The following is a 226,229-nucleotide window of genomic DNA, read 5'->3' as shown; positions in this document are numbered from 1 at the left end:
AGCGGCAACCGGCGCATGCCGCAGTTCGGGACGTTCCGTACCGTGGCTGCTGTGCTGCAGCGACCGGTACGCCTGCCGGGCTACGTGGTACCGCTGGCCAACGCGCAGGACGGGCGGCTGACCGAATTCCTGTTCGTGCCGTATTACGGCGCCTGCATCCACGTGCCACCGCCGCCGCCGAACCAGATCGTGCACGTGGTGCTGCCGCAGCCGATCGAGATGCCGGACATGTACTCGCCATTCTTCCTGGCCGGCACCCTGCGTGCCGAACGGCTGGATGATGATCTGGCCGGTTCTGCTTACACCATGCGCGATGCCCAGCTGAGGCCCTATGAACCGTAGCGCTGTGTTGCTGCTTGGATGCGTCTGGTTGGCAGGCTGCACGTCACCGGGCGCCGATGCCGTGGCGGTCACGCCGCAGGACAAACCCGCGCCCTCCGCCACGGCCGAAAGCCCCATCGACCGTTGGGATGCGTTGCGGCCCGACGAGGTCACCTATCAGCGCCCGCCGCCGCAGATCGGCCTGTCGCGCGGTGGCATGGATGGCGTGGGCGGGCTGATCGACGACACCGGCTCCGGCACGCCGCCGGGGCAGGAGATCGACCATTCCAGCCCGGATCGCGCCAGGCAGTTCGGCTCTTCGCGCGTGGTCGACGCTGTCGATGGTCGCGCGGTGGATCTCGATGGCTACGTGGTACCGCTCGGCACCAACGATGCCGGAATGGTCGATGAACTGCTGTTCGTGCCGTTCTACGGGGCCTGCATCCACGTGCCGCCACCGCCGCCGAACCAGATCATCCACGTGACCCTGGCCACGCCGATCGCGCTGGGTGATCTGTGGGATCCGTACCGGCTCGCTGGCCGCCTGCAGGTGAAGCGTTTCGACGCGGACATCGCCAGCGCGTCCTACGATGCTGCGGCGGCCACGCTGACGGCGATCCGCAACTGATGCGCCGGTGCTGGATCCTGGCTGCCGCAGCGCTGCTGGGCGCAATCGTGCTCCTGGCGTGGTGGCAGCGGCAGCGCGCAACCACCGCGCCGCCGGCGGTCGCGTTTCCGGCACCGGCCGCCGACGCCAGCCAGCGCATCGAACAGCGCCTGCGCGACGATCACGCGTTCCGCAACGACGTGCTGTTCCTGCTCGCTGCAACCGTGCGCGACCGCTGCCAGCCCGCGCAGGCGGGGCTGCTGGCGCGCATGGCCAATCGTGCATCGCTGCCGGTGCTGGCGTCGGTGAGTGCGGTGACCCAGCAGGAGCCATCGCTGGACCGGCCGATCTACCAGTACATCCAGCACCGCGCCGACGCGACCCAGTGCGGCCAGCCGCTGCAGATGCCGCTGGCCGGTGGGCGCAGCATGGCGGTGGACATCGAACAGTACGCGCGCACGTTCCCGGACAGCTACTTCGACCCGCGGCGCAGCAGCGTGCCGCGGGATTTCGGTGGACGGTCGCTGCAGCAGCGCGCCGGCAACGCCTGCAACAGCGTGGTGTATTCGGTGCTGCCGCTGGGTGGCACCGACTGGCGATGCAGCAGCCTGCGCGCGAATGCCCGTGCGCGCGTGCGCGGCCTGTGCGAGGACGAACTGCGGCGCCAGCATGGGGGCATCGGCGGCGAACTGGACGCCGCCGTGGGGCAGGGCATGCAGGCGGCCGTGGTATCGGCCATCGCCGCGCTGCCGGAAGACTGCCGGTAAACGTTCATCAGTAGAGCCAGGCCACCCCTGGCCCGTTTCATTAGAGCCAGGCCATGCCTGGCTGGCGGCGCAGTCGAGCAAGCCCGCCTCTACAAAAGCTGAATCGGTGGGTTTTGAAGATCATAACTGTACAGGATATCCGGTATAGTTATGGCCGTACTCCACCCCCACCAGGTTCTCCCATGGCTTTGTCCCCGCCCTTGGCCGGTGCCCCCGCCCTGTCGCGTGCCCGCCGCTGGGCACTGCTGTTCACCGTCGCCGCCGGCCTGCTGCTGGTCACCCTCGACAACTCCGTGCTCTACACCGCACTGCCCACCCTGACCGAGGAACTCTCGGCCAGTGCCGGCCAGGCGCTTTGGATCATCAATGCCTATCCGCTGGTGATGGCCGGCCTGCTGCTGGGCGCGGGCACGCTGGGCGACCGCATCGGTCACCGCCGCATGTTCCTGATCGGCCTGGTGGTGTTCGGCGTCGCCTCGCTGGCAGCAGCGTTCGCCGACACCGCAGCGCAGCTGATTGCCGCACGCGCGTTGCTGGCGGTCGGCGCGGCCGCGATGATGCCGGCCACGTTGGCGCTGATCGGCCTGAGCTTCCACGAAGCGCGCGAACGCAACATCGCCATCGCCATCTGGGGCTCGGTGGCCATCGTCGGTGCGGCGCTCGGCCCGATCATTGGCGGCTGGCTGCTGCAGCACTTCTGGTGGGGCTCGGTGTTCCTGGTCAACGTGCCGGTGGTGGTGATGGCGTTGGTGGCCACGCTGCTGCTGGCACCGAAAGGCCAGCGCGACACCTCGCGGCCGTGGGACCTGGTTTCGTCGCTGCTGGCATTGGCAGCACTGTCCGGCCTGGTGCTGGCGATCAAGTCGCTGATCGCTACGCCGCCGTCGTATGCGCTGGGTGCAGGCGCGCTGCTGCTGGCCGTCGTCAGCGGCGCAGCGTTCGCACGCCGCCAGCAGCAGTTGCCGAACCCGCTGCTGGACTTCGCGATCTTCCGCAATCCGGCGTTCCTGGCCGGCACGCTGTCGGCGGTGTTCACCCTGTTCGCGATGGCCGGCCTGCAGCTGGTCACCACCCAGCGCTTCCAACTGGTGGCGGGCTTCACGCCGCTGCAGGCGGGCCTGCTGGTGTCGGTGGCAGCGCTGGGCAGCCTGCCCAGTGCGCTGCTGGGCGGCAGCATCCTGCATCGGGTCGGCCTGCGCCCATTGATCTGCGGTGGCCTGGCTGCGGGCGCGCTGGGCGTCGGCGTGGTGGCGTTCGGCTTCCCGCACGGCCTCGGTTGGGTGATCGCCGGCATGGCGATCACCGGCTTCGGCATGGGCGCGGCCATCTCGGTGGCGTCCACGGCCATCCTCAACAATGTGCCGGCGCACCGGGCGGGCATGGCCTCGTCGGTGGAAGAGGTGTCCTACGAGTTCGGTGGCCTGCTGGCGGTGGCGATGCTGGGCAGCCTGAGCGCGGCGATGTACGGCGTGTTCCTGCCGGTCTCGGCTGACATGCCGGCGCTGGCGCGTGAAGGCTTCACCCAGGCGTTGCACGCGGCGCGCGAAGGCGGGCAGGGCGAGTGGTTCGCGCTGGCCACAGCCGCGTATGACCGTGGCTACCAGATCGTGCTGCTGGTGATCACCGCGGCGCTGGCGCTGGGTGCGACGATCATCGCGGGCCTGCTGCGTGGCCGGGCCGGCAGCCGCGAGGGCGCCGCCGATCGCGTAAAATGACGCCATGAGAACCAGCAAGCGGGAGCGCATCCTCGACGCCGCCGTCAACGTGATCAATCGTGACGGCGTGCGAGCGGTGACCTTCGAGTCGGTGGCGACCGAGGCCAAATTGACCCGCGGCGGTCTGCTGTACCACTTTCCGTCGCGCGAGGCGCTGCTCCGCGGCATCGACGAACACCTGGTGCAGGCCTGGGAAGCATCGATGGAAGCGTTGCTGGGCAAGCGTGCAGATGAGGCAACGGCGCTGGAGCGCTACCAGACCTTCGTGCGCGTGTCGGCGCAGAGCGCCACCCGTGCCGAACTGATGTTCATGCTGGAATCGGGCGACCCCGATGCCGGGGAGCGCCCGTGGGGGCCGGTAGTGCGACGCTGGGCGCCGTCCGCACCCGAAGCCAGCAGCGACGACGCGACAGCGCTCGACAATTTCGTGGCGCGGCTGGCTGCCGATGGCCTGTGGATCTACGAGGCGATGTACGAAGGCCAGCTGGATGAAGGCGTACGCGCGCAAGTCGCCGAGCGCATCGCCGGGCTGCTGGCGAAGCCTGACGGAACACCCAGTTGAGCGGCCAGCCGGCGCGCAGACATCGCCCGTGGTAGAGCCGGCCGCGGGTCGGCTGCCCTCCGGCCAGGCCACGGAAATGCCGCTTCGATCGCCCGTGGTAGAGCCGACCGCGGGTCGGCTGCCCTTCGGTCAGGCCAGGAAAATGCCGCTTCGATCACCCGTGGTAGAGCCGACCGCTGGTCGGCTGCCCTTCGGCCAGACAACGAAAATTCCGCGCGTCGCGCGATAGTCGACCAGCGGTCGACTCTACCCCTCATCCATTTACCCGGCCTGCGACGGGCTCGCGGCCAACCACGCCCGCGGCGAAGCCCCCAACCGCTTGCGGAACGCCTTCGACAGCACCGAAGGTGGCGCAGCGCTGAGCGGTGTGCGCCGGGCGGCATGCGCCCGGTCGCACTCAGGTGTCCCGGAGCCCGTCCGCCCGCAGCCGATCGGGATGGGTGTACACATTGAATCCGCTCTCCCGCGCGAACCCGATCAGGCACAGCCCGGCGCTGCGGGCCAGGTCGATCGCCAGCGCGGTGGGTGCCGATACCGCAGCCAGCACGCTGGCGCCGGCGCGCACCGCCTTGCTGACCATTTCGTAGCTGGCCCGGCTGGAGATCACCAGCAGGCCGCCGTCGATGGCGTGTTCGTTGTGGTGCAGGGCGCCGATCAGCTTGTCCAGTGCATTGTGGCGGCCGACGTCCTCGCGTACCCAGCCGATCCGCCCGCTGGCATCGGCCCAGGCCGCGGCGTGGATCGAGCCGCTTGCCGCATTCATCGGCTGGTGCTGCGCCAGGGTGGCCAACGCCCGCTGCAGGGCGGCGGCGGCATAGCTGCGGCGCTCGCGGATCTGCGGCAGGGGGCGCAGCACCTCCTCCAGCTGGCGCGTGCCACACAGGCCACAGCCGCCTCGGCCGGGCAGCAGGCGCCCCTTGTCCGAGTCGAGGCTTGCGCCGGGTGCATCCTCGGCCACGGTCATCTGCAGCTCGATGCCTTCCAGCTGGGGACGGATATCGATCGACAGCAGCTGCGAGGGCGTATGGATCAGGCCTTCACTGAGCGAAAAACCGAGCGCGAAGTCCTCCAGGTCGCACGGTGTGGCCATCATCACGGCAAAGGCGGCATCGTTGTAGCGCAGCGCCACCGGCACTTCCTCGGCCACCACGTCGACCTGCTGCTGTTGCGTGCCGCCGCGCCAGCGCTGCAAGGGGCGTTGGGCGGTGCCGGCGGGCGGGATGTGCGGTGGGATCGAATCAGGCATGCAGCGCGTCCGGACGAGGGAGAAACGCGAGGCGGGCCACCGCCTGCGGTTCCGAGGATAGCGCAGTGGCTGCGCGCAGACGTGGCTGTAACCGTTGCCATGCCAGGGTGTGCCGAAACCGCCGGCACCCTCTGGCGAAGCGTGACCGGGCGTGCTTGACTGTGCAGCTGGTCGTGCCACTGGATGCACCGCCGGACCGCGTTGTGCCGTTCGTTGCTGCGTTCCTCCCGTCAGGTCCCCGATCATGTCCGAGCAGAAGCCGCCGCGTTACAAGCCCTACGACCAGCCGGCCGGAGGCTGGGGTGCCGCCGGTGCCACGGCCAAGGTGCTGCTGCAGCAGAGCGTGATCGGCAAGGGCTCGAAGGCGCTGCTGGCGATGAACCAGCCCGGCGGCTTCAAGTGCCCGAGCTGCGCGTTCCCCGATGCCGACGAGCGCAAGAAGCTGGAGTTCTGCGAGAACGGCGCCAAGGCGCTGGCCTGGGAAGCGACCCAGTTCCGCGCCGGCCGCGAACTGTTCGCCCGGTACACCGTCACCGAGCTGATGGCACAGACCGACTACTGGCTGGAGATGCAGGGCCGGCTGACCGAGCCGATGCGCTACGACGCAGCCACCGACCACTACGTGCCGTGCAGCTGGGACGATGCGTTCGCACTGATCGGCCGCCACCTGCAGGCGCTGGACAGCCCGCACCAGGCCGAGTTCTACACCTCCGGGCGCACGCCCAACGAAGCGGCGTTCCTGTATTCGATCTTCGTGCGCGAGTTCGGCACCAATAATTTCCCGGACTGCTCGAACATGTGCCACGAGCCGACCAGCCGTGGCCTGCCGCCGGCCATCGGGGTGGGCAAGGGCACCATCGTGCTGCAGGACTTCGAACACGCCGAGGCGATCTTCGTGATCGGCCAGAATACCGGCACCAATTCACCGCGGATGATGAGCAACCTGGTCGAAGCGCGCAAACGCGGCATCCCGATCGTAGCGGTCAACTCGATGCCCGAGCGTGCGCTGATCCGCTTCGCCGAACCGCAGGACGTTGTGCAGATGGCCACGTTCGGTTCGACCGCGATCACCAGCGAGTTCGTGCACATCCGCATCGGCGGCGACCTGGCCCTGATCAAGGGCATGATGAAGGTGATGTTCGAGCGTGAGGCGCAGGGCGAGCGCGTGCTCGACCACGCGTTCCTGGCCGAACACACGGTGGGCCTGGAGGCGCTGCGCGAAGACGTGCTGGCGCAGGACTGGGACCAGATCGTGCAGGTGTCCGGTATATCGCAGGCGCAGATCCACCGTTGCGCGGAGATCTACATCCGCTCCAACGCCACCGTGATCTGCTACGGCATGGGCCTGACCCAGCACCAGTACGGCTCGCGCCTGCTGCAGCAGGTGGCCAACCTGCTGATGCTGCGCGGCAACTTCGGCAAGCCCGGCGCCGGCATCGGGCCGATCCGTGGCCATTCCAATGTGCAGGGCGACCGCACCGTCGGCATCGACGAGAAGCCGAAGCCGGCCTATCTGGACCGCGTGCAGCAGGTGTTCGGCTTCGACCCGCCGCGCGAGCATGGCCACCATGTGGTCGAATCCATCGAGGCGATGCTGGACGGCAGCGCCAAAGTGTTCATCGGCCTGGGAGGCAACTTCATTCATGCCGTGCCCGATACGCCGCGTGCGTATGAGGCGATGCGCGGCCTGGAGCTCACCGTGGGCATTGCCACCAAGCTCAACCGCGGGCACCTGGTCCATGGCCGCGACGCGCTGATCCTGCCGGTGGTGGCGCGTTCGGAGCGCATCGTTACGCCGGCCGGCGAGCAGTTCGTCACCATCGAAGACGCGATGTCGAATGTCACCGCGTCGCGCGGGGTACTGGAGCCGGTCAGTGCCGATGTCTTGCCCGAGGTCGAGATCGTCTGCCGCATGGCACTGGCCACGCTGCCCGGCAGCAGGGTTGACTGGGCCGGCTGCATGCACGACTACGCGCCCATTCGCGAGCTGATTGCCGCGGTGTATCCGGAGATCTACACCGGCTTCAACCAGCGCATCCAGCAGCCGCAGGGCTTCCATCTGGACATCCCGCCGCGCCGCCGGGTGTGGCCCACGCCCAATGGCAAGGCCAACATCCTGGTGATGCCCGGGCTGGACGTGGACGATCCGGTGCACGACCCGGAGATGCTGCGGTTGGCCACGGTGCGCTCGCACGACCAGTACAACACCACCATCTACAGCTACAACGATCGCTATCGCGGTGTGTACAACGATCGCATGGTGTTGTTCATGAACATCGAGGACCGGCTGGCGCGCGGGCTGGAGAAGGAAGCGCGGGTCAGCCTGGAGACGATCAGCAGCGATGGCGTGCAGCGGCGCATCGAGGGCCTGACCGTGCTGGACTATCCGATGCCGCGCGGCGCGCTGGCCGGCTACTACCCCGAACTGAATCCATTGCTGCCGCTGGACTACTACGACCGGATCAGCGGCACGCCAGCGGCCAAGTCAATCCCGGTGCGGATGCGGCCGATGGCGGCGGCGATCGGTTGATGCGCGCATCGGCTATCATCGGCGTGTGAATCTGCCTGGCCTGCTGCTGCGATGGATGCTGCTTGTGGCCCTGGCGCTGAATGCGCCGGGGCTGGCCCTCGCTGTGTCTTCGTCCAACGGTCCCGCCAACCAGGATCACTGCGCCGCACCGCACTCGGCCGCGATGGCAGCCGTCGGCTGCTGCGATGATGCGGCCCCGCTGGCCTGCCAGAGCAGCGAGTGCGAATGCCCAGCGGCGTGTTTAGGCATGCTGGCAGCGTTGAACGGAACGCCCGCCTCGCCCTGGCGCGAGGCGCCTGTTCCGGCCAGTAGCCCGCAACGCGCGTCGCCATTGATGCCGGATCCGTTGCGTCCCCCCATCGCGTGAATTCCTGCAGGCCTCACGCGCCTGCCATGACTGTTCGACTTTTTCTCGACTCTGCCTGCGCCTTCGATGCGTGGGCGGCGGGCCGCGTTGCCCGCCTCTGCAAAGGAATCACTCAATGAACCGTACGCTCTCCCTCAGCCTGCTGCTGGGCACTGTGTTGGCCACGACCGCCTGCGCGCGTGCCGCCGAAGAATCCTCCGCGGCAGCGGTCGCCAGCGAGGCACCGACTCCGAGTCCGGCCAGCCTGGCCAAGGTCGATCCGGCCTTGCCGCTGGCCATCGTGCACAAGACCGCCAGCTGCGGTTGCTGCGGCATCTGGGTCGACCACCTGAAGTCGGCCGGCTTCCAGGTGGATGTCCGAGACACTGACGACATGAACCCGGTCAAGGTCCGCCTGGGCGTGCCGGTGGGCAAGGCCTCCTGTCATACCGCCGAGATCGGCGGTTACGTGGTGGAGGGCCACATCCCGGCCGAGGACATCAAGCGCCTGTTGGCCGAACGACCGGCGGCGCGCGGACTGGTGCTGCCCGGCATGCCGGCCGGTTCGCCGGGTATGGAAATGCCCGATGGCTACGTCCAGCCGTACACGGTCGAACTGGTGCGCACCGATGGCACAACCGAGCCGTTTGCCCAGCACGGGCAGGGCGGCTGATGGACGGTGGGTGCCGGTCGTCCTGACCGGCACCTTTCGACGCGTCTGGTGTGGAGCCGTGCGTAGGCTCGGCTCTACGGGATCTACAGCATCAGCGGGCCCCGGCCGCTTCCTTGGCCAACTGCGCGTCGAACGTCTTCTCGGCCGCATCCGCGTAGGCCTTGCAGGTCAGGACGTTGGCTCCGGCCTCGGCACCGGCGGCATAGTTCCAGCGGCTGGCGCCCGGATGCGGGGTCAGCAGCAGGTCGCAGGGCAGGCCGCGCACCGTCGTGAAGCTGCGCCGGTAGTCCTCGACCAGGCGGGGATAGCGTGCGTTGTGCTGCAGCTGGTAGCCCGGTGCACTCAGGCTGTCGGCGTAGGCGATGCGCACGGGCTTGCCATCGCGGGTATCGGTCCAGGTCCAGGCGGTGCTGCCGGGGGTGTGCCCTGGCATGAAGTGCGCGGTGAATGCCATGCCGCCTACCGTCACCCTCTCACCATCCATGATGATGCGGTCGGCACTGGCCGGCGGGTAGGTGATGTCATCACCGAAGTGCAGGTCGTTGCTGCCGCCGCGCGCCAGCAGCACGGCCGTTTCGGCGTTCGCGACCACCTGGGCACCGGTGCGGCGCTTGAGTTCCGCCACCGGCCCGGCGTGGTCGGCATGCGCATGGCTGAGCAGGATCAGCCGTAGATCCTGTGGTGCCACCCCGCGTGCCTTCATGTTGTCCAGCAGGTGACCGGCCATCTGCGGCATGCCGCCATCCAATAGCACTGCGCCCTCGGTGGTCTGCACCAGCAGTGCCGTCAGGTCCTCGGTGCCGATCTGCCAGGTGTGGTCGGCAATCTCCAGCGGTGCCATCGGCTGCAGCCACGAAGCGTCGACGGTGTAGGCCCGGAGCTGCGGCAGCGGTGCGTCGGCGGCAGCGACATCAAAGACGAGCGTGGCGGCCAGGGCGAGGGGAGTCAGGCAGAGGCGCATGGCGGAAAGTGTCTGGGGAGAGGCCGTTGAAGCTAGCATGCGCGTCGCGCCGGCCGTTTCGCGAATAATTCATGGCTGCGATAAGGTCCGCCGCGGCCTGCGCAGCATTGTTCGCCCGCCCTGGATTGTGAATCCATCTCCACGGGCTGGAGCGCAGAATCGGCCGCAGCTAGCCTGCCCACAGGCTCGAGGAGGTGGACCATGCATGTGCTTATGGTGATGCTGGGCGGCGTACTGTTGCTGGGCGTATTCGCGCTGTTTGGCCGGCTGTGGAGCGTCGGCACATCGCAGCTGCCGACCGCGCTGCTGGCGTTCATCGCCACGTGGCTGCTGGTCACGGTGGCCAACCTGTGGGTGGGCGTCAGCAAGGCAGGCTATGCCCTGCGAGAAGAGCTGCCGATCCTGTTGCTGGTCTTCACCGTGCCGGCGTTGCTGGCCGCCCTCCTGTACTGGCGCCTGGCGCGCTGAAGGAACGCCATGAGTCCCCGACTGCGACTGCCTGCGCTGCGCCACCGCGACGGCCACCATGCCCGCGTCACCTATGAAGAACTGTTCTTCGATCTGGTCTACGTGTTCGCGGTCACCCAGCTCAGCCACCATCTGCTGCACCACCTGGACCTGGCCGGCGTGCTGCAGACCCTGGTGCTGTGGTTCGCGGTGTGGCTGGGGTGGCAGTATGCGTGCTGGGTCAGCAACTGGTTCGATCCGGAGGCGCCGCGCATCCGTGGCCTGCTGTTTGCCACCATGCTGCTGGCGTTGCTGATGTCCTCCTCCATTCCCGAGGCGTTCGCCGATCGCGCCTGGGTGTTCGCCGGGGCATACGCCACGATGCAGGTGGGACGCACCAGTTTCGTACTGCTGGAGGTAGGCCGCGGCCACCCATTGGCAGCCAACTTCCGTCGCATGCTGGCCTGGGTCAGCGTGTCGGCGTGCTTCTGGCTGGCTGGCGCGGCCGCCGAGGGCAATCTGCGGCTGGCACTGTGGACGCTGGCGGTGGCCTGCGAATACATCTCGCCGATGTTCGGCTTCGCGTTCCCGGGCTTGGGGCGATCGCACACCCGTGAATGGACCATCGAGGGCGGCCACCTGGCTGAACGCTGCCAGCTGTTCGTCATCGTCGCCCTGGGCGAGACGTTGCTGGCCACCGGCGGGGTGCTCAGCGAGGTCGAACACTGGAGTCTGGAGGTGGTGTCGGCGGTGCTGGCGACCTTCGCCGGAACACTGGCGATGTGGTGGCTGTACTTCGGCATCTCCAGTCGCGATGCCACCGCCGCGATCACCCGGTCCGACGACCCCGGCCGGATGGGGGCCAACTTCCACTACGTACACGCGCTGCTGATCGCCGGCATCATCGCCACCGCGGTGGGCAACGACTTGGTCATGGACCACCCTGGGGCAGGCACGACCTGGAAGTACGCCGCCATGATGGTGGCCGGTCCGCTGCTCTACCTGCTGGGCAGTGCCCTGTACAAGCGCGTGGTCTACGGCCGCGCGCCGCGCTCGCACCTGCTGGGTGCGCTGGTGCTGCTGGCGCTGGGACTGGCACTGCCCTGGACGCACCTGCTCGCCGCCGGCTGGCTGACCAGCCTGGTGCTGCTGGGCGTGGGCCTGCTGGACACGCGCCTGGCCGGGCGCGCCCGGCAACGGCCGGGCTAGAAGCCGCCGCCGGTCCTGAAATCCCCGCCACCGCTGATGCCACCGCCACTGCTGAAGCCATCGCCACTGTCGGAACGGGCGCTGGAGCGGGAACTCGAACTGGAGCTGGAGCTGGAGCTGGAATCGAAACTGCCGGAGCTGCTCGATGCCCAGTTGAACAGGCCGCCCGAGGAAGCGCTGCTGCTGCTGCCGCTGCGGGTCGTGCTGAAGAAGGACGCCGAAACTGCGGTAGCGGTGGCCCTGCGGTAGGTCGGGGCCTGGTAGGCCTGGCGTTCGGCGTCTGCTGCCGCCTGGTAGCTCCTGCGCGTCGCCTGCAGGTTGTCCAGGCGCTTCTTCAGTACGGCCATTTCGCGGGTGTGCTCTGCCACCAGGCCATCGATCTCGTCCAAGCGCTGGCGAGTGCCTTGGATGCGCTCAAGCACCGCATCGTCTTCGCCGGACGCCGTGGCTGCGACGCGCCGGTACAGTTCGTTCATGCCGGTGGCCGACAGTGTGCGTGCCAGCGCGGTGAGCAGGGCACTGCCCTCCGCGTCGGTCAAGCTGCGGAAGCCATCGATCTGTGCCTGCTTGGCGTCCACGGCCTGCCGATGCAACTGCTCGTTCAGCAGTGCCTGTGCAACGGCGCCCTGTGCGGTCTGCAGCTGCTGCCTCAGCGGCTCGCCCCCGGCCTGGGCAAGCGCGGCGTCACGGGCCTGCTGCACTGGCTGGCGGGCAGTTTCGCTCGCGTCGCGGGCCTGTCCGGCATGCGCCTGCAGGTACGGCGGGAGTTCGACCAGCGTGGCGTACTCGCGGCGGGCGCGCTCGAAGCCGCACAGCTCGGCCAGCCAGCCATCGACCGTGCGCACCAGTGGCCAGCTGCGGTAGGCCGTGCTGCCGAAGCCGCGCTGGTGCAGGTACATGAAGACCGGGTCGGCCTGATAGGCGCCGGCCTTGGCATCATGCTCCGCCTGTGCAGAGGCGGCCATGCGCTCGACGGTCTCGGCCCGCGCCTGTGCCAGCTGCAGTTCGTCCTGCAGGGCCCGGTAGGCGGGGTCCGCTTCCAGCGCAGCATCCACCTGGTCCTGCAGTGCCTGCAACTGCCCGCCGGCGGCGTCGCGTGCGGCCACGGCCGCCTGCGAGCGCTGCTGCAACGACTGTTCGATGTCCAGCAGCGCCTGTAGTTCGTCGGCCAGCACCGCTGCTTTGCGGTCACGGCGCTGCAGGTCGGCGCTGGACTGCTGCAGCAGGTCCCTGGCCATCGCCGGCGGCGAATCAATGGCCGCCTGGGCGTGCAGCCGGGCCAGGGCATTGAAGTCCTCGCGGACCTGGCCGTGCAGCGCCTCCTGTTCCTTGATCAGTTCCCGGCACGCATCGCCACGCTCGGCCAGCGATGCCTGGACCTGGCGGATATCGGCCGCGACTTCGGCGATCGCGTCGTTCAAATCTCTCATGTCGGTTCCTTGTCCATCACCATTCGGTGATGTAGCCGCCGGTCGTGGGCATGCGGAAACGCGGCGACAGGCTGCCGCGCGGCTTGCTGCCGATCAGGTCGTCCTCGATGATGCCGTTGTCCTGCTTGTCGGCGGCGACCCGGTTATAGGTGGCCTGAGGAACGCGCACGGCGAACACCGAGACCCGTTCCTCCTTGCCGGTTTCCTCGTTGCGGATCGGCAGTTCGGCAGCGTTGCCGGCTTCGTCCAGCGCTTCGGCCACCAGATAGTAGTTGCGGCCACCGTTGGCCTTTTCGTTGTAGCGCCAGACACCGGTACGTTCGTCGTCACGATTGACGATGCGGTAGACCAGGGTCTGTGACAGCAGCCCCACCAGCTGGCTGACCTCGTCCAGGGCCGGACCGGCCTCGGCCAGCGTCTCGACCCGGATCAGGCGCGCGGCCTGGTCCAGCGCTCGCTCGAAGCGCTTGCGGTCTTCGCCGGCGACGCCGGTGGCCAGGCCGTCGGCCTTGAGCCGGGCCAGCCGATCGTTGAGCGCGGCCAGCGTGTCGGCGCTGCTGATGAGGTCCTTCAGGGTCGACACCGCCTGGCCGGCCGCGGCCATGTCGCCTGCGCGCAGCGCGACATCACCGCCGGTGTAGGCGCGTGCGCGCACCTGCTCTGCATCCGGCGTGAGGCGTGCTGCCTTTGCGGCGGTGTTGGTGGTGTCCAGCAGCTCGCTGGCCTCCACGGCCTGGACGAGGATGTTCACCCGCTCGGTCAGCGCGGGCAGGGTGTCCCGGGCGTTGGCGAGCCGTTGCGCCGCAGCCAGCCGCTGCTGCTCCACCTGCGCGGCCGCGTGCTCGCCGGTGGCGCTGCCACCGTTGCTGAGCCGGGTGAGCTTGTCCTTGCGCACAAGGGTCGGCAACGCTGCCATCGCGGCCGGGAGATCGGCGAAGTGGCGCTGTGCTTCGGCCAGCGCGGCCTGCGCGCTTTCGGTCAGCGGCTGCAGGCGGTCGCCGCTGGCGCTGGCACGTGGCAGCAGGCCTTGCAGGGCCTGTTCCTGCGCGGCCAGCAGGGCGCGCGCTGCAACAGCCTCCTGTTGCTGTGCGGCGACCTTGTCGTTCAGCGCCTGCACGTTGTTCTGCACGTTGATGTCATGCACGAACGCGCCGAAGCTGCGTGCCATCACCAGCAGCGCCACCAGCACCAGCAGCGCCAGGGCCACGGCCAGTGCCCACTTCAGCAGGCGCGCGCGGTCGATCCAGCGCCGCGCCAGCCACGCCTTCCAGCCACGCGGCGCAGTGTAGAGATAGCGCTGCTCACGCTGGGCTTGGATGCCGGCCTCGAGGATCTCGTCGGAGACCTCAATCCCCTGCGAGCGGTACAGCTCAAGCAGGCGCCGCTTCAAGGCCGCCTTGTCATGGCCGCTGTCGGCCAGCGCCTTCATTTCGGCATTGCGGTAACGCAGCTGGTCGACCACATCCATGGTCAGCAGTGCATCCTGCAGCTCCGCAGGGGCCATCGTCGCACTCACTTCAGCGCGGCTCCGGGCTTGGCGGCGCCTGCAGCAGGGCAGCGAAACGCTGCTTGCCCTGCTCGACATACTCGGCGATCTCGGCCGAATCGCGGGTGGCCTGGTTGCGCAGCTGCTCGATCTCCTGCAGCGAGGTTTCCTGGAAGCGCACCACTGCATCGACCAGCTTGCGCACCGAATCGACGCCGATGGTGGCGCCATAGCCGGCCTTCAGGCCCTCGTGCAGGACGTCGTCGCCGATGTTGGCCACCGCTTCCAGGCCCTTGGAGGTGCCCTCGGTCATCGCGTTGAGCGCCTGGGTGGACTCGTGCAGGCCCATCTGCGTAGTGAAGGCCAGGTTCAAGGCGGTGAAGCTGGTTTCATTGGTGGAGAAGAACACCACCGAGCGCTCGTTGACGCGGCGCTTGACCTCGTGCGACTGGTGCACGCGCAGCATTATCGCCTCGGACGTGGCGTAGTTCACCTGCAGGTTCTCGGCCAGGTCCTTGGCCAGCTGGTAGCGCGACTCTTCGGCCTGCTGGGTGCGCAGGGCCTCATCGCGGGCCATGACCAGGCGGCCGGTGTCGGCAGGATCGGCGCCCGGGTCGGCCGACTCCACGCGCTGCTGCGCCTGCTTCAACGCTTCGCGCGCATCGGCCAGCGCCTGCTCCTGCAGCTTCAACAGTTCATGCGCCTGGATTTCCGCATCCTTGATCGACAGGCGGAAGTCGCCGTACATCTCCAGCACGCGCGATTCGCGCTGCAGCTGTTCGGCCGAATCGCGGCTGACCTCCAGGAAGGTGCGGCGGATCTTCTCGAACCGGCTCGGGATGTCGCCGCGGGTCACCTTCATCCACAGGTTCTGCAGGCGCTCGCCCATGTCGATCCTGCCGTCGCGCACCTGTTCGACCATGGCGCTGGCATCATCGCGGATGCTGTCGAAGGCGCGGATGATCTCGGTGTAGCGGTCGGACACCTTGGCCGAGCTGATTTCGTCACGCATCACGGCGTTGAAATGACCGGACTGCTGCAGCACGCGGGCAATGGCCACCACCCGGCCCTGGTCGAGGCTCGACAACTGCGAGACCAGCGCGATGGCCGGTGCGTTGTTGTCCTGGGGAGCGGCCAAGCCGAGGCTCCGCAGCGTGGCCATGGCGCGGTCGAGGTACTTGATCGGTGCCGAAGCAGCCGGCGTGGCAAGGAGAGTGTTCTCTGGCATTTCGACGGCTCCGTTCAGGGCAAACGATGGGAAAACTGCCGCGCGGAACGGGCAGGGTGCTGCGAATCGAAGGGGAAGTTGAGCGCAAGCCGCGCGCTGCACGGCCGGCCGGGCCGCTCGCGGGCAGCGGGCCCGCTCTGGGCGAGGAGGGTGTCCTGTTCAAGCACGGTGCAATCCCTGCAGATCGCCCCATGGCGATTCCTGGCCCATTGTAGCGGCGGTGATGGGCAGGTGAAGCCCCACCGATGGCAGGGTGGAGTAGCGTTGGCACACCCGCCGAGCAGGCAAGCGAGGGCTTCGTGCAGAACCTACCGCAATGGTTGCTCTGGGCTGGACTGTCCGCCGTGTTCGCAGCGCTGACCGCGCTGTTTGCCAAGGTTGGCGTCAAGGGCGTCGACTCGGACCTGGCGATGGCCATCCGCACCCTGGTGGTGGCGGCGGTGATCCTGCCGCTGGTGGTGCTCACCGGCAAATGGTCCAACCCGCTGCTGCTGCCCGGGCGCACCCAGCTGTTCCTGGTGCTGTCGGCGCTGGCCACCGGCGCCTCGTGGCTGTTCTACTTCCGCGCGCTGCAGAGCGGCGAGCTGGCCAAGGTAGCGGTGGTGGACAAGTTCAGCGTGGTGCTGGTGATCGTGCTGGCCTACCTGTTGCTGGGCGAGCGGCCCAGCCTGCGGGAGTGGAGCGGCATCGGGCTGGTGGTGGCCGGGGTGATCGTGCTGGCGACGAAGAAGTAGCGGAATCCGACTGATCAGACAGGAGCGCGGGATGCAGGGTGAAGCACACGGTACGTTTGAAGTGGATCTGCGACCGGTCGGTGGCAACGACGGCCCGATTGCGGTGATGTCGATCGACAAGACTTTCGCCGGCGACCTGCAGGGCAGCAGTGTCGGCCAGATGCTGGCGTTCCGCACGCCGGTGCAGGGCTCGGCCGGCTACGTGGCGATGGAACGGGTGACGGCCACGCTGGCCGGGCGCCAGGGCGGCTTCACCCTGCAGCACACCGGGCTGATGACCCGCGGCACGCCGGAGCTGAGGGTGGTGGTCGTGCCCGATTCCGGCAGTGATGGCCTGCTGGGCCTCGACGGCACGCTGGAGATCACCATCAGCGAGGGCCGCCACGCGTACCGGCTGCTGTATTCGCTGCCCGATCCGCAGTAGGTGGGGCGACGCTCAGCCGGAACCGGCCTGCAGGCGGTCGTACATGCGCACCAGGTCGACCAGGGTGCGTGCGCCCATCTTGCGCATCACCTGCGCACGGCGGACCTTCACCGTGATCTCGCTGACCCCGAGGTCACCGGCGATCTGCTTGTTGAGCCGGCCGCGCACCACGCCATCGACCACCTCGCGCTCGCCAGCGTTCAGTGAATCCCAGCGCTGCTGCAGCGCGCCCAGCACGTCGCCTTCGCGGCGGCGCTGGCGGTCGATCTCGATGCCCTTGTGGATGGCATCGAGCAGTTCCTGGTCACGGAAGGGCTTGGTCAGGAACTCGATGGCGCCGTCCTTGATCGCGTTGACACCCATCGCGATGTCGCCGTGGCCGGTGATGAACACCACGGGCAACTGCAGGCCATGGCTGGCCATCGTGCGATGGAATTCGAGGCCGCTCTGCGCGGGCATCCGCACATCCAGCACCAGGCACGCCGGCGCGTCTTCCAGGTCGTGTTCAAGGAAGGCCTGGGTGGACGCGAACGCCCGCACCTGCAGGCCCATCGAGGCCAGCAGGTCTTCCAGCGCCGCGCGTACAGAGGGATCGTCGTCGACCACATAGACGATGGGTGCTGGATCGATGGCCGGGGCCGTGGGCTTACGCATGGTGGACATCCGTGGCGACCGGCAGGTCAAAGACGAAGCAGGCACCGCCGCCTGCCGGGCGTTCGGCACGGATCTGGCCGTCGTTGGCCTCGATCATCGAGCGGCTCAGGCTGAGGCCCAGCCCCAACCCGTGTGACTTGGTGGTCCAGAACGCGTCGAACACGCGCTCGGGATGCTCGGCGGGCAGGCCGACGCCACGATCGCGCACGCTGAGGCTGACCCGTTGGCCATCACGCCGGGTCAGCAGGGACAGGCGGCGATCAGCGGCAGGCACCGCTTCCATCGCGTCCACCGCATTGAGGATGAGGTTGCCGACCACCTGCTGCACCTGCACGCGGTCGGCATGCACCGGGGGCAGGTCGGGGTCCAGCAGCAGGGCTACGGCCACGCCATGCCGGTCCAGTTCGCTGCGCGACAGCGCCAGCATTTCCTCCACGGCCTGGTTCAGGTCGAAGGCGCGTCGTTCCGGTGCCGCGCCCTGGGTCAGGCCGCGGATGCGGGCGATCACGTCACCGGCGCGATGCGCGTCGGCGAGGATGCGGGCCACGGTCTGCCGCGCCTTGTCCACGTTCGGTGGGTCCTGCGCGAGCCAGCGCTGGCAGGCCTCGGCGCTGCTGGCGATGGCCGCCAGCGGCTGGTTCACTTCATGCGCGATGGAGGTGGTCAGTTCGCCCACGGTAGACGCGCGCGCCACCCGCAACAGGCGGCCCTGCGCCTCCTGCACGGCGGCCTTGGCCGCTTCCATGTTCAGCGCGAGGTAGGTGGTGATGCCGATCACCAGCATGCCGATCACCGAGTTGACCAGGCCGATGCGGTAGGTGCCGAAGCGGGTCAGGAAGAAGCTCAGCCCGGTCAGCGCGATGCAGGCGATGGCCAGCGTGATCAGGCCGCGGGCGGCCAGCACGCGCGACGCCGCGAGGATGACCGCCGCGTAGAAGCAGGCGGCGGCAACCGCGTAATCGGTGACGGTGTCGATCAGGAAGATCGCGGCCATCACGACGATCAGGGCCAGCAGCACCAGCGGGCGGCGGGGCGACAGCGATGGCATCGGGACGGCTCCCTGGCGTGGGGTGAAAGGATAGCAAAGCCGCCATCGGTAGATGCCGACCGGTAGTGCCGGCCGCTGGCCGGCAACTGCACGGTGTTGCCGAAGCTCATGAGGTTGCCGGCCAGCGGCCGGCACTACCGCAGCGGTGGGCGCGCCGAGGTGATGCATGGTGCGTCCGGGATCGTGAGGTTGCCGGCCAGCGGCCGGCACTACCGCAGCGGTGGGCGTGCTGAGGCGATGCACGGTGCGTCCGGGATCTTGAGGTTGCCGGCCAGCGGCCGGCACTACCGCAGCGGTGGGCGCGCCGAGGCGATGCACGGTGCGTCCGGGATCGTGAGGTTGCCGGCCAGCGGCCGGCACTACCGCAGCGGTGGGCGCGCCGAGGCGATGCACGGTGCGTCCGGGATCGTGAGGTTGCCGGCCAGCGGCCGGCACTACCGCAGCGGTGGGCGTGCCGAGGCGATGCACGGTGCGTCCGGGATCGTGAGGTTGCCGGCCAGCGGCCGGCACTACTCTTCCAGGCTGGCGTTCCAGAACCCCTGCAGCACGCCGGGCGTGGTTGCCAGCGTGGCAAGAACCGCATCCAGCTCTCCGGCATCGACCGCGGTCGCGTACAACACGGCTTCGATTTCCACGTCACGTTCGCCGAATGGGCGCTGGTCCACCGCGCGCACCGGGTACTGCGCCTGCTCCAGCAGCAGCAACAGCCGGTCCAGCACCTCGGCCTGCTGCTCGCGCTGGCAGACCACGTTGATCGCATACGTGGCCTCGCTGAACGCTTCCGGCAGCGGCTGCCGCTGGATGCGGTTCACCACCGGCCGCAGCAGGGTGTTGGCAGCCAGCACGAACACTGCGGCCAGCACCGCTTCGGGCAGCAGCTTGATGCCGGCACACGCGCCCACTGCCGCCGATCCCCACAGCGTGGCCGCGGTGTTCAGGCCGGACACCTGCGCGCCCTCCTTCATGATTGCGCCGGCACCTAGGAAGCCAACGCCGGAGATCACATAGGCGACCACATGCAGTGGCGACGGCGGGCCGCCGTACAGGTCATGGAAGCGCACCGCCAGGTCGACGAACACCGCTGCACCCACTGCCACCAGTGTATTGGTACGCAGGCCGGCGGTGCGCTGGCGCAGCTGCCGCTCCAGGCCGATGGCCGTGCCCAGCACGAACGCCACCGACAGGCTGATCAGCGAGCTGAGGGTTGCGCCGGCGTTGAACGCCGGCAGGTTCGGGTTGATGTCGAGCATCCATTTCTCCTGGACGAGGCCGGCGGGCGCCTACTGCCAGCCGTAACGACGGATGTAGAACTTCTTCAGCGCAGTGGTCAGCACCGCATAGCCGACCAGGATCGCGACCAGGAACGGCCAATAGCCGGCGGGCAGCGCCTGCAGCTTGAAGTAGCCGGCCAGCGGGCTCATCGGCAGGAACACGCCGATGGCCATGATCAGGCCGGTCATCAGCAGCAGGGGCGGCGCGGCAATGCTCTGCAGGAACGGCACCTTGGGCGTGCGGATCATGTGCACGATCAGGGTCTGGGTCAGCAGGCCGACCACGAACCAGCCGGACTGGAACAGGCCCTGGTCGGCCGGCGTGCGTGCGTCGAACACGTACCACATCAGTGCGAAGCAGGTCAGGTCGAAGAGCGAGCTGATCGGCCCGAAGAACACCATGAAGCGGCCGATGTCCGCCGGGTTCCACTTCAGCGGCCTGCGCACCAGTTCCTCGTCAACGTTGTCGAACGGGATGGCGATCTGCGAGATGTCGTACAGCAGGTTCTGCACCAGCAGCTGCAGCGGCAGCATGGGCAGGAACGGCAGGAAGGCCGAGGCCACCAGCACCGAGAACACGTTGCCGAAGTTGGAGCTGGCGGTCATGCGGATGTACTTCAGCATGTTGTTGAACGTGCGCCGGCCCTGGATGACGCCTTCCTCCAGCACCATCAGGTTCTTCTCCAGCAGGATGATGTCGGCCGCCTCCTTGGCGATGTCCACCGCGCTGTCCACGCTGATGCCGATATCGGCTGCGCGCAGCGCCGGCGCATCGTTGATGCCGTCGCCGAGGAAGCCGACCACCTTGCCCTGCGCGCGCAGCTCGCGCACCAGCCGCTCCTTGTGCAGCGGCGTCAGCCGGGCAAACACGCGATGGTGGTGCAGCGCCCGCGACAGCGCGCCGTCGTCCATGCGCTCGATCTGCGGGCCGGTCAGGATGGTGTCCGCGTCCAGTCCCACCTGAGCGCAGACACGGGCGGTCACCAGCTCGTTGTCGCCGGTGAATACCTTCACTTCCACGCCATGCGCGGCCAGCGCCTGCAGCGCCTGTGCGGCCGATTCCTTCGGCGGGTCCAGGAACGCCACGTAGCCGACCAGGGTCAGTCCACACTCGTCAGCCTGCGTGTACACCGTCTGGTGGGCTGCGGTCTCCTTCATCGCCACCGCCACCACGCGCAGGCCCTGTTCGTTCAGCTCCTCGGTGGTCTGCCGCACCCGCGCCAGGCGACGCTCGTCCAGTGGCATGTCCTGGCCGTTCTCGCGCACGGTGCTGCATACCGCCAGCATCTCTTCCACCGCGCCCTTGCAGATCAGCTCATGGTGGTCCTCGCGTTCGGATACCACCACCGACATGCGGCGGCGCTCGAAGTCGAACGGGATCTCGTCCACCTTGTGGTAGTCCTGCGACAGCCGCAGCGAGCTCTGCAGCTCCACGTGCTCCAGCACCGCGCGGTCCAGCAGGTTGATCAGGCCGGTCTGAAAGTGGCTGTTGAGGTAGGCGAACTTGAGCACGTCTTCCGAATCGTGGCCGAACACATCGGTGTGGCGCTCCAGCGCGATCCTGTCCTGGGTCAGGGTGCCGGTCTTGTCGGTGCACAGCACTTCCATCGCGCCGAAGTTCTGGATCGCATCCAGGCGCTTGACGATCACCTTGCGCCGCGACAGCAGCACCGCGCCCTTGGCCAGGGTGGAGGTGACGATCATCGGCAGCATTTCCGGTGTCAGGCCCACCGCCACTGACAGCGCGAACAGGAACGCCTCGGTCCAGTCGCCCTTGGTCCAGCCGTTGATCAGCAGCACGAACGGCACCATCACCAGCGCGAAGCGGATCAGCAGCCAGCTGACACTGTTGACGCCGGCCTGGAACGCGGTCGGCGCACGGTCGGTGGCGGTGCTGCGCTGGGCCAGCGTGCCGAAGTAGGTGCGGTTGCCGGTGGCCAGCACCACGGCGGTGGCGGTGCCTGACACCACGTTGGTGCCCATGAACAGCAGGTTGTGCTGTTCCAGCAGGCCAGCCAGGCCATCGCCGGGGTGCGCGAACTTTTCCACCGGCAGCGATTCGCCGGTCATCGCGGCCTGCGCGACGAACAGGTCCTTGGCGGTCAGCACGCGGCAATCGGCCGGAATCATGTCGCCGGCCGACAGCACGATGTGGTCGCCGGGCACCAGCTCGCGGATCGGCAGGTCCAGCAGGCGTGCCGGGCGACGGCTGTGCAGGTGCGCGCCGAAATACTGGTCGGCCACATCCGCAGCCTCGGTGCCGGGATTGCGGCGCAGCACGCGCGCAGTGTTGCCGACCAGGGCCTTCAGCCGCTCGGCGGCCCGGTTCGAACGACCCTCCTGGACGAAGCGGATCAGCGTGGACAGCAGCACCATCGCGCCGATCACCACGGTGGCCTTGATGTCCTCGGTCAGCCAGGACACCGCCGCCAGCACGGTCAGCAGCAGGTTGAACGGATTGCGGTAGCACTGCCACAGGTGGCGCCACCACGGCAGCGGCTTTTCGTGATCCACCTCGTTGGGGCCGAGCGCGGCCAGCCGCTCCTCGGCTTCATGCGGGCTGAGGCCGTCGGCGTGCGATTCCAGCGTGGCCAGCAGTTCGGCTTCCTCCTGCTGGGCAAGGGTGACCAGGCCGGTGGTGAGCGCGAACGGCGCCGCCTCGGCGCTGCCCGGGCCGAACCCGGCCTCGGGCATCGCGCGGCGGCGGAACAGGTTGCCTGCGCGGCGGCTGCGCAGGAAGGCGTTGAACCAGGCATTGAGCAGGCTCATGGGACGCTCCTTGAATGTCAGAGCCGGCCGCAGCCGGAACACGAACGGAATGGGTGAGGCAGATCAGGCGTGGCGCATCGCCAGCACCGCCGGCGACCACGGCTGCATATGCAGGCGCTGGCTGCCGCCGATGCATAGCGGCTTCATTGCATCGCGCAGGGGATAGGGCAGGTGGCGCAGCACATTGATGCGCTCGCTGATCGGCAGCAACGACAGCGCGTCGGCCACCACGCGGGGTGAACCCAGCGACAGCGACCGGGCGAACATGACCGGGCCGTGCTGCAGCAGTTGGCTGCGCAGGCCGGCGACATCGCGCTCACCGATCAGGCGGCGCAGGGTGATGTAGAGGATCTTGTAGGACATGGGGGCGATCTCCAGGCAGGCGGCGCCTGGCGGTCCCCCGTCACTCAGGCAGGCAGGGACCGGCGGGCAGGCGCCAGGAACGGGCAACAAGCGGTCATCCGGGGCGCGGTGCGCCCGGCAGGGTCGGGGTCCATCTGCGTCTCCATGAGGGGAGGGTGCCAGCCAGGGTTGCCCTGGCCAGTGGCGCTATTGTCCGCCCCTGAATGGGGCAGGCCTAGAGGCCCGTGGGTTAGCCCGGCTATACCTTGGTATAGCCGGGCACACGCGGTGCCGATCAAGAATCCAGTGGTGGGTCAATGTGCGCCGCTGGTCTGCTTGCACACGTCGTACTCGCCACGGGTCAACGTCTTGTCACGGTCGGTATCGCAGGCGTGCAAGCGTTCGGCCCAGTCCGGAGCCACTGCATCGACTTCCGCCAGGGTGACAATGCCGTCCTTGTCCTTGTCCAGCGACTCATACGTCGGTATCAGCTTCACTTCGGTGACGTCCTCGGCGGCGGTGGCCTTGCTTGCCTCCTGGGTCTTGGAACAGGCGCCCAACAGCAGGCCGATGGTGATGACGAGGACAGCAGGAACGTAGCGAATACCGGTCATGACAGGCTCCAGAAGTAGGGACGCGGGCCACGGGTGTGGATGGCCACGGCCGGATATTCGGCCCGGATCTGTAAGCGAGCTGCGAAGAACCGAGCGGGTCGCCAGATGGCGGTGGGCCACCGTTCACCCGCCCGCCCCATGCGTGTACCGGCCACACCTGACGAAATTGTCAGGCAGGCGACAGCAAGGCGCCGGAGGCCAGCCGGGAGGATGGCATCAGGCCCGCGCAGCCCCCGCGCCGGCACCGGTATGGATCCCTGTCATGCGAATTCCCTTCCTGTCCGCACGAATGCGTCGCCGCCACCTTGTCCTGGGCGTGTTGCTGCTGGTGGTGTTGTCGCTGGTGATGCTGTTCCAGGGTGTGCCGCGCAGCGACGCGCAACCGGCCAATGCGCCGCCGCCGGTACCGGTGGTGACCGGCCGTGTCGAGCAGCGCGACGTGGCGCATTGGCGCAGCGGCGTAGGCACGGTGCAGTCGTTGCAGAGCGCCGTGCTGCGGCCGCAGGTCGATGGCGTTCTGACCGAGGTGCTGTTCGAGGAGGGCCAGAAGGTGCGCAAGGGCCAGTTGCTGGCCCGTATCGATGATCGTGCGATCCGTGCCGACCTGGGTGGCGCACAGGCTGCGGTGGTTCGCGACCGTGCCACGCTGGATGCCGCGCGCTCGGACCTGGCGCGGCTGCAGCACCTGTCTACCGACCAGCTGGTTTCGCGGCAGATGCTGGAGCAGCAGGCGGCCACGGTACAGCAGCTGCAGGCCACCCGGCGTGGCAATCAGTCGGCGGTGGATGCCGCACAGGTGCAGCTGTCGTACACCCGTATCCTGGCGCCGATGGATGGCCGCATCGGCCTGCGCCAGGTGGACCCCGGCAACCTGGTGCGTGCCACCGATACGCAGGGACTGGTGACGGTCCAGCAGACAGATCCGATCTCGGTGGTGTTCGCGCTGCCGCAGGACGCGTTGCCGCAGCTGCGGCAGGCACTGGCTGCCGGCGAGGTGGCGGTGCAGGCGCTGGACCGCGATGGTGGCCAGCGCCTTGCCGAAGGCACCCTGCAGGTGATCGACAATCAGATCGACGAGACCTCCGGCACGGTGCGGTTGCGTGCCCGCTTCGCCAATGCCGACGACCGGCTGTGGCCCGGGCAGCTGGTCAGCGTGCGGGTACGCATCGGCCAGACCACGGACGCACTGGTGGTGGACGCTGCCGCAATCCAGCGCGGTGTCGAGGGCAGCTTCGTCTACCGCGTAGTGGGAGATGGGAGCGTCGAGGTGCTACCGGTCACCGTCGGTGAAGCCGAGAACGGGCAGGTGGCCATACAGGGCGAGCTGCGGGTGGGTGATGTGATCGTGCGCGATGGCCAGTCGCGCCTGCGCCCGGGTGTGGTCGTCACTGAAGCCGGCGCACCGGTTGCCAGGGCCGGGGCCGCACCATGAGCACCCGCGTTTCGCTGTCCAGCTGGTTCGTCCGGCATCCGGTGGCCACCACGCTGCTGACGCTGGCGGTGATACTGCTCGGCGTGGCCGCGTTGCCACGGCTGCCGGTGGCACCTCTGCCTGAAGCGGAATTCCCGACCATCCGCGTCAATGCCAGCCTGCCCGGCGCCAGCGCCGAGACCATGGCGTCGGCGGTGGCTACGCCACTGGAAACGCAGCTGACCGGCGTGCCCGGCATCATCGAGATGACCTCCACCAGCGCGCTCGGCAGCACCTCGATCACGCTGCAGTTCGATCTGGAAAAGAACATCGATACCGCCGCACAGGAAGTACAGGCGGCAATCAATGCGGCGGCCGGGCGCCTGCCCAGCGACCTGCCGAACCTGCCGACCTGGCGCAAGGTCAACCCGGCCGACAGCCCGATCCTGGTGCTCAGCGTGGTCTCGGCACAGATGTCGATGACCGAGCTGAGCGACCTAGCCGAGAGCCGCCTGGCGCGTTCGATCAGCCAGATCAGTGGCGTGTCCGAGGTCAATATCGTCGGCCAGCAGCGCCCGGCCATCCGCATCCAGGCCCAGCCGGAGCGGCTGGCAGCGATGGGCATGACCCTGTCCGACCTGCGCGGCGTGGCCCAGAACGCCAGCCTCAACCAGGCCAAGGGCGCGCTGATGGGCGAACAGCGCACGTCCACCTTCGAGGCCAACGACCAGCTGTTCGATGCCCAGGACTACCGCCAGCTGGTGGTCGCCTACCGGCAGGGTTCGCCGGTCACGCTGGGCGATGTCGCGCAAGTGGTCGACGGTGCCGAGAACGCCTACGTGCAGGCGTGGCCGAACGGGCAGCCGGGCGTGGGCCTGATCATCAGCCGGCAGCCGGGCGCGAATATCGTTCGCACCACCGATGCGGTGCTGGCCGCCTTGCCGGAGCTGCGCGCCAACCTGCCGGCCAGCGTCGATGTGGAAGTGCTCAACGACCGCACGCGCACCATCCGCGCGTCGCTGCACGAGGTGGAGGTCACCCTGGTGCTGACCATCGTCCTGGTGGTGCTGGTGATGGGGCTGTTCCTGCGCCAGCTCTCGGCCACGCTCATCGTCGGTGCGGTGCTGGTCGTAGCGCTGGTCGCCACGTTCGCCGCAATGCATGTGGCCGGCTTCAGCCTCAACAACCTCACCCTGGTCGCACTGGTGGTAGCGGTCGGCTTCGTGGTGGACGACGCCATCGTGGTGGTGGAGAACATCCACCGCCATCGCGAGGCCGGTTTGGGGCCCGTGGAAGCGGCACTGAAGGGTGCCGAGGAGATCGGCTTCACCGTGGTGTCGATCAGCCTGTCGCTGATCGCGGCGTTCATCCCGCTGCTGTTCATGGGCGGCGTGGTCGGGCGCCTGTTCGCGGAGTTCGCGATGACCATCACGGTCGCGATCCTGATCTCCATCGTGGCCTCGCTGACGCTGGCGCCGATGATGGCTGCGCACCTGATGAAGCGCATGCCGGCCCATCGCGACGGCCAGGACACGCTGGCCGGGCGCCTGTTGGCCGGCTACGACCGCAGCCTGCAGTGGGCGTTGGGCCACCAGCGGCTTGTCCTGCTCGGCTTCGGCGCGACGGTGGCGGTAGCGGTGGCCTCGTACGTGGTGATCCCGAAGGGCTTCTTCCCGCTGCAGGACACCGCCTTCGTGTTCGCCACCACCGAAGCGGCACAGGACATCGGCTTCGAGGAGATGGCGGCCAAGCACCAGCAGCTGGCGAAGATCGCCGCCGAGGATCCTGCGTTGCAGGCCTACAACCATGCGGTGGGTGCCACCGGTGGCAGCCAGACCCTCTCCAATGGCCGCTTCTGGTTCATCCTGAAGGACCGCGGCGACCGCGACGTGGACGTGCATGGCTTCATCGACCGGCTGCGCGCGAAGATGGCCAGCGTGCCGGGCATCACCGTGTACATGCGGGCGGCGCAGGACATCAACCTGGGCGCGGGGCCGGCGCGTACGCAGTACCAGTACGCACTGCGCGGCCAGGACAGCAGGGAGCTGTCACGCTGGGCCGAGCAGCTGACCGAACGCCTGCGCGGGCTGCCGCAGCTGCGCGACGTGTCCAACGATCAGCAGGTCGGCGCCAGCGTTACCCGGTTGCAGATCGATCGCACCGCTGCGGCGCGCTTCGGCTTGACCGCCAACGATATCGACCAGGTGCTCTACGATGCGTTCGGCCAGCGCCAGATCAACGAGTTCCAGACCGAGACCAACCAGTACCGGGTGATTCTGGAGATCGCGCCCGGCCTGCTTGGCCAGGTCGATGCGCTGTCCTACTTCCACCTGCGTTCGCCGCTGACCGGGCAGATGGTGCCGCTGTCGGCGGTGGCCCAGGTGCAGCCGCCGGGCAACGGGCCGCTGTCGATCAGCCACAACGGCATGCTGCCGGCGGTGAACCTGTCGTTCAACCTGGCGCCGGGCGTCTCGCTGGGTGAGGCGGTTACCCTGGTCGAGCAGGCACAGGCGCAGATCGGCATGCCCGACAGCATCAACGGGCGCTTCCAGGGCACCGCACAGGCGTTCCAGGAATCGCTGGCCAGCCAGCCGTTGCTCATTCTGGCCGCGCTGCTGGCCGTCTACATCATCCTCGGCGTGCTGTACGAGAGCTTCGTGCACCCCCTCACCATCCTGTCCACGCTGCCGTCGGCCGGTATCGGTGCCGTGCTGATGCTGTGGCTGTGGGGGCTGGATTTCTCGATCATGGCGCTGATCGGCATCGTGCTGCTGATCGGCATCGTCAAGAAGAACGGCATCCTGATGGTCGACTTCGCGCTGGATGCCCAGCGCAACCGCGGGTTGACCCCGCTGCAGGCCATCCACGAGGCCTGCCTGACCCGCTTCCGCCCGATCATGATGACGACGTTGGCGGCGCTGCTGGGTGCCATTCCGCTGATGATCGGCTTCGGCACCGGCTCGGAGCTGCGCCAGCCGCTGGGTGTGGCGGTGGTGGGTGGCCTGCTGATCAGCCAGTTGCTGACCCTGTACAGTACCCCGGTGATCTACCTGGCCCTGGACCGGCTGTTCCTGCAGCGCCGACGCGAACGCAGGGCGGCCGCCGGTGCCGCGCTGACGGAGCCCGGATGAAACTGCTGATCGTCGAGGATGAGAGCAAGACCGCCCACTACCTGCGCACCGGCCTGGGCGAGCAGGGCTGGGCGGTCGACCTGGCCGCCGACGGCGTGACCGGCCTGCACCTTGCCCGCGAGTTCGACTACGACGTGATCGTGCTGGACGTGATGCTGCCCGGCATGGACGGCTTCAACGTGCTGCGCGAACTGCGCCGCAGCAAGCAGACCCCGGTGATCATGCTGACCGCGCGCGACCGCGTGGATGACCGCGTGCACGGGCTGGGGCAGGGTGCCGACGACTACCTGGTCAAGCCGTTCTCGTTCATCGAACTGCTGGCGCGCCTGCAGGCGCTGGTCCGGCGCGGCCGCCAGCAGGAGCCGACCGAACTTCAGGTGGGCGACCTGCAGGTCAACCTGCTGGCGCGCCGCGCCTATCGTGACGGTGCGCGACTGGACCTGACCGGCAAGGAATTCGCGCTGCTGGCCCTGCTTGCGCAGCGGCGCGGGCAGATCCTGTCCAAGACGGTGATCGCCGCGCAGGTCTGGGACATCAATTTCGACAGCAACACCAACGTGGTGGAAGTGGCGATCAAGCGCCTGCGCAGCAAGCTTGACGGCCCGTACCCCAGCAAGCTGCTGCATACGGTGCGCGGCATGGGCTACGTGCTGGAAGTGCGCGATGACGAGGGTGATGGTCGATGAGGTGGTCGATCGCCCAGCGCCTGTCGGCGATGTTCGCGCTGGCCGCGCTGCTGGTATTCGCCCTGCTGGGCATCGGCGTGTATGGCGTGCTGGAACGGCAGGTGGTGCGTTACCAGCACGCCGAGCTGCAGACCAAGCTGCACGCGGTCAGCGGCAGTGTGGCGATGTGCGATACCCGCGAACGCTGGAGCAAGGTGCGCGACAAGGTCGGCAACCTGATTTCCGGCGACCGCGACACGCTGGTCTGGGCCTGGAGTGACGACCCGACCTTCCGCATCGGTGGTGAGCGCCCACAGGTGCAGCCACCCAATGGCCACGACAGCGGCATGGGCACGTTGCAGCGCGAGGGCCAGCATCCGCTGCGTACGCTGTATGAGCGCGTGCCCGGCAAGGGCGTGCGGCCGGCGGTGGACCTGTGGATCGGTATCGACTCCGAACCGTACACGCATGCCTTGCAGCGCTTCGCCGTGGCGCTGTGGGTTGCCGGCGGGCTGGGCGTGCTGCTGGTGGCCGGCCTCGGCTACTGGATCGCGCGCCTGGGACTGGCCCCGTTGCGCGCGCTTTCGGACGAGGCGCGCTCGCTCAGCCCGCAGCGGTTGTCACAGCGGCTCGGCACACAGGCGCTGCCGGCAGAGCTGGGGCACCTGACGCATGCCTTCAACGGTGCACTGGATCGCCTCGAGGCCGCCTACACGCGGCTGGATGCGTTCAACGCAGACGTGGCGCATGAGCTGCGCACGCCGCTGGCCAACCTGATGGGGCAGACCCAGGTGGCCCTGTCACGGCCGCGCGACAACGCGCAGCTGCAGGACGTGATGCAGTCCAACCTGGAAGAGCTGGAGCGGCTGCGCGCCATCGTCAACGACATGCTGTTCCTGTCGCGGGCCGGGCAGGGCGACATCGCGATGGAGACCCGGCCGGTGGCGCTGGCCGACGAAGTGGCCGCCGCCGGGGACTTCCTTGAATTCCTGTTCGAGGAAGCCGGGCTGACCCTCCGCATCGAAGGTGATGCGACCGCCAGCATCGATCCATCGCTGTTCCGGCGTGCCCTGACCAACCTGCTGCACAACGCCGTGCAGCATGCGCGGCCCGGTACCGCGGTGCGGGTACAGCTGCAGGCCGAAGGCAAGGGCGCGCGCATTGCGGTGTTGAACGAAGGCGATGGCATCGCCGCCGAGCACCTGCCGCTGTTGTTCGAGCGTTTCTACCGGGTTGACCAGGCCCGCGAGTACCGGGGCGAACGCCACCACGGCCTGGGCCTGTCGATCGTCAAGGCCATCGCCGTGCTGCATGGTGGCGATGTGTTCGTGGCCAGCCGCAACGGGCTGACCACGGTGGGGTTCACGGTGGCGTGTTGACGCTGCGGGTCAGGTGCCGTTGCCGAACCGGTCGGCAAACGCATCCGTGGCCCGCACCAGCGCATCGACCGTGGCCGGCTCGTTGGCGCTGTGGCCGGAGGTCACCATCTCCAGCCGCGCTTCCGGCCAGGCCTTGGCCAGGTCCCACGCGCTGCGCGGCGGGCAGATGATGTCGTAGCGCCCCTGCACGATCACGCCGGGCAGGTGGCGGATGCGATCGATATCGCGCAGCAGCTGGTCGGGTTCCAGGAAGATGCCGTTGCGGAAGTAGTGCGCTTCAATACGGGCCTTGGCCAGCGTATCCAGCGGATCATCGGTGGATTGCGTATCCACGTCGTGCTGCAGGGTGGCGGCGTTGTCTTCCCAGCCCAGCCAGGCCTGCGCGGCTTCGATGCGGGTCGTCTCGTCCGCGCTGTCCAGCCGCGACCAGTAGGCTGCGATCATGTCACCACGCTCGGCTTCTGGGATGTAGGCCTCATAGCGGTCCCAGCGCTCCGGGAAGATCCAGCGCGCACCCCCATCGGCCTCGGCGAACCAGCGGTTCTCCATTTCGCGGCCGAGGAACACGCCACGCACGATCAAGCCGGTGGCGCGCCCGGGATGTGCCTGCGCATAGGCCAGCGACAGCGTCGAACCCCAGGAGCCGCCGTAGACCAGCCAGCGCTCGATGCCCAGGTGCTCACGCACCTTCTCGATGTCACCGACCAGGTCCTGCGTGGTGTTGTCGCGCAGCTCGCCGAACGGCGTGGAACGGCCGCTGCCGCGCTGGTCGATCAACACGATGCGGTAGCGCGCCGGATCGAAGAAGCGGCGATGGGTCGGCGAGATGCCAGCACCCGGCCCGCCGTGCAGGTACACCACCGGAATGCCCTCCGGCGTGCCGCACTCTTCGATATGCAGCGTGTGCAGATCGCTCACCGGCAGGGTGAATTCGCGGTAGGGCTCGATGGCCGGGTACAGGGTGCGCATGGCGGGTGTCTCACAAGCAGGGGCGGCCAGCATAGCGCCGCCACCTGCTGGCTGCAGCGACGGACTCCTGCGCGGCGCTGGAAATGGGCTGGCCGATGCGCATAAGCTTCCGCGATGCAAGCGACCACGACCGGGACGACCACGTTCAACCTCACCCTCGGCAGTGGCGCACGCGAGCTGCTGAAGTGGATCGCGCTGCTGACCATGACCGGCGACCACGTGGCCAAGGTGGTCTTCGGTGGCTACGTGCCGGTGGTCAGCGAACTGGGGCGTATTGCCTTCCCGCTGTTCGCGCTGGTGATGGCCTGCAACCTGGCCCAGCCCGGGGCCGACCTGCGCAAGTCGATACGCCGGCTCGCGCTATGGGGGCTGATCGCGCAGCCATTGCACGCACTCGCGTTCGGTTCCTGGCTGCCGCTCAACATCCTGCTGACCTTTGCCCTGGCTGCGGTGGCCGTGCATGCGCTTGCGAACAATCGGCCGGTGCTGCTGTTGCTGGCTGCCGGTGTGCTGCCGATGGTCGTGGACTACCAGTGGGCCGGCGTGGGCGCCGTGCTGCTGGCCTGGATCGCGTTCCGGCATCGGGCGTGGTGGCCGCTGCTGGTTGGGCTTGCGGCGGTGTGCTGGGCCAACCACAACGGCTGGGCATTGCTGGCCGTTCCGGTGGTGCTGCTGGCCGCGCGGGTGCCGTGGCAACTGCCGCGCTGGCGCTGGGTGTTCTACGGGTACTACGTGGGACATCTGGCGGTGCTGGCGTTGTTTGCACATCTGCTTGCGTAATGTCGGAACTGGCATGTCGCCAGCCTCGAAAGCCGGATGCGGTCAAGGAATGCGCGTCGCAGGTATGGGTGAAGCATGCCGCCATCGGCATGGCGCAAGTTGTTGAATCTTCGGCTCGATTGTCGATATGCGACAATGGCGTCGCTGCGTAAACGTCGCTGTCTTGGCACGTGGGTTGTTGGCGCGTGCCACGCCGTTGTGCACATGATGGGTTGCCACCGAAAACGGGTGGCCGGGGCCTGGAAACCTCGTTGAGTAAGTGCTGTTTACGCTTGCCAGCCGGCGTCGCCTTGTGCGGCGTCGGCTGGCATTCCGTTCGCGTTCCATGGCGGGCGGTGCGTGGAGGTGGGCGCAAGCCCACCGCCCGGGTATAGCACTGACTCACGGGATTTCCAGCCACGTACCGTCCGCCGCCTTGATTGTTAAGGGCGGTGGTCCCGTATGCCTTGCACGGAGACCTGCCATGAACGCATCGGAGTTCCCCCATCAGCGCGCCCCGGCCAATGCCGACGAGGGGCACGACAACGCGTCTGATCCCAACAGCCTGATGGCCCTGCTGCATCGCATCGGGTTGGGCGCGGCCGCCGACGGACAGCCCTGGCCCGAGCGTCATCAGCTGCCAGGCCGCTGCCTGGCCTTGGCCGATGCCGACGGTGCACTGGCCGGGCTGCGCATCGTGCAGGAAATCCTGCTGGCGGCCGAACGCGCCCGTCAGAACGGTGGCCCGGAACAGTACGTCGGCGATCGCGTGATGGAAGGTCTGAAGCTGGCCGCGCTGGCGTTGACCAACCACGCCATCTACCGCCTGCATCCGGAATGAAACGTTGAACCACGCCGTGCGTGGATGGTGTCGGCGGACCCTCCAGGCACCCGCCAGGCATGGCTTGGCGCTACTGGACGGATCCCGCATGGCCGGGAATACAATGCGGCCATGCCTGCCACGCCCACTCTCGATGATCTGCGCCGCTACGCGGTGGCGCGCACGCTGTTCAAGCCGACCACGCTGCTGACCGCGATCCGGCGGCTGGGCTTCGTGCAGGCTGACCCGATTCGGGCGCCGGCACGCGCGCAGGACCTGACCCTGCGCCACCGGGTGAAGGACTACCGCGCGGGAGATCTTGAGCGGCGCTACACGCGTCTGCCGGTGGAAGAGGATTGCCTGGTGAACTATGGCTTCCTGCCGCGCGAACACCTGGGCTTGATGCATCCGCGCGTGGCCAAGCGGGTATGGGACGCCGATACCGAACGTCGCGCAGCAGATGTACTGGCCTTCGTGCGCGAGCGCGGCAGCGTGCATCCGCGCGAGGTCGACCAGGCGTTCGCGCATGGGCGGGTGACCAACTATTGGGGTGGCACCAGCAACGCCAGCACGCACCTGCTGGATGGCATGCACTACCGCGGCCTGTTGCGGGTGCAGCGGCGCGACAGTGGAACGCGCATCTATGCGGTGGCTGAACACCCGCAGGCCGACGCCAGCGAACAGGCGCAGATCGAACGTGCTGCCGCCCTGATCGATCTGGTGGTGCGCAAGTACGCACCGCTGCCGTCGGCCAGCCTGACCTATCTGGTGCGCCTGCTGGGCTATGGCGCTCCGCACCTGGCCGAGCAGACCCGCAAGGCACTGGCACTGGCCAAACAGCAGTTGGCCAGCTGCACGGTGGAGGGCACCACCTGGTACTGGCCGGCGGACGAAAATCCGCGCTCGCGCCGCCATGCGCCGGATGAACAGGTGCGCCTGCTGGCGCCGTTCGACCCGGTGGTGTGGGATCGCCGCCGTTTCGAGCTGCTGTGGGATTGGGTCTACAAGTTCGAGGCGTACACGCCTGCGCCGAAACGCCAGTACGGCTACTACGCACTGCCGGTGTTGTGGCACGATCAGGTGGTGGGCTGGGCCAACCTGAGCATGCGCGAAGGCGAGCTGGTGTCGAGCGTGGGTTATGCCGGCAAGTCGCTGGCCCGCGACAAGGTCTTTCGTGGCGCGCTGGACGACGAGCTGCAGCGCATGGCGGAGTTCCTGTAGCACCCAGCGAAGCATGGGTACCTATCGCGCCGGGTAGTCGCCAACCTTGGTTGGCCCCGCGATGTGTCGTTGTCCATCAAGCGGGTCGTCCACCGGTCAAGCGGCATCCTTGTGATCCGCAGAGACGTGACCGGGGGTAACGCCATCGGTGGCGGCAAGGCGGCCGATGGTCAGTACGAACAGGTGTTTCATGGAATGCCTGGGTGGGTCGGGGGTAGAGTCGACTGTTAGTCGACTGCCCTTTGCGAACTCGGGCTTGCTAGGGCAGCGATGGCCCTCAACGACGCACGTGCACTGGCCAGCAGATCTCGAACGCGCTGCCACCACGTTCGGTGGCCCGGCATCGTGCCGTACCGTGATGGGCCACGGCAATCGCGCGCACCACCGCCAGGCCCAGCCCGGAGCCACCGCTTTGGCGCGAACGGGACACATCGGTGCGCTGGAAGGCTTCGAAGATGCTGTCGCGAAGATCGTCCGGCACACCGGGGCCACCATCCTCAACCGTCACGATGCAATGGCCCTCCGCCAGCGACACGCGGACCTGCAACGGACAGGGAATGGCGTGGCGCCGCGCATTCTCCAGCAGCGCCAGCACCGCCTGGCGGATGCGCGCCGGATCGCAGTCGGCCAGTGAGGGTCGTGCGTCCAATGTCACCGAGAAACCACTTGCGGTCAGCGCCTCGGACATCGCGTCCACCACTGCCGCCACCTGCACGCGGACATCGCTGCGCTGCAGGCGCAGATCCAGATGACCGCTCTCGGCCAGGCTGACCACGCGCAGGTCCTCGATGATGCGGGTCAGGCCTTCCAGCTGGGTGAGCATGCTGTTGAACTGCTCGGGCCCCGGCTCGAACACGCCTTCGGCGATGCCCTGCAGGCGGCCACGCAGGATGGTCATCGGCGTGCGCAGTTCGTGTGCGATCGCCGCGTTCCAGAACACGCGGTTCTCGGACATCCGGCTGAGCCGCTCGGCCATGGAGTTGAAGTCGTTGACCAGCGTGGCGGCCTCGGCCATCGAGGTGTCGCCGCCGCGTGCGCGCGCTTCCAGGTCACCGCTGGCCACGCGACGCAGGCTGGCGGCCACCGAATTCAACGGGGTGATGATGCGCCGGGTCAGGCGCGAGGCGATCAGCGTGGCCAGCGCGACCACCACGGTGGCGGTCAGGCCGATCCACAGCCACTCCAGGCCGGAAGGCATGAGCGTCTTCGGCTCGTCGTACCAGCGCGGATAGAACACCTCCAGCAGGTAGTAGAACAGGTAGAAACCGCTGATCGACAGTACGGTCGAACACAGCGAGGCCACGGTGATCGACAGGCTGATCTGGCGGCCGATGCTCTTGCCTTTCGCACTCATCATTCAGTCCAGGAAGCGGTAGCCGACGCCACGGATGGTGGCGGGAACGCCGATCACGCCGACATCCTCCAGCTTGCGCCGCAGCTTGCTGACATGGCTGTCGACGGTGCGCTCCTGTGCATCACCCTCGGGCAGGCAGCTGTGCAGCAGATCCACGCGCGTGTGCACCTGGCGCGGCGCACGCGCCAGGTGCGCCAGCAGGCGGAACTCGGTGAGGGTGAAATTCAACACGTGGACCTGCTCGCCGGCGCACACCATCACCTCGTGGCTGCGCAGGTCGATCTCGAACGGCCCCTGCCGGATCAGCCCATCGGCCGCGTGCCCGGTGCACTGGGCACTGCGGCGCAGCACGGCGTGGATGCGCGCCACGATCTCGGCCGGGTTGAATGGCTTGGCCACATAGTCGTCGGCGCCGACGCGCAGGCCGGTCAGCTTGTCCACGTCCTGGTCGAGCGCGGTGAGCATGATCACCGGCGTATTGCCGCGCCGGCGCAGCTCGCTCAGCACCTGCCAGCCGTCCATCCTGGGCATCTGCACGTCCAGCAGCACCAGGTCCGGACGCAGCTGGCGATGGCTGGCCAGGGCCGCTTCGCCGTCAGCGGCGCGGGCACTGCGCAGCCCGGAGCGTGCGAGGTAGGCGCCGAGGATGTCGGCGATTTCACCCTCGTCTTCGGCAATCAGGACCAGGGGCGCCGGTCGGCTGCGGAGTTCATGTTTCATCGGCGGGTACGCGTCTACGGGCGTTGCGGGGACATGCGGCATCAACGGCAGCGTCATCGTCGGCGCTCCATGGCCTGCGCTTCCGCGTCGGCTGCCCAGGCCAGCGTGGCCAGCACCAGCGTGCGATGCAGGGACGGCTCCACCGGCCCCGCGCCGCGCAGCTGCTGCACGATCAGCGTGGAGAGCGCAGCCGGCAGGTGGGTCCAGCGGCAGTCCATCGGGGTGGCATCCACCCGTGCCTGCAGGCGTGCCGCCATGGCGGTGATGGCGCGCAGCCGCAGGGCCAGCAGGGCCAGCAGCAGCAGCGCTGTGGCCGCCAGCAGCAGGTACAGCGCGGCGTGGGCGCCGAAGGCCGTGGCCGACGTCAGCGCCAACCCGATCAGCAGCAGCGAGACGGCTGTCCCCGCGCGGGTGGCGTGGCCGGGGCCGTCGCTGCGGAACCACGCCAGTGCGGCGGCGCCGAAGCCGGCCAGCAGCGGCGGCATCGGCTCCTGGCTGGCCAGCAGCCACGCCATGGTTGATGCCATCACCAGCGCCAGCGACCAGGGCGAGGGCGCACACCAGGCCAGGTAAGCGCGGCGAACATCCATCGGGGGCAGCTCGGGATAGGGACGGGTCACGGCAGGCAGGCAGTCGGCGAGGCCGCCGAGGCTAGCGCCCGTTGATGGAGACTTGATCGAGATTGTGTCGAGATTGCGTGGAGCCGCGCCGCGGATTCAGCCGCCGACGCGGTGCATGAACAGTTGCCGCGTCTCCATCCAATCTCCACGGTGGCTCCAAGAAACATCCACCTGGGGCTCCCAGACTGCGGACCTGGCAGCCGCACCCGGCGGCTGCACGCACCCCGGATGTTTTCATGAACAACCGCAGGACCTGGATCATTGCCGCAACGCTGGCCGTTCTTGCCGGCGCGGGCAGCTGGTGGGCGTTTGCCGATGGCGATGATGCCGCCTTGATCACCGCACCGGCCACGGTTGCCGATCTGGAGCGGACCGTGCAGGCGGTCGGCCGGGTCAATCCAAAGGAGCTGGTGGCCGTGGGCGCGCAGGTCTCGGGGCAGGTCAAGCGCCTGCACGTGGTGCTGGGCCAGCACGTACAGGCCGGCGACCTGATTGCCGAGGTGGATTCACAACCGCAGCGGATTGCCCTGCGCAGCGCCGAGGCGGCCGCCAATGCGCTGCGTGCGCAGCACGCGGCCAGCCAGGCGCGCTACACCCAGGCGCTTCGCACGTATGATCGGCAGTCGCAGCTGGTGGCATCGCGCCTGGTCTCGCAGGAGAGCTTTGAAGCGGCGCGCGTGGCGCGCGACGCGGCACGTTCGGATGTCGCTGCATTGCAGGCGCAGATCGACCAGGCGGTGACCCAGGTCGAAACCGCCCGCATCAACCTGGGCTACACCCGTATCGTCTCGCCGTCCGCGGGCTACATCGTGGCCATCGTCACCAAGGCGGGGCAGACGCTGAACTCGATGCAGACCACGCCGACCCTCGTGATGCTGGCACAGATGGACATCGTGACCGTACGCGCCGAGATCGCCGAGGCCGACGTGGAGCTGATCGCACCCGGCCAGCGGCTGTGGTTCTCGACGCTGGGTCCGAGCGGGCGCCGCTACGAATCCCATCTGCAACAGCTTGAGCCTGCGCCGTCGTCGATTGCCGACGCAGCCAGCGGCAACAGCGGCGGATCGGCGCAGACGCCCAAAGCGGTGTACTACGCGGGACTGTTCGACGTGGCCAATCCGGGCCTGATGCTGAAGCCCTCGATGACGGTGAAGGTGACGATCCAGCTGGCACGCGTGGCCAATGCGCTGCAGGTGCCGCGGAGCGCATTGACCGAGGCCGGTGACGGGGCCGGTACCCGCGCGACCGTGCGGGTGGTTGATGCGAAGGGCCGTGCCCGCGAGCGCGCAGTGACCACCGGCCTGCGCACCGCCACCGCCGTGCAGATCCTGTCCGGCCTGGAAGCCGGCGAGAACGTGGTGGTTGGCCAGGCATCCAGCGGCGGCGACGCCGAGCCGGCCAGCCTGCTGGGGATGTGAGCATGGCCGACGCACTGCTGGAACTGCATGGTGTATCGCGCGCCTATCGCTCGGCCGCCGGTGAAGTGGTGGTGCTGAAGGAGGTCTCGCTGCGCATCGACGCCGGTGAGTTCATCGCCATCATCGGCCCCTCGGGCTCAGGCAAGTCCACCCTGATGAACATCCTGGGCTGCCTGGACCGGCCGACTGAAGGCAGCTACCGCGTGGATGGGGTAGCGACCGAGCAGATGTCGCCCGACCAGCTGGCACGCCTGCGCCGCGAGCACTTCGGCTTCATCTTCCAGCGCTACAACCTGATGGAGAACCTCAGTGCCACCGAGAACGTAGCGTTGCCCGCCGTCTATGCCGGCGTGGACGCCGACGCGCGCACCACGCGGGCTCGCCTGCTGCTGGAAACACTCGGCCTGGGCGAGCGGAACACGAACCGGCCCAGCCAATTGTCCGGTGGCCAGCAGCAGCGCGTTTCCATCGCACGCTCGCTGATGAACGGCGGCGCGATCGTGCTGGCTGACGAACCCACCGGCGCGTTGGACCATGCCAGCGGCCAGCAGGTGATGGCCGAACTGAAGCGCCTGCACGGCCAGGGCCATACCGTGATCCTGGTGACGCATGACGCGGCGATTGCCGCCCATGCGTCGCGTGTGATCGAGATCGCCGATGGACGCGTGGTGGCAGATCGACAGGCGCGAGGCCAGCCGGTGCGACCGCATGCAGACGCTTCGGAGCGCGCACCCGCCGTGGCCGCCGACCGGCGCGCCCGCGTCGATGCCATGCGGGAGGCGACGCGCATGGCAGTACGTTCGATGTGGGCCCACCGGCTGCGCACCTTGTTGACCATGCTGGGCATCATCATCGGCGTGGCTGCCGTGGTGACGGTGGTGGCACTGGGCAAAGGCGCGCAGGCACAGGTCGAGTCACAGATCAACGAACTGGGTGCCAGCACGCTGGAGATCTTCCCGGGCACTGATTTTGGCGACCCGCGATCGGCGGAGATTGAAACACTGGTGGTGGCCGACGCCGATCACCTGGCCGCATTGGGCTACGTAGACAGCGTAAGCCCCAACCTGAGCGGTTCGGTGGCCGCGTTGCAGGGCAGCCGGCGTGCCAACACGCAGGTGCTTGGCGTGGGCGCTGACCTACCGCGCGTGCGCGGGCTGCGGCTGAAGGCCGGCCGGTTCTTCACGGATGACGAGGTGCACGCGCATCGTGCTGTCGGCGTGCTCGACCAGAAGGCGGCCAAGGCGTTGTCCAGTGGCAGCCCGGTGGGCAGCACGGTGCTGCTGGGCGGGATGCCGGTGGAAGTGATCGGCGTGGTGGGGACCAGTGCGTTCGCCGGTGGCGCAACGCCGACGGTCTACGTGCCGTACACCTCGGCGGCTTCGCGGCTGCTGGGCAGCCCGCGCCTGGAGAGCATCACCGTGCGGGTGCGCGATGACGTGCCAACCCGTGCAGCGGAGGCATCGTTGGGTGCCGAACTGCAGGGGCTGCACGGGCGTCGTGATTTCTTCATCTACAACGCGGACCAGATCCGCAAGGCGGTGATGAAGTCGAGCCAGACCCTGGCCGCGTTGGTCTCGGCCATCGCGGCGGTGGCGCTGGTGGTCGGCGGGGTGGGCGTGATGAACATCATGCTGGTGTCGGTGAAGGAGCGCGTGCGCGAGATTGGCGTGCGGCTGGCGGTAGGGGCGCGGCAGGGCGACATCCTGCGCCAGTTCCTGATCGAAGCGGTGTTGATCTGCCTGTTCGGCGGGGCGCTGGGCGTGCTGTTGGCCTTTGGTGTCGGCGCGTTGTCGAGCCTGCTGGCGCTGGGCGTGCCGTTCCTGTTCACGCCGGGGCCGGTGCTGGCCGCGTTGGTGTGTTCGTCTGCGATCGGGTTGGGCTTCGGCTACTTCCCGGCACGCAGTGCGGCACAGCTGGACCCTATCCAGGCATTGGCGGCGGAGTAGGGTCGCCCGCGGGGGCACCTGTAGAGCCGAGCCCGCGCTCGGCTGCACTCCGTTCGGCCGCGATGCCCCCTGCGCTGCGCGCAGCAAGCCGGGCATGGGCGCGGCGCTGCCGCTGCTCAGCGCACCTTGCCCTTTATCGGCAGGCTGCCCGGCAGCTGCGAATAGCCGCTGTCACCCCAGTGGCGGGTAATGCGCTGGAAGAACAACGAGTTCGGCACGCGCAGCAGGCAGCCGCGCGCGCCGTCGCCACGATCACTCAGCGTGGTGTAGATCAGGTTGATGTCCACCACCTGGCCACACAGGCCCGGCTTGTCCACGCTCTCCAGTACCTCGATGGTGTCGTTGATGCGGAACGGGCGCGTGGCGACGATCAGGAACGAACAGAACAGGTTGGACAGCACGCTCCATGCGGCGAAGAATGCCACCGCACCGACTGCCATGAAGCCGGTCAGCGCGGTCCACAGCACCGAGCGCGACACGCCCAGGCGCTCCAGTATCAGCAGCGTGGCCGCCAGGTACAGCAGCAGCGCACCGCCGCGGCGCAGGCCTACGTGCAGTTCAGGCGCCAGCCGGCCGCGCTGCCGGGCCTGCACAAGCAACCACGCCAGGGCACGCACCATCAACCAGGCCACCCCGAGAATGACCAGCACCTCGGCCACCGGCACCACCACCAGCAGCCAATCCGCGATCCAGGCAGGCAGTCCGGCCATGAGCGGTCACAGCGTTGCCGCGCCGCCGGAGATGGTCAGCAATGCACCGGAGGTGTAACTGGCGCTGTCCGAAGCCAGCATCACGTAGGCCGAGGCCAGTTCGGCGGGTTGCCCGGGGCGGCCGAACGGCGTTTGCGAGCCGAACTGCTCGACCTCTTCGGCGGCCATGCCTGCCGGAATGAACGGCGTCCAGATCGGGCCGGGCAGCACGGCATTGACGCGGATCTGATGCTCGGCCAGCAGGCCCGCCAGCCCCAGCGTCAGGTTGGCGACGGCGCCCTTGGTCGCAGAGTACGGAAGGATGTTCGGGGTCGGTCGCTTGGAATTGACCGATGCGGTGTTGATGATCGCGCCGCCACCGCGCAGGTGCGGCACGCACAACCGCGTCAGATTGAACACGGCATGGACATTGGTATCGAACGTCCGCTTCCAGTCATCCAGGGTGATGTCGTCGAAATGCTCGTAGTAGCGCTGGTAGGCCGCGTTGTTGACCAGGATGTCGAGACCGTCCAGCTCGCTGGCCACACGATCCACCAGCGAGCGCGCCTGCGCCGGGTCGCTGATGTCACAGGGCACGAGCACGGCCTTGCGCCCGGCCTGATCGATCTGCTGCTGTACATGGCGGGCGTCGTCCTGCTCGCCATCGAGGAACGCGATGGCGACATCGGCGCCCTCGCGCGCGAAAGCAATGGCCACCGCTGCGCCGATGCCGCTGTCACCGCCGGTGATCAGTGCCTTCTTGCCCTGCAGCTGGCCATGGCCGCGATAGCTGTCCTCGCCGTGGTCCGGCCGCGGCTGCATCTGCGCGGTCTTGCCGGGGAAGGATTGCTGTTGGGCGGGGAAGGGCGGGCGTGGGTAGTCGGGCAGGGCCATCGTCACTCTCCGATCGTTGATTGACCCCAGTTTCGCGCCGAACGGGTAAATGACCGGAGGGTACAGTGTCGTGACCGTGTGGACGCGGTCGCGTGCGGCTTCACAACGGATGGGCGATCGTGGTCATGATGCTGTTGGCCGGCTGCCGCGAATCCAGCCGCGTGTGCTGCACGATGATCGGCTGGTCGGATTCGACGAGGGTGGCGAAGCCCATGCCGCGCGGCACCGGCGCCGGGTCCTCCAGGTCATTGAAGCGCAGATGGCAGGTGCGTCGCGCGGGTACGGTGATCCGGTAGGGGCCGACAGGATCGCGGTCCTCGAAGTAGAGGGTCAGCGTGACATGCGCGTCCTCATTGCCGGCATTGAGTACGCAGCAGGTTTCGTGGCTCTGCATCTCCGGTGACGGGCCGTTGCTCCAGGCGGGAATGTAGCCCTCGGCGATAGCCCAGCGTCGATGCCCGATGCAGGAAGCGTTCGTTTCCATGACGCCGTTTTAGCTGGGGGCGTGTTGCCATCGTGTCCAGTGCCCGCAGGGAATCCGTGATGACCATCGGCTACCACGCATCGCATGAGCAGTTCCCGCCCGCCACGCTGTTGGGCCTGGCGCTGCGCGCCGAACAGGCGGGATTCGAGGCCCTGATGTGCTCGGACCACTTCCACCCCTGGACGGCCGCGCAAGGGCAGTCCGGCCATAGCTGGGTATGGGCGGGCGCACTGGCAGTGCAGAGCGCGTTGACCCTGGGCATGGTGACGTGCCCGATGCTGCGCCAGCACCCGGCATTGGTGGCGCAGGCCGCGGCCACCCTGGAGCAGCTGGCGCCGGGGCGGATCTGGCTGGCACTCGGCACCGGCGAGGCGCTGAACGAACGCATCACCGGACAGGCGTGGCCAGCCAAGCGGGAGCGGCAGAAGGCACTGCGCGATGCGGCCGAGGTGATGCGGCGGTTGTGGGGCGGCGAGCAGGTCGACCACACGGGGGGCTTCCAGGTCCGAAAGGCGCGGCTGTACAGCCGGCCAGCACTGCCGCTGCCGCTGCTGGGGGCGGCCGTCACTGAGGAAACCGCACGCTGGATGGGCGGCTGGGCCGATGGCCTGATCACCATCAGCCAGCCACTGGCGCAGTTGAGGCGTGTCGTGGCGGCGTTCGAGGACGGCGGTGGCAGGGGCAAGCCGATGTACCTGCAGGCCAAGCTCTCCTACGCCCGCGCCGAACAAGCGGCGCTGGACGGCGCGATGGAGCAGTGGAGCGCCAACGTGCTCCCACCGGAACTGGCCGAAGGGCTGGACCAGCCCGAACAGTTCGAAGCACACGCCCGATCGATCAGCGCCGAGGAGCTACGCGGGCGCGTGCATGTATCGGCAGACCTGGCCCGGCACAAGGCCTGGCTGCAGGAACTGCAGTCATTGGGGTTCGATCGCATCTACCTGCACAACGTGAACCGTGAGCAGGAACGCTTCATCGATGACTTTGCCGAACACGTGCTGCCCGCGCTGCGCACTCAGGCCCCGTCTGCGGCCAGCCAGGTGTAGCCGTGCCCCTGCAGGATGCAGCGATGATCGCGCAGCCTGGCGCCATGGGCCACCAGCGTGCGCAGCGGGCCGCGCAGGGGCAGATCCACCTCCACCGGTTCGTCGCCGAAGTTGATCAGTGCCAACGCCTGCCGGGGCGCGTCGCCGTAGCAGAGCATCAGCAACGCAGGTGACGGTGGGTCGAGCGCATGTGGCCCCTGCTGCAGCACGGGATGGGCATTGCGCTGCAGCAGCAGCTCGCGCACGCGCAGCAGCAGCGAGCCGGGCGTTCTACGTTGCACCTCGACATTCACCGTCCGGTAGCCGTAGGGGCCGTCTGCCGGTGGCGCGCGCCACGCATGCCGCGGTCGATCGGTGAACCCCGCCCCTGGGCGGCCATGCCAGTGCATGGGCATGCGCACGGCATTGCGTTCGGGCAGCTCCAGGCAGTCACCCAGGCCGATCTCCTCGCCATAGCGGATCACCGGCACCTGGCCCAGCGACAGCAGCGCCGCCCAGGCCATGGCCTGCCATGCGACATCGCCCTCCAGCATCGGTGCAAGCCGGCGGCGGATGCCGCGGCCATAGATGCGCATCCCAGGTTCGGGTGCGAAGCGCTGCATCACCGCTTCGCGTTCGTCCGGCTCCAGCTGCTCCAGGTCCAGCTCATCATTGTTGCGCAGCCAGGCGATGCGGGTGTCCGGCGGCGCCTGTGGGCCGTATTCGGCCATGACCCGCGCCACTTCGCTCGCGTCACCGCGCGCCAGTGCCAGGAAGAAGTGATTGTTGAGGTGGAAGTCGAGCAGGTGCGAGAGGCGCCGCCCCTCGCACAGGAAGTCACCGTAGTGGGATGCGCTGACGTCCGCTTCGCCGATCAGCGGCAGGCCCGGCTGCTGCGCGTCTGCCGTGGCACGCATCGCCTCCAGCAGCCACAGTCCGTCGTCGTGCGGGTCCGCGTGGCGGGCGCGCTCGACCATATACGGGACGGCGTCCACGCGAAAGCCGGCTACGCCGCGCTGCAGCCAGAATTCCATCACCCGCAGCAGTTCGTCGCGAACCGGTGCGTGGGCCAGCTCCAGGTCCGGCTCGTGCCGGTAGAACATGTGCCGGTTGAACGCGCCGGCCTCGGCATCCCACGTCCAGGCCGAGGCCTCGATGGGCGGGAACATCGGCTGCAGGCCGTCGTCCGGTACGTGGTCGCTCCAGAGATACCAGGCGCGCCAGGCCGGGTCGCCCTGCTGCGCGGCGACGAACCAGGGGTGCGCGCTGGCAGTGTGCTGCATCACCAGTTCCACGATGATGCCGATGCCACGTGCATCGGCGGCATCGACCAGGCGCTGGAACGCGGACTCATCGCCGAGGCGTGGATCGATGCGATAGTGGTCGGTGACATCGTAGCCACCGTCACGGCCGGCGTTGCAGTAGAACGGCAGCAGCCACACATGGCTGATGCCGAGCCATTGCAGATGGTCCAGCTTTTCGGTGATGCCATCCAGCGTGCCCCAGCCGCGGCCATTGCTGTCGCGGAACAGGTGGGGGTCGATCTGGTAGATGGCGCGCAGCGGACGCACCGCCATGAGGCTTCTCCAGCACCGTTCACGGGCGAACAGCCTGCTGCCGGGCGTGGCAGCGGCTCGTGAAACGAACGGAACCCTGCCGTGACGCGGCATCCACGGACCGTGCATGCGCCGGCGCGCACAGTGAAGGCTCATCCGCAGCGCAGAGAGGCCTCGTGCATGGCCCGCCGCAAGACGCTCCGCATTGCCACGTTCAACGTCAACGGGATCGGCACGCGCCTGCCGCAGTTGCTGGATTGGTTGCACAGGGAATCGCCGGACGTGGTTGCCCTGCAGGAACTGAAGGCGACCGACGCCGCGTTTCCCGCTGCAGCATTGGAAGAGGCCGGCTACGGTGCGCTGTGGCAGGGCGAGGCGCGCTGGAACGGCGTGGCGCTGCTGGCACGGGGGACCACCCCGGTTGAGAGCCGCCGGCGCTTGCCGGGCGAACCCAAGGATACGCAGAGCCGCTACCTGGAAGCGGCCGTGCACGGCGTCATCGTGGGCGCCCTCTACCTGCCCAACGGCAACCCGCAGCCCGGGCCGAAGTTCGACTACAAGCTGCGCTGGATGGAGCGCCTCATCCGGCATGCGCGCAGCCTGGTCGATCTGCCGCACCCGGCACTGCTGCTGGGTGATTTCAATGTGATTCCCACCGATGCCGACGTCTACGACCCCAAGGCCTGGCGCCGCGATGCCCTGTTCCAGCCCGAGGTTCGCGAGGCCTTCGAGCGGCTGCTCGCGCAGGGCTGGACCGATGCGCTGAGGCAGGTGCACGGCGACGCCACGATCTACACATTCTGGGACTACTTCCGCCAGCATGCCGAGCGCGACCGTGGGCTGCGCATCGATCATCTGCTGTTGAATCCCGTGCTGAGGGAGCGACTGAAGGATGCCGGCGTCGACCGCTGGGTACGCCTGCAGGAAAAGGCCAGCGATCATGCGCCGGCCTGGGTGACAGTGCGCGCCTGATCAGCGCGCGGCGGGGTCTTCGCGCCGCTCGCGGCGCACCCGCTCGCGGGTACGGTACAGGCGGCTGTCGGCCTTCTGGATGGTGTCGGCCACTGGCTCGCCGGGCGTATTGATCGCCGCGCCCATCGAGAACGCGGTGGGTGACAGCGCTGCATGGTCCCGGTACCAGTGTTCAAGCTCGCTCAGACGGCCGTGCGCGGGTGCGACCAGCACCACCATGAACTCGTCGCCGCCCAGCCGCACCACGGTTTCATCCTTGCCGAGGGCGGAGCGCAGGAAGGCCGCGAACTCGACCAGCACGGCATCGCCGCGGCGATGGCCCTGGGTGTCGTTGATGCGCTTGAAATGATCCAGATCGAACATCACGCAGGCCCAGCGCTCGTCGACCAGTTCATCCAGGCGGTGCAGGAAGCGGCGGTTGTAGCATTGGGTGAGTGGATCCTTGAAGGACATCTCGCGCAGCTGTTGTTCCTGCATCCGCAGGGCGGTGACGTCCTGCGCGTGTCCAAGCACATAGGGCGGATCGGCCTCGGTATCGAGCACGTTGTGGTACGCCCAGTAATGGCGGGTTCCATCGGCGGCGATCAGTTCGATCACGCCGGCGTCGGTGTGGTTGGCCTGTATCCGCTTGAGGTAGGCCTTGAAGCCCTCGCGCTTTTCCGGCGGCATCAGGTCACACAGGCTGCGCCCGATCATCTGGCTCTCTTCGAACCCCAGCGACTGCACGGCGGCCGGATTGACCGAGGTCAGCACGCCTTCCAGCGTGTGGGTGCAGATCAGGCCCAGGCTGTAGTGGAACAGCCGGCGGTAGCGTGTCTCGCTGGCCTCCAGCGCGTCCAGTGCGGCGCGCTCTTCGGTGATGTCCTGGATGGCCCCGACCAGCCGCGGGCGTCCATCGACCTGCTGACGTCCCCCGACCACCCGGGTCCAGATCGCGCGCCCGTCGGCAGTGGTCATCGGCAGCTGCACTTCCCAGGAGGTCCCTTCATCGATGCAGCGCTGCACCGCAGTGCGGATGATGGCGCGGCTGTCTTCGCGATAGAACGACAGGGCGGTATCAAGCGTGGGCTGGTAGTTGGCCCGCACGCCGTGGATCTGCTTGGTCTCGCGGGTCCAGCGCACCTCGTTGCTGACCAGGTCCATTTCCCAGCCGCCCACCCGCGCGGCGCGGTTGGTGCGCTCCAGGAAATCCTCGCTGCGCTTGAGCTCGCGATGCAGCGCCTTGGCCTGGCCGACCTGGGCCATCAGCGTGCTGCGCTGCTCGAGCACCTGCGTGGTGACCCGCGCCAGGTGCACCATCAGCTCGCGCTGCGACGGCGACAGCACGCCGGGCATGGCATCGAGCAGGCACAGCGTGCCGATGCGCGCGCCCTGCCCCGAGCCCAGCGGGATACCGGCGTAGTGGCGGATGCGAGGGCCACCGGTCACCAGGGGATTGGTGGAGAAGCGGGGGTCCTGGCGCGCGTCGGGAATCTCGAACAGCCCGTCCTGGCGGATCGCATGGGTGCAGAACGAGATCTCCCGGGCCGTCTCGCTGACGCCTTCCAACCCGATGTTGGCCTTGAACCATTGTCGGTCCTCGGCCACGACCGTGATCAGGCCCATGGTCATGCCGGTGGCGGCGCGCGCGGCGGCGACAATGGCATCGAACACCGGTTCCGGCGGCGTGTCGAGCAGGTTGAGGCGGTCGATTTCGAGCAGTCGTTCGGCTTCGTCCATGGCGCTTTTCAGGGCTGGGTGGCGAGGGCGGTTGCGGCGGCTGTCTGGGGCTACGCTAGTGCGCACGGCGTTATGTATCGCCATGGCTGGGTGATGCCGATGTGAGGCGGCAGCGCCGGCTCAGCGCTCGCTGAGCGAGGCCTGCAGTGCCGTGGCCAGCGCGGCGTCTCCGGACACCAGGTCCTGCCAGCGCAATGCGATGCCTTTGCGCCGGCCTTTTTCGACGAGCTTCAGTCCTTCCGGATCCACAGTGAGCGTGTAGGGCTGGCCGTCGATCTGCAGTTCGCGCCGCAATGGTTTGTCGAGAGGGGTCATCGGCGTCTCTTCACAGACGATGCAGGGGAGCGCGGTCGAATCGATACGTGACGGTGATCACGGATGTGCCAGCGCCAAGGGAAATCGACTGCGCGTGTGATGCCGATGCGAGGCCCCACCACCGGATCCGCCGGAGGCGGCACGCCATCGCTGGCAATGACAATGCCGTGGCTGCCGGTCACCAGGTCGGCGCCGTCGAAACCGCGGTCCAGCCCGAAGGCCTGCGACAGCTTGCCCGGCCCGCTGGCCAGATCGTGATCCCGGCGCGCGGCGGGGCGCAGCTCGTGCATGCGCTCAAGCCCCGCCAGCGGCTCGACGGCCCGCAGCAAAACCGCCACGCCTTCACCGACCTCTCCACAGACCACGTTGCTGCCCCAATGCATGCCGTAAGTGAAATACACATAGAGGTGGCCGGCCTCGCCGAACATGCTGGCCGTGCGCGGCGTCTGTCCGCGATAGGAGTGCGCCGCCGGATCATCACGGCCGGCGTAGGCTTCCACCTCGACGATGCGGCCGGTGCGACCGTCGTCGCGGACCAGCAGCTTGTTGAGCAGCTCAGGGGCGACCTCGGTCGGCGGGCGCTGGTAGAAGCTGCGCGGAAGGATCTGCAGGGAGGCGGGCAACCAGTCCGGCACGGCAGCGGCAGGTTCAGGTGAAGGACCGAGGCACTGTGGCACCGCGCAGGTGAAACGCGCGCAGACAGCGTGTCATCGTGGTGCGGAAGCGGGCGCCAGGGCGGCGCGCCGGGCGGCATAGACCTCGGGCGTCTGCGGCTTGATGAACAGTGCCACCAGTTCCGGATACTCGCGCTTCACCGCCGTTTCGATCCGGGTGATGCAGGCTTCGATCTGTGGGGTCTGCCGGTCATCCTCGAACTCGGCGCTGAGCATGGCCACCACCTGTTCCGGGCCCATCTGCATGGTGGTCACGCCATTGGCGCGACGCAGGTCCGGATCGGTTTCGGCCACGGCCATGATCCGCTCGGCCACCGCCGGATGGGCGGGCTCTCCCACCAGCAGGCCCTTGGTCTCGCGGGCGAGAAGGAAGGCAGTCGCAGCCAGCACGCCGGCGATGCACAACGAGGCAACACCATCGAGCACCGGCATTTCGAGCAGCTGGGCGGCCAGCAGCCCGGCCAGCGCAAAGCCGAGGCCGAGCAGGGCGGCGCTGTCTTCCAGCAACACGGTGAAGGTGGAGGGATCCTTGCTGCGGCGGAACGCTTCGAAATAGCCGAGTTTGCCCTTGGTCCGGCGGAACTCGCGCAGCGCCACCCACCAGGACGCACCCTCGAACAGGATGGAAATGCCCAGCACGCTGTAGCTCAGGGCATGGTTGCGTGCCGGCTCGGGATGGCGGATGTGCTGGATGCCTTCGTAGGCCGAGACGCCTGCGCCGGCCGCGAACACCAGCAGGGCAACGATGAAGCTCCAGAAGTACAGCTCGCGGCCGTAGCCGAATGGGTGCACCGGGTCCGGCGCCTTGCCGGCGCGGCGCAGGCCGTACAGCAGCAGAAGTTCATTCAGGGTGTCGACCAGCGAATGCACGCCCTCGCTGAGCATGGCCGAGCTGCCGGAGATGCCGGCGGCGATGAACTTGGCGATCGCAATGGCGAGGTTGCCCGCGAGCGCGGCGTAGATGACAAGGCGGGAACCAGTGGGAGCGGACATTTCGGCGAGCGGGCGGGGCGGACGCCTGATCTTCGCGGTCGGCGCGTGCCCGCTGCGTGCACGCTACGCTCAGCGCCCCTTGGGGTTGAGATACAACCGCGCACCGTCGGATTCACGGAACCCCGACCAGCGCCCGCCGCCCGACACGCGGAAGCGCCCGAATACCGTGTTGCTGGTATCGGTGAGCAGCAGCTGGTTGCCTGACAGCACCCAGCGGTTGGCCGAGAAGAAGCCGTCCGGGCAGCCGGCGGGTACGTAGGCGCTGTAGCCACCGAACCACTCGATGCTCTTCAGTTCGATGGTGCACGTGCTGCCGTTCTCCTGGCCCAGCGTCCAGCTGCCGAACAGATCGCCTTCGCGCACGCCGCGGCCGCCGCGCTGGCGGTCGTGGTCCCAGTCATCGTTGTTGTCGTGGAAGCCGAAGTCCACGTCCAGCCCCTTGCTTTCACTGCGCGACTCGGACTGCGAGCTGCCGCTGGTGGTGGTCTGCGTGGTCATCGCGCCACTGCTCTGGGTCTGGGTACTGCTGGATTGCGTGGTCTGCTCGGTACGGGAGGTCTGTTCACCGAAGCCGAACGACGCGTCCTGCGCAAGGGCGGGCAGGGCCAGGAAGCACAGGACGGACAGGCAGGCACGGGCAGGAACGGCGGCCATCGCAGGATCCTCGGCAGGGTGGATCGCGCGAGTATCGAACCGGTGGGGTGGGAGACGGCGTGAGGACGCGCCCAAGGTGCTGTCTACTGAAAGGTAGTGCCGGCCGCTGGCCGGCTCCCGCTTGGCGCCCAGAAACCGAAGGAATGCCGGCCAGCGGCCGGCACGCCCCGCAGCCAGGCTTGGCCTGGCTCTATCCTTCGGGTTTCACCCGAGCGACCCGTTTCCGGTACTCGTACACATTGTCGCCGCGGATGCGCTTCTCCTCGCTGCCGGTGACCCGGCCCACCTGCTGGTCCGAGCCGGTGACCGGCTTGGCCTCGATGGCGGTCTCGTGCTCGAAGGAATGCGATTTGTCGGTGTTTCGGTAATAGCGGTACAGCGCCCAGTACAGCGCGGTTGCGCCCGCCGGACCTGCCGCCAACAGCCAGAGGCCACTGTCGTCGCTCATGTGGTTGCCACCAGGAAGGCAATTGCGAGGGCTTCAATGATGGTGCCGGTGGCCAGTGCCGCCAGCAGCATCTTCCATTGCTGCACGGGCACGCTGCCCATGGTTTCGCCGGTACGGCCGTTCACCGCGATGTAGTGCAGCATGCCGCCGTTCTTTCCAGGCTGGTGGTAGGAGTACAGCCACACCGGCAGGTACATCGAGACCCAGCGGGTGCCGTGCACGTCCAGCTGTTCCTGTTCCCAGCGCACGCCACGGTTGTAGCGCCTCACCGACCCTTCCACCTGCGCACGGGCGATCGATAGCAGCTGGTCTTCCAGCCGCGGCCGCAGCTTTTCCACATCCAGGTTGCGTTTTTCAGAGCTGAAGCCGGCCAGGTAGGAGGCGTTCCACTTCACCGCGTTCTTGGTGTCGAACGGCAGGATGGTGTTGATGATGTTGTTGGTGTTGGCGCGGGTATCAAGATTCCCGCGCTCGGCCGAGGATTCCAGTGGCAGGTCATCGACGGTGAAATCCACCTGGCGCTCGACCTGGTAGACATCGGCATCGTACAGGGTGCGCTTGTTCTTCTCGCTGCCCACCGTGTACTCGCGCGTCTTGATCTCGCCCTTGCCAGCCACGGCCGCGCTGACATTGCTGTCGACGATCATGTAGGGCAGGAACACGCCCACCACGTTTTCCGGGGTGAACTGGTCCTTGAACGCCTTCAGCGCGAACATGCGGCGCTTGTCGACGAACTGGCGGATGCGCGCGACCGCATCATCCTTCCTGATATGGAAGGGCAGCACCGCATCGGGCACCGCGCCATTACTGATCTGTTCGTTGACGCCGAACACGTGGCGGCACCAGTGGCAACGCGCCGTCATCGTGCTCTCGGTATTGACCGTGACCTCGGCGCCGCAGCCGGTGCATTTGAACGTCATCAGTGCCGAGGTGTCGGCATCGATGTCACGCGCACCGGAGGCGATGACCGTGCCGCGCAGCTGGTCGATGGCCTCGCCCAGGCCGAATTCTTCCTCGACCCGCGCGCCATGCCATTGGTGACGGCAGTACAGGCAGACGAGGATGTCAGTGCCGGGCTTGGGACGGATGTCGCTGGCGCCGCACTTCGGGCAGCGGTTGAGGCCGTCCTTCAGTTCGCTGGCCGAGGTGTCGATGGCCACCGGGTCAGGCGCTTCCACTTCATCGCGGATGGCCTGCGGCAGTTTCGAGGTGTCCAGCGGGAAGCTGCCGGGCAGGGGAGGAACGTCCTGCGGCGAACCGGGCCCATCCAACGACGCCGCCGGCAGGGGCGGCGGCGTCGCGGGCGCGGATCCGGGCAGCGGCGGTGGGCCGTTTCGGGGATCGGACATGTGGGTCGTGCGTCCTGCCGTTACAGGCCCAGTGCCTTGGCTTTCAGGGCGTCATAGTCGCCTTGGGTGATCAGCCCCAGGTCCAGCATTTCCTTGGCCTTCTTCAGCTTGGCCACCGGGTCGTCCGCGGCCGGGGCGACCGGCTGCTGCATGCCGCCGACACCGAACATCCCCGAGGCCATGCCGACGCCGACCAGGCCTGCGGCACCACCGTTCTCGCCGGCCGACTGGATGCCCTGGGCGACGCTGGCCTGCAGGTTGGAATTGCCGCGCGAACCGGACAGGGCATCGGCACGCTGCGCGGTCTTCAGCAGTTCGCGGGTGTTGGCGTCGTACTCGATCGAAACGATGGCGGTCTTGACGATGGCCAGGCCACGATCGCTCTGCCACTGGTAGGCCTGCTCGACCGCAGCCGACAGGCTCTGCGCGAAGCCGATCGAATCCTGCTGCAACCGGGTAATGCGGTTGCCCTTGCCCGGATCGTTGGTATACAGGCTGAAGGCCGGGGCCAGCGAACCGACCACTTCATTGAACAGCTGGCTGGCGGCGGCGTTGTCCAGATCGGTGAAGTCGAACACCTGGCCGGGCTGCAGGTAGCTGGCCGGCACGAAGTTCTTCACGAACAGGATCGGGTCGACGATCTTCAGCGTGTACGAGCCGCGCGTGACCGCGCCGACCTGCGTGTTGAGGAAGCCGTCGTCCCAGTAGATTTCCGACTGGGTACCGAAGCGGTTGTCCGGCAGCTCCTTCAGCGAAACGAAATAGGCAGCCTGCTGCGAGCCCGGCTGGCCGCCGAACTTGAAGCGTTCCCAGCTCTGCTTGATGAAGGTACTGACCAGGCCGTCGCCGGCGAAGATCGACTGCGAGTTCAGGTCGTCCGAACGCCACTCGTAGCCACCCGGTTCGGCGACGAACGCGGTGATGGCGCCGTCCTGGAACAGCAGCAGGCCGTAGCCCTCTGGCACGATGATCTTCGAGCCGTTGCTGATGATGTTGGACGAGCCGCTGGTGTTGGAGCCGCGGCCGGCGTTGGTGCCGCGCGGCACCGCCGCGAACAGGGCCGCCGTGGAAGGCAGGCCCGTCGGCACGGTGTAGAAGTCCTTCCACTGGTCGGCCAGCACGCCGCCGACCGCACCCTTCACCGCCTGTACCAGACCCATGTCCAACTCCCTGTGATTCAAGGGCAGGCACCATGCCTGCCGAACTGGACTGAATATAGCAGCGGCCAGCGACCGCTGTGGTGCCGGAAGATGAATCCGGATCAGGCGCCGCCGGTGGCCGGCGGGGTGCCCCGGATCGCCTGCAGTACCGCCGCCATGTCCTGGCCTCCCAGGCCCATCTGCTGTGCCCGGGCGAACAGCGCATCGCTGGCGTCGATCAGGGGGGCCTGCATGCCTGCCTCGCGCGCCGCGGCAGCCACCAGCCCGCTGTTCTTCAGCACGTCGGTGATCGAGGCCTGTACGGCGAAGTCTTCCCTGAGCATCTTGTCCAGCTTGATCCGCGATACGTCGCTGGCCATCGGCCCGGCGTTGAGCACTTCGGCAAAGCGCTCCAGGGCAATGCCGTGGACCTCGGCAAAGCGCACGGCCTCGCCCAGCGCGGTGACCAGCGTGATCAGATACAGGTTCACCGCCAGTTTCATGCGCAACGCCGCGGGTACCTGGCCGCACGCCACGCACTGCCGGCCCAGCGGCGCAAGCAGCTGCGATGCTTCTGCAACGTCAGCCGCATCGCCGGCCAGCATGATGACCAGCTGCGCGGACTCGGCCTGAAGCCGTGAACCGGAGACCGGCGCCTCCACGTAGCGCCCGCCGGCCGCGCGGATCTGTTCGCCCAGTGCCTGGGAATACTCCGCCGAACTGGTCCCCATGTTGATCACCAGGCGGCCTTCGACGCGGGCAGCGAACGCAGGGCCGTTTCGTGACAGGACCGCGTCGATGGCCGGGTCGTTGGCAAGCATCAGGACGATCGTTGCGCATGCATCGAACACGTCCCCGGCGGCCGCTGGGACGCGGATGCCGGCGGCGCGGGCGGTGGCATGGTTGCGGTCGGAGCGGGACCAGCCCCAGAGCATGTGGCCGGCGCGCGCCAGGTGCGCTGCCATGGGCATGCCCATGACGCCAAGGCCGATGAATCCGATGGGCATGATGGGCGTCCACTGGCGGCAGGGACGCCATCATGCCACGGCGCCTCGCCGCTACAGCATGTACGGAATCTTGAATGCCAAGGTGAAGTCGGGGGCATCCGGGGTCAGCCCGATGCCCAGCAGTGTGACCAGCGTGGTGTGCGCGTTGAGCGCATAGGTCACGCCCAGGTTCAGTGACGCCGCATTGGCGTCGCTGCCGATCACCTTCATCCACTTTCCACCCTGGAAGCGGGTGGAGGCACGGGCGCTGATGCGGTCACTGAAGGACAGGCTGAGGCTGGTGCGCTCGTTGAATGCAAAGGCGACGCCCGCACCGAAGTAGACCGAGCCGCCCAGTTTCACGTCACCCGGGTTGAGCGTATCGGGATTGCTGTCGATGTCACTGAAGCCACGCGGGAACGAATGCACATAGCCGAGGTTGGCGAACAGGATGGCCGGGTCGGCGGTCTTGACCATCGACAGGCCCACATTGGCCTGCCACACGCCATTGCCGGTGGGCTGTTCCTTGGGCACGGCGAAGCGGATGTAGTCATCGTCGTCTCGCTCGATCACCTTCCAGTCCAGGCCGTAGGGTGCGCGCCCGGTGGGCGCGGTCACTCCGGCGGTGAGTACGGTCTCCGGGCGCCAGCCGCGTTCGCCGAACAGCCGGTAGTTCGCGCTCAGGCCGATGTCGCCGAGGCCGTTGCCGTTGGTCTGCTCCTGCGCGATGGCGGCTGCGGCACCCCCGGCGCCACCCTTCTGGTAGACCGTTCGCCTCGCCAGGTACGGCACATCCAGGTTGAGCGTCAGGTTCGGGCTGACGCCCCAGCGGGCGGCCAGGTTGTAGGTGAGCGAATCGGATTCAACGTTTTCGATGGCGATGTTGCCGAGGAAGATCGCGTCCAGCGCCAGGAAGCCATTGAGGGTGAGCTGCTTGCGGTCATAGCGTGCGTAGGTGAGGCTGTTCTCGACGGTGAAGCGGCGCGAGAACAGCGCCGACTGCTGTTGCTTCACATCATCCACGCTGCGCCGCGATTCCTGCCTTGCCTGCTGTGCCTCGGCGGCGCTGCTGGCATAGCCCTCGGCGCCCGGCGAAGCCTGCGCGGTCGGGCCTTGCTCGCCGGCCGCAGGCGGGGCCATCGGTCCGACCTTCCCGTTCAATCGCGCCTGCATCGCCTGCACCTGCATGTCCAGTTCGCGCAGCCGCCGCACTTCCTGTGCGTAGCTGGATTTCAGCTGCTCCAGCTGGTTGGCCAGGGCCTGCACGTCAGCGCCATCATCCGCCGGTGGTGTGGCGAAGGCGGTGCCCGCCAGCGCCGCCAGCGCCAACGGGGTGATCCTCATCAAGGTGTGCATGTTCGTGTCCTGCGTTGTGGAACGCTCCCCCAACGCCGTGCCGCTGTTACCGGCCCGGCCCCATGCCGCGGTTCAGCGCGATTGCCTGGGCCACGTTCTGGCTCAACGGCAGGTTGCCGCCCACGGTGTCCCTTACCAGCTCCAGCCGCAGCTGGTTGCTGGCGATCTGGCCGTCTGCGGCCAGGGCGATGCCCTGGCCGACGCTGCCATTGCGTATCCATTGCTGGACCAGGCCTTGGCCATCCACCTGCAGCTGCAGGCGAGCCTGGTTGCCGTCCAGCACCGCGGCGGCCGACATGCCGGCCGCCTGCGCACTGATCGAATGCAGGCCGTCACCCGGCGGGGCCGGCACCGCGCCATTGCGTACCACCAGCGTGGTCGCATTGCGGGCGACGTTGCCATCCCCGGCCACCTGCACGCTCTGCACCAGGCCGCTGGCATTGGCCAGGCCGCTGCTGTCGATGTGACGACCCTGCGTTTCCGGCAGTGGCGCGTCCGCAGCCGTCACGTGCACGCTGGGCTGGAAGCTCAGCGTCGGGCTGCCGCCGCCGCGGAAGTCCATGCCCAGGGTCAACGCACCCTGCAGCACGCTTCCGTTGCCGGCCTGCCACTGCGAGATCATCGTCACCCCGAACCACGCCACGGCATTGCCGCCCACGGTGTAGCGGCCACGCATCAGGCTCAGTTCGGGATCCGGAATCTCCTTCAGGCCGTGCCCGGGCGCAGCCTCTGCCGGCTGCAGATGCAGGGCGGGGCATGCCAGCAGCAGGACCATCAACAGGCGGTGGCGGAACATGGCGAAGCCTCCTTCAGAACAGGTCGGCGTGGCTGAAGCCGAAGTCGACCAGTTCGGCATCGGTGATGGGCCCCTGTCGCGCATAGAGCGCGCGGGCACTGGGCCGTTCGCTGGGTTGCAGCAGGACCGTGTTGCGATCGAAATCACTGCCGATCACCACGAAAACCGCACGTGATGGCCAGGCGGCCAGGAATTCGGGCAACGCCAGGCTGCGGTTGCCCAGGATCGGATCGGCCACTTCGACCACGCCCTCGCGCACCTGCTTGAGCACCACGAAGTGGCGGAAGCCGCGCACGTCCATCAGCACAAGGCCGGGAACGCGAAGTGTGCGCAGGCGCGCTTCATCGATGCGGTAGCCACGCCCACGCATGCCCAGCGATTCCACATAGCGCTTGATGTCGAGCAGGGAAAAGCCGCGCTCGGCCACCAGCGCCGGATCGGATACCCCCATCATTCCCTCGATCACCGTCGCTTCGTCGGTCTGCAGGTGGTAGGCATGGCGCAGGATCGTCGCCAGTGCAGCGGCCCCGCAGCTGTAATCGGTATGCTGCCGCACCACGTTGCGGTAGCGCCGTTCCTGCATGCTTTCGACCTTCTGCTGCAGCAGCGCGCCGTTGGGCAGCACGCCGGCGAAGCCGACGTCACCCGCCCGTGCAGGCGCACCGCCCAGCAACAGCACGCAGGCCAGCAGGCACAGCGAGAGACGGTGGCCGATCATCGCGTTCTCCGGCAGCAGGGGGGAGCCCCTGTCCCAAGGGGGAGGAGGAACAGGGGCTCCCGGGGACCCGGTCGTTGGCGGACGGCCGGGGTGGTGCGCTTACTCGCCGCTGCCGCCACCGCCGCCGGTGCCGGGCTGGGCGACTGCCAGGGCCAGGCTGTTGCCCTGCAGATTGCCGGTGCCCGCCGCCACGTTCACGCCGATGTTGCCGGAGGCACCCGAGAAGGCACTGCCGGACAAGGCCGACGTGTTGGTGGCATCCACGTTCACCCAGCGCGTGGTGCTGACCGTGCCGCTCAGGCTGGCGTACAGATCGGCCACGCCCAGTTCGACGAACTGGCTGGTGCCGCTTTCACGCGTATCGAAGCCCAGGCCGCCCACCCCCGGCCGGTTGGGGTTCATCGTGGCGTTCTGGATCTCGTTGTCCAGGTCGATGTGGCCGGTACTGTTGCCACCGGGATGCGGCAGGGCGCCGTTCCATGTATCCAGGTAGTAGTTGGCCATCTGGTAGGCGTTGCCGGTGCCGCGATAGGTGCCGGCGCCATAGCCCCAGGTCAGGCCGCTGACGCCGCCATGCAGGCCGACCTGCACGGTATCGGTATAGGACTGCACGAAGCCGGCGTTGCTGACCGTGTTGCCGGTGGACACCTGGTTGGAACTGATGCTCGACTGCGCCATTGCCGTGGTCGCGACCGAGGCCGCGAGCGCGTTCTTCTGCTCGTTGTTGTTGCCCGAAGCGATGTTGACGCCGATGTTGCCGGACGCGCCGCCGAAGGCATTGCCACTGAGGCCGGCGGCGTTGGTGACGCCGGAGTTCATGGTGGCGTTGCCGAACCCCGCCTGGTTGACGAACACCTCGGCGTCGGCCATGCCGAAGCTGAAGGATGCATCGGCAGCAGACAGCGAGGCCGCGTTGTCCTGGGCATTGTTGTCGCCGGAGACCACGTTGAAGCCCAGGTTGCCGGAGGCACCGGCACCGACGCTGTCACCGATCGATGCACGGTTGGTCACCAGGCTGTTGCTGGTGGCGTTGTTGCTGATCGACTGGCGGTTGTCGATCACCGCAATGGCTGCAGAATCGAGGTCGATGTCGCCGGTGATGTTCGGGTCGCCGGAGAAACTGATGTCGGTACCCAGCCGCAGGTCCTTCTCCAGGTTCACGTCGACGCCGTGGTTGTTCTTCTCCTTGCGCTCGTCGGCCTGGATGTTGCTGTGCTTCTGCACATTGACGTTGACGGTGCGGTTGCGCACGTCGTTGTCGGTGTGGTTGTGGGTGTCGTTGCGGGTTTCGCTGACGGTGTGGGTGTGGTTGATGTTCGCGTTGGCGTTCTGGTTGTCCCAGCCATTGGCCGCAGCGGCGGTCGAGGCAGTGGCAATCGCCATGGCGAGCATGGTCCGTTTGACGGTCGCTTTCATGGTGCCCTCTCTCTCATCGGGTGGTGCATTGGTTGGGTGGTCGTCACGGACGGTCCTGCACGACCAGGCCCAGTACATTGGCCGTGTCGTTGGCGTTGCCCGCGATCTGGTTGAGTTGCAGGACACCGTCGAATCCCCGCAGCGCGGTGCTGGTGACACCGGCGCTGCGGGTGCCGGTCGCGGTGCCGTGACCGGCACCCTCCCGCTCCCCTGCGAACGCGTAACCTTCGGCAGCCAGGGCCGTATCGTCGGTTTCGCGTATGCCCTGTCGCGCCAGCGTCGCACTGACGACGTTGAGCGTCGTGTTGGCGGTGCCACTGGCCTGGTTGATGGATGCGATGCCGCTGGCACCGGCCAGTGCCGTGCCGTCGATGCTGGCAGCGGCGTGCATCGGTGCGCCCAGCACGCGGTTGCCGCCGCGTCGTTGCAGGTGGCTGATCGAGACGTCGGTACGTTCGCCGGTAGCGACGCCACGCAGGTTGGCCTGCAGGTTGAGGTCGCCGGCCGCCTGGTTCACCGCGATCGCGCCGCCTGCACCGGCCAGGGCGTGGCCGTCGATGCGGGTCACGTCGAGGTAGGCGAGCATGCCGCTGTACTCGTCGGCCTGCGCCATCAACGGCGTGGCGGACAGGATCAGCAGCAGCCAGCGCACCCGCTTCACTTGCCACCTGCCGGGGCCGGGCCCTGCAACGGGAACTGGGCGAGGGCGCCGCGCACAGTATCGGCGACACCGCGGGTGCTGCTGCCGACCGCGCCGAGCGGGCCACCCAGGGCGCCCCCGAGACTGCCGCCGACAGTGCCGTCGCCACTGCGGCCGAGCGTGCCGCGCAGGGCCTGCTGGGTGATCCGTCCGACGGTGGTGCCACCGGGTGCGGCGACGGACGGTGCCTGGCCTGCACCGATGCCGGCATACTCCTGTTCGCTCAGTTCATCCATCCCGCTCGCCGCACCAGCGGTGCCCAGGGCCATGGCGATTTCGCGCTGCGGCTTGGGATCGGCGATCAGCGCCATGCCCGGCGGTGCCATGCGATAGGCTGGCCGCGCCGCTACGTCCCGCAACAGCACGATCTCGCCGGCCTGCGCCTTCACGCCCTGGCGGGCACCGGACGCGGAGGCGCCGGCGCCGATCGACAGCAGGGCCAGTGCCAGTGCTGTGGCGGGGCCGCGAAACAGGGTGGTGCCGTTCATGCCGACCTCCCGCGATGGGTGCGGCGGAACAACGCATCAACCGTGCCAACCTCGAAGTGTCCGGCTGCCAATGCCCTGGCCGTGCTGCGCTGCACGCTGCTGCTGCCGCCGTGTTACAGGCACGTCGCGGGATTGTTGGGATTTCGGAGCCCCAGCCACCGCAGGGCTTGGGCGGCGGACGACTGTCGCAGGGGTGTTACAGGTCGCGCCGCAGTGTGAAACGGCGCCGCTTCAGCCGGGAATTTCTTGACGCACTGCTCATTGCGCCGCCGTTTAGGGAGGCGCTAGGATCCGCCCAACAAGGGCCGCCGCGGTGGCCGTAGAGGTCCCGGCGGGGGGCGGCACGCCGGTGATTGCCTGACAGTCCGCCGACGGTGTCCGGATGCTGGGGGAAGCATGGCAGCGGTCCCGGAGGCTTCTACGTCACGTTGCGTGCTCTGGTTCGGCGAGCCGCTGGCGGACGAGCGCAGTGCGCTGGCGGCCGCAGGCTGGTACGTGCGCCGCATCCATCCCGACCCGGCGATGGCGATCGGGCTGCGCGGGCGTGATCGGCTGCTCGCCGTGCTGGATCTTCGCCATCTGGATGCGCCCGCACTGCAGTTGCTGGCGCCATGGATCGAACAGCACGCGCATCTGCCGTGGCTTGCGGTGCTGCCGCCCGGTGCGGGGCCTACGCCTGCGGCGTGGCTGCCCTTGCTGCAGCGTTGCATCTCGCGGTTCACCCTGCCGTTCGGCCTGCAGGACCTGGTGGCTGCCATGCGCCAGCAGTTCGACGCCGATGATCCATCCGCCGACGAAGTGTGCAACGGGCAAGGGCCGCGCACACTGATCGGCGAGAGTCCTGCGCTGCACGCGGTGCGCACCGTGCTGCACAAGTTCGCGCCGGTGGAACTGCCGGTGCTGGTCACCGGCGAAACCGGCACCGGCAAGGAACTGGCGGCACACGCGCTGCATGCGCTGTCGGGGCGTGCCGGCAGGCCGTTCATCGCGGTCAACTGCGGTGCCATTCCGGCCAGCCTGGTGCAATCGGAGCTGTTCGGCCACGAGCGCGGCTCGTTCACCGGTGCCGACAAGCGCCAGATCGGCGTCTTCGAAGCCGCATCCGGCGGCACCGTGTTCCTTGACGAGGTGGGCGACCTGCCAGCCGAAGCGCAGACCAGCCTGCTGCGCGTGCTGCAGGAAGGCACCTTCGAGCGCGTCGGCAGCAGCCAGCCGCTGCGCGCGGACGTGCGCGTGCTTGCTGCCACCCACGTCGAACTGGAACACGCGGTGGCGCAAGGGCGGTTCCGCAGCGACCTCTACTACCGTCTGAACGTGCTGCGCCTGCTGATGCCGCCGCTGCGCGAGCGCGGCGCCGATGTGCAGCTGCTGGCTGAACATTTCCTGCGCTGCTTCCGGCTGCGCCACAGCGTGCGTGCACGTGGCTTTGCACCCGCTGCGCTGCAGGCGATGCGGCGTTTCGAATGGCCCGGCAACGTGCGCGAACTGCTGAACCGGGTGCAGCGGGCGGCGATCATGGCCGAAGGCGAGCTGATCAGCGAGCGTGACCTCGAACTGGGTGGGCCGGTGAATGCGCCGGGGGCGATGTTGCACGATGCCCGCGGCCAGGCCGAACGCGATGTGCTGCTGCAGACCCTGCGCCAGACCGGCTACAACGTCTCCGAATGCGCGCGGCAGATGCAGATCTCGCGGGTGACCGTGTATCGCCTGTGCCGCAAGCATCGGCTGGAGCTGCCGGCGCAGCGCTGATCAGCCGGCCGGCACGTGCTTGAACAGGCGCAGTGGCCTGCCTGGAAGACGCTCGATCACCCCCTTGGCCTCCAGGTCCAGCTGCACGGCCTTCAGCCACCAGCCCGCCGTGGCCCCTTGCGGAAACAGCGAAGCGGGCAGGTGCGGCAGCAGCGCCTGCTTCGCCTGCGCCACCGTCATCCCGGGAGGTTGCCTGGGCAAGGCGCGCAGCAGGGCCGCGCGCATGGCTGTGTACTTGGCCCGATCCACGCGCTGGATGTGCCCGGGCGTGGTGATGCTCTCGATCTCGATCCGCTCGGGCTCAGGCATGGCTGTCTCCCGCGATGTCGATGCGTGGGCTGCGGAAGCCCATGGCGATCCACGCCTTCAACAGCCGGGCATAGAACCGCAGCGAGTGGGTCTTCAGGTTGGGCACATCGTCGGGAAGGACAGACGCGTCGGGAAGATCGTTGACCATCGTCCGCATCTCCACGGCGGGGCGTAGCGCGTCCGGCCACAACAGGCCATACAGGCTCAGCCAATGGCCACCGCTGAACTCCAGGAAGAGGGGCGTATTGCAGCAGCCCGCCACGACGCGGCGGCTGCCGGCCGTGCTGGACAACCGCCACGCGTGCAGCCGGGAATGCCCGGCGTCGATGCGGACGCGATCCTTGCGCTGCATTACGAAATGCGTCTGGCCCTGAGGCCCCAGCACCTGCGGTGCGCCGGGCACCGCCTGCATCCGGGCGCCGGCCCTGCGGCAGCTGTCGCAGCAGCATTCGACGGTGGCGATGGGACGGCCGGTGGTGGTCAGGCGGACCTGGCCGCACGTGCACGCAAGGGACTGTTGGGAGGGCATCTGCATCTTCTCCTGGGGTACTCAACCTCTCGACGAACGGGCGCGTGGAAAATCGACACCACCTGCCTTCAGGGTCGCGACATCCGGTAGCGGATGCGGTACAGGTCCAACCCTGCACCGTCCGCGCGCCGCGCCGAATAGGTCAAGGTGTCGGGTTGCGAGCCATCCAGCATCGCGCCGTAGCTGTCGCCGGAGGCTTCGTTCAAGGGCGAGGGCAATGCATGGCCTGCGTCATAACGGCTTCCACGCGCGTAGGCAATGAACTGGCGCACCGGTGCACTGCCGAAGTCCTGGGCACGGGCAAACACCACCGTTCGCCCGTCGCCCAGGAAGGTGGCATCGAACTCTTGGGCAGGGGTATTGATGCCGCCAGCCAGCGGCCGTGCCGGCTGCGCGACGCCGCCGATCATCGCCGCGCTGTAGAGGTCATGGCCGCCGGCACCGCCCGCACGATCGCTGGAGAACAACAGCGTACGACCGTCTGGCGAGAGCATCGGCGCGAACTCATCGGCCGCGCTGTTCACTGCGGGGCCAAGATTGACTGGCTCCCCGAATCGACCGTCGCTGCCCATGCTGACCCGATACAGATCGTCGCCGCCCTGGCCGCCTGCTCGATCCGAACAGAAATACACCACGCGGCCATCGGCGGAAAAGGCGGGATCGAAGTCACGGCCCGGCGTGTTGAACGAGACCGGCGTCGCCGGCTGCCAGCGCTGCGCATCGTGGTGGGAGACCCAGATGTCATACCCGCCCGGACCGCCGGGCCGGTTGCGGCTGAACCACAGTGCGGTTTTTCCGTCCGGGCTCAAGGTCAGTCGAATCTCGTCGTACTGCGTGGATGCAACAGCCGGGGCAAAGCGTTCGGCGGGGCCGACGATCTGCAGCGGCCTTGATTGAGACGCGGCAGGCGACGCAGCAACCAGCAGCATCACGGCCAGCAGCGCCTTCATGCGCGTCGCTCGAAGTCGCTGACCCAGTTGGTTTCCCAACTGCGTCCACCATCAGCCGAGGCCGCCTGTTCCCAGCGCGCCGAACGCGGGGTGATGCGTGACCAGAGCACCCGCGTCTGGATCGCGCGACCGTCGTGCAGGTCTTCGCCGAAGAAGCGCCCGACACCGGCCTCGAAGCCACCACGCAGTGGCGCGCCGATCCGGGTCGGCTCCCGGCCATCCAGCCACCAGCTCAGCCAGTGCTGCCCGGTTGCGTCCCAGGCGCGGATGCCCATGCCGCGCAGGGGCGCCCCAGGCACGTCCATCAGGTTGTCACCCACGTTGCCGAATCCCCCCAGCACCGGCCAGTTGTGCAGGGTGCCGTCGAACGTCTCCCAGGCGTCGCTGCCTGCCAGCCGAGCACGCAGGCGGCGATGGCGCACGTTCCAATGGCCCGCCAGGAAATCGAAATCGGTCGGCGCATCCGGCAGCGCCGGAAGTGCCGACGGCACCGCAGCGGTGCGGTGGAACCAGTTGCGCCAGTTCACTTCCCAGTGCGCGCCCCCATCAGCGGAGAAGGCCTGTTCCCACCACGGCACTTCGCCATGGATGTCATGCCAGCGGAACCAGACGTCGATGGGGCGCCCCTTGAAGTGGTCGCGTCCGCGGAAGCTGCCGCCATCGCCGTCGAAGGCGCCCCGCACGGGCGCTTCGATATGGGCAGGGTTGCGGCCATCGATCCACCAGATCGACCACGTGGACGACACTGGATCAAACGCACGCACGCCCAGGCCCCTATAGGGACCGGAGGGCAGCGCCATGACGTTGTCATCGATGGTGCCGAGCCCGCCCAGGGTGAGCCAGACCGCGCTGGCGCCGGTGAATGCCTCCCAGCGGGTATCGCCCACCAGGCGCTCCTTGAGGCGTTGGTGCCGGACCTGCCAGTTGCCCTGCAACCATTTCCAGTCAGCGGTGGGGCTGGCCAGGGCCCACCCGGAGGGCAGCGCGCTGGACGCTGTCGCTGCGGCCACGGTGGCCAGGAACTGCCGTCGATCCATCTGCGTGATCCGTTGCCGAAGGTGCTTCCATCGTTGCGGGTGCGAGGGGGATTGACCACGCGGATATCGGGGCTCAGGCTAAGCCACACTTATGGTGACCCAACGCCAGCTGCCATCGCTTGTCGCCATCCGCGCCTTCGAGGCGGCGGCGCGGCTGGGCAGTTTCGCCCGCGCGGCCGAAGAGCTCGATACCAGCGCAGCATCGGTGAGCTATCACGTGCGCCGGCTGGAGGCGCAGACCGGCACCTGCCTGTTCCTGCGCCATGCACAGCATGTGGAATTGACCGCCGCCGGTGCGAGCGTCGCAGTGGAGGCCACCCGGGCCTTCGACGCGCTGCGCGCCAGTTTCATGCGTGCCGCTGACATGGATGCAGCACGACTGCGCCTGTCCGTTCTGCCGACGCTGGGCACCAGCTGGTTGACGCCGCGCCTGGGCAGTTTCCGCGCGCGCCATCGGAGCATTGTGCTGGAACTGGACCTGTCGGCAGAACCGCAGGACCTAGCCGCCGGGCGTTTCGATGCCGCCATCCGCAACGGGCAGGGTGCGTGGCCCGGGCTGCAGGCCACGCCCCTGTTCCCCAGCATTTTCACCCCGCTGTGCGCACCGGCGCTGCTGCCGGCGGCGGCCGGGCTCGGTCGCCGGGCGCTGGACGTTCCGCTGCTCGGCCGGCGCGACTGGTGGGCCCTGTGGTTCTCCGCACAGGGTGCAGTTCCGCCGCCGGCGGAGGAGAGCTTCGTCAGTCCCTTTGCGGTGGAGCATCTGGATATCGGCGCCGCCATTGCAGGTCAGGGCATCGCCATCGGCTCGCCGATCCTGTTCCAGGCCGAGCTCGACAGCGGCCGGCTGGTGCAGGCACATCCGGGTGTGGCCGGCGACGGGCGCAGCTTCTGGTTCGTGGCGCCCACTGCACGGAGCGGCAGCGCCAAGGTCACTGCATTCCGTGACTGGCTGGTCGAGCAGGCCGGCGAAGCGCGGCATGCAGCACGCCATCAACTGGCCCGCGCCAGCCTGCCATGAACCAGAGCCCCGAACTGCTGCGGCGCCTGCTGCGCGCCAAGGACCGGATCGACCACGCCAGTCACGAGGACTGGCCAGTGGCCCGCCTGGCCGAGGTCAGCGCCGTATCTGCCGCGCATTTCGCGCGCTCGTTCAAGCAGGCCTTCGGCCTGCCACCGCATCGTTACCTGCTCAGCCGCCGCATCGAACGGGCAGTGGCGATGTTGCGTGACACCGATCTTCCGGTCACCGAGATCGCCGCGCAGACCGGCTGGAGCAGCCTGGGTACCTTTGGCCGCATCTTCCGCGACATCACCGGTGACAGCCCGGGCAATGTGCGGGAGCGCGAGCGCACAGGCCAGGCGAGGTCCGCCAGCGTGCCGGAATGCCATGCACGCGCCGCGCAGCGCCCGGACCTGAAGACCGCAGTTTTGGAGAAGCGCCGTCGCCAAGCGGTTGCTAACGTGGGCCCCACCTGAGGGAGGTCCCATGACAAACACGGTGAACACGGTCGGCCTGTATGTACGCGACCAGGATGAGGCGCTCGCGTTCTACGTCGGCACGCTCGGCTTCGAAGTGCATACCGACGTGCGCAATGGCAGCTACCGTTGGCTGACGGTACGCAGCCCCGGCCAGGATGGATTCCAGCTGGGGCTGTTCGTGCCCGGTCCACCTGCCCACGACGCGGCCACTGCACAGGCGCTGCAGCAGCTGGTCGCCAAGGGGGCGATGCCGCCGCTGGTACTCGCAGTGGAGGACTGCCGCGCGCGCTACGCGGAATGGCAGGCAAAGGGCGTCGAGTTCACCCAGGAACCGGTTGAACGCTACGGCGCCATCGATGCGGGGTTCCGCGACCCGTCCGGCAACGGCTGGAAGATGATCGAAGCCCGCTCCGAAGCGAGGCGCCGTCCATGAGCCGGGGTCGCTGGGCGCGGCCCGTGCATCGCTGGACCTCGATCGTCTTCACCCTGGCGGTGATCGCCAACTTCGCCGTGCGTGGGCTGGGGCACGGCGAGCCTGCAGCGTGGATCACCTATTCGCCGCTGCCGCCGCTGTTCCTGCAGCTGTTCACTGGCCTGTACCTGTTCGCGCTGCATTACGCCGGGAAACGCCGCAGCGCCGCACTGGGCGCTGCGGGCTGAGGCCGCCTCAGGCGGCGACGTCGGCGGCGTAGGCCGCAAGCAATGCCGGCAGCTGCTCCATGCGCTGGAAGATCACTTTCGCGCCCGCAGCGCGCAGGGCCTCGGGCGTACTGTGGTGCGGGCCGCCTTCGCTGAAGCCGAACACGGTGGCGCCAGCGGCAACGCCGGCAGTGGCGCCGGTAACGGTGTCCTCGATGACCGCACAGCGCGCCGGGTCCACACCCAGCGCGGCGGCCGCGGCCAGGTACACGTCCGGGTGCGGCTTGGTCCGCGGCATGTCCTGGCCGCTGAACACGTTGTTGCCGAAGGCATCCAGCATGCCGACCTTGCCCAGCTGCAGTTTGACCTTGAACAGGTCGGCGCCGGAGGCGCAGGCAATGCGGCCACCGGTAGCCGCAGCAATCGCACGCACGGCCTCGGGCGCCCCCTGGATCGGCTCCAGATCCCGTTCCAGCGCCCGGTTGCGCTGCTGGCGGAACTCCTCCAGCCATTCCTCGGTGAACGGCTTGCCGGTGCGCTCTGCGATCAGCCCGGCCAGATGGGCCACGGACTGGCCGAGGAAGACTTCACCCGCCTGCGCCGGGGTCAGCGCCCAGCCGCGAGCGGTCAGCATTTCCGAAAGCACCCGGGCCACCAGTGGCTCGGAATCGACCAGTACGCCGTCACAGTCGAACAGCACGGCATCGAAGGGGAAACGGGACATCTACTACTCCGGAACAGCCAAAAGGGCGAAGTGCCCGTCATTTTCCCACAGCAGGGCGGGCAGGGCACGCTGGCCACAGGAACGCTAGACTGCCGGGGACACCCTGCCCAGCGCCTGCACGGGAATACGACTTGAACCGATTGCGATCATTCTTCGGTGCTTACCCCATCCAGTTCGCGATCGCCGCCAAGCTCTACGTGCTCTGCCTGGACCTGCCCGTAGCCCTCCGCCTGATCGCATTCGGGTATCGCCTGGGGCCGCCGGAGGCCTCGCGTGAAATCGGCAACGCGGTGGCTGAGCTCGGTTTTCGCCTGAGTCTGTTTGCCGGGGCGGCGGTACTGGTGTCGATGCTGCTGTTCGGGCGCCGCGGCGCGCTGCGGATCCGCCACCCGGTGATCGCTTCGATCGCCCTTTTCGGGTTGCTCGTCGTGCTGGATCGCGCCCTGCGCATTCCGATGGCGCAGTTGCCGTTTCCAGTCTGCAGCGTCGCAGCCATCAGTCTGGTTCCGCTTGCGCACGCACTGGTCCTCACGCTGCTGGCCATGGTGCCGGCGCTGCTGATGCAGCGGCGCATCCGTGCCGAGGGCGTGCACCATCACCTCATCAGTGCCAGCATCGCCGGCGCGGTGACGCTGGTGGCCGGTAGCTGCCTGCTTCCCATCCTGGCGTTGCACTTGCCTGCGGCAATCTCGCCTGGCGAGTTCATCATGCCGGTTTTCGATGGGCCCGCGCAGTTGCAGATTGCCAGCCTGATCCTGCTGGTGTGCTGCGCACTGGCCACGTTTGCCGGCCTTTGGGCCAGCGAGCTGTCACCGCGACCCGCATCGATGCTGCGCACGATGGTGGTGTCGCTGGTCCTGCTTGCTACCTCCCTGCTGATCAGCCTGGCCGGCGTGGCGTATCTGCTGCGAATGCTGTCCGCTGGGATACCGACGATCGGGCGCGGGCTTGCCTTGGTCGTGCTCCTCGGCGCCGTACTGCAGTTCCTGTTCGCCAGAGTGCTGGCGTCACGATGGCTGCGCGTACAGGCATCGTGACGTTCCTCTACCCGCCGATCAGCCCAGGTCACACCCGGCCGGCTGCGGCCAGGTGGTGGCCGGCAGCATGTTCTTCAGCGAGGCCGGTGCGTTGATCGCCACGTAGCTGGCGCCCAGCAGCTCCTCCAGATCGGCGATCGTCACCAGGTAGTTGTCCAGGCTGCCGAGGTTGGCCTCGTTGGGGATGATCCAGCTGATCGCCTTGGCGGTGCCGGTGTTCGGGTCGCGGGTGATGATCGTTTTCCAGAAGAACTCCGGCGTCGGGATGCCGTGGCTGGCCAGGAAATAGTCGTTGGCAGCATCGCCGTACACCACGCCACCGTAGACGTCCACCGGCGCGATGTCGCGGTAGCACTCGGCCACGTTCTCGGCCTTCACCCAGATGCCCTGGTTGAAGCTGGACACCTGCGGCACGATGTTGGTCATGTAGTTGGCGCGGCGGATGTAGGTCGCGTCGTAGTCCATGTGGTTGGACGTGACCAGGTGGCCACGGTCATAGCCGGACTTGATGCTGGCATAGGACGCGGTGCTGGTCTGGCCCAGGCAGCCGGCCGGCAGGTCCGGGTCCTTGTAGAAGCTGGACGGCCGTGCGGCGGAGCCGGTATCGGCCGTGAGCGTGTACTCGTAGCGGGTGGCGCTGTGGATGCTGCAGTCATAGGTGAGCACGAAGCCGCCCTTGTTGAGGGTGACCACCTGGGCCTGGGCAGCGCCGGCGACGGCGCTGAGGACGAACGCGAGGAAGAAGCTTGCAAGGCGCATTGCGGTTCTCCGGCAGAAGATTCAGGACGCAGCCACCCGTCACGCCCTGGCCGTGGCAAGGTCATGCGGAGATGCTGCGGAGACGGGTGCTGCGGATTGCGGTGGGACCTGACCGCGCTGTTGGGCCATCAGCCCTGCGGTGTCGTAAGCGTCACAAGCTGTCGTCTTTCGGTCAACGACGAAAAGACGAAGCTGTGACCGCCCGCAAGCACTGGAGAGGTGTCAGATCACGCGGCCGGTGGCTGACATGCGCGCGTGCTAGGCGTCGTAGCACAGCGTGTACGCGACTCGATACCATGCGAGGCACTGGGGAAAGCCGTGGCATCGAGCGTGGGGAACAATGAGCAATGAGATCTTTGCGGGGGCCGCTGTTGCCGCCCTCATCGGAATGGCAATCGTGGCTGCGCTGCGTCGACAGAAGCGTCCGCCACATCGCAGCTTCAAGTGTGGGCGATGCGGCAGCGCGGCACTGCACGACGCACGTACCATCGGCGCCTGGCGGGACGGGAAGCAGCGGTTCTACTGCAGCACCTGTCATGCAGGCTGGTTGCGATCACGCCCGCAGGTCGCCACATCGCGCCGTAGGGAATCCGGGTGCTTGGGCGCCGTCGGCATGGTTGTGTTGATGCCGCTGGCGGGCCTTCTGGTATGGGTGATCCAGCGCGCCTGAATCTGATTTCGTATCGTCCCCTTTGGGATGCCGGGTCCCAAGGCGCCATGCTGCGTCGCAAGGTGCCAGCCACCATGCGCACTGGTACGGTCCGATCCGTTGCACCACCACCGACGGGGAGAGACGACGATGCGCAAGGTATTGCTGCTGTTGATCCTGCTGACCGGGCTGGCGCCCACGGCCCATGCGGCCACGGTCAAGACCACCCATCGCACCCTCCCGGGCTGGGATGGCACGCCCCTCGGGGCCTTCGTCATCGAACCCCAGGACGGCGGCGTTGGGCGCTATCCGCTGCTGGTGATGCCCAGCAGCTGGGCTGTCCCCAGCGTGGAGTACGTGGGGGTGGCGCAGTCGCTGGCGCAGCGCGGCTATGTGGTCATCAGCTACAGCTCGCGCGGCTTCTGGGAGTCGGGCGGCAGCATCGACATCGCCGGGCCCGCCACGGTGGAGGATGTCAGCGCCCTGATCGACTGGGCGCTGGCCAACACCCGGGCCGATCCGGCAAGGATCGGCGTCTCGGGCATCTCCTACGGCGCCGGTACCAGCCTGCTGGCCGCAGCGCGCGACCCGCGCATCAAGGCGGTTGCGGCGCTGAGCGGCTGGGCTGACCTGCAGGCGTCGCTGTACAGCAACGACACCCCCAGCGCGCAGGGCATCGCCCTGTTGGTGGCCGCAGGGCTGGCCACTGGCCGCCCCGGGGCGGAACTGGCCACCATCAACCGCAATGTGCTGGTCGGCAACTATCAGGGGGCGGTGGAGTCATTGCTGCCGGTGGCGGCGCAGCGCAGTCCCGCAGCCAGCCTGGATGAGATCAACGCCCACCGGCCTGCGGTGTTCCTGGCCAACGCCTTCAACGACAGCCTGTTCCCGCCGGGCCAGCTGGTGGACTTCTTCAACGGCCTGAAAGGACCCAAGCAGCTGCAGCTGCGCCATGGCGACCACGCGCTGAACGAGGCCCTTGGCGCGTTCGGCATTCCCAACGAGGTGTATGCGGCCGTGGGCGACTGGTTCGATCACTACCTGAAGGGTGAAGCCAATGGCATCGAGCGCCAGGCGCCGGTGCAGCTGAAGTCGGAGAAGGGCAGCTGGAGCCACTATCCGGACTGGCAGGCGACGCAGACGGGCGCCGTCAGCTACGGGCTGACCGCGCCGAGCGGGCTGCTGCAGCCCACCGGCGGATTGGCGGCGAACGGGGGCGGCACCGGCTGGAGCTACCGCATCGGCAGCGGCCTGCTGACGGCCGCCAACTCCGGCGTGGTGATGGCATCGGGCGCGCTGCAGATGATCAACCTGCCGCCAGGCGCCTATGTGCCCTTCGTCGGCCGCAACGCCGCCGGTGTCTGGCAGGGGCCGGTGTACTGGAGTGCACGCCGTCTGGATGGCGCGCCGGAAGTACGGATGACGGTCACGCCAAGCCGCGCCGACACCACGCTGTATGCCTATCTCTATGCCGAGGACGTGCTGGGCAATGGCCAGCTGATCAGCCACAAGCCGTACACCCTGCGGGGTGCCACGCCGGGCCAGCCCAGGACCATCGACCTGCGATTGGAAGCCAGCAGCTGGAACATTCCGGCCGGCAGCCGCCTGACCCTGGTGGTGGATACCGTGGACCTGCGCTATGCGGGCATCAGCCAGCTGGGCGGTACGCTGACTTTCAGCTCCCCGGCCAACGCGCCGTCGGTGCTGAAGGTACCCTTGCATTGAAGCAGGGCGCGCCCGCTGGGGCGGGCGCGTTCCTTTGGGCTGGAAGACTGCGCCACTGGTGTTGCTTCCGGGCAAGGAGTGATGTTCCGGATTGCCGCCATGAAGGCGACATGAGGGACACGGCAGCGCTGGAGGCGTGGCTCTCCGGACAGTGATCAGGTCCTGCTGGACTGCGGGCGCCGCTGTGCGGGTGCATTAAACCTTTCTGCCGGCAGCGGCATCCAACCCGCCATGAGCACGGCATCCGCTGCGGCTCCACTGGAGGAAGGACCCCTTCGATGCGCCTGCTGCCACGTACTGCGTTCCAATGCACGATGCTGATCCTGCTGGTGGCTCCCGCGGCGGGTGCTGCGGTTACCGACATTCCCTTCGAGCAGGGCAAGGATCACCGGATCTATGTGGAGGGCACGATCAACGGCTCGCGACCGCTGCGCTTTCTCGTCGATACCGGCGCCTCGGCCGTGGCCGTGGCCCGGCGCATCCAGCAGGACGCGAGACTGGTCATTGACGACCGGAGCGAGAACACCGGCTCCGACGGGGTCACGTTCCTCGACTACAGCACGCACAACGTGGTCCAGGTCGGTCCGGTGCGGAGGCCGATGGGGGCCGTAGTGGTCGACTACCAGGGGCGGCCCTTCGATGCGGTCCTGGGCTGGACGTTCTTCCAGGGCAAGGTGCTGGAGATCGACTACGACCGCAGCCTGCTGCGCGTGCACGACGGGCTTCCCGATCTCACCGGGTATACCCAGGCCCACGTGCGCTGGATCGACAATACCCCGGCCGTCCAGGTCACGCTCGGCAATGGCAGCGATGTCTTTGCTCCTTGGCTCGCGCTGGACACTGGCAGCAATGGCAGCATCGACCTGACCTACGCATTCGGCGCCCGCCATCATCTGCAGCAGGCATTTCCGGAGCGGTTGGGCACATCACAGTTCAGCGGCAGCGCCGGGCGGAAGATCCGTGCGGTGGATGTCAGGGTACCCGTGGTCGCCATTTCGGCCCTGCCGCTGAACGGGGCGAAGGCGTCGATCACGATCGACAACGACGGTTCCAGTGGCGATGGGACGCTCGGCAGCGAAACCCTGCAGCAGTTCAACATCATGCTGGACACCCGTTCCGGTGCCATCTATCTGCGGCCGAATCGGCGCTCGGCCACCCATCGGCCGGAATGAGCGAGCGCGTTGTGCGTTCAGCGCCGGACATCTGCGCCTGCATTGTCCAGCAGCGCCAGCACCTGCGCCTCAGCGACCGGATTGAAGTCGCCGGGGATGGAGTGCTTCAAGGCGCCTGACGCCAGTCCGAACGCCACCGTGCTTTCCGCGTCGAATCCGGACAGCAATCCGTGCAGGATGCCGGCAGCGAACGCGTCGCCGCCGCCGATCCGGTCGACGATGCCAGGCAGGGGGCGCGGTGGTGCCTGCGCCCGCGTCCCGTCGCGTCCCAACAGAAGCGCGCCCAGGCGGTGATGGTCGGCACTCGCCACGTCGCGCTGGGTGCAGGCCAGCCACTGCAGGTGCGGGAAGGCGGCAAACGCGGCGGCCGCAGCCGCTACGGTTCGGGCGACCGCATCGTCCTGCGCAAAGTGCAGCCCCAACACCCGTTCAATATCCCGGTGATCGGCAAAGACGATGTCCGCCCCGGCGAAGAGCTCGCGCAGGATCGCCGCGGCGTCGCCGTCCCAGCGTCGCCACAGCGAGGGACGGTAATTGCCGTCGAACGATACCCGGACACCGGCCGCGCGAGCCGCATGCACGGCACCCAGCACCGACTCGGCCACGTTGGCGCCCAGCGCCGGGCTCACGCCCGAGACATGCAACAGGTGCGCGCCAGACAGCAGAGCAGGCCACGGATGATCCTTGGCACTGCTGTTTGCGAATGCGGACCCGGCCCGGTCGTACACCACTTCACTGGCCCGCTGTACCGCGCCGGTTGCCAGGAAGTACAGGCCCATGCGTTGATCCTCCACTTCACGCACGCCGGCCACGCCCACGCCATGCCGCCGCAGCTCGGCCACGGCATGCCGGCCCAGCGCGTTGGCGGGTACCGTGCTGACCATCTGCACCTCGTGGCCAAGGTGGGCCAGCGAGACCGCGACGTTGGCCTCGGCGCCCCCCACATGCACCTGCAGCTGCGGCGCCTGCAGCAGCAGTTCACGACCGGGCGCGCCCAGGCGCAGCAGCAACTCACCGAAACAAACGACGCGGCTCATCGGTTCTCTCTCACTCGGGGGTGGTGCAGCCCAGCATGCGCAGATCGATGGCATCGGCCATGCGCCGGTAGCCTTCGTCGTTGGGATGCAGATGGTCGCGGGTGATGTCGCTGGGCAACGATTCCGCGGCCTTCGGGTCACGCAGGGCGGCATCGAAATCGACGATGCCATCGAAGCCGCTGTTGCCGGCGCGTGCCCACTGGTTGATCGTGATGCGGGTCGCCGCCGACACGGGCTCGTAGCGCTCGGAACCGCCGAACGGGGTCAGTGTGCCCAGCCAGGCGCGGATGCCGTGCGCATGCAGTCGCGTCGCAACCTGCTGATAGCCCTGCATCATGTCCGCCGCGTTGCGTCCGGGTACTGGCTGGGCGCCGCCACCGTGGCGGATGTCATTGATGCCTTCCAGCAGGATCACCTGATCGGCGTCGGCCACTGCAATCACATCGCGATCCAGGCGGGACAGCGCGCTGTGGCTGCGGCCAGGGTCGAGCAGCTTGTTGCCGCTGATGCCCTGATTGAGCACGACAAAGCGATCAGGACATGCCTGCTGCAGGCGCTGCGCCAACCGTTCCGGCCACTGGTTGAAGGTACCGCGTCGCGCAGTGGCGCCTTCCGTGATCGAGTCGCCGAGCGCCACGATCACCTGCGGGCGTTCGGCGCGTTGCACCATGACGGCCGAGAACACGTTCTGCTGGTAGCTCAGCCGTACGCTGTCGGCGACGGTCGCCTGCCTGCCGTCCACGACCCGCAGTTCGGTGCGGCGCACCGAGGGACGCGTAGGCTGCGGGAAATAGGCACTCACGCTGATCTCCTGCAGCGCCGTCACCGGCATCCGCACCGGGTCGCTCAGCAGCGCGGCACCCACCGGCACTTCAATGGCTGCGCGGCCATCAACCGTTACCGGCAGCGGTGCGGCCTTGCCGTTCTTCACTCCCACGCGAAGGTCCTCGACCCGCAAGGGCGCCGTGCCGAGCTCGTTGCTGATGCGCAGCCGCAGCGCATCGCCACGGCTGCCAATGCGCATGTCCTGGCGCACGGTCTGTGCGGCGAACTGTACCGGCGCATCGGACGTTCCGTCCTTGCGGTCGGGCGCGGGCGCTGCCGTCCAGGCAGTGACCCACACGGGTGCGGCCCACACAGCGGGCGCCGTCATGGCGGAGCAGAGCGTCAATGAAAACAGAAGTGTCCAGCGCTGCATGGGCAGGAGTCCGGTCAGGTGTCAGGAGAAGTAGGTGCCGCCGTTGACGTCCAGGTTCGCACCGGTGATGAACGCCGCCGCATCCGAAGCCAGGAACACCGCCGCGTCAGCCGCTTCTTCCGGCATGCCCTGGCGGCGCAGCGGGGTGGCGCCGGCGACGGCGCTGCGCACCTCCGGCTTGGTGAATTCGTCGTGGAAGCGGGTGGCGATCATGCCGCAGCACAGGGCATTGACCCGGATGCCCTTCGGTCCCAGTTCCTTGGCCATGGCGCGGGTAAAGGTCATCACTGCGGCCTTGGCCGTCGCGTAGATCGACGCGCCTGGGCCGCCGCCATCGCGGCCGGCCTGGGAGGCGAAGTTGACGATCGCTGCGCCTTCGCCCATGTGCGGCACCACTGCGTGCGTGGTCAGGTAGGTGGAGGTGAGGTTCAGGTCCATCACGGCGTGGAAGAACGCTGGATCGATCTCGGCCAGCGGACGACGCTGCACCATGCCGCCGGCCACGTTCACCAGCAGGTCGATGCGCGTGCCGAAGGCGGCCTGTGCCGCTGCGACCAGGCCGGCCACGGCTGTGGCATCGGTGACATCGGCGCGGTGCACCATGGCGTGGCCACCTGCCGCGCGGATCTGTGCCAGTGTTTCCTGGGCACTGGCTTCATCATTGGCGTAGTTGATGCAGACGCGTGCACCGGCAGCGGCCAGTTTGAGCGAGACGGCGCGGCCGATATCGCGGCCACCACCGGTGACAATGGCCACCTTGTCCTGGAACGACATGCGGAAAACTCCTTGGTTTGCGGGGGAATGAAAGGGAGACGCGGGCTCAGCCGACGCGGCGGTCGAGCTTGTGGATCGGCCCGGTCCACCACCACAGCGCGGCCAGCGACAGTGGCACCAGTGCGGCGACGAGGATGAAGATCGGGGCGTAGGAATGACGGGTCAGCACCGGCACCAGCCAGGTGGTGATGAGGGTGCCGGCCACTGCGGCCAGGCCGCCCAGGCCAGCGAGGGTGCCCACCGACCGGCCGTCGAACAGGTCCCCCGGCAGGGTCTGGATGTTGCCGATGGCCACCTGGAATCCAAACAGCACTGCGGCGATCGCCAGCACCGCAAGCAGCGGCTGGTTGGCCAGCACCGCGCCCAGCAGGGCGGGGGCCATGATCACGCAGCCCAGGGTGATCGCCAGCTTGCGCGCGCGGTCCACGCTGTACCCGGCGCGGATCAGGCGCCCGGACAGCCAGCCACCCCCGAGGCTGCCCAACATCGCGCCGACGAATGGCACCCAGGCGAACAGGCCGATCTGCTTGATGTCGAAACCGAAGGTTTCAGCGAGATAGATCGGCAGCCAGGACACGAACAGCCACCAGATGGGGTCCAGCAGGAAGCGACAGGCCAGCATGCCCCAGCTCTGCCGATGGACCAGCAGCGCGCGCACGCTGGCCTTGGGCGTTGCCTGCGCCTGCCGCCCGGCCTGGTCTTCCAGGATCAGCCGGCGCTCGGCATCGCTCACCCACGGATGCTTGTCCGGCCCGGCGCGGTAGACCAACAGCCACGGCAACAGCCACAGGAAGCCGATCGCGCCGACCAGCACGAAGGTGCCACGCCAGCCCAGCCACAGGTACAGGCCGGCGATGGCCGGTGCGGAGACGATCGCGCCGATCGACGCGCCGGCATTGAACACGCCCTGTGCCAAGGCACGCTCGCGCGCCGGGAACCATTCGGCGTTGGCCTTCACCGCGCCCGGCCACGCACCCGCTTCGCTGATGCCGAGCATCGCCCGCACCAGGCTGAAGGACAGCATCGAATGGGTGATCGCGTGCAGGGCGATGGAGATCGACCATACGCTGATCGACAGGGCGAAGCCCAGGCGTGTGCCGATCATGTCGAACAGGCGACCGAACAGGAACTGCCCGGTGGCGTAGAACAGCATGAACACCGTTACCAGCAGGGCATAGTCGTCCTTGGTCGCGCCCACTTCCCTGGCGATTTCCGGCCACATCACGGCCAAGGCGTTGCGGTCGATGTAGTTGATGACCGTAGCCACGGCGATCAGGCCCACGATCAGCCAGCGTACTACTGAACGTACCGGCACCTTGCGCAGGTTGGCTACCGCCGCAGGGCCGTTCATTCGCCGTCCCCCTTGCTGCGGTCCATGCGTGCGTGGCTGCCGCTCCATCGATAGGTGTGGCCGTCGATGGTCACGCTGTGCTCGCCCCGGGCGCTGCTGTCGTCGGCCACGCCGAGGGCGATGCGTGCACCGCTGGCCAGGCGCAGTTCGATCACTTCGGCGTCGCTGCCGCGGCCGCGCACGATCGCCTTGATGCGGCTGTCCGCGCCGTGCACGTACTCGGCGGTGCCGTTGTACTCGCCATGGGGTTCCAGCACGCTGAAGAAGGTGACGTCCTTCTGGCCATCCACGCGCTGCAGCAGGGCCGGCTCACGGCGCAGGTTGAACTCCGGATCGTTCGCGCCGCTCTCCACCAGCAGCGCCTGTGCCGGCGCGCTGCTGCCGAAGCGGTAGGTGTAGAAGCGCCCGTCCAGCAGCCACGCCAGCGAACGCGGTTCGCTGCCGGGCGCGCTGCGTGCGTCCAGCCACAGGTGCTGGTAGCCGTTGTCCTTGCCCAGCACCGGGCGCTGGGCGGGGAAGTGCGCGGCCTCGAAGCCGGTGGTGACGATGTGGCCGTTGAAGTGTAGCGGCAGGTCGTAGCGTGCGGCCTTTTCGCCGTGGACCTGCAGCAGGTCCAGCACCACCGGCAGGCCCAGGTCGGGGTGGCGCAGCAGCGCCTGGGTGCGGGTGAACGCCACGCCGGGGTAGGCGTCACGCATGCTCGCCGAGGCGACCTGGGTATCGGCGTCGGCCTGGAAGAAGCGCACCTGCGGGGCATGCGCCTCGCCGCGCTTCCAGTCGCCCTGGAAGTGGCTCTGCTCGTCCACCACCAGGGTGTTGTGGGCCACTGTCTGCTTGGCCCAGCTGCGGTTCTCGGCAAGGTAGATGCCGCCACGCTTGGCTTCCACGTTGAGGAAGCGGGCGGCGCCGTAGTCGGTCACCACCGGATTGCCGTTGTCGTAGAACAGCCAGTTGAGCTTGTCGAAGTGGCCATGCCCCATCCCCTGCAGGGTGTCCTTCTGCACCAGCGCCTGGCCGCGTTCGCCGTTCATGCGCAGGATCGCCAAGCCGCCACGGTCGCCGCCGGGACCATCGCGCAGCAGCATCGGGTGGTAATCGAAGGGCCTGGCCCTGTTCGCGGCCAGTGCCTGCGCCACCTGCAGGCCCTCGGGCGACAACAGCAGGCGCTTCTGCCGCTGGGCTACCGACAGCAGTCGGTCGTCCCCGGTGCGTGCATAGGCGATGCCGATGCCGGCCACCAGCTCTTCGGTGTCGATGCCCTTGTCCAGGATGGCATCGTTGATCGGGAAGAACAGGCCGCCATAGCTGGACTGCACCAGCGCATCGACAGCCTTCAGCAGTACGCCATCACGGCGCGCGAAGATCTTCCGCTGCGGCTCGTTGCGTTCGATGGCGTTGGCGAACAGCAGGAACGGCGCCAGCGCATAGCGCTGGTAGTACGGACCTTCCTCGTAGTATCCGTCGGGTGAGAACAGCAGGTCGATCTGGCGAAGGAAGCCGAACCGGTCATCCTTCTGGCTCCCGCGCAGGGATTTCTCCACCAGCTCAGGATCGCGCAGTACATAGCCGGTCATGCCGGTAGCCGCCACCGCCCACGTGGCGTGGTTATGGATCTGGTCGTAGTTCTTCGGCTCGCTGGCGAGGAACCCGGCCATCGGCCGGAACACCCTTGATTCGATGGTGTCGCGGTCATCGGCGGACAGCGCATCACGGATCGCGTCGTAGCCCTGGATGGCGTTGACCAGCCACACCGAATCGTTCAGCACCTGCCAGAAGACGCGTCCGGGGATCTGCCCACGGCCTTCGGGATGCGGGCCCAGCGTCGGGTAGAGCCGGGCATACTGCAGCAGCATGTCGCGCGCGTAGTCCACGTAGGCCCTGTCACCGGTCAGCCGATACAACGTGCCGGCCGCGAGCAGGGCCTGATAATTGCGCTTGTGCTGTTCATGGGTGCGTCCGCCGCCCTTGTCCTTCGGTACCGGCACGTCGATGCCGGCCTTCATCATCTTCTTCAGTGTTGCCTCGGTGCGCGCCTGCTCCTTGGCGAACCACGGGTAACGACTGCCTTCGCTGGCCATCTGCTGCCATTGCGCGGCAGTGACCAGCACCGGCGCGGTGTCGGCCTGCCGCGCAGCGGCAGCGGGCGCTGCCAGCAGCGGCGTGGCCGGCAGCAGGGCGAAGGGGGCCGCCAGGGCCAGGGCAACGAACAGCGGCTGCAACCTCATCGATCAACTCCGGTGCTGATGCGTGACAGGGCAACCTCGCCCACCTTGGGATACCAGTCCACGCCGGTCGCCTCGCGCGCGGTCATCGCCAGGGCAGGATCGGCGCCCACCTGGGGCAGCGCAGGCGTGGCAACCCACAACCCGCTGCCAGCCTGCTGCAGGCTGACGCTGCGGCCTTCCACCCCGGCGGGAAACACGCTGCTGGCCGCCGGTGACTGCACGTTGCCACTGAAGGTGATGCCGGCCAGCGAGCTGGCCGTGTTGGGTGGATTCCTGCTGGTGCGATTGACGATCAGGTTGGCGCTGAAGCGGCTGTTGCTGGCGGCCACCACGATGCCCTTGGCTTCATCATGGCCCACGCCGAAGCTGATCTTGGCCACATCCACGAAGGTATTGCGGCTGATCGTGGCATTCACTACCGGTGCGTAACCGGACAGGGGGGGATCGACCTGTCCATCCATGACGGCCAGCGCGGAGCGGTTGCTGGATCCGGCCAGGCGTTCGAAATAGTTGTTGCTGACGATCTGGTCGCCGTTGATGATGCGCACGCCCCCGGTGCCGGCCTTGTCATCGCCGAGGAAGACGTTGTCGATCACCCGGTTGCCGTTGCCATGGCGCAGTGTGAGTGCGCCGGCAGAGCGGTAGAACACGTTGCCGCGATAGGTGTTGCCCCCGGATTTGCTGCTGATGATCTCGGTTTCGCCGTCGCAGCCTTCAAACCAGTTGTTCTCCACCGTGCTGTTGGATGCGCTCAGCGAGGTGTCACTGGTGCCGATGCGGAGGGTTTCACCGCCGTTGACGCCCAGCGCAGGGCGTGGGCCGAACCAGTTGTGGTCGATGCGGTGCTGGTTGTCCAGGCCCTGCGTGGCATCGCGCACTACCACCACGGTGGGCCCCGCGTTGGTCTTGCCGCGCAGCTGGCTATGGTCCAGCCGGTTGTGGCTGCCATACAGCGATACCCAGTAGTCCTGGTCGCCGGGGTCCGGGTTGCTGTAGTTGTCGATGACCAGGCCGCTCACCTGGCTGTGGCTGGCCACCGCCTTGCTGGATTCGCGGAACGCCACCACCGCGTCGCCCGGTGTGTAGCCGTTGCGGAACACCAGGTTGGACACCTGCAGGTAGCTGCCGGCCAGGCGCAGGTCCGACTGCCCGCTGAGGATCACCTTGCCCGGGGTCTGCGCCCGCAGCACGATCGGCGCGGCGGCGGTTCCCTGGCCCTTCAGCAACAGCCGGGTGTCGGTCCAGGTGCCATCGGCCAGCACGATTTCATCACCCGGCTGTAACGACGCGGCGGCCGTGTCGAACTCCGCAGCGTCATGCACGAGCCAGCTTGCGGCGGTTGCCGGCAAAGTGGTCAGGCAAAATGCCAGGGCTGTGGTCAGGCAAAGAGAGGTCGGGTGGCGCGAAAGGCGTGTACTGCGCATGGTGTCCTTCCAGAGACGGCCGCGCCGTCGTTTCAGGGATGGGGTGCGGACCAGTTGCGGGACCTTTGTAAGCCAGTGGATGCGCAAAGTCATGCTGCGTTAGCACATTAAATCGCCGTTGATTGGTATGAAACAAAGGCATTCGAAAAAGAACAGACCAGTTGGTTGACATTTTCATGTCCGCATGCCGAAGCTGCGTCCCACGCCTGCCGTGCAGGCGATCCTTTGGGAGGAGGAACCATGCGGCAACCCGCCGGAGCAGTGCCCAGCATCTCGTTGTCCCCCACGCCCCTGATCGTGGCCCTGCTCGCCGTGCTGGCGGGTACGCCTGCCGCCTTGGCCCAGTCCAGCAGGGATACGGCGGGGCAGGACCCCACCACACTCGACCAGGTGCAGGTCACCGGCATCCGTGAGTCGATGCAGAGTTCGATCAACAAGAAGCGCGACGACACCGTCATCGCCGACGTGCTTTCAGCCGACGACATCGGTGACCTGCCGGCCCCGTCGCTGGCCGACGCCATCGAAACGTTGACCGGCGCCGCGTCCACCCGCGACAAGACCGGCGCTTCGGAGATCTCGATCCGCGGCCTTGGCGCATTCCTCAGCAGCACCCATTTCAACGGCCGCGAGATCACCAATGGCAGCGGTGACCGCTCGGTGAACTTCAACATGTTCCCGGCTGAGCTGATCAATACCGTGGCGATCTACAAGACCCAGCGCGCTGACATCATCGAGGGGGGCGTGGCCGGCACCATCGGCCTGGAGACGGTGCGCCCACTGGAGTACGGCAAGCGGGCGGCGCAACTGGACCTGCGCGGCAGCTGGGCCGAGTACGACCACAAATACCGCGACAGGGATGGCATCGGCTACCGCGGCACCGCCAGTTACATCGACCAGTTCGAGTTCGGCAACGGGCAGAAGCTGGGCGTCTCGCTGGGCGTCCAGCGACTGGATGGCACCGACCCGGAAGAGAGCATCACCAGCGGCTCGACCTGGTATGCCTGTGATGGCACGCAGAACGTGGCCAATGCCAACTGCAATGAAGTCTCCGCGCAGGCCATTGCCAATGGCGCACCGTACTACCTTGTGCCAAGCAGCCGCATCTACCGCATGAAGCAGGAGCGCAACGATCGGCAGAGCGAATTCGCCGCACTGCAGTGGCGGCCCAATGACACGGTCGAGTTGAACCTCGACTTCGAACATACCGAGCGCAACTGGTACGAGAACCGCAGCGACCTGAGCCTGTCCAACGCACGGCGTGGCATCACCCGGCGGGAGGTGGACGAGGATGGCATCGTGCGTCACCTGCATGGCAGCACCTCGATCGACTCGACTTCCAACCGCTACTGGCGCGGCGAGGAATACACCGGTGGCGGCGTGAACCTGATCCTGCGCCCCAGCCCGGCCTGGGAGCTGTCCACCGACCTTTCCTATTCGCACACCCATCGCCTCGACAGCGAACGCATGAGCCGCCTGCGCGCCAACCAGCGCGACGTCAACAATGCCGTGGTGCCGGGCATCAGCAGTGGAGCTACCGGCTATGTGGACTATGACTGGGACTGGCGGGGTGAAGTGCCCAGTGTTGCCCTGGCACCGAGTTTCGACCCCGGCAACTGGGATGCCTACACCGGCGCGGCGCGCGTGACCTCCAGCGCGACGGAGAACGACCACAGGATCAAGGCCGGACGCTTCGATGCCAGCTTCATGCCGGAGGCCGGCGTCTTCACCCGCATCAAGGGCGGCGTGCGCGCCAGCCAAGCCGATTACCGGCTGCGCGACAACACCCTGGTGACCGACTACGACCCGCGCGTGGCGGCCGACAAGGCGAAGATCATCGCTGCAGGCCGGGCCTGCCGCGCGCCCTTCCCGCAGGACGATTTCATGGATGCGGCCAGCGGCAACACGATTTCCTCGTGGGCCTACTTTGATCCGGACTGCCTGTACCAATCGTTCCGTGGCAGCCTGGACAGCGGGCTCGACCCGGGCTTCCAGGACCCGAACAACGTTGATGTCACCGAGAAGACCCGCGCGGTATACCTGATGGGGGAGTTCAGCAGCACCCTGTTCGGCCTGCCGGTAACCGGCAATGCTGGCCTGCGCTGGGTCAGGACCGATGTGCGTTCCGAAGGTGTGCGTACCGGTCTGCGGGTCGAGGACAACGGTGACGGGACGATCCGCCTGCAGCCGACCGGCGCCTACAGCACGCAGGTGTTCAAGGCAGGCAACGACAAGCTGCTGCCCAGCCTCAACGCGGCCTTCGAATTGCGCCCGGACCTGCTGCTCCGGGTGGGTGCGTACCGCGCGATGTCCCGGCCGGACATCGCCGCGCTGGGGGCCGGGCGCACCATCAACGTCAGCAGTGATGCCACCTACGGCAACCTGGCTGACGCGCTGGATGACATCAGCGCCAGCGGCAATCCCGCCGCGCAGCCGCTGATGTCCTGGAATGGCGACCTCTCTCTGGAGTGGTACCCCAATCCCGATACGATGCTGGCCGGGGCGGTGTACTGGAAGCAGTTCAACGGCGGCACCGCCACCGCGCTGGTGCCAGAGACCTATACGATCGATGGCCGCAGTGTGACCGTGCCGGTGCGCCAGCAGGTAACCACCGACGAGGACAGTACGCTGACCGGCTTCGAGCTGACGGCCACTCACCGCCTGTCCTACCTGCCGAAGCCGTTCGATGGGCTGGGCTTCAAGATCAGCTACAACTATGCCGATGCCGATTACCAGACCCAGGATTCGCGCCTGGGTGAGCAGCTGGCCAGCGACGGCACGATCATCCCGGCCATCGTGCCACCGGCGGGCCTGAGCGGCTTCTCGCGGCACGTGCTGTCCGGCTCGATCTACTGGGATGTCGGACGCTTCAACGTCCAGGCCATCGGCAAGTACCGCTCGCGCTATTACCAGGATTTCACCGGCAACGCCGCGCAGCAGAACCGCTATTACGATGACAACACCAGTGTCGATCTGCGCCTGCGGTATCGGGTGAACAAGCAGCTGTCGCTGTCACTGGAACTGATGAACCTGACCAATGAACCACGCGTGGCCTACCAGCCGCTTTATGGGAACTTCCGCGAAGTGGTGAGCTACGGGCGGCGTGCGTATTTCGGTGTACGATACACGTTCTGAACAGGGCGGCGCGGCCAGTGGTCGCGCCGTCGCTCCAACCGGACCGTTGCCGGCCACGGTGGCAGGGCAGGGGCCGGGACGGAATCGCCAAGGGTCAGCCGCATGTCCGCCAACCGTCTTTACCAGACCATCGCCAGCAAGTTGCGCAAGTTGATCGAGGACGGCGAGTTCCCGCCGGGATCGCGGCTGCCGGGCGAGCGTGAGCTGGCCGAGCGCTTCGGGGTCAGCCGGGTCACCATCCGCGAGGCTGAAATCGCACTGGAGGCCCAGGGCTGGATTGCGATCCGCATCGGGTCGGGCGTGCATGTCAAGCCGCGGCCGGCGCAGGTGCCGGGCGGGCTGCCGGATGTCAGCGCCTTCGACCTCACCGCGGCCCGCGCGGTGTTCGAAGCCGAAGCGGCGGCGCTGGCCGCCAGCAATCTGGATGACGACGGCATCGCCGAGCTGCAGGTGCTGGCCGAAGCGTTGTGCCGGCGCGACCTGAGCGATGAAGAGGCCGGCGAGTATGACCGCCGCTTCCACCTGACCATCGCGCGGCTTTCCGGCAACCCGGTCGTGGAGTACTTCGTGCAGCAGATCTGGCGCATGCGCAGTGAACTGCCACGGGTGACCGAGGTCTATGCACGGGTCTGCCATGATGATGGTGCCAGCCGTGCCGACGAGCACATGGCGATCTTCGATGCGCTGCGCGCGCGTGATCCGGTGGCCGCACGCAATGCGATGCGGCATCACTTCCAGCGCCTGTTCGAAGCCATGCTGCAGGCCACCGAAAGCCAGGCGCTGGAAGAGATCCGCCGTCGCACGCAGCAGGACCGCGAGCGGTTCATGGCCACGACGCGGATCTGATCGACGAAGCGGCGCTCGATCGAGCGGTCGCGCGAACCGAGCCGAGTGGCTCGAAGCGGTGATCGGCCGTGACGTGTCACGGTAATGATTCCTGCCCCCGCCAACGTGGCGTGCGGCCGCACGGGGCTGCTGTTTCTCTGTCGAACGCTTCGCGATCGCAGATCCGGACCCGTTCGCAATCTCATTCCCTGCGACGGCCGCTCGTATCCTTCCGGCCATGCAGCCCTCCTTCGATCATCACGATCTGCCAGCCGTCACCGCGCCCTCCGGCTGGGTGCAACGCGGTGAACGCTGCGAGCTGTGGTGGAACGGCCGCTCCGTGGCCTGCATCGTCCCGCACGCGGTGTCCGGCTTCCGGGTGCGCCTGGATGCGCGCGGTGCGTCGCAGCCCAAGGTCGTCCAGGCCGCCAACGTGCGGCAGGCCAGGCGCTACGCCGAGCGCTGGTGCGCGGCTCGGCTTTGGCCGCAGTTGCGGCTGCGCGACGCGGTCGCCCGCCTGGTGGACGTAGCGCCCGGCGCAGGCGCTGCACCGCAGCCTGCGCTTACGCGCGAGCAGCGCCAGCAGGCGCGGCGCCTGGCCGAGGCCGGGGCAGGGGAGGTGGCACGGATCAAGCAGGCGCTGGCGCCGCGGCGGCCTGCGGCGCTGGCCAGGCCCGACGTGCAGGCGCGCGGCCAGAACGGATGGAGTCCCGGCACGGCGCCCGCTGCTCCCGCGCGAGCTACGCCGATAGTTCCTCGCGCACGATCCTCGCCCCTTCGCTGAGCGCACGCAGCTTGCCCCTGGCCACGTCGCGTGCCAGCGGCGCCATGCCGCAGTTGGTGCTGGGGTACAGCTTGTCGGCGTCGACGAACTGCAGTGCCTTGCGCAGGGTGCTGGCCACCTCGTCGGCCGTCTCGACCGTGCTGGAGGCCACGTCGATGGCGCCGACCATCACCTTCTTGCCGCGCACCAGCTCGATCAGGTCGATCGGCACGTGCGAGTTGTGGCATTCCAGCGAAATGATGTCGAGGCTGGAGGTCTGCAGTTTCGGGAACGATTCTTCGTACTGGCGCCATTCCGATCCCAGCGTCTGCTTCCAGTCGGTGTTGGCCTTGATGCCGTAGCCGTAGCAGATGTGCACGGCTGTCTCGCACTTCAGCCCCTCGACTGCGCGCTCCAGCGCGGCCACGCCCCAGTCGTTCACTTCGTCGAAGAACACATTGAAGGCCGGCTCATCGAACTGGATGATGTCCACGCCGGCGGCCTCCAGTTCCTTCGCTTCCTCGTTGAGGATCTTCGCGAACTCCCAGGCCAGCTTCTCGCGGCTCCTGTAGTGGGCGTCGTACAGCGTGTCGATCATCGTCATCGGGCCGGGCAGCGCCCACTTGATCGGCTGCGTGGTCTGTCGACGCAGGAATTTCGCATCCTCGACGAATACCGGCCTGGGCCGGCTCACGGCGCCGACCACGGTGGGCACGCTGGCATCGTAGCGGTTGCGGATGCGCACGGTTTCGCGCTTTTCGAAGTCGACGCCGTGCAGATGCTCGATGAAGGTGGTGACGAAGTGCTGCCGGGTCTGCTCACCGTCGCTGACGATGTCGATGCCCGCGTGTTGCTGTTCCTGCAGGGACAGGCGCAGGGCATCCTGCTTGCCTTCAGCCAGGCCCTCGTCCTGCAGCTTCCAGGGCGACCAGAGCTTCTCCGGCTCGGCCAGCCAGGAGGGTTTGGGCAGGCTGCCAGCGGTGGAGGTGGGGAGCAGTTTCTTCATCGCTATCGGGTTGTCCTGGAATGCGAATGGGAAATCGATGGATCAGCGGGCAGCCCACTGCTCAAGCACGGCGCGGTAGGGCTTGATGAAGTGTTCCTCGGTGAACCGGCCCTGCTTGACCGCCAGCTGGCTGCGCTCTTCGCGGTCGTAGACGATGCGGGTGGACGAGTAATCCTGGTGCTTCAGGCTGGGCTGGTAGACCTTGCCGGCCACGGAATTGGCGTTGTAGATCTCCGGGCGGTAGATCTTCTGGAACGCTTCCATGGTGCTGATGGTGCCGATCAGTTGCAGGTTCGAGTAATCGCCCAGCAGATCACCCTGGAAGTAGAACGCCAGCGGCGCGACGCTGCCCGGCGGCATGAAGTAACGCACCTGCAGGCCCATCTTGTCGAAGTACTGGTCGGTGGCAGAGAACTCGCCCTGCCGGTACTCCACGCCCAGGATGGGGTGATGGTTTTCGGTGCGGTGGTAGGTCCTGCTGCTGGAGACGCTGATGCAGATGACCGGGCCCTTGCTGAAGTTGGCGCGGTAGGCGTCCGATCCCAGGAAGTGCTTGAACAGCTTGCCGTGCAGGTCGCCAAAGCCTTCCGGAAGCCCGAAGGTGGCCTTACCCTCGTTGCTGGCCGGCAGCACCACGCTGAAATCATAGTCACGCACGTAGGACGAGAAATTGTTGCCGACGATGCCTTCGGTACGCACGCCGGTCTGCGTGTCGACGAGGGTGGGCTGCAGTACCTCGATCAACGGGAACGGATCGCTGCCGTCAGCGCCGTCGATGTGCATCTCCACCGAGATGATGTCCAGCTCGACCGCGTAACGGTCCGCGTTCGGGTTGTCCCAGTGCGCCAGGTCGTTGAAGCGGTTGTTGATCATGCGGATCGTGTTGCGCAGGTTTTCCCGCCGGGACGCGCCGCGGGCCAGGTTGGCGAAGTTGGTGGTGATGCGCGTGCCCTCGGCCGGCTGGTAGTCCTCGTTGAACGGGATGCGCGTGATGCTGAAGGTGAAGGTGTCGGTCGTCATGGGCGGCGTTCCGGGTCTGCGGGTGGCATCCAGATGCGGAGGGGCGCATCTGGCATTCAAAGGGCTTCGGTGGCCGCGCGGGGGACGGGCGGCGCGGCGCGGTGCGAGAGCGCCAACAACGGCATGGCCCGCTGCACCGCCAGGCGCGCGCGCTGGATCAGTGCTTCGTTGTGCACGCGTCCTTCGGCGAAATCGCGGTCGGTGGCGTAGATGCCCAGCGGCAGGGTGCGGGCCTGGAAGAAACTGAAAAGCGGCCGCAGCTGATGGTCGATCACCAGCGCGTGGCGCTCGCTGCCGCCGGTGGCGGCCAGCAGGATGGGGGTGTCGACCAGCGCGTCCTGGTCGATGAAGTCGAAGAAGTGCTTGAACAGACCGGTGTACGAACCGCGGTAGACCGGCGTGGCCACGACCAGCACGTCGGCCTGTTCAACGGCCAGCAGCTGCCGCTCCACGGTCTCGGGCAGCTGCGAACGCCACAGCGCACCGGCCAGCTGTGGGGCCAGCTGGCCCAGTTCGACCAGCTGCGGACTGCCCGGCACCTGCTCGACGATCAGGTCCAGCAGGTGTTCGCAGAGGGTGGTCGCGCGCGAGGGGCGCTGCAGTCCGCCGGAAACGGCGACGATACGGAGGGGGCGGTGGGGTGAAGGCATGACCCGATGCTAGTCATGCCGTTCCATGACGTAAAATGGTATTACTTCACCAATCCATGAATGAGATTCATCGTCATGCTGGAACGCATCCACCTCAGCATCGTGCAGCAGGTCGAGCAGCAGGGCTCGCTGACGGCCGCCGCCGGCGTGCTGAACCTGACCCAGTCGGCGCTCAGCCACAGCATGAAGAAGCTGGAGCAGCAGCTGGGGACCGAGGTCTGGCTGCGTGAGGGTCGCAGCCTGCGGCTGACCCAGGCCGGGCAGTACCTGCTGGCGGTCGCCAACCGGGTGCTGCCGCAGCTGGACCTGGCCGAGGAGCGCCTGCGCCAGTTCGCCCAGGGCGAGCGCGGCGCGCTGCGCATCGGCATGGAATGCCACCCGTGCTACCAGTGGCTGCTGAAGATCGTCTCGCCCTACCTGGCGGCGTGGCCGGACGTGGATGTGGACGTCAAGCAGAAGTTCCAGTTCGGCGGCATCGGCGCATTGTTCGGCTACGAGATCGATCTGCTGGTCACCCCCGATCCGCTGCTGAAGCCGGGCCTGAAGTTCATCCCGGTGTTCGACTACGAACAGGTACTGGTAGTGGCCGGGAACCATGCCCTGGCCAAGGTGGACTACGTAAAGCCACGCCAGCTCGGCCAGGAAGTACTGATCAGCTATCCGGTGCCGTTCGAGCGCCTGGATATCTACAATCAGTTCCTGCTGCCGGCCGGCATCACGCCCCGGCGCCACAAGGCCATTGAAACCACCGACATCATGATGCAGATGGTGGCCAGCGGCCGCGGCGTGGCCGCCATGCCGCGCTGGCTGGTGGAGGAGTACGCCGCGCGCATGGACGTGGTGCCCGTCCGCCTGGGCGCCAAAGGCATTCCCAAGCAGATCTACCTGGGCGCGCGCGAGGCCGATACCGGCATCGACTACCTGCAGGCCTTCATCGAACTGGCGCGCAACAGCTCGCCGCTTGCCGGCAATGTGGGCGGAGCGCGCTGATGCCGGCGGGCCTGTCACTGCGGGCGGACGCCTTCATCAACGCCTTTTCGCTGGAAGTCAGCGCGAAAGCCATGCCGGCGCTGCGTGCCGAGGCGGATCGGATCCCGCGCGGTACGGTCATCTCCATTCCGTACCTGGCCAGCGAGGATGACGACGCCCGCCTGGCCGCCGCGCGCACGGTGCGCGCGCTCGGCTTCGAGCCGATGCCGCATCTCTCGGCCCGCCGCATCGGGTCAGCCGCAGCGCTTGCACGCTTCCTGGAACGTGCTGTTGGCGAAGCCGGAGTCGCGCGTTGCCTGCTGATTGCGGGCGACCTGGCCACGCCCGCCGGACCGTTTGCCGACAGTGCTTCGATCATCCAGACCGGTCTTCTGGAGCACTCCGGGATCAAGGTCGTTGGTATCGGCGGGCACCCGGAAGGGCATCCGGTCATGAGCAGTGACGAACGCTGGCAGGCGCTGGAGGGTAAATGCCAGGCCATCGAAGCACGTGGCATGGCACCTTTGGTCGTCACCCAGTTCGCCTTCGATGCCGATACCGTGCTGGCCTGGCTGGATGGACTGCGCGCCCGTGGCATCAGCGTTCCGGTGCTGGTCGGCGTGCCGGGTCCGGCCAGCATCCCCCGGTTGCTGCGTTACGCCGCGATGTGCGGCGTAGGCGCCAGTGCATCGATGCTGGCCCGGTATGGCATCTCGATCGGCAGGCTGATTGGAACCGCAGGGCCCGAGGTGTTCGTCGATCGCCTGGTGAGGGGGCTGACCAGCGCCCATGGCCAGGTCAGCCCGCACTTCTTCCCGTTTGGCGGTATTGCGCCGTCGCTGGAGTGGATGGTGCAGTACCGGCGGCGCATTTCCGGCACCGGTGGCTGAATCGCCTCAGCCTGGCAGGTCGCACTTCATCTTGCCGTCCACGTAGTACGGCTTGGGTACGTTCGGGTTTGGGCTGGTCTTCTCGAAGACCACCTCGAACGAGGCAGCATCGGGCGTGCCCTTGCGCTCGGTACACGCGTCCTGCAACTTCTTCCTGACCGCAGTGATACCGGCATCGCGGTTGGCACCCTCGGCGCTGTTGGTCAGATTCACGGTCTCGGCCGAGGCCAGTGGGCTGAGCGCAAGCAGGGCGCCGGTCAGCATCAGGGTGTGCAGCTTCGTCATGGTTCGTACCTGGCAGGTTTCCAATGAGTGCCCCAGCATAGGGCCGGGCCGTCAACGGCATGTGCCCGGCCGGGTGAGGCAGGGGGGGCGCGGCGCCACGGCGTAACCCGCGATGGCTGACAGCTGTCACTGGCTGCAACCCGGGCGGACGCGAATAGTGAGCACCAAGGCGAGGGCACCTCGCCACCACTCAGCCGCCACTCACCAAGGGGACCGCTCATGAACATGCTCCAGCACCTCGCCTCGCAGACGCCGATCTGGGTCTGGCTGCTCCTGGCCTTCCTGATCACCCGTGGCATCGCCGCCATGAAGCCGGCCGAGACCTCGCTGCAGAAGCTGGCGATCGTGCCCGCCCTGTTTGCCCTCTGGGGCGCGTGGTCGATCAGCCATCGCTTCGGCGTGTCACTGATCGCCTGGAGCGAGTGGCTGGCCGGCATCGCCACGGGCGCGGCGCTTGCCTGGCTGCTGCTGAATCGATTGAAGCTGACCCTGGACCGCAGCACCGGCAAGCTCTGGCGCAGCGCCGACTTCAGCCTGCTGCCGCTGCTGCTTGTCACCTTCCTGGTGAAGTACGGCTTCGAAGTCGCATTTGCGGTGTCGCCGTCGCTGACCGCCCATGCCGGCTTCAGTGCCGCCTACCTGCTGCTGACGGGCGGGTTCACTGGCATCTTCATCGGCAAGTACGCCCGGTACCTGGCCTCGCTGCGGGTGGATGCGGCGGGCAAGGGACTGGAAACCGCAGGCTGATTGACCTGGTAGTGCCGGCCGCTGGCCGCCCTCCCCATGCAGGGTTGTGTGGGGCCTGCGCAGTCGTCACGTTGAACCATGCGGTGGGCGGATTGTACTTCGCAGCTTGGCACGTCAGCGTAGTAGGTACCGCCAAGGTTCAGACAGGTCAAATGAAGGCTCCAAAATGAAGTTTCTGATCTCCTCCCTCACGTTCCTGGGCTTGGTGGTTGCGGCAGGAATCGTTTGGATAACGTATCCGACCTCTCTCGAATCTGAGCTCAGAACATTCCGCTCACTTCCACCAGAAGCATTCAAGATGCTTCGTGACGATGCGATCGCCTTCGCTCGGGCGAACGCATCGAAAGGCATTACCATCGAAGCAGGCCCCCCGCAATCGAGCGTGTTCGAACTGCGGTGCAGAAGGGTTCCATTACTCCTGGTCGAGAACGGGCATGACCTGCTCACCCTCGATATCTTTGGATACGCAGACCGACGTGCGCCAGGCATTGCCAAGCTTCAAGATCAGATGACATCGAGACTGATCCCGGAGGGTCAGCCCGGCAAGCCCGGCCCGATTTCTGGAGAGCCCTCGGAACTGGAGGCGATCATCATGAAGCATCGAGACGTCGCGCAGCAGTGCCATTGAATCCAGGGGCGATTGAAGTGCGTCAAACGTATTGACCTCCTGACTTCGAATCCGTCGCACCCTATGCACGCCGCGTGATCGACCAGGTGGGCGTGCCCGACGTCGATGCCACCGATGGGCCGCCACTGGCGGTGGCTCTGCAGCAACAGCGCGGTGCCAGCAATCCGCGTCCTGTTTGACCGCCGCGGGCAACAGCACGTCGGACAGGTCGCTGTCCGACGCTTCGGTGACCAGGCAGGGTGCATGGCGGAAGCCCAGCCTGCGCAGCAGCCCAGTCAGACGTCCAGCGCCTTAGACGTTCCCACGCCACTGGCTCATCAGCATCTGAAGGAATCGCTCCGCCGTGGGCGAGAGCAGGGCGCCGCGTCGGCGGACGATGCCGATCGTGCGCGACACCACCGGGTTGCCGATCGCGCGTGTCACCAGGGTGGGATGATCCCCGTCCGGCGTGGCCATCTTCGGCAGCACCGACACGCCGATGCCGGCCTCGACCATGCCCAGTGACGTCGACAGGTGCGTCACTTCGTAGTGCCAGCTCAACTTGAGGTTCTCGCGCGCCAGTGCACCGTCCAGCAGCGTGCGGTTGCCGCTGGTGCGATGCACGGTGATCAACTGGTGCTCGGCCAGGTCGGCCCACTCCACCTTTCGCTTTCGGGCCAGCGGATGGTCACGCCGGCAGGCGAGCACGAAGGGGTCCTCCGCCAGTACGTCGAAATCGAGATTCGGGTCATTGGCGCCCATGAAGTTGATCCCGAACTCGACTTCGCCACGTTCCACTGCCTGCAGACCCTCCGTGGCCGGGATATCCAGAATGCGGAAGCGCACGTTCGGGTGCGCTTCGTGGAAACGCGCCATCACGCTGGGCAGGAAGTAGAACGCCGCCGTCGGCAGGCACGCGATGGTAACGGTGGCGCCGCGGGTGTCTTCGCGGCCGCGCAGCGAGAACAGCGAGCCATCGAATTCCTCCAGCATGCGGCGCACCAATGGCAGCAGGTTCTCGCCGACAGCGGTGGTACTGACGCTGCGCGTGGTGCGCTCCAGCAGCGGCGAACCCACGGCCTGCTCCAGCTTCTGTATCCGCCGGCTGAGCGCCGGCTGGGAGACGTGCAGGATTTCAGCGGCGCGATGGAAGCTGCGTGTCTCCGACACCAGCAGGAATGCGCGCAGATCCAGGATTTCGCAATTGATGCTCATTGGGTATCAATCATCCAAAAATCAGCAATTCACAGATCAATTGAGGTCATGCCAGTATCGAATCACAGAGGGGTCATTCATCCCCTATACGCATCAATCTAGCACACGTATGACCAACGATCTGCTCAGCATTCCCTGCGTGCTCATGCGCGGCGGCACCTCCAAGGGCCCGTTCTTCCTGGCCAGCGACCTGCCGGCCGACACCGCCGAACGCGATCGCCTGCTGCTGGAAGTGATGGGCTCGGGCCATCCGCTGCAGATCGACGGCATCGGCGGTGGCAACGCGCTGACCAGCAAGGTGGCGATCATCGACCGCTCGAGCCGGGCGGACGCCGATGTGGATTACCTGTTCGCCCAGGTACGGGTGGAGCAGCAGGTGGTGGATACCTCGCCCAACTGCGGCAACATGCTGGCGGCCGTGGGCCCGTATGCCATCGAGCGTGGGCTGGTGCAGGCGCAGGATCCGCAGACGGAAGTGCGCATCCACAACGTCAACACCGGCAAGCTGATCATCGCCACGGTGGAAACGCCGGGCGGCCATGTGGTCTACCGCGGTGATACGCGCATTGCCGGCGCGCCGGGCTCGGCCGCGCCGGTCAGGCTCTCCTTCCTTGATGCCGCAGGTGCCCGCACCGGCAAGCTGCTGCCCAGTGGCCACGCGCAGGAAACCATCAATGGCGTGCCGGTCAGCCTGGTGGACTGTGCCATGCCGATGATGCTGGTGCGTGCCGAAGACCTGGGCGTGCACGGGGATGCCTCGCCCGCCGAACTGAACGCGGACGCCGCGTTCATGCGCCGGCTGGAAGCGCTGCGCATCGAGGCGGGCGCCCGCATGGGCATCGCCGACGCCGGCAACAAGGTCATCCCCAAGCCGGTGCTGCTGTCGGCGCCGCAACACGGCGGCGATCTGCAGGTGCGCTACTTCATGCCGCACCAATGCCACACCGCACTGGCGATCACCGGTGCAGTCGGCCTGGCCACCGCTGCCGTCACGCCGGGCACGCTGGCCCACACTTTGGTCGGATGCCTGTCCGTTCCCGGCCGCATTACCCTCGAACATCCGAGCGGGGCCCTGGAGGTGGGCCTCAGTCGCAGTTCGGGCGATGCGCCGGTGATTGCCAGCGTGGTCCGCACCGCGCGCCGCCTGTTCGACGGCCGGGTATATGCAACCTCGCCCGCGCCCGTCCGGGCCAGTACCACCCAAGACCGCCAATGGACGTCAGCGGCATGATCTGAAACCGGCCGGGTCGGCACAGGCGTGCCTGCCCGCCACCACAACGTAGATGCTTCACTCCTGGGAGGGATGATGTACAAGCAGTTCCTGATGGCCGCGCTGTGCGCGGCCGGCCTGGCCGCAGCCGGGTGCAGCAACAGCGGCCGCGCCGAAGGTACGGCCACAGGCAGCGCTGACACCGCACCGGTGCGCATCAGCGTCGGCTCCTACAACCTCAACAACCTGCCGTTCTTCATTGCCGACGCCAAGGGCTATTTCAAGGACGTCGGCCTGCAGGTGAAGACCGAGAACTTCGCCCAGGGCGGCTCCAAGGTATTGCAGGCGCTGGTGGCCAATTCCACCGACGTGGCCGTTGGCTTCTACGACCACACCATCCAGATGCAGGCCAAGGGCAAGGACGTGGTGGCCTTCGTGCTGCTCTCGCGCAACTCCGGCCTGGTGATGGCCGGCCGCGAGGATGCCACCTTCGATCCGGCCCGCCCGGAGACCATCAAGGGCCAGAAGGTCGGGATCACCGCACCGGGCTCATCGTCGGATTTCTTCGTCCGTCACTTCCTCGCCCAGCACGATATTCCGGCCGACAGCATCTCGCTGATCGGCGTCGGCTCGGGCGCCGCAGCGGTGGCCGCGCTCGAGCAGGGCAAGATCGACCTGCTGGTCAACTACGATCCGGCCGCCACCCTGATCACTGAACGCAAGGTCGGCAGGATCCTGCTCGACGCGCGCAGCGACGACGGCGCCCGCCAGGTCTATGGCGGCCTGTACCCGACCTCGGTGATGTATGCCAACCAGAGCTTCCTGGACGCGCGTCCCGAGGCGGCCGAGAAGATCGCCCGCGCCGAGCAGATGGCCTTGAAGTTCATCGCCGACAACAGTGCCGAAGACATCGTGGCGGCGCTGCCGGACAGCTACGTCTCCGGCGACCGTGCCACCTATGCGCGCGCAGTGGAGAACGCCCGCGCGATCTTCACCCGCGACGGTCACTTCACGCCGGCCGACCTGGAAACGCCGTTGAAGGTGCTGCGCGAGTTCAACACGGATGTGGCCAAGGCCAACATCGATCTGTCCAGGACCTACACCAATGCCTTCGTCGAGCGTGCCAACGCTGCGGCGCCGGCTGCCCAACCGTAAGCGGAGGTAACCCCATGGCCCTCAATGCCACCGTGCGCCAGCTCAATGGCGCGCCGCAGCTGGAGCCTGCACAGACCATGGTCGCCATCAACAAGGTGACCATGTCCTTCGGCGAATTCACCGCCGTTCGCGATGTCGACATCCAGGTGGGTGACGGCGAATTCCTCGCCATCGTCGGACCCACCGGCTGCGGCAAGAGCACCATCCTCAATTCCGTGGCGGGCCTGCTGAAGCCGTCGTCGGGCCAGGTCAGCATCGATGGCCGTGCCGTCAGCGGCGTGCAGGAGTCGGTCGGCTACCTGTTCCAGCAGGACGCGCTGCTGCCGTGGAAGACGGCGTACCAGAACGTTGAACTCGGCCTGCGCTTCCGCGGCGTGCCCGAGGCCGAACGCAAGGCCAAGGCCAACGCGTGGCTGGCCAAGGTCGGCCTGGCCGGCTTCGAGCATCGCTACCCGCACCAGCTGTCCGGTGGCCAGCGCAAGCGCGTGCAGATGGCGCAGGCGTTGATCGTCGAACCGAAGGTGATCCTGATGGATGAACCGTTCTCGGCGCTGGACATCCACACCCGGCACCTGATGCAGAACGAGCTGCTGCGCCTGTGGCAGGAGGACCGGCGCTCGGTGATCCTGATCACCCACGATCTGGAAGAAGCGATCGCCCTGGGTGACCGCGTCGTGGTGCTGTCCTCCGGTCCGGCCAGCCGTGTGGTGCGCAGTTTCGATGTGGATCTGGAACGGCCGCGGAACGTGGCCGAAATCAAGCTGGATGACCGTTTCACCGGCCTGTACCGCGACATCTGGGCCTGCCTGCGCGGCGAAGTGGAGAAGAGCTATGCACGCCAAGACTGACAAGTTCATCCAGCTGGCCCTGGTGGTCGCCGTGTTCGGGGGCTGGGAGGGCGGTATCGCGCTGGGCGTGATCGATCCGTTCTTCTTCCCGTCGCCGACGGCGATCGTGCAGCAGGCCTGGACCTGGCTGTCCGATACCTCGTTCTACCAGCACGTGTACATCACGCTGACCGAAACCGCGCTGGGCTACATCATCGGCACCGGCCTGGGCGTGGCGGGCGGCGTGTGGCTGGGCCTGAGCCGGCGCTCGGCGCGCATCCTCGATCCCTTCATCAAGGGCTTCAACGCGATTCCGCGCGTGGTGCTGGCGCCGATCTTCGTGCTGTGGCTGGGCCTGGGCCTGTGGTCGAAGGTGGCGCTGGCGGTCACGCTGGTGTTCTTCACCACGTTCTTCAACGCCATGCAGGGCGTGCGCGAGGTGAACCCGGTGGTGCTGGCCAATGCCCGCATCCTGGGGGCGAGCCGCAGCGACCTGCTGCGCCACGTGTATTTCCCGGCGGCGGCGAGCTGGATCCTCTCGTCGCTGCGTACCTCGGTCGGCTTTGCCGTGGTCGGCGCGATCATCGGTGAGTACCTCGGCGCCTCGGCGGGCCTGGGCTACCTGATCGCGCAGGCAGAAGGCAACTTCAACGCTGTGGGTGTGTTCGCCGGCATCATCATCCTGGCCGCCTTCGTGCTGGTCATCGACGCGCTGCTGGACGTGGTCGAGAACAAACTGATCACCTGGCGTCCCAACGCGCAGGCACAGGCCACCAGCTGACCCGGACGGGCTGAGCCCGCCTGCCGCGCCGCCGGACCGATCCGGCGGCGCGTGCTTCCTTCCCCGATCTTCCCCCGCACCACCGCAACGGGCCAGCGCCAGGCCAGGGGGCCGGCTGGCCGGAGAGAGCCCATGAACCCTCCTACCGTGCTGCCGCTGGCAGCGCTGTCGGTCGCGCTCGGCCTGCTGTTGGCCAGTGGCCAGGCCGACGCACAGTCCACGTCCTCGCTGCCCGCGCCGTTGAGCCAGGCCGAGCTGTCACGCCTGGTGCAGCAGCAGGCGCTGCAGATCCAGCAACTGGAAGCACGCCTTCGCGCTGTCGAAGGCGGGCAGGGCAGTGCGACCGCACCGTCCACGCCGCCCGCGCCTGCGCTGGAGACGCGGGTAGCCGCATTGGAATCGAGCCAGTCCAGGCTGCCGAAGGTCTCCTGGGGCAAGGGCGCACCGGAGTTCAGCAGCGCCGACGGCACGACGGTGTTCCGTCCCCGTGGACGCCTGTTCGTCGATGCCTCCAGCACCGACGGTTCGGCGGTCGCCGGCCGCAACGTTTCGGGTACCGAGATCCGTTCGGTGCGCCTGGGGGCCGAGGGGCGCTACGGCACCCTGGGCTGGGTCGTGGAGGGCGACTTCGCCGACAACGCGGTGGCGTGGAAGTCGGTCTATGCCACGCTGGACCACACGCTGTTCGGCGTGCCGGCCGACCTCACGATCGGCAACCGCTTGAATGATCGCGGTATCGACGGCTCGAGCAGCACCTCCAACACGCCGTTCCAGGAACGCAACGTGGTCGGCACGCTGCTGCTGCCACAGCGCGGCCTGTTTGGTGTCGGGCTCACCGAGCGGGTGTATGGAAAGGGCTGGCATGCCAGCCTGTCGGTGGCCGGCAACGATCTCAACAACGCCGGCACCGACAACGACAGCCAGACCTGGGCCACGCGCGTCCACTGGAACCCGCTGGACACCGCGGGCGCCACCCTGCATCTGGGTGCATGGGCCTTCCACGAGAAGATTCCCGCCGGCGCCAGCAGCGTGGTGCGCAGTTCGGCCATCGCCGGTCATTTCAATGATCTGGTCAGGATCACGCCGGGCACACTGCTGGGGGCCGAGCGCAGCACCGCCTACGGTGCGGAACTGGCCGGCTTCTTCGGCCCGGCATGGGCGACCGGTGAATGGGGTACGCGCAGCCTGCGGGGCAGCGATGCCAGCGGTCGCTATGACCGCGATCACGACGCGTGGGCGATCTCGGCCGGCTGGTTCGTGGCGGGCGCCCAACCGTCCTACGCGGGCAAGACGGGTACCTGGGGAAAGGTGAAGGTTGCCGATCCGGTGACGCGCGGCGGCAGCGGCGCGTGGGAGCTGAAGGGTCGCTACGAGGACGTGGACTATGCCGAGCTGCCCAGTGGCGGTACCGGCCACGCGTGGACACTGGGCGCGAACTGGTACCTCAACGACTTCAGCCGGGTGATGTTCGAGGCGGTCCGCTGGCAGACCCGCCACCGCAACGGCAGTGCAGCGGGCAAGGACGAGGGCACGACGTTCAACACCCGCCTGCAGCTGGCCTTCTAGCGCCGGGTGCCGCCTGCCTTCGGGTCACAGCAGCAACAGTGCCCCGATCAGGGCAGGCGGCATCACCAGCGCGCCGACGCGCAGGAAGTCGAGCGCGCTGACATGCTCGCCCTCGCGACGCAGCGCCACCAGCCACAGCATCGTGGCCAGCGAGCCGGTCACCGACAGGTTCGGGCCCAGGTCCACGCCGACCAGCAGTGCAGCACGGGTCTGCGCCGGCAGGTCTGCCATCTGGCCCAGCGAACCGGCGGCCAGGCCGACCGGCAGATTGTTGGCCACGTTGCTGAGCAAAGCCGCCGCACCGCCTGCCAGCCAGCTGGCCTGGTGGGGCGACGCTTTGGCCATCGCCTGCAGCGCGCCGGCCGCACTCTGGATGACACCGGTCTGCGCGACCGCTTCCACCAGCACGAACAGCCCCGCCACCAGCGGCAGCACGCCCCAGGAGACATGGCGAAGCAGCGGCAGCGGGCTATGGCGCTGGCGGATCACCACGATCGCCACGCTCAGCGCACCGGCACAGAAGGTCGCCAGGCCCAGCGGTCCGTTCAGTGCGGAGGTCACCAGCAGCACGCTGCCGGTGAACAGCACGCCCAGTGCGCTCAGCCGCCCGCCTGCCGTCAGCGGGCGATGCTCCGGCGCGGCCACCAGTGGCTGCGCGATCTCGCGCCGGTGCACCCAGCGCAGCACCAGGTAGGTGGCACCGATCGCCGCCGCGGAGGGCAATCCGAACTGCGCCAGCCACTGCAGCAGCGGCGGCATGTGCTGGCCGTACACCACCAGGTTGGCCGGGTTGGAGATGGGCAGCACGAAGCTGGCCGCATTGGCGATGAACGCACAGACGAACAGGTAGGGCAGGGCATTGGCGCGGGCGGCCTTGCAGGCGGCGTAGACGGCCGGCGTCAGCACCACGGCCGTTGCATCGTTGGACAGGAACACCGTCACCAGCGTGCCGACCAGGAACACCAGGTCGAACAGGCGTCGCCCCGATCCGCCGGCATGCCGCACCGCATACAGCGCCAACCAATCGAACAGCCCTTCGCGGCGCGCCAGTTCGGCCAGCACCATCATGCCGACCAGGAACAGGTAGACGTCGCGACCTTCGGCGACGGCGCCCCAGACGGTGTCCAGCGATACCGCGCCCAGCAACGGCAACAGCGCGGCAGCAGCCAGCGCCCACACGTACTCGGGGATGCGGAAGGGGCGGAACAGCAGGCCGACGGTGGCAACGGCGACCGCTGCCCAGATGACGAGGGAGGAATGGGAGGCGAGCATGGGGGTGGGGGCTTCAGCGGTGCCTGCAGCGACCCCGGCGCGAGGGGTCCTGGCGCGCGCGATCAGCGGATGGACGGCCGCTGCGGTCATCGCAGGTTCCGGGATCGCGGCATCATACCGTGCGGACCGGTGCAGCGAACGCCGCTGCCCGGCACGTTCCGTGACAGCGGCGGTCCGCGACGGGCGCGCGGACATCCGGGGGCCTGCAGGACGTGGCAGACGCGGGGCGAAGCACAGCGTGCCCACGCGCGCTGAACGTCTTCTTGGAGCGTTCTTCACCTCCGGCCTGCCTAAAGTGGGGCCATTCCCAGGCAGGCCGTTTTTCGACGATGTTTGACTATCAGGACTGGACCTTCCATGCCAACGGGCGCACGGTGGTGGCGCGGGTGGAACTGGACGGCGACGGCGGCGGCATCATCAACCGCTACCAGGTGACGCCGGGGCCGGCGCAGTCCGGCCTGTGCATCAAGGTTGCGTCGCAGGACGAAGCCGCACAGAAGCTCGAGGCCGAAGTCAACAAGCTGCTGGGACCGGAGTGGTAGCGCCTGCGCGCTGCGATGCCGATCAATCGCCACGCGCGTGCGCGGTGGTACGTGCTGCCCTGCGCTTCAGTCCGAACAGGGGCCGTAACCAAGGGGAGCGGCGGATGACCGCCTCATGCAGCAGCAGGCAACCGGCGATGGTGCCTGCGAGCAGCAGCGTTGGCTCCAGCCACGGCCCCAGCTGCAGCGGCTTGAGCCAGAACAGCAGTGCGATCAGCAGGCTCTGGTGCAGCACATACCACGGGTAGACGGCTTCGGTGCAGTACGGCAACCAGCGGAACGGCCTGTCCAGGTAGTGCTTGCCCCAGCCCAGCACGGCCAGCAGCATGGCCCATGCGTACAGCACTTCGCAGTACTGCGACTGCAGGCCCCAGAACCGCGGCGGCCAGCGCCGCAGCACCGAATCGACGGGCAGCCAGTGCCCCAGCGCTTCCAGCAGCAGGTACCAGGCCACCGCACCCGCAGCGATGCACAGCGACACCCGGCGAAGGGCCTGCACGCGTTGCCAGAAGCGTGGTTCGCGGCCCAGCAGATAGCCGGCCAGGAACACGGTGCCGTACTTGGCGTGCTGGTAGAGGTCCTCCACGAAGGTGTTGGTGGGCGGGTGGTCGGGCGCCAGCCAGGCCAGCCAGAGCAGCAGCACCAGCGCGGGCGTGCCGATCAGCACAGCGGCGGGTGCGCCGGCCAGCCCGGCACTCAGCCGCCGCAGCGGCGCCGAATCCAGCAGCGGCAGGGCTGCCACCAGCACCACCGTATAGGCCCACAGATAGGCCAGGTACCACAGGTGGTTCCAGGTGATGCCGAAGCGGTCCCCCGCGAAGCTACCGTCCGGCCACGGCCGCACCTGCCAGTAGCGCAGCAGGAAGTCCCAGAAGCCTGGCGCGACCATGCCCCGGCTGACACCCTCGCAGTAGGGTTGGATCGGCACCACCACAAACATGCCGAACAGCAGCGGCAGCAACAAGCGCCAACTGCGGATGAGGATGAACCGCCCCCGTTGCAGGCGCGGCCGCACCAGCGCGATGGCGACGCCGGAGATCAGGAACAGCAACGACATGCGCCAGCCGTTCAGCAGCCGCATCGGCCACTGCAGCGCGTCGGTGGTGAAGCTGCCTTTCAGATGGAAGCCCCAGTCACCCACGTACGCCATGCCGGTGTGATACAGGATGAGCAGTGCGAAGGCGAAGACGCGGAGCGCGTCGATGTCGTGGCGTCGGTTCATGGCAGGGCAGCAGCGGACAGGGGGCAGCCAGCGTGCCACCGCGACATGGTCCCATGGGGTGGGAAGGGCCTGCCTGCGGCCCGGTAGTGACCAACGGCAGGCGATCAGGGACCAGCGGCATCCCTAGAATGGCCCCTTCGTCGCGCGTTGCGCGCGTGGTAGGGAAACCGCATGCCTGTAGCTTCGACGCCGCCCTGGCGGCTCACGTTCCGCCTGGCCGTGTGGGCGGCGCTGCTGCTGTTCATGGCCCTGGCCAACAGCGCCGTGGAAGTGATGGACGCGCAGCGGCGCGGCGACGCCCTGGCGTTCTGGGAGCCGCTGACCTGGGAGCTCAGCAGTGTCGGCGTGATCCTGCTCACGCTGCCGGCGATCTGGTGGGGGTGCAGGCGCTGGCCCCTGCATGCAGAGACCTGGCGGCGCCGCCTTCCGCTCTATCTGCTGGCCAGCATCGGCTGGTCGCTGCTGCACGTACTGGCCATGATGGCGCTGCGCAAGCTGGTCTACCTGGGTCTTGGTGCCAGCTACGTGGACGGTGCCGGCTGGGTCTCGCGCCTGGGCTATGAGTACCTCAAGGACGTGCGCGTGTTCTTCAGCATCGTGCTGCTCGAACACCTGATGAGCTGGTTCGGACGCCGCCAACAGGGTGAGGCGCATCTGCTCGCGGCGCCGGAAGACGCGGCGCCGGTGGAGCCGGTTGAGCGGCCACGGCATTTCCTGGTGCGCAAGCTGGGCAAGGAATTCCTGGTGGCCACCGACGATGTGGAATATGCGCAGGCGTCCGGCAATTACGTGAACCTGCACGTGCGCGGGCATGACTATCCGTTGCGTACCACGTTGGCGGCGCTTGCGCTGCGGTTGGATCCGTCGGTGTTCCTGCGCTGCCACCGCAGCTGGCTCGTCAACCGCCACCAGCTGCGCTCGATCGAGCCTGCCGATGGTGGCGACGCGGTGCTGCACATGGCCGATGGCGCACGGGTGCCGTGCAGCAGGCGGCAGCTGCCCGTGCTCCGGCAGGCGCTGGCGGCAGGCTAGCGGGTGGGGCGCGGGACCGCTGGCATCGATTGCATCGGTGCGCGGTCGAATTGCTGCGCTGCATGGTGACAACGGTGAACCTGGGTGATTACTCTCCGCTGCAACGCGATGGTAGCGCTACCAGTAGGACGGGGATCCAAGGTCCTGGGGCTGCCTTCTTTGCCGCGTGTTTGTCCTGGCAGGCTTGAAAAGCAAGTGTAAGTCGCGGCGTGCTCCAGCACCCGCGCTGTTCGGTTTGGAATGCGGGCCACGCCCGTGCGTGCCCCTGGGAGGGGGCGGTACATCCATTCGATCGTATGTCAGAGGGGACTTTCATGAGCACTTGCAGTTTCCGTGGCACCCAAGGCCCGAGGATCGGTTCATGAGCCGCACGTTGGCGAAGCTCCGGTCCAGGGCGATGTTCACCTTCGTGGGCGGCGCCCTGGTCATCAACCCCGCCTTTGCGCAGGACGCTGCACCGGCAACCGGCCAGCCGCCGCAGAGCCCGTCGCAGCCCACCCAGCTCGATGCCGTGCAGGTCACGGGCATACGCAACAGCCTGAGCCAGGCCATGGACATCAAGCGCGACTCGGCCGGCGTGGTCGACGCGATCAGTGCCGAAGACATCGGCAAGTTCCCCGACACCAATCTTGCAGAGTCGCTGCAGCGCATCACCGGCATCTCCATCGAGCGCCGTGATGGCGAGGGCGCACAGGTCACCGCGCGTGGCTTTGGTCCCCAGTTCAACATGGTCACGCTCAATGGCCGGCAGATGCCGGGGGCCGATGCCTTCGGTGCGTCCGGGCAGGTGGCCATCGGCGGTGTGGACGGCGGTACCCGCGCCTTCAATTTCGCGCAGCTGGCCGCCGAAGCGATCAATGGCATCGAGGTGTACAAGACCAGCCAGGCTCAGGTGCCCAGCGGCGGCATCGGCGCGACGATCAACATCCTGACCGCCCGTCCGCTCGATCACGCTGGCATCGTGGCCAATGCCGGCGCGAAGCTGGTGTCCGACCGCAGCCAGCCGTTCGACAATGACCTGACCCCGGAGCTGTCGGGCATCTTCAGTTACAGCAACCCCGAAAAGACCTTCGGCGTCAGCCTCAGTGCCAGCCAGCAGAAGCGCAAGGGCGGTTCGGTGCAGGCCACGGAGAACTACTGGAACGTGCAGCCGTGGACGGGGACGATGCCTGGCAACCCGGCCGTGGTGAATGCGCCGGCCATCGGCCAGCTCTACGCACGTCCCAACGACCTGCGTTATGCGTTCTCCGAGTTCGAGCGCGAACGCGTCAATGGCCAGGCGGTGCTGCAGTTCGCACCGACAGACAGCCTGACCCTGACCATGGACTACACCTACTCGACCAACGAGATCACCGAGAATCGTGGCGAGCAGGGCATGTGGCTGCAGAACAGCAACTACACCAATGTCCAGTTCGACACCTCCGGCGCGGTCGCCACCCCGGTCTACATCCGCGAGATCGCCGGCACCAAGGACTTCGGGCTGGAACAGCAGCGCAGCATGCAGGAGTACAAGCTGGGCTCGCTGGGCTTCAACGCGGTCTGGAATGTCAGCGACCGCTTCAAGCTCAGCTTCGATGCGCACAATTCGAAGAATGAAAGCCGCCCCAACGACCCGCTGACCGGCGGCGGCTCCATCTTCATGAGCATTGCCGGCACCAACAACTGCACCCGTGGCCCGCATTGCGGTGGCTCCTGGGTGCAGGAGCTGAACTTCAACAATGGCCTGCCGGTCGGCACCCAGGTCTGGTATCCCAGTACTGCCGATGCGATCGCCGGCACCAATGGCGTGGTCAACCCGGGCTTCCAGGAAGGCGAGATCGGCACCCAGGTGCTGCGTGTCAACGCGCAGACGCAGATCAGCGAGATCAAGCAGGCGCGCGTCGACGGCGAATGGAACTTCGACCACGGGCGCTTCCAGTTCGGCGTGGATGCCAACAAGTCCACCACCCACCGCATCCAGGCGGCCGAGGCCTATTCGACCCTGGGCGACTGGGGCGTGGCCAACGTGGACCGGGATACCGCCGGCGGCCTGATGGACCTGCTGCAGCCGGTCAGCATCGTCGGCCTGTTCGACGACTACAGTGCAAACAGCTGGCCGGCCTGGCGCGGCAATGCCGGGCAGCTGGCGCAATGGGCATCGCGCGAGTACGGCGTCGGCCTGGGTGTGAACCCGCAACGCGCGGCCGACAACTTCGTGGAAGAGAAGACCAAGGCGGCGTACTTCCAGGTGGAGCTGGACGGGGAACTGGGTGGCATGCGCACCAACACCCGCCTGGGCGTGCGCTATGAAACCACCGATGTGGTGTCGACCTCGGTCATTGCCGTCCCCGAGTCCATCGAGTGGCAGGCCAACAACGATTTCCGCATCGTGCTGTCCGATGAGCAGCAGCCCTTTACCGAGAAGGCGCGCTACAGCTACATCCTGCCCAACCTCGATTTCAGCATCGACCTCACCGAGGAACTGAAGGGCCGCGTTTCGTTCGGCAAGAGCATCGCCCGCGCGCCGTACGGCAACCTGTATGCAGGGCCCGGGGCGCAGCAGCCGTTCGGTTCGGTGCTGATCGATCCGTCGTCGCGCGCCTCGGGCAACTCGCAGAATCCGAGCCTGAAGCCGCTGGAATCGGACAACCTCGATCTGGGGCTGGAGTGGTACTTCGCCGACGCCAGCTATGTGTCATTGACCTATTGGAACAAGTCGGTCAGCAACTTCATCGGCAACACCGTCGTCCAGGAAAGCCTGTACGGCCTCACCGACCCGACCTCCGGGCCGGATGCGCGGGCGGCGCTGGACTTCCTGACCAGCGGCGCCTGCGTCGCCCAGGTCGGGCCGGCCAATGCCGCTGCCTGCTCGGCCAACGACACCTCGCTGTTCACCGCACTGGCGTTGCTGCGCAACAATCCCGCCGGCCTGGGTGCCTACAACGGCACCGATGCGCAGGTGCTGGCCACCGAGGCAGCCTACGACCTGCATGGGCAGGCCAACGATCCGCTCTACCAGTTCAACGTCAATCGCCCGATCAACCAGAACAAATCCAAGCTGCATGGCTGGGAGCTGGGCGGCCAGTACTTCTTCGGTGACACCGGCTTCGGCGTGCTGGCCAACTACACCGTGGTCAAAGGTGATGTCGGCTACAACAATGGCGGCGATCCGGGTATCGACCAGTTCTCGCTCACCGGCCTGAGCGACACTGCCAACGCGATGCTGATGTACGAGAAGTACGGGTGGTCGGTGCGCCTGGCATGGAACTGGCGCGACCAGTACCTGATCCTGGCCAACCAGGGCTCCAGCCGCAATCCGTACTATATGGAGCCGTACGAGCAATGGGATCTCAGCGTCAACTACGCGCTGGATGACCACTGGTCCTTCAGCCTGGAGGCGATCAACCTGACCGGCGAGGATGTGCGGTGGCGCTCGCGCACGTCGCAGATGATCGTCAAGCTGGCCGACCAGAGCCCGCGCTACATGCTGGGCGTACGCTACAAGTTCTGAGCCTGGTTGCCGATGCGTCCGGCACGGCACTGCTGCCCGCCAGCGGTGCCGTGCCGGGACGGTGTCGCCGCACCTGTCGCGCCTGCGCTACTCTGCCGGCCAGCCACCCCGCACTGGACTGGATACCCTGATGGCCCGCTATGAAATGCTCAACAACATCGCGCATCGGGACCTGACGGTCGCTACCGGATTCGGGCCACAGTTCGGCGATGCGGTGGGCATGGTGCCCGCCTATCCCAGCGAGTTTGCCGAACTGCAGCGCGAGTATCCGATCTTCCTGCGCCGGGAGACCGGGACCGGGGCGTGGCAGTCCGTCGCCCTGCTGGGCTTCGAGCAGCACGAAAACCTGTACCTGCAGGACGGACGCTGGAATGCCTCCTACCTGCCGGGCGCGGCCGCAAAAGGGCCGTTCCTGATCGGCTTCCAGGAGCACTACGTGGACGGCCTGCTCACCCAGGACGCGGTGATGCACGTCGACCTGGACCATCCGCGTGTCACCTCCGGCGGCGGTGAGCCGGTGTTCCTGCCACAGGGTGGAAACACGCCTTACCTGGACCACATCGCCGGGGTACTGCGCGGCATCCACGAGGGCAGCGCGTACGCGGCCACAATGTTCGCGATGCTCGACGACAGCGGCCTGATCCAGCCGGTCACGCTCGACGTGCAGGTCGCGCCGCATCACCGGGTGAGCGTGAGCGGACTGCATGGCATCGACCGGGAGCGCCTGGTGACGCTGGACAGCGCACGCCTGGCTGAACTGAACCGCGCCGGCTACCTGGAAGGCGCGTACCTGATGCTTGCGTCGTTGCACAACATGCGCCGCCTGATTGCCGAGAAGCAGCGCCGCCTCCGCGCCCAGGACGGCGCGGCGCAACCGGCCAGGAACTGACCGGTGCGCGCGAACCTGCCGCTGCCGGTTCTGGAAGGCGTCGATCCTGCCGAGCTGCCGCTGGCTGCCCTGGCGGAGGCGGGTGAACCGGTCGTGCTGCGGGGCATCGCCAGCGGTTGGCCACTGGTGCAGGCGGGCGTGCGCTCGGCGCAGGACGCGATGGCCTACCTGCGCAGCGTCGATGCGGGCGGGCCCATCCAGTATTCGTTCGGCGGCGCCGAGATCGAGGGCCGCCCGTTCTACAGCGCGGACTACACCCGGCTGAACTTCGACGTGCGGCGCGGCGTGCTGGCGCAGGTGCTGGAGGAGATCGCCACCACGCTGCAGTCCCCGCGGCCGCCGACCTACTACGTGGCCTCGCTGCCGATCGAGCGGGCACTGCGGCCGGCATTCGCGCAGGCCAACGACGCCGGGCTGGCGAAGCAGGGCATCGATGCCACGGCCAGCATCTGGATCGGCAACCGGGTGACGGCCTCGTGCCACTACGACATGCCCGACAATCTCGCCTGCTGTGCAGTGGGGCAGCGCGAGTTCACCCTGTTCCCGCCCGAGCAGATCGACAATCTGTATCCGGGCCCGCTCGATCCCACGCCCGGTGGCCAGGTGGTGAGCGTGGTGGACTTCGAGCGCCCCGACTTCGATCGGTACCCGCGTTTCCGGGAAGCGCTGGCGAACGCACGCAGCGCCGTGCTTGGGCCCGGCGATGCGATCTTCATTCCGGGGATGTGGTGGCACCATGTGCGCAGCCTGGCGCCGTTCAACGTGCTGGTGAACTACTGGTGGCGCCGTTCGCCGGCCTGGCTGGGATCTCCACTGTCGGCGCTGCACCACGCGATGTGGGCCGTGCGCGACCTGCCGGCGCGCGAAAAGCAGGCCTGGCAAGGGCTCTTCCAGTACTACGTATTCGGCCCCGGCGCGCGCGCCGGGCAGCACCTGCCTGACGCCGCGCGCGGGGATCTGGCACCGTTCGACGAGCCGCGCGCGCGCCGCATGCGCGCGATGCTGCTGGGCAGGCTCAACCGTTGAGAAGGAGCGCCGTAGTGGATACCGAGAGCACCCCCGCAGGACGCATCCGCAAGGTGGTCATTGCCGGCGGCGGCACCGCGGGATGGCTGGCCGGCTGTGCGCTGGCGCACCAGTTTCGTGACCAGCTGGAGATCACCCTGGTCGAGTCCGAGCAGATCGGCACCGTCGGCGTCGGCGAGTCCACCGTGCCGCCCATCCGCACGTTCCACCGCTTCCTGCAGATCGACGAGCAGGACTTCCTGCGCGCGGTGGCCGGCACCTTCAAGCTGTCGATTTCATTCGAGAACTGGCGCCTGCCGGGCGACCGCTTCTTCCACCCGTTCGGCACCATCGGCCACGGCACCTGGGCGGCACCGTTCCATCACTTCTGGCTGGACAGCCTGCGCCGCGGCATGCCCTCGGACCTGGGCGACTTCTGCCTGGAGAGCATTGCCTCGCGGGGCGACCGTTTCTCGTTGCAGACCCAGCCGCAGGCCAGCTACGCCTACCACTTCGATGCCGGGCTGTATGCGCGGTTCCTGCGCCGCAGGGCCGAGGGCCACGGCCTGCGCCGGATCGAAGGCAGGATCGCCCAGGTCCGGCAGCATGCGCATGACGGATCGGTGCAGGCGCTGGTGCTGGAGGACGGGCAGGTGATCGAGGGGGATCTGTTCATCGACTGCACCGGCTTCCGTGGCCTGCTGATCGAGCAGACGCTGGGCACCGGCTACGAGGACTGGCACGAGTGGCTGCCGTGCGACCGGGCCGTGGCCGTGCAGACCGAAGCGGTTGCGCCCCCTGTGCCCTATACCCGGGCGATCGCCCACGAAGCGGGATGGCGCTGGCACATCGCGCTGCAGCACCGGGTCGGCTGCGGGCTGGTGTATTCCAGCCGCCACCTGTCCGATGACGAGGCCACGGCGAAGCTGCTGCGCGATGTGGGGGCACCTCCCTTGCGCGACCCGTGGCAGGTGCCGTTCCGCAGCGGGCGTCGGCTGAAGGCCTGGAACAGGAACGTGGTGGCCCTGGGGCTGGCGAGCGGTTTCATCGAGCCCCTGGAATCGACCAGCATCCACCTGACGATCAGCGCGGTGGTGCGCCTGATCCAGTTGTTCCCGTTCGATGGGATCCGCGCGTCGCTGGTGCAGCTGTACAACGATGTCAGCCGGCAGGAAATGGAGCACGTGCGCGACTTCATCATCCTGCACTACCACGCCACGCAGCGCACCGAGCCGATGTGGAAGGCATGCCGCGAGATGCGCGTGCCCGAATCGCTGCAGCAGCGGTTGCAGGCGTGGCGCGAGCGTGCGCACGCCTGGCAGGACCCCGGCGAGCTGTTCCGCGTCGAGTCCTGGACCAGCGTGCTGCTCGGGCAGGGCATTCCGCCAGGCCCGCCGCATCCGCTGGCGCGGGCGGTGAGTGACGCCGATCTGCGCACCCTGTTGAAGGGCATCCAGCAGCCGGTGCAGCACGCCGCGGCGCAGATGCCGACCCAGGCAGAGTTCATCGCGCAGTACTGCAGGTCCGGCGCAGACGTGTGGCGTTCGATGGCGACGCCCGCGTAGCAGGCTTTTGCGTTGCAGCACGCTTTTTCCGCTGCAGCTGGTTACAGTGCGGAAACACCGCAGGCGATGACGCATGCGGTGGCAACGCGGGGGCCGGACAGCACGCCCCCTTTTTGAGTCCACGGAATGTTAGCGCTACCTTTTTGCTGATCGGAGGCGGTTTCGATGGGTCTGGTTGCAGGGATCGATGCAGGGACGCAGAGCCTGAAGGTGCTGGTCTACGACCCGCAGGCGCAAACGGTGGCCGCCGCCACCAGCGCGCTGCTCACGCTGGACAGCGCGGCCGACGGCAGCCGCGAGCAGGCGCCCGCCGATTGGGTAGCGGCCCTCCATGATTGTTTTGCCCGGATCGATCCCGCGCTGCGCGCACGCATCGTCGCGATGGCGGTCTCCGGCCAGCAGCATGGGTTCGTGCCGGTGGATGCGGCAGGCGAGGTGCTGGCGCCGGCCAAGCTGTGGTGCGACACCAGCACCTCGGCCGAATGCGCGCAGATCATGGACGCCGTGGGTGGGGTACGCCGCACCATCGCGCTCGCGGGCAACCCGATCCTGGCCGGCTATACCGCATCCAAGCTGCCCTGGACCCGGACCCACCGTGCCGACGCCTACGCACGGCTGGCGACCATCCTGCTGCCGCATGATTACCTCAATTTCGTGTTGACCGGCCAGCGGTTCTGCGAGCATGGCGATGCGTCCGGAACCGGCTGGCTGGACGTGCGCACACGCACGTGGTCGCAGGCGCTGCTGCGCGCGACCGATCCTGATCGCGACCTGGCCGCCTGCCTGCCGCCCATCGCATCACCCGATGCGCTGTTCGATATCGCGCCTGCTGCGGCAGCCGCGCTGGGGCTGCCAGCGACGGTGAAGGTTGCCGTTGGCGGCGGCGACAACATGATGGCCGCGATCGGCACGGGCTGCGTCACCGAAGGACGCCTGGCGATGAGCCTGGGAACGTCTGGAACGCTGTTTGCCTACTCCGGATCGCCGGTGATCGATGCCGACGGCGCCTGGGCCGCGTTCTGCTCGTCCACGGGGGGATGGCTGCCGCTGATCTGCACCATGAACTGCACCGTGGCGACCGAACAGGTCGCCCGTGCCTTCGGCTTCAGCACGCGCGACGGCGATGCGCACCTGCGCGCGACGCCACCGGGAGCAGGCGGGCTGTTGATGCTGCCCTTCCTCAATGGCGAACGTACGCCGGACCTGCCGCTCGGCAAGGGCGTGCTGGCCGGCCTGGACACTGCCAATTTCACCCCGGCGCACCTCTACCGCGCCGCCATGGAGGGCGCGACCTACAGCCTGAAGTACGGCTACGACGCCTTCGTCCGCGCCGGCATGCAGTTCGATCGCATCGTGCTCACCGGCGGCGGCAGCAACAGCGCGGCCTGGCGTCAACTGGTGGCCGATGTGTTCGGCCTGCCCGTGGACGTTCCGGTGCAGGCCGAAGGCGCGGCGTTTGGCGCGGCATTGCAGGCGCTGTGGGCGCTCGCCCGATCGCAGGGCAACGCCACTTCGATCAGCGACATCACCGTACGGCACGTCACCGTCGATCCCGCGCTGTCCGCGCGCCCGGATCCGGATCGCAGCGATGCCTATGCACGGGCCTACGCACGCTTCCTCAGTCACCTTGATGCCATCACGCCGCTGCAGCGCGGCTGATGGCTCCTCCACGACACCCCGTACAACGACAGGAGCACGCACCATGAGCACGCAGCCCTTCATCGGCGCCAAGGAGTACTTCCCCGGCATCGACCGCATTCCGTTCGAGGGCAAGGGCTCGGACAATCCGCTTGCCTTCAAGGTCTACGATGCCCACCGGGTCATCGGCGGCAAGACCATGCAGGAGCACCTGCGCTTCGCCGTGTGCTACTGGCACACCTTCTGCAATGCCGGGCACGACCCGTTCGGCCCGGGTACCCGGCAGTTCCCGTGGGAGGCGGGCTCGCCGCTGGCCACGGCCGAAGCGAAAGTGGACGCGGCGTTCGAGTTCTTCACCAAGCTGGGCGTGCCGTACTGGTGCTTCCACGACATCGACCTGGCGCCGGATGCCGATGACATCGGCCAGTACCAGAAGAACCTCACGCACATGGTGGGCCTGGCCAAGGCGCGCCAGGACGCCACCGGCGTCAAGCTGCTGTGGGGCACGGCCAACCTGTTCTCGCACCCGCGCTACATGAACGGTGCATCGACCAATCCCGATTTCGCCGTGGTCGCGCGCGCCGCGGTGCAGGTCAAGGCTGCACTGGAAGCGACGGTCGAGCTGGGCGGCGAGCATTACGTGTTCTGGGGCGGACGCGAGGGCTATGCATCGCTCGCCAATACCCAGATGAAGCGCGAGATCGAGCACTTCGCGCGTTTCCTCACCCTGGCCCGCGACTACGGTCGCAGCATCGGCCTGAAGGGCAACTTCCTCATCGAGCCCAAGCCGATGGAGCCGATGAAGCACCAGTACGACTTCGACAGCGCCACGGTGGTGGGCTTCCTGAAGGAGCATGGGCTGGACAAGGACTTCAAGCTCAACATCGAGGCCAACCACGCCACGTTGTCCGGGCACACCTTCGAGCACGATCTGCAGGTCGCCTCGGATCATGGCCTGCTCGGCAGCATTGATGCCAACCGCGGCAACGCGCAGAACGGCTGGGACACCGACCAGTTCCCCAGTGATCTGTACGACACCGTGGGCGCGATGCTGGTCGTGCTGCGCCAGGGTGGGCTGGAGGGCGGGTTGAACTTCGATGCCAAGGTGCGCCGCGAGTCGACCGACCTGGAGGATCTGTTCATTGCCCATATCGGCGGCATGGACGCCTTCGCACGCGGGCTGGAGGTCGCCCATGCACTGCTGACCGAATCGCCGTGGGAGCAATGGCGCAAGGAGCGCTACGCGAGTTTTGACAGCGGCGCCGGCCAGGAGTTCGAGCGCGGCACGCTCAGCCTGCCGGACCTGGCGGGCCTGGCCGCCCGCCTCGGCGAACCGCGCCAGGCCAGCGGCAAGCAGGAGCGTTACGAAAACCTGCTCAACCAGTACCTGCTGCGCTGAGCGCGGCAGGCAGGCCAACGGCGGCAACGGTGCACTCAAGGGGACGGGGATGAACCAGGCAGCAGGCAGCGGGGAGAACACCCGGCTGATCGTACTGATCAGCGTGGTAGCGACGATTGGCGGTTTTCTGTTCGGCTTCGACAGCGGTGTGATCAATGGCACCCAGGATGGCCTGCACCAGGCGTTCCGGTCCGGTGAATGGATGCAGGGGTTCGAGATCGCGTCGATGCTGCTGGGCTGTGCGGTGGGCGCGTTCAGTGCCGGCCGCCTGGCCGACCGCCTCGGCCGCCGCAACGTGCTGATCCTGTCGGCGGTGATGTTCCTGCTGTCGGCACTCGGTGCCGGGGCGGCGGTCTCGTCGGGCTGGTTCATTGCGGCGCGAGTGGTGGGCGGATTCGCGGTCGGCGCGGCGAGCGTGATCTCGCCGGCCTACATTGCCGAGGTCGCTCCGGCCCGCTATCGCGGCCGCCTGGCCACGGTGCAGCAGATCGCCATCATCACCGGGCTCACCGCTGCCTTCCTGTCCAACTACCTGCTGGCGGCCGCAGCGGGCGCGTCGACCGAGCCGCTGTGGGCCGGGCAGGCCGCCTGGCGCTGGATGTTCTGGATGCAGGCCGCGCCGTCGCTGGTGTTCCTGCTGCTGTTGCTGACCATTCCTGAGAGCCCGCGCTACCTGGTGGTGAAGCGGCGCAAGGACGACGCGCTGCGCGTGCTCACCCGGCTGCTCGGCAGCGACAAGGCCCGCGCCACGCTCGAAGAGATCGATGCCTCGCTGTCCAACGACCACCATCGCCCGCGCCTGTCCGACCTGAAGAGCCGGGCGACCGGGCGGATCCGCCCGATCGTGTGGGTCGGCGTCGGCCTGGCCTGCTTCCAGCAGCTGGTCGGCATCAACGTGGTGTTCTATTACGGCGCGGTGCTGTGGCAGGCGGTCGGGTTCTCCGAGAACGACGCACTGCTGATCAACGTGCTGTCCGGCGCGCTGAGCATCGGTGCCTGCGTGGTCACGGTGCTGCTGATCGACCGGATCGGCCGCAAGCCGTTGCTGTGGTTCGGCTCGGCCGGGATGTCGCTGTCACTGGCACTGGTGGTGGTGGCCTTTGCCAGCGGTTCGCTGGCCGACGGGCACCTGCAGCTGCCCGGTCGCATGGGCACGCTGGCACTGGTGGCGGCCAATGCCTACGTCGTGTTCTTCAACCTGTCCTGGGGGCCGGTGATGTGGGTGATGCTGGGCGAGATGTTCCCGAACCAGATCCGCGGTTCGGCCCTGGCGGTCGCCGGCGCGGCGCAATGGACGTCCAACTTCGTGGTGACGGTGACGTTCCCGATGCTGCTGGCTGCGGCCGGGCTGGCGGCCACCTACGGCATCTACCTGGTGGCGGCGATCATCTCGGTGATTTTCGTGGTGCGGCATGTGCACGAGACCAAGGGCAAGGAACTGGAGCAGATGGAAGGATGAGCACCATGGCATTGCAGACCTCCGTATCCCGCACCGGCGTGCTGGTCGCCGTGCTGGCGCTGGCATTGCTGGGCTGCCACGGCCAGGACCGGCCCGCCGCCACTGCGGCAACCGGCAGCGACCCGTGGCCGCAGGTCACCTGGCCACTGGCCGAGGATCCTGCCCTGGAGAAGCGGATCACCGACCTGATGGCCGGCATGACGGTGGAGGAAAAGGTCGGCCAGCTCGTGCAGGGCGACATCGCCAGCCTCACTCCCGATGACGTGCGGCGCTACCGCCTCGGTTCGATCCTGGCCGGTGGCAATTCCGACCCGGGTGGCCGCTACGACGCGTCACCGGCCGAATGGCTGGCGCTGGCCGATGCGTTCTATGACGCGTCCATGGATACCTCCAACGGCGGCAAAGCCATTCCAGTGCTGTTCGGCATCGATGCCGTGCATGGGCAGAGCAACATCATTGGCGCCACGTTGTTCCCGCACAACATCGGGCTGGGTGCCACGCGCAATCCGGAGCTGCTGCGGCAGATCGGTGGCATCACCGCCCTCGAGACCCGCGTCACCGGCATGGAGTGGACGTTCGCGCCGACCGTTGCGGTACCCCAGGATGATCGCTGGGGCCGCACCTACGAGGGCTATTCGGAATCGCCCGAGGTGGTGGCCAGCTACGCGGGGGCCATGGTGGAGGGATTGCAGGGCAGGGTAGGGACGCCCGAGTTTCTCGATGGCCGTCATGTGATCGCGTCGGTGAAGCACTTCCTCGGCGATGGTGGCACCACCGGCGGCAAGGACCAGGGTGACACGCGCATCAGCGAGCCCGACCTGGTGCGCATCCATGCGGCCGGATATCCCCCGGCGATCGCCGCCGGCGCGCAGACGGCCATGGCCTCCTTCAACAGCGTCAACGGTGAAAAGATGCACGGGCACCGGCATTACCTCACCGACGTGCTCAAGGGGCGCATGCAGTTCGGTGGCTTCGTGGTCGGTGACTGGAACGGCCATGGCCAGGTCAAAGGCTGCACCACCACGGACTGCCCGGCCACCATCAACGCTGGCCTGGACATGGCGATGGCGTCGGACAGCTGGAAGGGCTTCTACGAGACCACGCTGGCGGCGGCGAAGGACGGGGGGATTTCGTCGCAGCGCCTGGATGACGCGGTGCGCCGCATCCTGCGCGTCAAGTTCCGCCTCGGCCTGTTCGAAGCGGGCCGGCCGTCGTCGCGGGCCGTTGGCGGCCAGTTCGCACTGATCGGCGCGCCCGAGCATCGCGCGGTGGCCCGCCAGGCGGTACGCGAATCGCTGGTGCTGCTGAAGAACCAGAACGGCCTGCTGCCGCTGTCGCCGAAGCAGCGGATCCTGGTGGCCGGCGACGGCGCCGACGATGTCGGCAAGCAGGCCGGCGGCTGGACGCTCAACTGGCAGGGCACCGGTACCACCCGCAAGGACTTTCCCAACGCGGACTCGATCTACGAGGGCATCGCGCGGCAGGCCACGGCGGCCGGCGGTGAGGCCGTGCTTGCCGTTGACGGCCGCTACGCGGTGAAGCCCGACGTGGCCGTGGTGGTGTTTGGCGAAGACCCCTATGCCGAGTTCCAAGGGGACCGGCCCACCTTGGCCTACAAGCCGGGCGACGAGACGGACCTGGCGCTGCTCAGGCGGCTCAAGGCCGAGGGCATCCCGGTCGTTGCGGTCTTCCTGAGCGGGCGGCCGCTGTGGGTGAACCGGGAACTCAACGCCGCCGATGCCTTCGTGGCCGCCTGGCTGCCGGGCTCGGAAGGCGGCGGCATCGCCGATGTGCTGCTGCGCGGGGCCGATGGCCGCGTGCAGCACGATTTCAAGGGCAGGCTCGGTTTCAGCTGGCCGCGTACCGCTACGCAGTACGCCAACAACGTGGGCCAGAAGGACTACGACCCGTTGTTCGCATTCGGCTTCGGCCTGACCTATGCCGACAAGGGCGACCTGCCCGTGCTGCCCGAGGCGTCGGGCCTCACCGACAACGAAGGCGCGTCCGGCGTGTTCTTCGCGCGCGGTGACGCGGGCCCCGGCATGGCGCTGCGGATCGAGGATGCGGCAGGGCAGGGGTTGAACGTGACCCGCGTGCCGGATGCCTTGCCCGGCGACCGGTTGAAGATCACCGGCGTGGATCACCTGGCCCAGGAAGACGGGCGGCGGCTGGCGTGGTCGGGCAACGGCGAGGCTGTCGTCGCGCTGCAGTCGCACACGCCACTGGACCTGCAGCGCGAGGCCAACGGTGACCTGATGCTGTTGACCACGTTGCGCGTTGATGCGGCACCGCGTGGCCAGGCATGGCTGTCGGTAGGCTGTGGTGCCGGCTGTTCGGCGCGGATCGCCATCGCGCCCACCTTGGCCGCCATGCCGGCGGGCCAGTGGACGCGGGTAGGTGTTCCGCTGAAATGCCTGGCCGCGGCCGGTGCGAAGCTGGATGCGCTCGACCGGCCCTGGGCGCTGGCCACGGCCGGCACCATGACGCTCTCGGTGTCCCGCGTCGCCCTGGGGGCATTGAACGAGGCGCAGGTCACGGTGCGCTGCGATGCGCGATGATCATCCGCACCGCAGCCATCGCTGCCGGTACATGCACCGCGGGGCCACGCGCGTGAGCCAGCCGCGAGCGCTATCGGGGCTTGGGCGGCGCGGCGACCGAATCACGTGCGATCAGCCGGTGCGGCACCACGTGGTCGCGCAGCACGGGCGTATCGCCACTGGGACGGCGGATGGTGCGCAGCAGGATGTCGATCGCCGCGTTGGCCATGAAGGCGATCGGCTGGTGGATCGTGGTCAGTTCCGGCCACACGGTGGTTGCGGCCGAGGTGTCATCGAAGCCGACCACCGACAGGTCGCGCGGGACGTCCAGTCCGCGCCGATGCGCCACCGAAATGGCGGCGGCGCCCATGTCGTCGTTGCTGGCGAAGATCGCCGTCGGCGGCCGGCGCTGGGACAGCAGTTTTTCGGCTGCGGCCAGGCCGGACCGGTAGGTATAGTCGCCGTGCTGGACCAGGCCGGGTTCCACCGCCAGCCCCGCCTCGCGCAGCGCCGTGACGAAGCCGTCGTAGCGCAGCGCACTCGCGCTCAGGTCAGTGCGTCCGCGGATGAAGCCGATACGGGTGTGCCCCTGGCGGAGCAGGTGCTCGGTCATTTCCCTGCCGGCGCTGAAATCGTCGATGCGGACACAGGACAGGGCGTCGCTCAGGCGACCCGATGCGATGGCCACCACCGGAATGCCTGCCTTGACCAGTTCGCTTACCGCGGCCTGCGATTCGCACAGGGGCGGCGGCAGGATCACCCCGTCGACGCGCCCGGCAAGCGCACGCGCCGCCTTGCGCTCGGACTCGGCATCCAGGTTGTCCCAGTAGTCGATGACCAGCTGGAGCGCGGAACTGGACGCGACGCGCAGCAGCCCCACCAGCAGCTCGCGCAGGTAGGCGCCGCTGGGGTTGGTATAGATCAGGGCAATGCGCGTGTGCTGCGCGGCGGCCAGCGAACTGGCGGCAAGATTGGGCGTATAGCCCAGCTCGCGCACGGCGCGCAGCACGCGCTCGCGGGTGACGTCACGCACCTTGCCCTGGTTGATCACCCGCGACACGGTCATCGGCGAAACGCCGGCAAGGGCCGCAACCTCGTCGATGGTCACGCCTGCGGTTCTGCGGCGAACCGACTTCTTCGGCTTGTCCAATGCACGATCCCTTTGGTCTTGGTGGCGCTGCCGCGCCGGTGCGCGGGACGATGATGAACCGTCGCGGGCCCGGCCGTAGTCTACAAAGGCGCATGTTAACGCCGTTGTTCCGCGCTGTCGGCAAGCGGCTGTGCGCCCTCCTGGCGCTGCTGGCGTGCGCCGGCGGCGTGCACGCGGAGGACGGCTACGCATTGTGGATGCGTTACGTGCCGGTTGCCCCGGCGGTCGCCGCCGAGTACCGGCTGCAACTGTCGGAGGTGGTTGCGCCGGACCGCACGCCGGTCCAGCGTGCCACCCGCGATGAGCTGGCGCGCAGCCTGCCAGGCTTGCTGGGATCGACCCCGCCGATGCGGACGGCGATCAGCGCCGGCCATGCCCTGGTGCTGGGTACGCCGCAGTCCTCGGCCCTGGTCGCCGGGTTTGGCAAGGAGATCGCCACGCTGGGCGACGACGGGTTCCTGATCCGGCGGGTCCGGATCGACGGACGCGATGTGCTGCTGGTGGCGGCGCGCGGGGACGTCGGCGTGTTGTATGGCACGTTCCATCTGCTGCGCCTGCTGCAGCGTGGCACGTCGCTGCTGGGGCTGGAGGTGCGTGAGTCGCCACGGGTCGCCCTGCGTGTGCTCGACCATTGGGACAACCTGGATCGCTACGTCGAGCGCGGCTATGCGGGCAGCTCGCTGTGGGACTGGCAGACCCTGCCGCACTGGCAGGATCCGCGCTACACCGATTACGCGCGGGCCAACGCCTCGCTCGGCATCAACGGCACCGTCCTGAACAACGTCAATGCCAGCGCCCTCAGCCTGTCGCCGGCCTATCTGGCCAAGGCGGCCGCGTTGGCCGACCTGTTCCGTCCCTACGGCATCCGGGTGTACCTGAGCGCGCGTTTCAGTGCGCCCATCGAGTTGGGCGGGCTGGCGACCGCCGATCCGTTCGACCCGGGTGTACAGCGCTGGTGGCGCGACAAGGTCGATGAGATCCATGCGCTCATTCCGGATTTCGGCGGCTTCCTGGTCAAGGCAAACTCGGAGGGGCAACCCGGCCCGCAGGACTACGGTCGTTCCCACGCCGACGGTGCCAACCTGCTGGCCGACGCACTGGCGCCGTACAACGGCGTGGTGATGTGGCGGGCCTTCGTGTACTCGCACGAAGTGCCCGACGATCGCGCCAAGCAGGCGTACAGCGAATTCGTCGGGCTCGACGGTGCCTTCCGCCCCAACGTGATCGTGCAGGTGAAGAACGGCCCCATCGACTTCCAGCCGCGCGAGCCGTTCCATCCGCTGTTCGGCGCCATGCCACGCACGCCGCTGATGCTGGAACTGCAGATCACCAAGGAGTACCTGGGCTTCGCGACACACCTGGTGTATCTGGGAACGCTCTACCAGGAAGTGCTGCAGGCCGACACCCATGCCCGCGGCGAAGGCTCCACGGTCGCCCGCGTGGTTGATGGCTCGCTGGAGGGGCATGCGCTGACCGGCATCGCCGGCGTCGCCAACATCGGCGTGGACCGCACCTGGAGCGGCTCGCATTTCGACCAGGCCAACTGGTATGCGTTCGGGCGACTGGCCTGGGATCCACGGCAGTCCGCGCGCGGCATCGCCGAGGACTGGGCCGCGCTGACCTTCTCGCCCGACCCGCAGGTGACCGGCCCGATCGTGCGGATGATGATGGACTCGCGCGAGGCGGCGGTGGATTACATGACGCCGCTGGGCCTGCATCACCTGATGGCGCGCGGCCATCACTACGGCCCTGGCCCCTGGGTGGACGGGGGCCCGCGCGCGGACTGGACGTCGGTGTACTACCACCGCGCAGGCCGCGACGGCATTGGTTTCGACCGCAGCGCCCGCGGAAGCAACGCGGTGGGCCAGTATGCGCCGCAGGTGGCCGAGGTCTATGGCGACCCGGCGCGGGTGCCCGAGTCGCTGCTGCTGTGGTTCCATCATGTGCCGTGGGATCACCGCATGCGCTCGGGCAGGACGCTCTGGGACGAACTGGTCGGGCGCTATTCGCGCGGCGTGCGCCAGGTGCAGTCGATGCAGGCGACCTGGGCAGGCCTGCGCGACCGGATCGATCCGCAGCGGCACCGGCACGTTGCTGCGTTCCTGCAGATCCAGCGCGACGAAGCGCAATGGTGGCGTGATGCCAGCGTGGCGTACTTCCAGTCACTCAGCGGACGGCCGCTGCCAGCCGGCGAACGGCCACCGCCGCATCCGTTGGCGTACTACCAGGCGTTGCAGTTTCCTTTCGCACCCGGGGATGGGCGATGAGCCGGATCGGATGGGCCGCGCGTGCGGCGGCGTTGATGGTGCTGGCGTGGCCTGCCGTGCCGGTCGCGGCCGCTGAAACGGCAGGGTTGCTGCACCCGCTGTTCCAGGACCACGCGGTCCTGCAGCGTGACCAGCCGATCGCCGTCTGGGGCCAGGCCCGGGCCGGGGAGGTGGTGTCGGTGACCTTCGCCGGCCAGGCGGTGACCACCCACGCCGACGCCACGGGCCGGTGGCAGGCGACGCTGCCTGCCACCGGCGCAGGCGGGCCATACACCCTGGAGGCCGCCGCCGGGCCCCGGCGTGAGTCAGTGCGCGATGTGCTGGTCGGCGACGTCTGGTTGTGCGCGGGCCAGTCGAACATGGAACTTCCGGTGTGGCGCTCGCTCAACGCAGCCAGCGAGATCGCCGCGGCCACGATCCCACGCATCCGGCTGTTCACTGTGCCGCACGCCGCGGCCGTGCAGGCACAGGCGCATTTCAACGGTCGTGTCGCATGGGCGCCGGCAACGCCCGATGCGGTCCGCGACTTCTCGGCGGCCTGCTTCTACTTCGCCCGCGAGCTGCAGCGCACGGTCGACGTGCCGATGGGGCTGATCCAGGCGGCGTGGGGCGGCTCGCGGATCGAGGCCTGGACCCGTGTCGATGCACTTCGAGGGCAGGGCGGCATGGACGAGTCCCTCGATATCCTCGCGCGCTCCGCGCGTGATCCGCTGGCGGCACGCGCAGCCTGGGGCCGCTACTGGCAGCACTGGTGGGCCACGCGTGAGGGCGCGCTGCCCGGCGACGCACCTTGGCGCGCGGACACCGATGACCGCGGATGGTCGCGCGCACCGGCGGCGTTGGGGGCGTGGGAGCGGTGGAACGTGCCCGCGCTTGCCGACTACAACGGCATGGTCTGGTATCGAACGCAGGTGGTGCTGAGCGCTGGACAAGCTGCACGCGGCGCGACCCTGGAGCTGGGATCGGCCGACGAGGCGGACGTGACCTGGGTGAACGGCGTTGCCGTGGGCAGCCAGTACGGCGCCGGCGAGAGGCGCTACCCGTTGCCCCGCGGCCTGTTGAAGGCAGGCTTGAACAGCGTTGCGGTCAACGTGCTCGACACCTACGGCGAAGGTGGCCTGGCGGGCCCCGCGACGGCACACGGCCTGCGGCTCGACAACGGTGAGCGGGTGGTACTGCAGGCGCCGTGGAAGTACCGGGTGGCGCCGGGCCGACAGGCGCCGCCATTTGCCCCCTGGCAGGCCGCCACCGGGCTGTCGACGCTGTACAACGGGATGATCGCGCCGCTCGGCGGCGTCGGGCTGCGCGGCATGCTCTGGTATCAAGGGGAATCGAACACCGGCGAGGGCGCGACGTATGCGCTGCGCCTGCGTGCGCTGCGCGACGACTGGCGGCGGAAGTTCGGCGCACGCCTGCCCCTGTTGCTGGTGCAGCTGGCCGGTTATGGCCAGCCACCGGTTGCGCCGGCCGACAGCGGCTGGGCACAGGTGCGCGAGGCGCAGCGGCGGGTCGCGGCCGAAGATGCGCAGAGCGGGCTCGCCATCGCCATCGACATCGGCGATGCCTACGACATCCATCCACCGAACAAGCAGGAGCTCGGGCGCCGCCTCGCGCGCGTGGCGCGCCACGTCGTATACGGCGAGCAGGACGTGGCCCCTTCAGGTCCGCGGGCGGTCACCGCGGTGCGGACGCCCGCGGGCGTGGCCATTGCGTTCGAGGACGTCGACGGCGCACTCACCGCGACCGGCGCGGTGGGTCCGATCGGCTTTGAACTCTGCGGGTCGGAGCGCGATACCCGCCACTGCGAGTACGGCGACGCTGCACTGGAGGGTCACCGGGTGCTGCTGCGCGGCCCGCTGTCGAGGCGTGCAACGCATGTCCGCTACTGCTGGGCCGATGGCCCGGTGTGCACGCTGCGCGATCGCAGCGGGGCGCCGGCAGGCCCCTTTGAACTTCCCATTGCCGAAGCCGAGACGCGACGATGATGACGTTGTCCAAGCAGTCCCCTCCGGCCCGCGACAGGGCCGGCCTGAGGTCACTGGTGCGCCCCCTGCTGGCGGCGGTACTCCTGCTGTCGGCCGCAACCAGCCCGGCCAGCGCGCCGCCGGACGCACCGCCGGTGTACTTCGACTGGTTTGAATACCGCGGCCACGACGCGGCGTTCGACACGCCGCTGCCGGCCGGCCACTACCGCAATCCAGTGCTGGCCGGCTTCCATGCCGATCCCAGCATCGTGAGCGCGAACGGCCGGTTCTACCTGGTCAATTCCAGCTTCACGTACTTCCCGGGCATTCCGGTATTCGAGAGTGCCGACCTGGTGCACTGGAAGCAGATCGGCAATGTGATCGAGCGGCCGACGCAGCTGGACTTCGACGGGTTGAGCGTCTCCCGCGGCATCTTCGCCCCCACCATCGAGTACCGCGATGGGGTCTTCTACGTGGTCACCACGGCCACCGACAGTGGCGGCAACTTCATTGCCACCGCGCGCGACCCGGCCGGGCCGTGGTCGGACCCGCACTGGCTGCCCGGCATCGACGGCATCGATCCATCACTGTTCTTCGATGACGACGGCAAGGTGTACCTGATCAACAACGACGCACCGCCCGGCACACCCCGCTATGACGGCCACCGCGCGATCTGGATGCAGCAGATCGATCTGGCCGCCTTCCAGCCGGTGGGGCCGCGACGGGTGCTGGTCGACGCGGGCGTGGAGCCAGCGAAGAACCCGATCTGGATCGAAGGCCCCCACATCTACAAGCGCCAGGGCTGGTATTACCTGTCCGACGCCGAAGGCGGCACCGGGCCGCAGCACTCGCAGGTGGTGCTGCGCAGCCGCACCGTGTGGGGCCCGTATGTCCCCTACGCGGGCAATCCGATCCTGACCCAGCGCGAGCTGCCCGACGACCGACCGCTGCCGATCACCAATGCCGGCCATGCCGACCTGGTCGAAGGCCCGGATGGTTCGTGGTGGGCGGTGTTCCTGGCCAGCCGCAACTATCAGAAGCGCCACTACAACACCGGGCGCGAGACCTATCTGCTGCCGGTGCGCTGGCAGGACGGCTGGCCACGGATCCTGCCGACCGACCAGGCCATCCCCTACGTGGTCAAGGCGCCGTCGTGGATGCAGGGCGAGGCATCCCAGGCTCCCTCGACCGGCAACTTCGTCGAGCGCGACAACTTTGATGGCCCGACGCTTGATCGGCAGTGGCTGCGCGTGCGGGTGCCCAAGCATGCCTGGGCCGACCTGGTCACGCGTCCGGGAATGCTGGCCGTGCATCCGCTTGCCGAGGACCTGGACACGCTGCGCAATCCGGCGTTCCTTGGCCGACGCCAGCAGCACCTGCAGTTCGAGGCGAGCACCGCGATGAGCCGCCCCGGGCCTGGCGTGGCGGCCGGCCTGGCCGCGTTCCAGAGCGAGGCGTACTGGTATTTCCTGGGCGTTCGCAGCCTGCCGGACGAGCGGCTTGCGCTGTTCCTGGAAGTCCGTGACGGCGGTGGCAGTACGCGCACACTGGCCACCCGCGAAGTGCGGGCACCGGAGGCGTTGCTGCTGAGGATTGCCGGCAACGAGGGTGACTACACGTTCTCGTTCGACACTGGCGACGGGCAGGGCTGGCAGCTGCTCGCAGGCAAGGTGGATGGCACCGTTCTGAGTACGGACCGGGCAGGCGGCTTCGTAGGCGCACTGCTGGGTCCCTTTGCGCGCGATGAGCGCACCGGGAGGAGCAAATGAAGTTGCCGTCACTGTCCATCGCCGCCCGTCGCAGCAGGTTGCACGGCCTGCCGCTCCTGGTCGTCCTGGCATGCATGGCGACCGTCGCGTCGGCGGCATCGCCGCAGCCCTGGCTGGATCCTTCGGCCAGCTTCGAGCAACGGGCCGCCGCACTCGTCGCGCAGATGACGCTGGAAGAGAAGGCCGCGCAGATGCAGAACGCTGCGCCGGCGATCGAACGCCTGGGGGTACCCGCCTACGACTGGTGGAACGAGGGACTGCACGGCGTGGCACGGGCAGGGCAGGCCACGGTCTTTCCGCAGGCAATCGGCCTGGCCGCGACCTTCGACGTGCCGTTGATGGGGCAGGTGGCCACGACCATCAGCGAGGAGGCCCGCGCGAAGCACCACCAGTTCCTCCGCGAAGGCGCACACGGGCGTTACCAGGGGCTGACCTTCTGGTCGCCGAACGTCAACATCTTCCGCGACCCGCGCTGGGGTCGTGGACAGGAAACCTATGGCGAGGATCCCTATCTCACCGCCCGCATGGGCGTGGCCTTCGTGCGCGGCCTGCAGGGCGACGACCCGGTCTACCGCAAGCTGGACGCCACCGCCAAGCATCTGGCGGTGCACAGCGGCCCGGAAGCCGACCGCCATCACTTCGACGCGCGCCCTAGCCGTCGTGACCTCTACGACACCTACCTGCCGGCGTTCGAAGCGCTGGTCAAGGAAGGCGATGTGGATGCGGTCATGGGCGCCTACAACCGCGTGTACGGCGAGTCCGCCAGCGCCAGCCGCTTCCTGCTGCGTGATGTGCTGCGGCGCGACTGGGGCTTCAAGGGCTATGTGGTCTCGGACTGCTGGGCCATCGTCGACATCTGGAAGCACCACCGTATCGTCGCCACGCGCGAAGCCGCCGCGGCGCTGGCGGTCAGGAACGGCACCGAGCTGGAATGTGGCCAGGAGTACGCCACGCTGCCTGCCGCAGTGCGCCAGGGGCTGACCAGCGAAGCGGAGATCGACGATGCGGTGACGCGCCTGTTCACCGCACGGATGCGACTGGGCATGTTCGATCCGCCGGAGCGGGTGCGCTGGGCGCGCATTCCGGCGTCGGTGAACCAGGCCCCGGCCCATGATGCGCTGGCTCTCAAGGCCGCGCAGGCGTCGCTGGTGCTGCTGAAGAACGACGGCATCCTGCCGCTCTCGCGCGACCTCAAGCGCATTGCCGTGGTCGGACCCACCGCCGACGACACCATGGCACTGCTCGGCAACTACTTCGGCACACCGGCGGCGCCGGTCACGATCCTGCAGGGCATACGCGAGGCGGCCAAGGGCGTCGAGGTGCGCTATGCCCGCGGCGTGGACCTGGTGGAAGGGCGCGACGATCCCGGTGCCACGCCGCTGATCGAGCCAACCTTCCTGCGGCCATCGGCGGACTCGCCCGAGCGTGGCCTGCGCGGCGAGTACTTCCGCACGCCAGACCTGTCCGGCACTCCGGCCCTGGTGCGTACCGACGCGCAGATCGGCTTCCGTTGGGACCGCGGCTCGCCGACCGACAACCTGCTGGCGCGCGGCGAAGCGGCACCGGGGCAGGGGATCCCGAACGACCGCTTCAGCATCCGCTGGAGCGGCCAGCTGCTGCCGCCGGTGTCCGGCCGCTATCGTCTGGAGGTGGCCGGCGACGATGGCTACCGGCTGTATCTGGACGGCAAGCGCGTGATCGATCACTGGGTAAACAGTGACCGGCTGCATGCCGAGGGCATTGAACTCGACCTGCAGGCCGGGCGGGCCTATGAGCTGAAGCTGGAGTACTACGACGACCAGCGCGATGCCGGCGTGCGCCTGGGCTGGCGGATGCCCGGCGCCAAGGCGCCGTTCGATGAAGCGCTCGATGCCGCACGCGATGCCGACGTGGTGGTGTTCGTCGGTGGCCTTACCGGCGATGTCGAAGGCGAGGAGATGACCGTCAACTATCCCGGCTTTGCCGGCGGTGACCGCACCGATCTGCGGCTGCCTGCGCCCCAGCGCACCCTGCTGGAGGCCCTGCACGGCACCGGCAAGCCGGTGGTGATGGTGCTCACCGGCGGTTCGGCCATCGCCGTGGACTGGGCGCAGGCACACCTGCCGGCGATCCTGATGAGCTGGTACCCGGGCCAGCGCGGCGGCACTGCCGTCGGCCAGGCGCTGTTCGGCGACATCAATCCGGCGGGTCGCTTGCCGGTCACCTTCTACAAGGCCGGCGAAGTGATGCCGGCGTTCGACGACTACGCCATGGAGGGCCGCACCTACCGCTACTTCCGCGGTACCCCGCTGTATCCGTTCGGCCACGGGCTGTCGTACACGCGGTTCGAGTACGGAGACCTCCGCCTGGATGCGGATGCGATCCGCGCCGACGGCCACCTGCGCGTGCAGGTGGACGTGGCGAACGCCGGCAGCCGCGCCGGTGACGAGGTGGTGCAGCTGTATGTACGACGCGAGCGCGGCAGCACGGCCGACACCCTGCAGGAGCTGCGCGGCTTCCAGCGTGTCCACCTGGCTCCGGGCGAAAGCCGCACGGTGGCATTCACCCTGGAGGCGCCGCAGGCGCTGCGCCACTATGACGACGCCCGCGCCGCGTACGTGGTGCGGCCGGGTGCCTACGAGGTCAGGGTCGGGGCGTCCAGTGCGGATGTGCGTGCGCAGGGCAGGTTCACGGTGGTGCCCACGCATGACTGATCGTCACCGCCGGCCTCTCCCATCCGTTCAGATCCCTTTTCCAGGACGTCCGCTGCATGGCAAGCACTGAACACGCGCTATCGGTACCCGAAAAGCTCGGCTACAGCCTGGGCGATCTCGCGGCCAACCTGATCTTCCAGACCCTGATCACCTATCTGGCGTTCTTCTACACCGACGTCTATCGCCTGCCGGCTGCTACGGCGGCAACGATCATCTTCGTGGTCGGCCTGCTTGGCGCATTCGTGTTCACCCCGTTGATCGGCATCGCGGCCGACCGCACGTCCACGCGCTGGGGGCGCTTCCGCCCGTGGATCCTGTGGACGGCCATTCCGTTCGGCGTGCTGTCACTGCTGGCGTTCAGTACACCGGACCTGGGCGAACGTGGAAAGGTGGTCTACGCGCTGACCACCTACGCGCTGCTGGTCTGCGTCTACGCTGCGAACAACCTGCCGTACTCCGCGTTGAGCGGTGTACTGACCGGCAGCATGGCCCAGCGCAATAGCCTCTCGGCCTACCGGTTCGTGGCCGTGATGATCGCGCAGTTCATCATCCAGGTGCTGTTGATGCCACTGGTGCTGATCCTGGGGGACGGCGACCGGGTGCGCGGCTTCGAACAGGTGATGACCGCGTTCGCCATCATCGGCACGTTGTTCTTCCTGATCACCTTCGCCACCACCCGTGAACGCATCGTGCCGACCCGCGAGCAGAGTGGCGGCGTACTGCAGGACCTGTCCGACCTGCTGCACAACCGGCCGTGGCAGGTGATGCTCGCGCTGACCGTGCTGGTGTTCATCAACCTGGCGCTGAAAGGCGGCAGCTACATCTATTACTTCCAGTACTACATGAGTGAAGCGGCACTGGCCGCATTCCTGCAGGATTCGGGATTCAATGGGCTGATCGGCGGCTTGAACGCCGGCCTGGCCCGTGCCGGCTTTGCGGCATTCACCTGGCCCACGGATGCCGCCACCTCGGCTTTCAGCCTGTTCAATGCCTGCGGCATCCTCTGCATGATCCTGGGCATCGGCCTGTCGCGACGGCTCGCCGACCGCTTCGGAAAGCGCGATGTCTTTGGCGGCGCGCTGTTCGTCTCGACGTTGTTCCTGCTCGCCTTCTACTTCTTCCCGCCCACTGCGGTCGCCGTGGCCTTCGGCGCCTTCATGCTGCATGGCTTCTGCTACGGCATCACCATCCCGCTGCTGTGGGCGATGATCGCGGACGTAGCGGATTACTCCGAGTGGAAGAACCACCGCCGCGCCACTGCGATCATCTTCTCGGCGATGCTGTGCGGCCTGAAGATCGGCCTCAGCGTGGGCGGTGCACTGGTGGCCGCCATTCTTGCCCACTACGGCTACCAGGCGGGCCTGGCACAGCAGCCCGAGGCGGTGGTGGAAGGCATACGGCTGACCGTCAGCGTCTACTGCGCCATTCCCTTCCTGCTCGCGGTGGCGCTGCTGTTCGCCTACGAGATCGACAAGCGTGCCGAAACCCGCATCGAACAGGATCTCCTGCTGCGTCGCCGCTCCGCCGACGCCTCCGCTTAACTCCAAGATGACGACCATGATCGACCTCTCTGCCGGTGAAGACGGCCGGGCCCGTGAAGCCCGTCTGGCGCAGCTCGCCACGCATGCCATTTCGCAACCGCTGGTGACCCACATCTACACTGCCGATCCCTCGGCACATGTGTTCGAGGGGCGCGTGTACATCTATCCCTCGCATGACATCGACGGCGGGCAGCCGTTCGACGATGAGGGCGGCCATTTCGGCATGCAGGATTACCATGTGCTGCGGATGGATACGCCCGACAGCGCCGCCGTCGATTGCGGCTGCGCGCTGCACGTACGCGACGTGGCCTGGGCCCGCAAGCAGATGTGGGCGCCTGATGCCGCCTGTCGCGACGGCCGCTACTACCTCTACTTCCCGGCCAAGGATGCCAGCGGTCGCTTCCGCATCGGCGTGGCCATCGGTGAGCGTCCCGAGGGACCGTTCGTTGCCCTCGCAGAGCCGATGAAGGGGGCCTACTCGATCGACCCCGCCGTGTTCGAAGACGACGACGGCAGCCACTACCTGTACTTCGGCGGCATCTGGGGCGGGCAGCTGCAGAAGTATCGTGACAACCAGTACGACGACGCCCACCAGGAGCCCGAGGGCAGCGCACCGGCCCTGGGCCCGCGCGTGGGCCGGCTGGACGCGGGCATGACCGAGCTGGCCGAAGCCACGCGCGAGGTACAGATCCTGGATGAGCATGGCCAGCCACTGCGCGCGGATGATCACGCGCGACGCTTCTTCGAGGGGCCCTGGCTGCACAAGTACCAGGGCCGGTACTACCTCTCGTATTCCACCGGTAACACGCACCTGCTGTGCTATGCGGTGGGCGACAGCCCCTACGGGCCGTTCACCTATGGCGGCGTGATCCTCACGCCGGTCGTGGGCTGGACCACGCACCACTCCATCTGCCAGTTCGAAGGGCAGTGGTACCTGTTCTATCACGATGCACTGCTGTCGGGCGGCGTCACCCACCTGCGCTCGGCCAAGTGCACGCCGCTGCACATGGAGCCGGACGGCAGCATCCGCACGATCGATCCCTATGGTGCGTGAGCGCGTGCCGGCGGTGGACGATGCGCTCGCCGCGCTGCCGGCCGGTGAGCTGCACTGGCTGAGGTGTGGCGACCTGGAGGTCGCGCTGGCGACAGGGGCAGGCGGGCGCGTGGCGCACCTGCGCTACCGCGGCATGGAGTGGCTGGTGGATGCGCAGCAGGCGGGTCCGGCCGCAATCGCGTGGGGCTGCTACCCGATGGTGCCGTGGGCCGGGCGCATCCGCCGGGGAAAGTTCCGCTTCGATGGCGCGCCGCACGCGCTGCCGCTCAATTTCGGCGGGCATGCCATCCATGGCGTGGGCTTCACGCGGCCCTGGCAGGTCGAGCGCATGGAGGCGGCCACGGCCACGCTGTCGCTGGCGCTGCCGTGCGACAGGTACTGGCCCTTTGGCGGCGTTGCAACGCAGGAGGTCGCTCTGCAGCCTCACCGCCTGCAGCTGCGTCTTTCGGTCCAGGCAGGCGAGCGCGCGATGCCGGCGGTGCTGGGCTGGCACCCCTGGCTTCTCAAGCCAGAGCGGCTGCTGTTCTCGCCCCGCGCGATGTACCCGCGGGACGGGGAGGGCATCGCCACGCTGCCCGCAGTCGATCCTGTTCCCGGTCCCTGGGACGATTGTTTCATCGCCGACAGTGACATCACGCTGCTGCGTGGTGGCCAACGACTGCGACTGCGGTCGGACCACGACCATTGGGTGGTCTACGACGGCGCGTCACACGCAACCTGTGTCGAGCCGCAGAGTGGCCCGCCGGATGGCTTCACCCTGGCGCCGCATCGGCTGGAGCCGGGGCAGCGGCTGGCGTTGACGTTCGAACTGGCGTGGTCGGTCGACGGCGCTTGAGCCGGGCGCACGGACGGATATGGCGGGGTCCTGCAGGGTCTGGTACATACTTCTGTGACCTCCAGCAGCAGACCGGCCACCATGAATCCTGCCAACAGCGGGCGCTCCACCGCGCCGCCGCGTCGCCTCTTCCCGATGTGGGCACTGGGTCTTGCCTGCCTGTGGGCAGGCAGCGCATCGGCGGCCGCGGCCCCGCAGGCACGTACGTGGTTCGTCACTGGAAGCGAGCTGGTGTCGCTGTTGCAGGGAAACGCGGCGGACGGATTCTGCGCCGGCGAGCAGTGCCGCTCCCAGTCCAGCGCCCGCGCCAGCGCGTATATCCAGGGTGTCGCCGATGCCAGTCGTGGGCACTGGTGTGGACAGGGCCAGATCCTGCCGCACGAACTGGTGGATCGCGTTGCCACGCACCTCCGGCAGCTGCCGCAGCGCCGGCTGCATGAGGAAGCGTCGGTGCTGGTGGTGGAAGCGCTGGAGCAGGCCTTCCCGTGCGGCCCGGCAGGGAAGTGAGCCGGTGCAGCGTCCGGCCGGCCGTGTCCGGCGCAGCTGTCAGCCGCGCGCAGGCATCCTGAAGCGCTCCACCTGCGCCGCACCGGAATTGGCGAGCAGGGCCATGGCACGCCGTTTCGCGGCAGGCAGCCCGGCAACGGCCTCTGGCGCCACCCGCACCTCGAATTCCCTGGCGTTGGCATCCAAGGCAGTGGCCAGGACACAGGAGTCCGCCGTCATCCCGCTGAGCCAGAGGCGGCGCACGCCCAGTTTGGCCAGCAGGATCGGCAAGGGGCTGGCCAGGAAGGCAGAGTGCTTGGGCTTGAGCACGAAATAGTGGTCGGCAGTGGGAGACAGCATCGTGGCAATCCGGGCGGCCGGGCCGCCATCCTGCACGCACTGCGCCACCTGCTGGCGGAAATCCTGCTTCCACTCCGAAAAGTTGTCGTTGGCATAGATCACCGGCCACTGCCGTGCGTCGAAGCGATCGCGCAGGCGCCGGATCTGGCTGGCCGCCGCCTCCGCGCTGGGGACCAGCTGCGCTGCCCCGGGAAAATCAAAACGACTGAACATGTCGATGATCAGCAACGCGGTCGCTGGGTGCTTCTGCATGGCTCAATCTCCGGTCTGCGCATGCGGCGCCTCGACCGCCTTGGACTGCGGTGAATCCTTCTGGCGCAGGAAGATCGTCAGCACCACCAGGGACAACACGGCCAGGAACTCACTCTGCCAGTTCTGCATGGATTCGAACCAGAACGTGCTGCTGGCCAGGTGTTCGAGGAAGCCGGGCCCGGGCAGCCCCTGCAACTGCTGTTCGGCTTGTTCGGCCCGCCAGCTCCCCAGTGCATGCAGCGTAAAGCTGAGCAGGAACAGCAGCCCGAATGCAATGGCCAGCGAGTGGCCGTAGAGAACCTTCCACACGCCACCGCGCCTGACCGGCCATGGCGTAGGACCTGGCGCGACGCGGCTGTGTTCCTGCGCCGGATCGAACGGCCGCGACTCGGCCGAGCCCCGCTGGCGCAGGCTGACCGTGAGCAGCACGTACATCCCCATCTGCAGGAATTCGCTTTCCCAGTTCTCGAACGTGGCGCTGACGAAATGACCCGTGGCCAGGTAGTGCCAGAGATCGAGCGGCGCGCGGCCGTGCTCGACCAGCTCCTGGTTGTGCACGTGGTGCCCCGCTATCGCCTGCCCGATGATGAACACTGCAGTGAGCGCAAGCAGTACCAGCGACAGACCATTGCGTTTCCACATGCAGCACCTCGTTCAGGTCACTCCGGAAGGCATGTCATGGAGCGTGCTCGGGTCGCGGACAAGCATCCGTGAATCCTGCGCATCCAGCGCGTGAGACGGACTCAACGCCGCCCGGTGGGATCGGGATGGGGCCGCTCGTAGTCTTCCGGCACGGCCTTGGGGCCATCGCCATCGTCAGGCATGTCGTGGTCCTTCCACCTGGCGTGGTCATTGCGCCGCTTGTCCGGCGTGTGCGCCTTCGACTGATCGTCCACGTCTGTGGTTGGATTGAAAGGCAGTTTGTCGTTCATGTGCAGCTCCTGCGGCGGGAACCTGAAGCCTGCCGCAGGCCGGGTTAACGCGACGACGCTGCGCAATGAACACCGTGCACACCCGGATGTCACTGCCACGGGATGAGGGCATTGCGATGCTGGACGCCCGACCTCCTGGAGCAGCGCGATGCAGGCATTGACCTACCACGGCCGCAAGGATGTGCGCGTCGAGACTGTGCCCGACCCGGTACTGGCCGCCGAAGACGACCTGATCCTGCGGGTGACCGCCACCGCGATCTGTGGGTCGGACCTGCACCTCTACCGGGGCAAGATTCCCGATCTGCACGACGGCGATGTCCTCGGCCACGAATTCATGGGCGTCGTGGAAGAGGTCGGCAGCGGCGTGACCCAGGTGAAGCCGGGCGATCGGGTGGTGATCCCGTTCGTGATCGCCTGTGGTGAGTGCTTCCACTGTCGGCTGGCCGAGTATGCTGCGTGCGAAACCACCAATCCGGGCAAGGGCGCGGCGCTGAACCAGAAGGGCATACTGCCCCCGGCGGCACTGTTCGGTTACAGCCACCTGTACGGGGGCGTGGCCGGCGGCCAGGCGGAATTCGTCCGCGTACCGAAGGCCAATGTGGGCCCGCTGCGCATTCCGGACGGCGTGGCCGACGAGCAGGTACTGTTCCTGTCCGACATCCTGCCCACCGGCTACCAGGCTGCACTGAACGCGGGCGTCAAGGCAGGCTCGACCGTGGCGATCTTCGGCGCAGGGCCGGTCGGGTTGATGAGTGCCGCCTGCTGCCGCCTGCTGGGCGCCGAGACCATCTTCATGGTCGATCACCTGCATTACCGCCTGGACTACGCGCGGCGTGCCTACGGGGTGACGCCGATCGACTTCAGGGAGATCGAGGATCCGGCCGACTACATCCTTACCCAGACCAGCGGACGGGGCGTGGATGCCTGCATCGAGGCGGTAGGCTTCGAGGCCGAGGGCAGTGCGCTGGAGTCAGCATTGACCGCCGTGAAGCTGGAAGGGAGCAGCGGCGTTGCGATCCGGCAGTGCATCGCGGCAGCACGTCGCGGCGGCGTGGTCAGCATTCCGGGGGTCTATGCCGGTTTCATCCACGGGTTCCTGCTGGGTGATGCGTTCGACAAGGGGCTCACGTTCAAGATGGGGCAGACCCATGTGCAGGGCCTGATGCCCGAGCTGCTTGACGCGATCATGGAAGGAAAGCTCGACCCGGGTGACATTATTTCGCACCGGATGCGCCTTGCCGATGCAGCGCAGGGGTATGCCCTGTTCGACGCCAAGGATGACGACTGCCGCAAGATCGTGTTGACGCCCTGAGACCGGGGCGATGAGTGCGACCATCATGGCCGGCGTCTACGCACTGTGGCTGGCGGCCGGTGCGCTGGACTTCCATTTCCACCGGCGCACCGACCTGCCACATACCTCGGGGCTGCGCGAGAGCGTGCTGCACGGGGTCCAGCTCGTGCTGATCGGCAGTGGCGTACTGGCCTGGCTGCTGCTGGCCAACACCTGGTCACTTGCCGCCCTGCTGGCCGTGCTGGTCCTGGCCCACGCAATCGCCGGCTACCTGGATACGGCCAGCGCTGACCGGCGGCGGCGGATCAGCCCGGCCGAGCAGCATGTGCACAGCGTGCTGGATGCCGCGCCGTGGATTCTGCTGGTCTGGGTCGGCTGGCACGCGCAGCCGCAGTGGGCATTCCGTGCGCAACCTGCGGCGCCCGACGTGGCGGCGCTGCTCGTAGTGCCGGCGCTGGGCCTGGTGGTCCTGCCGTGGCTATGGGAGTTGCTGCGCTGCATCCGCGCACGGCGAGACCGTCGGCAGGCGGGTGCGTGAGGATCGTCGCGCAGAGTATTCATGCGCCGGCCACACCTCCAAGACAGTGATGTGACCGCCTGCCGCCTACGGTCATCGCCTGTCCCCACTGCAGATCCCTTCATGCAGGATGTGTCATCGCCTACACCGCTGGCCAACCGCGCCCGCCAGGTGCTGGTCCAGCAGCCCGAACTGCCGTTGCCGGGAAGCGGCCGCACGCTGCAGCGCTGGCAGGCGCTGGCCGCCTGGGGGGCAGAGGACCTCTGCCTGGCCAAAGTGCTGGAAGCGCACCATGACGCGCAGGCGATCCTCGCCGAACTGAAGGCGCCTTCCGCAGCAGAAGGCAAGCTGCTGGCGGTATGGGCGGCCGAGGGACCCGCCAACACGCTCCGCATTGACAGCGAGGGCAGACTGCGCGGCGACAAGCCGTGGTGCTCCGGAAGCCCCTGGGTGGACGCGGCGCTGGTAACGGTCCGCAATGCGCAGGGCGTATGGCTGTGCCAGGTGTCGGCCGGTCAGTGGAACACGCTGGAGGGCGAGCCGTGGCCGGCCGTCGGCATGGCCGGCATTCCGTCCACCACGGTGCGGTTCGACGGTGCGCAGATGGCGCTTGTCGGCACGCGCGACGACTATCTGCAGCGCCCCGGTTTCTGGCACGGCGGCGCGGGCATCGCCGCGGTCTGGCTTGGTGCGGCCGTCGCCCTGGCCGAGCGCATGCGGCCGGCCTGCAGCAGGGGCCACCGCGCGCGGTTGCTGGGCGAAGTGGACCTGGTCCTGGGCCCGGCCACGGCGCTGCTGCGCGAACTGGCGGCGCGCATCGATGCGGAGCCGGGATCAGCGCATCGGGAGGACGTGGTGCGCGTGCGCTGCGTGGTCGAGCGCGCGGCGACGCGCGTGCTCGATCTGGCAGGTCGGGCGCTGGGGCCGGCGCCGATGTGCCTGGAGCAGGCGCATGCCCGTCGCTGGGCCGACCTGACGGTATTCATGCGGCAGAGCCATGCCGACCGCGACTGGGAATGGCTGGGTGAGCAGCGCGCCACCGAGGAGGCAACATGGGCGCTGTAGCCAGCACGCCCCTGCAGGGGACCGGCACACAGGAGCAGGCCTGGTTGCGCTGCCAGTGGCTGTGGCAGCATCCGGCCACTTCGGCGGCCACACTGCTGGCCGGCCATGAGCGGGTGGTGGTGGTCGCACCTCATCCCGACGACGAGATCCTTGGCTGCGGCGGCCTGCTTGGCCACGCCGCGGGCCAGGGTATGCAGGTCCGCGTCGTCGCGGTAACCGATGGCGAGGCGTGCTATCCACACGAGCGCTGGTGGACGCCGGAGCGCCTGCGCTCGGCACGGCGCGCCGAGCTTGCCTCAGCGCTGGGCGAGCTCGGCATCCAGGCCGGCTCCGCGTTCCACCTTGGCATTGCCGACGGCGCGGTCAGTGCGCACGAACAGGGCCTGGAGGACTGGCTGCAACAGTACCTGCAGCCGCGCGACCTGGTACTGGCACCCTGGCGCTTCGATGGGCACCCCGACCACGAAGCGGCAGGCCGTGCTGCCTGCCGGGCCGCGCGTACGGTGGGCTGCCGGCGCCTGGAGTATCCGGTGTGGGGCTGGCACTGGCTGGACCCGGCCTGTGCGCACATGGCCTGGGAGGCGCCCGAACTGCTCGACATCACCGACGTCGTGGCCGCCAAGCGCAACGCGATCGCCCACTTCCGCACCCAGACCGGCGCAGTGCCGAGGCTGCACAGCCCGCCGGTGCTGCCGGCCCATGTATTGACCCGATTCTTCCGGAACCACGAGGTTTTCCTGGCATGAGCGCGCAACCGTACTTCGACGAACTGCATGAGCAGGAGGACCCCTTCGGCTACCGCACCCGATGGTATGAGGAGCGCAAGCGAGCGCTGCTGCTGGCCAGCCTGAGCCAGCGCCAGTTCCATCGGGGCTGGGAGCTGGGGTGCTCCAACGGGGTGCTGACCGAGGCCCTCGCGGGACGCTGCGAGCGGCTGCTGGCCACCGACATCAGCCCGCGTGCGGCCTTCCGCGCCCGCCGCAACCTGGCCCACCTGCCGCATGTCCAGGTCCACTGCGCCAGCCACCCCGAGCAATGGCCACCGGGTCGCTTCGACCTGATCGTCTGCGGGGAGATGGGCTACTACCTCGGCACAGGCGCACTGCAGGCGCTGCGCGCCGGCATCGGCCAGGCACTGCGCGATGACGGGCTGCTGGTGGCCTGCCATTGGCTGCCGTCCTTCCCCGGACGCGCGAGCCGCACCGAAGTCGTACATCGGTGCCTGGGCGAGGGGCTGCAGGAGGCCTTCCACTATCGTGACGCGGACTTCGTTCTGCAGGGCTGGACGCGCGGCGCGCTGTCGCTGGCCCGCAACGAGGGACTGCGGTGATCGGTGTCCTGGTGCCGGCACACAACGAGGCGGCCAGCATGGCGCGCTGCCTGCAATCGATCCGAAGGGCGGCGCTGCATCCCGGGCTGCGCGGCGAGGCGGTGCAGGTGGTGGTTGCACTGGACGATTGCTCCGATGCGACCGCGTCCATCTGCCGGCAGCAGCGGATCGATACAGTGCAGCTGCAGGCACGCTGCGTTGGTGTTGCCAGGGCAGCGGCTGCGGCCCAGTTGCTGCAACAGGGAGCGCGCTGGCTGGCCAGTACCGATGCCGACAGCGAGGTGCCTCCGGAATGGCTGGTCGCCCAGCTGGAGGGCCGCTGCGACGCCTTCTGCGGACTGGTGGACATCGCGAGCACTTCCCGGGACGGCAAGCGCCTGCGTCGCGCGTTCCGGAAAGGGCAGCCTTGGGGCGACGATCACGGGCGCATCCACGGCGCCAACCTCGGTGTCTCTGCCCGCGCCTATCGTGCCGCGGGGGGCTTTGCGCCCCTGCGCTGCGGTGAAGATGTCGCGCTGGTCAGCCGGCTGCAGTGCCTGGGCGCCGACGTCCGCTGGGCCGGTGCGCCCGTGGTCATGACCAGCGCCCGCCTGGTGGGGCGGGCCACCGGAGGGTTCGCGACCTACCTGTCCGGGATCGAGGGGGCGCGTGCCGACGTGCCACGCGGAACCCTGCACGCGCATGAAGAGCTGGTCAAAACGGTGCTGAATTGGGGATAGCGTGAGGCCTGCACGCCTGTCCTTTACGGCCCCGCGACGCCGCGGGCCCTAGAGTGAAGGGCTGAGAGAGCAGGAGTGCCGCCATGCCGAACAGAGCGATCGTCTATGTCAGCGAGGCCGTCGACGGATTCACGCCGGAGCGCCTGCACACCCTGATGGAGGATGCCGCCCGCTTTAATCGGGGGGCAGGCGTGACCGGCGTGCTGCTGTTCGACGGGAAGCGCTTCCTGCAGTACATGGAGGGCCCTGCCGACGGGCTGGATGTGGCCTATTCCCGCGTCACCGGTGCCAGCAGCCACACCCACCTGATCGAACTTGCGCGTGGCCGCGTCGGCCAGCGGCGGCTGCCGTTCTGGCCAATGCGCTGCCTTTCCGTTACCGCGGACCAGCTTCGCGTGATCGCGGGCGCTGACTGGACCAGCTTCATCCAGCGCGCAGCATCGGAACAGTCCGACGCGACGGCGATGGACAAGCTGCTGCTGATCGTCGAACCGTACGCGAAGGCCGCCTGAATCCAGCGAGGTGTTACTGCGGCGTGCGGCCGGGGAGAGGGTGAAGCGAGCCGGGTTGTGAATCGCCTCATGCCCACCTACAGCGCGCCCGGCATCCTGCAAGCGCAGGGCATTTCCTGCGCCAGAAGGAATCAACGTGCCCCTCCGCGCAATCGCCTACACAAGTGAGGCGATACCGGGGCTTTCCATGGACCATGTGGACGACCTCACCAGGGCCGCTGCCCGCTTCAACCTTGAAGCAGGCGTGACGGGAGTGCTTCTTTACGATGGGCACCGCTTCCTCCAGTACATCGAGGGACCGGAAGACAGCATCAACGTGGTGTACAGCCGCATCCTCGGTGCCCGCAGCCATTGCGAACTGCTTGAGCTGGGCCGGGGCAGGGTGTCCGGCCGGTTCTTTCCGTACTGGTCGATGCGGCTGCTCTGGACCGACCCCGCCGACATCCGCAGCGTCGCCCGCGGCAACTGGAGCGGGCTCTCCCGTGGCGGGGCGCTGCGTCAGCTGGGCCAGGTGGTAGCTCCACACCTGGCGTGACCGCGGCGTTTGCCGCTCAATGCGTGGTCGGGGGCGCGCAGGCGTCACCCACCACCTGCTGGACGGCTTCCTGCAACCGGTCGATGTGGAAGGGTTTGGCCACGAACGTTGCGCGGCGGTGGCGCAGCGGTACCAGCTGGTCATAGACCGCAGACACGAACAGGTAGGGGATGCCGAGTTCCGCCAGCCGATCGGCAACCGGGAACACCACGCCATCGCGAAGCTCCACATCCAGCACCGCGCCATCGAACTGTTGCGTATCAAGCAGCCCCAGCGCATCGAACACGCTGTAGGCGTGGGTCACCCGGCCGCCGCCGTCTTCCAGCGCCTGTTCCATCAGTGCAGCAAGGTCGAGCTGGTCTTCAACCAGCAGCAGGTTGCACCTGCGCTGGTTCATTTCCGATTGCATGCGCGCATGCCTGTGTTGCCGTGGGAACTGCAGTGTGTGCTGTAGTGCATCAACGGCGCGCGTGGGCCGTGTCAGCCCGGTGCGAAGCCGCCTTGCGCAGGTCGCCCGGTGCCGTCGATGCGGCGTGGAAGGCGCCGCGCGTTTTTTGACAGCGCGTTGGCGGCGGGCATGGATACTGCCGCCGTCCCCCAGCACTGGAGCCACCACCATGCCCCGATCTGCAACCGATGCCACCGCCCCCTGCGCATTGCGCGTGGAATGCATGTCCCTGGATTGCGGCGGCGCTGCGATCGTCGTGGAGCTGGATCGCATCCCCGAACGGGCATGGATGAAGTCGCTGAAGCGCGCCCTGCAGGAGGATGACGTGCTGGAGGGTGCCCAGGCCAAGTTCGATGGGCGCTTTGTCTACGTCGTGGGCGTGGAAGGTGGCGCGCACCGTGCGCAGCATCGGGTGATCCAGGCGTTGAAGGCGTCCGCAGGCGGGCGCGCACCCACGGCAAGCCCCCGTCGCGACGGCGGCAGTGCTGTTGTGTCCGGCGCGATGCCGGCCTGAGTGCGCGGCAGGCGTTGCCACGCACCAGCGGATGTTATGACGGCATCAGCGCCAGGTGCAGTGCGCACGCCCGGTGGCTCACGCCGGCCGACGAGGCAGTGATTGCGGCCTCGCCACCATGGTCTCCGGAGGCATGTCGCCCCACTACCGGAGACCGTGATGGCAGACCAGAACACCGTCCGCAGCGAGCGCCTGCTGAAATGGCTGCAGGACGCCTACGCCATGGAGCAGGAGGCGGAGACCATGATGAAGGCCATGGCTTCGCGCATCCAGAACTATCCCCATCTTGCCGCACGTATCGGCCAGCACGTGCAGGAGACGCAGCAGCAGGCCGCTTCCCTGCGGGAGTGCATTGAAGCACTTGGCGGCAGCGTGCCCACCGCCAAGGGGCTGTTCGCGAGCATGACCGCAGCGATCCACGCCGCCGGCAATACCCTGATGGAAGACGAAGTCGTCAAGAGCGTCGGCATCTCCTTTGGCTTCGAAAACACCGAGATCGCCACCTACCGGGCGCTGGTGATCGCGGCCGAGCGGGCCGCCGCGCCGGATATCGCGGCCGTGTGCGGCCAGATCCTGCAGGAAGAGATCGCCATGGCACGTTGGCTGGAAGACCACCAGGACAGCCTGGTCGGCGCCTTCCTCAACCGTGACGAAACGCCTGGCGCCCAAGCCAAGCGTTGATCCCGATCCCGCCTGCCAGACACAGGAGACAGTCCCATGTTCTTCCACCACAAGAAACTGATGTACACCGTGCGCGTGCGCGAATCCAACCCGCAGCTTGCCAGCCTGATGCTGGAACAGTTCGGCGGCCCACAAGGTGAACTGGCCGCCGCGATGCGCTACTTCACCCAGGGGCTGGGCGAATGCGATCCCGGACGCAAGGACCTGCTGATGGACATTGCCACCGAAGAGATCAGCCACCTGGAGATCATCGGTACCATCATCGCCATGCTCAATCGCGGCCCGAAGGCCATCCAGTCCGAAGGGCTTGCCGAAGCCGAGGACATGCGCCTGCTGGGCCAGAACAGCACCAGCCATACCGAGCAGCTGCTGTACGGGGGCGGCCCGGCACTGGTCAATTCGAGCGGTGTTCCCTGGACGGCGGCCTACGTCGATTCGATCGGGGAGCCCACCGCCGACCTGCGCTCGAACATCGCCGCCGAAGCCCGCGCCAAGCTGGTCTACGAACGACTGATCACGGTGACCGATGATCCGGGCATCAAGGACGCACTGCGCTTCCTGATGACGCGCGAAATCGCCCACCAGAAGTCCTTCGAAAAGGCATTGCACAGCATCCAGCCCAACTTCCCACCGGGCAAGCAGCCGGGTGACCCCGCCTTTACCGACCTGTACATGGACATGTCGCAGGGCGACGGCGCTGATGACCTGCTGGGCAGCTGGAACAGCGGCGAGCTATGGGAGCGGGTCAGCGACCGCGAGGCACAGGCCGCTGTGGACGGCGGTGACGGCAGCGCCACGGTGGGCCTGGACCCACGCGAGCAGGCGGCGGTGCAGGCCATGACCCTGCGAACGCTTTCCGATCCCGAAGCACGGCCGACAACCGGTGCCGAACTGGGCGCCGGGCCGGGCGCCGGCGCGCTCGACCTGCCGCCACGGGAGCCTTGACGCAGAACAGGCCGGGGCGGGCGTCCGCCCCGCGCATCGCAAAAAAAGTGGGCGGACACGCTGTCCGCCCACTTGGGGTGCAACCGGTCAGTCTCGATCAACGCTGCTGGCCACCGCGGTTGTTGTTGCCGCCACGTTCCTGCTGTTGCTGCCGCCCCCCCTGGTTGCCGCCCTGGTTGCCGCCGCCATGGCTGTTCTGGCCGCCTTCGCGGCCGATGTCGGCCATGTGCTGGCGATCCTGGCTCACCGCTTCGCCGCCCTTGCGACCGGCTTCGCGCGCTTCTTCAGAGCTGAATTCATGGGTGTTGCCCGATTCATGCGCGGCGCGGCCGCCCTTGGCGGCGATCTCGCGCTGCTTGTCTTCGTCCATCGAAGCGAAGCCGCGGTTGCTGCTGCCCTGGTTCTGGTTCTGGTTGGCCATGGAAAGTCTCCTTGGAGTGAGCCGCCCGATTGGCGGCAGCGACCATCTTCCAGATCCGCCGCTAGACGGCGGTGGCACCACCGCCAACGTCGTGTCATGCACAGGCGCGTGCTTCCTCATGCGTTCTCCACGAAAGGACATCCGTCAGCAGGCGACACGGCATGCCGGCCGTGGCGCTGTTGCCGGGTGTCAACGCAGCGCGGCGTTGGCACGTCCAGGTTCAACGCCGCCTCCACGCCAGTGTCACCACGCGTTTGATCGGCCTCGCTAAGGTAGAGCCATCTGCAACAACCCGGTGCTGTCATGCCTCTTCGTGCCATTGCCTATGTAAGTGAAGCCACCCGAAACCTGACTGCAGAGCGGCTGCAGCAGCTTGTCACGGACGCGATGCTGTTCAACGAGTCGGTTGATGTGACCGGCGTCCTCCTGTTCGACGGCACGCGCTTCCTGCAATACCTCGAAGGCCCGGAGGCCGGTGTCGGCGCGGCGTACACCCGCATCCTGGCGGCCAGCAGCCACAACGGACTGGTCGAACTCAACCGGGGCAGGGTGGGGCGGCGGCAGTTCCCGCACTGGCGCATGCACAGCGTGCGCGTGGATGAGCTGGCGTTGGGAAAGATCGCGATCTCCGACTGGACCGGCTTCGTGCGCAGCGCCTCCACGCTCGCGCCCGGCACCAGTGCGCTTGATCGACTGCAATCGGTGGCGCAGGCGCCGGCAGGTGCCGGCGATGGCCGGTTGCTGGAACCGGACGGACCGGTGGCACGATGAGCGCAGCCGACGCCCCGGGCACGCCAGGACAGGTACGCATCGGCTGCGCAGGCTGGTCGCTGTCGCGGGCGGCGCAGGCGGCGTTCGGCGCAGGCGACAGCGTGCTGCAGCGCTATGCCACCCGCCTGCCGATGGTGGAGATCAATTCCTCGTTCTACCGCCCGCACCAGGCGGCGACCTACGCCCGTTGGGCGGCCAGCGTGCCCGCGGGTTTCCGCTTCGCGGTAAAACTGCCACGCGTGATCAGCCATGAACGCCGGCTGCGCGACACGATGCAGCCGCTGGCGCTGTTCCTCGATGGCGTGATGGCGCTGGGGGACAGGCTGGGGCCGCTGCTGCTCCAGCTGCCGCCCAGCCTGGCGTATGAGCCGGCAACCGTGACCGAATTCCTGCACGGACTGCGCGCACGCACCTCGGTTGATGTCGCCTGCGAACCGCGCCATCCCAGTTGGTTCACTGCGGACGTCGATGCGCTGCTGAGCGACCATGGCATCGCACGGGTCGCGGCTGACCCGGCCCGGGTACCCGCAGCAGCGGTCCCGGGCGGTGATCGCACGTGGAGCTACTGGCGCTGGCACGGGCAGCCGCAGATCTATCGCAGCGCCTACAGCGAACAGGCGCTGGCGGGGCTGGCCCAGCACCTGCAGCGCGAAGCCGCCGCACAGCGCTGTGCCTGGTGCGTACTGGACAACACCGCGCTGGGCCACGCCACCGGCAACGCCCTGCACCTGCAGGCACTGCTGCAGGAGAACGCGAATGCCTGAGGGCCCCTCCATTGTCCTGCTGCGCGAGGCCGCCAGCCACTTCAAGGGTCACGTCGTGCGCGGCGTCTCCGGCAACAGCCGCATCGACCTGTCACCGCTGCAGGGACGCAGGGTCAAGGCGGTTCGCAGCTGGGGCAAGCACTTCCTGCTGGAGTTCAGCCAGGTCACGCTGCGCATCCATCTGATGATGTTCGGCAGCTGGCGCATCGACGAACGGAAGCCGACCCCTGCACGGGTATCGCTGGCATTCGACAACGGCGAACTGAATTTCTATGCGTGTTCGGTGCGGCTGATCGACGAGCCGTTGGACGACGTCTACGACTGGCGGGCGGACGTGATGAACGACGCCTGGGATCCAAGACTGGCCCGGCGCAAGCTGAAGGCACTGCCGGACACCCTGGTCTGTGATGCGCTTCTGGACCAGACGATCTTCGCCGGCGTCGGCAACATCATCAAGAATGAGGTGCTGTTCCGGATCGGCGTGCATCCGGCCACGCGACTGGGCGACCTGCCACCGCGCAGGCTCACCGCCCTGATCACCCAGGCCCGTGCCTACAGCTTCGACTTCCTGGAGTGGAAGCGGCGCTTCGAGTTGAAGAAGCACTGGCAGGTGCACACGCGCAAGGTGTGCCCGCTCTGTGGTGGCCCGGTCAGCAAGCTGTACATGGGTACAACGCGGCGGCGCACGTTCTTCTGCCCAAACGACCAGGTGCTCTACCCACCCTGAGGCCGCCTTCCGTGGCGGCTGCGGGGCGTGCGATACGACTCAGGCGGCCTGCGCGGCCTTGGCATTGCCGCCGCCCTTGGCCAGCAGGGTCAGCTTCTCGTCGGTCGCCTTTTCTTCCTCCAGCGTCTCCAGCAGCAACGGCAGGGCCTCCTTGTAGCCCAGCTGCTTGGCCAGCGCGGCGATGGTGCCGTAGGAGGCAATTTCGTAATGCTCGACCTTCTGCGCGCCACCGATCAGGGCAGCATCGCGCACCGGCCCCTTGTCGATGCTGTCGATCACCTCCTTGCCTTCCTCGACCAGGCCTTCCATCGCCGCGCACTTGATGCGCTTCAGGCGGATGCCGAGCACTTCGACCACCTGGTCGATGCGTTCGATCTGCCCCTGGGTCTCCTCCAGGTGCGTTTCGAACGCCGCGGCCAGATCCGGATTCTCGGCCGCACGGGCCAGGCGCGGGAGCGCCTTGGTCAGCTGCTTCTCGGCGCTGTAGATGTCCGAGAGTTCGTGGATGAACAGGTCTTCCGCCGTCTTGATAGCCATGCTGGGCTCCGCAGTGAGTGGAGTAGCCAGCGTAGGGTCTGGCCGGTTGCGATCAGGCGGGGAAGGAGTGAAGGCAGCATGTGAACGCCCCCGCGGACCCTGCGCGCTGCCTTCACGAAGCGGCGTCTTTCGCGCAGGGGTGCGGCGCCGTGCCGGCGGCCTTCGCCATGGCTTCACAGTGGCATCGCTCCGTGCGCATGGAATGGCCGGTACGGTCAGTCCACCCCCGATCACGCTGGAGACTCCCAATGAGCGATGACAAGAACAACGCCGGCAGCCCGGACCGGGACCGCATCAACGTCAATGAGGATTACGAACTGCGGTACTGGACCACGACGCTGGGCGTGTCCGCCGAAGAACTTCGTGCGGCCGTCGCGGCGGTCGGGCCCACGGCGGTTGCTGTCCGCAAGCACCTGGGCAAATAGCGCGGAGCTGGCCATGTCGCTGGTCGAGTATCGCCGCAAGCGTCGTTTTGACCAGACCCAGGAGCCCGAGCCGGGCAAGACGCTGCCGAAAGGCCAGCGCGCCATTTTCGTGGTGCAGCTGCATCATGCCAGCCGCAGGCACTATGACTTCCGCCTGCAGGTTGGCGATGCGCTGAAGAGCTGGGCCGTGCCCAAGGGCCCCAGTTACGACCCGAAGGTCAAGCGCATGGCGGTGGAAGTGGAAGACCACCCGGTGGACTACGCGGCGTTCGAGGGTGAAATTCCCAAGGGCCAGTACGGCGGCGGCCATGTCGCCCAGTTTGACCATGGTGTATGGGCCACGCAGGGCGATCCGGAAGCCCAACTGGCCAAGGGCCATCTTCGCTTCGAACTGTTCGGTACCAAGCTGAAAGGCGGCTGGCATCTGGTTCGGTCGGGAAAGCCCGCGCGCCAGCCGCAGTGGCTGCTGTTCAAGGAGGACGATGCCTTCGCCAGCGACCTTGAGGCAGACGACCTGCTGGCCGATGTCGCTGCGCCGCCACCGGAGGATCTGAAGCGCGCCGGGGCCGGCAAGGCCGCGAAAAAGCGGCTGACGGCGGTGCCTGCCACACGCACCCGGCGAAAGAACTGGTCGAAGAAGGCCCTTGCGCTCAGCAGGGCAAGGAGGGCAGCGGCGCCATCCGGGCCGTTCGAACCGCAGTTGGCCAGGCTGGGAGAGGCGCCGCCCCAGGGCGAGCAGTGGGTCCACGAGATCAAATGGGACGGATACCGGATCCTTGCCACTGTCGTCGAGGGCAACGTGCAGCTGTGGTCACGGAACGCGCTGGAATGGACCGACAAGCTTCCCGAGATACGTGACGCAATCGCGGCCCTGGGCCTGACGTCGGCGGCGCTGGACGGCGAGCTGATCGCCGGCGCCGGCACCAAGGAGGACTTCAACCTGCTCCAGGCGACGCTTTCCGGCGAGAAGCAGGGCGTCCTGACGTATGCACTGTTCGACCTGCTGCATCTTGATGGCGTGGACGTCGCCGATGCGCCCCTGCTGGAACGCAAGGCCTTGCTGCAATCGCTGCTTGAGGGGCAGGGCAGTCCCCTGGCCTTCAGTTCGCATGTGCAGGGAGAGGGTGAGGAGGCCTACCGCCTGGCCGGTGAGCAGCACTTCGAGGGCATCATTTCCAAGCGCGGCGATCGCAGCTACCACAGCGGCCGCAGCGAGGACTGGCGCAAGACGAAGCAGCTGGCCAGCGACGAGTTCGCGGTGGTGGGCTACACCGCACCCAAGGGCAGCCGCACCGGCTTTGGTTCGCTGCTGCTGGCCCGGCCGGACGCAACGCATGGCTGGCTCTACGCCGGTCGCGTCGGGTCCGGGTTCTCGGATGAACTGATTGGCGACATCAGCAAGCGCATCAAGGGCGGCGGCGGCCGCAGGCCGACCGCGCATGTGCCCACGCAGGACACCGACCTGCGCGCCGCGACCTGGTTCGAACCACGTTTCGTGGTCGAGGTCTTCTACCGCGGGATCGGTGGGCAGCAGCTGTTGCGCCAGGCGTCGCTGAAGGCGGTGCGGACGGACAAGGACGTCGCCGACCTCGCCGATTCCGATCGCGCCGGAACGGTCCCGGCCGCAGGGCGGTCGCATGCGCCCTCGCGGCGGAGGCGCCAGGTGGAAAGGGCGCCGGCAGCCGACCGCGCGCCACCCGGGCTGTCTTCTCCCGGCAAGATCCTGTTTCCCGGCGACGGTTACACCAAGCAGGATGTATGGAATTACTACGCGGCAGTGATGGAGCACCTGCTGCCCGAGGTGATTGATCGTCCGCTGTCGATCATCCGATGCCCCAGTGGCACCGCAAAACCCTGCTTCTTCCAGAAACACCATACGGCCGGGCTGGAGCTGGTCGACGCCGTCAGGTTGAAGGAGGAGAGCGGCATCAATGCCCATTACCTGGTGGTGCGGGACGCAGCCAGCCTGCTTGAACTGTTGCAGTTCAACGCGTTGGAGTTCCACCCCTGGGGCAGCCACGCCGAGGCGCCCGATAGGGCCGACCGGGTCGTGTTCGATCTGGACCCCGGACCGGACGTGCCCTTTGCCGAAGTCAAGAAAGCGGCAACCGACATCCGAGAACTGCTGGCGCAGCTGGAGCTGGAATCGTTCCTGCGCGTCTCCGGCGGCAAGGGCCTGCACGTGGTCGTGCCGCTCAACCCAGGGTGCGATTGGGACCTGACCAAGCGTTTTGCGAAGGGTTTCGCCGATGCATTGGCACAGTCCGAACCGCAGCGGTTCCTGGCAACCGCCACCAAGAGCCTGCGCAACAAGCGGATCTTCGTCGACTATCTGCGCAATGGGCGCGGTGCAACGGCGGTCGCGTCCTATTCGTTGCGTGCCCGGCCGGGCGCGCCGGTGGCGCTGCCGATCGCCTGGGGCGATCTGTCGAAACTCCAGCGCGCCGATGCGTTCACAATCAAGGACGTGCCCGCAAAGCTCAGGCGGCGACGCAAGGATCCTTGGGCCGGCATCACGGAAGTGAAGCAGAATCTCGCGCGATGGGCACAGGCAGACCCGTAGCCGGGCCGCGCTGCATACCGTTTGTCTGCCAGAAGCCGACCCATTCGCAGAATACACACGGCCGGAACATATCGTCGGCGCGGTTGGCCTATGCTTCCGATACGGAATCTGGGGGGATTCGCTACCGGAGCAGCCAATGCCTATCAGGGCAGTCGCATACGTAAGTGAAGCGGGCCCAGCCGTGGCCGGTGACCCGTTGGGCCTGCGCAGCGGCAAACTGGACGATCTGGTCGACGATGCCGCCCGCTTCAACCGGAACGCCGGCGTCACCGGGGTCCTGCTGTTCGATGGCAGCCGTTTCCTGCAGTACATGGAGGGGCCCGAGGACGGCTTGCGCGTGGCGTACTCGCGGGTGCTTGGCGCTACCAGCCATACAGGACTGATCGAGTTGCAGCGCGGCAGGGTCGGTAACCGGCGTCTGCCATTCTGGCCGATGCGCTGGCTGCCGACACAACCGGCGGAGTTGAAGCGCCTGGCCTGCGCAGACTGGCTGGGATTTGTGCAGCATGGCGACGACGACGGGGTGGCTGAGACGGCGATGGATGTCCTGGCCAGGTTGGTCGAGCCCTACGCCATCGCGGCCTGAGGTTCGGTCTATCGCCCGCCATAGCGCGCTGCCCAGGGAATCTCGCCGCTGCACGAGTCGAGGTGCCCGGTGCGCATCACGCAATACAGGCGGGCATCCGGGTCCGCACTGGCTGCAATGTAGTCCAGTGCCTCGGCGAGCATGAGGATGAACTGCGGCTCGGGATAGAACGCTGCCCAGGTGGGCAGCATTTCCTCCAGTTGCGCGATCATCAGGTCGATTTCCAGGTGCGTGCTCACTGCCTGATCCTCCATGCAGCCACGTTAGCGACCAGGCAGGGCCTCACGCCGGCATCGCTGTAGGCCGATGCCGCCGCAGCGGTCGCCTCAGGCTTCGGCGGCTGCATCCGCTTCGCAGGGCATGCAGCGCTCCTTCTTGGACTTGATGTCTGCAGCGGTCTTCGCCAGTGCCTCGTAGCGCTGGCGTATCTCTTCAAGATGGGCCGGCTCCATCGATTCCAGGTTCAGCAGCTCCTGGTTGGCATCCTTGCTGACCCGGATCAGCTCATCCAGCTTGATGTGCAGTGCAGCGGTGTCAGCGTTCTGCGTGTGCTGGATCAGGAACACCATCAGGAACGTCACGATGGTGGTGCCCGTATTGACCACCAGCTGCCAGGTGTCATTGAAGTGGAAGGCCGGCCCGCTGGCGGCCCAGGCGATGATCACCCCCAGTGCCGCGACGAACGCCCCAAGACTGCCGGACAAGCGCGCCGTGGCCGCCGCGACGCGTGCAAATCCGCGCCGGATCACTGCTCACCTCCGCCGGCCTCCTCATCCGTCCGGCGGTCTGGCAGTTTGACCCGCTTGCCCAGGCGCGCGGCCTGCTCATCGGGCGTCGGGGCCGCGACGAAGGGCGAGATCGGGTCGCTAGCCGGGAACGTCTCCTGCAACGCCTCTTCATGATTGCGGTGGTTATGCAGCTTGGCCTGAAGCGGGCTGACCGGATCGGTGCGCTGTGCTTCCGGGTCCGGGTGGGGCAGGTCTTTCTGATCGCGTTGCATGATGCATCTCCAGGTTGAGCGCCACTGTGGAAGTGGCGCGCCAAGCATAGGAACCGGGCCGTGAGCGGCCCCATCAACGACGCGGCAACGTGGTGTCAACCCTTCAGCCAACAGGTGTTAACAATCAGGCGCATTGCGGGGTCGGGGATCCGCGGCGCGCTGCGGCCGAGCAGAACGGGAGTGAAGGATCCTCACCCCGTTCACCCCGTCGCGGCGACAATGGGGCCTCGGTGCGCCGTTGCGCGTGCCGCTCACTGCCAGCAGGATCACGAAGATGTCCCACACCCCCTTTGGAGAATCGTCATGTGCGGCCGCGGCCAGCGGCTGCATCGAGGTCCGCGGCGCGCGCGAGCACAACCTGAAGCATGTCGATGTTTCCATTCCGCGCAACGCTCTGGTGGTGTTCTCCGGGGTGTCCGGGTCCGGCAAGTCATCGTTGGCATTCGGCACGATCTTCGCCGAGGCCCAGCGTCGCTACTTTGAATCCGTCGCACCCTATGCGCGCCGCCTGATCGACCAAGCGGGCGTGCCCGACGTGGATGCCATCGACGGCCTGCCGCCGGCGGTGGCCCTGCAGCAGCAGCGTGGTGCCAGCAACGCACGTTCATCGGTGGGCAGCGTGACCACGCTGTCCAGCCTGGTACGCATGATGTATTCGCGTGCAGGCGCGTACCCGGCCCATCAGCCCATGCTGTACGCCGAGGACTTCTCGCCCAACACGCCGCAGGGGGCCTGCAGCACCTGCCATGGGTTGGGCCACGTCTACGAAGCGACCGAAGCGCTGATGGTGCCGGACCCGTCGCTGAGCATCCGCGAGCGCGCCATCGCCTCCTGGCCGCCGGCCTGGCATGGCCAGAACCTGCGCGACATCCTGGTTACCCTGGGCTACGACATCGACGTGCCGTGGAAGAAGCTGCCGAAGAAGGACCGGGAGTGGATCCTGTTCACCGAGGACACGCCGACCGTGCCCGTCTATGCCGGCTTCACGCCTGCCGAGACGCGTGCCGCACTCAAGCGCAAGCTGGAGCCCAGTTACATGGGCACCTACACCGGCGCCCGCCGCTACGTGCTGCATACCTTCGCCACTACCCAGAGCGCGCTGATGCGCAAGCGTGTCTCGCGCTACATGGAAGGCAAGCTGTGCCCCGCCTGCCAGGGCAAGCGCCTGAAGCCCGAAGCGCTTTCGGTCACCTTTGCCGGTCTGGACATCGGTGAATTCATGCGGCTGCCGCTGGATCAACTGGCCGGGCTGCTCGAGCCCATTGCGCAGGGTGACTTCAGTACACACGGCCACGGCGCACGCACGCGCAGGAGTGCGACGCCCCGCGATCGCGCGAAGCGCGCAGCCCGTGGCCACGCGACCCACGAAGGCGCCCCCGACGTGCGGTTGACCTCGGCCCTGTCCGAAGAAAAGCGCCTGGCGGCACAGCGGCTGGCCGGCGGCGTCATGGCACGTGTGCGGCAGCTGCGCGACCTGGGCCTGGGCTACCTCTCGCTGGACCGCGCCACGCCCACGCTGTCGGCCGGCGAGCTGCAGCGCCTGCGGCTGGCCACGCAGCTCAGTTCCCTGCTGTTCGGCGTGCTGTACGTGCTCGATGAGCCCTCAGCCGGCCTGCATCCTGCCGACAGCCAGGCGCTGTACGACGCGCTGGACCGCCTGCGCGATGGAGGCAACTCGGTGTTCGTCGTTGAACACGATCTGGAACTGATGCGGCGTGCACAGTGGCTGGTGGACGTGGGGCCGCAGGCGGGCGAGCACGGCGGGCGGGTTCTCTACAGTGGCAAGCCCGACGGCCTGCGCGGCATCGAGGCATCGCGCACCGCGCGCTACCTGTTCGACCAGGTGCCTGCGCCTGCCAGCCGGCAACGCAGCGCCGGCAGCTGGCTGGAGCTGAAAGGCATCCACCGCCACAACCTGCAGGGCGTGGACGCGCAGGTGCCGCTGGGAGTGCTGACCGCGGTGACCGGCATTTCCGGCTCGGGCAAGTCCAGCCTGATGGCGCAGGCCCTGCCTGAGCTGATGCTGCTGCACCTGGGGCACGAGCCGGTGGACGACAGCGCCGACAGCGCGCCGGCCGAGGGACCCACGGTGATCGAGGCTACCCGGGGCCAGCTGGCCGGCGATGTGGACGCCATCCAGCGCGTGGTGCAGGTGGACCAGAAACCGATCGGTCGCACGCCCCGGTCCAACCTGGCCACCTACACGGGCCTGTTCGATCACGTGCGCAAGCTGTTCGCCGCGACCCCCGACGCGCGACGTCGCCGCTTCGACGCCGGCCGCTTCTCGTTCAACGTGGCCAAGGGCCGGTGCGAGACCTGCGAAGGCGAGGGATTCGTCAGTGTCGAACTGTTGTTCATGCCCAGCGTCTATGCGCCGTGCCCGGCCTGCCATGGTGCCCGCTACAACGAGGCCACGCTGAAGGTGCTCTGGAACGGCCGCAACATCGCCGAGGTCCTGCAGATGACGGTCGACCAGGCACAGGCATTTTTCGCCGGTGAAGACGCCATCGCCCGGCCGCTGCAGCTGCTGCAGGAGATCGGCCTGGGCTATCTCAGGCTCGGCCAGCCGGCCACGGAGCTTTCAGGCGGCGAGGCGCAGCGCATCAAGCTGGCGACCGAGCTGCAGCGCAGCCAACGCGGTCGCACGCTCTATGTGCTGGACGAACCCACCACCGGCCTGCATGCGTTGGACGCAGACAGGCTGCTGGTGCAGTTGCAGCGGCTGGTGGACGCGGGAAACACCGTGGTGATGATCGAGCACGACATGCGTTCCGTCGCACAGGCCGACTGGGTGATTGACGTCGGTCCGGGCGCAGGCGGCGCGGGCGGCGCCATCGTGGCGAAGGGTACGCCACGCCAGGTGGCCCGCGCCAAGGGCAGCAGGACAGCGCCGTTCCTCGCCAGGGAACTGGCGCTGTAGCGACGCCATGCCCGGCCAGCGCACTGCGCCACGCCGGGCGGCTGCAACGCGTTCGCCGATCAGGCGCCGCCCAGATAGCGCTGCGCCGGCTGCGCGCGCGAAAGGCCCGGTGCCATCGCCTTGCGTGCGTGCTCGAAGGCGTCCCACTCAGCGATGTCCGGAAGCGCGGGAATGGTCACGACTTCACCCTGTGCCAGACCGGCCAGCGACGCGTCCACCATCGCTTCGGCGCTCATCACGATGCCGTGTGGCAGGTGCTCCACCGGCAGGCCGGAAAGGTGCCAGAAGTCCGTTGCGGTGGCACCCGGCAGGACAACCTGGACACGCACGCCCTTGTCGGCCAGTTCATGGTGGAGCGACTGCGAGAACGCCAGCACGAACGCCTTGCTTCCCGCGTAGACCCCGTTGAGCAGCTCCGGTGCCAGCGCGACGATGGAGGCGATGTTGATGATCGTGCCCCGGCCACGGGCCACAAACACCGGTGCTGCGGCGTAGGCCAGGCGCATCGCGGCGTTCACGTTGAGCGTGATCAGGCGCTCCATTTCGCCGATGTCCGACTGCAGCAGGGGCGCCGTAGCGCCGATGCCGGCATTGTTGACCAGCACCTGGATGTCCGCTCGGCCTTGAATGACCTTTTCAACCTCGGCACGCCCGTCGGAGGTGGTCAGGTCCGCGGCGACGATGTCCACGGTGCGGCCGCTACTGCGGGCCAGCGCTTCGGCCAGTTGGCGCAGGCGGTCGCCGCGTCGCGCGACCAGGATCAGGTCATGGCCGGCGTGGGCCAGGCGATCGGCATAGATCGCCCCGATGCCGGACGATGCGCCAGTGATGAGAGCGGTGCCGTGATGGGTAGGGTCGTTCACAGGGGTCGGTCCAAACCGGCGGGGGTCGCCGGGTTCAGGGCAGACTCTAGGCCGGCTTGTGCAGGGCGTAAATGTCGTATATACCTCGTTTCAGGTCACGCCGGAAAACCCCCCATGCTCAGTGTTGGATGTGTCCTGCCGGCCGGATTCCAGACCATGGCGATCGCCGCGGCGTCCGCCTTCGAACTGGCCAATGCCACCGAAGGTGCGCGCCTTTACGATCTGCACATGCTGTCCGAACAGGGCGGGCTGGTGCCCAGCTCGCTGGGCATGGCCATGCAGACAGCGCCGCTTGCGCAGCAGCCGCTGGATACCATGATCGTGGCCGGCCTGCTGGAGCCAGCCCCGTCCAGCGGCACGCTGATCGATTCGATCCGCCACGCGGCCGCACGCACGCGCCGGACCGCGTCGGTGTGCACCGGCGCATTCCTTCTCGGCGAAGCGGGGTTGCTGGACGGGCGCCGCGCCACCACGCACTGGTTCCACGCACGTACGCTCAGGCAGCGCTTTCCCGCCGCGCAGGTGGAGGAAGATCGCATCTTCATCACCGATGGCCCGATCTGGACCTCCGCCGGCATGAGTGCGGGGCTGGACCTGGCGCTTGGCATGATCGAGCAGGACTTCGGTGCGGATCTGTGCAGGGCGGTGGCCCGGAAGCTGGTGATCTACCACCGGCGCGGAGGCGGGCAGTCCCAGCATTCGGTGCTGCTGGAGCTGGATGCGCGGTCCGATCGCATCCAGAACGCGCTGGCTTTCGCGCGCGGCAACCTGCGCGCCACCTTGTCCGTTGAAGAACTGGCGCAGGCCGCGCATCTGAGCACCCGCCAGTTCAGTCGCGCGTTCCGCGAGGAAACCGGGCAATCCCCCGCCAAGGCAGTGGAGGGCCTGCGCGTGGAGGCCGCGCGTGTGCTGATCGAGCAAAGCCGTCACACGATGGATGAAGTCGCGACTGAAACGGGCTTCGGTGATACCGAACGCATGCGACGTGCCTTCCTGCGCGCCTTCGGCCAGCCCCCGCAATCGCTGCGGCGCAACGCACGCGGCGGGGCGGACTGAGTCTCTTCGTGGGCGCCTGGGGCGGTCGTTTGGCCGTTCCGGGCACGCCGCGCGCACCGGGCGGCGCTGAAGGCGCACGCCAGGCAAATCTAGGCCCGGTCCGATAGAGCGCTCCGGGGGCCTTACCTAGGATTCTCTCCGCCAGCCGTGCACCGGCTGGCCGGACAGGACCTTCTCCCCAAGTGTCCGATCCGTCCCCGGCCACCGCCGCTTCGGCGGCGGTGGTTTCTTGCCGCCCGCGCGCGGATCACATCTGTGAAGAAGAACACCACCATCATGAAGCTCATTCCGATCGCTTCCGCTGCAAGCCTGCTGCTGGCCGCTTCGGCCGCCAGCGCCCAGTCCTATGGCTCTGGCACCATCGAGTTCACCGGCGAAGTCACCGACCTGACCTGCACCATTTCCGGTGGCGCCGGCGCCATCGGCACCACCAACGTCACCGTTCCGATGAGCGCGGTGCAGGCCAACCAGCTGGCAGCAGCCGGCGACGTTGCCGGTGAACACCCGTTCCAGCTGATCATCGGTGGCCCCGGCCAGGGCACGTGCCTGGATGGCAAGGTCGCCGAGCTGTACTTCGACCCGGCTGCCGGCCAGGTCGACGCCAGCAACGGCAACCTGCGCAACCAGGAAGCCAACGCGCCGGCAGCCAACACCCAGATCCAGGTGAAGTACAAGAACGCCGTGGTCGACCTGCGCGATCCGTCGTTCAAGACCGATCCGGTGACCATCACCAACAACACCGCCACGATCGACATGGCCAGCCAGTACGTCGCCAACGGTGGCGCTGCGGCCCCGGGCTTCGTGCAGTCGTACGTCAACTACAAGGTTGTCTACAACTGATCGCGGGAGGTCGCCGGCAGGCGCTGGCGGCCTCCTTCCTTTCCCGTTCCGAGGTGACCCATGAACGCCCTCCATCGCATCATCGCTGCTGCATTGCTGTCGCTCGTCGCGCTGGCTTCGCCGTCGGCCCATGCGTCGGTCGTGATCGGCGGTACCCGCGTGGTCTATCCCGCGCAGGACAAGGAAGTCACGCTCAAGTTCATCAATGAAGGCGAGCGCGCGACGCTGGTCCAGGTCTGGCTGGATGATGGCGATGACCAGTCCACGCCGGATACCGCCAAAGCCCCCTTCGTGGTCGCGCCACCGGTGTTCCGCCTGGACCCGAAGAAGCAGCAGACCACCCGCATCATGTTCACCGGCGCGGGCCTGCCGGCCGACCGGGAAACGCTGTACTGGTTGAACATGCTGGAAATCCCCCCGAAGAATGGCACTGCCAGCGCCAACATCCTGCAGTTCGCCTTCCGCACCCGCATCAAGGTGTTCTACCGGCCGTCGAACCTGGCAGGGGAGCCGGTGCTGGCTTACCAGAAGCTGCGCTGGACCCTGCACACCGGTAAGGACGGCCTGGTTCTGCGTGCCGACAATCCGACCCCGTTCCACGTCAACTTTGCCAACGTCAGCCTCGATGTCGGCGGCCAGGAGCAGGGCGGGCAGGGCGGGCAGGGCGGCGGCATGGTCGCGCCGTTCTCACAGGCCGAGTTCCCGCTGAAGGATCTGCGCGCGCGCCCGTCGGGCCAGCTGAAGGCTGCCGTTACGGTCATCAATGACTTCGGCGCGCTGGTTCCCACCGAGGCCGTGTTGCAGCCCTGAGCCGCGCACCGCACCGCACCGCACCGCCGGAGAATCCATCATGAACGCCCGTTCCCGGGCGCCGGCTGCCGGCGCCCGCCGGTTCCAGCGCGCCCGCCTGCCGGGTGTGGTGGCCGCCATCCTGTTTGCCCCGGCCGTCGCGAGCGCCGGCAACGAAAGCCCGGACGATGTCGAGTTCGACGCCGCGTTCCTGCCGGTGGGGGCGTCCTCGCGCCTGGACCTGCAGCGGTTTTCGCAGGAAGACTACGTTGCGCCCGGTACCTACCGGGGGGACGTGCGTCTGAACGGCCAGTGGCAAGCGCGTGCGGACATTGTCTACCGCGAGGTGGACGGCGTCTCGCGGCTGTGCCTGGACCCGGCCGCGCTGAAGCGCTACGGCATCGCGCCGGAGCGCCTGCACGCCGACCAGGCCCGGCAGCCGGCCCTGGCCTGGCCGGACGAACCCTTCTGTGGTGACCTGGGCGAGCGCGTGCCCGGTGCCACGGCGTCCTTCGATGCAGGCAGCCAGACCCTGGATCTGCAGGTGCCGCAGCTGTACCTGCGCAGCGAAGCGCGCGGCCATGTCGACCCCAGTGAGTGGGATGCCGGCGTGGCGGCGCTGTCGCTGGGCTACAACGCCAACGTCTATCGCTACAGCAATGGCGCTGCCCCGACCTACTCCGGGTTCCTTGGCCTGAACGCCTCGGGCCGCGTGGCGGGCTGGCAGCTGGTGCACCAGGGCGCGATGACGCGCGGTGGCAGCCAGCCGCAGCGCTACCGGTCAGCGGCCGCCTACCTGATGCACGACATCGTGCCGTGGAAGGCGCAGCTGATGGTCGGCGACACGTCCACTGCGGGCGACCTGTTCGAGAGCGTGCGCCTGCGTGGCGCCCGCCTGGGCAGCGACGACCGCATGCTGCCGCAGTCACAGCGCGGTTTCGCACCGGTAGTGCGTGGCATCGCCGAGACCAACGCCCGGGTGATCGTGCGCCAGCGTGGCAACGTCCTGCTGGAAACCAGCGTTGCACCTGGACCGTTCGAGATCAACGACCTGTTCCCGACCGGTTATGCCGGCGATCTCGACGTGGAAGTCGTCGAAGCCGACGGCCGCTCACGGCGGTTCACGCTGCCGTATTCGGCGGTGCCGCAACTGCTGCGTCCGGGCCAGTCACGGTGGTCGGTAGCGGCCGGTCGTGTTGCCGAGGCCTCGCTGCTCGATGCGCCGGACGTCCTGCAGCTGCAGTACCAGCGCGGCCTGTCCAATGTGGTCAGCGCCTACGGCGGCGCCGTGGTGGGCGACAACTACCACTCGGTGCTGGCCGGCAGTGCGGTCAATACACGATTCGGTGCGCTGGCAATGGATGCGTCGTTGTCACAGGCCCGTGTAAACGGCCTGCCTGAGCTGTCCGGCAGCAGCTTCCGCGTGGCCTACAATCGAAGCATCGCCAGCACCGGCACCTCGTTTGCCATCGCGGCCTACCGCTATGCAACGCGTGGCTACGTGAGCGTGCGCGACTGGGCCAGCCTGCGTGACGCACAGGCACGTGATCTTGGCATCGACGCGGTGGCGCGCCAGCGCAACCGCATGGACCTGAGCGTCAACCAGCGCCTGGGGGAGCGCGGTGGCCAGCTGTTCGTCATCGGGACGCGGCGCGACTTCTGGAACACGGCTGGCCGCCAGCTTGACCTGAGCGTGGGCTACAGCAACCAGTGGAAGTCGTTGAGCTACAGCCTGAACTTCCAGCGCACGCGCGATTCGATCGATTTCATGCCGGGCTTCCTGCAGGATCGCATTCCCGGCGCGGATGCGGCGCCGCGTCCACAGATGGCGCGGGCTGACAATCGCCTGATGCTCATGCTGTCGGTGCCCTTGGGGCGCACGCCCCGTGCGCCACAGCTCAATGCCACCCAGACCCGCAGCGACAATGCCGATCCCTCCACGCAGCTGTCGGCCAGCGGACTGTGGGCCCGCGACGACCGAGTCAATTACGGCGTGTCACTGGCGCGTATCGGCGGTGGCAACGCCCTGGATGTCAACGGCGGCTATCGCGGCGGCCGCGGCCAGGTGGCGGCCAATCTCAGCCGGGGGCCCGGCTATACCCAGATGGGCCTTGGCGCGTCGGGCGGGCTGGTGCTCCACGCGGGTGGGCTGACCCTGTCGCCGCCGCTGGGCGACACAGTCGCGCTGGTGCACGCGCCCGGCGCGGCGGGAATGCGGGTGGAGAACAGCGGCGGATCCCGCGTGGACAGGCGTGGGTTTGCGGTGGTCCCGTACCTGACGCCGTACCAGCTGAACACGATTTCGCTCGACCCCAAAGGGGCCGGCTACAGCGTGGAGCTGCAGGAAACCGCACGCGCGGTGGCGCCGCGTGCCGGCGCGCTGGTGAAGCTCGATTTCAGTACGCGCGCCAGCCGTGGGCTGATGGTCGACACGCAGACCGAAGACGGGCGCCCGCTACCGTTCGGCGCGGAGGCCACCGATGCCAGCGGCGCCACGGTCGGCGTGGTGGGGCAGGGCAGCCGCCTGCTGCTCAGTGGCCTTCAGTCGTCCGGGCCGGTGCAGGTGCAATGGGGCGAGGGCGCCGACCACCAGTGCGTGGTGGACGTGCAGATTCCCGACGGCCCTGTCAGCGGCCAGTACGCCGTGCTCAGCGCGCAATGCCGATCCCCCGTCGTCCATGCCAACGGTGACGCGCCGCCCGCGCGCCGGGTTACCACCACCTTCCAGGAGAACGCACCGTGATTCGCCTGCCTCTGGTCGCGCGATTGATCGCGCTTGTCCTGTTGATGGCCGCAGCGCCTGCGCTTGCGCAGAACTGCCGCTTCAACGCCGGCACCACCACACTCACCAACATCGCCAACCTCAGTGGCAGCATCACTGTCGGTCCGGATGTGCCGGTCGGCACCGAAATCTACCGGGCCACGTATTACGCCGGGCCCACCAACGAGATCTACTGCACACCGGGCAGCGCCGATCGCATCCGCCAGTACACCGCGCTGCCGTACGGGCCTTCGGGCTACGTACACGCGAGCTACGGAACCGTATACAACACGAATCTTCCCGGCGTCGGCGTGGCGGTCTGGTTCAGCGGCAAGCCGTTTCCGATGCTGGTTTCCGCGGAGGTGACCACGGGCACGCTGATCTACCTTATTCAATCCTTCGACGTCAGCCTGATCAAGACCGGACCCATAACGGCCGGCACGGTCACTGGCGCGAACCTGCCGCGCTTCGAATACCGCATGACCGGTGCCAACAGCGCGCTCCAGCTCTGGAACGGGCGGGTGCAGGGCTCGCTGTCCATCGTTGCACGCACCTGCACCGCTGCAGACGTTTCGGTGAATCTTGGCGATCACCGCGTGACGGAGATTCCCACCGTCGGCAGCGGGACACAATGGGTCAACGTCCCGGTAACGCTGAGCAATTGCCCGGCGTTCTACGGCCGCTACCGCGGCAACCTCACCACGGGAACGGTACAGACGGCCAATGGGCGCGTCGACAACACCCTCCGCTTCCGCGTGGATCCGGTCACGGCCGTGGCGGATAGCGCCCGCTCGGTGATGATGCTGCAGAGCGACGGCGTGAATACCACGGCCACCGGCATCGGCATCCAGATCGGGACCGCGGCCGACGAGTCGGTGGGCTTTGGCAGCATGCGTGATTCTGGGTTGGCGCTGAGCGAAACCAACAACGCGTCCTACACGCTGATGCTGCGTGCGCGCTATACCCGCTACGCCGCTGCCGCCTCATCGGGACAGGCGAACGGTGCCGCCACCATTACCCTGGAGTACTACTGACATGCACGCACGATGGCTGCTGCTGGCGCTGCTGTGCGGGGCCGCCCTGCCGGTGGCGGCGGCGGACCTGACCGTCCGCTTCACCGGCAGGTTCCTGGCCGGGACCTGCCAGCTGAGCGTGCAGGACGTCGATCTGGGCACGTTCCAGGCAACGTACTTCGCCACCAGCACGCAGTCGCCCGCCGTGGCCTTCGTGCTGGAGCGCAAGAACTGCAGCGACGACCTGCGAACGCTGCACGTCCGCTTCGTCGGCACCGCCGACAGCAGCAATGCCAGCTACTTCGCCATCCCGGCCACCGGCGGTGTGCGGGGATTGGCCATCCGACTGCAGAGTGCCACCGGCACGCTGTATGCACCCAACCAACCCGCGTTTGACTGGCCCACCAGCGGCGGTTCGGCAGGCCAGCGCGATCTCGGCGCATTACTCGTCCGCACCGGCAATGTCACCGCCGGTGCGATCCGTACCCCCATCACTGTCCAGGTCACCTACAACTGAGGTCTCCCATGTTCCGTCCGCTTCTCTCCCTGAGCCTGCTGCTTTGCGCTGCCACGGTGCACGCGCAGGACAGCCAGGCCTTCACCATGTCCGGCGAAATCCTGCCAGGCGTCTGCAAGGTCGCGTTCCCCGATGTGGATCTGGGGTCCCATCAGGCGTCCTTGTTCACCGGCAGCTATGCCACGGCCTATGTGGACTTCAGTGGCACCGTCAGCGACTGCGACGCGCAGGTGCTGCGGGTCGCCATGACCTTCACCGGTGCGGCCGACAGCAGCAACGCGTCGCTGTTCCAGGGGGTTCCCGGCGTAGGCATCGAACTGGTGCGCGTGGTCGGTGCCGTCAACGTGCCGATTGCACCGGGTGGCCGTACCCAGTACACCACCGCCGCCGGCGTGTATCCATACCGTGCGCGCTTCCGGCAGTCCGCTGCAACGGTGGGCGCGGGCCGCGTGACGCGTCCCATCACCGTTTCGCTCACCTACAACTGAGGCTGCAGCTGATGTGCACTGTCGCCCTCCGCCTGCCTTCCATCCTGCTGGCGCTGGCCTCGCTGTTCGCTGCGGGCCACGCGGCCGCGCAGACGACCACCACGTTCAACGTCACCGGCACCATTCTGCCGGGCGTCTGCCGCATCGCCGTGGCCGACGTCAATCTCGGCACCTATCAGGCAACACTGTTCACCGGCGCGTATACCTCGCCGTTCCAGCCGGTGAATGTTGTGGTCAGCCAGTGTGACCCGCTGGTGACCCGGGTTGCCCTGCGTTTCGATGGTACCGCCGACACCAGCAATGCCCAGCTGTTCCAGGGTGTGCCTGGCATCGGCGTCGAGCTGCAGTACACCAGCAGCGGGGCCCGCGTCGCCCCTGGCGGAACGGCCCAGATGACCACGGCCGCGGCGACGCACGCATTCCGCGCACGCTTCGTGCAGAGCCGCGCAACGGTATCGGCCGGTACGGTCAGCCGACCGATCACGGTAACCATGACGTACAACTGATCACGCGGGCGGGGGAGGGCACCCGGGGCCGTCCCCCTCGCGTTTCAGGCGCAGGACAGGGCTGCTGCGCGCAGCGGCGCCTCGCTAGCGGAGGCTGTCCGCGCTGTGCGATCCATCGCCCTGCTCCTGTGCAGCGCTTTCCTCACGCAGCACGCGTGAGCGTTCCGCCACGATCTCATCCATCGCGACACGAAGTGCCCGGGTCTCGGCAGACAGGCTGGCAACGTTGAGCCGCAGGCCATCGATATCGGCCCGGTTGCGCAGTCCGTCCTCGTTGGCCTCCAGGGTCTGCCTGACGCGCAGGGATACCGGGGCCGCCAGCCGCGCGGACAGCCGCCCTGCCAGATTGCCCTGGGCATTGTTGATATACGCCGGGACCAGCGCCACCACGTCGATGACATAGCGATGCTCGGCACGCACCACGGACATGTGTTCAATCGACGCACGGCGATCGCCCAGGTACCGGGTAACCACGGCGCGGGCCTGGTTTGCGGCCCAGGTCTGCTGCCCGATCTCGCGCAGGGCCAGTCCCAGCGGCAGCGCCAGCAGAATGAACGTGGTGGCGATCACCCCTGCTTGCCAGGCGGTGTGGCGAGGTGAGTTCTCCATCCCGAACCCGTACCACTTGGCAATCAGTGTCACGCTCAGGGCAATCGCCAGCAGGTTGGTCATGAAAAGGAACATCGCGCCCCCAGCCACGCGCATGTCGCCCGTCGCCAGCCCAAACGCGACCACTGCCAACGGCGGCATCAAGGCGGTAGCAATTGCAACGCCCACAATGGCCTCTCCCTTCCGGGTAATCACTGCGTAGCCGCCGGCCAGCCCTGACAGCAGCGCCACCAGCAGGTCGAACAGGGTGGGTTGCGTGCGTGCAAGGATCTCACTGGTCGCCTCGCGTAGCGGCGACAGCCATACGATGCAGATAGCGGTCAGCAGCGCCAGCGCCATGCCCACAAGCAGCGCAAGCAGTGCGCGGCCCATCATCCGGAAATCGACCACGCACAGCGAAAAACCCAGCTGCACGATGGGGCCCATCAGCGGCGAGATCAGCATCGCACCGATCACGACGGCCCCGGAGGACTGAAGCAGCCCCAGGATCGCGATACCGCAGGACATCACTGCCATGAACGTGAAGCGCGGGCTGAGCCCGCCACCGTCACTCACGTTGGCGATGACGGCATCGTGGTCGACGGCGGCCAGCATGCGGTTGCGCCACCGGCTCCAGCCATGGTGGGCGGATGCCAGGACACTCACCAGCAGCGTTGGCACGGCACTCATCGATCCGCTCCCGGCTGCGCGGGTGAATGCAGCGCTTCGGCCCGTTGCAGCCGGTGGAAGTAGTCCAGAAGGGCCAGCGCCTCTGCGAGGCAGGTACGGCCGCCAAGCAGCTGACGGCCGCGCATGACATTCCAGTGGCCGTACTCGGTGTAGATGAGGGTGTGTCGGGAAAGATCTGCCATGGAGATGCCTGGGAACAAAGAGGGTCGAACACCTATCGTCAACCAGCGTGTTGCAGCAGCCCATCGGACGACGCCCATTCCGCGGGGGATCCGACGCGGAATGGACGTCCACGCACCCACGCCAGCCGTGCGGCCGCGTTGCGCCGCAGCGCGGCTGAAAGTCAGCCGCGTCCTATGTGGCTGTCTGCCAGGGGCCGATAGGGTGGCCGCTCCCTTTCACTTCCTCCGGGATGGCCCGCATGTTCCTTGGCGGGCGCATCCACAGCGACAATGTTCCGTTTCTTCCGCTCCGCACACCTGCGCCAGGACGCCTCGCCTGATGCCACCGACGATTGCGACCTCGCGGCGCTCCGCAAGTACCAGCGCGGCGTGCTGCTGGGCGGCGGCTGCCTGCTCAGCATCGCCATCGTTGCCGGGCTGATCGCGCTGGCGCTGTTCCACGCAGATGGCTTTGCGGCGCGGCGGTCGGAAGCGCTGCAGCGCAGCCGTGCCATCGTCGAGGCCCACCTGGCGGCGTCGGATGCTGCCCACCTTCGGCTGTTGAGCATGGCCGAGTACGCCTGGCGGCATCGCCCGGACAATGATGCGCGGACGCTGGAAGTGGACCGTGCCAACTATCTGCGTGCCGGACAGCGGGCCGTCATGACCGCTGGCACCGAGAGCGTGCCGCAGACGGTGCTGGGTGCCGGCACCGATGCCTGGCCCGTTGACCGCCTGGATCGCTATCTCATGCTGGCGCACTCACTGTCGATCATCCGCCGGCTGGGCGGGGCCGGCGGCCGGTCCAGCGAATCGGAGTCGAGCTTCTTTCTTGATCCGCGCGGCCAGTTGCTGGTACTGGGCGAGGGCATGAGCGAACAGCATCTGCTGTCGGCCACGGGAGAAAAGGACCGTGCGCAGCTCATCGGTCGGCTCGCGGCGCTGTCCCGCACCGGCGTCGACGGCGCGGAGGCGTATGGCACGCACGCCACGCGGATGGAACTGGTGCGCCATCCGGTGTCGGGGGCTCCGGCGATCGCCAGTGCCCTGGTGGCGCGTGACGGTGCCACCGTGATCGGCACGTTCGTCACGCTGGAATCAACGACACCGCTGTCCCGGGCAATGCGCATCGCCGATGGTGGCGTGTCGTTCGTGCTGACCGGCGACGGCCGCGTGGTGGCGGGCACCGGCAGCCCCAAAGCGCTGGATCTGGGCGAGGTGACCCGGCATCTTCTGGACGCGGAGCACAAGGGGCGGACGCTGGCCACCTTCCGCCAAGGGCTGCGTTTCTTCCAGGTGGTCCGTATCGAGGAAGCCGACTGGGCACTGGTCAGCACGTACTGCATCGACGATGTCATTGCCGATGGGCAACGCCTGTACATCGCCGCCGCGTCGTTGGCGTTCGGCCTGTTGTTGGGTCTTTGGACGCTGCTGGCCTGGCTGCATTGGCGCGCCTTCGGGCCCGCGCTGGCACGCGCCGCGCGCGTTTACCAGGGCGAACAGCTCAGCCGCGCGTTGATCCAGCTGTCACCAGTGGGACTGTGCCTGCTCGATCGCCACAGCGGTGACCCGGTGGTGCAGAACGACATGATGCGTCAGCTCGCCGCCGCCGCCGAGCGACGCGGCGCCATGCTCTACGCCCGCATGGTCGACCAGGCCTCGGCGATCCTGCTGCTGCCTGATACCACCATCGCCGAGTTCGAAGTGTCGGTGCCGGATCCCCACGGCCAGGCGCCTGTCGTGCTGCTGGTGGGGGCGACCAGTGCCAGCTATCAAGGGCGCATGGTACTGCTGTGCGCCGTGCGCGACCTGAGCGCGCGGATCGAACTGGAGCAGCAGCAGAAGCAGGCGCGCGAGTCGGCCGAGGCCGCCAGCCGCGCAAAGAGCCGCTTCCTGGCCGCCATGAGCCACGAGATCCGCACGCCGTTGCATGGCATCCTGGGTCACCTGGAGTTGCTCGGCCGCTCTGCGCTGGACGACAACCAACAGGCACGGCTTCGGCGGATTACCCAGGCTGCGGACTCGCTGCTGCAGATCATCAACGACGTGCTGGATTTCTCCCGCGCGGAATCCGGGCACCTGGACCTGGTTGCGGAGACCTTCGAACCGGTGACGCTGCTGGAGCGGGTCGCGCTGCTCTTCTCGCCATTGGCCGAAGCAAAGGGCTTGGTACTGGACGTCATGGTCGATGATGCAGTGCCGGCCAGGCTGGTCGGGCCGCAGGCACGCATCGAGCAGGTCCTGCGCAACCTGGTCAGCAATGCAGTGAAGTTCACCCCGTCCGGACGTGTGGAACTGAGGGCTGACTGGGTGCCCGATGCGGACGGCTCCCAGCTGCAGCTGCAGGTCATCGATTCCGGCATCGGCATGACGGAGACGCAGATGGCAAGGCTCTTCCAGCCATATGTGCAGGCGGACGCCAGCATCATCACCCGTTTCGGCGGGTCTGGGCTGGGGCTTTCACTGTGCCGTGAACTGAGCAGCTGCATGGGGGGCATCATCCATGCCAGCAGCACGCCCGGCGTCGGCAGTGTCTTCACCTTCTGCATACCGGTCCAGGCGGTTCCGGCTGCCGGGACGCTGCCCTTGGCTGACCGCTCGGTGCTCCTGAGTTCCTCGGCCAGTGGTTGGCGGGACGAGCTGCGGCGCCGGCTTGAACGCTGGGGCGCCACCGTGATCATCGTGAGCGAGGCCGACGCCTGGCCCGCCGAACACTGGGAGGCGCACGTTCCGCTCGTTGCATTCGAGAGAAGTCCTGCGCGGACGGAAGTGGCGTCGCGGGCGGGACGGCGGCGGGTGATCCTGGTATCTGCCGACGGTCCGCTGAAGCCGCAGGTGCGGGGAAATGCGTGGCGCGTGTCCTGCTATTCCAGTGATGGCCTGCTGCAGGCTCTGCTGGTTTCCTCGCAGCGGGGCGTGCCGACACTGGCGGTGGAAAGGGGCATGCACTAGATTCATGGCCACCCCCTTGCCCGTGCGCGGGAATGCCATGCCTCCGGCCTCGCCTGACTTGCCTTCCGCCCCGTTGCAGGCACTCCACCGTTCACAGCGCCGGCTGCTGTTGGGGGGAGGGGGGCTGATCACGCTGCTGGTGCTGTTGACCACAGCGGTGAGCATCTTTGCCGGCGTAGGCGAATTCCATGACCGCGAGCGCCAGAAGTTCTTCGAGGCCCGCGGCGCGATCGATTACTTCCTGGTGCAACGTGACCGTGCGTATGCAGGAAGCGTGAACGCCAACGACGTGATGTGGAGCGGGCAGCGGGAAGAACTGCGGCGCCTGGGTCGGCCGATGGTGGCCAACTACCTGTCGCAGGGCATGCGGACGGTGGTCCGGGCAGAAGGTCCGGCATCGGTGCCGTGGCTGGTGCTGGGCGATCCCGAGCGGCCGATGCCACAGCCTGATCTGGAAGCCTATCTGGGCATGATCTATCAGTACTCGCTGTACACGACTGCGGCGATCAGTTCGATGCAGGGGAACAGCCCGGCCATGGTGTATGGCTATGACCCGCAGGCGCGGCTGATGGCACTGCCCGGCGTGGTTGACGAGGCGCAGCTGCTGCGGGGGCTGCGCGCAGATTCGCGGGCACAGGCGTTCGCACTGTTGAAGGGCATCGAGCGCCACGCGCCGCTGCAATCTCCAGATCCCGGTCCGATGGAAAGCGCCGCCAAGGGCCATCGCCTGGCCTCGCTGTTCGGGCGGAACCCGCTGGATGGCCGGCCCTCGCTGGTGGGTATTCTCACCCTCGCCGAGGGCACCACGCCCTATTTCCGGCGGGTCACCTTCGAGCCGATCAGCAGCATCGGCTCGCGCCTGGAAGCGACCGCCGCCGGCAGCTATCTGCTGACCGGGCCCACCGGTGAAGTGGTGCTGGCAAAGGGCCCCCTCAGCCGGGAGGCCAATGCGCTTGGCCCGCTGCTGGCGCAGCAGGACACACGCAACGTGACACGGCTGTCGTTCCAGCATCTGTTTGCGGTAAGCGGGGGGTTGTCAGGGACGGACTGGCGCTTCACGCGTCTTTACGACTGGAGCGCGCTGTGGCGCGACCAGGGGATGGCCATCGTTGCGCGGCTGCTGACGGCACTGTCGATCATCGCAGCACTCTGGCTGCTGCTCTGGCGGGTGGAGCGCAAGGTCATGGCGCCGGCCCTGGCCGAGGCATCGCGCGTCTACGAAAGCGAAGCGCTCAGCCAGACCATCATCGGCACGGCGCCGGTGGGCTTGGCACTGCTCAGCTGCGATGATGGTGCTCCCCTTCTGCAGAACCAGGTCGCACGCGAACTGGCGACGCAGCTGGCGGGCGATTCGACGACCCCGGCGCTCTATGCCGCGCTGGTACAGCAGGCGCATGCCTTGCCCGGAGCGCGCAAGGAGTTCAACTGGACGCTGCACGACGCGGGTGCAGCGCCGATCCAGCTTCAGGTGGCGTTGGCCATCGCACGCTATCGCGACCAGACCGTGTGGGTCTGCGCGCTGCGTGATGTCACGGCGCAGATGGAACTGCAGCAGACCCTGGAGCGCGCCCGTCGCGATTCCGAGGATGCCCGCGCCGCTGCGGAGGCGGCCAACCGGGCGAAGAGCGCCTTCGTCGCCACCATGAGTCACGAAATCCGCACGCCGCTCAACGGCATCCTCGGCCATCTGGAACTGCTGGCACGCTCACCGTTGCAGCCTGCGCAGCAGGAACGCCTGCAGCGCATCCGGCTGTCGGCGGACTCCCTGATGGCGATCATCAGTGATGTGCTCGACTTCTCGAAGATCGAGGCCGGGCAGTTGGATATCGACCCGGCGCACTTCAACGTTCGTGAACTGATCGAGCAGGCCACGCTGCTGTATGCGCCCGAGGCGCACAAGAAGGGCGTGAAGCTGTTCTACATGATCGACGCCGAGCTTGAGGATGCCTACCGGGCAGATGCGCATCGCATCCGGCAGATCATCAACAACCTGCTGAGCAACGCGGTGAAGTTCACCGAGTCCGGGCGCATCACGCTGCACGCCGGGCTCGGGAACTGCCTGCAGCCGAACCAGAGCGTGCTGCGGCTGCGGGTCGTGGATTCCGGCATCGGCATGTCCGACGAGCAGCTTGCGCATCTGTTCCGTCCCTTCGAGCAGGGCGATGCCAGCGTGTCCCGACGCTACGGTGGCAGCGGGCTGGGGTTGGCGCTGTGCAGGCAACTTGCGCATCTGCTGGGCGGCAGCATCCAGGCCGAAAGTACGCTGGGCGTCGGCACCGTGTTCACCCTGGAGGTGCCGGTTCACCCTGTCGATGCGCCGCAGGGCGCTGACCAGCCGCTGTCGGGCACCACGGTGACGCTGCTTTCCGCAGCGCCGGAGTGGCGGCAGGAAATCGGGCAGGTCCTGCAGCGCTGGGGCGCAGGGTTGACCGTTCTTGATCGTCCGGCCGCGCTGCCCACCGATGCCGCAACGACAACGTTGCTGATTTTCGGCGAGCGCCGCGCGTGGCCGGAGGAGGATGAGCAGGCGCTGTGCAGCCTCCACGCCCGGCTGGTGCGCGCGTACCCGAGCGGCCCCCTGGCCCCCGAACGCCGTCCTGATGGCGTGCACGTCACCAGCTATTCCAGCCCGGCGCTGCTGCGCGCGTTATTGCAGGATGCGATGGGAGCGGACGCGCCATCGCCGGTCGCCGCGCAGGCGCGGCCGCCGGCGGGACGGGGAAGGGTGCTGCTGGTGGAGGACAATCCGGTGAACCGCGAGCTGATCCAGCAGCAGCTGGAGGAGCTCGGCTGGCATGTGGGCACCGCCGAGGATGGCCAGGCCGCACTGAGCCTGTGGCCGTCGGATAGCTGGGACGTCGTGCTGACCGACATCAACATGCCGGTGATGGACGGTTACGAGCTGGCCCAGACGCTGCGTGCACGCGGGGAAAAGGTGCCGATCCTGGCGATCACCGCAACCGCGCTGGCCAGCGAGCGGGAGCGCTGCCGGCAGGCGGGCATCGATGGGCTGTTGCTCAAGCCCCTGGATCTGGAACGGCTGTCAGCGGCGTTGGACCGCTACGTTCCTGCCAGCAACCACAAGGCACCCGCGCCGGCCGCGGGGCAGGGGCTGCCGCTGAAACTTCGAGCCCTGTTCGTGGAAAGCGGCGCGCGTGATCTTGACGTCCTTGCCGCCGCGCTGCGGGAAGGGCGGCAGGCCGCGCTGCTGGACAAGGTCCATTCCCTGAAGGGCGTGCTGTTGATGATGGGGGAACGTCCGCTCGGCGAGCGCTTCGGGGCCGTGGAGCACCGCCTGCGCGAGCACGACACGGTGGATGAAGCCGAGCTGCAGGCGCTGCTCGCGTCCCTGTCCGCGCTCATCGACAGCTATCGGGAGGGCCTGCCGGACGGCTCGTGAGCGAACGCCGATCAGTCCGGGTCGGGGCCGTTTGAACGCAGGCCGAGTTCCGTCGCGAACTTGAAGAGATCGGCTTCCTTGTCGATGCCCAGCTTGGCCATCCCGATCCGCTTCTGCGTGCTGATGGTCTGCTTGCGCCTGTCCAGGCGCTCGGCAATTTCGTTGATGCCAAGCCCCGACACGAACAGCGTCAGCACTTCACGTTCCCGTGGCGAGAGCGCTGTCTTCCTTGACGCTGCGGCATGGTGTGGCAAGATCTGCGCGACCGACGGCGAGAGGTAGCGCCGGTTGGCCCAGGCCGCAGCGATGGCCGCCGGAACATGGCTGGTGTCATCGGCCTTGCTGAGGATATGGGTGATGCCGCGCTGATAAAGTGACTGGATGACCACCGGCTGGTCCATGCCCGTCATCACGATCACACGCAGGTCGGGGTAGCGTTCGCGGAGTGTATCCAGCAGGGCGAGGCCGTCGCCGTGCGTGCCGCCCGGCATGGCGTAGTCGGTCACCACGACATCACATGCGGTACTGTCCAGCAGCGCCACCAGCTCCGAGGAGTCGGACGCCGTTCCAATGCACTGCAGCGTGGGAACCGCATCGATTGCGGCCCCGATTCCCATGCGGATGACCGGGTGGTCGTCTGCAATGGCTACACGAATGATCGGATGAGACATGCAACAGCCCCGCGCTGAAGTTGGCCCGCCACACCGGCGACCCGCCGCCGCAACTATAGGCCAGGCAACCGCGTGTTGGCATGCCTGGCGATACCTGCAACCAAGAGGATGACTGTATGGCCTTGAACCTGGTCGTTGCCGACGACCATCCCGTGATGCTGGCCGGCATGGAAATGCTGCTGCGCTCCGAACCCGGCATCGCGGTCGCTGGCCTGGCCAGCGACTCGACCGGACTGGTTGCGCTGCTGAGCGCCGCACCGGTGGACGTGGCCGTCTGTGACTTTTCGATGCCGAACGGGCGCTACGGCGATGGCGTGACCCTGCTCAGATTCCTGCAGCGGCGATTTCCCAACCTGAAGCTGGTGGTGCTCACCGGCATGGAGAGTCCGCTGGTCCTGCGCTCCATCCAGGCCGCCGGGGTGACGTGCATCGTGAGCAAGAGCGATTCGCTGGAGCACGTGGTTCCTGCGGTGCATGCGGCCCGGTCCGGCCAGCCGTTCGTCTCTCCGGCCATTGAGCGTTTGCTCGCCCACGTGGCCGAGGCACTTGGCAGTGGTGCGTCCGCACTGTCAAAGCGGGAAACAGAAGTGCTGCGCATGTTCGCCGAAGGATTGACCATCCGGGAAATCGCCGAGCGGGTAGGGCGCAGCAGCAAGACCGTCAGCACGCAGAAAATGGCGGCCATGCGCAAGCTTGGCCTGGAGCGGGACGCGGACGTGTTCGAGTACGCGCTGGCGCATGGGCTGGTCCAGGCATCGCAGAGCGCCCGTGCAGGCGCCGGTGGAGAATCGGACTGATTCAGGCATTGTCCGATGGTCTTGCGCTGCAGCGTTCGTATTCTCGGTGGGGCACACCCCTGTAACCGGTGACCACGTGCCCGACCCCAATTTTCTGGTAACGCTGCTGCTGCTTCGATTCAGCGAGCTTTCGGCCAGCTCGCAGGCGAGCTTCCTGGACTGCCTCAATCAGTACCTGTTTGCCTCGCCGCAGTTGCGCCGAGCGCTGCGCCGCCAATGGCAGGACCGCTGCAGTGACAGCGAAGCGGGCCAAGCTTCGGGCCCGGCACGGGGCCCTGCAAAGCAGAACGCTTCTCAACACGATTCCTGACGTCTGCCATCACGCATGGCCGCTGCAACGCATCCTGGTGGCATCTGCCGGGGCGGGCGGCGCACGCCCACAGCGCCTCGGGCAGGCCTGAAACGCCGCGTCCCCCTGCTTTTGGGACGAGTCCGATTCGACTCCCGGGTGGCCCTCACTAACCTCGCAAGTGTCCGCTGAGTGCTTCCCCTTCGGTTCCTCCGAACGCTCCAGGAAGCCCTCCAGCCTTCATTTCACTTCGAGGAGAGCCTCATGAACAAGATTCATTCAATCGTCTGGAATGCGGCCGCCGGTCGATGGGTCGTCGCCTCCGAATTCGCCACCCGTCGCGGTCGCGCCCACGCGGGCAGCCGTACCGTGCTTCGCCCGCTGCAGCTGGCCGTTGCTGTCGCGCTGGCATGGGGCGGTGCCGCAGGTGCAGAGACGCTGCAGTTCCCCGGCGCCCCGGTTGATGTTGCCGATGGCACGCGGGTCGTCGAGGACATCATTGTTGCCAATGGCGCCACGGGCGTCGTCGTTGGCAACGGCGGTACGCTGGTCCAGCAGGGAAATGCCTTCTACATCGGCGGCACCGCGAACCGCGCCGCCCAGAACCTGGACCTCAGCGGGCTCTCTCATTACGTGTTCGACAATGCCAGCCTCGACTTCAACGTCGGTGGCCGCGTCATGGGCGGCTCACGGGATCAGACCGGGGCTACCACCGGTACGGTCGTGCTGGCTTCGGATACCAACCTCATCCGCGCATCGCACCTTGGCATTGGCGATGTCGGCCGCAACATCAGTGCAGCGGCGACCAATCAAGGCACCGTGCGCCTGGGCCAGAACAACACGATCAACGCCGACAGCATCACGCTCGGCGGCAACCAGAGCGGCGGCACCCTGGTCTTCCAGGACTCGGTCACGGACGGAACCCTCACCCTGCGTGGCTCCGACGGGGAGAGCGCCGTAGGCACCTGGAACATTGGTACGGGAAACAGCAGCAATTACACCGGTGCCACCGGCACTGTCGACCTGCGCCGAGGCGTGCTTGATGCAAAGGTGGACGCGCTGAACATCGCGGGCGCGCCCTATGGCGATGCCACCGCAACGGGCACCCTCAGCCTGGGCCGGGGCGTGCTCGAAGCCAACACCATCATGATCGGCGAACGCAGCAGCACCGCAGGCAACGGCGGTTCGAACGGTCGCCTCTCCATTGGCGAGGGCGGCACCGTGCTTGCCAATGCCATCACCCTGGGCAACCGCACCGGCACCCGAGGGACCGTGTCCTCGAACATCTCCCTCGACGGGGGTGCGCTGCATGCTGGCAGCATCCTGGCGGGCGCCGGCGCCGGCACGCGCGTGATCACCTTCAACGATGGCGTGCTGGGCAACCGTGCCGCAGGCCAGGACATGCAGGTTGATGTTCCGGTGGTGCTGGCCGCGAGCGGCGAGCATGCGTTCCGCGTCGATGGCAATGATGCCGTGATGACCGTCAGTGGGCAGGTCAGCGGCAATGCAGGCACCCTGACCAAGACCGGCGAGGGCGTGCTGGCGCTGACCGGTGCCAACACCTACAGCGGCTCGACGCGCGTCGATCAGGGCCTGATCCGATTCCAGTCCGGCAGCAACCTGGGCACCGGCCGCATTGTCCTGGATGGGGGCGGCCTGCAGTGGGCCGCAGGCAGCGACGAAGACATCTCCGCGCGACTGGAGGCGCTGGGGGCTGAGGGCGCGGTGCTGGACACCAACGGCAACGCTGTCACCCTGGCCACGGCGCTGCACGGCGAAGGCGGTCAGCTGATCAAGCGCGGCGACGGCGCGCTCACCCTGACCGCAGACAACACCCACACCGGCATGACCCGCATCGAACAGGGTGAACTGGTGCTGGGCGATGGCGGCGCAGCCGGCAACGTGGCGGGCGACATCGTCAACAACGCGCGGCTGACCCTCAACCGCGGTGACCGCATGTCCCTGTCCGCCAACATCGCCGGCAGCGGCGAGCTGCTGCAGGCAGGTGGCGGCACTGTCGTGCTGTCCGGCCACGTCGCGCACAGCGGCGGCACCCGGGTGGCGGCCGGCACCCTGCAGATCGGTGACGGCGGCTCGCGCGGCACGCTGGGCGGCGATGTCAGCCTGGCCGGTGGCACCTACCTGGACGTGGACCGCAACGATACGTTCCTGCTCTCGGCGCGTGTCGCCGGCGATGGTGCGCTGCGCCAGATCGGATCGGGCACCACCGTGCTGGACGCTGACCACCGCTACGCCGGCGGCACGTTCATCGCGGCCGGTGCGTTGCGCCTGGGCAACGGTGGCACCAGCGGCAGCGTGACCGGTGCAATCGACAATCAGGGCTGGCTGGAATTCAACCGCAGCGACGACGTGCTGCTGGACAATGCGGTGAGCGGAACGGGCGGCCTGGTGCAGATGGGCACGGGTACCCTGCGCATCGCCGATGACCAGGCCTACACCGGTGCCACCCGCGTGCTTGCCGGTGCACTTCAGGTCGATGGCAGCATCCGGTCGGCAACCGAAGTGGCCAGCAATGCCATGCTGAGCGGCAACGGCACCATTCACGGTGACGTGGTCAACGCCGGCGTGATCCGCCCGGGCAGCGGGAATGACTACGGTCGCCTGACCATCCAGGGCAACTACGTGGGCCAGCAGGGGCAGCTGGAACTGAACACCTGGCTGGGCGACGACGCATCGCCCAGCAGCCAGCTGGTGATCGATGGCGGCAGCGCCAGCGGCAGCACCACCGTGCGCGTTCACAACACCAGCGGCACCGAAGGCCACACCGTCGGGGACGGCATCCTGGTGGTTGCCGCCATCAATGGCGCCACCACGGCGGCCGATGCCTTCAAGCTCGGAAACTACGCACGAAACGGCGCATTCGGGTATGGACTCTTCCGCGGCGACCTGGAAGGCAAGTCGGCCGAAAACTGGTACCTGCGCAACGCCTTCGTCGTGCAGCCGCCGGTCGATCCGACGGACCCGGTCAATCCGACTGACCCGATCAAGCCGATCGATCCGACTGATCCGGTCAATCCGACCGACCCGGTCAAGCCGGTCGACCCGATCAACCCGGTCAATCCGACCAACCCGGTGCCTCCGGTGGCCCTGCCCATCTTCGGCCGCGAGCTGGCGACCTACGGTACGGTCCAGCCGCTGGCGCGCGAACTGGGTGCACTGGCGATGGGTAACCGGCGCGACAGGGCGCAGGCCGCCGCTGCGGGCGACAGGCCGCATGCTGCCTGGGTGCGTGTGGCAACCCGCGACCTGCACAACCGGTACGAATCCATGGTTGCGCCGGAAGCCAAGGGCAGGCTCAACGCGCTGCAGGTTGGAAGTGATTTCTGGCAGACCGCCCCGTCGGCAGACGCCCGCTGGCAGGCGGGCGGCTACCTGTCGCACGCGAGCAGCAATGTGCAGGTCGACGGCATCTATACCAATGATGAGCGGACCCGCTATGTGCGCGGGGCGACCGGCAACGTCGAGCTGCAGGCCACCAGCGCTGGCTTGACCCTGACCGGCGTTGGCAGCCGAGGCGGCTATCTGGATGCCGTCGTCCAGCTAACCCGCTACGGCGGTTCCGCCAACGCGGGCCCGGTTCGCCTCAACACCCGTGGCGACGGCTACCTGGCATCGCTCGAGGCCGGCTATCCGTTTGTCATGCAGGCCAGCACCGGGCAGTTCACGCTGCAGCCTGAAGTCCAGCTGGTCTGGCAGAAGGTGCGTTTCGATGCAGGGCAGGACGCTGCAGGGCAGGTGTCGCTTGGCAGCACCCAGGGGCTGAGCGGGCGACTGGGCATCAACGGCAGCTGGCAGTTCCAGAGCGCGGGCGGCGTGCAGTGGGCGCCGTACCTCGCCGCCGATGTGTGGCATGAATCGGATGCGCGCTCGGCAGTGACGTACGCCGGCAAGGACCAGATTCCCCTGGAGGCGGGTGGAAACCGAGCGTCGTTGAGCGCTGGCGTCAACGTCCGGTTGAATGAGCGCTTCAACCTGCAGATCTCTGGTGGGCGCGAGCGCTCCATGGGCAACGGCAGTGGTGCCAGCCGGGAAGGCGCGTTCGGCAACCTCGGCCTGCAGGTGCGCTGGTAAGGGCGAGCCGCCGGTGTCCGCCATCAGATGCGGCGACCCCGCATCTGATGGCGCGCCAGCGAGCACCGCAGTCGAGCAGGCATCCAGGGGCGTGCCTGCTGCCCGGGCTGATTCGTGGGATGATGCACCACTGCGCCCGACTGCCACTACATGCACACACTGACCGATCCCCACCTGCTGAATGACATCGCTGAGATCGGTCGTATTGAAGCAGTGCCGCGCATCCTTGAGACCGTCGCCCATATCACAGGCTCAAGATTCACCGCGATTGCCCGGGTGACAGAAACCACGTGGACCGCCTGCGCCACCCTCGACACCCTGGGGTTCGGGCTCGTTCCGGGCGGGCAACTGGTCCTCGAAACCACCCTCTGTGACGAGATCAGGCAGTCATCGACCTCCGTGGTGTTCGCGCGCGCCAGTGCACACCCGCTGTATTCCGAACACCATACGCCCAGGATCTACGGGCTGGAGAGTTACGCCTCCGTGCCGATCCATCGGCCGGATGGCAGCTTCTTCGGCACCCTGTGTGCCATTGATTCGTCGCCGGGCAACTTCGATGAGGCGCACGTCCAGCGATCCATGGAGCTGCTTGCCGACCTCGTTGGCAACTACCTCGACAAAGAGGATCAGCTGCTGGAGGCAGAGACAGCACTTTCAACGGCACAGCGTGTTTCCGATCTGCGCGATCAGTTCATCGCGGTACTGGGCCATGACCTTCGCAGCCCGCTGCAGGCCATCAGCGTGGCCGCCGATTCGCTGGAACGTGAGGCGACATCCGAGCGCCAGCAGCGGATGCTCGCGCACATCGCTGCCGGCGTCACCCGGATGGATGGCCTCATCGGTGATGTGCTTGATTTCGCCAGGGGGCGGCTGGGAGGAGGCATTCCGGTCTCGCTCCAGGAAAGCCACACCTTGCAGGCGGAGCTTGAACAGGTTGCAGAAGAAGTGGCGATCGCTACCGGTCGGCAGGACATCAACGTCCAGATGCGGATCGAGGGCAGCGTGGTCTGCGATCCCGGCAGGCTGTCGCAGCTGCTGGCCAACCTCCTGACCAACGCAGCCCAGCACGGCGAGCGCTCCGCGCCTGTCACGCTGAGAGTCCAGGCCGCATCCCATCGCCTCACGCTGGATGTGCATAACGCCGGCTGCATTGCGCCTGAGCGGCTGGGGACGATTTTCAGCCCGTTTTCGCGTGAGCAGGGCGAACTGCCCAGGCCAGGGCTTGGCCTGGGCATCTACATTGCATCGGAAATTGCCAAGTCCCACGGCGGAACACTGGACGTGCGGTCGAGTGAGAGCGACGGCACTTTGTTCACATTCCAGATGCCGACCGCGGCGCGCACATGAAGGTGGGCGCCAGGCAACAGGAGGGCTCCGGCACGGCGCCGGAGCCCTGGCCAGTCACTTTTCCTGCAGGAACGTCAGCAGGTCCTGGTTGACCTTGTCCTTGTGGGTGTCGGTCAGGCCGTGCGGCGCACCCGGGTAGACAATCAGCCTGGCACCCTTGATCAGTTTCGCTGACTGACGGCCAGAGATATCGATCGGCACGATCTGATCGTCGTCACCGTGGATCACCAGGGTAGGAACATCGAACTTCTTCAGGTCGGCGCGGAAATCGGTGGCCGAGAATGCGGCGATCGAATCGTAGGTGTTCTTGTGGCCGCCCTGCATGCCCTGCGCCCACCATGCATCGATCAGCCCCTGCGACACCTTCGCGCCCGGGCGGTTGAAGCCATAGAACGGGCCCGACGGAATGTCGCGGTACAGCTGCGCGCGGTTCTCCATCTGTGCCTTGCGGATGCCGTCGAATACTTCGATCGGCAGGCCGTTCGGGTTGTCGGCGGTCTTCAGCATGAACGGCGGCACCGAGCTGATCAGCACGGCCTTCTTCACCCGCCCGGTGCCGTGCCGGCCGATGTAGCGCGCCACTTCGCCGCCACCGGTGGAGAAGCCCACCAGGGTCACATCGTGCAGGTCCAGCGTATTGATCACCGTGGCCAGGTCATCGGCGTAGTGATCCATGTCGTTGCCGTCCCATGGCTGGCTGGAGCGCCCGTGGCCGCGACGGTCATGCGCGATGACGCGGTAGCCATGGTTGGCCAGGAAGATCATCTGCGATTCCCAGCTGTCCGAATTCAACGGCCAGCCATGGCTGAAGGTCACGACCGGGCCGTCCTTCGGGCCCCAATCCTTGTAGTACAGCTGCACGCCGTCGGCGGTGGTGATGTAGCTGGCGGTGCGCGCGATGGCGGTGACCGGGGCCGGCTTGGCCGGTTCGGCGGCCTGCGCGGACAGGCCGGCCTGGACCGAGAGGGCGAGGGCGGCAACCGCCAGCGTACGGGCGAAGGTGTTCATGCGGGAACTCTCATGGGTGGGTGGTGAGACGTACTTTGCGCCTGTGATCAGGCGCCCGGGTGATGAAGTGTCCGGATTTCTTGATAGATCGTCTTGCATGGATGTGCGCGCCCCCATCGCTCGCGATTGCCTGTTGACAGGGTAGAACGCTCGTTCTACCTTGCAGCCATGAGCAACGGCAGCACCGACACGCAACAGAAGATCCTGGCCACGGCCGAGGCGCTGATCTATCAGAACGGGATCCATGCCACCGGCATGGACCTGCTGGTGAAGACCTCGGGCGTGGCGCGGAAGAGCATCTACCGCCACTTCGAGAGCAAGGACGACGTGGCCGCCGCCGCGTTGAAGGCGCGCGACGTGCGCTGGTTGGCCTGGTTCCGGCAGGAGTGCGATAAGGCCGACAGCCCGGAAGCGCGCATCCTCGGAATGTTCACCGCGCTCAAGAGCTGGTTCCAGTCCGAGGGCTATCGCGGGTGTGCGTTCATCAATACCGCGGGGGAGGTCGGCGATCCGGCCGATCCGATCCGGCAGATCGCGCGGAATCACAAGCAGAAGCTGCTCGATTACACGCTGGAACTTACCGAACAACTGGATGTGGAGCAGCCGGCGGACCTGGCCCGCCAGCTACTGATCCTGATGGAAGGCGCCATCACCCTGTCGCGCGTGATGGGTGATCTCGACGCCGCAGACACCGCGAAGGATGTCGCGAAGCTGTTGTTGGAACAGGCCAAGCGTTAGCGCCTGGGTACGCCAGATCCTTTGAAGCAACCCGTATATCCATTTCGATTGGAGGTCTCCCCGTGTCCGCAGAACAACCCCGTCCGCCGCTTCCTCCGTTCACCCTCGAATCGGCCACGCAGAAGGTGCGTCTTGCCGAGGATGGCTGGAATTCCCGCGATGCCGACAAGGTGGCGCTTGCCTATTCGCTCGACACCCAGTGGCGTAACCGTGTCGAATTCACCAACGGCCGGGAGGAAGCCCGGCAGTTCCTGGCACGCAAATGGAACAAGGAACTCGAGTACCGCCTGATCAAGGAGCTCTGGGCCTTTAGTGAAAACCGCATTGCGGTCCGCTACGCGTACGAATGGCACGACGACTCCGGCAACTGGTTCCGTTCCTATGGCAACGAAAACTGGGAATTCGGCGAGGACGGCCTGATGCAGCGCCGCTTCTCGTGCATCAACGACCTGCCGATCAAGGAAAGCGACCGCAAGTTCCATTGGCCGCTGGGGCGTCGCCCGGATGATCACCCGGGGTTGTCGGAGCTGGGTATGTGATTCCCGCTGGGGCGCCTTCCGAAGCGTGCTCAGGTACGATGGGGCGGCCGGCATCTGCGCCGGCCGGGGCAGGGGTGCAATGGACATGCAGGCAGGGGGCGGCGTCGATCCGCCGGCAACGACCGATTCGCAGGAACTGACATTCCACTGGCTCTACCAGCGGGTGCAGGGGCTGGTTGAGCACAGCATCTACCCGAAAGCGGGCAGGGTGGAGACGTGGGCGTTCCGGGTGGGCGCACTGGCGGCCGCCATCGGCATTCTCGGTAGCCAGCTGCCTGATCGATGGCTTCCGCTTACGGCTGCACTGGTTTTGGTCAGGGTCTGCCTGGCGGTGGAAATCGGAGGTTTTGTCATCGGCGGGTTTCTCGCAGCCCGCCGCGGACTCCGGCAGTTCGTACAGCCACGGCTGTCGCACGCGCAGGAAATGGATGGCGAATTTACACAGTGGCAAGCGGTGATCGGCGAGCTTCGGAAGTTTCCCAGAGTCGAGCGTGAGCGCCGCCTCAAGTATGTCAGCCACTTGCGATCCAGCATGATCGAGCGCATGGGATTAATGTACGGAGGGCTGCAGCGCCTTGGGCCATTCCCACTCTTGATTGCCCTCTATCTGCAGTTCCGCCAATGGAGATGGGGTGACTGGAGCAGCGCCTTTGATGTTGGCGCGCTGGGTGCTTTCATCATCTACGCCCTCGTACTGCTATACCTCACAGGATGGCTATTGATCGGGCTGCGTTCGCGCCTGGACACCTACGTCGCCCTGCTTGAAGGCTCCATCCACGAACTCGAACCCTCGCAACCAACGTCCCTGTAGAGCCGAGCCACGCTCGGCTACTGCGGGCGACATCGCGCCCCATCAGGTACCTCAGCAGCAACAACCCGCAGCGCCCGCTCCATCAGAACAGGCTCAGGCACCCCGGCCAGCGCCTGCTGCAGAACGCCCAAAGGTTCCATCTGCCATTGAAGAAGGGCCCGCAACTGCACAACGGCCGGCGCCCGCTGCCGGGCATCCAGTGATACCCGCAACAGCAGATAATTCGGGTGCCTCTCCAGCCACAGCACCGGAACGTCGCGGCAATAGATTTGCAAAGCGGCGCCCTCACGCTGATCGACGAATTGATAGCCCTGTCGTGACCGAGCTTCCACGAACTGCATCGCTTGGCGGCGCAGTTGCAGGAAGCGATCGTCGGGGATGTTCTGGAACCCGATGGGCGAAGGCACGGGCGGGGCAAGCCACTGCGTTGGCGACGCGACTAGCGCCAGGAGGCACAGCGCCGTGGCCGCCCATCGGCACCCTGCCACTCACCCTTCCGGATGGAGGCGCGTACTGGCGTGTGCGGCGAGGCCGAGTCCGGCCATGATCAGGCCCTCCATCACCCGCGGACCGACGTACTGTTCCAGTTCGCCGTTCTCGCGGGCACGCTGCGCGGCCAGCAGGATCTCCAGCACCACGCGTAGCCCAGCCAGCGAGCAATCGGTATCCGCCAGCGCGATGCGTCGGCCGGGCATCTGATGGCGTTCAGGCCAGGGCTGGCCATCCGAGGCGGCGCCAGAGCCGATGCTGTGCAGCAGGGCGATGAGCGTGTTCGGGTCCAACGCAGAGCCATTCGCGGAGGCGTCGTGGATCGGGTGCGGGGCAGGGGAGTGGGGCGGGTTCATGACTGGCTCCTTGCGTGCATGCAGAAGCCGCCACCGATAAAGGTGGCGGACGGTGCGGGGCTCGAAATCCGGTGTGCAATCTTCCCGGCGGGCACAAGGCCCCCACGCACCGCCCGCCATAGCCGGCCGACGGATTGCCAGCCGGCACCACAGAACGTGGTGCCGGCTGGCAAGCGCATACTTCTCTTGCACAACCGAGGATTTCGAGGCCTCGGCCACCCGTTTTCGGTGGCATGAACAGGAATACCCCTGGCTGTGCACGATGCCAACGCAGTAGGGCTGATGCCGACACCACTTTCAACATTTTCAGAATCGTTGCATGCGGCGCAATGAGGCTGGGGCCTTGCGCCGCAAGGCTGTTGTCGATGTCGTGGGTGCACGCCTGGCGGGTGTCGGCATTCGCCCGGCGGGGTCGTGAGCGAGGCAGATGCGACAGGACTACCAAAGGTCGCCAGGCTCGCGTTCAGTGACCAGTTGCTGCGCCACCAGTCGTTCGACTTGCGGGCGGCGAGCGGCTGCGTCGTTTCCTCGTTCACCCGCGCTCGATCCCGGCGCGGGCGCTGGGCGACTGGGCTGCCGCGAATGCCTGATCATCCATGTGACGGCTGGAACGCAAGTGTTGATGGTGTGCCAATAGGTAGTGGCGCCCGATCGTGACGCATCACATTAACAGCCTTCAATCCCGTCGAGGGGCGAAGCCTTCGAAGTCTCACGGGTACTTACATCTTAGGCGCTCGACCTCCCGAGGGTCGCGCTATTCGGTGAGTCGCGGGTCGTGGCAGACTAGCCGCGATGAAAAGCGATCAAGCTGCCATGCCCGGACGGACACGAGTGGTTGATTCAGTGTTCGAATTCGAACTGCAAGGCCGAACGCTTTACGTGGACGCGGAGCACGTATCCCAATGCGTAGAGCTGTGGCGAACTGGGCGGTACACGCAACTCGGCATTTCGGATCGTGAGAACCCTGGCCTCAAGAGCATCGATTTCATTGAGGCCTTCTTTCCTGTAGCCGATCTCCACTTGATGCTGTTTGACAGAGTCGATTTGTCTGTCCTGCGCGGGAACGCTGAGTGGCTGGAGCACTTCTTCACCAACGCTGGGCCAAACGCCATCGACGACATTAGGCCCTTCACGAGGCTCGAATCGCTGGGGCAACCGTGGACCAGAGAATTTCGCGTCGACGCAGGCCTTGACCGTTTGAAGGGCTTGGCACTGGGCGGGTTCAGATCAGCATCAGGTGACGTCTCGGAGTTGTCCGTCCTGCCCGCACTGGAGAAGCTCTCGCTCTATTCCAATCGGCTGCAGAGTCTGAAAGGGCTCGAGACGATGCGGGGCCTACGCGAACTCTCCGTCAGTTACGCGCCGAAGCTCGAATGCATCGATCCGATCGGTGACCTTAAGGAACTTCGTGACCTGCGTTTCGAACACTGCAATATCGTCCGCGGTTTTGCGGATCTGGTGAGGGGTGAGCACCTGCTCAACCTGACGTACATGAAATGCTCACCTCTCGATCACGTGCGGTTCGTCGGTCGCTTGTGTTCTTTGCAGAGCTTTGTTTTCCTGGAAACGGACGTGCTCGATGGCGACATGACTTCCCTTGTGGATCATCCGACGCTGGCGCACGTAGCATTCACAAGGAAGAAGCACTTTACGCTCAGCGAACGCCAGGTCCTTGAACGTCTTGGTGATCGGGAAGGTGGGGTTAGGGCCCGGATAGCCAAGCTGAATCTCAAGAAGGCCGCAGCGGAAGCCGCAGCGCAAGCTGCAGTAGGAGCGCAGTAGTTCCGCCGCACAGTGGGCGGCCTGTGCTCGTTACGCAAGCTTGTTGTGCGGGGATGGCACGTAGGACGCAAGCGTCTGCCGCAACTCACTGTAGATTGAGATATCGAGGCGACGTCGTATCGGATCGTTTGGCGCAATTCGCCAAATCCTCCCTGGAAAGTGAGACATCGCTCGACAATCTCAAATAGTGCGAGGATTCGGGATGTTCATCGGGGGTGCCGCGGGTGCCCATTTCCAGCGCATGCAGGACAATTTAGGGGAGCTGCACTGCGCCCAACATCACCTATCCAGCTTCCACCACGAAACCAGCGCTGCAAATGCCGGCGACGGCTGCCGACGGTTCGGGTAGTAAAGGTGATAGCCGGGGAAGGGGACGCACCACCTGTCCAGCACTGCCACCAACCTGCCTTGCGCGATGTGCTCGGCCACCAGCGGTTCCGGTGCATATGCCAAGCCCAAGCCATCCAGTGCGGCATTGATAACGTGGGTCATGCTGTTGAAGACCAACGGCCCGTCGCCGCGCACGGTGAATTCCTTGCCCTTCTCTTCGAACTCCCACGCATAGATGGCACCGTTTGGGCGATGTCGGATATGGATGCAGCGGTGGCGCGTAATGTCGGCAGGCTTCTTCGGCTTCGGATACTTCTCGAAGTAGTCGGGTGAGCCCACCACGACCAGACGCCAATCGGGGCCGACCCTGACAGCAACCATGTCCTTGCTCAGTGCCTCTCCGAGCCGGATGCCCGCATCGAAGCGCTGCTCCACCACATTGGTAAAGCCGTAATCTACGTAGAACTCAAGCGTAATGTCCGGGTATGCGTCCAGGAATCCGGCAAGCCGCGGACGGATGATGGTCTCCATGGAGTCATCCGTGCAGGAGATTCGTAGCGTTCCAGCTGGGCGGTCGCGCAGGTCGCCCAGCGCCTCCACGCTGGCACCGATGGCCTCGAAATGTGGTGCGATGGAGCGCATCAGGCGCTCGCCCGCTTCAGTAGGAGAGACATTGCGCGTGGTCCGCGCGAGCAGGCGAATTCCCAGGCGCTCTTCCAGCAGGCGCATCGAATGGCTCAGCGCAGAGGGCGTTACCCCAAGACGAACCGCCGCCTTGGTGAAACTCTGCTCCTGCGCCACTACCAGGAACGCTTGCAGGTCATGGGTTTTCACGGTGCTCATGGGTCAATTGTGAGCGCAACTCAGTAATGCATCAACTTTCAACCGGCTTATCGATATAGGGGCTGGGGCCTATCGTGGCGACCCGTGTCCCCAACCGAGGCCATACGCCCATGAAACGCACCACGCTGTTACTGGCGCTGCTCGCCAGCCTCTACGTTCCAGCTTCGGCCATGGCCGCTGACGCACCGGTGCCGGCCCCGCCCCATGGATCCGACAACTTCTACCGCAGCCCCACGGTCAAGGGGGAGCGCGTGAGCTTCCACAACCAGTACGAGATGCAGGTGGTGGGTACGCTTTACCGCCCTCGAGGCCTGCCCGACGGCAGCCGCGCCCCCGCAGTGGTCGTTGGCCACCCGATGGGCGCAGTGAAGGAGCAGAGTTCCCAGCTCTATGCGCAGAAGCTGGCCGAGCAGGGCTTCGTCACGCTGGCGATCGATCTTTCCTTCTGGGGCGAGAGTGGCGGCGCACCGCGACACCTGGTGGCGCCGGAAATCTATTCGGACGACATCAGTGCGGCCGTGGATTTCCTGAGCACGCAGTCATTTGTGGACCCGGACCGCATCGGCGGCTTGGGCATCTGTGGCAGCGGCAGCTTTGTAATCAGTGCCGCCAAGATCGACCCACGCATCAAGGCCATCGCCACGGTCAGCATGTACGACATGGGTGCGGCGGCACGGCAGGGGCTGAACAGTGGCCAGTCGCTGGAGCAGCGCAAGGCGGTGATCCAGTCCGCGGCAGATCAGCGTCTGGCCGAATTCAATGGCGGGGCGCAGGTGTTCGTGCCTGGCACCGTGAACCACCTCGATGCTGACACGCCCGCCATCCAGCGTGAGTTCTTCGACTTCTACCGCACCCCGCGCGGCGCCTATACGCCAAAGGGTGACAAGGCCGAACTGACAACCCAGCCGCTCTTCAGCAGCCTGGTCAAATTCATGAACTTCTATCCCTTCAACGACATCGAGACGATCTCGCCCCGACCAATGCTCTTCGTCTCCGGCGACGTCGCGCATTCCCGCGAGTTCAGCGAGGACGCCTACCGAAGGGCAGGGCAGCCGAAGGAGATCTACTGGGTAAAGGGTGCCGGCCACGTGGATCTGTACGACCGCATCCAGCTGATTCCCTTTGACAAGCTGGCCACGTTCTTCCAGCGCGGCCTGGCCGGGAAATGAGCCGCACCGACGCCCCCGCACATCGCGCCAACTGGGGCGGCGTGCTCGCAATGACGCTGTGCGTCTTCGCGTTGATCGCCTCGGAATTCATGCCCGTGAGCCTGCTCACTCCCTTGGCAGCAGACCTGGGCGTGAGTGAGGGCCTTGCCGGCTACGGCATTGCCATTTCGGGTGTATTTGCGGTGTTGACCAGCCTGTCGATCTCGCGATTGGCGGGTAGCGTGAACCGCAGAACGTTGCTGTTGTCCCTCACGGCGTTGATGGCGGTGTCGGGACTGGTGGTAGCGCTGGCCCAGAACTATCCGGTCTACATGACAGGCCGTGCGCTGATCGGCGTAGTGATCGGCGGTTTCTGGTCATTGTCCGCCGCAACCGCGATGCGGCTGGTACCGGAGGCCGAGGTCCCGCGAGCCTTGGCGATATTCAACAGTGGCAACGCCCTTGCAACGGTCATTGCGGCACCACTGGGCAGCTATCTCGGCAGCATGATCGGATGGCGCGGCGCATTCCTCTGTCTTCTGCCGGTGGCAGCTGTCGCCCTGGCCTGGCAGTGGGTTTGTCTGCCGTCCATGGAAGCGGAGGAGGGCCGATCACACGGCGGGGTCGTCGTGTTGCTGCGACGACGCGTGGTGGCACTGGGCATGATGGCCTGCGCTGCGTTCTTCATGGGGCAGTTTGCCCTGTTCACCTACGTGCGGCCGTTCCTGGAGCGGGTCACGCATGCTGGGGTACCTGCTGTTCCGTGGGTTCTGCTGGCGATCGGAGTGAGTGGTTTCGTGGGCACACTTGCCATCGGGGCATTCATCAGGCGCGGGCTCTACCGCACGCTGGTGATTGTTCCCGCGCTCATGGCGCTGATTGCCGTCACTCTGGTTCCACTCGGGCCCCATCTTTGGCCGACCGCCGCACTGCTCTCGGCGTGGGGTCTGCTGGCCACGTCCGCACCGGTCGGCTGGTGGAGCTGGCTGGCGCGCACCTTCACCGACAACGCCGAGGCCGGCGGCGGGCTGATGGTTGCGGTGGTTCAGTGCTCCATTGCGCTGGGTGCCACCCTCGGCGGGCTGCTGTTCGACAGCCTTGGCTTTGCCAGCACGTTCATGGCGAGTGCGGGCATCCTGTTGTTTGCCGCGCTGCTTGCCTACGCCACTGCGGCTGAAGAGGTGCACACGTCAGCTGCGGCGATTGCCACAGGGGCTCCGAAGCGATGACACGCCTCACTTCGATAACGGCGAAGCTGCTCGTGCTCCTCGCTGCTTTTGGGGTGGTAGCAGCTTGCTCAGCCGCGCCCGATCATCCAGCCGTCGCTGCCGCCAGAACTGAGGCCAATCAGGAGAGTCATCCCATGAAAATTCGACTGATCATCAATGATCAAGTGCTGTCAGCCACCCTGGAGGACAGGCTTCCTGCACGCGAGTTCATTGCTCAGTTGCCGCTGACCCTGCAACTTGAAGACTACGCCGCGACTGAGAAGATTGCGCAGCTGCCGCGCAGTCTGAACGTGGAGGGCGAGCCGAAGGGAATCACGCCCGTGGCAGGTGATATGGCCTTCTATGCGCCTTGGGGAAACCTGGCGATTTTTCACAGGCCTTTTGGCTATTCAAAGGGTCTCGTAAGGCTGGGTCGCATCGAAGGAGGGCTGCAGCTCCTTCGCAAGACCGGGGCCGTGGAGGTCCGCATTGAGTCGTTCTAGAGGCTGGCTGCCTATCTTGGGGCCCAGCCTTCTTGCCAATCTGCTGGGCGCGGCGACGCTTGCTGCCGTTCCAGGTCAGATGGCTTTCGCACACGAAGGAATAGCGATGCACACCAAATCAAATCAAGCCCCCACAACTGAACTGGATCCGCGCCGGAAAGCCATCATTCCGATCGGCGCCTTCGCAGCGGCCGGCGACTTGGATGGCCTTCATCAGGCGTTGAACCAGGGCCTGGACGCGGGATTGAGTCTGGCCGAAACGCGAGAGGTCCTGATGCAGCTCTACGCTTATGCGGGGTTTCCTCGGAGCCTGAACGCGTTGAGCGAACTGATGAAGGTGGCGGATGCGCGTAGACAGCAGGGCATCCAGGATGACGCCGGCCGCGAGCCCCGCAAGCCGATTCCCACAGGCGATGCCTTGCTCGCTGCAGGCACGGCAAACCAGACCAGGCTGGCCGGCGCTCCTGTCTCAGGGCCTTTGTTCGATTTTGCCCCGCAAGCAAATCAATACCTCCGTACGCACCTCTTCGGCGACATCTTCGAGCGCGACAATCTTGATTGGCAAAGGCGCGAATTGGCTACGGTCAGCATGCTGGCCGCCATGTACGGGGTGGAGCCCCAATTGCAGTCCCACATTGGAATCAGCATGAACATCGGCCTGCGGCCGGAGCAGCTGTACGATCTGGCCGATGTGCTTGAGGAGCGCGTCAGCCTCGATGCTGCCGAACGTGTTCGCGTCGCGATTCAACGTCAGCTTGAGGTTCGAAAAGAATGATGGTCGGGAAAGTGCTCCTTCGGCCTGCCTTGCGCGATGTGCTCGGCCACCAGCGGTTCCGGTGCGTATGCCAAGCCCAAGCCATCCAGTGCGGCATTGATGACGTGGGTCATGCTGTTGAAGACCAACGGCTCGTCGCCGCGCACGGTGAATTCCTTGCCCTTTTCTTCGAACTCCCAGGCATGGATCGCTCCGTCCGGGCGATGCCGGATGTGCATGCATCAGTGAGGAAGTGGCGCGGATCAGTGTCAGTGGCGCACTCTTGCCAGAGGCGGCGTTGAGGATGACCGGCCAGCAGGCTCGGCCGATGATGCCGGCACGTCTCGGGCCGGTTTCACAGATCTGTACCCCGCAGATGGGCATAGTGCCCCTTGGGTAGTGTGAGCGCGTCCATCCAGCCACGGGATTTTCCCGAACGCCAGGAGGTCACTGTGCCAAGTTGTGATGAAGGAATGAAGTTGACGCGTCGCCAGGTGATCGCCGGCGGCGTCACGACCGTGGCAATGTCCGCCGCACCGGGGGCGTCATCGCTCGCCGCCGAACTGGCAACGCCCCCGCCGCCCAGGCCGCCGGTCATCAGCACGGTGGCGTTGACCGTCAACGGCAAGCGGCGGGAGCTTGAGCTCGACACCCGGACCACGCTGCTCGATGCGCTGCGCGAACATCTGAAGCTGACCGGGACCAAGAAGGGCTGCGACCACGGTCAATGCGGTGCCTGCACCGTGCTGGTCAACGGTGAGCGCATCAATGCCTGCCTCAGCCTGGCGGTGCAGCACCAGGGCGATGCCATCACCACCATCGAAGGCCTCGGAACCCCCGATGACCTGCATCCGATGCAGGCCGCCTTCATCAAGCATGACGGCTACCAGTGCGGGTACTGCACGCCAGGGCAGATCTGCTCGGCGGTGGCGGTACTGGACGAGATCAAGCGGGGTGTCCCCAGCCATGTACAGGCGGACGTCAGTGCACGGCCCCGGGCCACCAACATGGAAATGCGCGAACGCATGAGCGGCAACCTCTGCCGCTGCGGGGCCTATTCCAACATTGCCGAAGCGATGGAAGAAGTCGCTGGCGTAACCTCTGCAGGGAGGCGCTCATGAGGGCCTTCAGTTACGAACGCGCCAGATCCCCGGCCGAGGCCGCCAAGGCCGTCGCCGGTACCGAGGGCGCGAAGTTCCTGGCCGGAGGGACCAATCTGCTCGACCTGATGAAGCTGGAGGTCGAGACGCCATCGCACCTGGTCGATGTGCAGGACATCGGCCTGGACAGGATCGAACCCACCGACGAGGGCGGCCTGCGCATCGGCACGCTGGTCACCAATACCGCGCTGGCCTCGCATGAGCGCGTGCGCCGCGACTACGCGGTGCTGACCCGCGCGATCGTGGCAGGCGCTTCCGGGCAGCTGCGCAACAAGGCCACCACCGGCGGCAACCTCCTGCAGCGCACGCGCTGCCCGTATTTCTACGACCCCCATCTGCCCTGCAACAAGCGCCTGCCCGGGTCGGGCTGCGGCGCACTCGAGGGGTTCTCCCGGCAGATGGGCGTGATCGGCACCTCGGACAGCTGCATCGCGACCTATCCGGGCGACATGGCGGTGGCCCTGCGGGTGCTGGACGCCTCGATCCAGACCGTCAGCGGTGACGGCAGTACGCGCAGCATCCCGATTGCCGATTTCCATCGTTCCCCCGGCGACAGGCCACAGCAGGACAACGTGCTGCAGCGCGGTGAGCTGATCACCCACGTCACGCTGCCGAAGCCCCTGGGCGGTCGGCACGTGTACCACAAGGTACGTGACCGCGCGTCCTATGCGTTCGCACTGGTGTCGGTCGCCGCGGTCGTGCAGCGAGACGGCTCGGCGCGGTTCGCCTTCGGTGGAGTTGCGCCGAAGCCGTGGCGCGTCGAGGCGGCCGAACCGCTGCTGCGCGACGGCGTAAAGGCCGCGGCCCGGCAGGTGTTCGCCGGTGCCCGTCCGACGCGGGAGAATGCGTTCAAGATCGCGCTCGCCGAGCGCACCCTCGCAGCCGTGCTGGTGGAAGGAGAGCGCTGATGCCCCTTGAATTCAACGCCCCCGCCGGCGACAACCTGTTCGACAGGGCCAAGGTCGTCGGCAAGTCGACGCCGCGCATCGACGGTCCACGCAAGACCACCGGCACCGCCCCCTATGCCTACGAGCGCCACGACGTGGCCCCAAACCAGGCCTACGGCTACATCGTCGGTGCGGGCATCGGCAAGGGGCGCATCATTTCGATGGATGCCTCCCGCGCACGTGCCGCGCCCGGCGTACTGGCGGTCATCACCGCACCGGAAACCAAGCCGGTCGGCAAATCGAACTGGAACAATGCGCCGCTGTTCGGCGGACCCGAAGTGGCCCACTACCACCAGGCCATCGCGTGCGTGGTGGCAGAGACCTTCGAGCAGGCCCGCGCCGCCGCGGCGCTGATCCGCACCCGCTACGAGCGCAGCAAGGGCCGCTTCGATTTCCCGGCCCTGGCACCGTCCGCACCGCTGGCAAAGGGGCGTGACGGCAAGCCCGACCGGCAGGCGTTGGGCGATTTCGACACCGCCTACGCGAGCGCCGCGGTCAAGCTCGACGAGACCTATCACACCTCCGACGAAAGTCATTCGATGATGGAGCCGCACGCCACCATCGCCGCTTGGGAGGGTGACACGCTCACGCTGTGGACGGCAAACCAGATGATCGACTGGGCCAGGCAGGGCATGGCGGCGATCCTCGGCATCGATCCTGCCAAGGTGCGCGTGGACTCGCCCTATGTCGGCGGCGGCTTCGGCGGCAAGCTGTTCATCCGTGCCGACGCGGTGCTGGCCGCGTTGGCCGCCAAGCAGGTCGGGCGACCGGTGAAGATCGCGCTGCAACGCCCGTTGATGCCCAACAACACCACGCACCGGCACGCCACCCTCCAGCGCGTGCGGATCGGCTGCGGAAAGGATGGCCGGATCTCCGCCATCGCCCATGAGAACTGGTCGGGCAACATCAACGGCGAGGATGGCGAAAACGGTACCCTGCAGACGCCCAAGCTCTATGCAGGCGCCAACCGCCTGGTGGCCAACTACATCGCCACGCTCGACATGCCCGAAGGCAATGCGATGCGCGCACCGGGCGAAGCACCGGGCCACATGGCGCTGGAAGTGGCGATGGACGAAATGGCCGAGAAGCTGGGCCTCGATCCGATCGCGTTCCGCATCCTCAACGAGCCCGAGGTCGTGCCCGGCGACCCGTCCAAGAAGTTCTCCGACCGCAACCTGGTGCGCTGCCTGCGCGAAGGCGCGGAGCGCTTCAACTGGAACAAGCGCAACGTCAGGCCGGCGCAGGTCAGGGAAGGGCATTGGCTGGTCGGCATGGGCGTGTCCGCGGGCTATCGCGGCGCACCGACGATGAAGTCGGCGGCGCGGGTCCGGCTTGACGGCCAGGGCGGGGTGATTGTCGAGACCGACATGACCGACATCGGCACCGGCTCCTACACGATCATCGCGCAGACGGCAGCCGAGACCATGGGCGTGCCGCTGGACCAGGTCCAGGTCACCCTCGGTGACTCCCGTCATCCCGCCTCTGCCGGTTCCGGCGGCCAGTGGGGCGCGGCAAGCTCCACCGCGGGCGTGTACGCGGCGTGCGTCAGCCTGCGCCGCAAGGTGGGCGAGAAACTCGGCTTCGACGGCGACACCGCAGACTTCGCCAATGGCCGCATCCAAGCGGGTGGTCGGACCATCAAGCTGGCGGAGGCGGGAACCCTGTCGGCGGAGGACGGCATTGCCTTCGGCGACTTCAAACAAGGCTACGACGTCGGCACCTATGCAGGGCATTTCTGCGAGGTCGCCGTGCATGCCTACACTGGAGAAACGCGCATTCGTCGCATGCTTGCCGTATGCGACGGCGGCCGGATCCTCAATCCGCTGTCTGCACGCAGCCAGGTCATCGGCGGGATGGTGATGGGTGCGGGCGCGACCCTGATGGAGGAGCTGGTGGTCGACAAACGGCTTGGTTTGTTCATCAACCACGACCTGGCCGGCTACGAGGTTCCCGTGCACGCCGACATTCCGTACCAGGAAGTGGTCTTCCTCGACACGCTGGATCCGGTGATCTCGCCGATGAAGGCCAAGGGTGTGGGCGAACTGGGCATCTGCGGGGTTGGCGCCGCGATCGCCAATGCGATCTACAACGCAACCGGCGTGCGCGTGCGCAACTATCCCATTACCCTGGACAAGCTGTTGCCCGGCTTGCCCGACGTGGGCTGACCCTTGCGCATGGACCGACCCGCAGCCTCGCCCACTCTGGAGGCCTCCGCCGCAGGCGGAGGGGAGCCCGGCGATCTTGCCGAGGACCTGTCCGCAGCGCCAGGTTTCCTCGCCGAAGGCAGCCCGCGCGGCGTACTCGAGACGGCCTTGACGCGCGTGCGCGCGGGGGAGCACGCCGTGCTCGCGCTGGTGCTGGAAACCGATGGCTCCACTTACGCCGGTGCCGGCGACATGGTGCTGTTCTGCAACGGCAGCCAGGTCGGCTGGCTGAGCGGCGGATGCCTGGAGCCCGAGCTCGCGCGACGCGCGGAGCAGGTAAGTGCGGCAGGGCAGGTCGACTGGATCGAGATCGACACCCGCAGTGACGACGACCTGTTGAGCGGGTCCGCGCTCGGCTGCCGCGGCCGGCTTCGGATTGCGCTCCTGCCATTGCGTGCCATGGCCGGCATCGACGACGTGATCGAAGCTTGGTTGCGCGAGGGTGTGTCACTCCAGCGCGACCTTCGCACGTCGGGGCAGGTCATTTTCCGTGCCGGCCATCGCGAGCAGGCGTGGCAGCTGCATCCGATGGAGGGTACGCAGCCCTTTGGCGAGGGCGAGTGGCGTTTGCCGTTGCCCCGGCTTCCGCGCGCCCTGGTGTTGGGGGGCGGCCCCGAAACGCCCTTCCTGGTTCCGTTGCTGCGCGGCCTGGGATGGCGGGTCAGCGTGGCCGAACGGCGAGCGCGCTGGGTCTCAGCCGGGCAGTGCGCGGATGCGCATCTTCAGACCAGCCCGGCCGATGCCCTTCATGGCGACCAGTGCGACGCGGCACTGGTGATGCATCACGATTTCGAACTGGACCGGGAGGCGCTGGTGGCCCTGGCTGATACCAACGTCGCGTTCGTTGGACTGCTGGGGCCGCGGCGAAGGCGCGAGGACCTGTTCAAGCTGCTGACACCGGATCAGCGCCACCGCCTGTCCCCGAGACTTCAATCACCGGTCGGCCTGAACATCGGCGGCCGAGGGCCAGAGGCGATTTCGCTCAGCATCGCCGCGCAGCTGCAGCAATGGCGAAGCGCGCACGGCAGGTGACTGACGCGCTTGCCGTCATCGTGCTTGCTGCCGGCGGGAGCACCCGACTTGGCCAGCCCAAGCAGCTCCTCACCCGGCAGGGCGAGACCCTGGTACATCGCGTGGTGCGATTGGCGGGGGAGGTCGCGCCAGCGCAGGTACTGGTCGTGGTGGGCGCGAACGCACAGGCCGTGACATCCAGCATTGACGGGCTGGATGCCACTCCGGTAACCAACCACCACTGGGAGCGTGGCCTGGCGAGCAGTCTGCAGGTTGCCGGCGCACACCTGCTGCCCACGGTGACCGCGGTGATGATCCTGGCATGCGACCAGCCCGCAATCGAGCGCTCCCATCTGCAGGCGCTGCTTTTGGGTGCCCGCGCCGCAGCGTCAACGTGCGCGGGCACCCGCCACGGAAATGCGCTTGGCGTTCCCGCAGTCGTGCCGCGCGCCTGGTTCACCGCTGTCGGTGCATCCGGTGACCGCGGTTTCGGAGCGCGCCTGCGGCAACTTCCTGTCGATACGGTGCATGTCCTGCAGGCACCGGAACTGGGCCTGGATATCGATACGCCAGAAGATCTTGCGCGTGCGCGCGATGCGGGTTGGATCGATGCCGGGAGGTGACCCGCATGGTCATTGGGCCAATGCCTGTCGCGCAGGTGACTAGTGCGGGCCACATCGCGCGCCCTCAGGCACCTCGCCCCCGAACATCTGCAGCACCCGATCCAACAGAACAGGTTCCGGCACGTCAGCCAGCACCTGCTCCAGATAGCCCACCGGCTCCAGCTGCCATTGAAGCAACGTGCCAAGCTGCACAACGGCGGGCGCCCGCTGCTCCGCGTCCAGTGAGACCTGCAACAGCAGATGGTGCGAGCGCCTCTCCATCCACAGCACGGGTATGCCCCGGCAATGAACCTGGAACTCGGCATCTCGGCGCCGCTCGACGAACTGGAAGCCCTGTCGTGGCCGAGAGTCCACGAACTGCATCGCCTGGCGGCGCAGTTGTGAGAATCGATCGTCGTTGATGCTTTGGAACGCGACAGGCGAGGGCACCGGCGTCGCCGGCCACTTCGCCTGTGCCGCAACCACCACCACAAGACAGAGCGCGTTGGCCGCCCAGCGGCACCACGCCACTCAGCCCTCCGGATGCAGTCGGGTACTGGCGTGTGCGGTAAGGCCGATTCCGGCCATGATCAGGCCCTCCATGACGCGAGGGCCAACGTACTGTTCCAGTTCGCCGTTCTCGCGGGCGCGCTGCGCGGCCAGCCAGATCTCCAGCACCACCCGAAGACCCGCCAGCGAGCAGTCGGTGTCCGCCAAGGCGATGCGTCGGCCGGGCATCTGATGGCGTTCCGGCCACGGCTGGCCATCGGAGGCAGCGCCCGAGCCGATGCTGTGGAGCAGGGCGATGAGGGTGTTCGGGTCCAGTGCGGGGCCGTTGGCGGGCGCGTCGTGGATCGGGTTCGGGGTAGGGGAGTGGGGCTGGTTCATGGCAGGGCTCCTTGCGCGCATGCAGAAGCCGCCACCGATAAAGGTGGCGGACGGTGCGTGGTTCGAAACCCGGTCTACGCTAAACCGGCAGGCACAAGGCCTCCACGCACCGCCCGCCATAGTCGGCCGACGGATTGCCAGCCGGCACCACCTGAGGGGTGATGCCGGCTGGCAAGCGTTTACTTCAGCGTAGAACCGGGGTTTCGAATCCCGGCCACCTGTTTTCGGTGGCACGGAAAGGAATACGCCCGGCTGTGCGCGATGCCAATGCAGTAAGGCCGATGCCGTCACCACATTCAACACTTTCAGAATCGTTGCATGCGGCGCAATGAGGCTGGAGCGTTGCGCTGCAAGGCTGTTGGCGATGTCGGCGGCGCGGGCCTACGGGCTGTCGGCATCGGCCTGGCGGGACCATGAGCGAGGCGGATGCGACAGAATTGCCAAGGGCTGTCATAAGTCAGTATCCCTTCCCCGGGATTTTGTCCGCTTCCAGCAAACTGTCTTGGCAGTGCCCCGTGCCTTGACTACCCGACTACTGCATTGGTATAATCAAATTCCGCACCAGTGGTGGAATTGGCATACACGCAATCTTTGCCTTGGCTTCTTCATCAGAGGGATCCAAGGAAAGGTGTCTCTTCGGAGATACGAGTTCGAATCTCGTCTGGTGCACCAGCTTGACATGGAACCCCGCCTGGGCGGGGTTTTTCTCGATACTCATCCCAAGGTAGCCGGCTAGGCTCAGGTAAAGTGCGTCGCAGGTAAATCCGCGCATCGCGCACGACTGCGCCGCTCCAATTATGGAGCGGAAGCCATGGGCCAGACCAATGCTGTCGCGCCTGGCGACCCGCTTTCGTACTGATCACGACGAGCAACAGTCGCTCCCGACACCTGCCTGCGGACCTGCCGCACCTCGAGCGAAGAGGATGAACTAAGCAACTTCTGCTGGCATTTAATGGGCCTCTATGTTGCTCGCCATCACGCATCAACGGTCGCGCCATCGAATCGCAGCGGCTCAGCCCCTTGCAACTGTCTAACCAGCGACTCCTGTGAGGTATCTGTAAGATCGTTGCGACGTAGTCGCAAGCTATCGATCAACGCCTTGTTGGCCAACTCGTGGCCATCGAGCAATGTGTACCAGTTGAGGATATACCGTTTGGACTTTCCGTCGTTGTGATAGAGCCCCGGCTCACCGCTCGCTGCCTTATCACGCAGTCGGTCAGCAATCTCGGTGTCGGCATCGGATATCTTGCGTCCGACCAAAATTAGCTCAAATTTGATGTGGTCGCTGCTAAAGGCCGGGTGCTTCCTTAGGATTCCAGCATAGTCGTCCAACTGACGCATGTGCTTGATATTCAAAGAGACGCTTGGCCGCTTGATTTCAATAACTACGCAGCGGTACATCGCTTTACCGAAGCTATCGAAGCACGGCACTTTTCGAGCCAAGAACAGATCCGGCTGGCGTGATGCTCCGGCGAAAGAAGCATCACCCTCGAGATCTTCAGGATCAACGCTATGAATGCCTGGCACCATGTTGCGGTGCTTTCGCGTGATCTCGGTAAAGGTTGCCTCTTCGGCGCCGAGGATCTCGTATTGGGGGCCGAAAAGCCACGTGTGATTTTCAATGATCCTTTGCAGATCAGGAGTTTCCCGAACTTCGGCGTAGTGCTCTTGCATCAGCACCCTGAGCTCCTGAATGGTGTTGATCCTCCGCTGAAGGACCTCAATCGTGTTGACGATATTTTCCAGCGTTGTCCTCTGCAGCTGCGCAGCAAGTGCGCTTGAAGCTTGTTGGTCGAGATCAAGAACACCATTCAAAATCTCCCACAGAGAATCGTTCTCGTCGGAGATTGCCAGGCGATCAAGGAGGCGAATGAGCACCTTGATCTGTTTCTTGTTGAGCGAGAACAATGTCGGATCTGCAACGTAGATGTTCTTAACGAGCTCCTTGGTGTTTTCCAGGCGCCACGCTGCCTCAGGAGGCTCCAGCCCCGCATAGCTTGGAAAGTGACCATCCTCCTCAAACTGCGCCACCTTCTTTTCCGCCTCGTCACGCAGGAATTGTTCGTAGATCGCCCGCGTAATTGCAGATACGTTCTTTTCCAGCTCCGCCCAAATTCGCGAGCCCCTCGTGTTTGCCTTGGGATTAAGTAAATCGGCAGAATCCGCATAAGAGTCGGCCCAGGGTGAGGCGACATATACACTGAGATGGAAGTTCTTCTTGTTGTTCAAACTGCTCAACTGACGGTGAACCGTGCGTCCGGCGCTGTCGATCAGATATACATATGATTTTTCATCGTTAGGCCTGTCGATCCAGCGAATAACGTCCACCTTGAAAGGGGTACCCTCAAGCTTAAGCAGATGCCCGCTCAGCTCATGAGCGGGGATGGGCACGACCTCGCCATCAATATTCAAGTGCTTAGCAGTATGCAGCGCCAAGTACCAGCCAAAGGTCTGGCTGAATGCCGCTAGCATTTCTTCCCGACCAGGCAGCTGACTGTGCAAACGACTGAGCACCACCGTCGTGCCGGACGGCCCCGTTACGTATTGGCCCACATCGCCTTCTCTGATAGAAAACTTGCGGATATCGCTTTCGTCAATTGAAATAAGCGCATCCCTGCCTTGATGGCGGGTGTGCCACTCAGCCTGATGGGATAGGCGATGAAAGGCGAGCCTGCCACGGCCGTGCGAGCCGTGCTGTGCCACGTCGAGTTTCTTCGCCGAGTCATTGAAAAGACCGAAGTTAGCCTCCGGAGTGTCGAAGCGGATGCCTTCGCCGTCGTCTTGCACTAGTATCTCTGTGACACCGCCGAGCTCATTGCGAAGCTGGCGCACGGCGATCTTCGAAGCTCCGGCATCGAGCCCATTCCAAACCAGTTCATAGATGGCCTGAATTGGATCAGTTGACCTGAAGTGTTTCTTGATGCCTTCGCCGGTAATTCGGGTTTCACTCGTTACAGTGCGAATAGCCACGCTCAATCCTTGATGGCTGGAGGGAAAGTCGGTGCGCATGCAGAGGCCAGTGTCCATGGGGCGCAGGATGCGCGCCGGAGGTCTCAGTGACTGAGAATGTACCGCAGCCTGCCCTTCCTGTGTATGCGATCTTAGGCCCGTAGGCTAGGTCAATCCACGACTGACTTGATGCGATCCCGAGGCCTGTCTGCATCCATTCGGCGAGGCCGTAAGTGGGCGGATGCGACAGGATTGCTAATAAGGGCCGTCAGGCGTCAGTAGCCTTTCAGCGCAACCTTGCTCCGCTCCAACCACGCGGCATTGTGGCTGCGCGCGTGGCGCGACCAGTGCTGGGCATCGTCGATGATGCTGGCGAACAGGCTGCGGGCCTGCTCACGGTCGGCAGGCTGCGGTTGTGCCATCAGCACTCGGCGTAGAGGCAGCGCGCAGTCGCATCGCTTCCGCATTCGACGGCGCGGTCGAACGCGGCGCGCGCACCGGGCGCCTGAGAGGCTGCCAGTGCCTGCGCATAGAGCAGGGTCTGTTCCGACTTACGGCGCACGTCCGGGTGTCGAGCAAACAGACCATCCAGCGTCTCCACCGCAAGTGCGGCGTGCCTGGACTCGAGGCGGGCACGGGCCAGGCCGGTCAGAATGTAAGGGTCGTCACCCAGTGGCGAGCTTGCGGCCTGCTCAAGCAGGGTTCTGGCTTCCTCCGCCTGGCCGGCATCGAGCAGCGTCATGCCCAGGCGAACACGGTTCTGCACGGTGGGCGTGCGCGCCAGCTCGACGCGAGCGTTGCGCAGGTCCTGGCCCGGGTCCATGAGCTGCTTGGCGGAGCGGACCACCTGCCGCGCGCCGCGCGAGTTACGGGCTTCCGGGAAGTAGATCGCCAGGAAGTAGACGACGCTACCGAGCAGCGGGAACGAGAAGAGCAGGATCAGCCAGTAGAGGCTCTGGCCCGAGCGGATGGCGTGCACCGCGAAGTAGATGGCCGCCAGCACGTGGAGTCCGATTCCGATATAGGGCATGTATGCCGCCTCGTCCTTGTGAGGGGTGGGACTATAGTGGGGGAGGGGTGGGGCGCCAATGGGGTGGGGCGATCGGGCGTGACGCGTCACGTTAATGGAGTGGATTCTGCAGGGCGGAGCGCTGCATGCCACTATGTGGCCGAGCTGCATTGATGGAAGGGGGATACATGGAGCGTACGAAAAAGACACTGACGATGGCCGATGTTGCTGGATGGGGTTCGGCGCTCGTCACCTTTGGATTGATTCAAGGCGCCTTCTATCTGAAGGCGTACTGGGGCCATTTCGGACTGGATCCCTTTCAGTTTGTCGCCGTAAGCGAGCTTGCGCTGGCGGGCCTTGCGAGCATTGGCATGGTGTTGTTGTTCCTGCCGGTTGCGTTGCTACTTGGTGGCTGGATCGAAGGAAAGGTGACGGCGAGCAAGTCTAAATCCAGCCTGCTGGCGTGGTTGGCGATGGTGCTTTGTCTTGTGGGTCTGGTGGCAGTGCTTTGGTGGTCGAACGGATGGTCCCTTCTGATAGGTGCAGCCTCGGTGGGCATATATGCAATAGCTGTGCGCCTGTCACCAGTGCTCCCAACCGCCGTAAAGGACTCGCCGTGGCTGATCTATGCTCTCGTAATGCTTGTCTACGTGTCGATTTCTTCGAGTTGGCTTGGATCGCGGCGCGCCAAGGAGATCACTGCCAGCGGAAACCCGTCCACGGTGAGTGTGACAATTGATGGCAAAGTACAAGGCGGCCTGGAACTTGCGGGTCGCTTAGGTGATAGTTACGTGCTGTGGGAGCCAGCGGGGAAAGTTGTGCTTCTTGTGCCTGCGGAGGACGTCAATAAGCTGGAGATCGCGCAAAAGCGTGTGATGCCTGTCAAGTCAACCCAATCGTGATGAGGAATTTCTATCTGAGGTGGTGAATGGCCGCAGATGCTCGAGATCAACGCAGGGTGGTCAGTTGATCCTTGGAGATACTCAGCACCGCACCTCTCTCAGCTAGCTAGATGGAAAAAAAGGCACCTGCATTTCAGCAGCAAGAACCCTTTAAATAATTGGAAATCTCGTGAAAACTCAGGCTCAGCCTCTCCTTTGGAATGACAGATGGACCGCCGTCGAGGGCGTAAAAAAACGTGGCGGCGGACAGGGCTCCATTACGCAAGTTCGCGGAAACGTCTGTGGACGGCTTGGCGCACTGAAAGAAATGCTCCCAGATCCACAAGATCGTGACGAGCGCCGGAGGCGAATGAAGCAAGAGGTTGCGGGACTAATAAAAGTTCAAGGGGACGGCGTCCCCCAAATCTTTGAATCTAACGTTAGCCAAGCCGCAGATGACGAAGAGCTTTACCTCGTCCAGGCCTGGATTGACGGTAATAACCTGCAGCAGTACGTGACAGCGCCCATGCCTATCGACGAATCGCTGGAAATTGCACTGTCACTAGCGCGCATTGTTGAAAGATGTCATGCCAATGGCGTCCTGCATCGCGACATCAAGCCAGAGAACATTATTGTTGACACAGCAGGGAAGCTGCATCTGGTCGACTTCGGCATCGCCTGGCTCCCCCTCGAAGATCGCGAGGACGGGTGGCATACGCGAGCAGGGCAGGAACTCGGGAATCGCTTTGTGCGCCTGCCGGAGATGACCGCTGGCCAGCTGCGCAATGACCCCAGATCGGACGTTACCTTCGTGGTTGCAATACTTTTCTACCTTCTGACAAACGAATACCCGCGAACGTTGTCGTTCGGCGGGGGCGGCGAACCACCCCATAAGCGCCTGCGCAATTCTTTTCCGACTACAACTAAAGATGACCCCAGGATGGATAGGCTAACCAGCATCTTTGATGTCGGTTTCCAGCTTGCGCCAAATCTGCGCTTCCAATCAATCGACAATCTAATCGAGCGCATTGATGAGATTCAACACCCTCGCCAGACCGCTCAACCCGTCGACATGGCGGAATCGGTGGCGCGATATCAGGAAATGATGAGTGAGCACGAGACGGCACAGCGCCACATCGTCCTCATGTCCATGCGAGGGGCCGCTGTTGCCTTTGAGCAGCGTATTCGAGAGCTTAGCGAATCACAGCAACTCGTTCCGTCGATGATGGCGGGCAGCCCGCTTCGAGAGAACGACTCTTGGGTTACGTCCGTGACTTTTACACACGCCACAGGGGGGCAGGAAGTGTCATCACGACACGTGATACAGATGAACGAGGCGGATATCGTCTGCACATTCAGCGTTGACGGCGAGCGTAGCGATTACTACCAAGGGCACGCAGTAGACACCATCAGGTTGAACGAAGAGGTGCGCCACCACGCAGACATTTTCTTCGCCCTGGTGCTAGGCGCGTTCGTACGGAAGGTGGCTGCCCAGCGTGCATTCATGAATCTACTTGAGTACTGAGTAAATGAATAGCCTAGATGAGCTTTCGGCGGCCGATTGATGAGCAGTCTGTTTCGACCGCCGAGCGCATCAGGGCTGCAGCGGGACGTCTGTGACGAGCGCGAGCGAGACACGGCCGGCTGCCGCCGCGGCAAATGGGAACGGCCTGATCGTACGTTGGCAAATGCCCTTCTGCACGTTCCCAGAAGGCCCGCCGCATCCGGCCATTCTCAAATTACCGTGGCCCATCCGTCGGCACAAAATTTCTTAGAAGCCCTCCGCCCAATATTGTCGGTGAAGTAGGTCTCACCGTTTTACGGGTATACCTCCAACATGAGTAGCGTCCGCCGCCGCCATAGACCCATGTCCAGTCCGGGGGTGTAACATCGACAAAGAATGCCTGACCCAGCAATGATTCTCCTGCGCGAAGACGGTCCCCGCAGAATATCTCATTGGTGCCGGCCAAGCCCTGCAGCTTGCATGCAATATTTGCCGCGGGCCCCACTGCTGTGAGTGAGCTACGATCGTGACTAGCAGCCCCTCGCGGCACCCCAATACGGGCGAGAAGAATGTCGCCTAGATCGACACCGACTCGAGCGTCCACTCGCTCGATCCCGTGCTGCTTCAGGACTGGATTCACAACATCCTCCAGCACGAACAACATTTCGCTACATGCGGAAAGCGCCTTAGATGCGATCGAGGCAGCGTTTTCACCAACGCCCAACACCGCCATCAAGCCATCACCAGTATTCTTCTCAACGTAAGCGCCGTGCCTGAAAAGGACGCGCATCATGGAAGGAATCACGCAGTTCAGCATGAAAAGAGTCTTCTTTAGCTCATCAATTTGCGACGAGGACGTCCTTCTAGTGAAGCCGCGGATGTCGAAGAAGATCACGGCAGCCGTTACACTGCGCGCTGAACCGATAGAGAGATCCTCTACGGATGGCGCTACACGCCCGCTGGTGATATCACTCAGGCGCTCAATCGTCGTCGGGACGCTATTTGCGAGGGCTGAGACATAGCCGCTGTAGTCCGCAAATGAAAGGCGAGGGCTCATGTCAGTTCACCGCAACTGCGAGGGCAATTGAAGCGCAGGCGGCTCCGAACCAGACTATCGCTCGTCGAACATGGAGCGTCTTCCTGATGAGAATCCGACTCACCTCAAAATTCTGGCGCGCGTACTCCCGCCCGATGTCTTCGTCTGTCAATTTCTCAACTGATTTCCAGTAGTCCTCTGCGCTCTTAAAGCCCGAGACATCAGTCCAGAAGATATGCCCATTTCCGCTATGAGGCGTTCTGGGAAGCACTGTATGCAGCGCGTAGAACGATGCCACCCCAGCGAATGAAACCCCCACGATCCGCAGGATTGGATCGGCGCTCTTTACCTGATCGGAAAGACCCAACCCGATAAGCACAAGCGCCGCAGCTGCCACCGCCGTTGCCTTCACATCCATCAACTGGACGTATTGATTCAGATATCCGTTTACCGTCGATGGAAAATTCCGCCTGTCCATGGGCACCCCAAAAGAAATTTTGGAAAGATTACGCCAAACCGGGCTGCAGCCGCGTCTCCTGGGGTGTAGGGGCGTCGCCGCACGAGAGCGCCTTACACGCGCTGGCGTGACCTCGGCCCACGAGTCATGTAGACCACATTGGACGCGCACACATGCCCAACTGCCGTTCTCTGCGGATTCTGAGGGCATCGGCAAGGTAGATGACGCTAGATTTCGCCGTGGACGAGACTCTCCGGGTGGCCGAAGCCCGGAGGGACAGCCTCCGCCATCATCAGTCGCCATTCCCGGGCAATCTTGCAAGTCAGGGCCCACCAAGGCATGTCGCACGGCTCCAGCTGATGACCTTCGGGTGTGAAAAGTGTCCACATTTGAATCCGAAACCGGCCCAAGGGCCGGTCAAGTCAATACGGCCTTGGCCGGAGTCTGAGGTCGCAGGCAAGAGCCGAGCCAGAGGCCCAGCCATTGCCATGCGGAAGAGACGAAGGCTCGGATTCGGCCGATCCATGATTTCGCATAATGTATATTATGTTACTGGCGGGAAGCCGTTGTGAGCTTCTTTTCTTACCTTAGCTACCGCCCTGCGGCGGTATGTAACCGCCCCGATCCTGGCGATTACGGCTCTTGATCGAAGTTCCCCTCACTCTACCGCTCCTGCGCCTCTGCTGGGCTGGCCGCCGAGCACCCGAGAACGCGTTCGGCATGCCTGCCGGTACGCGCTAAAGCTGCGCCTGTCCGGAATAGCAACTTGCACCAGCTTGATGTCGAGACTTCGGGGGCTCCAGTCGCGCATGCGCTTGGCCCCTTGCGTTCAGGACCAAGGATTTCGGGAGCCCCCGGGACCATCGCCGCCTGATGGTCGTGATGCGTCACGTTAATACCGACGATCCTGCGCCCCGTATCTGCAGGATGAGTCCGGTGCAGCCTCAGAACACGAAGCTGCAGTTGACCGACACAGTCGTCGCTGCCGGTGTGACATCCCGCCTGAGAGCGGTGCGATTGGCCGATACGCTCAAACCGACTCGAGGCGAAAACGCGTAATTGCCACTCACGCCCATCTTCAAGGTCCGCTGGCCGTTGTCTTTCCATGCGCCGCCGGAGCCGGTCCTGCCGCCGTGTGCGTAATTGGCATCTACCGACAGCCAGACCCGTTCGCCCACATCCCTGCTTAGATGCAGATCCAACCCGTAGAGCGGCCTCTGCTCCAACGCAGCCTCTCCGGGCTTTTCCGCATCACCATAGAATTGAACGTTGCCGTTGATGGCCAGCAGTGTCCCCTCACCCATAGGCAGCCCATACGCCAACTGAGGCTTGTAGGACCAGCGGTTTTTCCCCAGATTCAGGATGGAATCCCGGTCATAGCTGCCCGTGGGCGCGGTAACGGCGACGGACGCGGTCAGGTAGGCGCCCGCGTCCCAAGCCCGGAATTCCTGCGGAGTGAGTGCAGGCGCCCCGAACACGTTGACCAGGAAGATCCCCGTGGCATCGCCCATGCCGGAGGCAGATGTGCGCAGCGGTGTGCCCCCGATACTGCCGGTTACCTTGCCATAGGGCGCCAAGACCTGGATGCCCGCGATGCGGTCGCCCAGAGCAAAGGTGCGCGCATAGCGAATGATTCCCAGTTGGGATTCAATCTGGGCGCCATCGACCGGAAGCGACGGGTCGAAAGCGATTTCGTTGCGCGCATACGTGTAGTAGACGAACAGCAGGTTGGTATCTATGGGAACGTTCTCCCAATCGCGCGCCCCATCGGCGCGCGCGTCGGGCTGCGCCCCGACTGCGGCAAGCGCAACAGCGAGCGCGGCCAGGGGACGGAGGCAGGTGCTCATGGGGTTACGATGTTGAACATGACGTCGAACGTTTCTACGTTCGCAAACAGGTTCTCGACTGCGGATCGCTTGCCATGCAGCTTCACGGCCGGCCCGGCGAGCAGCTCGTGCGCCGGCTGTGCCCCCATGACAAGCTGGTTGAGTGTGCTCCGGGGAAGCTCTACGGTCGCGTCTGCCTGGTCCTGGTTAGCGAGCGGCCGATAGGAGAGCGCGCCCGACCGCAGCGTCATCAAGTAGCGGTCCTTGGAATCTGGAATGATCCAGGCAATGGTCGCGTTCCCTGCCCCTGCCGCCGCAGGTCCGTCCAGGCGTATCGCGAGATAGTCGAAAAGCATGCCGACGGTCATTGCCTTCAGCACGTCAGGTGATGCGGTGGTGGCACCGCCCTTCGGTACGCCATCGCGCAGGTCAAGTGCTCCCATCAACATGGCGTTGCGCCATGTGCCCGCCTCGCTCTGGTATCCCATCTGCTCCAACGCATCTGCCAGGAGTGCGCGTCCTTCGCGCGAATCCGGATTGGCGAACACAACGTGTTTGGCTACTTCAGCGACCCAGCGATAGTCGCCCTGTTCAAAAGAACGCCGTGCCTTCTCCAAGACTGCCGATTCGCCGCCCATGAAATCAACGTAACGCTGCGCGACATCCGAAGGTGGCAGCGGATTGAGATTGGCGGGATTGCCGTCGTAGTAGCCGAGATAACGCTGGTAGACCGCTCTCACATTGTGAGACAGCGTGCCGTAGTATCCGCGACTGTACCAACGTTTCCGCAGCGGCTCGGGCAGTTCTTTCAGGGTGTCGGCAATCTCCAGTGGCGTCATGCCACGGTTGGCCAGCCGCAATGTCTGGTCGTGGATGTACCGGTACATGTCCCGCTGGTCGGACAGGAAGGTAGTGATCTCCGCCCCACCCCATGTGGGCCAATGGTGCTGCGCGAATACCACGTCCGAACGTCCCGCATAGCGGCTGATGGTCTGGTCCAGATACTCCGACCAGACCTTTGGGTCCCGGACCTGGGCGCCACGAATGGTCAGCACGTTGTGCTGCGTTCTCGTTGCGTTTTCTGCGATGCCAAGGGCGCGATACTGCGGCACGTAGACATTCATCTCCGCTGGCGCCTCCGTACCTGGCGTCAGCTGGAACTCGAGCTGCAGGCCATCAATGGTCACGCTTTCCACCGCTTGCCCGCCGGAGCCGATGGTATCGGTCGGCGCGATCAGACTTACAGTCCCGCGCGACGTCGTTTTGCCCAGTCCCGCACCTACCTGGCCTTGAACGCCCTTGGGCAGCAACGCGCCGTACATGTACTGTGCGCGGCGAGTCATGGCATTGCCCGCATAGACGTTTTCGGAAACTGCGTGCTCCATGAAGCCTGCCGGCGCATAGATCCGAACGCTTCCCCGCTGGACGTCACGCTCGTCGACGATGCCCTTTACGCCACCGTAGTGATCAACATGGGAGTGCGAGTAGATCACCGCCTTTACGGGCAGCTGCCCTACATGGGCTCGATAGAGATCCAGCGCAGCCTTGGCCGTTTCCGTTGAGACGAGGGGGTCGATGATGACCAGCCCGTTGGGCGTCTCAATAATGGTCATGTTCGACAGGTCCAGCCCGCGCACCTGGTAGACATGATCTGTCACCTTGAAGAGTCCCGCAATGCGGTTCAGGCGCTCCTGCCGCCACAGGCTGGGGTTCACTGTGGCCGGCGCTGTTTCTTCACGCAGGAAAGCGTAGGAGTGCATGTCCCATACGACTTGGCCCTTGTCGCCACGGATGATCCCGTCAAACGGAGCGATCAATCCGCGATTGGCCGAGTCGAAGTCTGCACGATCACTGAAATCGAGTTCGGAGAGAACGCGACGGTTGAGGTCCTCGGTAGTCCTGCTCGCGCTCGCTGGCGGGGTGCGCTGCGAAGCAGCAGTACTGGAACCCAGTGCAGTGCCGGAGTCGAGCAGCGTGAGAGCCACCAGGATGCCCAGGACATGTCCACGAGGCATGCGCGCACCGTTGTTCATCTTTGCGTTCCTTCGATTGATGCTGGCCGAGTGATGAGCGTTCGATGAAGGCAGTCACCCCCTTCGAAAGTCGCTGGCGCTGCCAGCGCGTGTCGCGCAGGGCCGAATTATTGAGGCACCTGACGTGATGCCGGCGTCAGCGACGGATCATTGAACCTCAACGGGCGACGTTGGCCACGCCAACCGCACTCTTCAGTGACGCCGTCCTGTGCGCATTACAGGAACCGGTGCATCACAAAGACATCCACCAGTCCCGATTCCCGGTGCCGGAAGGCCTCTGGCAGCGTCCCAACCACCGCAAACCCCAGCTTCCGGTACAGCGCCACCGCCGGGCCGTTGGTGCTGACCACGTAATTGAACTGCATGGCCAGGAACCCTTCCGCCCTCGCCCGCTCCAGGCTGTGCTCCACCAGTGCCCGACCCACGCCTCGCCCCCGTGCCGCACCGTCGACCACATACGTAGCGCTGGCCACATGCGCCCCAAGGTCAGGGAAATTCGGACCCATCTTGTACATGCCCACAACCCGGCCCTCCAGCACGGCCACATAGGGCGTCTGGGCCTGGAACCAATGCGCGCGAAAGGTCTCGACCTCAAACGTGCCAGCAAAAGGCAGCGCATCCTGCGTCGCAATGGCGTGCTTGAACATGCCCCACATCACGTCGAAATCGCCTGCACGGGCGGGCCGGATATCCATGCGACTCCTGCAGATCTGTGGCCATGACCAGGCCGGACACTACCAGAATCCAGCCCCTGCCCCGTAACTGCTTCACGCGCCACCGCCATCGGCTCCGCAATAGTTGCAGATATCCCGGCCTTCAGAGCAGTAGATGCCCCCTGTTTCCGCGCACATCCCGCACCGGCTTCGACGGTGGAGGGTCCCTGCCTACGTTCTGCTGGGCATCTACCTGCTGTACCTGCTGGCCGGCAACATCTTCCTCAACACACCGCTGTTCGACCAGGTCACCAACCGCAAGCCGCACAAGTTCGTGATGACCACCGGCCCGGCCATTACCGTGCTGCCAGGCCACGTGATCGCCTGGAACGTGCACATGCGCGGCCATGTGAACCGCACGGTCTACGTGCTGCATGCCGACCGCGCCAGCGCTCGTCTGGCGGTGCTGCCCCTGTTCCGGCGCGAAGTGCGGGTGCCCCGGCTGCAGGCAACCGGGGTCTCGGCCGAGATCAGCCGCGTGGAAGACGCCATCCCGCCACCGCCGCGCAGCGACCGCGGCTGGACCCTGCGCTTCGATGCCATCCACAGCGACAGCATTCGCAGCGCACGCTTCGGCAAGCTGCTGATCATCGGCCAGGGCCAGGGCACGGTGGGCTTCCTCAAGCAGTTGCGCGGCGGTCCGTCGGAACTGTTCGAATCCGAGGTGACATTCAGCGATGCCGACACCAGTTTCGACGGCGTGCAGCTGTTGGGCGCCATGAATCTGACCGCGCGTTTCAGTTACCCGCGCCACTATCGGGACCAGGCGCCGGGCCTGGCCAAGTTGAAGCTGCTGCATGCCCAGCTCGAGGTGGATGCCCGCAGCCAGGGCCTGCGCATGGACACCCATGCCACAACGCCGAAGATCTCCAGCGCACCAGTGCCCGGAAGGCTGCAGGCCGCACTCCATCTGATCGATGGGCAGTTGCAGCCCGGCGACCATGCACTCTGGCAGGTGCCCCTCTATCTGGGCGATGGCGCCCCGGATCGCGGCCTGTTGGCCCTGCAGCTCAACGTAGCCAACGACCTGCGCCTGCAGGCGCGCCTGCCCCCGCGCCCCGGCTCGGGCAGCGAAGTAGATGCCGACCTGCATATCCGCGGCCGCGACATCCCGTTCCAGGCACCTGCCCAGCTGCTGGAGCGCAGCTCCGGTACCGTGCGCGGCGAATGGGCGTTCACCTCGCTCAACTGGATCCCTGCCCTGTTCGTGCGCAAGCCGTGGCTGCAACTGGACGGTGGCGGCACGCTGAAGGCGGACCTGCGTCTTCGCAACGGCGAACTGACCGAAGGCAGCACCGTGGACATTCCTGCGGCCGAAGCCGTGGCCGAGGTGGCGGGTGTGCGCCTGGCGGGCACGGCCAGTGCGCACGGCGAACTGAAGGCCGGCACGCCCAGCCAGGCGCGGCTGGCCGTCCGCTTGCCCCGCTTCACTGCGCGACCAACCGATGCCAAGGACGTGCGCCTGTTCGACGGCCGGGATCTGGCCCTCGACCTGACCGGCGACGGCCGCCTGCAGGAACTACGCAAAGGCGTCCGCGCGCAGCTGCGTTTCAGCCAGGCCACCATCCCGGATCTGACCGCCTACAACCGCTACCTGGGTTCGCCCCAGGTGCGACTGCTCCGTGGCACCGGCACCGTCAGCGGTGACGCGACCCTCGATACCGACGGGCGTGTCGGCCATGGCACGGCCCGGCTGTTGGGGCGCAACGCCAGTGCAAAGGTGGCAGGGCTGGACATGGGTGGCGATATCGACGTCAACGCAACCCTGCGCCGCGGTGACTTCAGCCAGCGTCATTTCGATCTGTCCGGCACCACGGTCGAGCTGCGCAACGTGCAGGTGGCGGGCACGCAGGGCTCGACGGCATGGAAAGGCCGCGTGGACTTCAAGCGTGGGCGCATCGATGCGCAGTCGCCGTTCCAGGTGGATGCGACCACGGACCTGGATCTCAGCGATGCACGACCGTTGCTGGCGCTGTTCGCAGAGCGCACCGATTACCCGCGCTGGACCTTGTCCCTGCTGGATTCCGGCCAGGTGCAGGCCAAGGCAACGCTGCGCTGGCGTCCGGGCCATCTGGTCATCGACGGGCTGCAGGCCGAGAACGATCGCCTTTCGGTGCGCGCGCGGCTGGATCTGCTGGACCAGCGCAAGCGCGGCGATCTCTACCTGCGCTGGGGGCTGCTGGGCGCAGGGATCGAGCTGGACGGTGACCGGCGCCAATGGCATCTGGCCAAGGCACGCGAATGGTTTGACCAGCAGCCTTCCCTGCTGCCCGCGGGCCAGGGCACGGGCGCCGTCGGCTCTTCGGACTGAAGGCAATCGCCTGCATCCATTGGCGGCCCCGGTGCGTATACACCAACGCCCCAATCGACGAGTTGCACGCAATGAACAAGCGCACACAGGCCTATGGCCTTCTGGGATGGGGGGCGATCACCTTCGCCGCCGCCGCACTGGGCGCGTGGGCCTCGACGTCCGCCGCCAGCTTCTATGCCACGCTCGTCCTGCCGGCATGGGCGCCGCCTGCCCGTCTGTTTGGCCCGGTATGGACCCTGCTGTACGCCATGATGGCGATTGCGGCGTGGCTGGTTTGGCGGGAGCGCGGCTGGCGCGGCGCGCGGCCTGCGCTGTGGCTCTATCTGGTGCAGCTGGCCATCAATGCACTGTGGAGCTGGCTGTTCTTCGGCTGGAAGCTGGGCGCCCTGGCCTTCGTCGACATCCTGGTGCTGGTGGCGCTGGTGTGCGCGACCATGCTCGCGTTCGTGCGCGCCCGCCCAATGGCAGCCGTACTGCTGCTGCCCTACCTGGCCTGGATTGCGTTCGCCTCGGCGCTCAACTTCGCAGTCTGGCGTGCCAACCCCGGGCTGCTGTGACAGCGCGTCGCATCGCTTACGCCTGGGCCACGACCTGGGGGCGCCAGTTCCTCAGCAGCGCCGGCTTGAACGCCTGCTGCCCGCAGCCGGTGGGGCAACGCACCACGCGCGCCGACGAATGGCTGACCAGGCCTTGTCCTTCTTCGGCCTTGAACACCGTCTCGCAGGACAGGCAGCGGGCCACCAGCGAATACAGGTGCAGCAACCGGCCACTGGCGGGGTCCTGCAGTGCATCCACATCCAGCAGTTCGAACTGGCAGCTGTCAGCCAGCATGCGGTACGGCGTAGAAGGCAGGGTCTGCAGGTTCACGGGCGTGGTATCCGACGGAAGTCGAGCCACCCTAGGGCAGCCGCTGTCGAGCTGGCGTGCAGCGCAGATGCACTGGCCGCGAAACCGGCAGAGACGCCTGCCGCACGTGCATCGCTGCTTGTATGAAGGATTCAGATTCAGATGGAGGACGCGCCACATGCACAGGGAGGTAGGCGGATACGCTCTTTTGCTTCACCATCCATGGTTACCGGATACACCGCTGGGTCGTTCCTGCCCTTCACGAATCATGAGTCCCGCCCTTGATGCCTTCTGCTGAGCCCACGCACGACGCTGCCCTGTCGCGTTGCGCGCGCGAACCGATCCATACCCCCGGCGCGATCCAGCCGTACGGTGTGCTTCTGGTGGTGGAACCGCACTCGCTGCAGGTGCGTGAGCGCGCCATCAGCCACCCCGGCCTGCTGCGGCAGTTCGGCGAGCCGTTGATGCACCACGTCGCCGAGGTGCTGGGTGGCGTGCTGGCACCGTTCCAGGCGGTGTTGCAGCAGGCCACGGTTGGCAGCAGCGCGCACGTGGGCGCGGTGCATCTGGATGGCCATGGCCGCCACCAGCTGCTTGTGCACCGGTCTGCGACCGACCTTCTGGTTGAACTGGAAGCGCCGGTTCCGGGCCAGCCCGGTTCGCTGGAAGAGCTGTACCCGGCGATCCGCGAGCTGATGTCCGGCATCGAGGCCGCCGCGACGGTGGAAGACCTGTGCAGGCTGGCCGCCGCGCATGTGCGACGCCTCACCGGCTTCGACCGCACCCTGGTCTACCAGTTCGATGCAGGCTGGAATGGCACGGTGGTGGCCGAGGATGGCAACGGCCTGCTGCCCTCCTATCTGGACCTGCGCTTCCCCGAATCGGACATCCCCGCCCAGGCGCGTGAGCTGTACCGCCGCAACCGGGTGCGGCTGATTGCAGACAACGATTACACCCCTGCGCCGCTGCTGCGCGCGGAAGCGCATCGCGACGCGCCTCCCACCGACCTGAGCCTGGCCGTGCTGCGCAGCGTCTCGCCGGTGCACCTGCAGTACATGCGCAACATGGGCACCGGGGCATCAATGTCGGTGTCGCTGGTGCACGAAGGGCGGCTGTGGGGCCTGGTGTCCTGCCACACGGTGCAGCCGCGCCGCCTGCCGTACCACGTGCGTACGGCCTGTGAGTTCATGGGCCAGATCCTGTCGCTGCAGATCGCGCTGAAGGAGCGCGCGCGCGCGATCGAGGAACGCGTGGCCCGTCGCTCGGTGCTGGTCAAGCTGCTGGCACGGATGGCCGGGGACGAAGAGTTCATGGCTGCGCTGCGCCACGATGAGGCCAGCCTGCTGTCCCTGACCGGCGCGGCCGGCGCGGCCATCGTGCACAAGGGGGACTGCATGCGCGTGGGGCAGTGCCCGCCCACCAGCGAGGTGCTGGCCCTGGCCGACTGGCTGGCCAACCAGCACGCCGGGCAGGAGATGTACTGCACCGATCATCTGGCCGCCGACTGGTCGCCTGCCGCGCGCCTGACCGACGTGGCCAGCGGCCTGCTGGCGGTGTCGATCTCGCAGCTCCATCACAGCTACCTGATGTGGTTCCGGCCGGAGGTCGTGCGCACCGTGCGCTGGGGAGGCGACCCGCGCAAGACCGAGGCACCCGGCGTGGCCCTGTCGCCGCGCAACTCGTTCGAGGCGTGGAAGGAGACCGTGCAGCAGCGCAGCCTGCCGTGGAGTGACGCCGACTGCGATGCCGCGCACGAAATGCGCACCGCCATTGTCGACATCGTGCTGCGCAAGGCCGAGGAAATGGCGGAGCTGAACGAACAGCTGGTGCGCAGCAACAAGGAACTGGAAGCGTTCTCCTATTCGGTCAGCCACGACCTGCGCGCTCCCTTCCGCCACATCGTCGGCTACTCGGAGCTGCTGGGCAGCTCTGCGGGCGAGCGCCTCAACGACACCGAACGCCGCTTCCTCGACACCATCGTGGAATCGGCGAAATCGGCCGGCACGTTGGTGGACGACCTGCTGAGCTTCTCGCAGATGGGCCGCTCGACGGTGGGCCGGGTGCGACTGGACATGGCTGCGCTGGCCGAGGACGTGCGCAGGTCCTTCGCCTTGGACTATGCCGGCCGCGACGTGCAGTGGACGCTGGCGCCGCTGCCGGAAGTCGAGGCCGATCCGACCATGCTGCGCCTGGTCTGGCAGAACCTGCTGGGCAACGCGATCAAGTTCACCCGCGAGCGCGAGCAGGCGGTCATCGAGATCGGCCACGAGCGCAACGACGACGAAGACCATTTCTTCGTGCGCGACAATGGCTGCGGCTTCGACATGCGCTACGTGGACAAGCTGTTCGGCGTATTCCAGCGCCTGCATCACGTCGAGGAATTCGAAGGCACCGGCATCGGCCTGGCCAATGTGCGCCGCATCATCGGCCGCCACGGCGGCCGCACCTGGGCCGAGGGCGAGCCCGGCAAGGGCGCCACGATCCATTTCACCCTACCCCGTTCCACAGGAGATCACCCATGAGGGACCTGCGGCCGATCCTCCTGGTCGAGGACAGCCCCAAAGACGCCGAGCTGACGATGGCCGCGTTGTCACGCTGCCAGCTGCTGAACGACGTCGTCCACGTGCGCGATGGCGCCGAGGCGCTGGACTACCTGCGCTGCGAAGGCAAGTTCGCCGGCGCCATGCACGGCGGCCCGGTCGTGGTGCTGCTGGACCTGAAGCTGCCCAAGGTCAACGGCCTGGAGGTGCTCGAGCAGGTCCGTGGCGACGCGCAGCTGAGCAGCACCCCGATCGTGATGCTGACCTCCTCGCGCGAGGAGCAGGATCTGGTGCGGAGCTACGAACTGGGCGTCAATGCATTCGTGGTCAAGCCGGTCGATTTCAAGGAATTCTTCGATGCCATCCAAGGGCTGGGCATGTTCTGGGGCATCACCAACCAGCCACCGCCGCACCGGCCCAACGGTTCGGGGCAGCACCATGCGTGATGGATCGCGCCGCAGCGAGCGCCTGCGCATCCTCATGCTGGAGGACAGCGCGCTTGACGCGGAGCTGATCAGCGCACAGCTGCAGCGTGCAGGCCTCGACTTCGAGGCCGAGCGGCTGTGGACCCGCAATGCGTTCATCGAGGCGATCGACAATCGCCCCTTCGACATCATCCTGGCCGACCACGTGCTGCCCGGATTCGATGGAGATGCCGCCCTCGCGCTGGCGCGCGAGCGCATCCCGCACACGCCTTTCATCTTCGTCTCCGGCACACTGACCGAAGAGCTCGCCGTGCAGGCCTTGACCCGCGGCGCACGCGACTATGTGGTGAAGCAGCGCCTGCAGCGCTTGCCGGATGCCATCCGTCGCGCGCGGCAGGAAGCCCACGAGCGCAACCAGCTGGTGCAGGCGCAGGCTGCGCTGAATGAAAGCCAGGCGCAGCTGCAGCAGGTGACCGACGCCGTTCCGGCGCTGATCGCCCGGCTCGACAAGGACCACCGCTACCGCTTCGCGAACAAGGCGTTCCTGGATTGGCATGGCGTGAGCCAGGCCGAACTGCTGGGCCGCCTTGCCCGCGATGTCAGCGGCATCAGCGCCTTCGAACATGCCCTCCCCAGCCTGGAACGCGTGCTGCAGGGCGAGCGCGCCAGCTTCCAGGTCGAGCTCGTGCATCGCAGCGGCGAGTCACGATTCGTGCAGATGGACTGCGTGCCGGAGCATGCCGCCGATGGCAGCGTGGTCGGCTACATCTGCATGGGCAGCGACGTATCGGTGTTGAAGCAGGCCGAACTGGCCCTGCGTGAGGACAACCAGGCCCTGGAGCAGCAGGTGCAGGCGCGCACCGCCGAACTGCGGGCCAGCAAGCGGCGGCTGCAGGCGATCTTCGAATCCAGCTTCCAGCATCAGGTGCTGCTGGATCTGTCCGGGCGCGTGGTCGATGCCAATGACGCCTCATTGGCCGCCGTGCTGGCCGACAAGAAGGACATTGTCGGCCAGCGTTTCGGCGAATCCCTGTGGTTCGCCAACACCGACGGCGTCGGCGCGGTGGTTGACCAGGCCGTCGCCGCGGCGGCACAGGGTCGCAGCTCGCTGCATTCCCTCGAGCTGGAGCTGCCCACCGGCCGGCGCAGCTTCGATGTCTCGCTGCGCCCGCTGCTGGACGCCGACGGCGTGGCCACCGCCGTGGTATCGGAGGCGGTGGAAACCACTGCGCGGCGGCAGGCCGAGCATGCGCTTCGCCAGTCGCAGAAGATCGAGGCGGTCGGCCAGCTCACCGGCGGCATCGCACATGATTTCAACAACATCCTGACGGTGATCTCCGGCAACATCGAGCACGCCATGCTGCTCAGCGAACGGGCCGGCGAGCCCGGCGCGATGGCCAGCCGCGCCCTGGACAATGCCCTGAAGGGGGTTGGCCGTGCCGCCAGCCTCACCCAGCGCCTGCTCGCCTTTGCCCGGCGCCAGCCGCTGCGCAGCCAGGCAGCCAACCTCAACGAGTGCCTGCTGGACATGCAGGACATGCTGCAGCGGGCACTGGGCGAACTGGTGCAACTGGACATCCGCACCGCCGAGGACATCTGGTGCGTGGAGATCGACATCAGCCAACTGGAAGCCTCGGTGCTGAACCTGGCGGTCAATGCGCGCGACGCGATGCCTCACGGCGGCCGCCTGGTGATCGAAGTCGACAACAGCCACCTCGACCACGACTACGCCGCATTGTTCCCGGATGCGTCCCCCGGCGAGTACGTGATGCTGCGGGTGCGCGACAACGGCCACGGCATGGACGCGGCCACCCTGGCGCGCGTGTTCGAGCCGTTCTTCACCACCAAGCAGGTCGGCCGCGGCACCGGGCTCGGCCTGTCGATGGTGCACGGCTTCGTCAAGCAGTCCGGCGGCCACGTGCTGATCGATTCAGTGGAAGGCGGCGGCACCAGCATCACCATGATGTTCCCGCGCTCGCCGCTGGCGCTGCCTAGCGAGGCTCGCGTCCCGCAGACGGGCCTGGCCGGCTACTCGCCACGCGAGGAAACCGTGCTGGTGGCCGAGGACAACGACGATGTCCGTGCGCATACGGTCGATGCGCTGCGCCTGCTGGGGTACCGCGTGCTGGAAGCGCACGACGGCCCCTCGGCGTTGCGGCTGCTGGAACGGCCGGACACCAGGGTCGACCTGCTGTTCTCGGACGTGGTGATGCCGGGCATGTCCGGCTGGGAGCTGGTGCGTGAAGTGCGTGAGCGCTGGCCGGCAATCGCGGTCCTGTTCACGTCAGGCTATCCACGCGACCACGATGCGGTTGGCGCGCAGGGGCGTGCAGCCGCCCTGCTGCCGAAGCCGTTCACCCGCAGTGACCTGGCGCTGGCAGTGCGCACCGCGCTGGAGGCTGCGCCGCGCTGAGGTCAGGCCGACGGATCGCGCACGCCCGCCGCGATCCGGTTGATATCCGCGCACTCGATCGTGGCCGGCGGGTTTTCTCTTCCGGCCAGGGCGATCATGGCCATGCCCAGCGCCAGGTTGCTGGTCATCAGCGAGGGCGCGAGCGCACCGGCCAGTTTCATCAACGGTGCGCCGCCCCAGTACAGGGGTTTCAGCATGGCGTGCCGGGTACCGGTCCCCGGCACCGGCCTGACCCCACCCGGACGCAGCATCACCGCGCGCAGCGGCAGCGCCTGCAACGCCACCTCGGTCTCGCCCTTGACCCGCAGCGGCATCAGCCGGCTCTGCGGGTCCGCGCCTGCGCCGGAAACATACAGGAAGCACCCCTGCGGATTCACCGCAGCCCAGGCGCGGGCCACTGCCAGTGTGGTGTCCAGGGTCACGCGCCGGTACTCGGCCTCGGCAGTGCCGACCGGTGGCGCACCGGCACAGTAGAAGCATGCGTCGTACCCGGCCAGTTCATCACGCTGCGCGTCGATGTGCAGGAAATCCGGGACGACCCGTTCGCTGCCGGGCCCGCGCAGGCTGCCCGGGCGCCGCACCAGCGCGGTCAGGCCGGCAACCTGCGGCGAGCGCTGGCAGGCCAGGGCAACGCCCTGCCCCACCAGGCCTGCAGCGCCGGTCAGGAGAATCCGCAATGTCCGTGCCTGAGCCATGGCCAGGGCCGCGCTAGAGTTTCACGAACCGCTGGATCTTGCGCGCCAGCCACCCGCTGAACACCAGCGGTGCATCCAGCGCCGACACGCAGATGCACGGCACCCCCGGCGCGGTCACCGGCTGATGCTCCACGTCTTCATCCAGGTCCGCCACGTCGCCGGGGGCGAACAGTCCCAGCGCGTCGTTGTAGGAGCCACGCAGGATCTGGGTCAGCTCGCTGCGCCCGTGGCTGTGCATCGGCAGGCATTTGCCCGGGGCGATCTTCAGCATGATCAGCGAAGGCATCTGCTCGGCACGGATGCAATGCACGCCCGGCGCCATCCAGCGCCAGCGCAGCCCACTGAGCGACGCACCGAAATAGGGGTGCAGCGAGGCAGGCAGGTGGTCCGGATCGGCCTCGGGCCGCTCGCTCGGCGCCGGGCGAGCAGCTGCCGCCAGGGTGATCGGCGTTTCCGTGGCCAGTCGCATCAGCATGGCCTCGCGCAGCTGTTCGCGGCGCGGATCAGGCGCGGGCGGCTGGGTCTGCTCGAGCAGCACCGAGCCGATCGCCTCGGCCTCGCGCAGGCGCTGGCGGCAGTGCGGGCATTGCTCCAGATGCGCACCCGCGACCACGCTCAGTGGCGCGGGCAGCGCGCCTGCGGCATAGCTCATCAACGTCGATTCGTGCAGGTGGTGGTGCGGGTTCACAGCGCACCTCCCACCTTGGCCTGCAGCTGCAGGAACGCGCGTCGCAGATGCGACTTGACCGTGCCCAAGGGCATGCCGATCGCCTCGGCGATCTCGCTGTGGCTCTTGGCCTCGAAATAGGACATGCGCACCAGGCGCGCCTGCACGGCGGGCAGTTCGTTGATGCGCTGGCGCAGCCGGGCCTGGTCGGCAAACTGTTCGGCGCTGCTGCGTTCGACCACATCCAGGGTTGCTGCGTCCTCCACGGCTGCCTGCACCTGCATCCAGCTGCGCTCGCGGCGGATGCGGTCAATGTGCAGGTTACGGGCGATGCGATACAGCCATGTGCTCAGCGCGCCCTGCGCCGGATCGAAATCGGCCGCCCGCAGCCACAGGCGCAACAGGCTTTCCTGCGCCAGCTCCTCGGCTACCGCGTCAGGCACGCCCAGGCCACGCAGATACACGCACAGCCGCGGCATGAAGTAATCATAGATGCGCATGAAACAGTCGCGGTCGCGAAGACGCGCCACGCCGTCCATGTCACCGGCCCAGTTCGTCGGCTCGCTGCTCGGCTGCTGGGAACTGGACACGATGCGTGCGGTATCGAAGTTGAGGGGGTGGCTGGCGGCGTCAGGGTACATCGGCGTTCGCGGCGGGCGGGTGAAGGTCTGTCCTCTGTACGCGCGGGGGCCGTGATTGGATGCAGCCGCTGCAGGCGCATCCAACCGCCCATCCCCGCCGTATGACCTCAGCCCTCCTTTTCCGGATGAACGCGATGCGTACCGCCTGGCTGCTGCTGTGCCTGCCCCATGTCGCGCTGGCCGCGCCCTGGCTGCGAAGCGAGGGGGTAGCAACGTCGGCGCGCGGCGACCTGCTCTACCGCGAGGTGCACTGGCGACGCGATGCGGCCGAGGGGGCCGAGCGCTGGGTGCTGTACCAGTGCGCGGACGGGCGGCCCTTCGCCCGCAAGCACCTGCCGGCCAGCGCGAACCCACAGGCGCGCGGTTACACCCTGGAGGACCGGCGCAGCGGCCAGAAGGCCGAAGTCGAGGCCGCCAGCGGCAGGGTCTCGATCGCGTGGAAGGAGGATGCCGGCAGCCCGCCAGTGCGGCGCGAGCTCGACCTGCCGACCGGCGCGGTCATCGACGCAGGGTTCGACGCGGCCGTGCGCCTGCATTGGCAGGCGCTCATGCGGGGCGAGCGTGTGACCCTGCCCTTCCTGGTCCCAGCCCGGCAGCGCTACTTCCCGGTACAGGTAAGGCGCACCGGCCCGCAGCGCTGGCAGGGGATCGATGCGCAGTCGATCGAGGTCAGCCTGGACACCTGGTACGGCGGCATCGCGCCACGCCTTGCGCTGGTGTATGCCAGCGCCGACCAGCGCCTGCTCGAGTTCCGTGGCACCAGCAACCTGCGCGATCAACGCGGCGCCTACCCACAGGTAACGGTGCGCTTCATCGCCGCAGCGGCGGGTCGCCCCGCCAGCGACTGGCAGCAGGCCTGGGCGCAGCCGCTGACAGATCGCTGCACCGTTACGGCCAGGTGAAATCGAAATTTCCTGCTGTGCTCCGCATCCAGTGTGCCTTCTGCCGCGTAGAGGAAGACACGAAACCCGCCGAGATCCGCCATGGCCTCTGTAGCGCCCCTTCCCCGTCGACGCTGGCGCCTGCTGCGCACCCTGCAGCGCTGGATCGATACCGGCAACGCCGCGGAGGTCACGGATGAACGCCCCGGGCGGATCGACTGGGTGCGCGCGGTACCGTTCGCACTGATGCACCTGGCGTGCATCGCGGTGATCTGGGTGGGTATTTCCTGGACCGCGGTGATCGTCGCAGCCGCTCTCTACGCGGTGCGCATGTTCGCCATCACCGCGTTCTATCACCGCTACTTCTCGCACCGCACGTTCCAGGCATCGCGGCCGGTGCAGTTCGTGTTCGCGGTGATCGGTGCTTCCAGCGTGCAGCGCGGGCCGCTGTGGTGGGCCGCCCATCATCGCCATCACCATCGGCACGCCGATCAGCCGCTTGATCCGCATTCGCCGCGCGAGGGCGGCTTCTGGCGCAGCCACATGGGCTGGTTCCTGACGCGCGAGGCCTTTGCCACCGACCTGTCGCGGGTACCCGACCTGGCGCGCTACCCGGAGCTGCGCTGGCTGGACCGCTTCGACACCGCCGTGCCGGTCGTACTGGCTGCAGCGCTGTACGCGCTGGGCGCGGGACTGGAACGTTGGGCCCCGGGCCTGCACACCTCCGGCCCGCAGTTGTTGGTGTGGGGCTTCTTCATTTCCACCGTGGTGCTCTTCCACGCCACCGTCACCATCAACTCGCTGGCGCACCGCTTCGGCCGCCGCCGTTTCGAAACCCGCGACGACAGCCGCAACAACCTCTGGCTGGCGCTGCTGACCTTCGGCGAGGGCTGGCACAACAACCATCACTTCTTCCCAGGCACGGTCCGCCAGGGCTTCCGCTGGTGGGAAATCGACCTGACCTGGTACGGCCTGCGTGCGATGGCGGCGCTGGGCCTGGTCAAAGGACTCAAGCCGATCCCCGACTGGGTGCTGGCCAAGGCGAGGTATTGACATGCGCATCGCCGTCATCGGTTCGGGCATCGCCGGCCTGGCCAGCGCCTGGTGGCTGGATGGCCAGCACGACGTTACCCTGTTCGAGGCGAACGACTACCTGGGCGGGCACACCCACACCCACGACGTGCAGGTGGATGGCACTCCCATGGCGGTGGACACCGGCTTCATCGTCTTCAATCCGCAGCACTATCCGTTGTTGACGGCGCTGTTTGAAGATCTGGGCGTGGCCTCGCAGCCGACCACGATGAGCTTCTCCATGCACAGCGAGCGCAGCGGCGTGGAATACAACGCGACGTCGCTGGACGGCCTGTTCTGCCAGCGCCGCAATCTGGTCTCGCCGCGCTTCTGGGGCATGCTGGCCGATCTGCGCCGGTTCTATCGGGACGCGCCCTTGCTGCTGGCCGAACCTGAAGGCCCGACGCTCGGCGAGTACCTGCACCGCCAGCGTTATGGCGAGGCCTTCGTCGAAGAGCACCTGCTGCCGATGGCCTCGGCACTGTGGTCCTCGCCTGCGGCCACCGTGCGGGACTTCCCGGCCCGCTACCTGGCCCAGTTCATGGCCAACCACCAGATGCTGCAGATGACCGGGCGCCCGAGCTGGCGCGTGGTCAAGGGCGGCTCCGCACGCTATGTGGATGCGCTGCGCCGACGCTGGCGGGTGCATGAGCGGCTGCAGTGCCCGGTCACGGCGGTCGAACGCATGCCCTGGGGCGCGCGCGTGCACAGCGCGGCCGGGGTGGAAGCGTTCGACGAGGTGATCCTGGCCTGCCACAGCGACCAGGCGCTGGCCCTGCTGGCCGATGCTGACGCCGGCGAGCGCGAGGTGCTGGGCGCGATCCGCTACCAATCCAACGAAGCCGTGCTGCATACCGATGCATCGCTGCTGCCGCGCAACCGCAAGGCATGGGCGGCGTGGAACGCGCACGTGCCGGAGGACCCCACCTCACCCTGCACGGTCAGCTACTGCATGAACCTGCTGCAGGGCCTGCCCGGCGACACGCCACTGGTGGTGACGCTCAACCGTACCGAGGCAATCGATCCGGCCAGGGTGCTGCGCACCCTCCACTACGCGCACCCGGTCCACGACCACGCCGCAGTCCGCGCGCAACAGCGCTGGGCGGAGGTGCAGGGTCGCCGCCATACCTGGTTCGCAGGCGCCTACTGGGGCTGGGGCTTCCACGAGGACGGCATCCGCAGCGCCCGCCGGGTGGTGGACGCGCTGCGGGCCTGCACACCGCACCGGCAGGCGTCGGCCGCGGACGAGGTCGCCGCATGAGCGCCAGCGCCCTCTACTTCGGACAGGTGATGCACCGCCGGCATCACCCGCACCCGCATGCGTTCCGTTACCCGATCGCGCAGCTGCTGCTCGATCTGGATGAACTCGATACGGTGTTCGCCGGGCGCTGGTTGTGGTCGGTCAACCGCCGCAACCTGGCCGAGTTCCGGCGCAGCGACTACTTCGGCGATCCCGCACAGCCGCTGGCCGATGCGGTGCGCGACCATGCCGCGGTGACCCTGGGCTACCGGCCCGCCGGCCCGGTACGCCTGCTTACCCATCTGCGCTTTGCCGGCCACGTGTTCAACCCGGTCAGCTTCTACTACTGCTACCAGGCCGATGGCAGCACGCTGGACTGCATCGTTGCCGAAATCACCAATACGCCCTGGAAGGAACGGCACGCCTATGTGCTGCCGGCAGCCACCGCCACGGACGACGGCAGCTCCCTGCGCTGGCAGTTCGACAAGCGCTTCCACGTGTCACCGTTCATGCCCATGGACTGCCACTACGACTGGCGGTTCAACCGTCCCGATGCGGACCTGCGCGTGCACATGCAGGTCTGGCGCGACGGCGTGCGCCAGTTCGACGCTACGCAGACCATGCAGCGGCACGCCATCGACGGTCGCGGGCTGGCCCGTGTCCTGGCCTGCTATCCACTGATGACCACCCAGGTGGTGGCCGCCATCCACTGGCACGCACTGCGCCTGTGGCTGAAGCGCAATCCCGTGCACGACCACCCCACCCTTGCCGAGAAACCGCGATGAATTCGATCACTCCTTCGGTCGCGCTGCCGCGCCCCGGCGCGCTGGATGCATTCCTGCGACGCCGCCTGCTGGCCCAGCTTGCGCCGCTGCGCGATGGTCGCCTGTGCGTGCGCGACGCGCTCGGCGAAGTCTGGCTGGGCGATGCGCGCGGCGAACTGCAGGTCACGGTCACCATCGATGACCCGGCGTTCTACCGTAAGGTCGCCGCGCAGGGCAGCGTCGGCGCAGGTGAAAGCTACATCCAGGGTGAGTGGCACTGCGACGATCTGGTGGCATTGATCCGCCTGCTGGTGCGCAACCGCGATCTGCTCGACGGCATGGAACACGGGCCGGCACGCGTGGGAGGCTGGCTGCTGCGCGGCTGGAACCGCCTGCGCCGCAACAGCCGGGAAGGCAGCCGCCGCAACATCGCCGCGCATTACGACCTCGGCAACGATTTCTTCGCGCTGTTCCTGTCGCCGGACCTGATGTATTCCTCGGCCCTGTTCGACGATGAAGACGAACCGCTGGAGGTGGCGTCGCGGCGCAAGCTGGACCGCATCTGCCAACAGCTGGCGCTGAAGCCCGGCGACCGCGTGGTCGAGATCGGCACCGGCTGGGGAGGCTTTGCCGTGCATGCGGCGCAGCACTACGGCTGCCATGTCACCACCACCACGATTTCTGCCGAACAGCATGCACTGGCCGCCGAGCGCGTGCGCGCCGCCGGCCTGCAGGACCGCGTCACGCTGTTGATGCAGGACTACCGCGACCTGCAGGGCCAGTACGACAAGCTGGTCTCGATCGAGATGATCGAAGCCATCGGCGCGGAGTACCTGGACACCTACATGGCCACGCTGCAGCGGCTGCTGAAGCCGGACGGCGTGGCCCTGCTGCAGGCCATCACCATCGAGGACCATCGCTACGAGCAGGCCCGGCGCAGCGTCGACTACATCAAGCGCTATGTGTTCCCCGGCAGCTTCATTCCGTCGATCAATGCGATCCTGGCGGCCAAGACCCGTGCCAGCGACCTGCAGCTGATCGCGCAGCAGGACTTCGGGCACTCCTACGCACTGACGCTGCGGGCCTGGAGGCAGCGTTTCCTGGCGCAGCTGCCGAGCGTGCAGGCGCAGGGCTTCGACCCCCGCTTCTGCCGGATGTGGGAGTTCTACCTGGCTTACTGCGAAGGCGGGTTCCTCGAGCGTTCGATCGGCGTCTCGCACCTGCTGCTCGCTCGCCCTTCGCATCGGCCAGCCCTCTCAGCGGGCCGGGCCGGCTGACATGCGCCGGTTCTGGGCCAATCTGCTTGGCAACCAGCTGGTCTGGCTGTGTGCCGTGGCGGGAGCAGGACGCGGCTGGCAGTGGCCGGCGCTGCTGGCGGCGTCGCTCTACATCGGCAGCCAGCTGCTGACCTCGCCGCATCCGCGGCTGGACCTGCGGCTGATGGTGCTCGCGCTGGCCTGCGCCTGGCTGGTGGATGCCAGCGCCGCCGCCAGCGGCACCGTGCGCTATGCCGCCGCGCCGCTCGGCTGGGCGCCGCCACCTTGGATCCTGGCGCTGTGGGCTGCCTTTGCCATGACGCTGACCACCTCGATGCGCTTCCTGCAGCGCCACCCGGTCCTGCCGGCCCTGTTCGGCCTGCTGCTGGCACCGCTGGCCTATCTGTCCGCGGCGCGCGGGTTCGATGCGGTGCAGTTCACGGCACCGGCCTGGCAGGGCCTGCTGGTGCTGGGCGCAGGCTGGAGCATTGCGCTGTCGCTGCTGTGCCAGTGCGCCCGTCGCGGTTCACGCAGCCCCTCACCCCCGCTGGCCGGAGCACCGTCATGAGTCATCTGTTGTGGGTCCTGCTGTACTCCGTGCTGATGATGAGCTGGGGCTGGGCCTGGCAGCGCCGCCGGCAGAACATCGGCGTGGTCGACGTACTCTGGGCCAAGGGCGTGGCGGTGTCGGCCGTGCTGCTGGCGCTGCTCGGCGAAGGCGCGCTGGTGCCGCGGGTTGCGCTGGGCGTGCTCGGTGGCCTGTGGGGCAGCCGGCTGGCCTTGCACCTCTGGCACCGGGTGCGCAGCGAACCGGAAGACGGCCGCTACCGCTACCTGCGCGAACACTGGCAGGGCCATCAGGGCAAGATCCTCGGCTTCTTCATGGCGCAGGCGCTGCTGGTGCTGCTGTTCGCCCTGCCCTTCGTCGCCGTGGCATCCAACCCGCAGGCCGGCGTGACCGGGTGGATCGTGGGCGCAGGCCTGGTGTGGCTGCTGAGCGTCGGCGGCGAGGCCCTGGCCGACCGCCAGCTTGCCCGCTTCCGCGCGGACCCGGCAAACAAGGGCCGCACCTGCCGTGAGGGACTGTGGCGCTATTCGCGGCACCCCAACTACTTCTTTGAGTGGCTGCACTGGTTCAGCTACGTGCTGCTCGCCGTCGGCTCACCGCTGTGGTGGCTGGCGTGGACCGGCCCGCTGCTGATGTACGTGTTCCTGCGCTACCTCAGCGGTGTTCCGTTCACTGAAAAGCAGGCCCTTCGCAGCCGTGGCGACGACTATCGCGCCTACCAGCGCAGCACCCCGATGTTCTTTCCCTGGTTTCCCCATTCTTCCAAGGAGCATTCCGCATGAACGCGATCCCGTCACTGAACCCGGCCGACGATGCGGAAACCGGGCTGATCGCCTGGGCCGAACGCGGACTGGTTCCCGATGCGGCGCTGCGTGCCGGCATCCGTCGCCTGTGCGCGCAGCGCCTGCATGAGGAATTGGCGGGCGGCATCGAGGCCCAGTCCGCGCGCTTCAGCCAGCGCATCGCCGAGCTGGCCGACAGCCCGCTGGCGCTGCATACCGAGGCAGCCAACCGCCAGCACTACGAAGTTCCGGCGGCGTTCTTCCAGGCCTGCCTGGGCAGGCGCCTGAAGTACAGCAGCTGCTACTACCCCACCGGGCGCGAGACGCTGGACCAGGCCGAAGAGGCCATGCTTGCGCTGTACGGCCAGCGCGCCGAGCTGGCCGATGGCCAGCAGATCCTCGAACTGGGCTGTGGCTGGGGTTCGCTGACCCTGTGGATGGCCGAGCGCTATCCCAACGCAGCAATCACCGCCGTCTCCAACTCGCACAGCCAGCGCCAGCACATCATGGCGCAGTGCCAGGCCAGGGGACTGCGCAACGTCGAGGTGATCACCCGCGACGTCAACCAGCTTGAACTGCCCGCCGCACGCTTCGACCGCTGCGTCTCGGTGGAAATGTTCGAGCATGTGCGCAACTACGAGCGCCTGCTGGCGCGCATTGGCCAGTGGCTGAAGCCCGACGGCGCCCTGTTCGTGCACATCTTCGCCCACCGCACGCTGATGTACCCGTTCGAGACCGAGGGCGGCGACAACTGGATGGGCCGCCATTTCTTCACCGGGGGCCTGATGCCGGCGGCCGACACGCTGCTGCATTTCCAGCGCGACCTGAGGCTTGACCAGCGCTGGTTGCTGGACGGCACCCACTACCAGCGCACGGCCGACCATTGGCTGGCCAACCAGGATGCATCCCGCGAGGCGGTGATGCCGGTGCTGGTCGCGACCTACGGCCAGGCCGCCGCGAAGATCTGGTGGCAGCGCTGGCGCATGTTCTGGATGGCCTGTGCCGAGCTGTTCGGCTACGACGACGGCCAGCAATGGCTGGTTGCCCATTACCTATTCCGTCCCCGCTGAGGTGTGACATGCACATCCGTTCGCTGCTTCCCCTGTTGGCATTGAGCCTGTTCGGTTCCGGCTGCAGTTCCAGCGAGACCCGACCCCTGCCCCGCCCGCCCTCGGTGGAGGTGCCGCGCTTCATGGGCGACTGGTATGTCATTGCCCACATTCCATCATGGCCCGAGCGCGAGGCCTTCGACGCCGTGGAAAGCTATGCGCTGAAACCGGATGGACGCATCCAGACCACGTTCACCTATCGCAAGGGCAGTTTCGATGCCCCGCAGAAGTCGATGCACCCCATCGGACGGGTCGAGAAGGAGGGCAACGGCGCGGTCTGGGGCATGCAGTTCATCTGGCCGATCCAGGCCGAGTATGTGATCGCCTGGCTGGACGATGACTATGGCCAGACCATCGTCGCGCGCAGCAAGCGTGACTATGTCTGGTTCATGGCACGGACACCACAGGTGTCAGAGCGCGACTACCAGCAGGCAGTGCAGCGTATTGCGGCCATGGGTTACGACACCGGGAAGCTGCGGCGCGTGCCGCAGTCGGTGCGCTAGGTCGCGTTTCACGCGTGTTGCGCCGCCCTGACGATAGGTAGCGCTCATGAATGAACAAGGATCGATGGATCAGAGCCATCGATCTTTAGGAATAGTCGTAAAAACGCAACGAATTCGATGTTCGACGCGACAGCGGCGCCAGAATGGCGGCCACGCCTACGGGCGCCGACCACCTCCCGCGCATGAATGGATTTCCTGCACCGCGTCGGCTCAGGCTGGCGCTTCTGGACGACCATGAAGTCGTCCGCCGCGGTACCGCCCTGCACCTCTCTGGTGACCTGCGCTTCGACATCGTCGCCAGCCATGGCTGCAGCAGCGACCTGATCCACAGCCTGCGCTGCACGCCGGTGGACGTGGCGGTCATCGACCTCACGCTGGCCCGCGGCGATCTGTGCAGCATCGAGCTGGTATCGCTGCTGTGCCGGGACTTCCCGCGCACGTCGCTGCTGGCGTTCGCTACGCTCTCGCCCACCACCAACCTCAACAGCCTGATCGATGCCGGGCTCCACGGATTCGTCAGCAAGGCCGAACCGCTTGCCGCCCTGTCGGATGCCATTGTACGCGTGTCGCAGGGGTTGCTGCGGGTGCCGCCGGACGTCCGGCTGGCCGGCGATCGCGGCGAGCTCAGCCGCAACGAGCGCGAGGTGCTGGGCCTGCTGCTGCAGGGCCTGACCGTGTCCGAGATCGCGCTGCGCCGGCACCGCAGCATCAAGACCGTCAGTACCCAGAAGGTCGCCGTACTGCGCAAGCTGGGATTGCGCAGCGATGTGGAAATCTATGCGCTGCGCGAACGGATGGAATCGCCGTGACCCGCCCGGCACCGTTGCGCCGGCGCCTGCTGTCGATCGGCCTGCTGGCGCTGCTGCTTCTGCCCGCGGCGTCGGCCGAAGACATCCGCTCGCCGCGCTGGCTGCCGGGCAGCAGCGTGCGGGTGGCCACCGCTCCCTCGCTGCGACCGGTGCCGTCGACGCTGATCGATGCGACGGCGCCGCCCACGCTCGCCCATGGCTACGCCAACCTCGTCGCCCGGCACGCCCAGCTCCACTTCCTGGAGCATCCCTATCCGACGACCGCCGCCTCGATCCTCGCCGTGTGCCACCACGACGCCGACCTGGTCATGGTGTTCGACGGCGCGCGACACCTGTCGCTGGCCTGCCCCGGCCTCACCGCCTCCGGCCGTTTCCGCGGCGGCGCCACGTTGGTGGCCGGACGCGCTGGCGAGTGGCTGCCGCGGCAGATGGGCGAGCTCGACGGGCAGGTCATCGCTGTCGTTGAAGGCGGGCCTTACGCCGGTTGGCTGAGCGCGCATCATCCGCAGATCCGGCTGAAGCAGATGCCTGACCGGCACGCAGCGCTGGCGGCCGTCGAATCCGGGCTGGCGGACATGGCGATCGGCATCGAGTCGACACTGCGCCCGCTGGTCCGTCGCCACTTCAACGGACGCCTGCGCCTGCAGCCATTCGACAGCGGATTTTCCACCGACCTGTACCTGCTCGTCCGCCAGGAAGACCAGCAGCTTCTCCAGCGCATCGACCAGGCATTGCGGCAGATCACGCTGGAGGAGCATGCCGGACTGCTCCATCTCTGGGCCGGACAGACGCTGCCTGCGGCGGCCGGGAACGCCCTGGACTGGATGTGGTCAGCGCCCCCGCGCGGCTGGCTGTTGCTGGCGCCCATGCTGATCGCCCTGCCGTTGCTGTGGCGCATGTTCCGGCAACGGCAGGCAAGCGGCGACCGCCGCAGCGCGCAGGCCATCGGGGTCATCAGCCACGAGATGCGCAATTCGGCGCAGGCCGTGCTGACCTCGATCGAGCTGCTGGGACAATCGCCCCTGCGCAAAGGCGAGCGCGATCTGCTTGCGGCTGCCAGCCATGCCAGCCAATCACTGCGCGGCCTGCTGAACCGCGCACTCGATTTTTCGCGCCTGGCCAGCGGAGCGTTCAAGCCACATGCGCATCCCTGTGATATTGCCCAGGTCTGCCGGCAGGCGCTGGAGTCGATCCGGCCGCAGGCGCAGCGCAAGGGCCTGACGCTGCATCTGGATGCGCCGTCCACCGCGACGACCCTCATCCTGCTGGATGCCGATGCCGTGCGCCAGATCGCCAGCAACCTGCTGGCCAACGCGGTCAAATTCAGTGACGTCGGCGGCATCGAGCTGCGCCTGCAGCTCACGCCCGCCGCGCGGCCGCGGGAACTGCTGCTGGAGGTGATCGACAGCGGCATCGGCATCGAGCCAGCCCAGGTCGCCACGCTGTTCCAGCCATTCCAGCAGGGCAGCGGCGGCCACCAGCGCGGCGGAACGGGCCTGGGGCTCTCCATCGCGCGCGAGCTGGCCCGTGCGATGGGAGGCGACCTGACCGTGCACAGCGTGCTGGGGCGCGGCAGCCGCTTCATCCTACGCCTGCCGACCGGTCCGGCGGGCAGCGGTGAGGGCGTCGAGGACATGCCCGTCGGCGGTACGCCGCTGGCCGGCGTGCGGCTGCTGCTGGTCGAGGACCATGCGCTCAATCGCCACGTGCTTGCCACGCAACTGCAGCGCTGGGGCGCAGACGTATGTGCGCTGGAGGATGCGGCCAGTGCTCTGGCCGAACAGATGCGCCAGCCCCGCGCTGCCGCACTGATCGATATCGGCCTGCGTGGCGTCGATGGCCATGCGCTGGCGCGCGAACTGCGCCGCCAGGGTGGGCAACCGCCGCGCCTGATCGCGCTGTCGGCGCGCACCGGCCGCCGTCACCGCGCACGCTGCCGCCGCTCGGGCTTCGACGCGGTGCTGACCAAGCCACTGCGCGCTGCCCAGCTGCTGGCTGCGCTCGGTATTGCGGCGCCGGAGGGGCTGGATGCAGTGCCGCCGGTGGCTGCAATGGATGCGGCCTATGACGCGGATATCCGCGAAGAGCTGAAGAAGATCGCGCAGGCCATCGGCCGCGCCGACGCACCCTGCTTGGGCCACCACGCACATCGCCTGCAGGGCACGCTGCAGATGCTGGGCCGACACGCGCAGGCGCCCCTCGCTGCGCAGCTGGTCGATCTGGCACATGACGCAGCGCCGGACTGGGCCGGCGCACGTCGTCTGCTGGACCTGTTGCAGCCCGGACAGGGTTCCCGCGGTGCGGGAACCCTGCAGGCGCCGTGATCAGGCCGCCAGGCGCTCGACCTGGCGACGGGTCAGGTCATTGAAGCGACCCAGCGACATCAGGTGCTGGTGGATCAGCGCCAGCCAGCCGCTGCGGTGCCACTCGACCACGGTCGCTTCCGGCAGCGCAACGAACTTCTCGACGTCCACGACCAGGAAACCATTGAGGTTGAACTCGCGGCCATCCGGGGTCCGCACGGTGGCGTTGCGCTCGACCAGCAGGCCGTTGTCGGTCAGGGCCTTGGAGAAGGCCAGGGTCTGTTCGTGTTCGCGGGTGTACTGGCCGCAGAACTCCAGCGCCTGCTGCACCATCTCGGTGGCCTTGCCGTCAACGAACAGCGGCTGGCCTTCTTCGCCGCCCTTGACCACGCGCGGGCTTTCCTCGTCGATGCCCAGCAGGAAGTCATTGTCCGCGCCGGTGTCGATGAAGATGAAGGGGTGGCGGCGCAGATAGGCCGGGATATAGGCCTCTTCTTCCCACAGCCCGTCCTTGATGAACAGGTTCTGGTCGGACACGCCCACCGCAGCCATCGGGACCGCGCCCGGGCCGGCGAACAGGATCGGGAAGTGGTGCAGCGCCAGCGAGAACTCGCCCAGCACCAGCGGAATGGCGTTGTTGCCGGCGGCG

208 protein-coding genes, 1 tRNA gene and 1 pseudogene (2 of these 210 only partly in view) are annotated in these 226,229 nt (G+C 66.9%); 124 read left to right on the top strand and 86 right to left on the bottom strand.

Features of this window, described 5'->3' with window-relative positions:
* The 5 genes from LRM18_RS03545 to LRM18_RS03525 all read left to right on the top strand — a co-directional run.
* On the top strand, positions 1-342 hold the 3' portion of the coding sequence (locus tag LRM18_RS03545; protein WP_057493382.1) for a DUF3299 domain-containing protein. 210 nt of this gene lie to the left of the window's left edge; only the last 342 of its 552 coding nucleotides appear in the window; the start codon falls outside the window, past its left edge; the stop codon is at positions 340-342.
* Positions 332-949 (top strand): DUF3299 domain-containing protein, encoded by a 618-nt coding sequence (locus tag LRM18_RS03540; protein ID WP_270951163.1) that lies wholly within the window; start codon positions 332-334, stop codon positions 947-949. The genes LRM18_RS03545 and LRM18_RS03540 overlap by 11 nt, the downstream gene beginning before the upstream one ends.
* A complete protein-coding gene (locus LRM18_RS03535) occupies positions 949-1,695 on the top strand; it encodes a hypothetical protein (RefSeq protein WP_270951161.1) in 747 nt (248 codons plus the stop codon). The genes LRM18_RS03540 and LRM18_RS03535 overlap by 1 nt, the downstream gene beginning before the upstream one ends.
* A 182-nt stretch (positions 1,696-1,877) precedes the next feature.
* The gene (locus tag LRM18_RS03530) at positions 1,878-3,410 is read left to right on the top strand and encodes an MFS transporter (protein WP_270951159.1); all 1,533 of its coding nucleotides are present in this window, start codon (positions 1,878-1,880) and stop codon (positions 3,408-3,410) included.
* Between the two features lie 4 nt (positions 3,411-3,414).
* Positions 3,415-3,972: a TetR family transcriptional regulator gene (locus LRM18_RS03525; protein ID WP_270951157.1), complete on the top strand. Its 558-nt coding sequence runs from the start codon at positions 3,415-3,417 to the stop codon at positions 3,970-3,972.
* Positions 3,973-4,369: 397 nt separating this feature from the next.
* Here LRM18_RS03525 and fdhD read toward each other — a convergent pair whose 3' ends face one another.
* A complete protein-coding gene (fdhD, locus tag LRM18_RS03520) occupies positions 4,370-5,218 on the bottom strand; it encodes a formate dehydrogenase accessory sulfurtransferase FdhD (protein WP_053463071.1) in 849 nt (282 codons plus the stop codon).
* A 244-nt stretch (positions 5,219-5,462) separates the two neighbouring features.
* On the opposite strand from fdhD, the gene LRM18_RS03515 reads away from it, so the two are divergent.
* Together LRM18_RS03515 and LRM18_RS03510 are read left to right on the top strand one after the other, a co-directional pair.
* Positions 5,463-7,748, top strand: a complete 2,286-nt coding sequence (locus LRM18_RS03515; RefSeq protein WP_270951154.1) for an FdhF/YdeP family oxidoreductase — start codon at positions 5,463-5,465, stop codon at positions 7,746-7,748.
* Positions 7,749-8,230: 482 nt separating this feature from the next.
* Complete coding sequence (locus LRM18_RS03510) at positions 8,231-8,767, top strand: DUF411 domain-containing protein (protein WP_154330680.1); 537 nt, start codon at positions 8,231-8,233, stop codon at positions 8,765-8,767.
* 91 nt (positions 8,768-8,858) lie between these two features.
* On the opposite strand, the gene blaL1 is transcribed toward LRM18_RS03510, so the two are convergent.
* The gene (blaL1, locus tag LRM18_RS03505; protein WP_154330679.1) at positions 8,859-9,728 is read right to left on the bottom strand and encodes a L1 family subclass B3 metallo-beta-lactamase; all 870 of its coding nucleotides are present in this window, start codon (positions 9,726-9,728) and stop codon (positions 8,859-8,861) included.
* A gap of 201 nt (positions 9,729-9,929) precedes the next feature.
* Between blaL1 and LRM18_RS03500 the strand changes: the two genes are divergently transcribed.
* Together LRM18_RS03500 and LRM18_RS03495 are read left to right on the top strand one after the other, a co-directional pair.
* Complete coding sequence (locus tag LRM18_RS03500) at positions 9,930-10,196, top strand: hypothetical protein (RefSeq protein ID WP_057493392.1); 267 nt, start codon at positions 9,930-9,932, stop codon at positions 10,194-10,196.
* Between the two features lie 9 nt (positions 10,197-10,205).
* A complete protein-coding gene (locus LRM18_RS03495; RefSeq protein WP_270951150.1) occupies positions 10,206-11,384 on the top strand; it encodes a low temperature requirement protein A in 1,179 nt (392 codons plus the stop codon).
* Here LRM18_RS03495 and LRM18_RS03490 read toward each other — a convergent pair.
* From LRM18_RS03490 to LRM18_RS03480, 3 genes are read right to left on the bottom strand one after another with little or no spacing between them, the layout of a single operon-like run.
* Positions 11,381-12,814: a hypothetical protein gene (locus tag LRM18_RS03490; RefSeq protein WP_270951148.1), complete on the bottom strand. Its 1,434-nt coding sequence runs from the start codon at positions 12,812-12,814 to the stop codon at positions 11,381-11,383. The genes LRM18_RS03495 and LRM18_RS03490 overlap by 4 nt on opposite strands.
* Positions 12,815-12,830: 16 nt before the next feature.
* A complete protein-coding gene (locus LRM18_RS03485; protein ID WP_270951146.1) occupies positions 12,831-14,330 on the bottom strand; it encodes a DUF6384 family protein in 1,500 nt (499 codons plus the stop codon).
* Position 14,331: 1 nt separating this feature from the next.
* Positions 14,332-15,528 (bottom strand): cell surface protein, encoded by a 1,197-nt coding sequence (locus LRM18_RS03480; RefSeq protein ID WP_270951144.1) that lies wholly within the window; start codon positions 15,526-15,528, stop codon positions 14,332-14,334.
* Between the two features lie 299 nt (positions 15,529-15,827).
* On the opposite strand from LRM18_RS03480, the gene LRM18_RS03475 reads away from it, so the two are divergent.
* Complete coding sequence (locus LRM18_RS03475; protein WP_049467122.1) at positions 15,828-16,262, top strand: EamA family transporter; 435 nt, start codon at positions 15,828-15,830, stop codon at positions 16,260-16,262.
* Positions 16,263-16,293: 31 nt separating this feature from the next.
* Positions 16,294-16,686, top strand: coding sequence for a DUF3224 domain-containing protein (locus LRM18_RS03470; protein ID WP_074725220.1), 393 nt, complete (start codon positions 16,294-16,296; stop codon positions 16,684-16,686).
* 12 nt (positions 16,687-16,698) lie between these two features.
* Here the strand turns inward: LRM18_RS03470 and LRM18_RS03465 are convergent, their stop codons facing one another.
* The 6 genes from LRM18_RS03465 to LRM18_RS03440 all read right to left on the bottom strand — a co-directional run bounded on the left by LRM18_RS03465 (position 16,699) and on the right by LRM18_RS03440 (position 23,384).
* A complete protein-coding gene (locus tag LRM18_RS03465) occupies positions 16,699-17,340 on the bottom strand; it encodes a response regulator transcription factor (RefSeq protein WP_270951142.1) in 642 nt (213 codons plus the stop codon).
* Positions 17,333-18,388: an ATP-binding protein gene (locus tag LRM18_RS03460; RefSeq protein WP_049467127.1), complete on the bottom strand. Its 1,056-nt coding sequence runs from the start codon at positions 18,386-18,388 to the stop codon at positions 17,333-17,335. The genes LRM18_RS03465 and LRM18_RS03460 overlap by 8 nt, the downstream gene beginning before the upstream one ends.
* A gap of 509 nt (positions 18,389-18,897) precedes the next feature.
* On the bottom strand, positions 18,898-19,638 hold the full coding sequence (locus LRM18_RS03455) for an MgtC/SapB family protein (protein ID WP_154330675.1): 741 nt from the start codon (positions 19,636-19,638) through the stop codon (positions 18,898-18,900).
* Positions 19,639-19,668: 30 nt separating this feature from the next.
* Positions 19,669-22,428, bottom strand: a complete 2,760-nt coding sequence (gene mgtA / locus LRM18_RS03450) for a magnesium-translocating P-type ATPase (protein ID WP_057494872.1) — start codon at positions 22,426-22,428, stop codon at positions 19,669-19,671.
* Between the two features lie 63 nt (positions 22,429-22,491).
* On the bottom strand, positions 22,492-22,791 hold the full coding sequence (locus LRM18_RS03445; protein ID WP_049467132.1) for a hypothetical protein: 300 nt from the start codon (positions 22,789-22,791) through the stop codon (positions 22,492-22,494).
* Positions 22,792-23,084: 293 nt separating this feature from the next.
* Positions 23,085-23,384 (bottom strand): hypothetical protein, encoded by a 300-nt coding sequence (locus LRM18_RS03440; protein WP_270951137.1) that lies wholly within the window; start codon positions 23,382-23,384, stop codon positions 23,085-23,087.
* Between the two features lie 262 nt (positions 23,385-23,646).
* Here LRM18_RS03440 and LRM18_RS03435 point away from each other — a divergent pair, with 262 nt between their 5' ends.
* From LRM18_RS03435 to LRM18_RS03420, 4 genes are read left to right on the top strand one after another with little or no spacing between them, the layout of a single operon-like run.
* Positions 23,647-24,816 (top strand): efflux RND transporter periplasmic adaptor subunit, encoded by a 1,170-nt coding sequence (locus tag LRM18_RS03435; RefSeq protein ID WP_270951135.1) that lies wholly within the window; start codon positions 23,647-23,649, stop codon positions 24,814-24,816.
* Positions 24,813-27,926 (top strand): multidrug efflux RND transporter permease subunit, encoded by a 3,114-nt coding sequence (locus tag LRM18_RS03430; protein ID WP_270951133.1) that lies wholly within the window; start codon positions 24,813-24,815, stop codon positions 27,924-27,926. The genes LRM18_RS03435 and LRM18_RS03430 overlap by 4 nt, the downstream gene beginning before the upstream one ends.
* Positions 27,923-28,612, top strand: coding sequence for a heavy metal response regulator transcription factor (locus LRM18_RS03425; RefSeq protein WP_005413570.1), 690 nt, complete (start codon positions 27,923-27,925; stop codon positions 28,610-28,612). Before LRM18_RS03430 ends, LRM18_RS03425 begins: the two co-directional genes overlap by 4 nt.
* Positions 28,609-29,970: a heavy metal sensor histidine kinase gene (locus LRM18_RS03420; RefSeq protein ID WP_064238632.1), complete on the top strand. Its 1,362-nt coding sequence runs from the start codon at positions 28,609-28,611 to the stop codon at positions 29,968-29,970. The genes LRM18_RS03425 and LRM18_RS03420 overlap by 4 nt, the downstream gene beginning before the upstream one ends.
* 9 nt (positions 29,971-29,979) lie before the next feature.
* Here the strand turns inward: LRM18_RS03420 and pip are convergent, their stop codons facing one another.
* On the bottom strand, positions 29,980-30,939 hold the full coding sequence (gene pip / locus LRM18_RS03415) for a prolyl aminopeptidase (protein WP_064238631.1): 960 nt from the start codon (positions 30,937-30,939) through the stop codon (positions 29,980-29,982).
* Between the two features lie 114 nt (positions 30,940-31,053).
* Here pip and LRM18_RS03410 point away from each other — a divergent pair, with 114 nt between their 5' ends.
* The 3 genes from LRM18_RS03410 (at position 31,054) to LRM18_RS03400 (ending at position 33,739) form a co-directional block, all read left to right on the top strand.
* Entirely contained in the window at positions 31,054-31,719 is a 666-nt protein-coding gene (locus tag LRM18_RS03410) for a TraX family protein (protein ID WP_270951125.1), read from the top strand.
* 463 nt (positions 31,720-32,182) lie between these two features.
* On the top strand, positions 32,183-32,539 hold the full coding sequence (locus LRM18_RS03405) for a hypothetical protein (RefSeq protein WP_270951123.1): 357 nt from the start codon (positions 32,183-32,185) through the stop codon (positions 32,537-32,539).
* Positions 32,540-32,650: 111 nt separating this feature from the next.
* Positions 32,651-33,739, top strand: a complete 1,089-nt coding sequence (locus LRM18_RS03400; RefSeq protein ID WP_049467149.1) for a crosslink repair DNA glycosylase YcaQ family protein — start codon at positions 32,651-32,653, stop codon at positions 33,737-33,739.
* A gap of 277 nt (positions 33,740-34,016) precedes the next feature.
* On the opposite strand, the gene LRM18_RS03395 is transcribed toward LRM18_RS03400, so the two are convergent.
* The 3 genes from LRM18_RS03395 to LRM18_RS03385 are packed head-to-tail and all read right to left on the bottom strand — an operon-like array spanning position 34,017 to position 36,403.
* Positions 34,017-35,093, bottom strand: coding sequence for an ATP-binding protein (locus LRM18_RS03395; RefSeq protein ID WP_270951121.1), 1,077 nt, complete (start codon positions 35,091-35,093; stop codon positions 34,017-34,019).
* Between the two features lie 3 nt (positions 35,094-35,096).
* On the bottom strand, positions 35,097-35,813 hold the full coding sequence (locus LRM18_RS03390; protein ID WP_270951119.1) for a response regulator: 717 nt from the start codon (positions 35,811-35,813) through the stop codon (positions 35,097-35,099).
* Between the two features lie 53 nt (positions 35,814-35,866).
* The gene (locus LRM18_RS03385; protein ID WP_270951117.1) at positions 35,867-36,403 is read right to left on the bottom strand and encodes a hypothetical protein; all 537 of its coding nucleotides are present in this window, start codon (positions 36,401-36,403) and stop codon (positions 35,867-35,869) included.
* Between the two features lie 266 nt (positions 36,404-36,669).
* Between LRM18_RS03385 and LRM18_RS03380 the strand changes: the two genes are divergently transcribed.
* Together LRM18_RS03380 and LRM18_RS03375 are read left to right on the top strand one after the other, a co-directional pair.
* Entirely contained in the window at positions 36,670-37,851 is a 1,182-nt protein-coding gene (locus tag LRM18_RS03380) for an efflux RND transporter periplasmic adaptor subunit (RefSeq protein ID WP_064238626.1), read from the top strand.
* Positions 37,852-37,853: 2 nt separating this feature from the next.
* Entirely contained in the window at positions 37,854-39,797 is a 1,944-nt protein-coding gene (locus LRM18_RS03375) for a MacB family efflux pump subunit (protein WP_270951114.1), read from the top strand.
* A gap of 116 nt (positions 39,798-39,913) precedes the next feature.
* On the opposite strand, the gene LRM18_RS03370 is transcribed toward LRM18_RS03375, so the two are convergent.
* From LRM18_RS03370 to LRM18_RS03360, 3 genes are all read right to left on the bottom strand, one after another.
* A complete protein-coding gene (locus LRM18_RS03370) occupies positions 39,914-40,507 on the bottom strand; it encodes a mechanosensitive ion channel domain-containing protein (RefSeq protein ID WP_074725204.1) in 594 nt (197 codons plus the stop codon).
* A 6-nt stretch (positions 40,508-40,513) separates the two neighbouring features.
* Complete coding sequence (locus tag LRM18_RS03365) at positions 40,514-41,380, bottom strand: glucose 1-dehydrogenase (RefSeq protein WP_270951110.1); 867 nt, start codon at positions 41,378-41,380, stop codon at positions 40,514-40,516.
* A gap of 100 nt (positions 41,381-41,480) precedes the next feature.
* On the bottom strand, positions 41,481-41,864 hold the full coding sequence (locus LRM18_RS03360) for a sensory rhodopsin transducer (protein WP_057494860.1): 384 nt from the start codon (positions 41,862-41,864) through the stop codon (positions 41,481-41,483).
* 59 nt (positions 41,865-41,923) lie between these two features.
* On the opposite strand from LRM18_RS03360, the gene LRM18_RS03355 reads away from it, so the two are divergent.
* Positions 41,924-42,910: a TIGR03885 family FMN-dependent LLM class oxidoreductase gene (locus LRM18_RS03355; RefSeq protein ID WP_057494859.1), complete on the top strand. Its 987-nt coding sequence runs from the start codon at positions 41,924-41,926 to the stop codon at positions 42,908-42,910.
* On the opposite strand, the gene LRM18_RS03350 is transcribed toward LRM18_RS03355, so the two are convergent.
* Positions 42,880-44,466, bottom strand: coding sequence for an alpha-amylase family glycosyl hydrolase (locus LRM18_RS03350; protein WP_270951107.1), 1,587 nt, complete (start codon positions 44,464-44,466; stop codon positions 42,880-42,882). The genes LRM18_RS03355 and LRM18_RS03350 overlap by 31 nt on opposite strands.
* 159 nt (positions 44,467-44,625) lie before the next feature.
* On the opposite strand from LRM18_RS03350, the gene xth reads away from it, so the two are divergent.
* Positions 44,626-45,417, top strand: coding sequence for an exodeoxyribonuclease III (gene xth / locus LRM18_RS03345; protein WP_270951105.1), 792 nt, complete (start codon positions 44,626-44,628; stop codon positions 45,415-45,417).
* Here xth and LRM18_RS03340 read toward each other — a convergent pair whose 3' ends face one another.
* From LRM18_RS03340 to LRM18_RS03270, 15 genes are all read right to left on the bottom strand, one after another.
* Positions 45,418-47,136 carry a PAS domain S-box protein gene (locus LRM18_RS03340; protein ID WP_049467170.1) on the bottom strand — a complete coding sequence of 573 codons (1,719 nt, stop codon included), beginning with the start codon at positions 47,134-47,136 and terminating at the stop codon, positions 45,418-45,420.
* A gap of 120 nt (positions 47,137-47,256) precedes the next feature.
* Positions 47,257-47,451: a hypothetical protein gene (locus LRM18_RS03335; protein WP_049467172.1), complete on the bottom strand. Its 195-nt coding sequence runs from the start codon at positions 47,449-47,451 to the stop codon at positions 47,257-47,259.
* Positions 47,448-48,086, bottom strand: a complete 639-nt coding sequence (locus LRM18_RS03330) for a DNA-3-methyladenine glycosylase (protein WP_053463091.1) — start codon at positions 48,084-48,086, stop codon at positions 47,448-47,450. Before LRM18_RS03330 ends, LRM18_RS03335 begins: the two co-directional genes overlap by 4 nt.
* Positions 48,087-48,158: 72 nt before the next feature.
* The gene (locus LRM18_RS03325) at positions 48,159-49,118 is read right to left on the bottom strand and encodes a cation diffusion facilitator family transporter (protein WP_049467175.1); all 960 of its coding nucleotides are present in this window, start codon (positions 49,116-49,118) and stop codon (positions 48,159-48,161) included.
* Positions 49,119-49,187: 69 nt separating this feature from the next.
* Positions 49,188-49,772, bottom strand: coding sequence for an AprI/Inh family metalloprotease inhibitor (locus LRM18_RS03320; protein ID WP_049467177.1), 585 nt, complete (start codon positions 49,770-49,772; stop codon positions 49,188-49,190).
* Between the two features lie 190 nt (positions 49,773-49,962).
* On the bottom strand, positions 49,963-50,220 hold the full coding sequence (locus LRM18_RS03315) for a hypothetical protein (protein ID WP_270951099.1): 258 nt from the start codon (positions 50,218-50,220) through the stop codon (positions 49,963-49,965).
* Positions 50,217-51,569, bottom strand: coding sequence for a TFIIB-type zinc ribbon-containing protein (locus LRM18_RS03310; protein WP_270951098.1), 1,353 nt, complete (start codon positions 51,567-51,569; stop codon positions 50,217-50,219). Before LRM18_RS03310 ends, LRM18_RS03315 begins: the two co-directional genes overlap by 4 nt.
* A 20-nt stretch (positions 51,570-51,589) precedes the next feature.
* Positions 51,590-52,729, bottom strand: a complete 1,140-nt coding sequence (locus LRM18_RS03305; RefSeq protein WP_270951095.1) for an SPFH domain-containing protein — start codon at positions 52,727-52,729, stop codon at positions 51,590-51,592.
* Between the two features lie 101 nt (positions 52,730-52,830).
* Positions 52,831-53,715, bottom strand: a complete 885-nt coding sequence (locus LRM18_RS03300; protein ID WP_150826673.1) for an NAD(P)-dependent oxidoreductase — start codon at positions 53,713-53,715, stop codon at positions 52,831-52,833.
* Positions 53,716-53,766: 51 nt separating this feature from the next.
* Positions 53,767-55,050: a transporter gene (locus LRM18_RS03295; protein WP_150826672.1), complete on the bottom strand. Its 1,284-nt coding sequence runs from the start codon at positions 55,048-55,050 to the stop codon at positions 53,767-53,769.
* A gap of 46 nt (positions 55,051-55,096) precedes the next feature.
* Positions 55,097-55,846 carry a hypothetical protein gene (locus LRM18_RS03290; protein WP_130767998.1) on the bottom strand — a complete coding sequence of 250 codons (750 nt, stop codon included), beginning with the start codon at positions 55,844-55,846 and terminating at the stop codon, positions 55,097-55,099.
* A gap of 13 nt (positions 55,847-55,859) precedes the next feature.
* A complete protein-coding gene (locus tag LRM18_RS03285) occupies positions 55,860-56,564 on the bottom strand; it encodes a C39 family peptidase (protein WP_074725193.1) in 705 nt (234 codons plus the stop codon).
* A 99-nt stretch (positions 56,565-56,663) separates the two neighbouring features.
* Positions 56,664-57,980, bottom strand: a complete 1,317-nt coding sequence (locus LRM18_RS03280) for an adhesin (RefSeq protein ID WP_154330649.1) — start codon at positions 57,978-57,980, stop codon at positions 56,664-56,666.
* A gap of 43 nt (positions 57,981-58,023) precedes the next feature.
* Positions 58,024-58,641: a hypothetical protein gene (locus LRM18_RS03275; protein WP_270951086.1), complete on the bottom strand. Its 618-nt coding sequence runs from the start codon at positions 58,639-58,641 to the stop codon at positions 58,024-58,026.
* Complete coding sequence (locus tag LRM18_RS03270; RefSeq protein WP_270951084.1) at positions 58,638-59,168, bottom strand: hypothetical protein; 531 nt, start codon at positions 59,166-59,168, stop codon at positions 58,638-58,640. Before LRM18_RS03270 ends, LRM18_RS03275 begins: the two co-directional genes overlap by 4 nt.
* 396 nt (positions 59,169-59,564) lie before the next feature.
* On the opposite strand from LRM18_RS03270, the gene LRM18_RS03265 reads away from it, so the two are divergent.
* The gene (locus LRM18_RS03265) at positions 59,565-60,917 is read left to right on the top strand and encodes a sigma-54 dependent transcriptional regulator (protein WP_270951082.1); all 1,353 of its coding nucleotides are present in this window, start codon (positions 59,565-59,567) and stop codon (positions 60,915-60,917) included.
* Here LRM18_RS03265 and LRM18_RS03260 read toward each other — a convergent pair whose 3' ends face one another.
* From LRM18_RS03260 to LRM18_RS03245, 4 genes are all read right to left on the bottom strand, one after another.
* A complete protein-coding gene (locus LRM18_RS03260; RefSeq protein WP_270951080.1) occupies positions 60,918-61,226 on the bottom strand; it encodes a hypothetical protein in 309 nt (102 codons plus the stop codon). It abuts the gene before it with no gap.
* Complete coding sequence (locus LRM18_RS03255) at positions 61,219-61,761, bottom strand: hypothetical protein (protein WP_270951078.1); 543 nt, start codon at positions 61,759-61,761, stop codon at positions 61,219-61,221. Before LRM18_RS03255 ends, LRM18_RS03260 begins: the two co-directional genes overlap by 8 nt.
* A 62-nt stretch (positions 61,762-61,823) precedes the next feature.
* A complete protein-coding gene (locus LRM18_RS03250) occupies positions 61,824-62,705 on the bottom strand; it encodes a hypothetical protein (RefSeq protein WP_270951076.1) in 882 nt (293 codons plus the stop codon).
* On the bottom strand, positions 62,702-63,742 hold the full coding sequence (locus LRM18_RS03245; RefSeq protein ID WP_270951074.1) for a hypothetical protein: 1,041 nt from the start codon (positions 63,740-63,742) through the stop codon (positions 62,702-62,704). The genes LRM18_RS03250 and LRM18_RS03245 overlap by 4 nt, the downstream gene beginning before the upstream one ends.
* A 91-nt stretch (positions 63,743-63,833) precedes the next feature.
* On the opposite strand from LRM18_RS03245, the gene LRM18_RS03240 reads away from it, so the two are divergent.
* Genes LRM18_RS03240 through LRM18_RS03225 form a run of 4 tightly spaced genes read left to right on the top strand, consistent with a single transcriptional unit; the run spans position 63,834 to position 65,881 of the window.
* Positions 63,834-64,760, top strand: coding sequence for a LysR substrate-binding domain-containing protein (locus LRM18_RS03240; protein WP_064238608.1), 927 nt, complete (start codon positions 63,834-63,836; stop codon positions 64,758-64,760).
* Positions 64,757-65,218, top strand: a complete 462-nt coding sequence (locus LRM18_RS03235) for an AraC family transcriptional regulator (protein ID WP_270951070.1) — start codon at positions 64,757-64,759, stop codon at positions 65,216-65,218. The genes LRM18_RS03240 and LRM18_RS03235 overlap by 4 nt, the downstream gene beginning before the upstream one ends.
* 10 nt (positions 65,219-65,228) lie before the next feature.
* Positions 65,229-65,654 carry a VOC family protein gene (locus LRM18_RS03230; protein WP_049467210.1) on the top strand — a complete coding sequence of 142 codons (426 nt, stop codon included), beginning with the start codon at positions 65,229-65,231 and terminating at the stop codon, positions 65,652-65,654.
* Positions 65,651-65,881, top strand: a complete 231-nt coding sequence (locus tag LRM18_RS03225) for a hypothetical protein (protein ID WP_049467211.1) — start codon at positions 65,651-65,653, stop codon at positions 65,879-65,881. The genes LRM18_RS03230 and LRM18_RS03225 overlap by 4 nt, the downstream gene beginning before the upstream one ends.
* Positions 65,882-65,888: 7 nt before the next feature.
* Here the strand turns inward: LRM18_RS03225 and LRM18_RS03220 are convergent, their stop codons facing one another.
* Positions 65,889-66,584 (bottom strand): HAD family phosphatase, encoded by a 696-nt coding sequence (locus tag LRM18_RS03220; protein ID WP_049467213.1) that lies wholly within the window; start codon positions 66,582-66,584, stop codon positions 65,889-65,891.
* A 131-nt stretch (positions 66,585-66,715) separates the two neighbouring features.
* On the opposite strand from LRM18_RS03220, the gene LRM18_RS03215 reads away from it, so the two are divergent.
* Complete coding sequence (locus LRM18_RS03215; RefSeq protein WP_270951065.1) at positions 66,716-67,621, top strand: hypothetical protein; 906 nt, start codon at positions 66,716-66,718, stop codon at positions 67,619-67,621.
* A gap of 18 nt (positions 67,622-67,639) precedes the next feature.
* Here LRM18_RS03215 and LRM18_RS03210 read toward each other — a convergent pair whose 3' ends face one another.
* Positions 67,640-68,380, bottom strand: coding sequence for a DNA/RNA non-specific endonuclease (locus tag LRM18_RS03210; RefSeq protein WP_049467217.1), 741 nt, complete (start codon positions 68,378-68,380; stop codon positions 67,640-67,642).
* Positions 68,381-69,179: 799 nt separating this feature from the next.
* Here LRM18_RS03210 and LRM18_RS03205 point away from each other — a divergent pair.
* Entirely contained in the window at positions 69,180-70,754 is a 1,575-nt protein-coding gene (locus LRM18_RS03205) for an alpha/beta fold hydrolase (RefSeq protein ID WP_270951063.1), read from the top strand.
* Between the two features lie 314 nt (positions 70,755-71,068).
* Complete coding sequence (locus LRM18_RS03200; protein ID WP_270951061.1) at positions 71,069-71,926, top strand: retropepsin-like aspartic protease; 858 nt, start codon at positions 71,069-71,071, stop codon at positions 71,924-71,926.
* A gap of 17 nt (positions 71,927-71,943) precedes the next feature.
* On the opposite strand, the gene LRM18_RS03195 is transcribed toward LRM18_RS03200, so the two are convergent.
* From LRM18_RS03195 to LRM18_RS03170, 6 genes are read right to left on the bottom strand one after another with little or no spacing between them, the layout of a single operon-like run.
* Entirely contained in the window at positions 71,944-72,963 is a 1,020-nt protein-coding gene (locus LRM18_RS03195; RefSeq protein WP_270951059.1) for a sugar kinase, read from the bottom strand.
* 10 nt (positions 72,964-72,973) lie between these two features.
* A complete protein-coding gene (locus LRM18_RS03190; protein ID WP_049467223.1) occupies positions 72,974-74,161 on the bottom strand; it encodes a GDSL-type esterase/lipase family protein in 1,188 nt (395 codons plus the stop codon).
* Positions 74,162-74,182: 21 nt separating this feature from the next.
* The gene (locus LRM18_RS03185) at positions 74,183-74,935 is read right to left on the bottom strand and encodes a glucose 1-dehydrogenase (protein WP_103282303.1); all 753 of its coding nucleotides are present in this window, start codon (positions 74,933-74,935) and stop codon (positions 74,183-74,185) included.
* Between the two features lie 46 nt (positions 74,936-74,981).
* Positions 74,982-76,286 carry an MFS transporter gene (locus LRM18_RS03180; RefSeq protein ID WP_270951055.1) on the bottom strand — a complete coding sequence of 435 codons (1,305 nt, stop codon included), beginning with the start codon at positions 76,284-76,286 and terminating at the stop codon, positions 74,982-74,984.
* Positions 76,283-78,511, bottom strand: a complete 2,229-nt coding sequence (locus LRM18_RS03175; protein ID WP_270951053.1) for an oligoalginate lyase — start codon at positions 78,509-78,511, stop codon at positions 76,283-76,285. The genes LRM18_RS03180 and LRM18_RS03175 overlap by 4 nt, the downstream gene beginning before the upstream one ends.
* Entirely contained in the window at positions 78,508-79,833 is a 1,326-nt protein-coding gene (locus LRM18_RS03170) for a polysaccharide lyase 6 family protein (RefSeq protein WP_270951051.1), read from the bottom strand. Before LRM18_RS03170 ends, LRM18_RS03175 begins: the two co-directional genes overlap by 4 nt.
* 342 nt (positions 79,834-80,175) lie before the next feature.
* Here LRM18_RS03170 and LRM18_RS03165 point away from each other — a divergent pair, with 342 nt between their 5' ends.
* From LRM18_RS03165 to LRM18_RS03155, 3 genes are all read left to right on the top strand, one after another.
* A complete protein-coding gene (locus tag LRM18_RS03165) occupies positions 80,176-83,067 on the top strand; it encodes a TonB-dependent receptor (RefSeq protein ID WP_270951049.1) in 2,892 nt (963 codons plus the stop codon).
* 102 nt (positions 83,068-83,169) lie between these two features.
* The gene (locus LRM18_RS03160; protein ID WP_057494826.1) at positions 83,170-83,913 is read left to right on the top strand and encodes a FadR/GntR family transcriptional regulator; all 744 of its coding nucleotides are present in this window, start codon (positions 83,170-83,172) and stop codon (positions 83,911-83,913) included.
* Positions 83,914-84,130: 217 nt separating this feature from the next.
* Entirely contained in the window at positions 84,131-84,676 is a 546-nt protein-coding gene (locus tag LRM18_RS03155) for a hypothetical protein (RefSeq protein ID WP_241738524.1), read from the top strand.
* Here the strand turns inward: LRM18_RS03155 and LRM18_RS03150 are convergent.
* From LRM18_RS03150 to msuE, 3 genes are read right to left on the bottom strand one after another with little or no spacing between them, the layout of a single operon-like run.
* Positions 84,633-85,661 carry a methionine synthase gene (locus LRM18_RS03150; protein ID WP_053463115.1) on the bottom strand — a complete coding sequence of 343 codons (1,029 nt, stop codon included), beginning with the start codon at positions 85,659-85,661 and terminating at the stop codon, positions 84,633-84,635. The genes LRM18_RS03155 and LRM18_RS03150 overlap by 44 nt on opposite strands.
* Before the next feature lie 42 nt (positions 85,662-85,703).
* Positions 85,704-86,681, bottom strand: a complete 978-nt coding sequence (locus LRM18_RS03145) for a DUF1852 domain-containing protein (RefSeq protein WP_270951043.1) — start codon at positions 86,679-86,681, stop codon at positions 85,704-85,706.
* Positions 86,682-86,737: 56 nt separating this feature from the next.
* Positions 86,738-87,331, bottom strand: a complete 594-nt coding sequence (gene msuE, locus LRM18_RS03140) for an FMN reductase (protein WP_049467242.1) — start codon at positions 87,329-87,331, stop codon at positions 86,738-86,740.
* 75 nt (positions 87,332-87,406) lie between these two features.
* Here msuE and LRM18_RS03135 point away from each other — a divergent pair, with 75 nt between their 5' ends.
* Complete coding sequence (locus LRM18_RS03135; protein WP_049467244.1) at positions 87,407-88,321, top strand: LysR family transcriptional regulator; 915 nt, start codon at positions 87,407-87,409, stop codon at positions 88,319-88,321.
* Complete coding sequence (locus tag LRM18_RS03130; protein WP_270951041.1) at positions 88,321-89,190, top strand: methylenetetrahydrofolate reductase; 870 nt, start codon at positions 88,321-88,323, stop codon at positions 89,188-89,190. Before LRM18_RS03135 ends, LRM18_RS03130 begins: the two co-directional genes overlap by 1 nt.
* Before the next feature lie 6 nt (positions 89,191-89,196).
* Here LRM18_RS03130 and LRM18_RS03125 read toward each other — a convergent pair whose 3' ends face one another.
* Positions 89,197-89,475: a hypothetical protein gene (locus LRM18_RS03125; RefSeq protein ID WP_049467248.1), complete on the bottom strand. Its 279-nt coding sequence runs from the start codon at positions 89,473-89,475 to the stop codon at positions 89,197-89,199.
* A 219-nt stretch (positions 89,476-89,694) separates the two neighbouring features.
* Between LRM18_RS03125 and LRM18_RS03120 the strand changes: the two genes are divergently transcribed.
* Positions 89,695-90,222 carry a DUF6622 family protein gene (locus LRM18_RS03120; protein ID WP_270951039.1) on the top strand — a complete coding sequence of 176 codons (528 nt, stop codon included), beginning with the start codon at positions 89,695-89,697 and terminating at the stop codon, positions 90,220-90,222.
* A gap of 166 nt (positions 90,223-90,388) precedes the next feature.
* Positions 90,389-90,850 carry a hypothetical protein gene (locus LRM18_RS03115; protein ID WP_270951037.1) on the top strand — a complete coding sequence of 154 codons (462 nt, stop codon included), beginning with the start codon at positions 90,389-90,391 and terminating at the stop codon, positions 90,848-90,850.
* Positions 90,851-91,141: 291 nt separating this feature from the next.
* Here LRM18_RS03115 and LRM18_RS03110 read toward each other — a convergent pair whose 3' ends face one another.
* Positions 91,142-92,044, bottom strand: a complete 903-nt coding sequence (locus LRM18_RS03110) for a LysR family transcriptional regulator (protein ID WP_049410734.1) — start codon at positions 92,042-92,044, stop codon at positions 91,142-91,144.
* 109 nt (positions 92,045-92,153) lie between these two features.
* Between LRM18_RS03110 and LRM18_RS03105 the strand changes: the two genes are divergently transcribed.
* The 5 genes from LRM18_RS03105 to LRM18_RS03085 all read left to right on the top strand — a co-directional run bounded on the left by LRM18_RS03105 (position 92,154) and on the right by LRM18_RS03085 (position 97,583).
* Complete coding sequence (locus LRM18_RS03105; RefSeq protein WP_164688436.1) at positions 92,154-93,275, top strand: 4-oxalomesaconate tautomerase; 1,122 nt, start codon at positions 92,154-92,156, stop codon at positions 93,273-93,275.
* Positions 93,276-93,350: 75 nt separating this feature from the next.
* A complete protein-coding gene (locus tag LRM18_RS03100; protein WP_164688435.1) occupies positions 93,351-94,409 on the top strand; it encodes an ABC transporter substrate-binding protein in 1,059 nt (352 codons plus the stop codon).
* A 14-nt stretch (positions 94,410-94,423) separates the two neighbouring features.
* Positions 94,424-95,257: an ABC transporter ATP-binding protein gene (locus LRM18_RS03095; RefSeq protein ID WP_270951033.1), complete on the top strand. Its 834-nt coding sequence runs from the start codon at positions 94,424-94,426 to the stop codon at positions 95,255-95,257.
* A complete protein-coding gene (locus LRM18_RS03090) occupies positions 95,241-96,017 on the top strand; it encodes an ABC transporter permease (protein ID WP_005409726.1) in 777 nt (258 codons plus the stop codon). The genes LRM18_RS03095 and LRM18_RS03090 overlap by 17 nt, the downstream gene beginning before the upstream one ends.
* A gap of 132 nt (positions 96,018-96,149) precedes the next feature.
* Complete coding sequence (locus LRM18_RS03085) at positions 96,150-97,583, top strand: porin (protein WP_270950986.1); 1,434 nt, start codon at positions 96,150-96,152, stop codon at positions 97,581-97,583.
* Positions 97,584-97,607: 24 nt separating this feature from the next.
* Here the strand turns inward: LRM18_RS03085 and LRM18_RS03080 are convergent, their stop codons facing one another.
* The gene (locus LRM18_RS03080; RefSeq protein ID WP_270950984.1) at positions 97,608-98,855 is read right to left on the bottom strand and encodes an arsenic transporter; all 1,248 of its coding nucleotides are present in this window, start codon (positions 98,853-98,855) and stop codon (positions 97,608-97,610) included.
* 329 nt (positions 98,856-99,184) lie between these two features.
* Here LRM18_RS03080 and LRM18_RS03075 point away from each other — a divergent pair, with 329 nt between their 5' ends.
* Positions 99,185-99,397: a hypothetical protein gene (locus tag LRM18_RS03075; RefSeq protein WP_049467263.1), complete on the top strand. Its 213-nt coding sequence runs from the start codon at positions 99,185-99,187 to the stop codon at positions 99,395-99,397.
* Between the two features lie 22 nt (positions 99,398-99,419).
* On the opposite strand, the gene LRM18_RS03070 is transcribed toward LRM18_RS03075, so the two are convergent.
* Complete coding sequence (locus LRM18_RS03070) at positions 99,420-100,619, bottom strand: acyltransferase family protein (protein WP_270950981.1); 1,200 nt, start codon at positions 100,617-100,619, stop codon at positions 99,420-99,422.
* A gap of 171 nt (positions 100,620-100,790) precedes the next feature.
* On the opposite strand from LRM18_RS03070, the gene LRM18_RS03065 reads away from it, so the two are divergent.
* From LRM18_RS03065 to LRM18_RS03025, 9 genes are all read left to right on the top strand, one after another.
* Entirely contained in the window at positions 100,791-101,651 is an 861-nt protein-coding gene (locus LRM18_RS03065) for a LytTR family DNA-binding domain-containing protein (protein WP_154330624.1), read from the top strand.
* 361 nt (positions 101,652-102,012) lie between these two features.
* A complete protein-coding gene (locus LRM18_RS03060) occupies positions 102,013-105,141 on the top strand; it encodes a TonB-dependent receptor (protein ID WP_270950978.1) in 3,129 nt (1,042 codons plus the stop codon).
* A 130-nt stretch (positions 105,142-105,271) separates the two neighbouring features.
* A complete protein-coding gene (locus LRM18_RS03055; RefSeq protein WP_206632350.1) occupies positions 105,272-106,030 on the top strand; it encodes a SapC family protein in 759 nt (252 codons plus the stop codon).
* Positions 106,031-106,033: 3 nt separating this feature from the next.
* The gene (locus LRM18_RS03050) at positions 106,034-107,056 is read left to right on the top strand and encodes a cupin-like domain-containing protein (protein WP_270950975.1); all 1,023 of its coding nucleotides are present in this window, start codon (positions 106,034-106,036) and stop codon (positions 107,054-107,056) included.
* Positions 107,057-107,070: 14 nt separating this feature from the next.
* Positions 107,071-108,600: a tryptophan halogenase family protein gene (locus LRM18_RS03045; RefSeq protein ID WP_057494812.1), complete on the top strand. Its 1,530-nt coding sequence runs from the start codon at positions 107,071-107,073 to the stop codon at positions 108,598-108,600.
* Between the two features lie 165 nt (positions 108,601-108,765).
* Positions 108,766-110,259 carry a xylulokinase gene (gene xylB / locus LRM18_RS03040; protein WP_270950973.1) on the top strand — a complete coding sequence of 498 codons (1,494 nt, stop codon included), beginning with the start codon at positions 108,766-108,768 and terminating at the stop codon, positions 110,257-110,259.
* Between the two features lie 43 nt (positions 110,260-110,302).
* Positions 110,303-111,637: a xylose isomerase gene (gene xylA / locus LRM18_RS03035; RefSeq protein ID WP_270950971.1), complete on the top strand. Its 1,335-nt coding sequence runs from the start codon at positions 110,303-110,305 to the stop codon at positions 111,635-111,637.
* Between the two features lie 49 nt (positions 111,638-111,686).
* On the top strand, positions 111,687-113,096 hold the full coding sequence (locus LRM18_RS03030; RefSeq protein ID WP_049467277.1) for a sugar porter family MFS transporter: 1,410 nt from the start codon (positions 111,687-111,689) through the stop codon (positions 113,094-113,096).
* Positions 113,093-115,654: an exo 1,3/1,4-beta-D-glucan glucohydrolase gene (locus tag LRM18_RS03025; protein WP_270950968.1), complete on the top strand. Its 2,562-nt coding sequence runs from the start codon at positions 113,093-113,095 to the stop codon at positions 115,652-115,654. Before LRM18_RS03030 ends, LRM18_RS03025 begins: the two co-directional genes overlap by 4 nt.
* 70 nt (positions 115,655-115,724) lie before the next feature.
* Here the strand turns inward: LRM18_RS03025 and LRM18_RS03020 are convergent, their stop codons facing one another.
* Positions 115,725-116,783, bottom strand: coding sequence for a LacI family DNA-binding transcriptional regulator (locus LRM18_RS03020; protein WP_049467279.1), 1,059 nt, complete (start codon positions 116,781-116,783; stop codon positions 115,725-115,727).
* A gap of 92 nt (positions 116,784-116,875) precedes the next feature.
* Here LRM18_RS03020 and LRM18_RS03015 point away from each other — a divergent pair, with 92 nt between their 5' ends.
* From LRM18_RS03015 to LRM18_RS02980, 8 genes are all read left to right on the top strand, one after another.
* A complete protein-coding gene (locus LRM18_RS03015; protein WP_270950965.1) occupies positions 116,876-119,050 on the top strand; it encodes an alpha-glucuronidase family glycosyl hydrolase in 2,175 nt (724 codons plus the stop codon).
* The gene (locus LRM18_RS03010) at positions 119,047-121,035 is read left to right on the top strand and encodes a sialate O-acetylesterase (protein WP_270950964.1); all 1,989 of its coding nucleotides are present in this window, start codon (positions 119,047-119,049) and stop codon (positions 121,033-121,035) included. Before LRM18_RS03015 ends, LRM18_RS03010 begins: the two co-directional genes overlap by 4 nt.
* Before the next feature lie 53 nt (positions 121,036-121,088).
* On the top strand, positions 121,089-122,783 hold the full coding sequence (locus LRM18_RS03005) for a glycoside hydrolase family 43 protein (RefSeq protein WP_270951437.1): 1,695 nt from the start codon (positions 121,089-121,091) through the stop codon (positions 122,781-122,783).
* Positions 122,784-122,857: 74 nt separating this feature from the next.
* Positions 122,858-125,476 (top strand): glycoside hydrolase family 3 protein, encoded by a 2,619-nt coding sequence (locus LRM18_RS03000; protein ID WP_270951435.1) that lies wholly within the window; start codon positions 122,858-122,860, stop codon positions 125,474-125,476.
* 56 nt (positions 125,477-125,532) lie between these two features.
* Positions 125,533-127,017, top strand: a complete 1,485-nt coding sequence (locus tag LRM18_RS02995; RefSeq protein WP_270950962.1) for an MFS transporter — start codon at positions 125,533-125,535, stop codon at positions 127,015-127,017.
* A gap of 16 nt (positions 127,018-127,033) precedes the next feature.
* Positions 127,034-128,071, top strand: coding sequence for a glycoside hydrolase family 43 protein (locus LRM18_RS02990; protein ID WP_270950960.1), 1,038 nt, complete (start codon positions 127,034-127,036; stop codon positions 128,069-128,071).
* Positions 128,061-128,906 (top strand): aldose epimerase, encoded by an 846-nt coding sequence (locus LRM18_RS02985; protein ID WP_270950958.1) that lies wholly within the window; start codon positions 128,061-128,063, stop codon positions 128,904-128,906. The genes LRM18_RS02990 and LRM18_RS02985 overlap by 11 nt, the downstream gene beginning before the upstream one ends.
* A gap of 81 nt (positions 128,907-128,987) precedes the next feature.
* Complete coding sequence (locus LRM18_RS02980) at positions 128,988-129,413, top strand: Rap1a/Tai family immunity protein (RefSeq protein WP_270950956.1); 426 nt, start codon at positions 128,988-128,990, stop codon at positions 129,411-129,413.
* 39 nt (positions 129,414-129,452) lie between these two features.
* Here LRM18_RS02980 and LRM18_RS02975 read toward each other — a convergent pair whose 3' ends face one another.
* From LRM18_RS02975 to LRM18_RS02965, 3 genes are all read right to left on the bottom strand, one after another.
* The gene (locus tag LRM18_RS02975) at positions 129,453-130,004 is read right to left on the bottom strand and encodes a cysteine hydrolase (protein ID WP_049467294.1); all 552 of its coding nucleotides are present in this window, start codon (positions 130,002-130,004) and stop codon (positions 129,453-129,455) included.
* Between the two features lie 3 nt (positions 130,005-130,007).
* A complete protein-coding gene (locus LRM18_RS02970) occupies positions 130,008-130,646 on the bottom strand; it encodes a DUF6766 family protein (RefSeq protein ID WP_270950952.1) in 639 nt (212 codons plus the stop codon).
* A gap of 101 nt (positions 130,647-130,747) precedes the next feature.
* Positions 130,748-130,936, bottom strand: a complete 189-nt coding sequence (locus tag LRM18_RS02965) for a hypothetical protein (RefSeq protein WP_270950950.1) — start codon at positions 130,934-130,936, stop codon at positions 130,748-130,750.
* A gap of 148 nt (positions 130,937-131,084) precedes the next feature.
* Between LRM18_RS02965 and LRM18_RS02960 the strand changes: the two genes are divergently transcribed.
* The 8 genes from LRM18_RS02960 (at position 131,085) to LRM18_RS02925 (ending at position 136,905) form a co-directional block, all read left to right on the top strand.
* On the top strand, positions 131,085-132,248 hold the full coding sequence (locus LRM18_RS02960) for a zinc-dependent alcohol dehydrogenase (protein WP_057494799.1): 1,164 nt from the start codon (positions 131,085-131,087) through the stop codon (positions 132,246-132,248).
* Between the two features lie 10 nt (positions 132,249-132,258).
* Positions 132,259-132,765, top strand: a complete 507-nt coding sequence (locus tag LRM18_RS02955; protein WP_270950947.1) for a hypothetical protein — start codon at positions 132,259-132,261, stop codon at positions 132,763-132,765.
* A 102-nt stretch (positions 132,766-132,867) separates the two neighbouring features.
* Positions 132,868-133,809, top strand: coding sequence for an acyl-CoA dehydrogenase (locus tag LRM18_RS02950; RefSeq protein WP_270950945.1), 942 nt, complete (start codon positions 132,868-132,870; stop codon positions 133,807-133,809).
* The gene (locus tag LRM18_RS02945; protein WP_154330609.1) at positions 133,797-134,555 is read left to right on the top strand and encodes a PIG-L family deacetylase; all 759 of its coding nucleotides are present in this window, start codon (positions 133,797-133,799) and stop codon (positions 134,553-134,555) included. The genes LRM18_RS02950 and LRM18_RS02945 overlap by 13 nt, the downstream gene beginning before the upstream one ends.
* On the top strand, positions 134,552-135,139 hold the full coding sequence (locus tag LRM18_RS02940) for an SAM-dependent methyltransferase (protein ID WP_154330608.1): 588 nt from the start codon (positions 134,552-134,554) through the stop codon (positions 135,137-135,139). Before LRM18_RS02945 ends, LRM18_RS02940 begins: the two co-directional genes overlap by 4 nt.
* Complete coding sequence (locus tag LRM18_RS02935; protein WP_270950942.1) at positions 135,136-135,858, top strand: glycosyltransferase family 2 protein; 723 nt, start codon at positions 135,136-135,138, stop codon at positions 135,856-135,858. The genes LRM18_RS02940 and LRM18_RS02935 overlap by 4 nt, the downstream gene beginning before the upstream one ends.
* An 83-nt stretch (positions 135,859-135,941) precedes the next feature.
* A complete protein-coding gene (locus LRM18_RS02930; protein ID WP_270950940.1) occupies positions 135,942-136,370 on the top strand; it encodes a BLUF domain-containing protein in 429 nt (142 codons plus the stop codon).
* A gap of 136 nt (positions 136,371-136,506) precedes the next feature.
* A complete protein-coding gene (locus LRM18_RS02925) occupies positions 136,507-136,905 on the top strand; it encodes a BLUF domain-containing protein (RefSeq protein WP_270950938.1) in 399 nt (132 codons plus the stop codon).
* A 16-nt stretch (positions 136,906-136,921) separates the two neighbouring features.
* Here the strand turns inward: LRM18_RS02925 and LRM18_RS02920 are convergent, their stop codons facing one another.
* Positions 136,922-137,314, bottom strand: coding sequence for a response regulator (locus tag LRM18_RS02920; protein ID WP_074725144.1), 393 nt, complete (start codon positions 137,312-137,314; stop codon positions 136,922-136,924).
* Positions 137,315-137,522: 208 nt separating this feature from the next.
* Between LRM18_RS02920 and LRM18_RS02915 the strand changes: the two genes are divergently transcribed.
* The 3 genes from LRM18_RS02915 (at position 137,523) to LRM18_RS02905 (ending at position 139,493) form a co-directional block, all read left to right on the top strand.
* Positions 137,523-137,867 carry a hypothetical protein gene (locus LRM18_RS02915; RefSeq protein ID WP_270950934.1) on the top strand — a complete coding sequence of 115 codons (345 nt, stop codon included), beginning with the start codon at positions 137,523-137,525 and terminating at the stop codon, positions 137,865-137,867.
* 159 nt (positions 137,868-138,026) lie between these two features.
* Positions 138,027-138,548, top strand: coding sequence for a ferritin-like domain-containing protein (locus tag LRM18_RS02910; RefSeq protein ID WP_057494792.1), 522 nt, complete (start codon positions 138,027-138,029; stop codon positions 138,546-138,548).
* A 36-nt stretch (positions 138,549-138,584) separates the two neighbouring features.
* Positions 138,585-139,493, top strand: coding sequence for a manganese catalase family protein (locus LRM18_RS02905; RefSeq protein WP_049469390.1), 909 nt, complete (start codon positions 138,585-138,587; stop codon positions 139,491-139,493).
* A 97-nt stretch (positions 139,494-139,590) separates the two neighbouring features.
* On the opposite strand, the gene LRM18_RS02900 is transcribed toward LRM18_RS02905, so the two are convergent.
* Positions 139,591-139,914, bottom strand: coding sequence for a KGG domain-containing protein (locus tag LRM18_RS02900; RefSeq protein WP_270950929.1), 324 nt, complete (start codon positions 139,912-139,914; stop codon positions 139,591-139,593).
* Between the two features lie 303 nt (positions 139,915-140,217).
* Between LRM18_RS02900 and LRM18_RS02895 the strand changes: the two genes are divergently transcribed.
* The 3 genes from LRM18_RS02895 to LRM18_RS02885 are packed head-to-tail and all read left to right on the top strand — an operon-like array spanning position 140,218 to position 142,176.
* Entirely contained in the window at positions 140,218-140,685 is a 468-nt protein-coding gene (locus tag LRM18_RS02895; RefSeq protein WP_270950927.1) for a BLUF domain-containing protein, read from the top strand.
* Positions 140,682-141,449, top strand: a complete 768-nt coding sequence (locus LRM18_RS02890; protein WP_270950925.1) for a DUF72 domain-containing protein — start codon at positions 140,682-140,684, stop codon at positions 141,447-141,449. The genes LRM18_RS02895 and LRM18_RS02890 overlap by 4 nt, the downstream gene beginning before the upstream one ends.
* Positions 141,442-142,176: a DNA-formamidopyrimidine glycosylase family protein gene (locus LRM18_RS02885; protein WP_270950923.1), complete on the top strand. Its 735-nt coding sequence runs from the start codon at positions 141,442-141,444 to the stop codon at positions 142,174-142,176. Before LRM18_RS02890 ends, LRM18_RS02885 begins: the two co-directional genes overlap by 8 nt.
* A 39-nt stretch (positions 142,177-142,215) precedes the next feature.
* On the opposite strand, the gene LRM18_RS02880 is transcribed toward LRM18_RS02885, so the two are convergent.
* The gene (locus LRM18_RS02880; RefSeq protein WP_197581155.1) at positions 142,216-142,713 is read right to left on the bottom strand and encodes a DUF892 family protein; all 498 of its coding nucleotides are present in this window, start codon (positions 142,711-142,713) and stop codon (positions 142,216-142,218) included.
* A gap of 248 nt (positions 142,714-142,961) precedes the next feature.
* Here LRM18_RS02880 and LRM18_RS02875 point away from each other — a divergent pair, with 248 nt between their 5' ends.
* From LRM18_RS02875 to LRM18_RS02865, 3 genes are all read left to right on the top strand, one after another.
* On the top strand, positions 142,962-143,138 hold the full coding sequence (locus LRM18_RS02875) for a DUF3606 domain-containing protein (RefSeq protein ID WP_064485350.1): 177 nt from the start codon (positions 142,962-142,964) through the stop codon (positions 143,136-143,138).
* 13 nt (positions 143,139-143,151) lie between these two features.
* The gene (ligD, locus tag LRM18_RS02870) at positions 143,152-145,701 is read left to right on the top strand and encodes a DNA ligase D (protein WP_270950917.1); all 2,550 of its coding nucleotides are present in this window, start codon (positions 143,152-143,154) and stop codon (positions 145,699-145,701) included.
* Between the two features lie 136 nt (positions 145,702-145,837).
* Positions 145,838-146,287 carry a BLUF domain-containing protein gene (locus tag LRM18_RS02865; protein ID WP_057494785.1) on the top strand — a complete coding sequence of 150 codons (450 nt, stop codon included), beginning with the start codon at positions 145,838-145,840 and terminating at the stop codon, positions 146,285-146,287.
* 8 nt (positions 146,288-146,295) lie between these two features.
* Here LRM18_RS02865 and LRM18_RS02860 read toward each other — a convergent pair whose 3' ends face one another.
* From LRM18_RS02860 to LRM18_RS02850, 3 genes are all read right to left on the bottom strand, one after another.
* Complete coding sequence (locus tag LRM18_RS02860; RefSeq protein ID WP_049469405.1) at positions 146,296-146,526, bottom strand: hypothetical protein; 231 nt, start codon at positions 146,524-146,526, stop codon at positions 146,296-146,298.
* Positions 146,527-146,613: 87 nt separating this feature from the next.
* Positions 146,614-147,036 (bottom strand): low affinity iron permease family protein, encoded by a 423-nt coding sequence (locus tag LRM18_RS02855; RefSeq protein WP_049469411.1) that lies wholly within the window; start codon positions 147,034-147,036, stop codon positions 146,614-146,616.
* On the bottom strand, positions 147,033-147,287 hold the full coding sequence (locus tag LRM18_RS02850) for a hypothetical protein (protein WP_270950911.1): 255 nt from the start codon (positions 147,285-147,287) through the stop codon (positions 147,033-147,035). The genes LRM18_RS02855 and LRM18_RS02850 overlap by 4 nt, the downstream gene beginning before the upstream one ends.
* A gap of 274 nt (positions 147,288-147,561) precedes the next feature.
* Here LRM18_RS02850 and LRM18_RS02845 point away from each other — a divergent pair, with 274 nt between their 5' ends.
* Positions 147,562-150,207, top strand: a complete 2,646-nt coding sequence (locus LRM18_RS02845) for an excinuclease ABC subunit UvrA (protein WP_270950909.1) — start codon at positions 147,562-147,564, stop codon at positions 150,205-150,207.
* Positions 150,208-150,266: 59 nt separating this feature from the next.
* Here LRM18_RS02845 and LRM18_RS02840 read toward each other — a convergent pair whose 3' ends face one another.
* Positions 150,267-151,070: an SDR family oxidoreductase gene (locus LRM18_RS02840; RefSeq protein WP_270950908.1), complete on the bottom strand. Its 804-nt coding sequence runs from the start codon at positions 151,068-151,070 to the stop codon at positions 150,267-150,269.
* 156 nt (positions 151,071-151,226) lie between these two features.
* On the opposite strand from LRM18_RS02840, the gene LRM18_RS02835 reads away from it, so the two are divergent.
* The 8 genes from LRM18_RS02835 to LRM18_RS02800 all read left to right on the top strand — a co-directional run bounded on the left by LRM18_RS02835 (position 151,227) and on the right by LRM18_RS02800 (position 159,040).
* The gene (locus tag LRM18_RS02835; protein WP_270950906.1) at positions 151,227-152,126 is read left to right on the top strand and encodes a GlxA family transcriptional regulator; all 900 of its coding nucleotides are present in this window, start codon (positions 151,227-151,229) and stop codon (positions 152,124-152,126) included.
* A 255-nt stretch (positions 152,127-152,381) separates the two neighbouring features.
* Positions 152,382-152,966: a fimbrial protein gene (locus tag LRM18_RS02830; protein ID WP_088476134.1), complete on the top strand. Its 585-nt coding sequence runs from the start codon at positions 152,382-152,384 to the stop codon at positions 152,964-152,966.
* Positions 152,967-153,026: 60 nt separating this feature from the next.
* Positions 153,027-153,776, top strand: a complete 750-nt coding sequence (locus LRM18_RS02825; RefSeq protein ID WP_270950903.1) for a fimbria/pilus periplasmic chaperone — start codon at positions 153,027-153,029, stop codon at positions 153,774-153,776.
* A 40-nt stretch (positions 153,777-153,816) separates the two neighbouring features.
* The gene (locus tag LRM18_RS02820) at positions 153,817-156,498 is read left to right on the top strand and encodes a fimbria/pilus outer membrane usher protein (RefSeq protein WP_270950901.1); all 2,682 of its coding nucleotides are present in this window, start codon (positions 153,817-153,819) and stop codon (positions 156,496-156,498) included.
* Entirely contained in the window at positions 156,495-157,550 is a 1,056-nt protein-coding gene (locus LRM18_RS02815; protein WP_270950899.1) for a fimbrial protein, read from the top strand. Before LRM18_RS02820 ends, LRM18_RS02815 begins: the two co-directional genes overlap by 4 nt.
* A 1-nt stretch (position 157,551) precedes the next feature.
* On the top strand, positions 157,552-158,046 hold the full coding sequence (locus LRM18_RS02810) for a fimbrial protein (protein WP_270950897.1): 495 nt from the start codon (positions 157,552-157,554) through the stop codon (positions 158,044-158,046).
* An 8-nt stretch (positions 158,047-158,054) separates the two neighbouring features.
* Positions 158,055-158,534, top strand: coding sequence for a fimbrial protein (locus LRM18_RS02805; RefSeq protein WP_088476129.1), 480 nt, complete (start codon positions 158,055-158,057; stop codon positions 158,532-158,534).
* A gap of 11 nt (positions 158,535-158,545) precedes the next feature.
* Entirely contained in the window at positions 158,546-159,040 is a 495-nt protein-coding gene (locus LRM18_RS02800; protein ID WP_270950894.1) for a hypothetical protein, read from the top strand.
* Positions 159,041-159,124: 84 nt separating this feature from the next.
* Here the strand turns inward: LRM18_RS02800 and LRM18_RS02795 are convergent, their stop codons facing one another.
* Positions 159,125-160,318, bottom strand: coding sequence for a DUF389 domain-containing protein (locus LRM18_RS02795; protein ID WP_270950892.1), 1,194 nt, complete (start codon positions 160,316-160,318; stop codon positions 159,125-159,127).
* Positions 160,315-160,500: a hypothetical protein gene (locus LRM18_RS02790; protein ID WP_172412152.1), complete on the bottom strand. Its 186-nt coding sequence runs from the start codon at positions 160,498-160,500 to the stop codon at positions 160,315-160,317. Before LRM18_RS02790 ends, LRM18_RS02795 begins: the two co-directional genes overlap by 4 nt.
* Before the next feature lie 270 nt (positions 160,501-160,770).
* Here LRM18_RS02790 and LRM18_RS02785 point away from each other — a divergent pair, with 270 nt between their 5' ends.
* Positions 160,771-163,431 (top strand): ATP-binding protein, encoded by a 2,661-nt coding sequence (locus LRM18_RS02785; protein ID WP_270950888.1) that lies wholly within the window; start codon positions 160,771-160,773, stop codon positions 163,429-163,431.
* A 157-nt stretch (positions 163,432-163,588) separates the two neighbouring features.
* Complete coding sequence (locus LRM18_RS02780; protein ID WP_270950886.1) at positions 163,589-166,831, top strand: hybrid sensor histidine kinase/response regulator; 3,243 nt, start codon at positions 163,589-163,591, stop codon at positions 166,829-166,831.
* Between the two features lie 11 nt (positions 166,832-166,842).
* Here the strand turns inward: LRM18_RS02780 and LRM18_RS02775 are convergent, their stop codons facing one another.
* Positions 166,843-167,502, bottom strand: a complete 660-nt coding sequence (locus LRM18_RS02775; RefSeq protein WP_270950884.1) for a response regulator transcription factor — start codon at positions 167,500-167,502, stop codon at positions 166,843-166,845.
* A gap of 116 nt (positions 167,503-167,618) precedes the next feature.
* Here LRM18_RS02775 and LRM18_RS02770 point away from each other — a divergent pair, with 116 nt between their 5' ends.
* From LRM18_RS02770 to LRM18_RS02755, 4 genes are all read left to right on the top strand, one after another.
* On the top strand, positions 167,619-168,299 hold the full coding sequence (locus LRM18_RS02770; RefSeq protein ID WP_270950882.1) for a response regulator: 681 nt from the start codon (positions 167,619-167,621) through the stop codon (positions 168,297-168,299).
* Positions 168,300-168,375: 76 nt separating this feature from the next.
* Positions 168,376-168,609 (top strand): hypothetical protein, encoded by a 234-nt coding sequence (locus tag LRM18_RS02765; protein ID WP_141098705.1) that lies wholly within the window; start codon positions 168,376-168,378, stop codon positions 168,607-168,609.
* 243 nt (positions 168,610-168,852) lie between these two features.
* The gene (locus LRM18_RS02760; protein WP_270950879.1) at positions 168,853-172,680 is read left to right on the top strand and encodes an autotransporter outer membrane beta-barrel domain-containing protein; all 3,828 of its coding nucleotides are present in this window, start codon (positions 168,853-168,855) and stop codon (positions 172,678-172,680) included.
* A gap of 150 nt (positions 172,681-172,830) precedes the next feature.
* A complete protein-coding gene (locus LRM18_RS02755; protein ID WP_270950877.1) occupies positions 172,831-174,027 on the top strand; it encodes a GAF domain-containing sensor histidine kinase in 1,197 nt (398 codons plus the stop codon).
* A 54-nt stretch (positions 174,028-174,081) separates the two neighbouring features.
* Here the strand turns inward: LRM18_RS02755 and LRM18_RS02750 are convergent, their stop codons facing one another.
* Positions 174,082-175,035: an alpha/beta hydrolase gene (locus tag LRM18_RS02750; RefSeq protein WP_134966731.1), complete on the bottom strand. Its 954-nt coding sequence runs from the start codon at positions 175,033-175,035 to the stop codon at positions 174,082-174,084.
* Positions 175,036-175,203: 168 nt separating this feature from the next.
* On the opposite strand from LRM18_RS02750, the gene LRM18_RS02745 reads away from it, so the two are divergent.
* The 3 genes from LRM18_RS02745 to LRM18_RS02735 all read left to right on the top strand — a co-directional run bounded on the left by LRM18_RS02745 (position 175,204) and on the right by LRM18_RS02735 (position 177,123).
* The gene (locus LRM18_RS02745; protein WP_270950872.1) at positions 175,204-175,773 is read left to right on the top strand and encodes a TetR family transcriptional regulator; all 570 of its coding nucleotides are present in this window, start codon (positions 175,204-175,206) and stop codon (positions 175,771-175,773) included.
* A gap of 62 nt (positions 175,774-175,835) precedes the next feature.
* Complete coding sequence (locus LRM18_RS02740; protein WP_270950870.1) at positions 175,836-176,312, top strand: nuclear transport factor 2 family protein; 477 nt, start codon at positions 175,836-175,838, stop codon at positions 176,310-176,312.
* A 79-nt stretch (positions 176,313-176,391) separates the two neighbouring features.
* Positions 176,392-177,123 carry a hypothetical protein gene (locus LRM18_RS02735; protein WP_270950868.1) on the top strand — a complete coding sequence of 244 codons (732 nt, stop codon included), beginning with the start codon at positions 176,392-176,394 and terminating at the stop codon, positions 177,121-177,123.
* A 17-nt stretch (positions 177,124-177,140) separates the two neighbouring features.
* Here LRM18_RS02735 and LRM18_RS02730 read toward each other — a convergent pair whose 3' ends face one another.
* Together LRM18_RS02730 and LRM18_RS02725 are read right to left on the bottom strand one after the other, a co-directional pair.
* On the bottom strand, positions 177,141-177,530 hold the full coding sequence (locus LRM18_RS02730; protein ID WP_223224787.1) for a hypothetical protein: 390 nt from the start codon (positions 177,528-177,530) through the stop codon (positions 177,141-177,143).
* Positions 177,531-177,611: 81 nt separating this feature from the next.
* The gene (locus LRM18_RS02725) at positions 177,612-177,968 is read right to left on the bottom strand and encodes a hypothetical protein (protein WP_080473189.1); all 357 of its coding nucleotides are present in this window, start codon (positions 177,966-177,968) and stop codon (positions 177,612-177,614) included.
* Positions 177,969-178,811: 843 nt separating this feature from the next.
* On the opposite strand from LRM18_RS02725, the gene LRM18_RS02720 reads away from it, so the two are divergent.
* Complete coding sequence (locus LRM18_RS02720; RefSeq protein WP_130768049.1) at positions 178,812-179,750, top strand: leucine-rich repeat domain-containing protein; 939 nt, start codon at positions 178,812-178,814, stop codon at positions 179,748-179,750.
* 279 nt (positions 179,751-180,029) lie between these two features.
* Here LRM18_RS02720 and LRM18_RS02715 read toward each other — a convergent pair whose 3' ends face one another.
* Positions 180,030-180,923 (bottom strand): LysR family transcriptional regulator, encoded by an 894-nt coding sequence (locus LRM18_RS02715; protein ID WP_270950861.1) that lies wholly within the window; start codon positions 180,921-180,923, stop codon positions 180,030-180,032.
* A gap of 110 nt (positions 180,924-181,033) precedes the next feature.
* Here LRM18_RS02715 and LRM18_RS02710 point away from each other — a divergent pair, with 110 nt between their 5' ends.
* From LRM18_RS02710 to LRM18_RS02695, 4 genes are all read left to right on the top strand, one after another.
* A complete protein-coding gene (locus LRM18_RS02710) occupies positions 181,034-182,092 on the top strand; it encodes an alpha/beta hydrolase (protein WP_270950859.1) in 1,059 nt (352 codons plus the stop codon).
* Entirely contained in the window at positions 182,089-183,300 is a 1,212-nt protein-coding gene (locus LRM18_RS02705) for an MFS transporter (RefSeq protein WP_270950857.1), read from the top strand. The genes LRM18_RS02710 and LRM18_RS02705 overlap by 4 nt, the downstream gene beginning before the upstream one ends.
* Before the next feature lie 134 nt (positions 183,301-183,434).
* Positions 183,435-183,782 carry a cyclophilin-like fold protein gene (locus LRM18_RS02700; protein ID WP_270950855.1) on the top strand — a complete coding sequence of 116 codons (348 nt, stop codon included), beginning with the start codon at positions 183,435-183,437 and terminating at the stop codon, positions 183,780-183,782.
* A gap of 106 nt (positions 183,783-183,888) precedes the next feature.
* A complete protein-coding gene (locus LRM18_RS02695) occupies positions 183,889-184,557 on the top strand; it encodes a carboxymuconolactone decarboxylase family protein (protein WP_270950853.1) in 669 nt (222 codons plus the stop codon).
* Here LRM18_RS02695 and LRM18_RS02690 read toward each other — a convergent pair.
* Complete coding sequence (locus LRM18_RS02690) at positions 184,533-184,775, bottom strand: hypothetical protein (protein WP_064238542.1); 243 nt, start codon at positions 184,773-184,775, stop codon at positions 184,533-184,535. The two genes, LRM18_RS02695 and LRM18_RS02690, sit on opposite strands and share 25 nt — an antisense overlap.
* Positions 184,776-185,009: 234 nt before the next feature.
* Here LRM18_RS02690 and paoA point away from each other — a divergent pair, with 234 nt between their 5' ends.
* The 5 genes from paoA to LRM18_RS02665 are packed head-to-tail and all read left to right on the top strand — an operon-like array spanning position 185,010 to position 190,481.
* Positions 185,010-185,657, top strand: coding sequence for an aldehyde dehydrogenase iron-sulfur subunit PaoA (gene paoA / locus LRM18_RS02685; protein WP_014647154.1), 648 nt, complete (start codon positions 185,010-185,012; stop codon positions 185,655-185,657).
* Positions 185,654-186,604, top strand: a complete 951-nt coding sequence (locus LRM18_RS02680) for a xanthine dehydrogenase family protein subunit M (protein WP_270950849.1) — start codon at positions 185,654-185,656, stop codon at positions 186,602-186,604. The genes paoA and LRM18_RS02680 overlap by 4 nt, the downstream gene beginning before the upstream one ends.
* A complete protein-coding gene (gene paoC / locus LRM18_RS02675; protein ID WP_270950847.1) occupies positions 186,604-188,808 on the top strand; it encodes an aldehyde oxidoreductase molybdenum-binding subunit PaoC in 2,205 nt (734 codons plus the stop codon). Before LRM18_RS02680 ends, paoC begins: the two co-directional genes overlap by 1 nt.
* Before the next feature lie 9 nt (positions 188,809-188,817).
* Entirely contained in the window at positions 188,818-189,879 is a 1,062-nt protein-coding gene (locus LRM18_RS02670) for an XdhC/CoxI family protein (RefSeq protein ID WP_270950845.1), read from the top strand.
* Positions 189,855-190,481 carry a nucleotidyltransferase family protein gene (locus tag LRM18_RS02665; protein WP_270950843.1) on the top strand — a complete coding sequence of 209 codons (627 nt, stop codon included), beginning with the start codon at positions 189,855-189,857 and terminating at the stop codon, positions 190,479-190,481. The genes LRM18_RS02670 and LRM18_RS02665 overlap by 25 nt, the downstream gene beginning before the upstream one ends.
* A gap of 39 nt (positions 190,482-190,520) precedes the next feature.
* Here LRM18_RS02665 and LRM18_RS02660 read toward each other — a convergent pair whose 3' ends face one another.
* Both LRM18_RS02660 and LRM18_RS02655 read right to left on the bottom strand, forming a co-directional pair.
* Complete coding sequence (locus LRM18_RS02660) at positions 190,521-190,991, bottom strand: hypothetical protein (protein ID WP_270950841.1); 471 nt, start codon at positions 190,989-190,991, stop codon at positions 190,521-190,523.
* Positions 190,992-191,348, bottom strand: coding sequence for a hypothetical protein (locus LRM18_RS02655; protein ID WP_270950839.1), 357 nt, complete (start codon positions 191,346-191,348; stop codon positions 190,992-190,994).
* Positions 191,349-191,906: 558 nt separating this feature from the next.
* On the opposite strand from LRM18_RS02655, the gene LRM18_RS02650 reads away from it, so the two are divergent.
* Positions 191,907-192,020 (top strand) — tRNA-OTHER (locus tag LRM18_RS02650).
* Positions 192,021-192,323: 303 nt separating this feature from the next.
* On the opposite strand, the gene LRM18_RS02645 is transcribed toward LRM18_RS02650, so the two are convergent.
* Together LRM18_RS02645 and LRM18_RS02635 are read right to left on the bottom strand one after the other, a co-directional pair.
* Complete coding sequence (locus LRM18_RS02645) at positions 192,324-194,357, bottom strand: ATP-binding protein (RefSeq protein WP_014647148.1); 2,034 nt, start codon at positions 194,355-194,357, stop codon at positions 192,324-192,326.
* A gap of 215 nt (positions 194,358-194,572) precedes the next feature.
* Positions 194,573-195,327, bottom strand: a pseudogene (locus LRM18_RS02635) (hypothetical protein).
* Positions 195,328-195,494: 167 nt separating this feature from the next.
* Between LRM18_RS02635 and LRM18_RS02630 the strand changes: the two are divergent.
* Together LRM18_RS02630 and LRM18_RS02625 are read left to right on the top strand one after the other, a co-directional pair.
* On the top strand, positions 195,495-196,208 hold the full coding sequence (locus LRM18_RS02630; protein WP_270950832.1) for a hypothetical protein: 714 nt from the start codon (positions 195,495-195,497) through the stop codon (positions 196,206-196,208).
* A gap of 169 nt (positions 196,209-196,377) precedes the next feature.
* Positions 196,378-197,712 carry a protein kinase gene (locus LRM18_RS02625; protein WP_270950830.1) on the top strand — a complete coding sequence of 445 codons (1,335 nt, stop codon included), beginning with the start codon at positions 196,378-196,380 and terminating at the stop codon, positions 197,710-197,712.
* Between the two features lie 214 nt (positions 197,713-197,926).
* On the opposite strand, the gene LRM18_RS02620 is transcribed toward LRM18_RS02625, so the two are convergent.
* The 5 genes from LRM18_RS02620 to LRM18_RS02600 form a co-directional block, all read right to left on the bottom strand.
* Positions 197,927-198,748: an adenylate/guanylate cyclase domain-containing protein gene (locus tag LRM18_RS02620; RefSeq protein ID WP_164109236.1), complete on the bottom strand. Its 822-nt coding sequence runs from the start codon at positions 198,746-198,748 to the stop codon at positions 197,927-197,929.
* Between the two features lies 1 nt (position 198,749).
* Positions 198,750-199,205, bottom strand: coding sequence for a Pycsar system effector family protein (locus tag LRM18_RS02615; RefSeq protein WP_270950826.1), 456 nt, complete (start codon positions 199,203-199,205; stop codon positions 198,750-198,752).
* A 923-nt stretch (positions 199,206-200,128) separates the two neighbouring features.
* Complete coding sequence (locus LRM18_RS02610) at positions 200,129-201,031, bottom strand: transporter (RefSeq protein WP_270950824.1); 903 nt, start codon at positions 201,029-201,031, stop codon at positions 200,129-200,131.
* Positions 201,028-203,043 carry an alkyl sulfatase dimerization domain-containing protein gene (locus LRM18_RS02605; protein ID WP_270950822.1) on the bottom strand — a complete coding sequence of 672 codons (2,016 nt, stop codon included), beginning with the start codon at positions 203,041-203,043 and terminating at the stop codon, positions 201,028-201,030. Before LRM18_RS02605 ends, LRM18_RS02610 begins: the two co-directional genes overlap by 4 nt.
* Before the next feature lie 215 nt (positions 203,044-203,258).
* Positions 203,259-203,738: a GNAT family N-acetyltransferase gene (locus tag LRM18_RS02600; protein ID WP_270950820.1), complete on the bottom strand. Its 480-nt coding sequence runs from the start codon at positions 203,736-203,738 to the stop codon at positions 203,259-203,261.
* A gap of 133 nt (positions 203,739-203,871) precedes the next feature.
* Here LRM18_RS02600 and LRM18_RS02595 point away from each other — a divergent pair, with 133 nt between their 5' ends.
* Positions 203,872-206,067 carry a hypothetical protein gene (locus tag LRM18_RS02595; protein ID WP_270950818.1) on the top strand — a complete coding sequence of 732 codons (2,196 nt, stop codon included), beginning with the start codon at positions 203,872-203,874 and terminating at the stop codon, positions 206,065-206,067.
* 71 nt (positions 206,068-206,138) lie between these two features.
* Positions 206,139-206,624, top strand: a complete 486-nt coding sequence (locus LRM18_RS02590) for a TspO/MBR family protein (RefSeq protein WP_154330571.1) — start codon at positions 206,139-206,141, stop codon at positions 206,622-206,624.
* Between the two features lie 16 nt (positions 206,625-206,640).
* Here the strand turns inward: LRM18_RS02590 and LRM18_RS02585 are convergent, their stop codons facing one another.
* On the bottom strand, positions 206,641-206,934 hold the full coding sequence (locus LRM18_RS02585; RefSeq protein WP_014647137.1) for a hypothetical protein: 294 nt from the start codon (positions 206,932-206,934) through the stop codon (positions 206,641-206,643).
* A 263-nt stretch (positions 206,935-207,197) separates the two neighbouring features.
* Here LRM18_RS02585 and LRM18_RS02580 point away from each other — a divergent pair, with 263 nt between their 5' ends.
* Genes LRM18_RS02580 through LRM18_RS02570 form a run of 3 tightly spaced genes read left to right on the top strand, consistent with a single transcriptional unit; the run spans position 207,198 to position 212,291 of the window.
* A complete protein-coding gene (locus LRM18_RS02580) occupies positions 207,198-209,435 on the top strand; it encodes an ATP-binding protein (protein ID WP_270950813.1) in 2,238 nt (745 codons plus the stop codon).
* Positions 209,432-209,899, top strand: coding sequence for a response regulator (locus LRM18_RS02575; protein ID WP_049467664.1), 468 nt, complete (start codon positions 209,432-209,434; stop codon positions 209,897-209,899). The genes LRM18_RS02580 and LRM18_RS02575 overlap by 4 nt, the downstream gene beginning before the upstream one ends.
* Complete coding sequence (locus tag LRM18_RS02570) at positions 209,892-212,291, top strand: response regulator (protein ID WP_270950810.1); 2,400 nt, start codon at positions 209,892-209,894, stop codon at positions 212,289-212,291. The genes LRM18_RS02575 and LRM18_RS02570 overlap by 8 nt, the downstream gene beginning before the upstream one ends.
* A 2-nt stretch (positions 212,292-212,293) precedes the next feature.
* On the opposite strand, the gene LRM18_RS02565 is transcribed toward LRM18_RS02570, so the two are convergent.
* Genes LRM18_RS02565 through LRM18_RS02555 form a run of 3 tightly spaced genes read right to left on the bottom strand, consistent with a single transcriptional unit; the run spans position 212,294 to position 214,294 of the window.
* Complete coding sequence (locus tag LRM18_RS02565) at positions 212,294-212,986, bottom strand: oxidoreductase (protein WP_270950808.1); 693 nt, start codon at positions 212,984-212,986, stop codon at positions 212,294-212,296.
* A 13-nt stretch (positions 212,987-212,999) separates the two neighbouring features.
* The gene (locus tag LRM18_RS02560; RefSeq protein WP_049467670.1) at positions 213,000-213,674 is read right to left on the bottom strand and encodes a ChrR family anti-sigma-E factor; all 675 of its coding nucleotides are present in this window, start codon (positions 213,672-213,674) and stop codon (positions 213,000-213,002) included.
* Entirely contained in the window at positions 213,671-214,294 is a 624-nt protein-coding gene (locus LRM18_RS02555; RefSeq protein ID WP_154330567.1) for a sigma-70 family RNA polymerase sigma factor, read from the bottom strand. Before LRM18_RS02555 ends, LRM18_RS02560 begins: the two co-directional genes overlap by 4 nt.
* Before the next feature lie 134 nt (positions 214,295-214,428).
* On the opposite strand from LRM18_RS02555, the gene LRM18_RS02550 reads away from it, so the two are divergent.
* The 11 genes from LRM18_RS02550 (at position 214,429) to LRM18_RS02500 (ending at position 225,601) form a co-directional block, all read left to right on the top strand.
* Positions 214,429-215,196, top strand: coding sequence for a hypothetical protein (locus LRM18_RS02550; RefSeq protein ID WP_270950804.1), 768 nt, complete (start codon positions 214,429-214,431; stop codon positions 215,194-215,196).
* Positions 215,197-215,277: 81 nt separating this feature from the next.
* Positions 215,278-216,228 carry an acyl-CoA desaturase gene (locus LRM18_RS02545; protein ID WP_049467673.1) on the top strand — a complete coding sequence of 317 codons (951 nt, stop codon included), beginning with the start codon at positions 215,278-215,280 and terminating at the stop codon, positions 216,226-216,228.
* A gap of 1 nt (position 216,229) precedes the next feature.
* On the top strand, positions 216,230-217,507 hold the full coding sequence (locus tag LRM18_RS02540; protein ID WP_270950802.1) for an FAD-dependent oxidoreductase: 1,278 nt from the start codon (positions 216,230-216,232) through the stop codon (positions 217,505-217,507).
* Positions 217,504-218,271, top strand: a complete 768-nt coding sequence (locus tag LRM18_RS02535) for a DUF1365 domain-containing protein (RefSeq protein WP_270950800.1) — start codon at positions 217,504-217,506, stop codon at positions 218,269-218,271. Before LRM18_RS02540 ends, LRM18_RS02535 begins: the two co-directional genes overlap by 4 nt.
* Positions 218,268-219,527 (top strand): cyclopropane-fatty-acyl-phospholipid synthase family protein, encoded by a 1,260-nt coding sequence (locus LRM18_RS02530; RefSeq protein ID WP_270950798.1) that lies wholly within the window; start codon positions 218,268-218,270, stop codon positions 219,525-219,527. Before LRM18_RS02535 ends, LRM18_RS02530 begins: the two co-directional genes overlap by 4 nt.
* A 1-nt stretch (position 219,528) precedes the next feature.
* On the top strand, positions 219,529-220,074 hold the full coding sequence (locus LRM18_RS02525; protein WP_270950796.1) for a DUF2878 domain-containing protein: 546 nt from the start codon (positions 219,529-219,531) through the stop codon (positions 220,072-220,074).
* A complete protein-coding gene (locus LRM18_RS02520; RefSeq protein WP_270950794.1) occupies positions 220,071-220,856 on the top strand; it encodes a DUF1295 domain-containing protein in 786 nt (261 codons plus the stop codon). Before LRM18_RS02525 ends, LRM18_RS02520 begins: the two co-directional genes overlap by 4 nt.
* Positions 220,853-221,926: a class I SAM-dependent methyltransferase gene (locus tag LRM18_RS02515; RefSeq protein ID WP_270950792.1), complete on the top strand. Its 1,074-nt coding sequence runs from the start codon at positions 220,853-220,855 to the stop codon at positions 221,924-221,926. The genes LRM18_RS02520 and LRM18_RS02515 overlap by 4 nt, the downstream gene beginning before the upstream one ends.
* Before the next feature lie 8 nt (positions 221,927-221,934).
* Positions 221,935-222,468, top strand: coding sequence for a lipocalin family protein (locus LRM18_RS02510; protein ID WP_053463178.1), 534 nt, complete (start codon positions 221,935-221,937; stop codon positions 222,466-222,468).
* A gap of 182 nt (positions 222,469-222,650) precedes the next feature.
* Complete coding sequence (locus tag LRM18_RS02505; protein WP_053463237.1) at positions 222,651-223,277, top strand: response regulator transcription factor; 627 nt, start codon at positions 222,651-222,653, stop codon at positions 223,275-223,277.
* Positions 223,274-225,601, top strand: coding sequence for an ATP-binding protein (locus LRM18_RS02500; protein WP_270950788.1), 2,328 nt, complete (start codon positions 223,274-223,276; stop codon positions 225,599-225,601). The genes LRM18_RS02505 and LRM18_RS02500 overlap by 4 nt, the downstream gene beginning before the upstream one ends.
* On the opposite strand, the gene LRM18_RS02495 is transcribed toward LRM18_RS02500, so the two are convergent.
* Positions 225,602-226,229, bottom strand: the 3' portion of a protein-coding gene (locus LRM18_RS02495) for a SapC family protein (RefSeq protein WP_270950786.1). The gene runs 128 nt beyond the window's last position; the window shows 628 of its 756 coding nt (coding positions 129-756); its start codon lies off the right edge, out of view — the gene reads right to left on this strand; the stop codon is at positions 225,602-225,604.

Source organism: Stenotrophomonas sp. PI_27, from assembly GCF_027854495.1.
GTDB classification, from domain to species: Bacteria; Pseudomonadota; Gammaproteobacteria; order Xanthomonadales; family Xanthomonadaceae; genus Stenotrophomonas; species Stenotrophomonas pavanii.
This window is presented reverse-complemented; position numbering and strand designations above follow the sequence as displayed.

Excerpts from the sequence above, each read along its gene's own strand:
- LRM18_RS03310 (WP_270951098.1), bottom strand. The coding sequence starts at position 51,569 with ATGTCCGATCCCCGAAACGGCCCACCGCCGCTGCCCGGATCCGCGCCC.
- LRM18_RS02535 (WP_270950800.1), top strand. The coding sequence starts at position 217,504 with ATGAGCGCCAGCGCCCTCTACTTCGGACAGGTGATGCACCGCCGGCAT.
- LRM18_RS03430 (WP_270951133.1), top strand. The coding sequence starts at position 24,813 with ATGAGCACCCGCGTTTCGCTGTCCAGCTGGTTCGTCCGGCATCCGGTG.
- LRM18_RS02745 (WP_270950872.1), top strand. The coding sequence starts at position 175,204 with ATGAGCAACGGCAGCACCGACACGCAACAGAAGATCCTGGCCACGGCC.
- LRM18_RS03290 (WP_130767998.1), bottom strand. The coding sequence starts at position 55,846 with ATGTTCCGCCACCGCCTGTTGATGGTCCTGCTGCTGGCATGCCCCGCC.
- LRM18_RS03295 (WP_150826672.1), bottom strand. The coding sequence starts at position 55,050 with ATGCACACCTTGATGAGGATCACCCCGTTGGCGCTGGCGGCGCTGGCG.
- LRM18_RS02930 (WP_270950940.1), top strand. The coding sequence starts at position 135,942 with ATGCCGAACAGAGCGATCGTCTATGTCAGCGAGGCCGTCGACGGATTC.
- LRM18_RS03335 (WP_049467172.1), bottom strand. The coding sequence starts at position 47,451 with ATGACCCCTCTCGACAAACCATTGCGGCGCGAACTGCAGATCGACGGC.
- LRM18_RS02875 (WP_064485350.1), top strand. The coding sequence starts at position 142,962 with ATGAGCGATGACAAGAACAACGCCGGCAGCCCGGACCGGGACCGCATC.
- LRM18_RS02600 (WP_270950820.1), bottom strand. The coding sequence starts at position 203,738 with ATGGATATCCGGCCCGCCCGTGCAGGCGATTTCGACGTGATGTGGGGC.
- LRM18_RS02565 (WP_270950808.1), bottom strand. The coding sequence starts at position 212,986 with ATGGCTCAGGCACGGACATTGCGGATTCTCCTGACCGGCGCTGCAGGC.
- LRM18_RS02580 (WP_270950813.1), top strand. The coding sequence starts at position 207,198 with ATGCCTTCTGCTGAGCCCACGCACGACGCTGCCCTGTCGCGTTGCGCG.
- LRM18_RS03025 (WP_270950968.1), top strand. The coding sequence starts at position 113,093 with ATGAGCACCATGGCATTGCAGACCTCCGTATCCCGCACCGGCGTGCTG.
- LRM18_RS02755 (WP_270950877.1), top strand. The coding sequence starts at position 172,831 with ATGCACACACTGACCGATCCCCACCTGCTGAATGACATCGCTGAGATC.
- LRM18_RS03420 (WP_064238632.1), top strand. The coding sequence starts at position 28,609 with ATGAGGTGGTCGATCGCCCAGCGCCTGTCGGCGATGTTCGCGCTGGCC.
- LRM18_RS02570 (WP_270950810.1), top strand. The coding sequence starts at position 209,892 with ATGCGTGATGGATCGCGCCGCAGCGAGCGCCTGCGCATCCTCATGCTG.
- LRM18_RS03015 (WP_270950965.1), top strand. The coding sequence starts at position 116,876 with ATGTTAACGCCGTTGTTCCGCGCTGTCGGCAAGCGGCTGTGCGCCCTC.
- fdhD (WP_053463071.1), bottom strand. The coding sequence starts at position 5,218 with ATGCCTGATTCGATCCCACCGCACATCCCGCCCGCCGGCACCGCCCAA.
- LRM18_RS03110 (WP_049410734.1), bottom strand. The coding sequence starts at position 92,044 with ATGAGCATCAATTGCGAAATCCTGGATCTGCGCGCATTCCTGCTGGTG.
- LRM18_RS03325 (WP_049467175.1), bottom strand. The coding sequence starts at position 49,118 with ATGTCCGCTCCCACTGGTTCCCGCCTTGTCATCTACGCCGCGCTCGCG.
- LRM18_RS02760 (WP_270950879.1), top strand. The coding sequence starts at position 168,853 with ATGAACAAGATTCATTCAATCGTCTGGAATGCGGCCGCCGGTCGATGG.
- LRM18_RS02865 (WP_057494785.1), top strand. The coding sequence starts at position 145,838 with ATGCCTATCAGGGCAGTCGCATACGTAAGTGAAGCGGGCCCAGCCGTG.
- LRM18_RS02750 (WP_134966731.1), bottom strand. The coding sequence starts at position 175,035 with ATGAACACCTTCGCCCGTACGCTGGCGGTTGCCGCCCTCGCCCTCTCG.
- LRM18_RS02955 (WP_270950947.1), top strand. The coding sequence starts at position 132,259 with ATGAGTGCGACCATCATGGCCGGCGTCTACGCACTGTGGCTGGCGGCC.
- LRM18_RS03390 (WP_270951119.1), bottom strand. The coding sequence starts at position 35,813 with ATGAAACATGAACTCCGCAGCCGACCGGCGCCCCTGGTCCTGATTGCC.
- blaL1 (WP_154330679.1), bottom strand. The coding sequence starts at position 9,728 with ATGCGCCTCTGCCTGACTCCCCTCGCCCTGGCCGCCACGCTCGTCTTT.
- LRM18_RS02655 (WP_270950839.1), bottom strand. The coding sequence starts at position 191,348 with ATGAACCAGCCCCACTCCCCTACCCCGAACCCGATCCACGACGCGCCC.
- LRM18_RS03235 (WP_270951070.1), top strand. The coding sequence starts at position 64,757 with ATGAACCAGAGCCCCGAACTGCTGCGGCGCCTGCTGCGCGCCAAGGAC.
- LRM18_RS03395 (WP_270951121.1), bottom strand. The coding sequence starts at position 35,093 with ATGAGTGCGAAAGGCAAGAGCATCGGCCGCCAGATCAGCCTGTCGATC.
- LRM18_RS02630 (WP_270950832.1), top strand. The coding sequence starts at position 195,495 with ATGGAGCGTACGAAAAAGACACTGACGATGGCCGATGTTGCTGGATGG.
- LRM18_RS02995 (WP_270950962.1), top strand. The coding sequence starts at position 125,533 with ATGGCAAGCACTGAACACGCGCTATCGGTACCCGAAAAGCTCGGCTAC.
- LRM18_RS02900 (WP_270950929.1), bottom strand. The coding sequence starts at position 139,914 with ATGGCCAACCAGAACCAGAACCAGGGCAGCAGCAACCGCGGCTTCGCT.
- LRM18_RS03055 (WP_206632350.1), top strand. The coding sequence starts at position 105,272 with ATGGCCCGCTATGAAATGCTCAACAACATCGCGCATCGGGACCTGACG.
- LRM18_RS02920 (WP_074725144.1), bottom strand. The coding sequence starts at position 137,314 with ATGCAATCGGAAATGAACCAGCGCAGGTGCAACCTGCTGCTGGTTGAA.
- LRM18_RS02985 (WP_270950958.1), top strand. The coding sequence starts at position 128,061 with ATGGTGCGTGAGCGCGTGCCGGCGGTGGACGATGCGCTCGCCGCGCTG.
- LRM18_RS03540 (WP_270951163.1), top strand. The coding sequence starts at position 332 with ATGAACCGTAGCGCTGTGTTGCTGCTTGGATGCGTCTGGTTGGCAGGC.
- LRM18_RS02610 (WP_270950824.1), bottom strand. The coding sequence starts at position 201,031 with ATGAGCACCTGCCTCCGTCCCCTGGCCGCGCTCGCTGTTGCGCTTGCC.
- LRM18_RS02505 (WP_053463237.1), top strand. The coding sequence starts at position 222,651 with ATGAATGGATTTCCTGCACCGCGTCGGCTCAGGCTGGCGCTTCTGGAC.
- LRM18_RS02915 (WP_270950934.1), top strand. The coding sequence starts at position 137,523 with ATGCCCCGATCTGCAACCGATGCCACCGCCCCCTGCGCATTGCGCGTG.
- xylB (WP_270950973.1), top strand. The coding sequence starts at position 108,766 with ATGGGTCTGGTTGCAGGGATCGATGCAGGGACGCAGAGCCTGAAGGTG.
- LRM18_RS03125 (WP_049467248.1), bottom strand. The coding sequence starts at position 89,475 with ATGACGAAGCTGCACACCCTGATGCTGACCGGCGCCCTGCTTGCGCTC.
- LRM18_RS03195 (WP_270951059.1), bottom strand. The coding sequence starts at position 72,963 with ATGAGCCGCGTCGTTTGTTTCGGTGAGTTGCTGCTGCGCCTGGGCGCG.
- LRM18_RS03355 (WP_057494859.1), top strand. The coding sequence starts at position 41,924 with ATGACCATCGGCTACCACGCATCGCATGAGCAGTTCCCGCCCGCCACG.
- LRM18_RS03150 (WP_053463115.1), bottom strand. The coding sequence starts at position 85,661 with ATGAAGAAACTGCTCCCCACCTCCACCGCTGGCAGCCTGCCCAAACCC.
- LRM18_RS03385 (WP_270951117.1), bottom strand. The coding sequence starts at position 36,403 with ATGGATGTTCGCCGCGCTTACCTGGCCTGGTGTGCGCCCTCGCCCTGG.
- LRM18_RS02940 (WP_154330608.1), top strand. The coding sequence starts at position 134,552 with ATGAGCGCGCAACCGTACTTCGACGAACTGCATGAGCAGGAGGACCCC.
- LRM18_RS02990 (WP_270950960.1), top strand. The coding sequence starts at position 127,034 with ATGATCGACCTCTCTGCCGGTGAAGACGGCCGGGCCCGTGAAGCCCGT.
- LRM18_RS02975 (WP_049467294.1), bottom strand. The coding sequence starts at position 130,004 with ATGCAGAAGCACCCAGCGACCGCGTTGCTGATCATCGACATGTTCAGT.
- LRM18_RS03010 (WP_270950964.1), top strand. The coding sequence starts at position 119,047 with ATGAGCCGGATCGGATGGGCCGCGCGTGCGGCGGCGTTGATGGTGCTG.
- LRM18_RS02715 (WP_270950861.1), bottom strand. The coding sequence starts at position 180,923 with ATGAGCACCGTGAAAACCCATGACCTGCAAGCGTTCCTGGTAGTGGCG.
- LRM18_RS03220 (WP_049467213.1), bottom strand. The coding sequence starts at position 66,584 with ATGTCCCGTTTCCCCTTCGATGCCGTGCTGTTCGACTGTGACGGCGTA.
- LRM18_RS02700 (WP_270950855.1), top strand. The coding sequence starts at position 183,435 with ATGAAAATTCGACTGATCATCAATGATCAAGTGCTGTCAGCCACCCTG.
- LRM18_RS03445 (WP_049467132.1), bottom strand. The coding sequence starts at position 22,791 with ATGTCCTACAAGATCCTCTACATCACCCTGCGCCGCCTGATCGGTGAG.
- LRM18_RS02670 (WP_270950845.1), top strand. The coding sequence starts at position 188,818 with ATGGACCGACCCGCAGCCTCGCCCACTCTGGAGGCCTCCGCCGCAGGC.
- LRM18_RS03250 (WP_270951076.1), bottom strand. The coding sequence starts at position 62,705 with ATGAAGGCGCTGCTGGCCGTGATGCTGCTGGTTGCTGCGTCGCCTGCC.
- LRM18_RS03515 (WP_270951154.1), top strand. The coding sequence starts at position 5,463 with ATGTCCGAGCAGAAGCCGCCGCGTTACAAGCCCTACGACCAGCCGGCC.
- LRM18_RS02680 (WP_270950849.1), top strand. The coding sequence starts at position 185,654 with ATGAGGGCCTTCAGTTACGAACGCGCCAGATCCCCGGCCGAGGCCGCC.
- LRM18_RS02695 (WP_270950853.1), top strand. The coding sequence starts at position 183,889 with ATGCACACCAAATCAAATCAAGCCCCCACAACTGAACTGGATCCGCGC.
- LRM18_RS03260 (WP_270951080.1), bottom strand. The coding sequence starts at position 61,226 with ATGCCTGAGCCCGAGCGGATCGAGATCGAGAGCATCACCACGCCCGGG.
- LRM18_RS03300 (WP_150826673.1), bottom strand. The coding sequence starts at position 53,715 with ATGCCCATCGGATTCATCGGCCTTGGCGTCATGGGCATGCCCATGGCA.
- LRM18_RS03155 (WP_241738524.1), top strand. The coding sequence starts at position 84,131 with ATGCAGCCCTCCTTCGATCATCACGATCTGCCAGCCGTCACCGCGCCC.
- LRM18_RS02960 (WP_057494799.1), top strand. The coding sequence starts at position 131,085 with ATGCAGGCATTGACCTACCACGGCCGCAAGGATGTGCGCGTCGAGACT.
- LRM18_RS03435 (WP_270951135.1), top strand. The coding sequence starts at position 23,647 with ATGCGAATTCCCTTCCTGTCCGCACGAATGCGTCGCCGCCACCTTGTC.
- LRM18_RS02835 (WP_270950906.1), top strand. The coding sequence starts at position 151,227 with ATGGCGATCGCCGCGGCGTCCGCCTTCGAACTGGCCAATGCCACCGAA.
- LRM18_RS02820 (WP_270950901.1), top strand. The coding sequence starts at position 153,817 with ATGAACGCCCGTTCCCGGGCGCCGGCTGCCGGCGCCCGCCGGTTCCAG.
- LRM18_RS02540 (WP_270950802.1), top strand. The coding sequence starts at position 216,230 with ATGCGCATCGCCGTCATCGGTTCGGGCATCGCCGGCCTGGCCAGCGCC.
- LRM18_RS02880 (WP_197581155.1), bottom strand. The coding sequence starts at position 142,713 with ATGGCTATCAAGACGGCGGAAGACCTGTTCATCCACGAACTCTCGGAC.
- LRM18_RS03305 (WP_270951095.1), bottom strand. The coding sequence starts at position 52,729 with ATGGGTCTGGTACAGGCGGTGAAGGGTGCGGTCGGCGGCGTGCTGGCC.
- LRM18_RS03455 (WP_154330675.1), bottom strand. The coding sequence starts at position 19,638 with ATGCTCGACATCAACCCGAACCTGCCGGCGTTCAACGCCGGCGCAACC.
- LRM18_RS02805 (WP_088476129.1), top strand. The coding sequence starts at position 158,055 with ATGTTCCGTCCGCTTCTCTCCCTGAGCCTGCTGCTTTGCGCTGCCACG.
- LRM18_RS02690 (WP_064238542.1), bottom strand. The coding sequence starts at position 184,775 with ATGCACATCCGGCATCGCCCGGACGGAGCGATCCATGCCTGGGAGTTC.
- LRM18_RS03410 (WP_270951125.1), top strand. The coding sequence starts at position 31,054 with ATGCAAGCGACCACGACCGGGACGACCACGTTCAACCTCACCCTCGGC.
- LRM18_RS03130 (WP_270951041.1), top strand. The coding sequence starts at position 88,321 with ATGCCGGCGGGCCTGTCACTGCGGGCGGACGCCTTCATCAACGCCTTT.
- LRM18_RS03405 (WP_270951123.1), top strand. The coding sequence starts at position 32,183 with ATGAACGCATCGGAGTTCCCCCATCAGCGCGCCCCGGCCAATGCCGAC.
- LRM18_RS03280 (WP_154330649.1), bottom strand. The coding sequence starts at position 57,980 with ATGAAAGCGACCGTCAAACGGACCATGCTCGCCATGGCGATTGCCACT.
- LRM18_RS03380 (WP_064238626.1), top strand. The coding sequence starts at position 36,670 with ATGAACAACCGCAGGACCTGGATCATTGCCGCAACGCTGGCCGTTCTT.
- LRM18_RS03270 (WP_270951084.1), bottom strand. The coding sequence starts at position 59,168 with ATGAACGGCACCACCCTGTTTCGCGGCCCCGCCACAGCACTGGCACTG.
- mgtA (WP_057494872.1), bottom strand. The coding sequence starts at position 22,428 with ATGAGCCTGCTCAATGCCTGGTTCAACGCCTTCCTGCGCAGCCGCCGC.
- LRM18_RS02850 (WP_270950911.1), bottom strand. The coding sequence starts at position 147,287 with ATGCAACGCGATCAGAAAGACCTGCCCCACCCGGACCCGGAAGCACAG.
- LRM18_RS03095 (WP_270951033.1), top strand. The coding sequence starts at position 94,424 with ATGGCCCTCAATGCCACCGTGCGCCAGCTCAATGGCGCGCCGCAGCTG.
- LRM18_RS02890 (WP_270950925.1), top strand. The coding sequence starts at position 140,682 with ATGAGCGCAGCCGACGCCCCGGGCACGCCAGGACAGGTACGCATCGGC.
- LRM18_RS03440 (WP_270951137.1), bottom strand. The coding sequence starts at position 23,384 with ATGACCGGTATTCGCTACGTTCCTGCTGTCCTCGTCATCACCATCGGC.
- LRM18_RS02810 (WP_270950897.1), top strand. The coding sequence starts at position 157,552 with ATGCACGCACGATGGCTGCTGCTGGCGCTGCTGTGCGGGGCCGCCCTG.
- LRM18_RS03340 (WP_049467170.1), bottom strand. The coding sequence starts at position 47,136 with ATGGACGAAGCCGAACGACTGCTCGAAATCGACCGCCTCAACCTGCTC.
- LRM18_RS03350 (WP_270951107.1), bottom strand. The coding sequence starts at position 44,466 with ATGGCGGTGCGTCCGCTGCGCGCCATCTACCAGATCGACCCCCACCTG.
- LRM18_RS03000 (WP_270951435.1), top strand. The coding sequence starts at position 122,858 with ATGGCGACCGTCGCGTCGGCGGCATCGCCGCAGCCCTGGCTGGATCCT.
- LRM18_RS03165 (WP_270951049.1), top strand. The coding sequence starts at position 80,176 with ATGCGGCAACCCGCCGGAGCAGTGCCCAGCATCTCGTTGTCCCCCACG.
- LRM18_RS03105 (WP_164688436.1), top strand. The coding sequence starts at position 92,154 with ATGACCAACGATCTGCTCAGCATTCCCTGCGTGCTCATGCGCGGCGGC.
- LRM18_RS02735 (WP_270950868.1), top strand. The coding sequence starts at position 176,392 with ATGGACATGCAGGCAGGGGGCGGCGTCGATCCGCCGGCAACGACCGAT.
- LRM18_RS03135 (WP_049467244.1), top strand. The coding sequence starts at position 87,407 with ATGCTGGAACGCATCCACCTCAGCATCGTGCAGCAGGTCGAGCAGCAG.
- msuE (WP_049467242.1), bottom strand. The coding sequence starts at position 87,331 with ATGCCTTCACCCCACCGCCCCCTCCGTATCGTCGCCGTTTCCGGCGGA.
- LRM18_RS02970 (WP_270950952.1), bottom strand. The coding sequence starts at position 130,646 with ATGTGGAAACGCAATGGTCTGTCGCTGGTACTGCTTGCGCTCACTGCA.
- LRM18_RS02595 (WP_270950818.1), top strand. The coding sequence starts at position 203,872 with ATGCCCCCTGTTTCCGCGCACATCCCGCACCGGCTTCGACGGTGGAGG.
- LRM18_RS02520 (WP_270950794.1), top strand. The coding sequence starts at position 220,071 with ATGAGTCATCTGTTGTGGGTCCTGCTGTACTCCGTGCTGATGATGAGC.
- LRM18_RS03525 (WP_270951157.1), top strand. The coding sequence starts at position 3,415 with ATGAGAACCAGCAAGCGGGAGCGCATCCTCGACGCCGCCGTCAACGTG.
- LRM18_RS03245 (WP_270951074.1), bottom strand. The coding sequence starts at position 63,742 with ATGGATCGACGGCAGTTCCTGGCCACCGTGGCCGCAGCGACAGCGTCC.
- LRM18_RS02845 (WP_270950909.1), top strand. The coding sequence starts at position 147,562 with ATGTCCCACACCCCCTTTGGAGAATCGTCATGTGCGGCCGCGGCCAGC.
- LRM18_RS03510 (WP_154330680.1), top strand. The coding sequence starts at position 8,231 with ATGAACCGTACGCTCTCCCTCAGCCTGCTGCTGGGCACTGTGTTGGCC.
- LRM18_RS02525 (WP_270950796.1), top strand. The coding sequence starts at position 219,529 with ATGCGCCGGTTCTGGGCCAATCTGCTTGGCAACCAGCTGGTCTGGCTG.
- LRM18_RS03535 (WP_270951161.1), top strand. The coding sequence starts at position 949 with ATGCGCCGGTGCTGGATCCTGGCTGCCGCAGCGCTGCTGGGCGCAATC.
- LRM18_RS02885 (WP_270950923.1), top strand. The coding sequence starts at position 141,442 with ATGCCTGAGGGCCCCTCCATTGTCCTGCTGCGCGAGGCCGCCAGCCAC.
- LRM18_RS02620 (WP_164109236.1), bottom strand. The coding sequence starts at position 198,748 with ATGAGCCCTCGCCTTTCATTTGCGGACTACAGCGGCTATGTCTCAGCC.
- LRM18_RS03210 (WP_049467217.1), bottom strand. The coding sequence starts at position 68,380 with ATGCGCCTTGCAAGCTTCTTCCTCGCGTTCGTCCTCAGCGCCGTCGCC.
- LRM18_RS03060 (WP_270950978.1), top strand. The coding sequence starts at position 102,013 with ATGAGCCGCACGTTGGCGAAGCTCCGGTCCAGGGCGATGTTCACCTTC.
- LRM18_RS02785 (WP_270950888.1), top strand. The coding sequence starts at position 160,771 with ATGTTCCGTTTCTTCCGCTCCGCACACCTGCGCCAGGACGCCTCGCCT.
- LRM18_RS03375 (WP_270951114.1), top strand. The coding sequence starts at position 37,854 with ATGGCCGACGCACTGCTGGAACTGCATGGTGTATCGCGCGCCTATCGC.
- LRM18_RS03470 (WP_074725220.1), top strand. The coding sequence starts at position 16,294 with ATGCAGGGTGAAGCACACGGTACGTTTGAAGTGGATCTGCGACCGGTC.
- pip (WP_064238631.1), bottom strand. The coding sequence starts at position 30,939 with ATGCGCACCCTGTACCCGGCCATCGAGCCCTACCGCGAATTCACCCTG.
- LRM18_RS02795 (WP_270950892.1), bottom strand. The coding sequence starts at position 160,318 with ATGAGTGCCGTGCCAACGCTGCTGGTGAGTGTCCTGGCATCCGCCCAC.
- LRM18_RS03400 (WP_049467149.1), top strand. The coding sequence starts at position 32,651 with ATGCCTGCCACGCCCACTCTCGATGATCTGCGCCGCTACGCGGTGGCG.
- ligD (WP_270950917.1), top strand. The coding sequence starts at position 143,152 with ATGTCGCTGGTCGAGTATCGCCGCAAGCGTCGTTTTGACCAGACCCAG.
- LRM18_RS03370 (WP_074725204.1), bottom strand. The coding sequence starts at position 40,507 with ATGGCCGGACTGCCTGCCTGGATCGCGGATTGGCTGCTGGTGGTGGTG.
- LRM18_RS03085 (WP_270950986.1), top strand. The coding sequence starts at position 96,150 with ATGAACCCTCCTACCGTGCTGCCGCTGGCAGCGCTGTCGGTCGCGCTC.
- LRM18_RS02710 (WP_270950859.1), top strand. The coding sequence starts at position 181,034 with ATGAAACGCACCACGCTGTTACTGGCGCTGCTCGCCAGCCTCTACGTT.
- LRM18_RS03255 (WP_270951078.1), bottom strand. The coding sequence starts at position 61,761 with ATGCAGATGCCCTCCCAACAGTCCCTTGCGTGCACGTGCGGCCAGGTC.
- LRM18_RS02545 (WP_049467673.1), top strand. The coding sequence starts at position 215,278 with ATGGCCTCTGTAGCGCCCCTTCCCCGTCGACGCTGGCGCCTGCTGCGC.
- LRM18_RS02645 (WP_014647148.1), bottom strand. The coding sequence starts at position 194,357 with ATGCGCACCGACTTTCCCTCCAGCCATCAAGGATTGAGCGTGGCTATT.
- LRM18_RS03080 (WP_270950984.1), bottom strand. The coding sequence starts at position 98,855 with ATGCTCGCCTCCCATTCCTCCCTCGTCATCTGGGCAGCGGTCGCCGTT.
- LRM18_RS03205 (WP_270951063.1), top strand. The coding sequence starts at position 69,180 with ATGCGCAAGGTATTGCTGCTGTTGATCCTGCTGACCGGGCTGGCGCCC.
- LRM18_RS02910 (WP_057494792.1), top strand. The coding sequence starts at position 138,027 with ATGGCAGACCAGAACACCGTCCGCAGCGAGCGCCTGCTGAAATGGCTG.
- LRM18_RS03500 (WP_057493392.1), top strand. The coding sequence starts at position 9,930 with ATGCATGTGCTTATGGTGATGCTGGGCGGCGTACTGTTGCTGGGCGTA.
- LRM18_RS03425 (WP_005413570.1), top strand. The coding sequence starts at position 27,923 with ATGAAACTGCTGATCGTCGAGGATGAGAGCAAGACCGCCCACTACCTG.
- LRM18_RS03190 (WP_049467223.1), bottom strand. The coding sequence starts at position 74,161 with ATGCAGCGCTGGACACTTCTGTTTTCATTGACGCTCTGCTCCGCCATG.
- LRM18_RS02790 (WP_172412152.1), bottom strand. The coding sequence starts at position 160,500 with ATGGCAGATCTTTCCCGACACACCCTCATCTACACCGAGTACGGCCAC.
- LRM18_RS02775 (WP_270950884.1), bottom strand. The coding sequence starts at position 167,502 with ATGTCTCATCCGATCATTCGTGTAGCCATTGCAGACGACCACCCGGTC.
- LRM18_RS03285 (WP_074725193.1), bottom strand. The coding sequence starts at position 56,564 with ATGATCGGCCACCGTCTCTCGCTGTGCCTGCTGGCCTGCGTGCTGTTG.
- LRM18_RS02965 (WP_270950950.1), bottom strand. The coding sequence starts at position 130,936 with ATGAACGACAAACTGCCTTTCAATCCAACCACAGACGTGGACGATCAG.
- LRM18_RS02615 (WP_270950826.1), bottom strand. The coding sequence starts at position 199,205 with ATGGACAGGCGGAATTTTCCATCGACGGTAAACGGATATCTGAATCAA.
- LRM18_RS02555 (WP_154330567.1), bottom strand. The coding sequence starts at position 214,294 with ATGTACCCTGACGCCGCCAGCCACCCCCTCAACTTCGATACCGCACGC.
- LRM18_RS03185 (WP_103282303.1), bottom strand. The coding sequence starts at position 74,935 with ATGTCGTTCCAGGACAAGGTGGCCATTGTCACCGGTGGTGGCCGCGAT.
- LRM18_RS03225 (WP_049467211.1), top strand. The coding sequence starts at position 65,651 with ATGAGCCGGGGTCGCTGGGCGCGGCCCGTGCATCGCTGGACCTCGATC.
- LRM18_RS03200 (WP_270951061.1), top strand. The coding sequence starts at position 71,069 with ATGCTGATCCTGCTGGTGGCTCCCGCGGCGGGTGCTGCGGTTACCGAC.
- LRM18_RS02605 (WP_270950822.1), bottom strand. The coding sequence starts at position 203,043 with ATGAACAACGGTGCGCGCATGCCTCGTGGACATGTCCTGGGCATCCTG.
- LRM18_RS02945 (WP_154330609.1), top strand. The coding sequence starts at position 133,797 with ATGGGCGCTGTAGCCAGCACGCCCCTGCAGGGGACCGGCACACAGGAG.
- LRM18_RS02590 (WP_154330571.1), top strand. The coding sequence starts at position 206,139 with ATGAACAAGCGCACACAGGCCTATGGCCTTCTGGGATGGGGGGCGATC.
- paoC (WP_270950847.1), top strand. The coding sequence starts at position 186,604 with ATGCCCCTTGAATTCAACGCCCCCGCCGGCGACAACCTGTTCGACAGG.
- LRM18_RS02950 (WP_270950945.1), top strand. The coding sequence starts at position 132,868 with ATGCAGGATGTGTCATCGCCTACACCGCTGGCCAACCGCGCCCGCCAG.
- LRM18_RS02515 (WP_270950792.1), top strand. The coding sequence starts at position 220,853 with ATGAACGCGATCCCGTCACTGAACCCGGCCGACGATGCGGAAACCGGG.
- paoA (WP_014647154.1), top strand. The coding sequence starts at position 185,010 with ATGAAGTTGACGCGTCGCCAGGTGATCGCCGGCGGCGTCACGACCGTG.
- LRM18_RS03240 (WP_064238608.1), top strand. The coding sequence starts at position 63,834 with ATGGTGACCCAACGCCAGCTGCCATCGCTTGTCGCCATCCGCGCCTTC.
- LRM18_RS02905 (WP_049469390.1), top strand. The coding sequence starts at position 138,585 with ATGTTCTTCCACCACAAGAAACTGATGTACACCGTGCGCGTGCGCGAA.
- LRM18_RS02705 (WP_270950857.1), top strand. The coding sequence starts at position 182,089 with ATGAGCCGCACCGACGCCCCCGCACATCGCGCCAACTGGGGCGGCGTG.
- LRM18_RS03120 (WP_270951039.1), top strand. The coding sequence starts at position 89,695 with ATGAACATGCTCCAGCACCTCGCCTCGCAGACGCCGATCTGGGTCTGG.
- LRM18_RS03460 (WP_049467127.1), bottom strand. The coding sequence starts at position 18,388 with ATGCCATCGCTGTCGCCCCGCCGCCCGCTGGTGCTGCTGGCCCTGATC.
- LRM18_RS02825 (WP_270950903.1), top strand. The coding sequence starts at position 153,027 with ATGAACGCCCTCCATCGCATCATCGCTGCTGCATTGCTGTCGCTCGTC.
- xth (WP_270951105.1), top strand. The coding sequence starts at position 44,626 with ATGGCCCGCCGCAAGACGCTCCGCATTGCCACGTTCAACGTCAACGGG.
- LRM18_RS03320 (WP_049467177.1), bottom strand. The coding sequence starts at position 49,772 with ATGGCCGCCGTTCCTGCCCGTGCCTGCCTGTCCGTCCTGTGCTTCCTG.
- LRM18_RS03360 (WP_057494860.1), bottom strand. The coding sequence starts at position 41,864 with ATGGAAACGAACGCTTCCTGCATCGGGCATCGACGCTGGGCTATCGCC.
- LRM18_RS03090 (WP_005409726.1), top strand. The coding sequence starts at position 95,241 with ATGCACGCCAAGACTGACAAGTTCATCCAGCTGGCCCTGGTGGTCGCC.
- LRM18_RS03315 (WP_270951099.1), bottom strand. The coding sequence starts at position 50,220 with ATGAGCGACGACAGTGGCCTCTGGCTGTTGGCGGCAGGTCCGGCGGGC.
- LRM18_RS02665 (WP_270950843.1), top strand. The coding sequence starts at position 189,855 with ATGGCGAAGCGCGCACGGCAGGTGACTGACGCGCTTGCCGTCATCGTG.
- LRM18_RS03070 (WP_270950981.1), bottom strand. The coding sequence starts at position 100,619 with ATGAACCGACGCCACGACATCGACGCGCTCCGCGTCTTCGCCTTCGCA.
- LRM18_RS03265 (WP_270951082.1), top strand. The coding sequence starts at position 59,565 with ATGGCAGCGGTCCCGGAGGCTTCTACGTCACGTTGCGTGCTCTGGTTC.
- LRM18_RS03160 (WP_057494826.1), top strand. The coding sequence starts at position 83,170 with ATGTCCGCCAACCGTCTTTACCAGACCATCGCCAGCAAGTTGCGCAAG.
- LRM18_RS03230 (WP_049467210.1), top strand. The coding sequence starts at position 65,229 with ATGACAAACACGGTGAACACGGTCGGCCTGTATGTACGCGACCAGGAT.
- LRM18_RS03075 (WP_049467263.1), top strand. The coding sequence starts at position 99,185 with ATGTTTGACTATCAGGACTGGACCTTCCATGCCAACGGGCGCACGGTG.
- LRM18_RS03115 (WP_270951037.1), top strand. The coding sequence starts at position 90,389 with ATGAAGTTTCTGATCTCCTCCCTCACGTTCCTGGGCTTGGTGGTTGCG.
- LRM18_RS02725 (WP_080473189.1), bottom strand. The coding sequence starts at position 177,968 with ATGAACCCGCCCCACTCCCCTGCCCCGCACCCGATCCACGACGCCTCC.
- LRM18_RS03065 (WP_154330624.1), top strand. The coding sequence starts at position 100,791 with ATGCCTGTAGCTTCGACGCCGCCCTGGCGGCTCACGTTCCGCCTGGCC.
- LRM18_RS03480 (WP_270951144.1), bottom strand. The coding sequence starts at position 15,528 with ATGCCAGAGAACACTCTCCTTGCCACGCCGGCTGCTTCGGCACCGATC.
- LRM18_RS03030 (WP_049467277.1), top strand. The coding sequence starts at position 111,687 with ATGAACCAGGCAGCAGGCAGCGGGGAGAACACCCGGCTGATCGTACTG.
- LRM18_RS02530 (WP_270950798.1), top strand. The coding sequence starts at position 218,268 with ATGAATTCGATCACTCCTTCGGTCGCGCTGCCGCGCCCCGGCGCGCTG.
- LRM18_RS02980 (WP_270950956.1), top strand. The coding sequence starts at position 128,988 with ATGAATCCTGCCAACAGCGGGCGCTCCACCGCGCCGCCGCGTCGCCTC.
- LRM18_RS03145 (WP_270951043.1), bottom strand. The coding sequence starts at position 86,681 with ATGACGACCGACACCTTCACCTTCAGCATCACGCGCATCCCGTTCAAC.
- LRM18_RS03180 (WP_270951055.1), bottom strand. The coding sequence starts at position 76,286 with ATGAACGGCCCTGCGGCGGTAGCCAACCTGCGCAAGGTGCCGGTACGT.
- LRM18_RS02895 (WP_270950927.1), top strand. The coding sequence starts at position 140,218 with ATGCCTCTTCGTGCCATTGCCTATGTAAGTGAAGCCACCCGAAACCTG.
- LRM18_RS03175 (WP_270951053.1), bottom strand. The coding sequence starts at position 78,511 with ATGAGGTTGCAGCCGCTGTTCGTTGCCCTGGCCCTGGCGGCCCCCTTC.
- LRM18_RS02800 (WP_270950894.1), top strand. The coding sequence starts at position 158,546 with ATGTGCACTGTCGCCCTCCGCCTGCCTTCCATCCTGCTGGCGCTGGCC.
- LRM18_RS03530 (WP_270951159.1), top strand. The coding sequence starts at position 1,878 with ATGGCTTTGTCCCCGCCCTTGGCCGGTGCCCCCGCCCTGTCGCGTGCC.
- LRM18_RS03495 (WP_270951150.1), top strand. The coding sequence starts at position 10,206 with ATGAGTCCCCGACTGCGACTGCCTGCGCTGCGCCACCGCGACGGCCAC.
- LRM18_RS03490 (WP_270951148.1), bottom strand. The coding sequence starts at position 12,814 with ATGAGAGATTTGAACGACGCGATCGCCGAAGTCGCGGCCGATATCCGC.
- LRM18_RS02510 (WP_053463178.1), top strand. The coding sequence starts at position 221,935 with ATGCACATCCGTTCGCTGCTTCCCCTGTTGGCATTGAGCCTGTTCGGT.
- LRM18_RS03365 (WP_270951110.1), bottom strand. The coding sequence starts at position 41,380 with ATGGCCCTGCCCGACTACCCACGCCCGCCCTTCCCCGCCCAACAGCAA.
- LRM18_RS02770 (WP_270950882.1), top strand. The coding sequence starts at position 167,619 with ATGGCCTTGAACCTGGTCGTTGCCGACGACCATCCCGTGATGCTGGCC.
- LRM18_RS02575 (WP_049467664.1), top strand. The coding sequence starts at position 209,432 with ATGAGGGACCTGCGGCCGATCCTCCTGGTCGAGGACAGCCCCAAAGAC.
- LRM18_RS02550 (WP_270950804.1), top strand. The coding sequence starts at position 214,429 with ATGCGTACCGCCTGGCTGCTGCTGTGCCTGCCCCATGTCGCGCTGGCC.
- xylA (WP_270950971.1), top strand. The coding sequence starts at position 110,303 with ATGAGCACGCAGCCCTTCATCGGCGCCAAGGAGTACTTCCCCGGCATC.
- LRM18_RS03465 (WP_270951142.1), bottom strand. The coding sequence starts at position 17,340 with ATGCGTAAGCCCACGGCCCCGGCCATCGATCCAGCACCCATCGTCTAT.
- LRM18_RS03100 (WP_164688435.1), top strand. The coding sequence starts at position 93,351 with ATGTACAAGCAGTTCCTGATGGCCGCGCTGTGCGCGGCCGGCCTGGCC.